This window comes from Haloarchaeobius amylolyticus, assembly GCF_026616195.1.
GTDB lineage: Archaea > Halobacteriota > Halobacteria > Halobacteriales > Natrialbaceae > Haloarchaeobius > Haloarchaeobius amylolyticus.
In genome coordinates, this window is record NZ_JANHDH010000003.1 from 115344 (window position 1) to 346029 (window position 230686).

The 230686-nt window shown below is 65.3% G+C and carries 181 protein-coding genes and 2 pseudogenes (2 of these 183 only partly in view); 93 read left to right on the forward strand and 90 right to left on the reverse strand.

Annotation, left to right across the window (positions count from 1 at the left end; all coding sequences use genetic code 11):
- On the reverse strand, window positions 1-750 hold the 5' end (the start) of the coding sequence (locus NOV86_RS23275; RefSeq protein ID WP_267643224.1) for an ATP-binding protein. It extends 1122 nt beyond the left edge of the window; the window shows 750 of its 1872 coding nt (coding positions 1-750); its start codon is at window positions 748-750; its stop codon lies off the left edge, out of view.
- Between the two features lie 159 nt (window positions 751-909).
- On the opposite strand from NOV86_RS23275, the gene NOV86_RS18360 reads away from it, so the two are divergent.
- From NOV86_RS18360 to NOV86_RS18370, 3 genes are all read left to right on the forward strand, one after another.
- The gene (locus tag NOV86_RS18360; protein ID WP_267643225.1) at window positions 910-1305 is read left to right on the forward strand and encodes a response regulator transcription factor; all 396 of its coding nucleotides are present in this window, start codon (window positions 910-912) and stop codon (window positions 1303-1305) included.
- Window positions 1306-1429: 124 nt separating this feature from the next.
- A complete protein-coding gene (locus NOV86_RS18365; protein WP_267643226.1) occupies window positions 1430-2593 on the forward strand; it encodes a poly-gamma-glutamate biosynthesis protein PgsC/CapC in 1164 nt (387 codons plus the stop codon).
- Window positions 2590-4215 (forward strand): Mur ligase family protein, encoded by a 1626-nt coding sequence (locus NOV86_RS18370; protein ID WP_267643227.1) that lies wholly within the window; start codon window positions 2590-2592, stop codon window positions 4213-4215. The genes NOV86_RS18365 and NOV86_RS18370 overlap by 4 nt, the downstream gene beginning before the upstream one ends.
- Window positions 4216-4250: 35 nt before the next feature.
- On the opposite strand, the gene NOV86_RS18375 is transcribed toward NOV86_RS18370, so the two are convergent.
- The 3 genes from NOV86_RS18375 to NOV86_RS18385 all read right to left on the reverse strand — a co-directional run bounded on the left by NOV86_RS18375 (window position 4251) and on the right by NOV86_RS18385 (window position 6453).
- Window positions 4251-4478, reverse strand: coding sequence for a hypothetical protein (locus NOV86_RS18375; protein ID WP_267643228.1), 228 nt, complete (start codon window positions 4476-4478; stop codon window positions 4251-4253).
- A gap of 129 nt (window positions 4479-4607) precedes the next feature.
- The gene (locus NOV86_RS18380) at window positions 4608-5597 is read right to left on the reverse strand and encodes an MBL fold metallo-hydrolase (protein WP_267643229.1); all 990 of its coding nucleotides are present in this window, start codon (window positions 5595-5597) and stop codon (window positions 4608-4610) included.
- Window positions 5598-5652: 55 nt separating this feature from the next.
- The gene (locus NOV86_RS18385) at window positions 5653-6453 is read right to left on the reverse strand and encodes a helix-turn-helix transcriptional regulator (RefSeq protein ID WP_267643230.1); all 801 of its coding nucleotides are present in this window, start codon (window positions 6451-6453) and stop codon (window positions 5653-5655) included.
- Between the two features lie 176 nt (window positions 6454-6629).
- Here NOV86_RS18385 and NOV86_RS18390 point away from each other — a divergent pair, with 176 nt between their 5' ends.
- Window positions 6630-16802, forward strand: a complete 10173-nt coding sequence (locus NOV86_RS18390) for a cadherin-like domain-containing protein (protein WP_267643231.1) — start codon at window positions 6630-6632, stop codon at window positions 16800-16802.
- A gap of 179 nt (window positions 16803-16981) precedes the next feature.
- Here the strand turns inward: NOV86_RS18390 and NOV86_RS18395 are convergent, their stop codons facing one another.
- Together NOV86_RS18395 and NOV86_RS18400 are read right to left on the reverse strand one after the other, a co-directional pair.
- The gene (locus NOV86_RS18395) at window positions 16982-17596 is read right to left on the reverse strand and encodes a hypothetical protein (RefSeq protein ID WP_267643232.1); all 615 of its coding nucleotides are present in this window, start codon (window positions 17594-17596) and stop codon (window positions 16982-16984) included.
- A 1-nt stretch (window position 17597) separates the two neighbouring features.
- The gene (locus NOV86_RS18400) at window positions 17598-23672 is read right to left on the reverse strand and encodes a hypothetical protein (protein ID WP_267643233.1); all 6075 of its coding nucleotides are present in this window, start codon (window positions 23670-23672) and stop codon (window positions 17598-17600) included.
- A gap of 541 nt (window positions 23673-24213) precedes the next feature.
- On the opposite strand from NOV86_RS18400, the gene NOV86_RS18405 reads away from it, so the two are divergent.
- Together NOV86_RS18405 and NOV86_RS18410 are read left to right on the forward strand one after the other, a co-directional pair.
- Entirely contained in the window at window positions 24214-24696 is a 483-nt protein-coding gene (locus NOV86_RS18405; RefSeq protein ID WP_267643234.1) for a redoxin domain-containing protein, read from the forward strand.
- A gap of 295 nt (window positions 24697-24991) precedes the next feature.
- A complete protein-coding gene (locus NOV86_RS18410) occupies window positions 24992-25402 on the forward strand; it encodes a hypothetical protein (RefSeq protein ID WP_267643235.1) in 411 nt (136 codons plus the stop codon).
- Between the two features lie 356 nt (window positions 25403-25758).
- Here the strand turns inward: NOV86_RS18410 and NOV86_RS18415 are convergent, their stop codons facing one another.
- Window positions 25759-26754 carry an FAD-dependent oxidoreductase gene (locus tag NOV86_RS18415; RefSeq protein WP_267643236.1) on the reverse strand — a complete coding sequence of 332 codons (996 nt, stop codon included), beginning with the start codon at window positions 26752-26754 and terminating at the stop codon, window positions 25759-25761.
- 348 nt (window positions 26755-27102) lie between these two features.
- Between NOV86_RS18415 and NOV86_RS18420 the strand changes: the two genes are divergently transcribed.
- Entirely contained in the window at window positions 27103-27900 is a 798-nt protein-coding gene (locus NOV86_RS18420; RefSeq protein WP_267643237.1) for a ferritin-like domain-containing protein, read from the forward strand.
- Between the two features lie 418 nt (window positions 27901-28318).
- Window positions 28319-28828 (forward strand): annotated as a pseudogene (locus NOV86_RS18425) (ferritin-like domain-containing protein); the annotation flags it as partial.
- A 319-nt stretch (window positions 28829-29147) separates the two neighbouring features.
- Here NOV86_RS18425 and NOV86_RS18430 read toward each other — a convergent pair.
- Together NOV86_RS18430 and NOV86_RS18435 are read right to left on the reverse strand one after the other, a co-directional pair.
- A complete protein-coding gene (locus NOV86_RS18430; RefSeq protein ID WP_267643238.1) occupies window positions 29148-29957 on the reverse strand; it encodes a helix-turn-helix transcriptional regulator in 810 nt (269 codons plus the stop codon).
- Between the two features lie 75 nt (window positions 29958-30032).
- The gene (locus NOV86_RS18435) at window positions 30033-31364 is read right to left on the reverse strand and encodes a permease (protein ID WP_267643239.1); all 1332 of its coding nucleotides are present in this window, start codon (window positions 31362-31364) and stop codon (window positions 30033-30035) included.
- A 264-nt stretch (window positions 31365-31628) separates the two neighbouring features.
- On the opposite strand from NOV86_RS18435, the gene NOV86_RS18440 reads away from it, so the two are divergent.
- From NOV86_RS18440 to NOV86_RS18450, 3 genes are all read left to right on the forward strand, one after another.
- Window positions 31629-32666, forward strand: coding sequence for a sodium:calcium antiporter (locus NOV86_RS18440; protein WP_267643240.1), 1038 nt, complete (start codon window positions 31629-31631; stop codon window positions 32664-32666).
- Window positions 32667-32814: 148 nt separating this feature from the next.
- Window positions 32815-33051 (forward strand): hypothetical protein, encoded by a 237-nt coding sequence (locus NOV86_RS18445; RefSeq protein WP_267643241.1) that lies wholly within the window; start codon window positions 32815-32817, stop codon window positions 33049-33051.
- Window positions 33048-33404 carry a type II toxin-antitoxin system PemK/MazF family toxin gene (locus NOV86_RS18450; protein ID WP_267643242.1) on the forward strand — a complete coding sequence of 119 codons (357 nt, stop codon included), beginning with the start codon at window positions 33048-33050 and terminating at the stop codon, window positions 33402-33404. The genes NOV86_RS18445 and NOV86_RS18450 overlap by 4 nt, the downstream gene beginning before the upstream one ends.
- Window positions 33405-33495: 91 nt before the next feature.
- Here NOV86_RS18450 and NOV86_RS18455 read toward each other — a convergent pair whose 3' ends face one another.
- Window positions 33496-35346: a glycoside hydrolase family 99-like domain-containing protein gene (locus tag NOV86_RS18455; RefSeq protein WP_267643243.1), complete on the reverse strand. Its 1851-nt coding sequence runs from the start codon at window positions 35344-35346 to the stop codon at window positions 33496-33498.
- A 119-nt stretch (window positions 35347-35465) separates the two neighbouring features.
- On the opposite strand from NOV86_RS18455, the gene NOV86_RS18460 reads away from it, so the two are divergent.
- From NOV86_RS18460 to NOV86_RS18470, 3 genes are all read left to right on the forward strand, one after another.
- Entirely contained in the window at window positions 35466-36494 is a 1029-nt protein-coding gene (locus NOV86_RS18460; protein WP_267643244.1) for an LLM class flavin-dependent oxidoreductase, read from the forward strand.
- A 64-nt stretch (window positions 36495-36558) separates the two neighbouring features.
- Window positions 36559-37083, forward strand: coding sequence for a nitroreductase/quinone reductase family protein (locus NOV86_RS18465; protein WP_267643245.1), 525 nt, complete (start codon window positions 36559-36561; stop codon window positions 37081-37083).
- Between the two features lie 101 nt (window positions 37084-37184).
- Window positions 37185-37850 carry a hypothetical protein gene (locus NOV86_RS18470; RefSeq protein ID WP_267643246.1) on the forward strand — a complete coding sequence of 222 codons (666 nt, stop codon included), beginning with the start codon at window positions 37185-37187 and terminating at the stop codon, window positions 37848-37850.
- A gap of 114 nt (window positions 37851-37964) precedes the next feature.
- Here the strand turns inward: NOV86_RS18470 and NOV86_RS18475 are convergent, their stop codons facing one another.
- Complete coding sequence (locus NOV86_RS18475; protein WP_267643247.1) at window positions 37965-41039, reverse strand: prolyl oligopeptidase family serine peptidase; 3075 nt, start codon at window positions 41037-41039, stop codon at window positions 37965-37967.
- 205 nt (window positions 41040-41244) lie between these two features.
- Here NOV86_RS18475 and NOV86_RS18480 point away from each other — a divergent pair, with 205 nt between their 5' ends.
- The 5 genes from NOV86_RS18480 to NOV86_RS18500 all read left to right on the forward strand — a co-directional run bounded on the left by NOV86_RS18480 (window position 41245) and on the right by NOV86_RS18500 (window position 48444).
- Entirely contained in the window at window positions 41245-41532 is a 288-nt protein-coding gene (locus NOV86_RS18480; RefSeq protein WP_267643248.1) for a DUF5789 family protein, read from the forward strand.
- 174 nt (window positions 41533-41706) lie between these two features.
- Window positions 41707-42213, forward strand: a complete 507-nt coding sequence (locus NOV86_RS18485) for a metal-dependent hydrolase (protein ID WP_267643249.1) — start codon at window positions 41707-41709, stop codon at window positions 42211-42213.
- Window positions 42214-42369: 156 nt separating this feature from the next.
- Window positions 42370-43554, forward strand: coding sequence for an alpha-hydroxy-acid oxidizing protein (locus NOV86_RS18490; RefSeq protein ID WP_267643250.1), 1185 nt, complete (start codon window positions 42370-42372; stop codon window positions 43552-43554).
- Between the two features lie 256 nt (window positions 43555-43810).
- Complete coding sequence (locus NOV86_RS18495; protein ID WP_267643251.1) at window positions 43811-46597, forward strand: lamin tail domain-containing protein; 2787 nt, start codon at window positions 43811-43813, stop codon at window positions 46595-46597.
- Window positions 46598-46707: 110 nt separating this feature from the next.
- Window positions 46708-48444, forward strand: a complete 1737-nt coding sequence (locus tag NOV86_RS18500; protein ID WP_267643252.1) for a glycoside hydrolase family 13 protein — start codon at window positions 46708-46710, stop codon at window positions 48442-48444.
- 34 nt (window positions 48445-48478) lie between these two features.
- Here the strand turns inward: NOV86_RS18500 and NOV86_RS18505 are convergent, their stop codons facing one another.
- Window positions 48479-48793 (reverse strand): hypothetical protein, encoded by a 315-nt coding sequence (locus tag NOV86_RS18505; RefSeq protein WP_267643253.1) that lies wholly within the window; start codon window positions 48791-48793, stop codon window positions 48479-48481.
- A gap of 68 nt (window positions 48794-48861) precedes the next feature.
- Window positions 48862-49224, reverse strand: coding sequence for a lamin tail domain-containing protein (locus NOV86_RS18510; protein ID WP_267643254.1), 363 nt, complete (start codon window positions 49222-49224; stop codon window positions 48862-48864).
- Between the two features lie 118 nt (window positions 49225-49342).
- Between NOV86_RS18510 and NOV86_RS18515 the strand changes: the two genes are divergently transcribed.
- The 3 genes from NOV86_RS18515 (at window position 49343) to NOV86_RS18525 (ending at window position 51108) form a co-directional block, all read left to right on the forward strand.
- The gene (locus tag NOV86_RS18515; protein ID WP_267643255.1) at window positions 49343-50089 is read left to right on the forward strand and encodes a proteasome assembly chaperone family protein; all 747 of its coding nucleotides are present in this window, start codon (window positions 49343-49345) and stop codon (window positions 50087-50089) included.
- A gap of 69 nt (window positions 50090-50158) precedes the next feature.
- Window positions 50159-50587: a DUF7539 family protein gene (locus NOV86_RS18520; protein ID WP_267643256.1), complete on the forward strand. Its 429-nt coding sequence runs from the start codon at window positions 50159-50161 to the stop codon at window positions 50585-50587.
- Between the two features lie 68 nt (window positions 50588-50655).
- Window positions 50656-51108 (forward strand): Hsp20/alpha crystallin family protein, encoded by a 453-nt coding sequence (locus NOV86_RS18525; protein ID WP_267643257.1) that lies wholly within the window; start codon window positions 50656-50658, stop codon window positions 51106-51108.
- 36 nt (window positions 51109-51144) lie between these two features.
- On the opposite strand, the gene NOV86_RS18530 is transcribed toward NOV86_RS18525, so the two are convergent.
- Complete coding sequence (locus NOV86_RS18530; RefSeq protein WP_267643258.1) at window positions 51145-51645, reverse strand: gamma carbonic anhydrase family protein; 501 nt, start codon at window positions 51643-51645, stop codon at window positions 51145-51147.
- Window positions 51646-51771: 126 nt separating this feature from the next.
- Between NOV86_RS18530 and NOV86_RS18535 the strand changes: the two genes are divergently transcribed.
- Together NOV86_RS18535 and NOV86_RS18540 are read left to right on the forward strand one after the other, a co-directional pair.
- On the forward strand, window positions 51772-55533 hold the full coding sequence (locus NOV86_RS18535) for a glucodextranase DOMON-like domain-containing protein (RefSeq protein WP_267643260.1): 3762 nt from the start codon (window positions 51772-51774) through the stop codon (window positions 55531-55533).
- A gap of 62 nt (window positions 55534-55595) precedes the next feature.
- Window positions 55596-56525 carry a metallophosphoesterase gene (locus NOV86_RS18540; protein ID WP_267643262.1) on the forward strand — a complete coding sequence of 310 codons (930 nt, stop codon included), beginning with the start codon at window positions 55596-55598 and terminating at the stop codon, window positions 56523-56525.
- Window positions 56526-56558: 33 nt separating this feature from the next.
- On the opposite strand, the gene NOV86_RS18545 is transcribed toward NOV86_RS18540, so the two are convergent.
- On the reverse strand, window positions 56559-58676 hold the full coding sequence (locus NOV86_RS18545; RefSeq protein WP_303647884.1) for an alpha-amylase family glycosyl hydrolase: 2118 nt from the start codon (window positions 58674-58676) through the stop codon (window positions 56559-56561).
- 281 nt (window positions 58677-58957) lie between these two features.
- Window positions 58958-59959 (reverse strand): Gfo/Idh/MocA family protein, encoded by a 1002-nt coding sequence (locus NOV86_RS18555; protein ID WP_267643264.1) that lies wholly within the window; start codon window positions 59957-59959, stop codon window positions 58958-58960.
- A 296-nt stretch (window positions 59960-60255) separates the two neighbouring features.
- Between NOV86_RS18555 and NOV86_RS18560 the strand changes: the two genes are divergently transcribed.
- On the forward strand, window positions 60256-61122 hold the full coding sequence (locus NOV86_RS18560) for a DUF7351 domain-containing protein (RefSeq protein WP_267643265.1): 867 nt from the start codon (window positions 60256-60258) through the stop codon (window positions 61120-61122).
- 35 nt (window positions 61123-61157) lie between these two features.
- Here the strand turns inward: NOV86_RS18560 and NOV86_RS18565 are convergent, their stop codons facing one another.
- Window positions 61158-61427, reverse strand: coding sequence for a hypothetical protein (locus NOV86_RS18565; protein ID WP_267643266.1), 270 nt, complete (start codon window positions 61425-61427; stop codon window positions 61158-61160).
- A 1-nt stretch (window position 61428) separates the two neighbouring features.
- Window positions 61429-62691 carry an ABC transporter substrate-binding protein gene (locus tag NOV86_RS18570; RefSeq protein WP_267643267.1) on the reverse strand — a complete coding sequence of 421 codons (1263 nt, stop codon included), beginning with the start codon at window positions 62689-62691 and terminating at the stop codon, window positions 61429-61431.
- A gap of 325 nt (window positions 62692-63016) precedes the next feature.
- Between NOV86_RS18570 and NOV86_RS18575 the strand changes: the two genes are divergently transcribed.
- Window positions 63017-63343, forward strand: coding sequence for a NifU family protein (locus NOV86_RS18575; protein WP_267643269.1), 327 nt, complete (start codon window positions 63017-63019; stop codon window positions 63341-63343).
- Between the two features lie 72 nt (window positions 63344-63415).
- On the opposite strand, the gene NOV86_RS18580 is transcribed toward NOV86_RS18575, so the two are convergent.
- The 9 genes from NOV86_RS18580 to NOV86_RS18620 all read right to left on the reverse strand — a co-directional run bounded on the left by NOV86_RS18580 (window position 63416) and on the right by NOV86_RS18620 (window position 71138).
- The gene (locus NOV86_RS18580; protein WP_267643270.1) at window positions 63416-64432 is read right to left on the reverse strand and encodes a HEAT repeat domain-containing protein; all 1017 of its coding nucleotides are present in this window, start codon (window positions 64430-64432) and stop codon (window positions 63416-63418) included.
- A gap of 156 nt (window positions 64433-64588) precedes the next feature.
- Window positions 64589-65815 carry an ABC transporter substrate-binding protein gene (locus tag NOV86_RS18585; protein WP_267643271.1) on the reverse strand — a complete coding sequence of 409 codons (1227 nt, stop codon included), beginning with the start codon at window positions 65813-65815 and terminating at the stop codon, window positions 64589-64591.
- A gap of 118 nt (window positions 65816-65933) precedes the next feature.
- Complete coding sequence (locus NOV86_RS18590) at window positions 65934-66722, reverse strand: DUF7260 family protein (RefSeq protein WP_267643272.1); 789 nt, start codon at window positions 66720-66722, stop codon at window positions 65934-65936.
- A 32-nt stretch (window positions 66723-66754) separates the two neighbouring features.
- Window positions 66755-67498 carry an FAD-dependent oxidoreductase gene (locus NOV86_RS18595; protein WP_267643273.1) on the reverse strand — a complete coding sequence of 248 codons (744 nt, stop codon included), beginning with the start codon at window positions 67496-67498 and terminating at the stop codon, window positions 66755-66757.
- Window positions 67499-67501: 3 nt separating this feature from the next.
- Complete coding sequence (locus tag NOV86_RS18600; RefSeq protein WP_267643275.1) at window positions 67502-68776, reverse strand: ABC transporter substrate-binding protein; 1275 nt, start codon at window positions 68774-68776, stop codon at window positions 67502-67504.
- 2 nt (window positions 68777-68778) lie between these two features.
- A complete protein-coding gene (locus NOV86_RS18605) occupies window positions 68779-69993 on the reverse strand; it encodes an ABC transporter substrate-binding protein (RefSeq protein ID WP_267643276.1) in 1215 nt (404 codons plus the stop codon).
- A 177-nt stretch (window positions 69994-70170) separates the two neighbouring features.
- Entirely contained in the window at window positions 70171-70482 is a 312-nt protein-coding gene (locus NOV86_RS18610; RefSeq protein ID WP_267643278.1) for a cupin domain-containing protein, read from the reverse strand.
- The gene (locus NOV86_RS18615) at window positions 70479-70886 is read right to left on the reverse strand and encodes a cupin domain-containing protein (RefSeq protein WP_267643280.1); all 408 of its coding nucleotides are present in this window, start codon (window positions 70884-70886) and stop codon (window positions 70479-70481) included. Before NOV86_RS18615 ends, NOV86_RS18610 begins: the two co-directional genes overlap by 4 nt.
- Before the next feature lie 6 nt (window positions 70887-70892).
- Complete coding sequence (locus NOV86_RS18620) at window positions 70893-71138, reverse strand: hypothetical protein (protein WP_267643281.1); 246 nt, start codon at window positions 71136-71138, stop codon at window positions 70893-70895.
- Window positions 71139-71379: 241 nt separating this feature from the next.
- Here NOV86_RS18620 and NOV86_RS18625 point away from each other — a divergent pair, with 241 nt between their 5' ends.
- The 3 genes from NOV86_RS18625 (at window position 71380) to NOV86_RS18635 (ending at window position 76137) form a co-directional block, all read left to right on the forward strand.
- Window positions 71380-71862, forward strand: coding sequence for an Lrp/AsnC family transcriptional regulator (locus NOV86_RS18625; RefSeq protein ID WP_267643283.1), 483 nt, complete (start codon window positions 71380-71382; stop codon window positions 71860-71862).
- 341 nt (window positions 71863-72203) lie between these two features.
- Entirely contained in the window at window positions 72204-73694 is a 1491-nt protein-coding gene (locus NOV86_RS18630; protein WP_267643285.1) for a proton-conducting transporter transmembrane domain-containing protein, read from the forward strand.
- Window positions 73684-76137 carry a DUF2309 domain-containing protein gene (locus NOV86_RS18635; protein WP_267643286.1) on the forward strand — a complete coding sequence of 818 codons (2454 nt, stop codon included), beginning with the start codon at window positions 73684-73686 and terminating at the stop codon, window positions 76135-76137. Before NOV86_RS18630 ends, NOV86_RS18635 begins: the two co-directional genes overlap by 11 nt.
- 104 nt (window positions 76138-76241) lie before the next feature.
- Here the strand turns inward: NOV86_RS18635 and NOV86_RS18640 are convergent, their stop codons facing one another.
- Window positions 76242-80171: a PAS domain-containing protein gene (locus NOV86_RS18640; RefSeq protein WP_267643287.1), complete on the reverse strand. Its 3930-nt coding sequence runs from the start codon at window positions 80169-80171 to the stop codon at window positions 76242-76244.
- Window positions 80172-80430: 259 nt separating this feature from the next.
- Here NOV86_RS18640 and NOV86_RS18645 point away from each other — a divergent pair, with 259 nt between their 5' ends.
- Together NOV86_RS18645 and NOV86_RS18650 are read left to right on the forward strand one after the other, a co-directional pair.
- Window positions 80431-82962, forward strand: coding sequence for an efflux RND transporter permease subunit (locus NOV86_RS18645; RefSeq protein ID WP_267643289.1), 2532 nt, complete (start codon window positions 80431-80433; stop codon window positions 82960-82962).
- Between the two features lie 99 nt (window positions 82963-83061).
- Window positions 83062-84063 carry a Cdc6/Cdc18 family protein gene (locus NOV86_RS18650; protein WP_267643290.1) on the forward strand — a complete coding sequence of 334 codons (1002 nt, stop codon included), beginning with the start codon at window positions 83062-83064 and terminating at the stop codon, window positions 84061-84063.
- An 81-nt stretch (window positions 84064-84144) separates the two neighbouring features.
- On the opposite strand, the gene NOV86_RS18655 is transcribed toward NOV86_RS18650, so the two are convergent.
- The 3 genes from NOV86_RS18655 to NOV86_RS18665 form a co-directional block, all read right to left on the reverse strand.
- Window positions 84145-84750, reverse strand: coding sequence for a hypothetical protein (locus NOV86_RS18655; protein WP_267643292.1), 606 nt, complete (start codon window positions 84748-84750; stop codon window positions 84145-84147).
- Between the two features lie 147 nt (window positions 84751-84897).
- The gene (locus tag NOV86_RS18660) at window positions 84898-85263 is read right to left on the reverse strand and encodes a rhodanese-like domain-containing protein (protein WP_267643293.1); all 366 of its coding nucleotides are present in this window, start codon (window positions 85261-85263) and stop codon (window positions 84898-84900) included.
- 171 nt (window positions 85264-85434) lie between these two features.
- Entirely contained in the window at window positions 85435-85950 is a 516-nt protein-coding gene (locus NOV86_RS18665) for a 2'-5' RNA ligase family protein (protein WP_267643295.1), read from the reverse strand.
- A 186-nt stretch (window positions 85951-86136) separates the two neighbouring features.
- Between NOV86_RS18665 and NOV86_RS18670 the strand changes: the two genes are divergently transcribed.
- Window positions 86137-86949, forward strand: coding sequence for an inositol monophosphatase family protein (locus NOV86_RS18670; RefSeq protein WP_267643296.1), 813 nt, complete (start codon window positions 86137-86139; stop codon window positions 86947-86949).
- 44 nt (window positions 86950-86993) lie between these two features.
- Here the strand turns inward: NOV86_RS18670 and NOV86_RS18675 are convergent, their stop codons facing one another.
- Window positions 86994-87929, reverse strand: a complete 936-nt coding sequence (locus tag NOV86_RS18675; RefSeq protein ID WP_267643297.1) for a hypothetical protein — start codon at window positions 87927-87929, stop codon at window positions 86994-86996.
- A gap of 265 nt (window positions 87930-88194) precedes the next feature.
- Complete coding sequence (locus NOV86_RS18680; protein ID WP_267643298.1) at window positions 88195-92586, reverse strand: hypothetical protein; 4392 nt, start codon at window positions 92584-92586, stop codon at window positions 88195-88197.
- 83 nt (window positions 92587-92669) lie between these two features.
- Here NOV86_RS18680 and NOV86_RS18685 point away from each other — a divergent pair, with 83 nt between their 5' ends.
- The gene (locus NOV86_RS18685; protein ID WP_267643300.1) at window positions 92670-92846 is read left to right on the forward strand and encodes an AbrB/MazE/SpoVT family DNA-binding domain-containing protein; all 177 of its coding nucleotides are present in this window, start codon (window positions 92670-92672) and stop codon (window positions 92844-92846) included.
- A 50-nt stretch (window positions 92847-92896) separates the two neighbouring features.
- On the opposite strand, the gene NOV86_RS18690 is transcribed toward NOV86_RS18685, so the two are convergent.
- Window positions 92897-94594, reverse strand: coding sequence for a hypothetical protein (locus NOV86_RS18690; RefSeq protein WP_267643302.1), 1698 nt, complete (start codon window positions 94592-94594; stop codon window positions 92897-92899).
- A 700-nt stretch (window positions 94595-95294) separates the two neighbouring features.
- Between NOV86_RS18690 and NOV86_RS18695 the strand changes: the two genes are divergently transcribed.
- The 3 genes from NOV86_RS18695 to NOV86_RS18705 are packed head-to-tail and all read left to right on the forward strand — an operon-like array spanning window position 95295 to window position 97447.
- Window positions 95295-96311, forward strand: coding sequence for a Gfo/Idh/MocA family protein (locus tag NOV86_RS18695; protein WP_267643303.1), 1017 nt, complete (start codon window positions 95295-95297; stop codon window positions 96309-96311).
- Window positions 96312-96321: 10 nt separating this feature from the next.
- Window positions 96322-97074 (forward strand): hypothetical protein, encoded by a 753-nt coding sequence (locus NOV86_RS18700; protein ID WP_267643304.1) that lies wholly within the window; start codon window positions 96322-96324, stop codon window positions 97072-97074.
- 52 nt (window positions 97075-97126) lie between these two features.
- Window positions 97127-97447, forward strand: coding sequence for a hypothetical protein (locus tag NOV86_RS18705; RefSeq protein ID WP_267643306.1), 321 nt, complete (start codon window positions 97127-97129; stop codon window positions 97445-97447).
- A 627-nt stretch (window positions 97448-98074) separates the two neighbouring features.
- Here NOV86_RS18705 and NOV86_RS18710 read toward each other — a convergent pair.
- Window positions 98075-99643: a hypothetical protein gene (locus NOV86_RS18710; RefSeq protein WP_267643308.1), complete on the reverse strand. Its 1569-nt coding sequence runs from the start codon at window positions 99641-99643 to the stop codon at window positions 98075-98077.
- Between the two features lie 476 nt (window positions 99644-100119).
- Between NOV86_RS18710 and NOV86_RS18715 the strand changes: the two genes are divergently transcribed.
- Complete coding sequence (locus NOV86_RS18715; RefSeq protein ID WP_267643309.1) at window positions 100120-101733, forward strand: hypothetical protein; 1614 nt, start codon at window positions 100120-100122, stop codon at window positions 101731-101733.
- A gap of 26 nt (window positions 101734-101759) precedes the next feature.
- On the opposite strand, the gene NOV86_RS18720 is transcribed toward NOV86_RS18715, so the two are convergent.
- The 5 genes from NOV86_RS18720 to NOV86_RS18740 all read right to left on the reverse strand — a co-directional run bounded on the left by NOV86_RS18720 (window position 101760) and on the right by NOV86_RS18740 (window position 106896).
- Window positions 101760-102356 carry a hypothetical protein gene (locus NOV86_RS18720; RefSeq protein WP_267643310.1) on the reverse strand — a complete coding sequence of 199 codons (597 nt, stop codon included), beginning with the start codon at window positions 102354-102356 and terminating at the stop codon, window positions 101760-101762.
- Between the two features lie 33 nt (window positions 102357-102389).
- The gene (locus NOV86_RS18725; protein WP_267643312.1) at window positions 102390-103406 is read right to left on the reverse strand and encodes a PP2C family protein-serine/threonine phosphatase; all 1017 of its coding nucleotides are present in this window, start codon (window positions 103404-103406) and stop codon (window positions 102390-102392) included.
- 25 nt (window positions 103407-103431) lie between these two features.
- Window positions 103432-104700: an FHA domain-containing serine/threonine-protein kinase gene (locus NOV86_RS18730; protein WP_267643313.1), complete on the reverse strand. Its 1269-nt coding sequence runs from the start codon at window positions 104698-104700 to the stop codon at window positions 103432-103434.
- 48 nt (window positions 104701-104748) lie between these two features.
- A complete protein-coding gene (locus NOV86_RS18735; RefSeq protein ID WP_267643314.1) occupies window positions 104749-105546 on the reverse strand; it encodes a double zinc ribbon domain-containing protein in 798 nt (265 codons plus the stop codon).
- Window positions 105547-105648: 102 nt separating this feature from the next.
- On the reverse strand, window positions 105649-106896 hold the full coding sequence (locus tag NOV86_RS18740) for an FHA domain-containing serine/threonine-protein kinase (RefSeq protein WP_267643315.1): 1248 nt from the start codon (window positions 106894-106896) through the stop codon (window positions 105649-105651).
- Window positions 106897-107041: 145 nt separating this feature from the next.
- Here NOV86_RS18740 and NOV86_RS18745 point away from each other — a divergent pair, with 145 nt between their 5' ends.
- The gene (locus NOV86_RS18745) at window positions 107042-108256 is read left to right on the forward strand and encodes a vWA domain-containing protein (RefSeq protein WP_267643316.1); all 1215 of its coding nucleotides are present in this window, start codon (window positions 107042-107044) and stop codon (window positions 108254-108256) included.
- A gap of 291 nt (window positions 108257-108547) precedes the next feature.
- Window positions 108548-110968, forward strand: coding sequence for a tubulin-like doman-containing protein (locus NOV86_RS18750; protein ID WP_464379897.1), 2421 nt, complete (start codon window positions 108548-108550; stop codon window positions 110966-110968).
- 50 nt (window positions 110969-111018) lie between these two features.
- On the opposite strand, the gene NOV86_RS18755 is transcribed toward NOV86_RS18750, so the two are convergent.
- Window positions 111019-111810, reverse strand: a complete 792-nt coding sequence (locus NOV86_RS18755) for a hypothetical protein (protein WP_267643318.1) — start codon at window positions 111808-111810, stop codon at window positions 111019-111021.
- Between the two features lie 243 nt (window positions 111811-112053).
- On the opposite strand from NOV86_RS18755, the gene NOV86_RS18760 reads away from it, so the two are divergent.
- Both NOV86_RS18760 and NOV86_RS18765 read left to right on the forward strand, forming a co-directional pair.
- Window positions 112054-113202 (forward strand): hypothetical protein, encoded by a 1149-nt coding sequence (locus NOV86_RS18760; protein WP_267643319.1) that lies wholly within the window; start codon window positions 112054-112056, stop codon window positions 113200-113202.
- A 52-nt stretch (window positions 113203-113254) separates the two neighbouring features.
- Window positions 113255-114808 (forward strand): hypothetical protein, encoded by a 1554-nt coding sequence (locus tag NOV86_RS18765; RefSeq protein WP_267643320.1) that lies wholly within the window; start codon window positions 113255-113257, stop codon window positions 114806-114808.
- A 28-nt stretch (window positions 114809-114836) separates the two neighbouring features.
- Here NOV86_RS18765 and NOV86_RS18770 read toward each other — a convergent pair whose 3' ends face one another.
- From NOV86_RS18770 to NOV86_RS18785, 4 genes are all read right to left on the reverse strand, one after another.
- Entirely contained in the window at window positions 114837-115298 is a 462-nt protein-coding gene (locus NOV86_RS18770; protein WP_267643321.1) for a hypothetical protein, read from the reverse strand.
- Window positions 115295-115735: a hypothetical protein gene (locus NOV86_RS18775; RefSeq protein WP_267643323.1), complete on the reverse strand. Its 441-nt coding sequence runs from the start codon at window positions 115733-115735 to the stop codon at window positions 115295-115297. The genes NOV86_RS18770 and NOV86_RS18775 overlap by 4 nt, the downstream gene beginning before the upstream one ends.
- A gap of 214 nt (window positions 115736-115949) precedes the next feature.
- Window positions 115950-117674 carry a hypothetical protein gene (locus NOV86_RS18780; protein WP_267643324.1) on the reverse strand — a complete coding sequence of 575 codons (1725 nt, stop codon included), beginning with the start codon at window positions 117672-117674 and terminating at the stop codon, window positions 115950-115952.
- Entirely contained in the window at window positions 117671-118957 is a 1287-nt protein-coding gene (locus tag NOV86_RS18785; protein WP_267643326.1) for a hypothetical protein, read from the reverse strand. The genes NOV86_RS18780 and NOV86_RS18785 overlap by 4 nt, the downstream gene beginning before the upstream one ends.
- A gap of 151 nt (window positions 118958-119108) precedes the next feature.
- On the opposite strand from NOV86_RS18785, the gene NOV86_RS18790 reads away from it, so the two are divergent.
- Window positions 119109-121043, forward strand: a complete 1935-nt coding sequence (locus NOV86_RS18790; RefSeq protein ID WP_267643327.1) for an AAA family ATPase — start codon at window positions 119109-119111, stop codon at window positions 121041-121043.
- A gap of 121 nt (window positions 121044-121164) precedes the next feature.
- Here the strand turns inward: NOV86_RS18790 and NOV86_RS18795 are convergent, their stop codons facing one another.
- Together NOV86_RS18795 and NOV86_RS18800 are read right to left on the reverse strand one after the other, a co-directional pair.
- Window positions 121165-122931 carry a hypothetical protein gene (locus NOV86_RS18795; RefSeq protein ID WP_267643328.1) on the reverse strand — a complete coding sequence of 589 codons (1767 nt, stop codon included), beginning with the start codon at window positions 122929-122931 and terminating at the stop codon, window positions 121165-121167.
- Window positions 122932-123142: 211 nt separating this feature from the next.
- A complete protein-coding gene (locus NOV86_RS18800; protein WP_267643330.1) occupies window positions 123143-123622 on the reverse strand; it encodes a hypothetical protein in 480 nt (159 codons plus the stop codon).
- Window positions 123623-123710: 88 nt separating this feature from the next.
- On the opposite strand from NOV86_RS18800, the gene NOV86_RS18805 reads away from it, so the two are divergent.
- From NOV86_RS18805 to NOV86_RS18830, 6 genes are all read left to right on the forward strand, one after another.
- Entirely contained in the window at window positions 123711-124523 is an 813-nt protein-coding gene (locus NOV86_RS18805) for a hypothetical protein (RefSeq protein WP_267643331.1), read from the forward strand.
- Between the two features lie 353 nt (window positions 124524-124876).
- A complete protein-coding gene (locus tag NOV86_RS18810; protein WP_267643332.1) occupies window positions 124877-125119 on the forward strand; it encodes a DUF8593 domain-containing protein in 243 nt (80 codons plus the stop codon).
- 331 nt (window positions 125120-125450) lie between these two features.
- Window positions 125451-126134 carry a hypothetical protein gene (locus NOV86_RS18815; RefSeq protein WP_267643334.1) on the forward strand — a complete coding sequence of 228 codons (684 nt, stop codon included), beginning with the start codon at window positions 125451-125453 and terminating at the stop codon, window positions 126132-126134.
- Window positions 126121-126393 carry a DUF8156 family protein gene (locus NOV86_RS18820; protein ID WP_267643335.1) on the forward strand — a complete coding sequence of 91 codons (273 nt, stop codon included), beginning with the start codon at window positions 126121-126123 and terminating at the stop codon, window positions 126391-126393. The genes NOV86_RS18815 and NOV86_RS18820 overlap by 14 nt, the downstream gene beginning before the upstream one ends.
- Window positions 126394-126400: 7 nt before the next feature.
- Entirely contained in the window at window positions 126401-128506 is a 2106-nt protein-coding gene (locus NOV86_RS18825; RefSeq protein WP_267643337.1) for a type B DNA-directed DNA polymerase, read from the forward strand.
- 98 nt (window positions 128507-128604) lie between these two features.
- Complete coding sequence (locus NOV86_RS18830; protein ID WP_267643338.1) at window positions 128605-129159, forward strand: GNAT family N-acetyltransferase; 555 nt, start codon at window positions 128605-128607, stop codon at window positions 129157-129159.
- A gap of 64 nt (window positions 129160-129223) precedes the next feature.
- Here NOV86_RS18830 and NOV86_RS18835 read toward each other — a convergent pair whose 3' ends face one another.
- Window positions 129224-129910, reverse strand: a complete 687-nt coding sequence (locus tag NOV86_RS18835; RefSeq protein WP_267643339.1) for a helix-turn-helix domain-containing protein — start codon at window positions 129908-129910, stop codon at window positions 129224-129226.
- A 119-nt stretch (window positions 129911-130029) separates the two neighbouring features.
- Between NOV86_RS18835 and NOV86_RS18840 the strand changes: the two genes are divergently transcribed.
- On the forward strand, window positions 130030-130830 hold the full coding sequence (locus tag NOV86_RS18840; RefSeq protein ID WP_267643340.1) for an alpha/beta fold hydrolase: 801 nt from the start codon (window positions 130030-130032) through the stop codon (window positions 130828-130830).
- Window positions 130831-130913: 83 nt separating this feature from the next.
- Here NOV86_RS18840 and NOV86_RS18845 read toward each other — a convergent pair whose 3' ends face one another.
- A complete protein-coding gene (locus NOV86_RS18845; RefSeq protein ID WP_267643341.1) occupies window positions 130914-131156 on the reverse strand; it encodes a hypothetical protein in 243 nt (80 codons plus the stop codon).
- A gap of 402 nt (window positions 131157-131558) precedes the next feature.
- Entirely contained in the window at window positions 131559-131780 is a 222-nt protein-coding gene (locus NOV86_RS18850; RefSeq protein WP_267643342.1) for a hypothetical protein, read from the reverse strand.
- Window positions 131781-131906: 126 nt separating this feature from the next.
- Between NOV86_RS18850 and NOV86_RS18855 the strand changes: the two genes are divergently transcribed.
- Window positions 131907-132305: a DCC1-like thiol-disulfide oxidoreductase family protein gene (locus NOV86_RS18855; RefSeq protein WP_267643343.1), complete on the forward strand. Its 399-nt coding sequence runs from the start codon at window positions 131907-131909 to the stop codon at window positions 132303-132305.
- Window positions 132306-132333: 28 nt separating this feature from the next.
- Here NOV86_RS18855 and NOV86_RS18860 read toward each other — a convergent pair whose 3' ends face one another.
- Entirely contained in the window at window positions 132334-133809 is a 1476-nt protein-coding gene (locus NOV86_RS18860) for a lipase maturation factor family protein (protein ID WP_267643345.1), read from the reverse strand.
- 174 nt (window positions 133810-133983) lie between these two features.
- Between NOV86_RS18860 and NOV86_RS18865 the strand changes: the two genes are divergently transcribed.
- The 9 genes and pseudogenes from NOV86_RS18865 to NOV86_RS18905 all read left to right on the forward strand — a co-directional run bounded on the left by NOV86_RS18865 (window position 133984) and on the right by NOV86_RS18905 (window position 143557).
- The gene (locus NOV86_RS18865; protein ID WP_267643347.1) at window positions 133984-135339 is read left to right on the forward strand and encodes a hemolysin family protein; all 1356 of its coding nucleotides are present in this window, start codon (window positions 133984-133986) and stop codon (window positions 135337-135339) included.
- Window positions 135340-135503: 164 nt separating this feature from the next.
- The gene (locus NOV86_RS18870) at window positions 135504-135872 is read left to right on the forward strand and encodes a UPF0175 family protein (RefSeq protein WP_267643349.1); all 369 of its coding nucleotides are present in this window, start codon (window positions 135504-135506) and stop codon (window positions 135870-135872) included.
- A pseudogene (locus NOV86_RS18875) lies at window positions 135869-136372 on the forward strand (PIN domain-containing protein). The gene NOV86_RS18870 and the pseudogene NOV86_RS18875 overlap by 4 nt, the downstream one beginning before the upstream one ends.
- A 355-nt stretch (window positions 136373-136727) precedes the next feature.
- Window positions 136728-137099 carry a MarR family transcriptional regulator gene (locus tag NOV86_RS18880; RefSeq protein ID WP_267643351.1) on the forward strand — a complete coding sequence of 124 codons (372 nt, stop codon included), beginning with the start codon at window positions 136728-136730 and terminating at the stop codon, window positions 137097-137099.
- Window positions 137096-137449: a type II toxin-antitoxin system PemK/MazF family toxin gene (locus tag NOV86_RS18885; protein WP_267643352.1), complete on the forward strand. Its 354-nt coding sequence runs from the start codon at window positions 137096-137098 to the stop codon at window positions 137447-137449. The genes NOV86_RS18880 and NOV86_RS18885 overlap by 4 nt, the downstream gene beginning before the upstream one ends.
- A 233-nt stretch (window positions 137450-137682) precedes the next feature.
- Entirely contained in the window at window positions 137683-138864 is a 1182-nt protein-coding gene (locus NOV86_RS18890; RefSeq protein WP_267643353.1) for a tyrosine-type recombinase/integrase, read from the forward strand.
- Between the two features lie 126 nt (window positions 138865-138990).
- Window positions 138991-141021, forward strand: coding sequence for an NAD-binding protein (locus tag NOV86_RS18895; protein WP_267643355.1), 2031 nt, complete (start codon window positions 138991-138993; stop codon window positions 141019-141021).
- A gap of 7 nt (window positions 141022-141028) precedes the next feature.
- The gene (locus NOV86_RS18900; RefSeq protein WP_267643356.1) at window positions 141029-142426 is read left to right on the forward strand and encodes a methyltransferase domain-containing protein; all 1398 of its coding nucleotides are present in this window, start codon (window positions 141029-141031) and stop codon (window positions 142424-142426) included.
- Between the two features lie 63 nt (window positions 142427-142489).
- Window positions 142490-143557 (forward strand): toll/interleukin-1 receptor domain-containing protein, encoded by a 1068-nt coding sequence (locus tag NOV86_RS18905; RefSeq protein WP_267643357.1) that lies wholly within the window; start codon window positions 142490-142492, stop codon window positions 143555-143557.
- Between the two features lie 62 nt (window positions 143558-143619).
- Here NOV86_RS18905 and NOV86_RS18910 read toward each other — a convergent pair whose 3' ends face one another.
- Window positions 143620-144357 (reverse strand): TVP38/TMEM64 family protein, encoded by a 738-nt coding sequence (locus NOV86_RS18910; protein WP_267643358.1) that lies wholly within the window; start codon window positions 144355-144357, stop codon window positions 143620-143622.
- A gap of 310 nt (window positions 144358-144667) precedes the next feature.
- Between NOV86_RS18910 and NOV86_RS18915 the strand changes: the two genes are divergently transcribed.
- Complete coding sequence (locus tag NOV86_RS18915) at window positions 144668-145186, forward strand: phosphopantetheine adenylyltransferase (RefSeq protein ID WP_267643359.1); 519 nt, start codon at window positions 144668-144670, stop codon at window positions 145184-145186.
- Between the two features lie 123 nt (window positions 145187-145309).
- Window positions 145310-145732, forward strand: coding sequence for a universal stress protein (locus NOV86_RS18920; RefSeq protein ID WP_267643361.1), 423 nt, complete (start codon window positions 145310-145312; stop codon window positions 145730-145732).
- A gap of 87 nt (window positions 145733-145819) precedes the next feature.
- Here NOV86_RS18920 and NOV86_RS18925 read toward each other — a convergent pair whose 3' ends face one another.
- Window positions 145820-147682 (reverse strand): cation:proton antiporter domain-containing protein, encoded by a 1863-nt coding sequence (locus NOV86_RS18925; RefSeq protein WP_267643362.1) that lies wholly within the window; start codon window positions 147680-147682, stop codon window positions 145820-145822.
- Between the two features lie 541 nt (window positions 147683-148223).
- A complete protein-coding gene (locus NOV86_RS18930; protein ID WP_267643363.1) occupies window positions 148224-149387 on the reverse strand; it encodes an MFS transporter in 1164 nt (387 codons plus the stop codon).
- A 122-nt stretch (window positions 149388-149509) separates the two neighbouring features.
- Between NOV86_RS18930 and NOV86_RS18935 the strand changes: the two genes are divergently transcribed.
- Window positions 149510-149926: an EamA family transporter gene (locus NOV86_RS18935; RefSeq protein WP_267643364.1), complete on the forward strand. Its 417-nt coding sequence runs from the start codon at window positions 149510-149512 to the stop codon at window positions 149924-149926.
- Between the two features lie 56 nt (window positions 149927-149982).
- Window positions 149983-150411, forward strand: coding sequence for a universal stress protein (locus NOV86_RS18940; protein WP_267643365.1), 429 nt, complete (start codon window positions 149983-149985; stop codon window positions 150409-150411).
- Window positions 150412-150541: 130 nt separating this feature from the next.
- Here NOV86_RS18940 and NOV86_RS18945 read toward each other — a convergent pair whose 3' ends face one another.
- The 3 genes from NOV86_RS18945 to NOV86_RS18955 are packed head-to-tail and all read right to left on the reverse strand — an operon-like array spanning window position 150542 to window position 153763.
- Entirely contained in the window at window positions 150542-152179 is a 1638-nt protein-coding gene (locus tag NOV86_RS18945) for a BCCT family transporter (protein ID WP_267643366.1), read from the reverse strand.
- A gap of 13 nt (window positions 152180-152192) precedes the next feature.
- On the reverse strand, window positions 152193-152651 hold the full coding sequence (locus NOV86_RS18950; RefSeq protein ID WP_267643367.1) for a Rieske (2Fe-2S) protein: 459 nt from the start codon (window positions 152649-152651) through the stop codon (window positions 152193-152195).
- A 2-nt stretch (window positions 152652-152653) separates the two neighbouring features.
- A complete protein-coding gene (locus NOV86_RS18955; protein WP_267643368.1) occupies window positions 152654-153763 on the reverse strand; it encodes an amidohydrolase family protein in 1110 nt (369 codons plus the stop codon).
- Window positions 153764-154136: 373 nt separating this feature from the next.
- On the opposite strand from NOV86_RS18955, the gene NOV86_RS18960 reads away from it, so the two are divergent.
- Window positions 154137-154904: an IclR family transcriptional regulator gene (locus NOV86_RS18960; protein WP_267643369.1), complete on the forward strand. Its 768-nt coding sequence runs from the start codon at window positions 154137-154139 to the stop codon at window positions 154902-154904.
- Between the two features lie 112 nt (window positions 154905-155016).
- On the opposite strand, the gene NOV86_RS18965 is transcribed toward NOV86_RS18960, so the two are convergent.
- Window positions 155017-156240, reverse strand: coding sequence for a saccharopine dehydrogenase family protein (locus NOV86_RS18965; protein ID WP_267643370.1), 1224 nt, complete (start codon window positions 156238-156240; stop codon window positions 155017-155019).
- 189 nt (window positions 156241-156429) lie between these two features.
- Here NOV86_RS18965 and xacF point away from each other — a divergent pair, with 189 nt between their 5' ends.
- Window positions 156430-157881, forward strand: coding sequence for a 2,5-dioxovalerate dehydrogenase (gene xacF / locus NOV86_RS18970; protein ID WP_267643371.1), 1452 nt, complete (start codon window positions 156430-156432; stop codon window positions 157879-157881).
- Window positions 157882-157920: 39 nt separating this feature from the next.
- Here the strand turns inward: xacF and NOV86_RS18975 are convergent, their stop codons facing one another.
- Window positions 157921-158685: an IclR family transcriptional regulator gene (locus NOV86_RS18975; RefSeq protein WP_267643372.1), complete on the reverse strand. Its 765-nt coding sequence runs from the start codon at window positions 158683-158685 to the stop codon at window positions 157921-157923.
- A gap of 311 nt (window positions 158686-158996) precedes the next feature.
- Here NOV86_RS18975 and rdfA (NOV86_RS18980) point away from each other — a divergent pair, with 311 nt between their 5' ends.
- Complete coding sequence (gene rdfA / locus NOV86_RS18980) at window positions 158997-159623, forward strand: rod-determining factor RdfA (RefSeq protein ID WP_267643373.1); 627 nt, start codon at window positions 158997-158999, stop codon at window positions 159621-159623.
- A 103-nt stretch (window positions 159624-159726) separates the two neighbouring features.
- Here rdfA (NOV86_RS18980) and NOV86_RS18985 read toward each other — a convergent pair whose 3' ends face one another.
- Both NOV86_RS18985 and NOV86_RS18990 read right to left on the reverse strand, forming a co-directional pair.
- Window positions 159727-160494 carry an IclR family transcriptional regulator gene (locus NOV86_RS18985; RefSeq protein WP_267643374.1) on the reverse strand — a complete coding sequence of 256 codons (768 nt, stop codon included), beginning with the start codon at window positions 160492-160494 and terminating at the stop codon, window positions 159727-159729.
- Window positions 160495-161039: 545 nt separating this feature from the next.
- Window positions 161040-161894: a beta-keto acid cleavage family enzyme gene (locus NOV86_RS18990; protein WP_267643375.1), complete on the reverse strand. Its 855-nt coding sequence runs from the start codon at window positions 161892-161894 to the stop codon at window positions 161040-161042.
- 114 nt (window positions 161895-162008) lie between these two features.
- On the opposite strand from NOV86_RS18990, the gene NOV86_RS18995 reads away from it, so the two are divergent.
- The 4 genes from NOV86_RS18995 to NOV86_RS19010 all read left to right on the forward strand — a co-directional run bounded on the left by NOV86_RS18995 (window position 162009) and on the right by NOV86_RS19010 (window position 166870).
- Window positions 162009-162785: an SDR family NAD(P)-dependent oxidoreductase gene (locus tag NOV86_RS18995; RefSeq protein ID WP_267643377.1), complete on the forward strand. Its 777-nt coding sequence runs from the start codon at window positions 162009-162011 to the stop codon at window positions 162783-162785.
- A gap of 165 nt (window positions 162786-162950) precedes the next feature.
- Entirely contained in the window at window positions 162951-164261 is a 1311-nt protein-coding gene (locus NOV86_RS19000) for a sugar ABC transporter substrate-binding protein (protein ID WP_267643378.1), read from the forward strand.
- Between the two features lie 39 nt (window positions 164262-164300).
- Window positions 164301-165866, forward strand: coding sequence for a sugar ABC transporter ATP-binding protein (locus tag NOV86_RS19005; protein WP_267643379.1), 1566 nt, complete (start codon window positions 164301-164303; stop codon window positions 165864-165866).
- A gap of 104 nt (window positions 165867-165970) precedes the next feature.
- Window positions 165971-166870, forward strand: a complete 900-nt coding sequence (locus tag NOV86_RS19010; protein WP_368408798.1) for an ABC transporter permease — start codon at window positions 165971-165973, stop codon at window positions 166868-166870.
- A gap of 313 nt (window positions 166871-167183) precedes the next feature.
- On the opposite strand, the gene NOV86_RS19015 is transcribed toward NOV86_RS19010, so the two are convergent.
- The 5 genes from NOV86_RS19015 to NOV86_RS19035 all read right to left on the reverse strand — a co-directional run bounded on the left by NOV86_RS19015 (window position 167184) and on the right by NOV86_RS19035 (window position 172288).
- A complete protein-coding gene (locus tag NOV86_RS19015) occupies window positions 167184-167678 on the reverse strand; it encodes a VOC family protein (protein WP_267643381.1) in 495 nt (164 codons plus the stop codon).
- A 65-nt stretch (window positions 167679-167743) separates the two neighbouring features.
- Window positions 167744-168553 (reverse strand): aldo/keto reductase, encoded by an 810-nt coding sequence (locus NOV86_RS19020; RefSeq protein WP_267643382.1) that lies wholly within the window; start codon window positions 168551-168553, stop codon window positions 167744-167746.
- Window positions 168554-168628: 75 nt separating this feature from the next.
- Window positions 168629-169702, reverse strand: a complete 1074-nt coding sequence (locus NOV86_RS19025; protein WP_267643383.1) for a 2,3-butanediol dehydrogenase — start codon at window positions 169700-169702, stop codon at window positions 168629-168631.
- 90 nt (window positions 169703-169792) lie between these two features.
- Window positions 169793-171466 (reverse strand): aldehyde ferredoxin oxidoreductase family protein, encoded by a 1674-nt coding sequence (locus NOV86_RS19030; protein WP_267643384.1) that lies wholly within the window; start codon window positions 171464-171466, stop codon window positions 169793-169795.
- 66 nt (window positions 171467-171532) lie between these two features.
- Window positions 171533-172288, reverse strand: a complete 756-nt coding sequence (locus NOV86_RS19035) for an SDR family NAD(P)-dependent oxidoreductase (protein ID WP_267643386.1) — start codon at window positions 172286-172288, stop codon at window positions 171533-171535.
- A 141-nt stretch (window positions 172289-172429) separates the two neighbouring features.
- Between NOV86_RS19035 and NOV86_RS19040 the strand changes: the two genes are divergently transcribed.
- Window positions 172430-173506: an amidohydrolase family protein gene (locus tag NOV86_RS19040; protein ID WP_267643387.1), complete on the forward strand. Its 1077-nt coding sequence runs from the start codon at window positions 172430-172432 to the stop codon at window positions 173504-173506.
- Window positions 173503-173922 (forward strand): metal-sulfur cluster assembly factor, encoded by a 420-nt coding sequence (locus tag NOV86_RS19045; protein ID WP_267643388.1) that lies wholly within the window; start codon window positions 173503-173505, stop codon window positions 173920-173922. The genes NOV86_RS19040 and NOV86_RS19045 overlap by 4 nt, the downstream gene beginning before the upstream one ends.
- Before the next feature lie 159 nt (window positions 173923-174081).
- Here NOV86_RS19045 and NOV86_RS19050 read toward each other — a convergent pair whose 3' ends face one another.
- From NOV86_RS19050 to NOV86_RS19065, 4 genes are all read right to left on the reverse strand, one after another.
- Window positions 174082-176142, reverse strand: coding sequence for an AMP-binding protein (locus tag NOV86_RS19050; RefSeq protein ID WP_267643389.1), 2061 nt, complete (start codon window positions 176140-176142; stop codon window positions 174082-174084).
- Window positions 176143-176278: 136 nt separating this feature from the next.
- Window positions 176279-176668 (reverse strand): Zn-ribbon domain-containing OB-fold protein, encoded by a 390-nt coding sequence (locus NOV86_RS23280; protein WP_267643390.1) that lies wholly within the window; start codon window positions 176666-176668, stop codon window positions 176279-176281.
- Window positions 176665-177831 carry a thiolase domain-containing protein gene (locus NOV86_RS19060; RefSeq protein ID WP_267643391.1) on the reverse strand — a complete coding sequence of 389 codons (1167 nt, stop codon included), beginning with the start codon at window positions 177829-177831 and terminating at the stop codon, window positions 176665-176667. The genes NOV86_RS23280 and NOV86_RS19060 overlap by 4 nt, the downstream gene beginning before the upstream one ends.
- A 62-nt stretch (window positions 177832-177893) precedes the next feature.
- Window positions 177894-179069 carry an MFS transporter gene (locus NOV86_RS19065; RefSeq protein ID WP_267643392.1) on the reverse strand — a complete coding sequence of 392 codons (1176 nt, stop codon included), beginning with the start codon at window positions 179067-179069 and terminating at the stop codon, window positions 177894-177896.
- Between the two features lie 107 nt (window positions 179070-179176).
- On the opposite strand from NOV86_RS19065, the gene NOV86_RS19070 reads away from it, so the two are divergent.
- Window positions 179177-179593, forward strand: coding sequence for a universal stress protein (locus NOV86_RS19070; RefSeq protein WP_267643394.1), 417 nt, complete (start codon window positions 179177-179179; stop codon window positions 179591-179593).
- A gap of 610 nt (window positions 179594-180203) precedes the next feature.
- Here the strand turns inward: NOV86_RS19070 and NOV86_RS19075 are convergent.
- Both NOV86_RS19075 and rdfA (NOV86_RS19080) read right to left on the reverse strand, forming a co-directional pair.
- A complete protein-coding gene (locus NOV86_RS19075) occupies window positions 180204-182159 on the reverse strand; it encodes an archaea-specific SMC-related protein (protein ID WP_267643395.1) in 1956 nt (651 codons plus the stop codon).
- Between the two features lie 85 nt (window positions 182160-182244).
- A complete protein-coding gene (gene rdfA / locus NOV86_RS19080; RefSeq protein ID WP_267643396.1) occupies window positions 182245-182862 on the reverse strand; it encodes a rod-determining factor RdfA in 618 nt (205 codons plus the stop codon).
- A gap of 92 nt (window positions 182863-182954) precedes the next feature.
- Here rdfA (NOV86_RS19080) and NOV86_RS19085 point away from each other — a divergent pair, with 92 nt between their 5' ends.
- On the forward strand, window positions 182955-183695 hold the full coding sequence (locus NOV86_RS19085) for a ThuA domain-containing protein (RefSeq protein ID WP_267643397.1): 741 nt from the start codon (window positions 182955-182957) through the stop codon (window positions 183693-183695).
- A gap of 419 nt (window positions 183696-184114) precedes the next feature.
- On the forward strand, window positions 184115-184909 hold the full coding sequence (locus NOV86_RS19090) for an IclR family transcriptional regulator (protein ID WP_267643398.1): 795 nt from the start codon (window positions 184115-184117) through the stop codon (window positions 184907-184909).
- Window positions 184910-184916: 7 nt separating this feature from the next.
- Here NOV86_RS19090 and NOV86_RS19095 read toward each other — a convergent pair whose 3' ends face one another.
- Window positions 184917-186584: an aldehyde ferredoxin oxidoreductase family protein gene (locus tag NOV86_RS19095; RefSeq protein WP_267643400.1), complete on the reverse strand. Its 1668-nt coding sequence runs from the start codon at window positions 186582-186584 to the stop codon at window positions 184917-184919.
- Between the two features lie 158 nt (window positions 186585-186742).
- Here NOV86_RS19095 and NOV86_RS19100 point away from each other — a divergent pair, with 158 nt between their 5' ends.
- Both NOV86_RS19100 and NOV86_RS19105 read left to right on the forward strand, forming a co-directional pair.
- Window positions 186743-188128, forward strand: coding sequence for an aspartate aminotransferase family protein (locus NOV86_RS19100; protein WP_267643401.1), 1386 nt, complete (start codon window positions 186743-186745; stop codon window positions 188126-188128).
- Window positions 188129-188222: 94 nt separating this feature from the next.
- Complete coding sequence (locus tag NOV86_RS19105; RefSeq protein WP_267643402.1) at window positions 188223-188609, forward strand: Rid family detoxifying hydrolase; 387 nt, start codon at window positions 188223-188225, stop codon at window positions 188607-188609.
- Between the two features lie 27 nt (window positions 188610-188636).
- On the opposite strand, the gene NOV86_RS19110 is transcribed toward NOV86_RS19105, so the two are convergent.
- Window positions 188637-189290 (reverse strand): DUF8102 family protein, encoded by a 654-nt coding sequence (locus tag NOV86_RS19110; RefSeq protein WP_267643403.1) that lies wholly within the window; start codon window positions 189288-189290, stop codon window positions 188637-188639.
- Between the two features lie 422 nt (window positions 189291-189712).
- On the opposite strand from NOV86_RS19110, the gene NOV86_RS19115 reads away from it, so the two are divergent.
- Window positions 189713-191338, forward strand: a complete 1626-nt coding sequence (locus NOV86_RS19115; protein ID WP_267643405.1) for a BCCT family transporter — start codon at window positions 189713-189715, stop codon at window positions 191336-191338.
- Between the two features lie 117 nt (window positions 191339-191455).
- Complete coding sequence (locus NOV86_RS19120; RefSeq protein ID WP_267643407.1) at window positions 191456-192814, forward strand: aminotransferase class III-fold pyridoxal phosphate-dependent enzyme; 1359 nt, start codon at window positions 191456-191458, stop codon at window positions 192812-192814.
- Window positions 192815-192841: 27 nt separating this feature from the next.
- Here the strand turns inward: NOV86_RS19120 and ilvA are convergent, their stop codons facing one another.
- Window positions 192842-194119 carry a threonine ammonia-lyase gene (gene ilvA / locus NOV86_RS19125; protein ID WP_267643409.1) on the reverse strand — a complete coding sequence of 426 codons (1278 nt, stop codon included), beginning with the start codon at window positions 194117-194119 and terminating at the stop codon, window positions 192842-192844.
- Entirely contained in the window at window positions 194116-195396 is a 1281-nt protein-coding gene (locus NOV86_RS19130) for an amidohydrolase (protein WP_267643410.1), read from the reverse strand. The genes ilvA and NOV86_RS19130 overlap by 4 nt, the downstream gene beginning before the upstream one ends.
- Before the next feature lie 187 nt (window positions 195397-195583).
- Here NOV86_RS19130 and NOV86_RS19135 point away from each other — a divergent pair, with 187 nt between their 5' ends.
- Both NOV86_RS19135 and NOV86_RS19140 read left to right on the forward strand, forming a co-directional pair.
- Window positions 195584-196555, forward strand: a complete 972-nt coding sequence (locus NOV86_RS19135) for an NAD(P)-dependent oxidoreductase (protein ID WP_267643411.1) — start codon at window positions 195584-195586, stop codon at window positions 196553-196555.
- Window positions 196556-196558: 3 nt separating this feature from the next.
- Window positions 196559-199699, forward strand: coding sequence for an FAD-binding and (Fe-S)-binding domain-containing protein (locus NOV86_RS19140; RefSeq protein WP_267643412.1), 3141 nt, complete (start codon window positions 196559-196561; stop codon window positions 199697-199699).
- 48 nt (window positions 199700-199747) lie between these two features.
- Here NOV86_RS19140 and gdhB read toward each other — a convergent pair whose 3' ends face one another.
- The 3 genes from gdhB to NOV86_RS19155 form a co-directional block, all read right to left on the reverse strand.
- Window positions 199748-201070 carry a glutamate dehydrogenase GdhB gene (gdhB, locus tag NOV86_RS19145; protein WP_267643413.1) on the reverse strand — a complete coding sequence of 441 codons (1323 nt, stop codon included), beginning with the start codon at window positions 201068-201070 and terminating at the stop codon, window positions 199748-199750.
- Window positions 201071-201072: 2 nt separating this feature from the next.
- Window positions 201073-202251, reverse strand: coding sequence for a M24 family metallopeptidase (locus tag NOV86_RS19150; protein WP_267643414.1), 1179 nt, complete (start codon window positions 202249-202251; stop codon window positions 201073-201075).
- Between the two features lie 871 nt (window positions 202252-203122).
- A complete protein-coding gene (locus NOV86_RS19155) occupies window positions 203123-203932 on the reverse strand; it encodes an IclR family transcriptional regulator (RefSeq protein ID WP_267643415.1) in 810 nt (269 codons plus the stop codon).
- Between the two features lie 284 nt (window positions 203933-204216).
- Here NOV86_RS19155 and NOV86_RS19160 point away from each other — a divergent pair, with 284 nt between their 5' ends.
- From NOV86_RS19160 to NOV86_RS19190, 7 genes are all read left to right on the forward strand, one after another.
- Window positions 204217-205563 (forward strand): M28 family peptidase, encoded by a 1347-nt coding sequence (locus NOV86_RS19160; RefSeq protein ID WP_267643417.1) that lies wholly within the window; start codon window positions 204217-204219, stop codon window positions 205561-205563.
- Window positions 205564-205719: 156 nt separating this feature from the next.
- A complete protein-coding gene (locus NOV86_RS19165; protein ID WP_267643418.1) occupies window positions 205720-207483 on the forward strand; it encodes an ABC transporter substrate-binding protein in 1764 nt (587 codons plus the stop codon).
- Between the two features lie 72 nt (window positions 207484-207555).
- On the forward strand, window positions 207556-208530 hold the full coding sequence (locus NOV86_RS19170) for an ABC transporter permease (protein ID WP_267643419.1): 975 nt from the start codon (window positions 207556-207558) through the stop codon (window positions 208528-208530).
- The gene (locus tag NOV86_RS19175) at window positions 208530-209534 is read left to right on the forward strand and encodes an ABC transporter permease (RefSeq protein ID WP_267643420.1); all 1005 of its coding nucleotides are present in this window, start codon (window positions 208530-208532) and stop codon (window positions 209532-209534) included. Before NOV86_RS19170 ends, NOV86_RS19175 begins: the two co-directional genes overlap by 1 nt.
- Entirely contained in the window at window positions 209531-210595 is a 1065-nt protein-coding gene (locus NOV86_RS19180; RefSeq protein ID WP_267643421.1) for an ABC transporter ATP-binding protein, read from the forward strand. The genes NOV86_RS19175 and NOV86_RS19180 overlap by 4 nt, the downstream gene beginning before the upstream one ends.
- Window positions 210592-211968, forward strand: coding sequence for an ABC transporter ATP-binding protein (locus NOV86_RS19185; protein WP_267643422.1), 1377 nt, complete (start codon window positions 210592-210594; stop codon window positions 211966-211968). Before NOV86_RS19180 ends, NOV86_RS19185 begins: the two co-directional genes overlap by 4 nt.
- A complete protein-coding gene (locus NOV86_RS19190; RefSeq protein ID WP_267643423.1) occupies window positions 211965-212927 on the forward strand; it encodes a hypothetical protein in 963 nt (320 codons plus the stop codon). Before NOV86_RS19185 ends, NOV86_RS19190 begins: the two co-directional genes overlap by 4 nt.
- A 498-nt stretch (window positions 212928-213425) precedes the next feature.
- On the opposite strand, the gene NOV86_RS19195 is transcribed toward NOV86_RS19190, so the two are convergent.
- From NOV86_RS19195 to NOV86_RS19205, 3 genes are all read right to left on the reverse strand, one after another.
- Complete coding sequence (locus NOV86_RS19195) at window positions 213426-214442, reverse strand: alpha-ketoacid dehydrogenase subunit beta (protein WP_267643424.1); 1017 nt, start codon at window positions 214440-214442, stop codon at window positions 213426-213428.
- A 2-nt stretch (window positions 214443-214444) separates the two neighbouring features.
- On the reverse strand, window positions 214445-215602 hold the full coding sequence (gene pdhA, locus NOV86_RS19200; protein ID WP_267643425.1) for a pyruvate dehydrogenase (acetyl-transferring) E1 component subunit alpha: 1158 nt from the start codon (window positions 215600-215602) through the stop codon (window positions 214445-214447).
- A 156-nt stretch (window positions 215603-215758) separates the two neighbouring features.
- Window positions 215759-215953, reverse strand: coding sequence for a hypothetical protein (locus NOV86_RS19205; protein WP_267643426.1), 195 nt, complete (start codon window positions 215951-215953; stop codon window positions 215759-215761).
- Between the two features lie 328 nt (window positions 215954-216281).
- Here NOV86_RS19205 and NOV86_RS19210 point away from each other — a divergent pair, with 328 nt between their 5' ends.
- Window positions 216282-217970, forward strand: a complete 1689-nt coding sequence (locus tag NOV86_RS19210) for a thiamine pyrophosphate-binding protein (RefSeq protein WP_267643427.1) — start codon at window positions 216282-216284, stop codon at window positions 217968-217970.
- 81 nt (window positions 217971-218051) lie between these two features.
- Window positions 218052-219026, forward strand: a complete 975-nt coding sequence (locus tag NOV86_RS19215) for an NAD-dependent epimerase/dehydratase family protein (protein ID WP_267643428.1) — start codon at window positions 218052-218054, stop codon at window positions 219024-219026.
- A 21-nt stretch (window positions 219027-219047) separates the two neighbouring features.
- Here the strand turns inward: NOV86_RS19215 and NOV86_RS19220 are convergent, their stop codons facing one another.
- The 4 genes from NOV86_RS19220 to NOV86_RS19235 all read right to left on the reverse strand — a co-directional run bounded on the left by NOV86_RS19220 (window position 219048) and on the right by NOV86_RS19235 (window position 221604).
- The gene (locus NOV86_RS19220; protein WP_267643429.1) at window positions 219048-219659 is read right to left on the reverse strand and encodes an HD domain-containing protein; all 612 of its coding nucleotides are present in this window, start codon (window positions 219657-219659) and stop codon (window positions 219048-219050) included.
- Entirely contained in the window at window positions 219649-220383 is a 735-nt protein-coding gene (locus tag NOV86_RS19225; RefSeq protein ID WP_267643430.1) for an EthD domain-containing protein, read from the reverse strand. Before NOV86_RS19225 ends, NOV86_RS19220 begins: the two co-directional genes overlap by 11 nt.
- A gap of 103 nt (window positions 220384-220486) precedes the next feature.
- Window positions 220487-221272: an IclR family transcriptional regulator gene (locus NOV86_RS19230; protein ID WP_267643431.1), complete on the reverse strand. Its 786-nt coding sequence runs from the start codon at window positions 221270-221272 to the stop codon at window positions 220487-220489.
- Window positions 221273-221340: 68 nt separating this feature from the next.
- Window positions 221341-221604, reverse strand: coding sequence for a winged helix DNA-binding protein (locus NOV86_RS19235; protein WP_267643432.1), 264 nt, complete (start codon window positions 221602-221604; stop codon window positions 221341-221343).
- Window positions 221605-222360: 756 nt separating this feature from the next.
- Here NOV86_RS19235 and NOV86_RS19240 point away from each other — a divergent pair.
- Window positions 222361-222810: a universal stress protein gene (locus NOV86_RS19240; RefSeq protein WP_267643433.1), complete on the forward strand. Its 450-nt coding sequence runs from the start codon at window positions 222361-222363 to the stop codon at window positions 222808-222810.
- A gap of 35 nt (window positions 222811-222845) precedes the next feature.
- Here the strand turns inward: NOV86_RS19240 and NOV86_RS19245 are convergent, their stop codons facing one another.
- The 4 genes from NOV86_RS19245 to NOV86_RS19260 form a co-directional block, all read right to left on the reverse strand.
- Window positions 222846-223874, reverse strand: coding sequence for a lysylphosphatidylglycerol synthase transmembrane domain-containing protein (locus tag NOV86_RS19245; protein WP_267643434.1), 1029 nt, complete (start codon window positions 223872-223874; stop codon window positions 222846-222848).
- A 63-nt stretch (window positions 223875-223937) separates the two neighbouring features.
- Window positions 223938-225293: a sodium/calcium exchanger protein gene (locus NOV86_RS19250; protein WP_267643436.1), complete on the reverse strand. Its 1356-nt coding sequence runs from the start codon at window positions 225291-225293 to the stop codon at window positions 223938-223940.
- A 212-nt stretch (window positions 225294-225505) separates the two neighbouring features.
- Window positions 225506-225691 carry an HVO_2922 family protein gene (locus NOV86_RS19255; RefSeq protein WP_267643438.1) on the reverse strand — a complete coding sequence of 62 codons (186 nt, stop codon included), beginning with the start codon at window positions 225689-225691 and terminating at the stop codon, window positions 225506-225508.
- Window positions 225692-225743: 52 nt separating this feature from the next.
- Window positions 225744-226208: a nucleoside deaminase gene (locus NOV86_RS19260; protein WP_267643440.1), complete on the reverse strand. Its 465-nt coding sequence runs from the start codon at window positions 226206-226208 to the stop codon at window positions 225744-225746.
- A gap of 90 nt (window positions 226209-226298) precedes the next feature.
- Between NOV86_RS19260 and NOV86_RS19265 the strand changes: the two genes are divergently transcribed.
- Entirely contained in the window at window positions 226299-227822 is a 1524-nt protein-coding gene (locus NOV86_RS19265) for an NADH-ubiquinone oxidoreductase-F iron-sulfur binding region domain-containing protein (protein WP_267643441.1), read from the forward strand.
- On the forward strand, window positions 227819-230686 hold the 5' portion of the coding sequence (fdhF, locus tag NOV86_RS19270) for a formate dehydrogenase subunit alpha (protein ID WP_267643442.1). Its footprint extends 498 nt past the window's final position; 2868 of the gene's 3366 nt are visible here — the first part of the coding sequence; its start codon is at window positions 227819-227821; its stop codon lies beyond the right edge, outside the window. Before NOV86_RS19265 ends, fdhF begins: the two co-directional genes overlap by 4 nt.

The following is a 230686-nucleotide window of genomic DNA, read 5'->3' on the forward strand; positions in this document are numbered from 1 at the left end:
CTGTGCGGAGATGTCCCGGGAGAAGACGGTGAGGCCGTCCTCGTCGGGGAAGGCCCTGACCTCGACCCAGTAGCCGAAGGGGTCCTCGACGTACTCCTGGAAGGCGGTCGGCTCGCCGGTCTCGATCGCCGTCCGGAACTGCTCTTCGTGGTCGGTGCCGACGAGACTGGGGAACTCCTCCCAGAGGACGGCCCCGAGGAGCGAGTCGCGGTCACGGCCGATGCGCGTCGCCATCGTCTCGTTCACGTACTCGATTCGCCACGACACGTCGAGCGAGTAGATGCCGTCGGTCGCCCGCTCGAGTGTTCGTTCGTACCGGTTGGTGTCGGTCGCCGACGTTCGTTCCTCGCGGTAGCGTCGCCCGAGGGTGACCACCCGGTCGAGGAGGTCGGCGAGGTCGGCGCTGTCCGACGCGACGGGGTGGTACTCGGTCGCGCCCGCCCTGGTCGCTTCGGCGGCGATGGTCTCGCTCCCCTCGTCCGTGTAGAGGATGATCGGAAGGTCGCTCGCCTCCTCGCGAATCGCCCTGACGAGGTCGATACCAGTCTCGTCGTCGAGTCTGTACGCCGTCGTCACGCAGTCGACCTGCTCGCTGGTGACGGCGTCGAGTGCGGCGTCGAACGCCTTCGCCCGGTGGAGGTCGATCCCTGTCGTTGCGTCGTCGGCCTGCGCCTGTAGTCGAGTCGAGAGTGCCTCGTCCGACGCGATAGAGAGAACACTGAGACTCCCCTCGATATCCGGCCGTGTCACGGTCGTCCCCCGCTACGAACCGATACGGGAAAAACGTTATAGTAGGCTGTCCTGTCATCGATTCGGAAACCGCCACTGGCGCTGGTCGGTGGGTGCGGGCGACGGTGATTCGGCTCCGCGACCGGCCTCTTTAGGTAGTTTGAGACCGTTGACACGAACATGGATGGGGAGATTGTGGATGGGGAAATCGTGGCGGCCGACGACGACGAGCAGATCCGGCGGCTGGTGGCCGTCACCCTCGGCGACGAGTTCGCGGTTCAGACGCTCGAGACCGGACAGGCTGCCTGGGACTACCTGGAGACGCGGTCGGACAGCCCACCACGGCTGGTCCTGCTGGACGTGATGATGCCAGAACTGGATGGGTTCTCGCTGCTGGAACGCATCCGCAACGAGGAGGCATTCGCCGACGTCCCTGTATTGATGTTGACCTCACGGTCCCGCGAGGAGGACGTACTCAGGGCCTTGGACGCTGGGGCGGATGGCTACATCGCGAAACCGTTCGATCGGAGGGCCCTCGTCGATCAGGTCCGCGACCTCCTGGAAGCGTCGGCCTGACCACACCAGAATCCCGGTCGAGACGGCTCGGTCTCTGTCCTGCGTATCGCCATCGCCCACCGGCAGTGGTACTTCGCCCCTCGATTGCGGCACCGTTTTGTAAGCGTACTGTCTCCAGTGGTGTATGTGGGTTGCCACCATGCTGACCATTCTCGGGCTGCTCAGCGTGGCGACCATCACCCAGTTCACGGGGTACCGGCTCGGCGGGACCATCACGGTCCCCATCCTGGCCGTCTACACGCTCAAGGACCTCTCGCTGTTGCCGGTGTTCGTCCTGAGCACACTCACCGCGTACACAGGGCTGTGGCTGTTCCGGCGCCGGACCCTCGTCGCGGGCCGTGACGAGCTGGTCGTGGCGATGGTCGTCGGGACGACCGTTCCCCTGGCCATCTTCCTCCTCGTCGACCAGGTCGGGCTCCGGTCCGACGTCATCGTGTTCTTCGGCAGTATCCTCCCGGGGCTGGCCGCGTACAACTACCACCAGATCCGCCCCGAGTACCGCCGCAACGACCTCGCCGCGGCCGTCACCCTGTTCGTCGGCCTCCTCGTCATCGGGTGGGTTCTCGTCACACCCGCCGTGGCAGCCCAGTTCGGGACGCTGACACCCCCGGTCCTCTTCTCGCGGACGGCAGACATCGCGCTCCTCAAGAACGCGACCGCCGGCGCCGACGTGGCCCCCGACGTCATGGCGCGCGAGGCGGTCGCCGTCCTGTTCGCAGCCGGACTGGTACTCTCCGAACGCCTGCGTGACCGTTTCGGCGTACGCCTCGGTATCATCACGGCCGTCCTGCTCGGCATCTACGCGCTCTCTAACTACTGGCTGCTCGTCCTGTACCTCGTCCTGTTCGTCCTCGCGTTCGGGTTCGTCCAGGCGGCCAACTACGCGACGCTGCGCTACGGGCGCGTCCTCTTCGGGCTCACCGCGGCGGTCGCCATGCTCCTGGCCATCCCGTTCGTGCTCTGGTTCCCCATCACCCGCGGGCTCTCGGCGTTCTTCGTCGCGAACATCGCCGGGGTGACCGCCTACAACGCACATGTGACGCCACCGTTCGAACGCCGCCTCGTGCTCCCACTGCAGGTCGGCGTATTCGTCCCGTCGCTGCTCTTCGCCCGGCTCTTCAGCACGCCACAGCCCCAGGGCTTCACCCACCCGGTCACGCTCCCGGTCGTCGTCGCGGGGGCCCTCCTCACCGCGATGGCACTCGGACTGGCGTACTGGTACTCGGTCGACCTCCCGGACAGGGCGGCCGTGCGGTCCGCGTCGGTCCTCCCTGGGGGTGACTCGTGAGCCGCACCGCCTTCGAGATATACGGGCGCGGCTTCGGCTGGTGCTGGCGCCTGCGCATCGACGCCGAGGTGGTCGCGACCTGCGGGACCCATCACGACCGGTCACGAGAGGCCCGGCTCGCGGTCGACGATGTTCGCGCCGCCGTCAGGCAACTGCTCGGCGAAGCCGTCCCGAACGAATCCGCGAGCGTCACGGACCCGCGGTTCGTCGTCGAGCCGGACCCGACCCCGGCGGGCGAGTTGCCTGCCGACAGGAACAACTGGGTCTGGCGGTTCGAGAGCGCCGAGCGGGTCCTCGCCCACAGCGCGGAGCGGTTCCCGACGGAGGCGGCCGCCGAGACCGCCGTCGACCGCTTCATGGCCAACGCGACGGGGGCGCTGCCGGTGTTCATGGTCGGCGCCGAGCACGAGTGGGCACAGGGCCCCCAACCCATCACGGTCGGTAAACCCAGTCTGACCGGCCTCGTCCGCGAACTCACGCGGGGGCTGCGCCACCGACAAGCGCTCCAGCAGGTCGATACGCGAATCGTCGTCGCGGGCACCCGTGGGAAGTCCTCGACGACCCGACGCCTGGACGACGTGTTCAACCGCCGCGACTACGACACGCTCACGAAGATCACAGGGGACCACCCGACGCTCATCCACAACGGCGAGGTGTTCCCCATCGAGCGGGAGGGCCCTCGCACCACGCTCTACGAGAACATCAGCATCATTGGCGAGTTCGCCGGGGAACTCGACGCCTACGACCCGGAGGACGTCCTCATCTTCGAGAACCAGGGCATCACGGAGTACACGACCCGACTGGTGAACCAGCGCCTCATCGACCCGGACATCATGGTCCTGACCAACGTCCGCCAGGACCACACCGACACCCTCGGCAAGACCAGGGGAGACATCGCTCGTGCCTTCGCCCGGTCGGTCCCGAAGGGTACCCACGTCATCAGCGGCGAGCAACACCCCCTGTTGCACGAATACATGCAGCGCGACATCGAGCGCCGTGGCGGCACCATCGAGCAGGTCGACGTCCCACCAGAACACGAGGGATTCATCGGGGCCGAGACGGTCCACGCCATCAACGCGGTACTGGCGGCCGTCGACGAGTCGCCGATTCTCGACTCGGAGATCGAGGCGTTCCTCGAGGGGATGCAACCCGCCTGGACCCTGCTCCCGAACGGCCGGATCTACGACGCCGCGGCCGTCAACGACATCGAGAGCACGGAGATGATCCGGCGGGCGCTCACCGACGGCGAGCAGATCGTCCCGTTCGTCTACCTTCGGCGCGACCGCCGCGGTCGGACCGCCTCGTTCGCCGAGTACGTCGACCTGCTGTACGAACACGACCACATCGAGGTCGTCCACGTCGGCGGGGCCAACGCCCGTGCCTTCGCGGCGAACGTGGACGTCCCGGTGGTACAACACGAGAACACTGAGGGCGCGTCCGCGGTGCTCGACGAGTTGCTCGGCGATGGCAACCGCGTCATCTGCATGGGGAACGCCGTCGACGAGTTCATGCGCGACGTGGAGGCCGAGATCGAACAGCGCGTCAGGGCGCAGAAACAGGTCGAACGCATCAGCGGGGAGGCGTCGGCGAACGTCGCCGACCAGGGCAGCTGGGACAGTTGAGGTCGTTCGCAGGAACGAATCGGCAGGCGACGCTCTCAGAGCGCCTCGCCGATCAGCTGGACCGCGACGATGGGAAGCGCGAGCAGCGCGCCGAGGATGATGGTCCAGGCGAGCAGCGCGAGGACCAGTCCTGTTCCGGGGACGAGCGCGACCAGTGCGTCGATGCCGAGCGCGAGGAGCGCGAGTGCAGCGAGCAGGAGGCCGACGCGGACGACGGTGGTCTGGGTGCGAGCGGGCTTCGTGGTGGTGATGCTGGTGTTCATCGACAACTGTAGAGAGGACTCCCGAGCACATATAGGTAGCCAGAATTACATTTCTGTAACCGGCGGGACTGAAATCGATTTCTGTCGGGGGACACTCAGACGAGTGTCAGCGACACCAGCGGGCGGCCGCTAGAAACCGAGTTCCCACCGCTGGTCGTTCTCTTCTGCCAGCGCCTCGCTCGCACGTTCAGCGATGCGATACGTCTCGCCTTCAGGAATCACGGCCCCGGTCTGCGCCAGATGTTCGAGGTGGGCGTACGCCTCGCCCGGCCCGTGGAGGATGTGGATGTCCGAAAGCTCGCCGAACAGCTCGGCACTGACCTCCCACGTGTTCAGCGGGCCGGATTCATCGAGCACGTTCAGGACCCGCCACGCCCGTTCCTCGTGGTGGTCGATGATGTGTTCGGCGCGGGCGGGCGGGTCGGCTATCGGGTCGCGGTGACCGGGCCAGGCACGGTCGTACCCGGCGTCTGCGATGTACCGGAGCGCCCGGAGGTACTTCTCGAGGGGGTTCTCGACCCGCACGTCGGCACCTCCGACGTTCGGCGTGTACACTGGCAGGAGTGCATCCCCGGTGAAGACGACCGGGGACCCATCGAGGGTCGTCTCGAACATGCACAACCCCGCGGCGTGTCCCGACGCGTGGACGACGCGCAACTCGTGGCCGTTGACGTTGAAGGTATCCCCGTCCGCGAACGGGATGACCTCCGGGGCGTCCAGCGCCGTCGGCTCTGCCATCCTCTCTCTGAGCACCGCCTGTTTCGGTTCGGGCATCCCCCAGTCGTCGAAGTACCGCTCCTGTGTCTCGTGCAGGGTCGCCCACGCGTCCTCGTCCCCCTCGACGAGCGGGGCGTCCTCGGCGTGGACGTACACCTCGGCCCCGCTTTGCGATTGTATCTCGCCGGCCAGGCCGGTGTGGTCCGGATGCCAGTGTGTCAGGAAGATCCGGTCGATGTCCGCCATCGCGACGCCGTGGCTGGCGAGTGCCTCCGTCAACTGCGTCCGCGTCGCCGCCATCCAGTCGCCGGTGTCGATGAGGACGGTCTCCGGCCCATCGTCGAAGAGGTAGGCGTTGTTGTGTCCCTCGAACGCGGCGTTCGACAGCGTCAGGCGTTCCATGCCCGGTACTAATCCACCACTGTCGTTTGAGTGTGTCGAGGGCGGCGACCGGGTGTCACGGCTCGCCTGGGATGTCTGCGGGAGTCAGCCCGTCGGCTTCCTCCCGGTAGCGCTCGTAGAGGTCCAGTGCCCAGTCCCGTGCCTCCGGGTTGTCCGTGTCCACGAAGACGGTGAGCATCCCGGTCTGCTCGTCGTATCCGCCGAGGCCGATTCGCCCATCGAAGATGGCGAGCCCGAACGGGAGTTCCTCGTGGGTCGAGAGGCTGAGTTCGCCGCTCTCGAGTGCAGTCCGGACCGCGTCGGGATACGCCTCGACGATATCGTCGACGACGGTCGGGAGATAGACCACGTCGGTCGTCATCCCGTCGAGTATCTCCTCACGGATCTCGTCGACGAAGATAGGGGCGATGGTGGTCGTGTCGAACCCGTAGAGGGTGCTCGATTTCCGGAGGAGTTCCATGAAGCGAGCGACGGGTGCGTACGGGTTCGAGGGTCCCGGTTCGGTGATGGTCGCGTCTGCGAAGGGGCCGACGTCGACATCCACCGATTCGTCCGTCTGGGTCGCGAGGAACGGCTGGAGCCGTCGGGCCGTGGTGAGTCGCTGCTGGAAGGTACTCACCTCGGCTGCGACAGCCCGTCCGAACGGCGAGAGTTCGAACTCGTCGTCGGATTGCACGAGCAGGTCCTGCGCTTCGAGGTCACGGACGATACGATGGATGGTCGTTCGTGAGACGTCGAGGGCTTTCATGAGGTCCGCCCGCGTCTTCGATCCATCTCGAAGCGTCTCCAGGACGTCCGCACGCTTGATCGCTTCCACCGGGAGACTGCCGTCTCCTTCCACCTGTTCGCCACCCATGAGGAGTACTCAGACCTGTCATCGTCATAGCTGTTCGTGTTCAGGAAGTGGAATCCGTTTCACGTCCTGAAACGGCGTTCAGACCTCGTTACACGGCCGATAGATGCATATTTAATGTCTCCACCTGTTGCATACTTATCAACATGGGGAGCACTTCGATTCGACGGCGGACAGATGTGGGTACGCGGGTGACGACACTCGGGGTCGTTCTCATCGTCGTCCTCTCGGGTGTCGTCGCACCGGTCGGCGCCGCCCAGACGATGGAACCCGCGGTGGGAGACTCGGCGATCACTGGGTCAGTAGCGGGAGATGGACTGGAAACCAGTGCCGCACACGGTAGCACTGGGGCACAGGTCGGGACAGGCGCCTCCTCGACGTGGGAGTCACTCGGGGCAGGCGACTGGTCGACAGCCGGTCGCGACCCGGGCTGGTCCGGCGACAACCCGAACACGACGGCGCCCACGACCGATCCCGACGTCCGCTGGCTGTACGAGTTCCAGGACGACGTCGGCACCGGACCGGTCGTCGTCGCCGATGGCCTGGTCCTGATACCCGGCCGGGACAGCCTCCGTGCGGTGGACAACGAGACCGGCGCCGTGGTCTGGAACGTCTCTGGCATCGATACCGAAGCGGTGTCTGTCGCCGATGGACTGGTCGTGGTCGACAGCGGTTACGACGGCATCTTCGTCTTCGACCTCGCGACGGGCACCGAACAGTGGAACGTCTCGTCCGTCGACGTCGACTCGAGCGTCGTCCTGAACGGCACGGTGTACGTCGATGGGGGAACCTACACGGGGCAGCGCATCTACGCGTACGACCTCGCGACCGGGAACGCACTGTGGAACACGGAATACGCCGATTCCGCGGGTGGTGGGTTCACCGCGAGCGGAAACACCGTCTACGCCACGGCACAGTTCGGGAGCGATGCACGTGAGTACGCGGTCTACGCCCTGAACGCCAGCGACGGCTCCGAACGCTGGCGGTTCGCCATCGAAGGCCAGATTCGTATGCGTCCGGTCGTCGCCGATGGCTCCGTGTTCGTCGGCGGCGGCAGTGACGTGTACGACCCGAAGTTCATTCGCCTTGATGCCACCGATGGCCATGTCGAGTGGATCTTCGACGTGAACGCCAGACCCGCGGGGGCAGCCGTCGCGAACGGGTCGGTCTTCCTCGCCGCGGGCAACACGGTCTACGGCCTCGATGCAGGTTCTGGGACGATGCAGTGGAAACACCGCCTTGCGACCGGCGTCGAGTACGGGCTCAGCTACACGAACGTCGATACGAATCCGCCAGCCGTCGCCGACGACGTGGTGTACGTCACGAACGACCGGGGAAGCATGGTTGCGCTGGATAGCGTGACCGGTACGGCGCTCTGGCGCGACCAGCTCGCCGGGCAAGCCGTGCGACCGGCAGTCGCCGATGGCCGTCTCTACGTGCTCGCCAGACAGACGGCCGGGTCGGGCACGGACACGACCAGGGTGTACGCACTGGAGTCGTCGCCCTTCTCGGTCAGCGGACTCACCGTCTCGAAGACGACCGTCGCGCCGGGCGAGCAGTTCACCGTCGACGTGACGGTCGAGAACGTCGACGATACAGCCCGGGACTACAACCTGTCGCTGCAGGCGGCCGGGCCCTTCCCGGGCGACAACTGGACCCTCGGGTGGCAGAACGGCACCCTCGCCGCGGGCGCGACGACCACGCTGACCTACACGACACAGCTCCACAGCGCCGATTCCTGGGCGCTCACGGTCAAGCGGCTCCGCGACGACGAACCGACCACCGCCTCGGTGACGGTCGACGTGGTCCACGCGAATCCGGTGGACACGTGGCGGATGGGCGGCTTCGACGCGGCGCGAACCGACGCCAACCCGAACACCGACGGGCCCACCCAGCACTACCAGGAGGCCTGGAACAGCAGTACCTACGCCGAGGACACGACGCCGGCCATCGCGAACGACACGGCCTACCTCGTCCGTGACCAGTCGCGGTACAACGGTCAGCCAGACATCCACACCGTCAGCGCCCACGACCTGGGGACCGGAACCGAACACTGGTCGTACAACTTCACGGCGGACAACCGGGTCCCGGCAGGCTCGCCGGCGGTCGTCGACGGCACCGTCTACGTCGTCACGACCCCCTACAAGTTCCTCGACAGCGGCCCGGCCATCGTGGACGGGTCCGTCTACGCGTTCGATGCCGAGACCGGCTCGAAGGTGTGGCAGACGGGCGTCAGCATCAACATCAGTACGTATCGCGACCACGGGCCGGTCGTCGCCGACGGCCGGGTCTACCTCGCGGGCGCGATCTACGAGCAGAACGATAACTACGAGAACGCCTCTGTCGTCGCCCTGAACGCGGTCGACGGGAGCTACGCGTGGTCGTACCACCTCGGGGACCGGTACCGCGACGAGCAGTACGTCACCTACGCTGTCGGCGACGGCTACCTGTTCGCGACGGTCACGGACGAAGGGGAGATCAGCGACTACGACGAGGAACTCCACGTATTCGACGCCGCGACGGGCGCGCGCGTCTGGTCGACCACCGGATTGGTCCTCGACCTTGGCGAGACACCGGTCGTCGCTGACGGCACGGTCTTCGTCGTGAACGATTCGCGGAACGCGGACGGCGAACTCGCCCAGGAACTCGTCGCACTGAACGTCACCACCGGTGCAGAGGCGTGGCGCTTCGCACCGACGCCGATTCCGTCCAGCTACGACACGATCGACGACGCATGGCGGGTCAGGACGCCCGCCGTCCACGACGGCTCGCTGTACGTCAGGCAGGTCGCCTCCTCCAACATGGACTACGACCGCCTCTACCGCGTCGACGTGGGGACCGGCGTGGCCGCATGGAACGTGAGCACGAACTACCTCTCGCGCATCCAGATCGCAGACGGCATCGTCTACGGCGGAGAGACGACGTTCGACCCCGGCTACACCCGCATCTACGACGCCGAGACCGGTGCGTACCTCGGCGACACCGAGAAGGGTATCTCCCGGTCGGTCGCGAACGGGACGCTGTTCGTCTTCGACGACTGGTCGGGCAAACTCCGGGCGCTCGTCGACGGCGGCGTCATCGAGTACTCGAACCTCGCGGTGGCGTCCCCGACCGTCGGGGTCGACGAGAACGCGACGGTCACTGCGACGGTGACGAACACCGGCTCGCTCACCCGGAAGTACGACGTGAACATCGGCGTCCTCCCGAACGACGACAACTACGTCTATAATTACACGAACCGCGAGGGAACACTCGCCCCGGGAGAGAGCACGACGGTCACCTGGACGGTGAACCTGCGGGCTCGCGGTGATTTCGTCTTCACGCTGCGGCCGTCGAACGACGGCTCGGAGCTGGATAGCTACATGATTGACCGGACGAACACGGTGATGGTGAACGTGGGCGACGCCCGGGACGACCAGGTCGTCCCACTCGGTGAGCCGCGGACGCTCGCCCCGGGTTCCGACGCCTGGCCGACCCACGGGCGCGACGCCCGGAACACCGGCAACCAGACCGGGACCGCCCCGACGACCGTCCTCGCCGACCCCGTGAACTGGTCGGTGAACCACAGCAGCTACGAGGGGCTGAACTCGCCCCCGACGGTCGGCGACGGAACCGTGTTCGTCGGCGGCCGCGACGGAGCTGGCACCCGGTCGGTGCTCGCCTACGACGCCGCGACCGGTGCGGAACGGTGGAGCTACGCCACGGATGCGGAACTCGGCGCCGCGCCGACGTACGCCAGTGGCGTCGTCTACGCCGGACAGAACTACGGCAGGATTCACGCCCTGAACGCCTCGACGGGCGAGCGATTCTGGACCTTCGACGCCGGCGGCTCCCTCGGTGGATTGACCCTGGCCGACGACACGCTGTACGTCACCGCGGACGATGGTAGCGGCGTCCTCTACGCACTGAACGCGACGACCCGGGAGGTCATGTGGACGTTCCGGACGGCCGATGAGATGCCGGTCACGCCCGCGGTCGACGGCGGATCGGTCTACGTCGCCACCGACGCCGGGACCCTGTACAGTCTGGACGCGAGCACCGGCACGGAGCAGTGGTCGACGACGCTCACCGCGAGCTCGAACTACTTCGTCTCCTCGCCGGTCCTCGCAGATGGCACCGTGTACATCGCCGACGGCTCCGAGATGCACGCTGTCGACGCTACGAGCGGCAGCATCTCCTGGACCGCACCTGCGACGTTCGACGGCTACACGGGCGTCTCACCGGCACTGGCGAACGGCACGCTCTACTTCGGCGGCGCGGGCACGCTCAGCGCGCTCGACGCTTCCGGGGCGGGCTACGTCTGGAACTACAGCGTCTGCGCCGACCTCGACCCCTCGCCCGCGGTCGCGGACGGAACCGTCTACGTCGGCTCTCGCGGCGGTGACGTCCTCGCGGTCGACGCCACCGAGGGCGACCTGACCTGGCGGTTCGCGGCCGGGACCGAGGTCCCGTTCCAGTCCACGGTCGCCGACGGCCGACTGTTCGTCGCCAGCCTGAACGACAGTTCGGACGTCCACACCCTGTACGCACTCGACGGCGGCACGACCGCCACCGAGCCGACGCTGTTCGAGTACTCCGGTCTCTCGGTCTCCGCGGCGAACGTCTCGGTGGGCGAACAGCTCACCGTCTCCGCGACCGTCCGGAACCTCGCCGAGGACTCCTGTACGTACACGACGGACTTCGCGGTCGACGGGAACGTCGTCGACAACGCCACCGGAACGCTCGGTTCAAGCTACTACAACGACGAGGACACGGTCTCGTTCACCCACACCTTCGCCACGGAGGGCACGCACTCCGTCACCATCGCGGACCTGCCTCCGGTCGACGTGAACGTCACGCCCGCCCAGCCCGACGTCACGGTCTCGCCGTCGAGCTGGGATTACGGCACGGTTAACGTCAGCGAGTGGGTCCGCAAGGACTTCCTCGTGCGGAACGAGGGGACCGCGAACCTCGACTGGCAGGACTCGGTGCTCGTCGGCGCGAACGCCAGCGAGTTCTCCATCACGACCGACCAGTCGGAGACCTACGCCTACCTCTCGCCCGGCAGTTCGGGCTGGGTCTCGGTCTACATCGCCCCGCAGGCGACGGGCGTGAAGAACGCGGTCCTCCAGATACGGAGCGACGACCCCGACGAACCGCGGTACAACGTCTCGCTCACGGGTACCGTCGTCGGGCCACCGGAGGTCACCGTCTCGCCGACGAGCTACGACTTCGGCGACGTCGGGGTCGGGACCAGCGCGACGGCGAACGTCACCGTCACGAACGACGGCGGGTCGCCGCTCTCGTTCGACGGGGCGCAGGTCACCGGGAACGACGCGGCCGCCTACACCGTGACCAGTGGCGCTGGAGCGACGACCATCCCGGCCGGCGGGACCCACGAGGTGAGCGTCGAGTTCGAACCGACCGCGGCCGAGGCCACGGCCGCGACGCTCGAACTCGCCACGAACGACTCCGACGAGTCCACGGTCTCGGTCGGCCTCTCGGGCGTCGGGACGGTGACTTCGGTGAACCGTGCCCCCATCGCAGCCACCGACCACTACACCACGCTCGAAGGCGAGTGGCTGAACGTGAGCGCGCCGGGCGTCCTCGCGAACGACCACGACCCGGACAACGACTCGATCAGTGCGTCGAACGTCTACCAGCCGGGCAACGGGACGGTGTCGTTGACGACGGCTGGCGACTTCCGCTACCAGCCAGATGCGGGGTTCACCGGGACCGACTCGTTCCGGTACCGCATCCAGGACAGCGAGGGTGCGTACTCCGGCTTCGCCACCGTGACTATCGAGGTCCGGCCCGACCCCAACCGCGCCCCGGAGGCAATCGGTGAGACCTACTCGGTCCACGCCGGCGACTGGTTGAACGTGAGCGCACCGGGCGTCCTGACGAACGACTACGACCCGGACAACGACTCCATCAGGGCGGCCAACACCTACCAGCCAGGCAATGGGACGCTGTCGCTGACCACTGCTGGCGACTTCCGCTATCAGCCCGACTCGGGCTTCACAGGGACGGACTCGTTCCGCTACCGCATCCAGGACGAACACGGCGCGTACTCTAGCTTCGCCACGGTCACCATCGAAGTGCTCGAACCACGGAACCGCGCGCCGACCGCGGTCGACGATCACTACTCGACCGCCGAAGGAGAGTGGCTGAACGTCAGTGCGCCGGGTGTTCTCGCGAACGACTACGACCCGGACAACGACTCCTTCAGGGCGACGAACACCTACCAGCCGAGTCACGGCACGCTGTCGCTGACGACGGCCGGTGACTTCCGCTACCAGCCCGATGCCGGGTTCACCGGGACGGACTCGTTCCGCTACCGCATCCAGGACGCAAACGGTGCGTACTCCGGGTTCGGAACCGTCACCATCGAGGTCACGGCCGACAACCGACCGCCAACCGTCGTCCCGGACCACTACGGGACGGTCCAGGGCCAGTGGCTGAACATCAGTGCGCCGGGTGTCCTCGCGAACGACTACGACCCGGACAACGACTCCATCAGGGCGACGAACACCTACCAGCCGAACAATGGGACGCTCTCGCTGACGACGGCGGGAGACTTCCGCTACCAGCCCGACGCGAACTTCACGGGAACGGACTCGTTCCGCTACCGCATCCAGGACGCCGACGGCGCCTACTCCGGGTTCGACACCGTGACCATCGAGGTTATCGATTCCACCGGAACGGCCCCCGTAGCCATCCCGGACACCTACACCGTCTCTCAGGGCGACTGGTTGAACGTGAGTGCGCCGGGCGTACTCGCGAACGACCTCGACCCGAACGGGGACGCGATCAGTGCGTCGAACGTCTACCAGCCGGGCAACGGGACGGTGTCGCTGACGACGGCTGGTGACTTCCGCTACCAGCCCGACCCAGGCTTCACCGGGACGGATACGTTCCGGTACAGCATCCAGGACGCGAACGGGGAGTACTCCGGCTTCGCGACGGTCACCATCGAGGTCCTGCCGGACCCGAACCGGGCACCGGTCGTCGTCGCCGATAGCTACTCGACTGCGGCGGGCGAGTGGCTCAACATCAGTGCGCCTGGCGTGCTTGCAAACGACTACGACCCGGACAACGACTCCGTCAGGGCGACGAACACGTACCAGCCGAGTCACGGCACGCTGTCGCTGACGACGGCTGGAGACTTCCGCTACCAGCCCGACGACGGCTTCTCCGGCATCGACTCGTTCCGGTATCGCATCCAGGACGCAAACGGCGCCTACTCCGGGTTCGGGACCGTCACCATCGAGGTCACCCCGGACGCGAACCGGGCGCCGGAACCCGTCGACGACCACTACACGACCCGCGAAGGCGAATGGCTGAACGTGAGTGCGCCGGGCGTGCTCGCCAACGACGGCGACCCGGACAACGACTCGATACGGGCAACCAACGTGGGCACCCCAAGCAACGGGACGGTGTCGCTGACGACGGCAGGTGACTTCCGCTACCAGCCCGCCCCCGGCTTCACCGGCACCGACTCGTTCATCTACCGTATCCAGGACAGCGAAGGTGCCTACTCCGGCTTCGCGACGGTCACGGTCGAGGTCCTGCCGGACCCCAACCGTGCGCCCACGCCGGTCGCCGACGAGTACGTCGTCACTGCGGGTGAGACGCTCCTCGTGGCGACGCCCGGTGTCCTCGCGAACGACTACGACGCGGACAACGACTCCATCAGGGCGACGAACACCTACCAGCCGAGCAACGGCTCGCTCTCGCTGACGACCGCCGGGAACTTCGAGTACACCCCAGACGCGGGATTCACGGGCATCGACAGTTTCACCTACCGCATCCAGGACGAACACGGCGCGTACTCCGGGTTCGCCCCGGTCACGATCACCGTCGTCCCGGACTCGGTGACCGGCCCGGCCGACATCTCGGTCGCCCCCGACAGCGTCGACTTCGGGGCTCTGCCCGCCGGCACGACCGAGACGGCGACGGTCACCGTCGCCAACGTCGGCGACGAGAACCTCTCGGTCACCGGCGCGACGCTCTCCGGACCAGACGCAGACGGGTACGAGATCACGGCAGGCAACACGACGGTCGTCCTCGGACACGGCTCGTCACACACCATCACGGTCGCGTACACGCCGACCCGCACCGGCACGGCCGACGCGACCCTGACGGTGTCCTCGAACGACTCCGACGATTCGACGGTCACCATCTCGCTCACGGGCGAGGGCACTGACGACAGCGCGCCCAGCATCGACGATATCGACGTGACCGGCACCCACACCAGCGGGCCCACGGTCTACTCGAACGGGGCCGTGGACATCGCAGTGAACGTTTCCGACAGCTACAGTGCCGTCTCCGCGGTCAGCGTCACGCTGGACTCGCAGTTCTCCAGCTACCGGGTGACGCGTGCCGCCACCTACGACGCTGGCTCTGGCAACTGGACCGTAACCGTCCCTGCCAGCGACATCGTCGACGACGGCCGGTACGACGTGCTCGCGACCGCGACCGATAGTCAGGGGAACCGGGCCACGAAGACCGCGGCCGCAGCGGTCCGCATCGACCGAGAAGCACCCGACCTCGCCGTGACCGCGACTCGCCTCGACGCGACCACCGCGAACGTGACCGTCCGGCCCGATGAACCGATCCGGACCGGCTCGCTCTCGGCCGAGGTGGAACGGCCCGACGGCACGGTCGTCTCGGTCGCCCTGAGCGACGAGGGAAGCCACTGGAACGGCACCATCTCTCTCCCGGTCGACGGTCAGTACGCGGTCGACGCGACCGCAACCGACCGCGCTGGCAACACGGGGTCCGACGGGGTGAACGCCCTGTTCGCGACGCCCAGCACGGACGCGAACAACACCATGACGGTGCAGTTCCAGCCCTCCGGCCTGTTCGTCGAGTTCCGGACCAACCGCTCCGTCAACGACACGTCGGTCACCATCACGGAGAGCACGGTCGCGCTCGAACCGCTCGTCCGTGGCCAGACCGGCGTGAGCTTCCTGAACGCAGCCCTTGGCCAGCGCCTCTCAGACAACCTCACCTCTGCGACTATCGGTATCCCGGTCGACCCGGCCCTGCTCCCGAACGGGACGAACGAATCCGACGTGACCATCCGGTACTACAACGAGACGACCCAGTCCTGGGAGTACGAACAGACCACCGTCGAGAACCGGACGGTCAACGGTGCGACCGAGCGGTACTGGATCGCCACTGTCTACCACTTCTCGACCTACGGGGCGGTGCTCGCTGACGTCACCCCGCCGACGGTGACCGCGACGACCCCGGCCGACGGCGACGAACTCGCGGCCGGGACGAGTGCCACCACGCTCCGGGTCGACTACGAGGACGCGGCCAGTGGGGTGAACGCCAGCCGCGTCAGCGTGCTCTTCGACGATACCCTCGTCACGCGGTCGGCCGCGACCACCGTCACGAGCGACTACGTCGAGTTCGCGGCCACCGGCCTCGCCGACGGCTCCAGTCACGAACTGGCGGTCACCGTCGAGGACGAGGCGGGCAACGCCCACACCGAGACGGTCTCGTTCACCGTGGCGACGGCGAACACCGGCGGCGGAAGCGGCGGCAGTGGTGGAAGCGACGATGACGGCGGTAACACTGGAGGCGGCACCGACGACGGCAGTGGCGCAGGTGACAGTGGCGGCGACGGCGGGACGCAATCGCCCGCGACGACGCCGTCCATCACGGCCACGCAGGGTACCGACGGGGACGTCCTCATCCAGGTCCGAAACGCCAGTGCGATGCAGTCGCTCTCCACCGGCGTCGAGAACGGGGAACTCGGCACGACCGGTGTCGCTGTCGACCGGCTCACCGTCACGTTCCGCGACGACGGCGACTACGACCTCACGATCTCGGGCGGCCGGCTCACGGCCGACTCGACCCTGCCCGAATCCGTGGAACAACTGGCGACCATCGCGGTCACCGGCGCAGCCGCTGACGACGACGTGGTGAACGCGACGGTCCGGTTCAGTGTGGCACGCGAAGCCCTCGATGGACGCGATGCAACCAGCGATGACGTGGTGCTCTATCGCCTCGTCGACGGGAGCTGGACGCAGACCGACCACACGCTGGTCTCCGAGACCCGCGACGTGATCGTGTTCGAGACCACCGCACCCGGCTTCGCGACGTTCGTGGTCGGGACGCCCGCGGTGCAACCGGGGACGACGCCGACGGAGACGACGGACCGACCGACGCAGGTGACGACCACCTCGACGGCTGATGGCTCGGCACAGCCCACCGGTGACGACGGGACAGCACAGGGGACCGACCCCGCAACGACCGAGCAACCCCAGACCAGTATTCCCGGCTTCGGACCGGGTGCTGCACTGGTCGCGCTCGTCGCAATGGCTGGCCTGCTCGGACGGCGTCGGAACCGCGACTGACCGCGAACGAAGCGCCTGAACCGGCAGCCTCGGTTCAGTCTCCCTCGCCGACTGACCTGCCGGTCGGTCGTGGGTGGAAAAGACTGTCTCTGCTATCTCGACCCAACACAGGATTGCAGTTCGAATCGAATACTGCGAGTGGAAACGCGTAGTGGAAAGAAAATCGGTCGAAAACTGGCTCAGCCGAGCGGCCCCGGAAGTCCGAGTTCCTCGCCGATATCCCAGTGCTCGGTGTAGTCCGCGGGGTCACCGGGTGCGACTACCAGCACGGTCCCGTCGTCGAGTTCCTCGACGCGGCGCGCCGGCAGGTCGAACAGAGTCTCCTTCCCGTACTCGTCGACGAGGTCTGGTGTGACGAACATGACCCACGCGGAGTCGGTGAACTCGTGGGGGCGCTCCCCGACGAGCGGTCCCACCTCGTCCTCGTCGAAGATACAGGCAGCCTGGTTCACGTCGAGGCCGTATCCCAGCGCCGGCCGGCTGGGGAGGTGCTCGTAGATGGTCACGAGCAGGTCGACGTAGGCGTCCCTGCCCTCGCTCTCGTCGTAGAAGACGCCGCCTTTGCTGCGCCGGAGCACGATACAGGGTACGTTCTCCGGGGTGATGGAGACGTTACTGTCGAGTGTCGGCGCGTAGACACCGAACGAGATATCCTCGTCAGCCGCGGTCGTGATTCGCCGCTCGGAGATCCGCTCCGTTAGGTCTGGCGACTCTCGAACCGCCTCGAACAGGTCATCGTGCATCGCCGTCGCGTCCCCGTCGGGGTAGGCGAAGACGCCGTATATCCAACTCATCTCAGGCGACCACCCCGCTGGAACCGGTCCCGGTCAGTTGCCCCGGCGTCTGCGGTGTCGCTGGTGTCTGGACCACGCTGGCGTTCGTCGCAGAGGTGTCGTCCGAATCGCTGGAGTCACCCCAGTCGATGTCGTCCCTGATGAGATCGTTGTCGGGGTTCTGGCCGTCGGATTCCCGGAGAACCCTGAGGGCGTTCCCGTTGATGTCGGACTCGGCCTTCGGACTCGCAAGGCGCATCTCCACGTCGGTAATTGTCACCGCGTCACCGTCAATCTTGACGAGGCCCTTCTCGCTGAGTTCTTTCATGGCTTTCAGCCGACCGAGTTTCTTCTGGATGTCATCGGGGTCGACGGCGGAACTGGACGTGCCACTCTTCGCCTCGTAGTAGACCCAGCGTTGCGAGCCGTCGGGACCGGTGATGGTCACCATATCCAGCTGCGTCTGGGTGGTGAAGGTCTCATCGTAGAGGTCCTGCTCCGCTTCGGTGAGGCTCTCGAAGGTGTCGCCGGCGTCCGGGTCACTCCGTTTGGCACCGGGCATCGCGATCTCACGGATGATCTCGACCTTGGTCTCCTCCTCGAGGGCATCGTCGATGTCGATGGACCCGTCGAGGTTGTAGTCCATCCGCACGGTCGCGGAGGACGGGATGTCGTTGTTGTCGATGTAGTGCTTGGTGTACCGGACCTCGAACATCGCCCCCTTGACGTTGTTGCTATTCCGTGGCGAGACGTCCTCGATGTCGTCCAACACGCTTTCGAGGCCATCGACCTGCGGGTTCGTGCGGAGGGAGTCCACGTCGTCGGCGAACTGGAACGCTTTCGCTGGCGTGACAGAGGACCTGTCCCACCCGACGTTCCCGAGAACGACCCTCCGGACGTCGTCGGCGTTCTCCGACTCGAAGTCGAAGAAGTCGTCGAGGCTCCCGGAGTCGGACTGTCTGAGCTTGCGGAGGCCGGAGACGGTCAGTTCGGGTGAGTCCGCCTCGGCGATGCTCGTGACCAGTTCCCGACGAGCGTCGGTGTCGACCTCGTCGAGCGAGCGCCGGAGCGTTCGCTGGTCGTCGACGTCGAGGTCTGCGTAGCGACGCGTCAGGCCGGCGAGTTCGCCCGGCGTGACCGCGTCGTCGGTCAGGAGCGCACGCAGCGTGGTGTCGTCGGTCTCGTCGATGAACTCCAGGCCTGCGCCCCGGGAGCGCTGGACCAGGTCCTTCGCGTCGATGCGAGCCGCCTGCGGCAGGTCCTCGATGGTCTCGACGGCCCGGTCGAGCTGGTCGTAGGAGTCGATGGCGTCGCCGTCGGCAGCACGGGCGACGGCACGGCGGAATCTGGTGTCACCGGGGCCGCCGTCGGTCAGGGCGGTGACGGTGTCGGCGTCCGCTTTGCCGACGAGCTTCACTCCGCTTGGGCCGGTCGATTCGACGAGTTCGTCGATTTCGGCGCGGCGAGCCGCGTCGTAGGAGTCGTACCGCCTGACGACGCGGCCGATGTCGCGGAACTCCACGTCACCGGCGGCGTAGGCCTCCGTGAGTTGCCGCTGGAGTGCGGCCTTGTCACGCAGGTCGATGAGGTACTGGCGTGGCTGTGGCCGCAGCTCCGAAAGGAGCCGTTTCCCGCTGCTGCCGGTCCGCTTGAGGTAGGTGAGCCCCTTCGCGTAGCGGTCCGAGTTCGGCCGGCTGGTGAGCCAGTCGAACACGCGCTGTCCGCGGGCATCGTCCGCGAGCCGGGCGATGCGTCGCTGCTCCGGGAGCGGGGTACGTCTGAGCGTGTCCGCCGTCTGCCCGATCACCGACTTCGCGCGGTCACCGACCTCTACGTCGTCGATGCGTCGGCCGACGCGGAAGTTCACATCGGGAAGCCGGTTCGCGATGCGACCTCCGGTCCATAACGCGCTTCCGACGGTCGCGCCTTTTATCGAGGCCTTCACCGTGCCGCCGGCCCGGACCAGTGCCGCGATGTAGGGCAGTCTGGCCGCGGCCTGTGCGGCCTTGGCCTCGGCGTAGACCGGAACGAGGAACGACCCGGCGTAGCCGACACTGTAGCCGATGGCGAACGCCTCCTGATACTTCCCGCCGTCCTCGAAGGGGTTCAACTGCTGGCGGCGGTTCCCGTAGTACTGGACGATGGCCGTGAACGCCTGATGACGCTTCTCGGATTGCGTGGCGATGGTCTTGAGCTGACCGAGCGCCTGCGCGGTCCGTCTCGCCGCGTCGTCGTACTCGCTCGGGTGTGTGGTGACGTAGGCCGTCCGGACGAGATCCGTGGCGAAGACGTTGACACCCTGCGAGAGCCCGGAGAGTTCGCCGAAGAAGGCGACGCTGCTCGTCTGCACCCAGGTGCCGACCCCGCCGAAGGGGAACGACGTCTGGGCGATGCCCTCGGCGATCTTGCCGAAGTTGTTCGGGCCGTAGAACTTGCGCTCGACCTCGGTGCCGTGGACGTCACGGGCGACCACCTTCACGGTCGCCGGACTCACGTAGCCCGAGAGTGCCGTGCCGATCTGGTCGACCGCACCACGGTCGATGCTGAACCAGACCGCGTCCTCCAGCACGTGCTTCTGGCCGAAGTAGTCCTGGCTGGCGCGTCGTTCGCCCTTGTAGAACCCGACCACGCCGACCCCGCTCTGGTCGTGGAGCGTGATGGTCACGCGGTAGTTCTCGCGGTCGCCGTCGGTGTCGACCCAGCCCTGGGTTCGCGGGGGTCTGAAGTCGTGCAGGCGGGCGTACCACTGATTCTCGTACTCCTCGTCGTCCCTGATGGAGTCCTGGTCGGTGTCAGGGTTGGACGGTGCGAGGCCGAGTGCCTTCTCCTCGCCGTCGGAGAGGCCATCACCGTCGGTGTCGGTCTTCAGTGGCGACGAGCCGACAGAGATAGACGTCAGCAGGTCCTCGGCATCGGACTCGTTGTTCCGGACCGCCTCGACGTAGTTCTTCGCGACACCGGGGTCCCTGGCAACGAGAGTATCCCAGCCCCGGAGTTCGACCGCGTCCGAGATCCCGTCGCCGTCGGTGTCGTACTTCGCCGGGTTGGAGGTGGTCCGTGCGATGAATCGGATGTCGTCCCCTTCGCCCACGGGCGCGAAGGTGACCTCCTCGCTGTCGTTCAGGCCATCGCCGTCGGTGTCGGCGTTGTACGGCGACGTGGTGAACGTCTCACCGGGTCCGTTCGACATCGTCCACGTCTGTTTCTCGAGGACGTCGGGGAGACCGTCGCCGTCCGAGTCCTTCCGGGTCTGTTCGGTGACGAGCTGCAACCGGGCGTTGACCCCGGAGACGTCCACCGAGAAGTTCACTTCGCCGGAGAGGCCGGAGACGTTCACGGTCTCCTGGACGGTCCCGACGGTCCCGATGGTCAGGTCCTTCGTGACTGTGGTCCCGTCGCCATCCGTCGCGGTGAGCGTCGCGACCGGGTTCACGTCGGTCTGTTCGGTCTGGTAGGCGACCGTGAGTCCCTGCGTGCCCGGTGCGATGGTCGTGGTGAAGGTTGCGTTCCCCTCGTCGCTCGTGTCGTCACCGCCCCCGGACCCGGTGTCGGGTGCTTCCGGGACCGTGAGCGTCACCGGTTCGTCCATGTCGAGCGAGATGTTCCGGGGGTTCGTCGCCCGACCGGTGACGACCTGCCACTGGTCGAGCGTCCCCGGGGTCAGGGGCTCCCTCACCGCTTCGTCGTTGAAGTACGGCGTGATGGTGACCGAGGTGTTCGTCAGGCCGCCCCTGAAGGCTCCACCGTCGGTGTTGTCGTTGTTCCAGGACCAGTCGGGTGAGGTGCCCGAGTAGCCGAAGTCGCCGCTATCGTCACGGACGACCCAGTAGCCGGAGCCGGGGAGACCATCGAAGTCCATCGACACTGCGGCCCCGGACCCGTCACGTGGTTTGTCGTGAATCAGGACGAGGCTCAGCCCCTCGGGGCCGGACCAGAAGAACAACCGGCTCACGTCGCTCTTCGCGACGGGGAGTGGCGAGTTGATCTCCGCATTGCCATAGTTGTAGAACCGCTCGATGGTCTGACCGTTGCTGAGCGGCACAACCTCGAACGTCTCGCCGCCCTGTTCGACGGTTATCTTCCGCGCGCTGGGCTCGCCACCCAGGACGAGCGTGGTCTCGTTCGTGACGTTACAGGAGTTCTCGCACTGGAACTCGGAGAGGTTCGCGAACGAGACCGGTGTCGCGTTCCCGCCGCCGGGACCGAGGTCAACGAAGCCGGTCCACTCGTCCGTGTCCAGCACGGTGAAGAACGAGAACGAGGAGACGTTCGCGACCGCGGTCCCGTTCTTGATGGTCGTGTTCACGGGATGCCACCGCCCCTCGACGGAGCCGTTCCACTTGTACACGACGAGGTCCTCGTAGGCCGATTCCGGGACCGACTCGTCGATGGGGATGCGGACCGTCGCGTTGTCGAAATCGGTCCGGTTCTGGACGCGGACGGTCGGTCCGGCCGTGGCGTTCGTCCCGCTGAAGTACGATGGCTGTTCCGTGATGTCGGCCTCGACGGCACCCTGGCCGCGAAGGTCGAGTTGCACGCCGGTCTCGGCGTCGGTGACGGTCCGCTCGAAGGTCTCGTTCCCGTCGAGGACGCCATCGTCGTCGGTGTCCGGGTCCGTCGGGTCGGTGCCGAGTTCCGGTTCCTCGGGGTCGAGGAGACCGTCGTCGTCGGAGTCGGCGCGGATCGGGTTCGTGCCGTTCGCGACCTCCTGACCGTCGGTGATGCCGTCACCGTCGGTGTCGGCGACGCGCAGTGCGGAGTGGGCGTCCGCCTCCTCTGCGTTCGTCAGTCCGTCACCGTCTGGGTCGGCGGCCCCGTCCAGCGTCCCGTCCCCGTCCGTGTCGGCGGTGAGGGGGTCGACACCGGCGGTCCGATGCTCGAAGCCGTCGGAGAGCCCGTCACCGTCCGTGTCGGCCTCGAACGGGTCGGTGCCCAGCGTATACTCGCGGAAGGCACCGAGCGTGTCGTTGTCGAAGTCCTCCATCCCGTCGATGACGCCGTCATCACCGTCGTCGACCGCCGTCGCTGGCGCATCGCTGTCGTTGTCCGTGGGGTCGGTTCCCGTGACGTTCTTCTCGTAGAAGTCCGGGAGGCCGTCCTCGTCCTTGTCGTTGTCGAGGTATGCGGGGACGGTGTCGTTGTCATGGTCGACGGTCCCCTCGACCCGGTCGCTGGCACCGTCGCCGTCGGCGTCCGTATCGAGCCAGTTGAACGTCCCGTCGTAATCGTAGTCGAGGAAGAGTTCCTTGCCGTCCTCGACCTCGGTGCGGGTCGGGATGGTGTCACCGTCGTCGTCCGGGTCCCGGAAGTTCTCGATGCCATTGGCGTCGGTGTCAGCCCGCCCTTCGACGTAGTCGGGCAGATGGTCCGCGTCACTGTCGCTGTCGAGCGCGTCGATGGCGAGGTCGCCATCGCTGTCGATCGGGAAGCCACCGAGGGTCTCGACGCCGTCGTCGATACCGTCAGCGTCGGTGTCGGCGAGGGTTGCGTTCGTCCCGAGTTCTCGTTCCCGAGCGTCGGAGACGCCATCGCCGTCCGTGTCGGTCAGGTTCGGCTCGACGTCCAGCCGGTCGAGTCGCTCCAGGACGAGCGTCGCCTGTCTGTACCCAACATGGTACTGTCTGATGGCCTTCGCACGCGCGGAGACCGAACGCTGGAGTTTCGTGTCAGAGTCGATGGGGTCCCGGGCCTTCTCTGCGCGTTCGTAGGCTCGTCGTGCGTTCTCGAGGTGTGATTCGAGGCTCCGAAGTTGTCCCTTCGACAGGTTCGAACGGGCGTGGTCGAGGGTCCACTCAGCCTTCGCGAGGCGCCAGCGAGCGGTGCGGTTCGCCGCGACGACCGTCGTCACGGACACGGTCCTGACCGTGTCGGTCTCGGAGTCGTTCAGCGCCCGCTTGCCGTTACTGCTCGCGACGAACGCGTGGAGTGCAGACGTCCCTTGCGCGGCTGCCTGAAGTGCAGAGACGTCCGCATCGACCGGGTCGTCGAACCCGTCGACGACCTCCTCGTACCTGTCATCGGCCCGGTCGAGATGTGACTGCTTCCCGGGGTGGTCCGCTTCCAGCGTCTCGAGTTCGCGCTGTGCTGCAGCGAACACCGAGAGTGGCGCCCGTCTGGGTATCGTGTCGGTCCGCACCCGATTCTGGACTAGTTCTCCGGTCGCGCTCGCAGTGTTCGGTTCTTCACCAATCGTCTCCCTGTCACCAGCTGACCGGTCTGGTTGCGCCACGCCTGGCACTGCAACCAGTGATCCGACCATGAGAAGAACAGCGAAAAGAGCGAATGAAACGTGTTTTCTCGACGTTCTATCCGTCTCGCGTCGGCTCATGTGTTGGTGCTCACCATGTGACATTACCAACAACTAACATCATCTAACTTAGTTGTACTGGTGGCGTGAATGTCTGGTTGAATTAAGTTGGACAACTGTGACTATCGCCGTTCTCACTGGTCGATGGCCCTCGGCGCAGGCCGGTTTCGAGGCCCACGGTGTGCGCATCGCGAGGAACCCTGCGAACCGCTTCAAAGAATCCGAAGAATCCTCTCTCTGACCTGAACCGTTCCGGAGTCGCTGCCGTCCTCGTGCGACGGCTCTGCACGACTCCCGTTCGCTCATGGGCCAGGCCGTGGTACCTGGTGGCATGCTCAGCGTAGGACAGCAAGCCCCGGACTTCACGCTTCCCGGGGCCGCCGCTGGCTCGATCGAGACGCACGGCCTCTCGGAGTACACCGACCGCGGGTGGGCGGTCATCCTGGTCTTCTACCCCTTCGACTTCCATCCCGCCTGTACCGACCAGTGGTGTTCGCTGCGTGATGCGGACTGGCTCACGATGCTGGACGACGTCGTCGTCCTCGGCGTCGGGGCGGATGCCGCCTACGCCCACCGCGAGTACGCGGACAGGCACAACATCCAGTTCCCACTGCTCGCGGACACGGACGGCGAGGTCAGCCGTGCCTACGGCGTCCTGACCGAGGAGTTCGAAGAACACCGTGCCGTCCCGGCCCGGGCGACGTTCGTCGTCGACGGCGACCAGGTCGTCCGCTTCGCGTGGGCGGCGAGCGGGCCGGAGGACCAGCCGAACCTCGACGCCCTGCAGACGGCGACCACCGGGCGGGACAGGTAGCAGACTGGTAGAAGTGGGTTGGAGCCGATGGCCGGCTCTCACTTCAGGCAGCCGTCTTGCCACGCGACATGCGGCCATGGGTGGTCGAGTCACTCCGGGCCCTTCGGCGGCGATTCCAGCGAACGTTCACCGACCCGTAAACGACCGCGAACCATCCCATCGCGTTCAACCCCGTTCAGAAAGTTCCAGACCGCCAAAAACAGCGTCAGAGCAGTTCAAACCACTGAAACGTCTGAACGTCTCTCCCCCTTCAAGTACCTCCCACTCCATCGAATCGAGTGGAGGCACCCCACCCATGAAGCTCTCCAGGCTGACCGCGGTCGCACTGGCCGCCCTGCTCGTGAGTGCAGGCACCGCTGCGGCCGCGACCGGTTCGTCGAACAGCTCGCTGGCCGTCGGAGACGACGACACGTCGCCGGTCCCAGCTGACGACCACGCGAACGAGACTGCACGCGAGCAGGCGCCCGCCCAGGGCGGGGAGGGGCAGCTCCCCGACCAGGCGGCCAGCCGGGGTCCGCCCGTCGACCTCCCGGACGCCATCCCTGACCACGTCGAGGACCGCGTCGAGACCATCCACGCGCACATCGACCAGTTCGTCGACGGTGCGCTGGACGCGACGCTCGGGCAGGTCCTCGGTGGTCTGAACGAGGACGCCGGGACGGACGCCCAGAACGACACCGGTACGAACGCCTCCGCGAGCGTCTGAGTCACCCCCGTGACTGGGACGTGAGCTCCCGCGACCCACTCACACCACTCCCACCCATCGGAACTTCCACCCCCTTCCCCCCACCACCCTCAGTTCGTTGCGACCCTCGTGCACAGCATTCTGCCCAGTTGCCGAACGAGGGTTCGCTCGGTACTTCGCTTCGTACCTCGCTCCGTCACCGTAGCCTGCGGCGACGAACTGGACCGGGTACCAAGTTCAGAGTAGACTCTCACCGAACCGGAAGCCAGTGCTGGCGCTGGTGAATCCTTCTGTGCGACGTTGATTCGACACTGTGACCGACCTGAACAGGCAGTCCGAGAGTGTGCTCGGACAGGGCTGTCTCGGGGCCGCCAGGCTCAGCTGGCGTCGGGTTCGTCGGCCGACTTCTCCAGGTACTCCGCGATCGTCTCGTCGTCGAGTTCCTCGAGGAGCGTCTGGTCGTCGAGGGCTTCGACGACGCGGTCGGTCCCGATGGCATCGAGGACGCGATCGCGGCCGACCACCGCGACGAACCGGGCGAGACCTGACTCGAAGCGTCGGTCGGCCTCCTCGTCACCGACCTTCGTCTCGAACGCCCGGTCGATGTAGCGCTCGCGGAGCTCCCGCCGACGCTCGTCGTCGACCCCGTCGGCGTCGAACTCGTTCTCGAACCACTCGCGCCAGCGGTCGCGCTCGGCCCACTCCCCGGTGAACTCCGACTCGCTGCGCAGCCAGTCGTACTCGGGAGCGACCTCGCCCGAGAGGCCCCGGGCACGACGTTCGTCTTCGATGAGCGACCGGGCCACGTGGGCCCCGTTCCCGGCAGCGACGATGGCCTGTGCGCTGCGACCGCCTGCGGGCGAGGCGACGTACAGGCCGTCGACCGGGGTCCGACCATCCGCGTCCGCGTACGCCGGGTCGAAGTGCTCTTCGAGTTCGCCGTGGTGTTCGTGCTCGTGGAACATCTCGTCCTCGTCGTCCAGTCCGCGGAGGTACGACCCGTCGTACCAGGCCGCGGCGATGACGGACTCCGCACCGACGCGGCGCCCGTCCTGTGTCTCGACGACGAATCCCGACGTGTCCTCGGCGCGTTCGACGGCGACGACCATGTCGGCGAGGAGGGTCGCGCCGACCTCCTCGACGTGGGCGTGCATCAGGTCCCGGAACGCGTCGACGTCCATCCCGGCCGGGAAGCCGAGATAGTTCTCCAGGTAGGCACACCGGGGGAGGGCCGCGTTGCCGCGGTCGAAGACCACGGTGTCGAGGCCGTATCTGGCCGTGAACACCGCGGCGGAACAGCCGGCTGGCCCGCCACCGACCACGACGACGTCGGTCTCGTCTGTGACCGACGCCCGTGACTCGGATTCCGTCATCGACCAGTGACACCCCCAACCGGCCCCGAGGGGGTCCGGTCCAGCGATATCCCGAGTACGTTCGTCCCTGTTCGCATACCCAGAATGGCTCTCTATCACGGTAAACACCTTTCGGACCGTGGGGTTTCGGGAAGCGGGTAGGGAGGAGTCCTCAGCAGGGCACAGCCGAGCCGCTGATAGAGATATATCCGTGGTTCTCGTACTGCTACACGCAATGAAGGGTCGAAACGTGGGGAACGATTCCGAGGACGTGGGGAACGAATCCGGGGAGACGCCGTATGGCATGCGAGCGCCGGTACCGACCGCGGTTCCGCGAGGCGTGAGATCGGACGCGACAGGACGGTCGCGATGAGCCAGCACCACGGCCGGCTCGTCAGGGAGCCACCGACAGGGACCGTCCGACAACGGTGGGGCACCCTCGCACCGAACGAGGTCGGCCTCCACGACGCCGTCGCCGAGGAACTCGTCGACGCGCTCGTCGTCGACCACGCCAACTCGTTCAACCTCTTCTCGGTCCTTCGCAAGCACTACTGGACCGCGGCCGGGGCGGAGCGCGGCCCGGTCGCCACGTTCCTGGAGGCGGCGTACAGGCGGGTCCGCGACGTGAACGACGACCTGGCGGTCCGGATCGTGCAACTCGGCGGGATTCCGCCGAACACGCCACCGACCATCCAGGCGCGAGCGACGGTTCACCTCGAGGGTGAGGACCTCTACGACCTCCGAGCCTCGCTCCAGGGAGACGTGGCGGCGTATGCGACGCTCGTCGAGACGATGCGCGAGCACACGACCCTCGCCGAGCGACTGGGCGACCAGGCCACCGCCGAACTGCTGAGCGACCGCTTGGAACGGCTGGAGGCCGATACGGACCACCTCGAGACGCTCCTCGAGGACGACGCACTCGTTCCGCCGCGAGCCGAGCAAGGCGGCGACACTGGCACCGCGGAGAACTCGGAAGAGGAGTCTGCGTCGACGCCGGCGACATCGCACCTCCGGCGGCCGGGCCCCTCACACAAATTCGAGGCGGAAGCCCACGAGTTCAGTCGTGGGAGGAAGCCGACAGTGGTCCATCGGACCACCGCCGGTGGCGAGGCCGCCATTCCCACCGGAAGTGTTAGTATCGAACGGTACGACTCTCGAAGTGACTGATTGGGATGCCGCAATCGAGAAGCCCATCCGACAAAGGCACACGCTCCGGGCCGCACCAGCGCGAGCGTGAAAACCGCTTCGTGGGGCGGGCATCGGCCCTGTTCGTGAGGCATCCGAAGTCCAGCATGGATACACTGTACCACGGGGCCAACGAGCCGCAGGCGGTTGCGCCACCTCCGGCCCTTTTTCGGAGACTTGTGGGCCGCATCCGGCCGAGATACGCGCTCCCCGTGGGTTGGGTCGCCCGTCAGGAGGCCCGAAAGACCGAGACGATGAACGCGAGCGGTAGCTCCATGCTCCTCCGTCCTTCGGCGGCAGAGCCGGAGTCTCACGGTCAATTAAATTGCTCTCATGGATGGCCCACCGGCGGAGCAAGCCCACGACTTTAGTCGTGGGCACCTGACACGTTCACCGTCGCTGGGACACCGTCGGCTCGAACGAGCTCGGGCTCGACACCGACGCCACCGAGCGACTGGTCGCGGCGCTGAACGACGACCTGTCGGGGCTGTACATCCTGTTCAACCAGCTCCGGAAGCACCGCTGGTGCGTCGAGGGACGGGAGACGAGGCCCCTGCAGGAACTCCTGGTGGCACAGACGGACCGACTCACCGACCTCACCGACGACATCGGTATCCGGGTGTTCGCGCTGGGAGGTGTCCCCGTCTCCGGGCCGATGGGAATCCGCCAGCACGCTGCGCTGTACATCGAGGCGGCCCACCAGTACGACGTCCGGTCCTCGCTGGAACGCGACCTCGAGGCCTACGCCACCGTGATCGAACAGTTCCGCGAGCACATCGACCTGGCGAACGCGAGCGGTGACGAGGCGACGAGCGAACTGCTCTCGGTCCACCTCCTGACGCTCGAACGTGACGCCAACGCCATCTACAGGTACCTCGCCGACGACACGCTCTCCGGGCGGCGTCGATAGACGACGGCCGTGGGTGTCGACGATGCTCACCCCGTCCTGTTCGTCGCGACCACGATGGCCGGGTACGAGGGCTGCGTGCAGACGCTGCACGATGTGCATGGGGTGCACTGATTACTGTCAGAGTCATCTGTCCAGATGCCGTCAGGTCGGCGGCTGAAGGGTCGCCCGGGTCGCCCACACCGGCCATGAAGATGGGGGAACGACCACGCACACCACACCGGTCGTCGATACAGGTTGGGGGATACCGTCTGTGACCCATGGGCCGGGCCGAGGCGAGCCTAGAGCCACACCGGGGATCGGCCCTTTTCGATGAGCATAGTCAGGACCGTTCTGTTGCAGGCCACGCCTCAAGCGGCGTCGCCTCGCGCCGGTACACATCGAGGCGCTCGCGTGCCCACTCACGTGCACCGTCGTCCGTCGTCTCCAGCAGTGCCCGTGGCTCGCCCTCCTCGTCGACGCCGACCTGGACCGTCTCGTCGAGGATGCCCAGGTAGAAGGGGAGGGCCGCATCCGTCAGGTACAGCTCGAATCCGTCGCTGTCCAGGAGGTCTCTCGTGAGTGGTGCGAAGTCGTCGTCCTCGAACAGCGTCTCGGCGACGCCCTCGGCGACGATCATCTCGACGGTGGCGTCCCCGTCGACGACCTTGCGGTGTACCGCCTCGACGGCGTGCAGGCCCGTCAGGGGGAGTGCGACACGGTCGTCCGAGGACTCTCGGAGCCTCGCGACGTGTTCGTTCACCATCGCCCACGGATTCCCCGGCGCGGCGACCGTGACCGACGCGTCCTGAAGGTGTGTGAGGTCGAGGTCGAACTCCTCTCTGGTCGTCCACTGGAGGAACGGTTGCAGCCGGAGCGCGGTCCTGACCGTCTCCTCGAGGTCGAGGAACCGTTCGATGACGGCCTCCCCACCGGGCGTGACGGTGTACTCGCCGTTCTCCTGCTGGAGCCATCCCTTCTCCAGCAGCGTCTCGACGTTCCTCGTGACGGTGGTGCGAGCGACCGAGAGTTCCGTCCGGAGGTCCTCCCGGGTGGCCCCGTCGAGGTCATGGACCGTCTCGAGTATCCGCACGCGGTTGGTCGACCTGGCGACGAACGAGATCTCTTCGATAGCCGAACGTTGTTCCCCCATGACAGTTCCCTCACCGCGTCAGGTTCCGCGTCTCCCGTAAAGAGTTCTCTGGCCGTCCGAGGCGAGAACTGCCGGTCAGTCCGCGGATTGGGCGTGCTCGCCGTGACCCTGCTCGTCGCCGACCGACTCCGACCGGTGGAGCCAGTAGAGGAACAGGAAGAAGACCGTCGCGAGCACGTTCAGCACCAGTTTGTAGTTCATCTCTATCTTCACCTCGGCGACCTGGACGCTGGAGGGGTCCGGAATCAGGCCCGCCCCGAGGAAGATGAAGTGGAGGACGACCCCTGTGAGCACTGCCGAGAGGAAGATCATCCCCGAGAGGATGGCCGCGAATTTGGTCCCGTAGTACTCGCGGTAGGCGTCCATGATGGGCGGCACGATGAGGTCGGCGTAGATGTACGACAGCACCGAGCCGAACGGGAGGCCGTTGCTGAAGAGGACCGCGCCGAACGGGACGTTCCCGACCGAGCAGACGAACGTCGCGACGCCGATGACCGCCCCCAGCGCCGCCGTCCAGAGGACGTACACCGGCAGCCCGAACGTCGGTCCCGAGAAGACGGTCGTCCAGACGCTCTCGGGGATGAACCCGGCGATGAGCCCGGCGAAGATGAAGCCGATGGCGATCTCGTCCCAGAGCATGCCCCACTCGGACCACTGCTTGTCGGCGAGCGCCTTCCAGCCGGCGAGCGAGGTCGCCTGCTCGCGGATGGTCGTGTTCGCCTCCTCCGGGTCGAAACTGTCCTTGCAGGACTGCGAGCAGAAGTAGTAGGTCTTCCCGTCGTGCTCTATCGAGTGGTCGGCCTCGTCGGGGTCGATCTCCATCCCACAGACCGGGTCCTCCACGGTCTGGGTCCCCTCGTCGAGGACGTTCTCGCGGGCCTGTTCGACGACCTCGTCGGGTACGAGGTAGACGAAGCCGAACGCCATGAGGCCGATGAGGATGAACCCGCCGACGAGGTCGGCGAGCAGGAACTGCCAGCCGAGCAGGAGGTAGATGACGATACCGATCTCGATGACGAGGTTCGTCGACGCGAACATGAACGCGCCGAGCGTGGCCGCGGCGGAGCCGCCCTTCTTGAAGAGGTTCTTGGCGGTGGCGATGGCGCTGTACGAACACGACGAGGAGACGAACCCGAACAGCGACCCGTAGCCGAGTTCTTTGACGCCGTGGCCCTCGAGCAACTCCGAGACCTGCTCGTCGGAGGTCCACGCCTCCACGCCGCCGGCGATGGCGAATCCGACTACCAGCGCCCACCACGTGATCCACGCCATCGCGGCGGTCGTCGTCAGGAACTGCCGCGTGCTCTCGACGAAGAACGTCGACAGTGGCTTCGATGTGGTGAAGACCCCGAGTGCGACCGTCGCGAGCGCGATGACGCCGAGGATGGCGTACTCCTTTCGTTCCATGGGTGTTCATTGGGGTTCGATACTTTCCGGGCTGTTGCCTGCCGTCACGGGGCTCTCGCGGGCTGCATGTTTCCGTTCGCAATCTACCGGGGACCCCAACGTTTGTAATCGAAATCGAATCTGCGGACGCCGGGGACGGGGTGCCACGTCTGCGCGTAGGGAATCGCCCCGACAGGGTTGGAACCGACAGAACCACCACCCTTTGCGAGTCAGCCCCCAGACCGATACTTTCATCCACGCGTCAGCGGATGGTACTCCTACCAGATGGCTCTCTTCGGTTTGCTCCCCGACACCGCACTCGTCAACGTCCTCGTCATCCTGGCCGCGACCGGGCTGGTCTGGGTCGGGAGCGGGTGGCTGGAGGAGTCCGCGGACCACCTCTCCGGGTACTACGGCCTGCCGGCGGTGGTCCAGGGCTCCATCGTGGTCGCCATCGGGTCGAGCTTCCCCGAACTCGCCAGCGTCGTCTTCGCCGCGCTCGACGGCGTGTTCGACATGGGCGTCGGGGCCATCGTCGGCTCGGCCATCTTCAACATCCTCGTCATCCCGGCGCTGTCGGGCATCGCGACCGAGGACGACCTGGAGACGAGCCGCACCATCGTCTACAAGGAGGCACAGTTCTACATGCTCGCGGTGTCGGTGCTCGTCGTCACGTTCGCGCTGGCGGTAATCTACGTCCCGACCCCGGGCGGCCCCGAACTCTCGGGGAACATCACGCGCCCTCTCGCCGCGATACCCCTGCTGCTGTACTGCCTGTACCTCTTCATCCAGTGGCAGGACGTCAGCGACTACGAGGCCGAGGAACCGGGCGACGACATCCCCGTCAGGAAGGAGTGGGGTCGCCTCGCCGTCGGGCTGCTCGTCATCCTCGTCGCGGTCGAACAGCTCGTCCACGGCGTCGACCACCTCAGCACCGCCTTCGGCATCCCGGAGTTCCTCGCCGGCGTCACCATCCTCGCGGCCGCGACCAGCCTTCCGGACACGCTGGTCAGCGTCCGGTCTGCGAAATCCGGCAAGGGCGTGACCAGCCTCGGGAACGTCCTCGGGTCGAACACCTTCGACCTGCTCGTCGCCATCCCCATCGGCGTCCTCATCGTCGGCAGCGTCCCCATCGACTTCGCGGTCGCCATCCCGATGCTGGGCGTCCTCACGCTCGCGACCATCCTCCTGTTCACCATCATGCGAACCGGCCTCTCGCTCAGCAAGGTCGAATCCTACGCGTTGCTGGTCGCCTACGTGGTGTTCGTCGCGTGGGTCGTCGCGGAGTCCGCGGGCGTGACAGACCTGATTCGAGGGGCGTGAGCGGTTCGGGGTGACCGGTGTGGGTCGAATACTGTCGGGAAGGTGTATTCTCTGTGAGACAGACGTTTCAGGTCATACTGCCGAACCAATTCGCCGTGGGCAATAGTGGGCAAATCTTATACCGCGGTGGGCCATAGTGGGTAACAACATGAAGGTAGATGCCCGCGACCTGCGAACCAACGACACCGACGACCGGGGCCGAATCTACCTCGGCACGGAGTACGCCAACAAGCGCGTGACCGTCGCCGTGGTCGAGGTCGAGTCCGATGGACCGGACGAGGACGAGCTGGCGGCGGCGTACAGAGAGGCGTCTGAGAGCGCGGAAACACTCGCAGAGGAGTGGGACGAGACCTCGGATGAGGCGTGGGACGGGTTAGCCGAATGAGCGAGGAAGCGGACGTTCGACGTGGCGATGTCGTCGTCGTCGTCCGGCTCGACCCTGCCGAGGGGCACGAGATGAAGAAGACGCGACCTGCTGTGGTCGTCCAGAACGACGTCGGGAACAAGAACGCAAGCACGACCATCGTCGCGCCAGCGACGGGGACGTATCGAGGCTACCCGTTCGAAGTGCTGGTAGAAGCCGAAGAGTCCCCGTTCGAGAAGGATTCCTCCGTCCGACTCGACCAGATTCGCGTCGTGTCCATCGAGAAGCGGATACACTCGGTCGCAGGGAGTCTGGATTCGGAGACGATGGACGCGATCGACGACGCACTCGAACTGAGTCTCGGTCTCAACTGATTCTCCTGCATTTCCCGCACTCGGTACTGTTCAGGCGATCCACCTTCACTGGATTTCGAGTTCGTCTCCCTCAGGATACCGATTCGAGTAGTCAACGAAGGTCGAGTTCGTAATCGTCCAGAGTCCCGTCCCTGGAATCGAAGGCGACGTGGTCGGTCTGTTCGCCGTCGAAGAACACGTCGGCCTCGATTCTGTCGGAGCGCATCGGCTCGCCGGTAAGAACCGCGGTATCCACGCCCGTGAGGTCCGCCTCGACGAACAGGACGGTCTCCGCGTTGCGGCCGCCGAACCAGCGCCACGTGTACGAGTCGTTCGCGGACGCGCCGTAGGCTCCCTCGAGCAGCAGCGGTTCGTTCTCGGGTGCGCCGATGTCGAAGGATGCGACCACCTCATCGCCGGCGAGGAACGTGAGTCCGCCTGCCATGAACGCGAGCGCCCGGGTGTCGGAACTGTCTGGGTTGACCTCGGCCGGGACGATGGTCTCGTTGAACGCCAGCCGGACGGTCGCCCCCACCGGTTCGAACCCCGTGGAGGGACCGGTCACGAGTTCGTCTCGGGCCAGTTCCAGATAGTCGGTACCGAAGTCCTTCCCCGGCTCCAGTTGCGTGTCCTCGTACCACTCGTTGAACGAGGTGACGAGGACGGCCTCGCTGTCAGCGAGGTGTGGCTGGACCTGCTCGCAGACGCGTCGGAACCGGTCGGGTGAGGATGAGAGTATGGGGTTGTCCTCGCGGATGTGGGCCGGGAGGCCGGTGTCATTGAACCCCGGGATGGCGACCGGGAACAGGTCCACGTCGGCGATGCTCGCCCCGAGGTTCAGCACCTTGTTACCCTGTTCGTAGTTCTCGTGGAACACGGCCTCGATGTCCTCGCGGGCGCTGTACGGGTTGTACGAGGTGATACCGTCCGCGACGGCCATGACGGGGTAGGTGCCCGGGGCGGACCCGAACGGGACACCGGCGAGGACGTAGATCTCGGTGTCGAGGTTCGCCGTCGCCTCGGCGAACGCAGCCTCGATGTCGCCATGGAGATGGTTCGAGACGTAGAAGTAGACCACCGGCTCGCCGTCGATATACAGGTAGTTCTCCGCCTGGAAGTACTTCTCCGCGAGGTACTCGAAGTCGGACCGGAGGCGCTCCCGGGCGCCAGGATCGTCGAGGTCGTAGTCGTAGTCCTCGAGTCGGCCGACCGTCTCGTAGAGGATTGAGAACTTGAGCTCCCCGAACAGGTCCCGCTCGGTGAGCGTCCCGTCGAGTGCGGTGTCCGACCCAGAGCCGGGACCCCACCAGCTGACCGAGAGCCACTCGATGCCGTGTTCCAGACACCACGCCAGGTGCTGGTCGACGACCGCGGGGTCGTCCGAGGCGTACTCACCCAGGACCGGCGTGCTCACCGTCCGGTCGGTCCAGTTCTCGTGTCCCTGGTGCATCTCGTACCAGGAATAGTAGTGGGCACCCACGAGCCGGTCGGGCTCGAGGGGGTCGACGGCTGGCGGGACGGTCCCGGTCTCCAGACGCGTTTTCGACGTGTTACCGGCCGAGTCGACGACCGCCACCGTGACTCGATACGCTTGCCCGCCCTCGACATCGAGCGTCACGTCGAGGGAATACTCGCTCTCGCCGCCGACCTCGAGCTGTCGCCGATCGTCGCCCGCCTCGACCGTGACCGTCTGGATTCCCGCCTTCGAACTGATTCGCCCGGTGACAACGACGTGGTGGACGGCTGTCCCCTTCTCGACCGAGGTCTCGAGGTCGGCAGTGACCGCGGTCGCAGTGCCTCGTGACGTCTCCGTCTCAGTCGCCGTGTCGCTGGACGTCGTCGCGTCTATCGACCGTGTGACGGTGGCCTCGTCGTCCACGTCACGTCCCTGACACCCGGCGAGCCCGACCATCCCGCCGATGCCGAGTCGACGTAACAACGCCCGACGCTTCATGTCATCCATTGGCCACTGGTCGCGCGTCGACTCAGTTATGTGTTTCCGCCGAGATGACCGGGGCTGACAGCCGTGACACACCTTCCCCGAGCAATACCGTTAACCATCGGACCCACAGACTCCGGGACATGGACCTCTCCATCGTCGACCTCTCGCCCGTCCCAGATGGTGGGACCGCGACCGACGCCTACGCCAACACGGTCGAAGCCGCGAAACAGGCCGAACGACTCGGGTACTCGCGGTTCTGGGTGGCGGAGCACCACGGCATGGCCGACCGGCTCGCCGGGACGACGCCCGAGGTGCTCCTCGGCCACCTGGCGGCCGAGACCGACTCGATACGCCTCGGTTCCGGGGCGGTGTTGCTGAACCACTACAGCCCGTTCAAGGTCGCCGAGGTGTTCGGCGCGCTGGACGGGCTGGCCCCGGGTCGCATCGACGCGGGCCTGGGCCGGGCGAACGGCTCCCCGGAATCGGACGCCGCGCTCGGGACGGACCGACACGTCGAGAACCCGGACGAGGACCACACCGAGCGGATCGAGGCGGTCGTCAACCACCTCTACGACGACTTCCCGGATGGACACACCTACGAGGACCTCTCGGTGCCACGCTCGGGTGCTGAACCCCCCGAACCGTGGGTCCTCGGGTCGAGCCCGTCGAGCGCGGCCATCGCGGGTAAACTCGGGATGCGCTACTGCTTCGCGGGGTTCATCCGGCCGCAGTTCGCCACCCACGCCTTCGAGCAGTACCGCGAGCAGTTCCAGCAGTCGGGGCTCCCCGGGAGCGTCGACGAGCCACAGGGGATGGTCGCCGTGAACGCGGTCTGTGCCGAAACCGACGAGGCCGCAGCACGCCAGCGAGCAGTGGCCGAAGCGACGTACAAGCGGATGCAGCGTGGCATCGTCGGCAGCCGGCCGTCGCTGGAGGAGGCCATCGACGAACTGGGTGGCGTCCCCGAGCCGACGCCCGCGACCCTCGACGAGGACGAGTGGCCACGCGCCCTCTCGGGGAGTCCGGAGACGCTCGCCGGGCTGTTCGACCAGCTCGCCGACCGGGTCGGCGCCGACGAGGTGATGGTGCAACACGTGGTCGGCGACCACGAAACCGGGTTGCGTTCGCACGAACTCCTCGCGGAGGGGGTCGGGCTCACGGGCGACTGATACCTCGAAGGGCTGGCTCAGGGGGGCGAACAGCTACTTTCTCTCGCGTCGTAGGTCTCCTATCATGCCTGCGCAGCGGCCCACACCCCCCCGGAAACGGATCCACCGGCTGCACCGCGCCGTCGAGCGACGGCTGGCCAACCCGGTCTTTCGCGGTCTTCTCCGGTCACCACTCCACGGTGTCCTCGACCGCTGGCTGGTCCTGCTCTCCTACGCCGGCCGGGAGAGCGGCGACCAGTACGTCTTCCCCGTCACCTACACCCGGGTCGACGGCTGTCTGGTCGTCGTCACGCCGAAGGCCGACAGCCGGTGGTGGCTGAACTTCCGGGGCGGACACCCGGCCAGCATCTGGTACCGCGGCGAGGAGCGGTCGGCCACGGGGGCCGTGGTCACGGGCCCGGAGCGCCAGAAACTGCTGACCCGGTACGTCGACGACCATCCCCTGCTCCGGCGGGCTCTGGGCATTGACGAGGACAGCATCGGGACGTACGACCCGCGGCAGGACCTCGCCGTGGTCCGGTTCACGCTCGGGCCGGCGCAGGCCCAGATTCCGCCGGGACCGGTGCCGAACGTTATCCGCGGGTTCTGAGGCTGCAGGTGGCAGAGGCTGGGTGGTTCTCGTTCTCCGGTCCTGAGAACGACGTCCGGTATTCATCGTCGTATCAGTCGTAGGTAGACTCGTGAAGCGCCATGCAGTCGAGACACCTCACCTCTGACGCCGCCTCCGAAAGGTCGGGGACTGGACACTCGGCGGGTATCGGCGAAGCGCCTCGGTCGAACGAGGCGTCAGGCACCGACCCGGGTCGCCGCGAGCTCCTGCTCTATCCGGCATACGGGCCCGTCGAAGCCGTGCTCGGGTTCGTGATGTTCTACGTGGTCGTCGACCACATGACGCCGGTGGTCGTCAGCGCGCTCGCCGGTCCGCTCCCCGGGTTCGTCCCGGAGCCGGCCACCACTGTCGCGGCCATCTTCCTGTGGTTCATCCTGGGCCTCAGCCTGTTCGGCATGGCGCAGGACCAGTTGCGTGAGAACCCTCGACGCTTCGCGAGCCGGGCGCAGCGCGAGGAGTTCCTCGCACAGAACCGCCCGACGAGGTCGAGCTACGCTTACCACCTCGTCGTGCTCGTCGTCGGAGGGCTCACCGCAGCACTCGCCTGGGAGACCTTCCTCGAGGTCCTCGAGGCGCTCATGCTCGTCCCCGTCGAGGGGACCGGTCTCCTCTCCCCCGCGGTGGGGCCCGTCGAAATCGCCATCTTCGTCGTGTTCACGGTGACGTTCGCTGCGTTCTCGCGGGCGGCCGACCGACTGGCCATCGGCGCTCTCCGGGACGTCGGGTACCGGGTCTCGCGCCGCTGAAGCAGCCCCGTCGTGGCTGTGGCCGACCCTGCAGCCGGTTCGACCGGCCGGCTGGGCGGTAGTCTGAGTGGCAGTGGCCGCCCCGACACTCGCGGAAACGGCCACTCGGCTGACCTACCTCGTCTCGACCTGCCGCCTGAAGCCGAGTTCGTCGTCGACCTGCCAGTGCTTGTCGAAGTAGCCGGCGGCGACGCAGGCGTTCCACTTCTGGAACCGGACCGACTCGTCGAACACCATGTAGTCGGCGGCCGCGGTCTGCGTCGGCGTCCAGTCCCGTACGCGGGTCAGCTGGACACCGGCCAGCGAGGTCCCGGTCTCTATCTGGAGCAGTTTCTCGCGGTTCCGCGGGTTCGGATAGAGCAGGGAGACGGCGAGGTCTCCAGACCACGTGTCGTCCTTGATCCGGACGGTGCCGTCGCCGACTCGGACGGGGATGCTCTGCTGGACCTGCTGGTAGACGCTGTTCGCACTCGGTCGGCCGAAGAGAATCAGGTTGTACTCGTCCATCGTCGCCCGGTCGACTGCCGTGTCGGGGATGACGGTCGCGGGGGCCCTGGCTCGCGTGACGAGCCGCTGGGACCGGATGTTCGCGAGGTTCCGGTTCATCGCGGTCTCGGCGTCGGAGGCCTGGGTCCCGTAGACGAGTCGGTACGGTTTCTGGTGGATCTCCTTCATCGGGCCGTACTGGTCCGCGTCCTTGCCGACGCCACGGCTGGGTCGTCCCCTGCCACGATTGGCCCGGACCCCGTTACCGGAGAGGTCGACCGTGGCGTGTCCCCGGCCGGGCAGTGAGGCACTGCCGACTGGCGTGTAGACCCGGCTGTCGGCATCGACGTCCACCTCCCGGAGGACCTGCGTGTCGACCTCGAGGCGGGCGACGTTCTCGGTCTCGACGTGGATGCCGTCACTGGAGACGGACGCGTCGACCCTCGTGGGCGCGTGGACCTGGTCCTGCTCGACGACGCGCACCCAGTGCTTCCCGTCCTCGATGCGGAGGTTCGTCGTGAAGAAGGTGAGCGATTCGGGGTAGGGGTCGTTCGTGGACGACCGGATGAACTCGAACATGTCCGGGTGGTTGACCGTGTCCTTGCCCGGGCCGATGGTCTCGTCGCTGAACTCGTTCTTGTCCCAGTAGTGGTCCGCGTTGGGGACCTCGAGGTAGGCCACGTCGGTGTCCGCTGGCGTGACCTGGTGTCGGTAGCCGACCTCGCCATCGACGTCGAGCCCCCGGTTCGCCAGCGCCCGGACGTAGCTCCGGGGTTGCATCGAGGGCACGGACGTGTCCTCGCCGCCCTGGAGGACGAATATCGGCGTGTTGCCGTCCTCGGCGTTCTGCGTCTTCGGCATCGCGAGGTTCTTCTGGAGGGCTTTCTCCTTGAGCGCCTTCAGGCCGGGATAAGCGTGGAGTTTGTCGCGGCCCCAGACGACCGTGATGTACGTCTCGTGGTCGGTCCAGCCCGAGGAGGGCGCCAGGGCGGCGAAGCGGTCGTTGTTGGTCAGACCGATGTGCCAGGTCCCGTGACCACCCATCGAGTGCCCGGAGATGTAGACGTTCGACTCGTCGAGGTCGAACCGGTCCATGGCGACCCGGAGCGCCTCCAGGTCGTCGACGCGACCGAGGTCCTCGTGGTCGTAGTTGACCGGCCCGCGGGCGTCGGGTGCGACGACGTAGGCGTCCTCGCGCGGGATGTTCGCGCCGGCCTGGTTCCACGAGTTCACGTTCGCGCCGTGCAGCGAGAAGACGACCTCGTAGGGGCCGGTACTCGACTCGTCGTTCGCCGGCCGGCGGTAGGTGAAGTACTGGACGCTCCCGTCGATCTCCGATTCGAACGTGGTCATCCGCCGGTTCGCGTCGGCGTCGGCGACCCGGATATCGACCGTCTCGCTGTGACGCTGGTCGCCCACCTCGGCGCGGGCTGTCACGGAGAGCACGTCTCGCGAGGTCTCCAGCGTCGTGGTCGAGACGTCGTCGCCGGCCATGCTCGTCAGCGAGTCGGACATGGACTCGGCCTCCTGCCCGGTCTCGGGTGGCGTGTGCGTCATGGCCTCGCCGGTGACCTCCGACCGGGTGGTCGACCTGGTCGCGTTCGCCTTCGCCTGGTCCGGGAGTTCCCCGGGCGGGCCGCCCTGCTGGCCGTTTCCATCGCCACCGCCGTTCCCGGCCTGCGTCGATGAGCTATCGCTTCCCGCGGCGCCGGTTCCGGTCTGGATACGCGTGTTGACACGTCTCGTCTCGAAGGGGGCCAGCGGCGGGTCGATGTCGACCTGTTGTTCGACCAGGTACTCGTTGTCCGGGGCGACGGTCAGCGTCGCCTCGTCGACGGGTTCTCCCGTCGTGTTCGTCACGCGAACCGACGCCGGGAGGTCGGTCTCCTCACCCACGCGCAGGTCCGGGACGATGATGTTCTGTGGGATGCCGCGGAACGTGGCCGGGCCGTTCACCTCGACGGGCGCTTCGGGCGGCCTGAACGTCAGGGTGACCGACCCGATGAACCCGTATATCAGGAGCGAACTCGCCAGCAGGTAGTTCGTCCCGTCCTGCAGGACGACGCCGGCCGGACTCTCCTCGTGGCGGTGACCGTTGAGCCAGACCGTCGCGTCGGTCTCCAGCACCGCCCGCTTCGGCCCGTCGACCTCGAAGGTGGTGAAGGCGTACCCCTTGCCGTAGAGTGACCCCCCGATGCCGAACCAGTCCTGGAAGTCGTCGAACAGGCCGCCGGCGCCACCGCCGAAGTCGGTCAGTGGCGTGAGGTTCCCACCGGTCGGGTCGATCTCCGACCTTGCCTGCGGGAAGCCGACGGTCCCTCCCGAGGCCTGCACCTGCTCCCAGCGGACCTCGCTCCCGCCCGCGAACGCCGACTGCAACTCGCCGTCCAGCGAGGGCGTCGATTCACCAGTCGAGAAGTCGTCCGCGCCGCCGCGTGGGAACAGCGACCCCACGGAGGTATCCCGTCGCTGGTACTGGAACGGTGCGATGGTGTACCAGTCCTGTGGTGTGAACGACTCCGTGATGGTGTCGACCGTCCCCTCGATGGGTGTCCGGTCTGTCTGCCGCAACTGGTCTGCCGCCCCCGCGTCGGTCGCACCGGCGAACAGCGCCGCGCCCCCGGCCGCCTTCGCGAAGTCTCGTCTCGAGATGTCGATACTCTCTCTGTCTGCCGTCGTGGATCGTGGGTCGTCGGAACTCATACGTACCGTCGCCGGCAATCGATGATGATTGCCAAGCGTTGGCACGTGTCATGGTGGCCATAAATTACTCATGCAGTATCAATAATGGCTGACAGTCGGTGGTTCTCTCACGGGTGTCGAAGGCCGTCTGGCTGCGATAACCGCATCAAAGATTATGTAGTTTGGCCGGGGGACTTCGGTCACCCAGCGCGAACGCCAGTATACCATGGCAATCCGGCACACCGAACTGTTCGACCTCGTGACCGACACCTGCACCTTCCCGGCCGACCGGGCGACCATCGAAGACCGGGTCGGGGGGACCGAACTCGTCTCACCCCACGGCGAGACGGTGACGCTCGCGTCGGTCATGCGACAGGGCGAACAGGACGGCTACGAGTCCGCCCTCGAGTTCCACAACACGGTGCTCTCCCAGCTCGGGGAGTCCTTCGTCGGGCGGAAGGCGTACGACGACCGCTCCTCGAACCACGGCCGGGACACCAACGTCTCGCTGTAGTCCACGACCGCGGTTCCGACCGCCGCGACCGACTCCAGCGCGAGTGACGACGTCCAGAGCACTCCGTGGCGAGTACGGTACCGCTGTCGGTACGCTGTACCGAACCGAGAGGCGTCTCCTCGCACGTCCCGGAGACCACCGAACGTATCCCGTTCCTCGCCGAACGTCGACCCGATGTGGCCATGGGGACACGCCGCGCTCGGCTATCTCGCGTACCGCCTGTTGCCGACGAAGCGACGAGCACACGGGTCCGTCCTCGTCATGCTCGCGTTGCTCGTCGGGACGCAGCTCCCCGACCTGATCGACAAGCCGCTCGCGTGGTGGGCGACGGTCCTGCCGACCGGTCGAAGCCTCGCTCATTCGGTGCTGACGTTCGCGGTGTTCGTGGCGCTCGCGTACGTGGTCGCACAACGATACGACCGCAGCGACGTCGCATTCGCGGCCTCGTTCGGATACGGCGCACACCTGGTTGGTGACTCGCTGCACTCGCTCTTGCGGCTCAGATTCGCCGACCTCACGTTCCTCCTGTGGCCGGTGCTGCCGTCGCCGGACTACCCCACAGACAAGAGCTTCACCGCGCACTTCGCCGAACTCTCGTTCTCGGGGTTCACCATCGTCGGGTTCGTCCTGTCGGTGCTCGCCGTCGCGGTGTTCGTCCGGACGGAGCTGAATCGCCGATGATGACTGAGTGACCGCCGCGGTATAAACAGGGGTCACCCTCAGGAGCTACTATCCGATTTCTAACATCACTGTCTGGCCGCCAGTGTCATCGAACGGTGATTATTGACGGTGATACTACCCCACACGTTCTTGTTGATTCGGGAGAACGATTCGACCATGCCGGATGATACCACGTCGACGCCCTACGGCCGGTTCCGACAGACGACCGTGTACACGACCGGGATGCTCACCGGCGAGACGCCGGACGTCCCTGCCTCCTACGAGGCGCTGAAGCGACGGGCGGCCGAGGTGCTGGAGGGTGACGCCTACGACTACGTCGCCGGCGGCGCTGGCTCGGAGGCGACGAAGCGCCACAACCGGGTCGCCTTCGAGGACTACCGCATCGTCCCGCGGGTGATGCAAGACACCGCCGAGCGGGACCTCTCCACCGAGGTGCTCGGCCAGACGTTCGACGTGCCGGTCCTGCTCGCCCCCATCGGCGCACAGGGCATCCTCCACGAGGAGGGCGACCTCGCGAGCGCCCGGGCGGCGGAGCGACTGAACGTCCCATACGTCTGCTCGACCCAGTCCTCCGAGACGCTGGAGGACGTCTCCGAGGAACTGGGCGAGACGCCGAAGTGGTTCCAGCTCTACTGGAGCGAAGACCGCGAACTGACCGAGAGCCTGGTCAGCCGGGCCGAGGAGGCCGGCTACGACGCGCTGATGGTCACGCTCGACACGCCCCACCTCGGCTGGCGCGAGCGCGACGTGAGCCGCGGGTTCCTCCCGTTCCTCGCGGGCGACGGCATCGCCAACTACGTCTCGGACCCGGTCTTCCGCGACCGGCTGGCCCAGCCGCCGGAGGAGAACGAGCGCGCGGCCGCCCAGGAGTTCGTCGAGGTGTTCTCGGACCCGTCGCTGACGTGGGCGGACCTCGACTGGCTCGCCAGCCAGACCGACCTGCCCATCGTGTGCAAGGGCATCCTCCACCCGGCCGACGCGGAGCAGGCGGTCGCCCACGGGGCCGAGGGCGTGGTCGTCTCGAACCACGGCGGGCGCCAGGTCGACGGCGAGGTCGCGGCCCTTCGCCAGTTGCCGACTATCTCACACCGCATCGGCGACGACGCGACGGTGCTGTTCGACTCGGGCATCCGTCGTGGCGCGGACGCGGTGAAGGCGCTGGCGCTGGGCGCCGACGCCGTCATGCTCGGCAGACCCTACGCCTACGGGCTGGGAATCGACGGCGAGAACGGGGTCCACGAGGTCGTCGAGAACTTCCTCGCGGACTTCGATCTCACCGTCGCGCTCACGGGAAACGACAGCGTCTCGGACATCGACCGCGACCTCCTGGTCGAGGCCTGACGGCGGGGGCTCTGGCCGAACGCTTCTCGTCCACAGCCGGTCCGGCAGCGTGACCCGCACTTCGTTCCACACCACTCTCCTCTGGTTGAATTACTATCTACAATAACCACTGGTGTTGAACGGTCTCGCCGAGGTATTTCCCGGAATCCGACCGACAAGTTAGTTTACTAAACCAGATTGGCTTTTTCTCACACTTTCGTTGTGCTATTTAGAACTAATACAACCTTTTATTAAGCATGCGTCCGGCCAGCATCGTATGCGACGACGTGACTTCCTCACATCGCTCACTGTCGCGGCGGCGGGCACAGCACTCGGTACCTCGGCGACCTCTGCGGCGCGAGCTGCCACGGGCACCATCGACTCGCTGGAGTTCGACTCCACGGCGAGCCTCCTCGATTCCTCCGGGAACGTCCTGACCGACGACTCGCTCGTCGCGGTGAAGGCGGAGACCTCCGCGGTCAACGACGACGCCGACGGGAACGGCGACGCGGTCGCGTACCCCTACGACACGGACATCCCGCTCGTGGCGGTCGACGAGTCGAGCGCGGGCACGGTCGTCGGCTTCGGGGCGACGCTCGTCTCCGACGACGCCAACTTCCGGAGCGATAACGAGGAGTTCGTCCTCAACGTCTTCGACGCCTACCTCGGCGGTTCGGGCACTATCCTCTACGACGAGGGCCACGACGCCTACCACACGCTGACGGACTTCTCGAACATGGCGAACTACGCCGAGACCCAGCAGGACTACGCGGTCTCGGCCACCTCGGACATCTCCGCCGACCTCGCCGGGGCCGACGCGGTCTGGCTCACCGGGCCGTCCACGGCCTACACCAGCACGGAGAAGCAGGACCTCGCGGACTTCGTGGCGGGCGGCGGTGACGTCTTCATCTTCGACCGCGCGGACTACTCGAACTACGACGAGACCGCGAACCTGAACGACATCGCGAGCGCCCTCTCGCTCTCGTTCCGGTTCAACGACGACCAGGTCACCGACGACACGAACAACGGCGGCGTCTACTACAAGCCGACGACCACCCGGTTCGACACCACGTTCGACTTCTTCGCGGACCGACCTGGCATGGAGATCGACCCGAACGCGACCCACACGGTCGACGTGGTCGGCGTCAGCGACGGGGACACCGCGACTGTCCGGTTCGACTCCGGGCGCGAGGAGAACGTCCGCATCCTCGGGATGGACACGCCCGAGAAGGAGCAGTACCAGCAGTACGAGCGCACCCAGGAGTGGGAGGGCATCGAGTCGATGACCTACCTCGCGGACTGGGGTGCGAACGCGACGACGTGGGGCGAGAACGAACTCGGCGGGAAGACCATCGACCTCTCGTTCGACGACAACGAACCCGGCATCTTCGACCAGTACGACCGTCTGCTCGGGTACATCCACTACGACGCGACCGGCGATGGCACCCGCGACGACTTCTACAACCTGCGGACGGTCCAGAACGGGTACGCCCGGGTCTACGCTTCCGGCTTCTCGAACTACGAGACCTTCTACGACGCCGAGGTCACGGCCCAGCAGAACGGCACGAACCTCTGGTCCCAGAGCGACCCCTCGGCGACCGACCCCATCCGGAACCGCACCGTCGACGACCAGTTCTTCCCCGACGCGGCCTCGGTACGGACGAGCTCGGGCGCCATCAGCCAGTCCCGGGTCCCGGTCCTCGCGGAGTCCGAGGCCACCCAGACCGACAGCCCGAGCGTCTCCTACACCGACATCCCCCTCGTCGGCGTCGACGAGGCCGCCAACGTCGCGATGGTCGGCTCGCCGTTCATCGACGAGTCCTTCGAACAGGCCGAGGGCTACGCGGTCGACACCTCGACCTACGAGAACTTCACCTTCCTGACGAACCTGCTCGACTGGCTCTCGGACAGTAGTGGGAAGGTCGTCATCGACGGCGGCCACGGCCAGTTCAGCGCGGACTACGCCCTCTCCAGCGAGGACGTGGCGTACTACCAGCGCTACCTCGAAGGCGTCGGCATCGACTTCGACCAGGTGAACAACCTGACCTCGGACAACCTCTCGAACGCCCGTGCGCTCGTCGTCACCTCGCCTGCCGACTCCTTCACGACGAGCGAGACCGACGCTGTCTCGCAGTTCGTCGCCGACGGCGGCTCTGTCGTCCTCGTCGGCGCGGCCAGTGCGACGAGCACCGCCCGGTCGAACCTCAACACGCTCGCGGCCGACCTCGGCAGCGACCTGCGCCTGAACGACGGGCAGGTCGAGGACGCGACGAACAACGTCAATTCGGACGCGGCCGTCCCGGTCAGTACCCGATTCGACACCTCCTTCCCGCTGTTCTCCGCGTTCGACGGGAGCAACACCGGCGGGTCGGGCACCCTCGAACTCGTCAAGGTCCACGCCGACGCCGAGGGCACCGAGTCCGAGAACCTCAACGACGAGTACGTCGTCTTCGAGAACACCGGCTCCGGGTCGATGGAGCTGACGAACTACGTGGTCGAGGACGCCGCCGGCAAGAGCTACACCGTCCCCGAGTTCAGCCTCGACGCTGGCGCACGCGTCACGCTCCACACCGGGAGTGGCACCGACTCCGCGACCGACCTCTACTGGAACCGCAGCTCCGCGGTCTGGAACAACTCCGGCGACACCGTCATCGTCACCGACGACTCGGGTACCGAGGTCATCAACCGCACCTACAGCGGCGACGGCTTCGACGAGACCGACGACGGCAGCACCAGTGACAGCATCGTCGTCAAGAACGTCCACGAGGACGCCGAGGGGACCGACTCGGAGAACCTCAACGACGAGTACGTCGTCTTCGAGAACACCGGCAGTTCGGCGGTCGACATGACCGACTACGTCTGCGAGGACGAGGCGGCCCACGACTACGTCTTCCCGTCGTTCACCCTCGACGCGGGCGCGACCGTCACGCTGCACACCGGGAGTGGGACGGACACCAGTACCGACCTCTACTGGGGGTCAGGCTCCAGCATCTGGAACAACGCCGGGGACACGGTCTACCTGTTCGACGCGAGCGGGAACACGGTGCTGACCCACTCGTACTGACCGGTTCCCGGTTGCCGTCACCCGTTCTTCGGGCCCGACCTGCACGGTCTTTCGTGCCACACTGGCCGGTTCCAAGGATATTTACAACTCCTGTAAGTAATCTCCATGCAATGACCCCGCTCGAACGCGACCCCGAATGGTGGAAAGAAGCCGTCGTCTACCAGGTCTATCCCCGCAGTTTCAACGACACCGACGGCGATGGCGTCGGCGACCTCCAGGGCGTCATCGAGAAGCTCGACTACCTCGACGAGCTGGGCGTCGACGTCGTCTGGCTCAACCCCGTCTACGAGTCGCCGAACGCGGACAACGGCTACGACATCGCCGACTACCGGTCCATCATGGACCAGTTCGGCTCGATGGCGGACTGGGAGACACTGCTCGACGGCCTCCACGAGCGCGGCATCGCGCTCATCATGGACCTCGTGGTCAACCACACGTCCGACGAGCACGAGTGGTTCGTCGAATCGCGCGACCCCGACAGCGAGTACCGCGACTGGTACTGGTGGCGGGAGGGCGTCGACGCCGACGAGGTCGACTGGGACGCCGCCGAGGGCCCCGAGGGCGAGGCACCCCCGAACGACTGGGGCTCGTTCTTCGGCGGCCCGGCGTGGGCCTACGACGAGGACACCGAGGAGTGGTACCTCCACCTCTTCGACCGCAAGCAGCCCGACCTGAACTGGGAGAACCCCGACGTCCGGGAGGAGATCTTCGACATGATGCAGTGGTGGCTGGACAAGGGAATCGACGGGTTCCGGATGGACGTCATCAACCTCATCTCGAAGGTCGAGGAGGACGCCCCCGAGGATGCCATCCCGGAACACTACTTCAACGGCCCGCGCATCCACGAGTACCTCCAGGACATGAACGAGGAGGTGCTGGAAGGCGAGAACCTCCTGACCGTCGGCGAGATGATCGGCGACGAGATGCCGATGGAGACCGCCCGCCAGTACGTCGGCGAGGACGGCGACGGTCTCAGCATGATATTCCACTTCGAGCACATGCTGCTCGACCGCGGCCACCACATCTGGGAGCGCGAGGAGCTCGACCTCACGGAGTTCAAGGCCGTCTTCGACCGCTGGCAGGACGGCCTGGCCGACGACGGCTGGAACAGCCTCTACCTGAACAACCACGACCAGCCCCGGCAGGTCTCCCGGTTCGGCAACGACGACGAGTACCGCCGCGAGTCCGCGAAACTGCTGGGGACGTTCCTGCACACGCTGCAGGGCACGCCCTACATCTACCAGGGCGAGGAACTCGGAATGACGAACTACCCCTTCGAGTCCCTCGAGGACTACCAGGACGTGGACACGGTGAACCCGGTCCGGAACGCGCTCGACGACGGCACCATCGACTCCTTCGAGGACGTGGCCGACGACGTGCGCCAGAACTCCCGCGACAACGCCCGGACCCCGATGCAGTGGTCCGACGACGAGCACGCCGGCTTCACCGACGGCGAGCCCTGGATGCCGGTGAACCCGAACTACGAGCACGTCAACGCCGAGGCCGAGCGCGCCGACCCCGACTCGGTGTTCCACTACTACCGCGACCTCATCGCCCTGCGCGACGAGCACGACGTGCTGGTCTCCGGCGAGTACGACCAGCTCACGCCCGACCACGAGGAACTGTGGGCGTACACACGGACCAGCGAGGACGGTCGCCTGCTCGTGGCGCTGAACTTCGCCGATACTGCGACCAGCGCGGGAATGGCCGGGCTGGTCGACCTCGACGACGCGGAGCCGACGCTCCTCATCGGGAACTACGGCCAGCGCGAGGAGTCGGTCGACGCGTCCGACCTCGCCACGGTCGACCTGCGACCGTGGGAGGCGCGCGTCTACCGGCTCGACTAGCGGTGACTGGCGCTGACCCCGCCGCAGTCTCGGTTCAGAGGTACTCGATGCGATGCAGCACGTACCGATAGGTGCGACCCGCGTCCTTGACCACGAGGACGTGGCCCTCCGGGCGTCGTTCGAGCAGGTGGAAGCGCTCGCCGTCCTGGCCCGGGTTCAGCGACGCCGGCGCGCCGGCGATGTCGAAGCACAGCCGCGCCTGCTCCCCCTTCACGTCGTCGACCGCCCTGGCCTCGACCACGAGCGTCGCGCCGCTGTCCTCGATTCCGACGTCCCCCGTCAGTTCCCACGTGTGGCCGTTGTAGCGCAGTTGCCGCCCCTTGACGTCCTCCCAACGTGTCTGGAACATACCGAGTGGACTAGGGGTGGGAGTCGTTTCGCAGTTTCGGCAGGTCGCTGAGGACTCCGGACGCGACGCTATTTGTTGTAGGTCTCCCGGATCCGGAGGGTCCCGGTGTCGTCCCGGACGAACACCGAATCCTCCAGGTTGTTCCACACCGGTTTCTCGGAGCCCCAGTAGTGGTCCGTCTCCGTGTCGGCCCCACTGCCGGTGTGGAGCGTGAGGTGGAATCCTGGCTCGAGGACGGTCCCCTCGGGGAACTCGTATCGCTCGCCGGCGTCGTTCTCGACGGTCCAGCCCGAGATGTCGAGCGGATCGTCGCCGGTGTTCTCGAACCGGACGTACTCCTCGTCGAGGTGTTTCACGTCCCGACCGACCGGGTCGTTGCGGATCTCGTCTACCGCCAGCGGGCTGTGGTGGACCTTCTCTGGGTGGCTCATGGTAATCCGGTTCTAGTACGACGGCAGGTGCCATAGCGTGGCGGAGACCCCAGCACCCTGTGGGTTCTGACGGCTCCGGCGACGATTCGCTATTCGTACTCGGCTGCCTATGCTTCACATGGAAGGACACCAACAGCCCATCGACCCGGGGTCGTTCAGCATCGAGCACGAGGCGCCCCCGTCTCCGACGCTCATCTGTGGGTTCTCGGCGTTCGGACTCGCGGGGCTCGTCGCCGCCGACTTCCTCGTGAAACAGCTCGCCCTCGAAGAGACCGGTCACATCGTCACGGACGCGCTGGCACCGTTCACGCCCTTCGAAGACGGAGTGCCGCGACACCACTCACGTCTGTTCTCCACGCCCGAATCCGCCGTCAGCGTCCTCGTCAACGACCTGTTCGTGCCACCGTGGGCGACTGACCCCTTCGCGACGGCCATCCTCGAATGGGGAGACGAGAACGCGGTCGAGGAGGTGACGGTCCTCGTCGGCGCACCCTTCGCCCACACCGAGGACCAGCACGTCGTCTCCTACATCGCGACCGAGGACTACCGCGAACACCGGCTCGCCGGCAGCGACCTCCCGCCGATGCGGACCGGCTACCTCGAGGGCATCAACGCGAGCCTGGTGAGCCGCGGTATCGACTCGACGCTCCGCGTGGGTCTGCTGGTGACGCCGGTCCACGCCCAGCCGCCGGACGTCGATGCCGCCATCAGGCTGGTCGAGGTGGTCTCCGACCTCTACGGGTTCGACGTTGACGCGGGGCCCCTCGATTCCTTCGCCACCGCGGTCGAGCAGCACTACCAGGACCTCGGCCGAAAGGTGGCCGAGGAGCCGGGGTCCGCACCAGAGGACCGGATGTACATGTAGCCCGGACGTCGCCGCCGGTGCATCGCGGGAAGAGATACCCTCATCCGCGCCAGCAGCCTCTGTACACCTATGGAACTCGTACTCTCCGACAGGTCGCTGCTCCGTCGGGCCCGGGACCAGCTCGACGGCTGGGTCAGGAACGGGCGCGACCGCGCCTTCGACGACCTCTTCGCCGGGCCGAACCCGACGGTGCCCGGCGCCCGGCTGGCCCTTCTCGACCGTATCGACGCCGCACTTCCCGAGCAGACCGGCGTCGGCCTCTGGGGAACCGACGAGTACGGCATCATCACCGGCTACGAGGTCGGCGACGTCCCCTTCCGGGTCGTCTGCACGCGCCGGCCCGAGATCCCCGCGAGTGGGTACCGCGGCCGGGACAGCATCGACGAGGCGACCCGGAACGACCTCAACGACGTGCTGTACGAGTACTGCGAACGCGTCGCCTCGCACGCACAGGCCGACCTCGAACGGTTCCTCCTGTCCCTCGACCGCGAGCACTGAGTCCTGCCTTGGTATCTCAGGGGACGGCTCGAACCGCGTGCCACCCTACTCCACCTGAGGTTCCGACCATGAGTACACGAAGCAACCCGTTCGAGGAGCTCCAGCGGCTCCTCGACCAGATGGGACGACAGTTCGCCGAGTTCGACGACGCCCGGGGCAGCCAGGGAGGGTCGCTGCAGGCGTGGGGGCAGGACGCGGCCGCGCCGATGCCACTGGACATCGAGGACGTCGACGACAAGCTCGTCGTCACCGCGGAGCTGCCGGGGTTCGACCGCGACGAGATCGCGGTCAGCATCGACGATGGAACCCTCACCATCGAGGCCGAACACGAGAGTACCGCAGAGGAGCGCGAGGGGACGTTCCTGCACCGCGAGCGCACCCAGCGCACACTGAAGCGGTCGGTAAGCCTGCCGGCGGCCGTCGACGCTGCCGACGTGGCGGCGACCTACCGGAACGGGGTGTTGACCGTCACGCTCCAGAAGAGCGGGCAGTCGGAAGGGACCGAAATCGACATCGAGTGAGGGGCGTACCGAACGAATCCTCTCGGCCAGCCCGACTCACTCGAACTGCTCGGCCTCCCCGTACTCCTGTCCCAGCTCGACGTAGTGCTCGTGCGTCCGCGAAATCTCGTCGAGCTGTGCGTCGCTGAGGGGCTTCGTCTCGGCCGGCGTGCCGTAGGCGAGGTGGCCCTCGGGGATGGTCTGGTCCTGCAGGACGACTGTGTTCGCCGCCACGATGCAGTTCGATTCGACGGTCGCGCCCCGGAGGACCGCGCTGTGCATCCCGACGAGCGAGTGGTCCTCGACGGTAGCGAAGTCGACCACGGCGTTGTGTCCCACCGTCACCTCGTCGCCCAGGGTCGCGCCGTGGAGCATCGTGAACTCCTGGACGTTGGTCTCCTGGCCGATGTCGACCGGGGCGCCGTCGGCCCGGCAGCAGACGAAGGGCCAGATGCTCGCACGCTCGTCGACCGCCACGTCGCCGATGAGGTAGGCCATCTCGGAGACGAACGCGGAGTCGGCCACCATCGGGCTGGCATCGCGGAGTGGTCTCTGCATGTCATCCGATGCGTCGGTGGGCGCTATAAGCGTGCTCCCCACCCGAGCATAGAATCTTGAAGTACTAATTCACAAAACATTTTTACACCCGCGGTGTGGTGGTCTGAGCAAACGTGGGACGTGACAATGACTGACAACGACGAGGCAGGACGACGGTACGGTGGGCTGTCGCGCCGACAGTTGCTCCAGTACGGCGGCGTGGCCGGCCTCGGGATGCTCGCCGGGTGCGGGGGGAACGCGGCCGACCCGACCGACACGGCGACCGACCCGGCGACGACGGCGCAACCCGGGACCGGGACCGAGGACGAACCCCAGCAGACGGGCCCGCCGGGCGGCGCCTACGACCCCGGCCCGCCCCGGTTCATGCAGGTCGGCGAGTTGCTGATGGACCCCATCTTCTCCGACGCTGACCACGGCCTCGACCGGGACAACCTCGCGCCCACCATCCAGAACCCGGAGCGCGACCCCGAGAACTACGACCCCGACGCGTTCACGTGGTCGCTCGCGTCGAAACCCGACGACAGCGAGGTCAACCTCGCCTTCGCCCCGACGCCTTACAGCGAGGGCCACGAGCAGTACGACTCGGGTCAGCACAACACGGCCGAGTTCGAGCCCGACGTACCAGGCACCTACGTCGTCGAACTGGCAGCCCCCGACGGGACCTACCAGCAGACAATCCGCGTCTTCGAGGAGCAGCCGAGCAACGCGGGCGGGGCACCGACGCTTGAACTCTCCGGCTCGTACGACGCCGACGCGGGCGAGTTCGTCGTGGACTCGAACGCCGCACTCGCCGCGGACAGCAACGCGAACCGCGGCGACCTGTCCGTCGAGTTCCTGCCCACAGACCAGTCCAGCCTCGCCCCAGCAGACATCGAGGTCGACGACCAGTTCCGGGCACACGTCCCGGCCGAGGCACTGGACGGCCCGACCCGGGTCTACGCGGCCGCCTTCGACGGGGAGAGCCACAGTCTCACCGACGAGGTACTGCTCGACCCCGGGGCGGAATCCGTCTCGCTGCCGAACCGCCCACCCGACTGGCTGGACGACGCGGTCATCTACGAGATATTCACGCGCTCGTTCGCCGGGAGCGAGGGCGCGACCGACTTCGCGTTCCTGGAAGCGAAGGCGGGCTACCTCGCCGACCTCGGCATCGACGTGGTCTGGCTGACGCCCATCGTCCCGGCCTGGAGCGCGACCATCGACGCGGAGACCGACACCCACGCGCCCGGCGGTCCCCACGGCTACAGCACAGGTGACTACTTCGACGTGGCCGACGACCTCGGGACGCTGGCGGAGTACCGGGCCTTCGTCGACGCGCTGCACGAGCACGACATCAAGGTCTGCTTCGACCTCGTCATCAACCACTGCGGCTGGACCCACCCGTTCTTCCAGGACACCATCGCGGAGACCGGCCCGGACCCGGCGAACTCCTGGGAGTTCCCGCAGATCACCACCTGGAACGAGGACTCGACGTACTTCGACTGGTTCGACCGCATGGAGGGGCTGAGCTACGACGCCGCACCCGCCCAGACGAGCTTCTTCGGCGTGCGGCTCCAGCCGAACCTCAACTTCGGCAACGTCGCGCTGCGCGAACACATCCTCGCCGCCGCGGACTTCTGGTCCGACATCGTCGACGGGTTCCGGTGTGACGTGGCCTGGGGTGTGCCCCACGGCTTCTGGAAGGAGGTCAGAGACCTCGTGAAGGCGAAGGACACCGAGTTCTTCATGCTGGACGAGACGGTCCCGAACGACCCCTCCTTCGCCGAGTCCGAGTTCGACGTGCACTTCGACACGGTCGACTTCATGAAGACGGCCCACGACGTGGCCCGCGGCGAGGCCAGGCCCGACGCCCTCGTCGAGGCCGTCCAGCACCGTCGAAGCGAGGGCTTCCCGGGCTACACCCGGCTCATCAACTCCATCGAGAACCACGACGAGCCGCGCTGTTACTACGAGGCGAAGGAGAACGGGAGCCGCGAGGACCCGGCGAAGGTCCAGCGCGCTGCCGCGGCGGCGAGTTTCACGCTTCCCGGCGTCCCCTTCATCTACTACGGACAGGAGCGCCTCGTCAGCGAGTACGGGACCCGCCGCGAGAGCGTCTGGGCGGACAACGCCAGCCTCGACGACGACATCGAGACCGACCCCTACAAGCGGGCATTCATGAACTGGGAGGAGGACGGCGCCACCGTTCCCCAGGACCACCTCCAGTTCTACAAGAGTCTCGTGTCGTTCTACCACGACTCGGACGTACTGGGGCCCGAGGCCGACCTTCGCCGGGCCTGGCACACGACCGACGCCGAGGACGACGTGCTCGCGTTCGGGCTCGATGCTGAAGCGGGCAAACGCGTCGTGCTGGTCAACTTCGGGGCCGACACGGGCGAGGTCACCCTGCGCGACGTGGTCGCGACCACTGACGCGTTCTCCGGCGACGACCTGCAGGTCGACAGTGGCGACGGGACGGTCACGGTCGGCGTGGACACCCTCGCCGTGTTCGAGACGCCCTCGCTGGCCGGCGTCGGGGAGCGACTCGTCGGACTCGACGACGAGTCCGGCGACGACCACGGTCCGGGAACCTACACCTACCCGACGGGTGTTCCGGAGGGTGCCTTCGACCTGACCGGCGTGACGGCCTTCGAGACCAGCCAGAGCTACCAGTTCAAGTTCGACTTCGCGGGCCCGGTCGAGAATCCACGGGACCGCGAACACGGCTTCTCCGACCAGCACCTCCAGTGCTACCTCTCCAACGGGAAGGGACTCTGGGGGCTGGAGAAGGCCCGCGCCGGCGTCGGCGTCACCTTCCCCGACCTGTACCAGTACCGCGTCGTGGTCGACGGCGAGCACGGCGTCAGGGTGGAGAACGGCCTCGAGAAACGCACTGCAACCGGCGAGGTGGCCGTGCTCCCCGGTGGGAGCATCCTCGCGCAGTTCCCGAAACGCGCCATCGCCGACCCCCTCTCGTCCATGAAGATTGCGCCACTGGTCCTCGGGTACGACCCGGAGGCCGAGGGCAACGTGATGCAGGTGGCTGCGGACGCCGGAGAACGCACCTTCGGCGGCGACGGGAGCGCGAACTCGCCCAACGTCGTCGACCTCGTGACGCCACAGGGCGTCTCGAACGCCGACGCGCTGGCCTCCAGCGATTCGGCGCTCGCGGAGGTGCCCTACACCCCGATGACCTCCTCGTTCGAGTCGCTGGCCAGCTGGACGGACCCCACCGGCGACGACCACGGCCCGGGGAGGTACACCTACCCGACCGCGAGCGACTTCTACGACGGCGCCTTCGACCTCGCGGGTTTCAGCGTCGATGAGAGCCGAGACCGCGTCAGGGTCCTGTTCGAGATGGCCGAACCCGTCGAGAACACGTGGAACCTCGAGCACGGCTTCTCCCACCAGTTCTTCCAGGTGTACCTCCGCGACATCGACGCTGGCGACGACCAGCCCGCGAGCACGCAGGCCCGCCACAACGTCGTCGCGGACTTCACGGCGCCCTACCAGTACCGGGTCGTCGCGAACGGGGAGTCGACCGTCACGGTCGAGGCACCGGGCGACGACACGTTCGGCGAGACGGTGAGTACGGACACCGCGGCCGGCCTCGCCGACGAGAAGACGGTCTTCCTCGAGTTCCCGAAGCGCGCCGTCGGCGGCTCCGTCGCTGGCATGGCCATCGCACCGCTGGTCTGTCCCTACGACGGTTACGGCGAGGGCGGCCTCCGTGACATCGCGGCCTCGGCGGGCGAGTGGACCTTCGGCGGCGGCAGCGACGCCAACGTCGAGCCGAAGGTCATCGACATGCTCCCATCCGAGGGGACGAGCCAGTCGGAGGCGCTCGCGTACAGTGACAGCCAGCGAGCGACGATTCCGTACCTCACCATCGAGGCCGACGGCGAGTAGGCCCGGGCGGCGACCGGCGGGCGAACATTTTTCTCGCTGACACTATTTCGCTCTGGATACGCATGCGCCTCCGCTCCGACGACGACCATCCCCCGGCAGTCCTGCCCGACGCCACGGTCGACCTCGACCGCTGGAGCCCGCTCGACGACAGCATCCCGGACCACTGGCGGACGCCCATCGTCAGCATCAGCGACATCCACGGTTACCTGCACGAGGCGCGCAGCGCCCTGACCGCGGTGGGCGAGTCGGACCGGTTCGACCCGGTCGTCACCCAGGAGGAGGACGGGACGCTCCACTGGGCGGACAACGACTACGTCCTCGTGTTCAACGGGGACATGGTCGACCGCGGCGACCACAACGAGGAGACGCTGGAACTCGTGTTGCGCCTGCTGGACGAGGCGCCCCGGGGTCGCGTCCGGTTCCACCTCGGCAACCACGAGATGGCCGTCATGCTCCCGGCGGTGCTCTACTGGCCGAGTACCTACAGCGGCCGCCTCACCGACGGGTCCCGGGAGCGCTTCCTGGACTGGGTGGAGACTGGGCTGGTCGGTGCGGCCTTCGAGGGGCACGAGTACACCTACAGCCACGCCGGGTCCCGCGATTCGGTCGACGCGAGGGCGGCAAACCGGGAGGTCCAGAACGCCGCGAGGGACCTCCGCGAGGCCATCGACGCGGGCGAGTACATCGAGGTGCAAGAGGAGATTCCGGAGCGCTACCCCACCGTCTTCGGCCTCGAAGGCTCGATGGGGCGCGGGCCCGACGCCGGCCTCCTCTGGATGGACTTCGCCCACATGCCGGTGGACTCCTCGAAGCAGGTCGTCGGGCACTCCAAGCACTCGACGCCGACCCGGAACGGGAACGCGGTCTGCGAGAACGTCATCAGGCAGAACAGGAAGAAGGGGGGCGGCGAAGGCGTGCTCGTCGAGACGCCGGATGCGCTGTTCTCGGTCACGCGTCGGCGCGACGGGGGCGTGTCGGTCAGCAGGCCCTGAGCCGAACCGAGCGACCGGGTACCGGTCGCCTTCTCAGTCGACTCGCAGCACCAGCACGTCGTCGACGGTCACCTCGACCCCGTCGCTGACGGGGGTCGTGTCGACATCCTCGCCGGTGACGAGGTCGGTGTCGTCGACCGACTCGCCCATCGTCACGCTCGCGGCTCCCTCGCCGAAGTGAAGCGCGACGAGCACCCGGTCCTCGCCGTCGTCGCGGGCGAACGCGACCGCGTCCTCGGAGTCGGCGACGAAGTCGACGCGCTCGACCCTTCCCTCGCGGAGGACGGCGTGCTCGTCGCGGGCCCGGCTGAGTCGACGGTGGAAGTTCGTCAGCCGGGTGTCGCCGTCGTGCCAGGCCATCGGGCCGCGGTACTCGGTCATGCCGCGCTCCTGCCCGGCGTAGATCATCGGGGCGCCGGGGAGGGTGAACGTCGTCGCCGCGGCGGCCCGGAGTTCGGCCTCGCCGCACTCGTCGATGTAGCGGTCCTCGTCGTGGTTCTCGACGTAGCGCATGTGGACCGAGGTGTCCGGGAAGCCCGCGTGCTCGATGTCGTCGAGAGCGTCGAGGATGGCCGTCGCCGGCGCGTCGCCGGTGCCGATGTCGCGCAGGGCGTAGTAGAGGCTGGTGTCGTAGTGCGCGTCGAACTCCTGGTCGTGGTAGTCCGGGTCGTGCGGGATGGTCTCGTCGAGCCAGCCGAAGTCGGGGTGGTCCGCCGCGACGCGTTCGCGCGTCTCCTTCCAGAAGCCGTGGGGGACGCCCCAGGCCACGTCACACCGGAACCCGTCGACGACCTCGGCCCATTCGTCGACCACGTCGAGCAGGTGCGACCGGACCGCGAGGGACTCGAAGTTGAAGTTCGGGATGCGCTGCCAGTTGAAGTAGCGCTTCGCGCGCTTGTCGGACTCGCCGGGGCCGCGCGAGCGCGGACTCGGCTCCTCGTTCGGCGTGAAGGCGTCGGCGCGTTCCTCCCAGACGTACCAGTCGCGGTACTCGGGCACGTCGGCAGCGCTCATCTGGAAGAAGGGGTGCTCGCGGTCGGAGTGGTTGATGACGAGGTCGAACATGACCGTCATCCCGCGGTCGTGGGCCGCGTCGACGAAGGCCTCGAACTCCTCGCGGGTGCCGAGGTCGTCGGCCAGCTCGAAGAAGTTCGTGATGTGGTAGCCGTGCTTCGTCGGGCTCTGGAGAACCGGCGTGAGCCAGATGCAGTCGACGCCGAGGGACTCGATGTAGGGGAGCCGGCGTTCGAGCTCCTCGAAGGTGGTCGGCGGGCGCTCTCCGGCGAACGACCGGACGAATATCTCGTAGATGGTCGCATCGGCGAGCCATTCCGGGGGGTCGTTCGGGTGGTCGACCGCGACCGCACTGTCGTCGTCGGCTTCGGCGGCCTCGTCGGCCGGCTCGATGTCGACCACGTCGGGCACGCTGTGGCGCTCGCCGACCGCGACGGCGTGGATCCGGGCGCGGTCACCGAGTGCGTCCCGGGGGACCCTCGCGGACTGGCCGACCGAATCGAGCGCGTCCGCGTCGAGGCCGTCCCGGTCGTCGACGTAGAACTCGACGGTCAGGTCGCTGTCGGCGAAACTGCTGCCGGGGGCAGCGGTGGCGTCGGCGTCGACGACGACCTCCTCGTCCTCGACGGTGGCCTCGAGCCGGAGTTTCGGCCGGCCCGGTCCGGGGACCTGGACGTTGCCACCCGGGACCCAGAACGAGCCGGGCGCGGTGAACCCGAACCGGTGGACCCCGGGCGAGAGGCGCTTCTCGATGCCGACCATGCCGTCCTCGACCGTCGGCTGGTCCTCGCCGAGGACGTGCTCGTTGAAGATGCCGATGACAGAGACGTCGTCGAGGTCGTCGGCGTCACGCGGGAACTCGTCGAGTGGGTACTCGAGTCGTGTCGACTTGCGGTCGTCCGGGAAGGCACGGACCGTGAGGTCGTGGCTGCCGTCGGGGGCGTCGAGCGAGACGCGGTACGTGCCGGGGGCGTCCGGCTCGAAGTCGAGGACCGGCCCGGCATCGAGGGTGGCTGTGCTCTCGTCGGGTCGGTCCTGCAGCGACCACGCGTACTCGGCGTCCGGGTCGGGGTCTCGCGGCGCGAGCTCGACCGGCTCGCCGACCGTCGTGAATCGGGGGGGTCCGGGGTGGTGCATCGTGTAGGCAGCCACGCGGGAGAGGGTGTTAACTCTCCGCAGAAGGAAGTTTCAGTGTTCCGGCCCGCCTGCCCGTTCGCGCTCGGCCACCGGAAATCCAACGGAGCAATCGGCTCCCGGTGCGAGTCGCTGGTTCTCCCGCGGTCGTCGACTCACTCAGCCGCGCACTCGGTGGTCGACACCCGTCCGGTTGCGGCCACGGTTGTGAAGAAATCTTCTGGAAGGCCGTATCCGCCCGGTGTCCGGGGGTCGTGACGCGGCCGACCGCATGCAATCCTGGCTCAGACCAGTCCGCCGAGGTCTATCTCGACCGTCTCACCGGTCTTCGCGGACTCGTAGGCGGCCTCCGTGAGCGCGGTCACCGCGAGCGCGTCGCGGGGGGTCGCCGGCGGTTCCTCGTCGTGGACGATGGCGTCGACGAACGCCTCGGCGCGGTTGCGGTCCTCGATGCCCTCCTCGGACGGGTACACCTCGGTCCCGTCTGGGTCGACGAACGAGACCTCGCGGTCGTCCCAGTCGGTCCCGTCGACGCGGACGCCACCGCCCTCGCCCCAGACCCGGATGTGTTCGCTGACCCGGGGCGCGTCACCCGAGACGGAGAGGCTGGCCACGCCGCCGTTCTCGAACTCGACGTTCAGGACGGCCTGGACGTCCACGCGCTCGGCCTCGTCCACGAAGACCATGCTGGCGCTGACCGACTGGGGAGTCAATCCGGTCGTCCACAGCACCGCGTCCACGAGGTGGCTCCCGGTGTCGTAGAGCTGGCCGCCGCCGCTGAGGGCGGGGTCCTGGCGCCACGTCTCGGCAGTGTCGGTGAGCCAGTTCTGGGTGATCTCGGCGGTGATGAACGTCGGTTCGATGGCTTCGAGGCGCTCCTTCGCGAGCAGGAACGCCGGACTGAGATGGCGCTGGTAGCCGACCATCAACAGCGTGTCGCTCGCGTCTGCGCGCTCGACAAGGTCGCGAGCCTGTTCGAGGTCGGTCGTGAGTGGCTTCTCGCACATCACGTGCAGCCCTTCGTCCATCGCCGCGGTTATCATCTCGTAGTGGAGGGTATGCGGTGTGGAGATGACGACGCCGTCGAGGGGCGCGTCGGCCAGCATCAGTTCGTAGTCGACGTATCGGTTCGCGTCGGGCACGCCGAGTTCCTCGCCGGCCCTCGTCCGGTTCTCGTCGCTCACGTCCGCGATCGACACGATGTCGGCGTCGTCGACCGCTTTCAGCTGACGACCGAAGTACGAGCCGAAGCCGCCGGTTCCGATGATACCGAGCGAGACAGTCATAGTTCGTCCCGACCTATCGCGGGGCCAGCAATAAACCTCGGCAGAAGGTTCCTTCTGTCGGCGGGGAGCGAGTGGCGCGACCGAGTCGGAGGTCCGGAACAGGCGTCTTATGCGTCTCTCGGTCAGAACCGTGATCTCACGGCCGATACGCGGCTGCTCGACTCGTCCGTACTGCTACGGGAGTCACCCATCACGAGGCAGTCCGGATGAAGAAATCTTCAGGTGTCGCTGGACCCGGTGCTCGCTCGCCCCCGTCGGAAGGACAGGTTCAGTAGCCTGCTCGCACAACGCCGGGTATGGACGAGCGCACGGGAGACGTGAACCGGGAAGATGCTGCCGCTGCCCTCGGCGCACTCGCCGACGAGGCACGCATCGACATCCTCCTCGCGCTCTGGCAGTCCGACCCGCTCGGGTTCGCGACCCTCCAGGAGGCGGCCGGCTTCGCGGACAGCGGCCGGTTCAACTACCACCTCGACAAGCTCGTCGACCAGTTCGTCGCGAAGACCGACGACGCCTACCACCTCACGCCCTCCGGCGCGAAGGCCGTCGACCTCGTCCTCGACGAGCGCTTCGGCCCCGCACCCGCGCCCATCGACCAGCCCGCCGGGGCCGACTGTCCCCGGTGCGATACCGAACTGCGGGCACGATACGAAGATGGCGACCTCGAACTGGCGTGTCCCGCCTGCGAGACCCTGGTCCATTACGGCTACTTCCCACCTCGCGGCCGGGCGACCCGGGACCCGGACGCGTTCCTCGACGCCTACTCCCAGCGCCTCTGGCGTGACTTCACCCTCGCCCACCGCGGCGTCTGCCCGCACTGCAGCGGCCGGATGGACACCCGGGTCGAGGCGGACCTCGACTGGTACCTCGACTACGCCGCGAAGAGCACCTGCCACGATTGCGGGGCCACGGTCGGGTCCACCATCGGGCTCCGACTCCTGGCCGACCCCTCGGTCGTCGCCTTCCTCGGTGACCACGGTATCCACGCCGACGAACGGCGCTTCTGGACCTTCGACTTCTGCCTCGACGACGACGGGGTGCGGGTCCGGTCGACCGACCCACCCCGGTACCTCGTCCCCGTCGCGGCCGGTGACGAGACGCTCGAGGTCACGGTCGACGCGTCGGCGGCGGTCGTCGAGACGGCACGGCGGACCCCACGGTAGAATTCGAGAGAAGCAGGGGTGGGTTGACGCCCCGGTTATCGCCTGACGCGCATCGGGTCGTCGGCAGAGATGAACGGTTCGGCAGCCTCGCTCGTGGCGAGTGCGAGGCCATTCTCGTCGGTCCGAGTCGCGACCCAGTCCGGCAGCGGCGGGATGTCGTAGTCCTCGGGCGCCCGGAACCTGGCCGCGATGGTCCACGACCGGGCTCTCATTCCGGCCCCGTCGGCCGCATCCTTCCCGGGGGCGGTCTCGGCTTCGCTCGGGTGTCGACTCTCGCCCTGGCTGTTCGGTTCGGCGTCGCTCATCTCAGAGGTCGCCGGTGACGATGTCTGCGACGCGCTGGTGGTCGAACAGCTGCTCGTCTTCGGGAAGGGCCGGATAGGACTGCCCCTCCTCGAACCGCGGCCACTCGCCGAACTGGTCGGGGTAGAGCTGCTTCGCGGTCATCTCCAGCTGCAGGAGGTTCTGGAGCGGGCCCTGGAAGGACTGGCCAGAGGCGTAGAAGCGGTCGTTCTTGACCGCGCTCAACTCCTGCCCGATTGGGTCCTCGGAGACCGCCTTCGTGATCTTCGTCCAGTCGTAGAACGGCGTCACCGCGAAGTTGTGCAGGATGACGTCCGGGTCGACCTCCAGCATCCCCTCGTAGTCGTACGCCGCGTCGTAGTTCTCGTCGTAGGTGCGGTCGCTGTCCGCGAAGGCGTCGCGGGCACCCATCGGCCGGGTGTGCGCCTTCCCGAACCCGGGACCGCTTATCTTGTAGGGGTAGAACTTCCCCTCCCAGAACGCCACGAGCCCGACCGTCGGTCGCTCGTTCTTCGGCGGCAGGTTCGCCCGGATGTGCCCGTAGAGCGTCTCGTACTCGGCTTTGAGCGCCTCGAACCGCTCTCGCTCCTGGAACACGTCTGCGACCCGTTCGGTGATCTCCCAGATGGTGTAGTACCGGTATCCGTCTCGCCATCCCTCGGGCGGTTGCGTGTGTTCGCGGCTGTACCGGTTGGCGAACCACGGGCCGATCTGGTTCCGGATCTCCTCGGTGTCCGTCTTCGACCAGTTGTCGAAATTCGAGAGCCACGCCGGGTCCATCAGGTGGACGTCGCTGTCGAGTTCGTAGAGAATCTCCTTGTCGAACGAACTGTTGCTGAAGAGCTTCGTCAGACCACCCGTATCGATGCTGACCCCGTCGAAGGCGTCGAGGAAGTAGCCGAGGCCCTTCCCGTAGGACTCCGGGAACCCGAGCGAGTTCAGGCTGTCGGCGTGGCCGAGCGCCACGAGCATGTCCGCGTACTGCGGACTGTACGCCATCACGTTCGTCGGGACCTCGTCGAACGTCACCTCGCCGACCGGGGAGATGGACGCGGTGTAGCTGGTGTCCTCGGTCGTGGTCGCCTCGGTCTCGGGGGCGGTCGTCTCGGTCGCCGTTCCGGCGCCGGCCCGTGTCTGGTCGGTGGTCGCGGTCGAGTCGCTGTCGCCTGTACAGCCTGCGAGCAGGCTCCCGCCGACGACGGCACCACCGTACCGGAGGTAGTCCCGTCGCGTGGGTCGGTCTACGTCGTTCGTCTCGTCGGACATAGGATTTAGGCTCGCCTAAAGATTGATAGTACTTTCGACTTTTAGGCCGGCCTAAATATCGGCGGGGTGCTATCGTTCGTATCACGTCGATACACAACTTCCGGGAAACCGACCGAAACAGAGTGGATTCGTCGTGCACGTTCGAAGACATTGTCAGTGTCCAGTGACTGAGGGGTCGAGTTTTAGGCGGTGCGAAAAATGAATGTCTGATAGAACTAGTCCCGCCAGCTGACAGAATTCTGGCCCTCTGGCGCTTCTAGATACAATTTTTAGGCACCCCAAATCCCACAGATTTATGATACTAGTGGGCCAAGCACCACTTGCAATGAGCGCAGAAGGACTCGAACGGCAGACGCGGAACTACCTGAGCAACAACGTCCCCCAGATCCAGCAACACGGCGGCTCCTTCGAGATCCGCGACGTGGACGAGGCGTCCGGTCGCGCGACCGTCGCCATCGGCGGTGCCTGCTCCGGCTGTGGCATCGCGCCGATGACGATGAAGGCCATCGAGCGCCGGCTCCCCGAGAGCGTGGAGGGGCTCGAGGAGGTCGAGGTCGTCCGCTCGGGCGGCCCCCGCGCCGCGGTGATGCCCTCGAAGACCGACGAGATGGAGGACATGGACGAGTACGAGGACTACAGCCCGCCGTTCTGAGCGGCGAGTGGTGAACAAGACGTCGGCCGTCGGACGCGGTTCCGGTTCTATTCTCTCTCGACCCAGTCCGGGTCAGTGCGGCGCCCCACACCGCGGACAGAACGGGACGTCGTCGTCGGGAAGGGTGAGCCCGCATCCCGGACACTCGTCAGCGTCGGCGGGCGTCCTCACCGCTTCGACCGCGTCGGCCGTCGTCTCGCGGACCGATTCGAGCGTCCCGGGCGAAGCGTTCCCGCCTGCGTCGTTCGAGTTCTCCAGGTCACCGGTGGCGAAGCGCGCCCGGTCTGCGACGAACCCGTCCTCGTCGTCGGTGAGGCCTGGGACCCCGTCGGGGAGCGCCGACTCGACCGCATCGCTCCGTGCGAGGAGGCCGAGCGCCTCCGCGGCTCGTCCCCTGACCTGTGGGTTCTCGTCGTCGAGCCGGTCGGCGAGCGCGTCCTGCACGTCCGCCAGTGCCGCCGGCGAGGCACAGCCGACGACGACCAGGCCGGTCGTCAGGTGGTACCGGACGAGGTCGCTCTCGTCGTCGAGGTGTTCGACCAGTCGCGAGACGAGATGGCGGAGTCGCGCCGGGTCACCCAGTGCGACGTGTTCGAGCGACTTCGCCAGTTTCTCTCTGACCTCCGTCTCCTCCTCGAACGCGAGGCCGACGCGCAGGTCGGCGAGTAGCTCCGGGGAGGCGACCTCGTCGGGGAACTCGACGGCGACGTAGCCCAGCGCCTCGGCAGCGCGTGCTCGCACGTAGTAGAACTCGTCCTCGTCGCTCAGTCGGTCACCCAGGTCGGACACGAGCGGGAGGACGTCGCCAGGCACCGACTCGGCGACCGAGACGAACAGTTTCGCGGTCGTCAATCGGACCGCCCGGTCCTCGTCGGTCAGGAAGGGAGCGAGTGCGGGGAGGACCGACGAGACCTGCGACGGCTGGTCCTGCGCGAGCGAGTCGAGCCGCCGCAGGGCGTCCTTGCGCGTCTTCGGTTCGTCGGCCTCGATGCGCGCGAGACAGTCGACGGCCGCCGCGTGGTCCCCTGCCTCGAGGTGTGCGACGAGGTCGTCGGCTGTCGTCGGTTGTCGTGTGTCCTCGTCACCCATTGGATTGTCCCTACTGCCCGCGTCTGGTGCCACCCGATAATAGTATTCGGTATCGGCGTGCTAGCGCGGGCCAGTCGACGCTGGTCCTGCGGTCGCGAGAACGAGAGAACGAGGGGCCGAGCTGCTGACGGGTGGACGGGAGTGGGACTGGTTCGCTCAGTCGTCCCCGGTGACGATGTCGGAGAGCTTCTGGCGGTCGAACAGCTCCCCGGAGTAGGTGTCCGAGAAGTACAGCGTGGCGTACCGTTCCGTCAGGAACAGGTTGTGGAGCGGGCCGGCGTAGATGGGGCCGCCGCGGAACACCATGTCGTTCTGGACCGCGGTGAGTTCGGACGCGACGCTGTGTTCCTTCATGAAGGACAGCACGGTGTCGACGAACTCCTGCCGGCTCTTGCCCTCGTGCCCGCGCACGAGGATGGAGTCGGGGTCGACCTCCAGCATCGTCTCGTAGTCGATCTGGCCGCGGTCGGTCGTCGAGAGCCCCTCGATGCCGGTGCCGGCGAGCGCGTCGGTGATGCCGAGGTCGTGGAACTGCTTCTTGTTCGTGCCCTGGTCGCTCACGCGGTAGGGATAGAACTTCTCGGGTTCGTCGCCGGCGGCGAAGGTCAACAGTGCGTTCGGCCGGTTGTCGGCGGACGGGAGGTCGGCCTGCACCGACGCGATGAACTCGTCGTGGAACTCCTTGAGCGCCGCGAACTTCTCCTCCTCCTGGTGGACCTGTGCGACCTTCTCGAACGCCTCGTACAGCGAGTAGTAGCGGTAGTCGTGCCAGCCGTCGGTGCGCCGGAAGATGGTGTTCCCGATGAAGGGGGCGACGTTCTTCTCGAGTTCCTCGACGTCGGCCTCCTTCAGGCCGAAGAAGGAGTTGTTGACCAGCCACTTCGGGTCGATGAGGTGGAGGTCGCCGTCCAGCTCGTAGAAGATCTCCTTGTCGATGCCGCTGTCACCGTTGAGCTTGGTGATGGCGTCCGTGTCGACGCTCACGCCGTCGAGTTCGTCGTAGTGGCTGGTGTGGAACCGCGACGGGAGCCCCATCGAGAGGATGGAGTCGCCGTGGCCGAGAGCGACCGACATGTCGCCGTAGTCGGGGAAGTAGTGGGTGACCGACTCGGGCGGCGAGTCGAAGGTCACCTCGCCGACGGGCGCCATCTCCACGGTGTAGGACTTCGAGCCGGTCTCGGTCTCCTTCCCGTCGCCGCCTTCGGTCGCGGTCGCGGTATCGGTCGCGTCGCCCGCGGTGTCGGTCCCGCTGGTCGTCTCGGTCGAGTCGGACCCGGACCCGCCGAGGCAGCCGGCGAGCAGACCCCCGCCGACGACAGCACTTCCGTACTTGAGATACGCTCGTCGTGTGGTCGACGTCGAACTCTCTTCAGCGTCGCGCATATCGTTTAGGCAAACCTAAAGGTAAAAACCACTTTCGATTTTTAGGAACGCCTAAACCGATGTGCGGTGACACCGTCGCACACGGGGAGAGATGTTTCGGAATACCGGCAGTCGGGTGTCAGACCTGCCGGACCATGTGTCGCCGAACAGCTCGCTGGCATTCGGCACAGGTGTCGTCGAGGCTGGCGACCGTGGCGAGTACCGGATGGTCGACCGGGAAGTCCTGGTAGATGTAGGTGAGGAGCGGACGGTGGCTCACGCCGGCCTCCGGCCCGTTGGTCGTTCTGCCATCGAGGAACGACTGGCGCTGCTCGGCGAGGCGCTGGCACCGGTCGCGGCGTTTCGCGAGCTGGTCGTGCCGCTGCTGCAGCCCCTCGAACCCGAGGGCCGTGAGGGGCGTCTCGTCGGCCGTGGCTATCCACCCGGCTATCGATTCGACGGTGTCACAGGCGGCGTCGACCCGGTCACGCTCGCGGTCGAGTGCGCGGCGCATCGCCTCGGTCTCGGCTCGTCTGGACCTCGCCTCGGAGAGGACCGCCTGTTTGAGCGTCGGGGAGAACGTCGTGTCCGTGGCAGGGGCGAGCGCGGTGGCGATGGCCTCGGACAGCTCGACACCGATGGTCTCGTGGAGCGACTCCGCCGCCTCGACGTCGTCCAGACTGTGGGGGCGAATCGTCTCGGCGAAGGCACGGCGGACGACCTGACACCCGTCCTCCGTCGCGTTCCCCGCCTGTGGGACGCTTCCGACGCCAGCCGTGGCACTCACCGGTCCGGGAGAGGCAGGGGTTGCCGGGCAGTCCTCGACACGAGCGATGAACCGGTCGATGGCGTCGAGCTTCGCCTCGACGGCCTCCTGCTCGCTCCGGACCCTGTCGAGTGCGTCGTGGGTGTACGGTCTGGGTGGCATGTGACTGGTCGAACGCTGCAGTGGTCGTCCCGTCAGTCCTCTTCGAGACTGGGGTGCGTGACCTGTTCGGCGGGGTGTGGCTCGGCGAACCGCTCGCGCATCCGCGCCAGAGACTGCTGTTCACGCCGCTGTCGTTCCTCGGTATCGATCTCCTCACAGCCCGGCGGGAGGTCGCGCCCGCGGTCGGTGAAGTACCCCTCTGGCGTGACCCAGTCGTGGTAGAACGGCTGGTCGTCGTCCTCGAGGATGGCGACCCCGACCTCGGCCCCGTGGCCGGCACAGACGGCGACCTGGTGCGGTTTCTCGGCGAGCCGACCGGCGGCGTACAGCCCGTCGACACCGGTCCGCCCGCGTTCGTCCGTGTCGACGAACGCCTTCCCGCGGTCGATGAGGCCGACGCCGTCGAGGTCGGCGAGGTAGCTGGTCTCGTTCTTCGTCGCGGCGACGACGTGCCGGGTGTGGTACCGGTCGTCTCCGTCGGTCTCGACGACGAACCCGTCGCCATCGTCGGCTCGCTGGACCCGCGTCACGACCGCCTCGTGACGCGTCGCCCCTGCCTCGTCGGCCTGTTCGCCGAGGAGGTCGAGGAACTGGCGGCCGTTGACGCCCGCGGGGAAGCCCGGGACGTTCTCCAGGTGGGCGTTGCGCCGGAGGATCGACGCACCGGCGTCGAGCACGAGCGTGTCGAACCCGTGGCGGGCCGTGAAGACGGCAGCCGAGAGGCCGGCCACGCCGCCGCCGACCACGACAACGTCCTGTGGTGTCTGGGTCGACATGGCTCAGACCTCCCCGTTGACGATGTCCGCGACGCGGTCGCGGTCGAACAGCTGTTCCTCCGCTGGAATCTCCGGGTACGGCTCGCCGTCGACGTAGCCCGGCCACTCCCCGAACTGGTCGGGATAGAGCTGCTTCGCGGTCATCTCGGTCTGGAACAGGGTGAGTATCGGCCCCTGTCGACGGGCGCCCTGGGCGTAGACGTTGCCCTCCTTCACGGCGGTGACCTCGCTGGCGATCTCGTCCTCCTCGAGCTTCGTCCGGATCTCGCCGAGGTCGTGGTACGCCGTCATCGGACCGAGTACGAGCAGCACGTCCGGGTCCGCCTCCAGGAGGAGTTCGTAGTCGAGCTGGATGTTCCGACCGTCCTCGCCGTACCCCTCGCCGACCGCCTCGCCCAGCGCGTCGGTGACGCCCATCGGCCGGGTGTGGGCGGCGTAGTAGCCCGGATGGTTCATCTTGTATCCCCACGCCTTCTCGTCGGACGTGGAGAACAGCACCAGCGCCGCGCTCGGGCGCTCGCTCTCCGGCGGGCGCTTCGCCTCGATGGTCTGGAGCATCGAGTCGTGGATGGCCGAGAGCGCCCCGTAGCGCTCTCGTTCACGGAAGACCCGCGCGACGTTGCCGAAGATCTCCCAGAGCGTGTAGTACTCGTACTGGTCGCCCCAGCCGGCGGGCGGTTCCTTGTGTGTGCCACTGAAGGTGTTCCCGAACCACGGACCGACGTTCTCCCGGATTTCCGTGATATCGCCGTCGTCCCAGCCCTCGGCGGTCGCGACCTTCGCCGGGTCGGCGATGTGGACGTCGCTGTCGAGGTCGTACAGTTTCTCCTTCGGCGGCGGCCACGAGGAGTACAGGCCCTCCCAGTCGACCGAGACCCCGTCGAGGTGGGTGAGGAACTTCCGGTACAGCGACTCGTGGTACCCGGGGGCGTGCATCGCGTTGATGGCGTCGCTGTGGCCCAGCGCAAGCAACATGTCCGCGTGATGGCCGAGTATCGTGAACACGTCCTGGGGGACGGACTCGAACTCGACCTCCCCCATCGGGGCCATCGAGACCGAGTAGGACCCGTCGTCGGCTGTTGTCGTGTCCACGTCGGTGTCTGTTCCAGCCGAGGTCCCATCTGTCGCCGTCCCTGTCCCTGTCGTGGTCGACTCGGTTTCGGAGCCGGACTGACCTGCACAGCCGGCGAGCAGGCCACCACCGACCACTGCGCTGCCGTACTTGATGTAGTCACGTCGCGTCGGTGCGTCCGTCGTGTTGGTGTCGTCGTCGCTCATGCTCAGAAGTCTCCGTTGATGATGTCCGCAACGCGGTCGCGGTCGAACAGTTCGCCCGAGAACCTGTCGGGGTAGAGGTCCTTCGCGGTGCGCTCGACCAGGAAGAGGTTGTGGATGGGGCCCTGGTAGGTCGGGCCGCCCCGGAAGACCCGGTCGTTCTGGACGGCGCTGAGGTTGCTGCCGATGTCGTGGTTCCGCAGGTACTCGACGACCGTGTCCTGGAACTCCTCGGCGGTCTTGGTCTCGTGGCCCTTGACGAGCAGGTACTCGGGGTCGACCTCGAGCAGCGTCTCGTAGTCGATCTTCGTCCGGTTCGTCGAGCTGATCCCCTCGACGTCCGTGCCCACGAACGCGTCCGTCACGTGCAGGTCACGCAGGTGCTTGATGCTCGTCCCGCCGGTATCGAGCCGGTACGGGGAGAACTTCTCGGGTTCGTCCCCGGCGGCGTAGACGAGGCCGATGGATGCGCCCTCGCCCTCGGCGGGGAGCTTCTCGGCCACGCGACCGCGGACGTACTCGTCGTGGAACGACCTGAAGGCCTGGTAGCGTTCCTGCTCCTGGAACAGTTCGGCGACCTTCTCGAAGGCCTCGTACATCGTGTAGTAGCGGTAGTCGTCGTGCCACTGGTCGGTCTGGCGGAAGATGAGGTTCCCGAGGAACGGGGCGACGTTCTCGGTGAGCTCGTCGATGTCGGACTGTTCCCACCCCTTGAAGTTGTTCATCAGCCAGTTGGGGTCGATGACGTGGACGTCGGCCCCCATCGAGTAGAACAGCTCCTTGTCGATGCCGCCCTGGTAGAGCTGCTGGAGGCTCTCCTTGTCGACGGAGACACCGTCCAGTTCGTCGTACCAGTGGGTGTGGAGGCGGGGCTTGTAGCCGACGCTCAACAGGCCGTCGGACTTCCCGAGCGCGATGCCCATGTCGGCGTAGCCCTGGCAGTAGGTCGCCCACGTCTCCGGGACGGACTCGAACTCGACGGTCCCGACCGGTTCCATCGAGACCGAGTATGACCCGTCGTCGCTCGTCTCCGTCTCTGTCTCGGTGTTCTCCGCCGTCGCTGTCTCGGTTCTGGTCGCCGTTTCCGACTCCGGCGTCTCGGTCGACCCCGTGTCGTTACTACTACAGCCAGCCAGGAGCCCAGCAGTGACGACTGCACTCCCGTACTTCAGGCACTTCCGTCGGGTCGGTGCATCCGACTTCGGTTGCTCGTCGGCCATATGGTTTTGGCGAGCCTAAACTAATAAAACAGTTGCGGATTTTAGGCGAGCCAAAAGCAGTCGCAGTCTGTCGATTACTCCACTGTTATCTCCATGAAATATTCGAGGGCCGTCACCCTCGCCAGGATACGCCGGCATCGTGGCCGAGAGAGATGGTGTCGTGGAAAGCGGCCCGGTTCAGTCGCGCTCCTCGGGTGTCCTGGCGAGTATCACGAGTGCCGTACTCGCTTCGGTCGCGACCGGCGAGATCGACCGGTCACCGTCGAAGTGAGCGATGTCACCCCCCGACAGTTCGAACGACTCCTCGCCGAGATGCAGCGTGATACCCCCCTCGAGGACGTGAAGGACGACCGTCCGCCCCGGATGCTGGTGGGGTTCGACCCGTTCTCCTGCGTCGAGTGTGAGTCTGATAGTCTTCGGTTCGGCTCCCTCGAAGACCGTCGCGTGCGGTGCTCCCTCCAGTTCTTTCAGGTTCCGTATCGTCGTCATTCTGGGTCCTCCGATGGCTGCGATGGTCGGCCGGCCGGTTCGAACTCGCCCGCCCGGATGCCCCGCCTCACGGGGTCGTGTTCGGCCTCGGTCGGGGGTGGCGCGGTCACGAGCAGGGCTTCGAGGCGCTCGTCGTCGGCCGCCCTGATGCCCCGGGCGGTCCCGGCCTCCACGACGACCGCGTCGCCCGGTCCGACCTGGTGTTCGGTCTCTGCCTCGCGGACCACACCGGTTCCCCGCCGGACGCTTATGACCACGTCACTCGCCGGCGCGTGCACGGGGACGAACTGGCCGGGTTCGAAGAACCCGCAGACGACCTTCGACCGGTCGGTACGGAACACCTCCTGGGCGGAGAAACGCTCCTCGTCGTAGGTACGGACGGTCTCGAAGTCGATAGCTGGCATCGAATCTCACCCCGGACGACAGACGTCGCACCCGATGGACCATACCCCGAGCAGGACGATGACGGCTGGAACGTGCGCGATAGCGAGCAACGGGAGCGTGAGCCAGCCGAGGTCCAGCGCGCTGCCGAGCGTGCGGGCTCCGGTCCCGAGCAGTGGCAGGGCGACCAGCGCACCGAGCGTGATGCCCAGCCGAGCCGGCAGCGACTGGTCGTCGATCACGTGATGGAGGTGTCCCACGTGTTCGTGGATCATCGTCGCCCACCACCGTTCTGGCGTCCGCATCTCGGTTCTAGCGTGCGATGCTGTGTGTCCTCGCCCGTTTTAGGCTGACCTAAAGCCATGTGTGTTGCTGGAGGCAGGACGAGGTTCAACGTTTCCACGAACATGTTCGCTGGGTCGATCGTTCCTGTCGTGAGTCCGAGGGGGCGACCGCCGCTTTCGCTGCTGGCCCCCATCTACAAGGATAAAGTGTCTCTGCTGCGGACGGACCAGTATGACCGACGAAGAGATCGACGAGGTCGACAGGGCCATCCTCTACGCGCTCCAGGAGGACGCCCGGAACATGTCCTCGGGCGACATCGCGGAACGAACCGGTACCTCGGGCAGCACCGTCCGGAAGCGCATCCAGCGCCTCGAATCCGACGGGATAATCAAGGGCTACAGCGCGAACGTGGACTACCAGCGCTCCGGCTATCCCCTCCGGATGTTGCTCTTCTGCACCGCGTCGATACCCGAACGCGGCAACCTCGTCCCGAAGATACTGGACATCGAGGGCGTCGTCTCGGTCCAGGAGCTGGTGACGGGCGAACAGAACCTCCTCGTGACGGCCGTCGGCGAGACGGACAGTGACATCACCCCGGTCGCACAGGAGCTCCTCGACATGGGGCTCACGGTCGCCGACGAGGTGCTCGTTCGCAGTCACGAGACGACGCCCTTCGGCAGGTTCGTCCCCGGGGGAGCAGACGACGAGGAGTGAGCAGCGGCCCACGTCGTCGAGGCTGACCCCTGTTTCTGCGGCTTCGTGACGCCCGACCCGTGGTACCGAAGTGTTCGCGAGTGGTGCCTCTTCGAACAGTCTGGTCGAACCACTCGGCTACTGTCCAGGTGCGAGTCCGCCGTCGCAGGCGTCGAGACGGTCCTGTACGCCGGACGTCGGAGAACATAATGTTCTTTAATACGAGATTTTAGGAACGATTTGGGAATAAAGATAGATTTAATAGGCAATCCGTTCGTTCTATAGGGTAGAGACGACCGGCGGCCGAAGTCGGGGGTCGGTTCGTGCCGCGACGCGGGCGTCGGTCGTGGAGACACCTAACGATGACAGGACAAGGAGAGACGACGACGGTAGGAACGCTCCCCACGCCGGGGACCGAACGGTCGCGGGTGCCTGCGACCCTGACCCGACTCGTGTGGGTCCTGTGGGTCGTCAGTTGTGGCGCACTGCTCGCCCATCTCTTCAGCGGTGAGACCTGGTCGGTCACGGGACTCGTGACGGTCGACGGCCTCACCGTGACGATGTGGGCGACGGTCACCTTCTTCAGCGGTATCGTGCACAGCTACTCCCGGCGCTACATGGCCGGGAGCCGGACCATCGACGAGTTCTTCACGCGCGTGTTCGCGTTCACGCTGGTCGTGATGGTGCTCGTCGCGGCCGACAGCCTCCTCGTGTTCGCGGCCGCCTGGCTCGTGATGGGCCTCGTGATGGCCGAACTCGTCGGCCACGTCCGGGGCTGGAAGCAGGCACGGGCCGCCGCCGCGGTCGCGCGCCGGTACTTCCTCGCGAGCAGTGGGGTGCTCTCGGTCGGTCTCGCGGTGCTGTGGTGGACGACCGGCGCGACGACCATCTCGGGTGTCGCGACGGCCACCGGGTCGGGGTCGCCGACGGTTCTCCTGCTGGTCGCCGCCGGCGCGCTCGTACTGGCGGCGATGGTCCAGTCGGCCCTCCTCCCCTTCCACACGTGGCTGCTCTCCTCGATGACCGCGCCGACGCCGGCCTCGGCCCTGATGCACGCCGGCTTCGTCAACGCCGGCGGCATCCTGCTCGTCCGCTTCGCCCCGGTCGTCACGGTCGACGCGGGCGTCATGCTCGCCATCGTGCTCGTCGGCGCGACGAGCGCCATCGGCGGAAAGCTCATGAAGACCGTCCAGACCGACGTGAAGGGGACCCTCGGCTGCTCGACGGTCGGCCAGATGGGCTTCATGCTCATGCAGGCCGGCCTCGGCTTCTTCGCGGCCGCCATCACCCACCTCGTCCTGCACGGCTTCTACAAGGCCTACCACTTCCTCGCCTCGGGGAGCTCGGTCGCCCACGAGAGTCCGTCGACCGCGAAGTCGACTGGTTCCCCTGGTGTCGTCGGGGCCGTGGTCGTCGCCATCACCGCGCTCGCCGGGGGCGCCGTCTTCGCGCTCCTCACCGGCAAGGGCCTCGAGTCGGGGAGTGGTCTCCTGCTGACGCTGCTCGTCGTGCTCTCGGTCCTGCTGGCCGCTCGCGGCGCCGTCGCCGACACATCGCTCCCGACGACGCTCCGGTACGGGGCCGTCCCGGCCGTCGCCCTGCCGGCCATCGCGGTCTACGCGGCGGTCTACAGGGTCGTCGAGGGCCTGCTCGCCGGCCTGCCCGCGGTGGGCCAGCCGGCCGAACTGACGGTGGTTCACGGCGTCGTCGCCCTCGCGTTCGTCGCGGCGTTCGTCGCCATCGAGACCGGCGTCTACCGGCGCAGCGAGCGCCTGTACGTCGCACTGTTGAACGCGACCCAGCCCGCGCGTGAGACCATGCTGACCTCCAGGGAGGACTACAATGAGTACTGAATCCGGAATCGAGACGAGTATCGACGCAGCAGCCGACGCGGTCGGCTCGGTCTGGCCGCTCCATTCGTTCGTGACGGCCAACCCGCTGGCCGGCTTCGAGGACCGGCCCTTCCACGAGGCCGTCGCGGATGCAGAGCGCCTCCTCGGCGGCGACGGCTACCCGAGTGCCGAGGTGTTCCGCCGCGCCTTCGAGGCCGGGCAGATCGACCCCGAGGTGCTCTCGCAGGAACTCGCCGAACACGGCTACGACCTCGACACCGAGGCGGCTCTCGACCGCATGGCGGCCGAGGACCGGGACACGGCGACCGACGCTGCTTCCGTGGACGAGTCGGCCACGACGGCCACGGACCGGGTCGACGCCGTGCTGACGAAGTGGCTCGCCGTGTTCCTCGACCAGGGCCGCGCCGAGTGGCCCATGCCGAACCGCGAGCAGGGGTTCTACGCCGCCATCCGGCGCATCGCCCCCCACGACCGCGACATCCCGGACGGGGAGGCGTTCACCGCACTGCCCGAGAGCCCGACCGAGGCCATCCGCGAGCACCTCGCGGACCAGCCACTCGGCGAGTGGCAGGACGTCTTCGAGTTCCAGCTGGCGGCGCTCCCGGGCTGGACCGGCTACCTGAAACAGCGTGCCGCCGGCGGGGACGCCTGGCAGACGGAGTACCCCATCACGCTCTCGGAGTACCTGGCGGTCCGCCTGACCCTCGTGGACCTGTTCGACGCGCCCATCGCGCCCGAGGAGGTACCGGACGAGGGAGGGACGGACACGGAACTCGCGGACGACCGGGTTCCACTCCCCGAGGTCTGGCTGACCGCCTGGGAGGCGACCTACCGCGCGGAACTGGTCGGGTCGCTCACCGAGACGAGCGCGGCGACGACCAGGGCGGCCGACGGTGGCCGTCCCGACGCCCAGCTGGTCTTCTGTATCGACACGCGCTCGGAGATCATCCGCCGCCACGTCGAGGCCCAGGGCGACTACGAGACCCACGGCTACGCCGGCTTCTTCGGCATCCCGATGCGCTACGCCGGCTACGATTCGGACGTGACCGTGGACGCCTGCCCGCCGATCCTCGACGCCCAGCACCGCATCGCGGACCACCCGAGAAGCCGCACCAGTGCCGCGAAACAGGAGCACGACCGCTGGCACGACACGCTCGGGGCCAGCCAGCGCGTGATGAAGCGCCTCAAGTCCAACGCCGCGACCGCGTTCAGTTTCGTCGAGAGTGCGGGCGTGGGCTACGGGGCCGCACTGGCCGCCCGGACGCTCCTCCCGGCCCGCGTGTACGACCTCCTCGACGCCGCGGACGAGCGCGCCCCGCACGACCACGAGTTCTGCGAGCCCTCGGTCGACTACAACCCGGACTCCGTCCACGAGTTGCGCGAGGGCCTCACCCTCGACGAGAAGGTCGAGTACGCCGCGACGGCCTTCGAGCTGATGGGCTGGGAGCGCTTCGCCCGCGTCGTCGTCTTCGCCGGCCACGCCAGCCAGACCGCGAACAACCCGTTCGACTCGAGTCTGGACTGCGGTGCCTGCGCCGGGAACCCCGGCGGCCCGAACGCCCGCGTCCTCGCGGCCATCTGCAACGACGACGAGGTCAGGGCCGCACTCCGCGAGCGCGGTATCGAGATACCCGAGGACACGGTCTTCGTCGCCGGCGAGCACAACACCACCACCGACGAGGTCGACCTGTACGACAGCACCGTTCCCGACTCCCACGAAGACGACATCGCACAGCTCCGGGCCGACCTCGACGCTGCGCGTGACGGGGCTGCCGCGGAGCGTGCCGGCGACATGGGCGCCGACGCCGACTCGGGCGTCCACGAGACCCAGCGCCGCGCCGCCGACTGGGCCGAGACGCGCCCCGAGTGGGGACTGGCCGGGAACGCCGGGTTCGTCGTCGGCCCCCGGTCGCTCACCGAGGACCTGGACCTCGACGGCCGGTCGTTCCTCCACTCCTACGACTGGACGACCGACCCCGACGGCGACGCGCTCGAGACCATCATGACCGGCCCGATGGTCGTCACCCAGTGGATCAACAGCCAGTACTACTTCGCGACCGTCGACAACGCGGTGTACGGCAGCGGGTCGAAGGTGACCCAGAACCCGGTCGGGAACGTCGGCGTCTACCAGGGCAACGGCGGCGACCTGCTGACCGGCCTCCCGCTGCAGTCCCTGCTGGCTGCCGACGACGACCCGTACCACCAGCCCCTCCGCCTCTCGACGGTCATCCACGCGCCGGTCGACCGCTTGACCGAGGTCCTCTCCGAGCACGAGCACCTGGCCGCCCTGCTCGACAACGACTGGCTCTCGCTGACGGTCGTCGACCCGACCCAGGAGCACCGGGCGTTCCACTACGAGAGCGACCTCGACTGGGAACCGGTCGCCCCGCGGGCGGCGACGACCCCGGAGATAACCGGCGAACCGACCGCCGCGGACGACTGACCACGGCGTCGATAGCCGGGGTCCTCCGGTCCCTCGTTCTCGCCGGGACAGACGGTACACTCGTCCCCGAGGCGGGGTCGCCTCTCGCGTCTGGCGCGTTCCCCTCAACCGGTCTGTCGGAACTCGAACCGTGCGCCACCGTAGCTGCCCTCGGTCAGTGAAACCTTCCAGCCGTGCACACTCGCGATCTCCTCGACGATGGAGAGCCCGAATCCGGTTCCGCCCTCGTTGGAGGTGACACCGCTTTCGAACACCTCCTCGCGCTTCTCCGGTGGAATCCCATCGCCGTCGTCCTCGACGTAGAACGCTCCGTCCTCGCCCGCTAGCGGACCTACACTGACGGTGACGTCCGCGCCTGCGTGTTCGACCGCGTTCCGGAAGAGGTTCTCGAAGAGCTGGGTGAGGCGACCGCCGTCGCCGGCCACCGTCGGAACGTCGGCTGCGGCCGACAGCGTCGCATCCACGGTGTCGACGTATCCCCACGCCTCCACGGCGACCGTCCCGATATCGATCTCTTCGGGGTCGGTAATCGCCGTGCCACCCCTGGCCAGGGTGAGGAGGTCCTCGATGAGCCGTTCCATCCGGTCGTGCGCCGCCGCGACCTCCTCGAAGTGGCCCGGGTCGCCGGTTTCCTCGGCCACGTCGAGGAACCCCATCGCTATCGTGAGTGGGTTGCGCAGGTCGTGGGCGACCACGCTCGCGAACTGGTCGAGGCGTTCGTTCTGCCGCTGGAGCACCTCTTCGCGGCTCGCCCGTGCGATAGCCGCCTCGAGGGTCGACCCGAAGATCCGTAACAGGTCGATGTCGGTCTCCGAGATGTCACCGGGTGAGGACGATCCAACAGCGAGGAGTCCGTCCTCGCCCAGCGGAACCAGTATCTCGCTCCGGAGTGCCGTGTCCGGGTTGTGACGGGTCGTCTGGCTCTGAACGTCGTCGTACGAGCGCAGTTCCCCGGTCTGGAAGGCCTCCCACGCGAGGCTGTCACCACCGGTGAACCGTGGCGACTCGTCGAACAGCTCCCGGGCCACTGCCGTCTCGGTGACGGGAACCAGGGCGTCCTGCTGGGCGTTGTACTCCCAGATGCCGGCGATGTCGAACCCGAGTACCTCCTCGGCTGCCTCGACCGCAACCTCCCCGATTTCGGCCGTCGACGTCGCCATGCTCAGCTCCTGTGCCGTCTCCTGGAGCGCCCGCAAGTTGCGCTCGAGGTCCTTCTGGTCCGTGATGTTCTCCAGCACGACGAGTACGCTCGTGACTGTCCCCTCCTCGTCGGTCAGGGGAGCCATAGACATCAGTCCGTCTAGCCGTCTCCCGGCGCCCGTTTCGAGTTCTATCTCTTTCCTGTGCACCCGTTCGCCATCGAAGGCACGGGCCCGGTAGGTGTCGAACTCGCCCTGCTGTCCGTGGGGAAGCGACGGCGTCTCCCCCAGAACGTCCTCTCGACGGATTCCGAACATCTCCTCTGCACCCTCGTTCAAGCGAACGACGGTCCCATCACGGTCGATTTCTGCGATGGTGAGAGGGGCAGCCTCAACGAGCGACTCCAGTCGCTGGTTCGTCGCTTCGAGCTGTCGTTCGCGTTCGACTCGCTGGGTGATGTTCCGGGCGATACCGACGATGCGGACTACCTCACCGTCGACCACGACCGGGGCAAGGCCGGTCTCCCAGTACCGGGCGTCCTCGGTGACCGGCAGTTCCTCGCGGTACGATATCGGCTCGCCTTCGGCGATGCAGCGACGGTAATTCGCGTCCAGTTCTGTGCCCTGCTCCTCCCCGAACACCTCCCGTGGGGTCTTCCCCTGGACGTCGTCGGTCGTGAGACCGGTCTGTTCCTCGTACCCCGAACTGAGGCGGGCGAACCGGAACTCGGGTTCGTCCTCGGCCCCCTCGACGTCGACGAGGAAGATAGCGTCGCCCGAGGTCTCGAGCACCGCCTCGTACTCCTCTGCGAGTTCCCGGCGTTCTTGGTCCTGCCGCTTCCGCTCGGTGATGTCCTGAAGTACGCCGCGTAACACGGTTCCACCGTGTTGCTGACTCTCGACGGGTTCACCCCAGGCGCGCACGTCACGCACCTCCCCATCGGCGCGAACGATCCGGAGGTCGAGGTCGTACGGGGTCCCGTCTTCGACCGCCCGTTCGACCGCCGCCGTTATCCTCTCCCGGTCGTCGGGGTGATAGAACTCGATTCCGTCGGAGAGCGTGGGGTCGTACGTCGGTTCGACGCCGTGGATACGGCGCACCCCGTCGGACCAGGTCAACTCCCCGCTCGACGGCTCGTACTCCCAGATGCCGATGTCGGCGATATCCTGGACGCGGTCGAACAGGAACTGCTGGCGCTCGAGTTCGACCCGGCTCCGGTCCCGGGACAGTTCCGCACTCACCAGTTCGGACAGCAGTTCGACGTAGGTCCGTTCCGGCTCACCGAAGGGGGTCACCGCGGCCTGCGGGCTGGAGAAACTGATTGTCCCGTACTGCTCACCGTCGACGTCGATCGGGACGCCAATGTACGACTCGATGCCGCGGTCGTGGTAGGCCGGATGCGTCTCGTACCCGGCGTCGACTGCATCCTGGAACGAACAGACGGTGCTCTGGTCGACGACGTCTGCACAGTACGTCGACCCGAGGTCGAAGCGGTCTCCCGCCTCGATGTCGGCTACCGGTGCGTGGACTGCACGGACGGTGTAGTCGCCCCCTTCGATCCGGGAGACGATGCCGACGTCCAGGCCGAGCGTCTGACAGCCCGCTTCGAGCAACCCGGCCACCCTGTCGTCGGTCGAACCGGCGTCCTCTGCCATGACCCGCTGTAGCTCACGGAGTGCGTCCCGCTCACGCTCGACCTGCTGGTGGTCGTCGCTCTGGGTGGTGATGTCACGGGCGACGACGAGCACCTCCCGGCCGTCAGGGTTACAACATGGTGTCAGTCGGACGTCGAACGTCCGGTCACCCGTGGCGGTCCGCAGGCCGATGCGCAGGTCGGCGTCGTACAGGCCCGAGGTACCCCCGTCGCTCTCGAACTCCTGCAGGGTCTCCTCGACGGCCCGGACGAAGCGCTCGGCGTCCGCGTCCGCGACCCGGTCGCTCACCAGCGAGTCGAGTCGTACCTCCTCGATGTTCGCGGGGGCCGGCTCCCCGAGGGCCCTGGCGGCCGAATCGTTCGCGAACTTGATGACGCCGTCCTCGTCGAGGACCAGGACCACGTCGTGGATGCGCTGGAGGATGGTCCTGTCCCGCTCCAGTTCGTGCTGTCGCTCGCGTTCTTCGGTGACCTCGCGAGAGAATATCGTCAGTCCGTTCTCGTCGGGGAAGACCCGAATCTCGACCCAGTAGTCGAACGGGTCACCGACGTGGTATTCGAACGACGCCGGCTCGCCGCTCTCCATCGCGGCCCGGTACCGGTCCTCTATCTCGGTCCCGCGCACGGAAGGGAACTCCTCCCAGAGGACGCTGCCGATGACGGCCGACGGGTCACGTCCGACCCGGTCCGCCATCCTGTCGTTCATGTACTCGATACGCCAGTCGTCGTCGACGGCGTAGACCGCGTCGGTCGTCCGGTCGAGCGTTCGCTGCAGTTGCCTGTTCGCGCGTTCGGCTGCCGTGCGCTCGCGCGCGGCCGAGACGAGCGTCTGGATGCGACTCGCGAGGAGGTCGAAGTCGTTCCGCTCCGCGCGAATCGGGATGTAGTCGGACACGCCGGCGCGGGTCGACTCGCCGGCGATCTCCTCGCTCCCGTGTCCGGTGAAGAGGATGATGGGGATGGTCTCGTCCCGCTGACGAACCGCGCTGGTGAGGTCGATCCCATCCGAGTCCGCGAGGGAGTACGCCGTCACCATACAGTCGAGCTGTTCGTCCTCGAGTGTCTGAAGGGCGGTCTCGCGGTCTCGCGCCGAGAGGTACTCGACGTCGTCGATTCTCTGGCCGAGTTTGGTGCGAACCAGCTCGGTGAACGCGGGGTCTGAGTTCACGTAGAGGACCTTCGTCGGTCCAGCAGGTGGGTTCGCGGGATACGTCACGATTGCTACCTCTTGTAAGTGCATCGACCTAAGCGTTGTTGCAGACGTCGACGGACGTGCTGACGACCCCGGAACCGACCCCCCGCGACGCCGACGCCTCCCCGAGTTTCTGGCTCGGAAACTGTGCCTCCATCTGTTTATGTTCGATAGCACAACGTTCGCCCGAGATGCGACACAGCATGGTCCCACGTCGCTCGCATCGCCGCCCTCCAGACGGGTCCCCACCGTCTCCCAGAGGTGAACGACCGGCACACCGGCGCAGACGGCCTTCCGGAGGTGACCGATGAGGGGCGCCCTGTCGCGGGTGCTGTCGGTCGTCGTCGACCACAGCCTCGTCGTCCTCCTCGTGATGTTACTCACCTCGGCCGGCGTCGTCTACGGCGTCACCGACCTGCAGATGCAGAGCCAGGCCGACGGCAGCGACGCCGTCGGTGACACCGAGGAGTTCCAGAAGTACGAGTACGTCCAGGAGCACTACACGAACCGCTCGAACGGGACGGACGACCGCGAACCGGCCGTCGTCTACGTCCAGAGCGACGCCGGCAACGTCCTCTCGAAGGCGTCGCTCCGCGGGTCGCTGGCGTACCAGCGGTCGGTCCTGGCGAACGAGTCGGTCGCCGGTGCCCTGCCCGAGCGTGGCGGCGTCGTCGGCGTCTCGAACCTCGTCGCCAGACAGCTCGCCGGCGACCCTGACGCGACGCTCGACGAACAGATCGCGGCGCTCGAAGCCGCCTCCGACGAGGAGGTCCGGCGCGCAGTCACCAGGACCCTCGGTGAGGGGTCGACGGCGCTGTCCCTGCTCCCGAACGACTACGAGCCCGGGACGGCCACGGCCGACAGTCGCCGCATGGTCTTCCAGTTCGCGGCCGGTGCCGAGGACGACGCCGGTCCCCGGAGGGCCGCGACGGAACACCTGTACGAGACCGCCCGCGACCGCGAGGACCCCACGTACTACACGCTCGGTGAGCACGCCATCGCGTCGCGGAACCAGCAGATGAACAGCGACACGATGGAACTCGTCCTCCCGGTCGCGCTGCTGGCCATCCTCGCCGTGCTGGTGTTCAGCTACCGCGACCTCGTCGACGTCGTCGTCGGCTTCACCGGGGTCCTCCTCTCGGTCCTGTGGATGTTCGGCATCCTCGGGTGGCTCGGCGTGCCGGCCGGGATGACCCTCATCATCGGCCCGGTGCTCATCGTCGGCCTGAGCGTCGACTACGGCCTCCACGTGTTCATGCGCTACCGCGAGCAGCGGGGCGAGGACGACGACATCCGCGAACCGATGTACCGCGGGCTGTCCTCGGTCGGTGTCGCGCTCGCGCTCGTCACCGTCACCACCGCGGTCGGGTTCCTGGCGAACCTCACGAACGACTTCACCGTCATCCGCGAACTCGCCATCGGCATCACGCTGGGCGTCGTCTCGGCGTTCGTCATCTTCGTCACCGTCGTCCCCGCGCTGAAGGTGACCATCGACCGGCTCCTCGAACGCGTCGGCCTCGACCGGCGGAAGCAGCCCCTCGGGAAGTCCCGGTACCTCGAACCGCTCCTCGCCTCGGGTGCGACCGCGGCGAGGAAGGCCGCCCCCGTCGTCGTGGTCGTCGCCCTCCTGCTCGGGGCGGTCGGCGGCTACGCCTGGACCGAACTCGACCGCCAGTCCTACCAGTCCGACCAGGACGGCGTGGCCGAGTGGAAGCAGGAGCTACCCGAACCACTCGCCTGGGAGGTCCATCCCTACGACGAACACAGCGAGTACGTCGACCAGCACTACCGGGCCGCAGACCAGCAATCGCGCCGGTCCTCGCAGATACTGGTCGAGGGGTCGGTGACCGCACCGGAGACGCTCGAACGCCTCCACGAGGCCCGCGAGTCGGTGCGCGACTCGGGCGTCGCGTTCGAACGGAACGGGAAGGTCCCCGTGCGCTCGCCCGTGACCGTGATGCAGGCCGTCGCGGCGCAGGACGAGGCGTTCGCACGGGTCCTGCGGTCGGCCGACACCGACGGGAACGGCGTCCCCGACCGGAACCTCGAGACGGTCTACGACGAACTGTACGAGACCGCACCCGAAGAGGCCAGTCTGGTCGTCGAGCGCGCCGACGGTGAGTACCGCTCGGTCCGGATGGTCGTCCCGGTCCAGCCGAGCGCCACCTACGACACGCAGGCCGAGGCGATGCGCGATGCCGCCGCGGTCGTCCACGCCGAGGAACAGGACCTCGATGCCATCGCGGTGGGCAGGGGGACCATCAACGCCGCGGAGTCCACCCAGACCGCGAACAACATCCTCGAGACCCTCGGCATCGCGCTCGTGGCGGTGTTCGTGATGCTGACGCTCGTCTACCGCATCGCCGAGGGCAGTGCGACCCTCGGGGCCGTCACCGTCGTGCCAATCACGCTCGTGACCGCCCTCGTCGTCGGCGGGATGTACGTCTTCGACGTGCCACTGACCCTGCTGACGGCCCTGCTCATCAGCCTCGTCGTCGGGCTCGGAATCGACTACAACATCCACGTCAGCGACCGGTTCGCCCAGGAGCTGGCCGCCGGCAGGGACGTCCACAGCGCCCTCCGCGAGGCGGTCACCGGCACCGGGGGCGCACTGCTCGGGAGCACGCTGACCTCGACCGGTGCGTTCGCCGCGTTGCTCCTGCACCCGCACCCGCAGATCACGAGCTTCGGCACGCTGGTCGTGCTGGCGCTGAGCACGTCGTTCGTGGTGAGCGTGTTCGTGCTGCCGAGCATGCTCGTCCTCTGGGCGAAGGCCTTCCACGACCCCAGCCCGCAGCCCGCGGCCGGGAGCGCGACGCAGGCGACTGGTAGCGACTGAGCCGAGACGATTCGGTCGCGACCGGCGCTATAGCGAGTATCGGCAATATCGGCAACACCACGGTTCCGTTTATTGTCCTGCCCTGCACACACCTACCTGATGATCGCCGACGCCCGCGTCCTCCAGCCCGAGTTCATCCCGCAGGAGGTCGAGCATCGCAACGCCGAGGTGAACCACCTCTCGAACGCGCTCAAGCCGATCATGGACGGGCAGTCCGGCGAGACCGCCCTGCTGTACGGCCCCAGCGGCGCCGGCAAGACCTGTATCGCGAAGTACACCGTCGAGAAGCTCCGCGAGAACGTCCTCGACATCAACACCCAGTACGTCAACTGCTGGCAGGACTACTCCCGGTACCGCGTCCTCTACCGAATCCTCGAAGGAATCAACGAGACCGTGGACGTCCAGCGTCAGTCCACCCCCAAGGACGAACTCTCCGCACGACTGCACGACTACGACGGCCCGCAGTACGTCATCATCCTCGACGAGGTCGACCAGCTCCAGGACTCGAAGGTGCTCTACGACCTCTACCAGGCCCACAAGATAACCATGGTCCTCGTCGCCAACCGCGAGGAGGAGCTCTTCTCACAGCTCGAGGACCGGCTCGTGAGCCGCCTGCAGAGCTGCGTTCGCATCCAGTTCGACAAGTACCACATGGAGGAACTGGTCGCCATCCTCGAAGCCAGGGCGCGCTGGGGACTCACCGAGGACAGTATCGGCAACCGAGAGCTCAGGTTGATTGCCGATAGTGCGGCCGGGGACGCACGGGTCGGTATCGGCATCCTCCGGTCGGCCGCCCGCCGGGCAGACCAGCAGGGCACGGACGAGATCACGCGGAGCATCATCGAGGAAGCCGTCCCCGCCGGCAAGGAAGAGGTCCGACAGAACACGCTGGAGCGCCTCACCGACCACCAGCACGCCCTCTACGACATCATCGAGGAAGCGGGCGAGATATCGTCGGGCGACCTCTACGAGAGATACGTCGAACGCCTCGAGGACCCGAAGGCCAAACGCACGATGCGGTACCACCTCAAGAAGCTCGACCACTACGGCCTCATCACGAGCCACGGCGAGAAACGCGGGCGGTCCTACAGTATCGCGTAGGCCGGTCTGCTCGTCCTGGAGACCGGGTACGAACGAGTCACGGGCGGGGCCGACGAAACATCGTCGGGGTCTGTGATGCGACTATGATCCCTCTGTGCGCCCGTCGAACACCGCGGTGAAGCGTGCCAGCAGTGCGAGCACGATGGCGATGCCGAGCGTCGGATACTCCACCCTGACGAACGTCCACTTCAGCGTCTCGGAGACGTTCACGAGGCCGATGAGGACGGTCGCGTAGTCCTCGGGGTTGGTGTACATCAGGATGACCCAGAGGTTCTCCAGCGAATCGAGGAGTCGCGAGAAGACCGTCAACACCATCCCGATCTTCGGGACCAGTGCCAGTCGTCCGCGGGGCGCCAGCACGTGCAGGACGAGCGAATGGAGCGAGAAGAACAGGAAGAAGCCCGCGACGATGAAGACGTAATCGAGGACCGAGAGCAGCACCACGGAGTCCATGACCGGCTCGAGGGCCCGCAGTATCGTGTCGACCTCCGCCCGGGTCGTCGTCTCCTGCAGGTCCGTGGTGGTGTAGCCGGACGTCTCGATGCGGCGTGTCACCGGGACGAACCCCAGGGCGATCACGCCGACGAAGGTACAGAACGAGACGACGGCGACGCCAGCGTGGGCCCTGGGCGAGAGTGCATCGGCGTATCGCTCCACAGGGCGGAAGAGTGCAGTGGGGCGTTGCATACGGGGAATAACGTGTACGCACGCTTCCTTCAATCTCATTCCCGACGGTTCTGAGCAGCCTGATCTACTGGTGCCGGTGGTGTTCAGTTGCAGCACCTCTGCGTGAATCGTTCAGCGTGTCGAGACCTGCTTTCCCAGAACCGGGCCTCAAAACAAACGCCAGAGCAATGATCGAACCTTATACCCCAACGTGTCACCCTGGTAGCCACGCCAGCCACTCATCCCACCGGCGAGCGTGGTCGCCTCGTACCCCTCGTCGTCGAGGACGCTGGTCGCTCGCTTTGCAACGATGCCCATCTTACAGACGGTCACCACCTGGCGGTCTCTGGGGATACCGTCGAGACGTTCCCGGAGGGCGTCAGTGTCACCCGAACGAAGGGCCTCGTATACGGGAAGGTTCTCGCTCCCGTCGATGTTCCCATTCTGGTAGGCATCTCGGGGGCGGATGTCGAGGACGAGGGGTTGTTCACTATCGATCCTGGCGTCCAGTTCGTCGGGGCGGATCTTGCTCATCACTCCCGCTTCTGGGTGGTACCGGTAAAGCGTGCCGACCGACTCTGCCTACTCCACTGTGGTACGCGTCTTCAGATCGACTCGGTAGACCGTTCGGGGCGGGTTGGCGAGACCGAACGAGTTGGTGCCTGAATGTTACCGAAGTATCGGGGACTGGACGGGATGCGAGACTCAGAGCTGGTACTCAGCTACGGGTTCCCAATCGGGTACATCACCGCCTGTATCGACAACTTCGACCGTCGAAATCTGTATGCTGTTCGGTAGCGACTCACTATCGACCGAATGGACCGCATCTAGTCGCTCCTGGAGGGGCATATCGCTGTATACCAGGCTCAGATGGGGAACATACATACTGTTCTCCTGTCCTAACTCCTCGACAGCACGCTGATTTAATGATAGTAACTCGATCGATGGATTCGCGAGGAGGAAGACGCACTGGTAGGTCGTCGTCGAACATGACAGACTCATGAACTCGACCTCGAACGGAGTTTGGCTGTCTGTGAGTTCCCGGGCTTTTGATTCGATTACATCGCGCTCCACTTCGATCCCTCCGAGAACCGTGATATGCGGCCGGAAATCTGGGGCGTCGGGATACTTTTCAGCGTATTCTCCAATCGTCTGGTCAAGTGCTTTATATTCCGGCGACCCCTCGTCTGGAATCAGCCAGATAGAATACACGTTGGACATGGTAGAGGTAACCGTGTAAGTGGATAAAATAGTACCGCTCATCGCAATCACTGGCTGTTCTCGCATGCACTGCAGGGCAACCCGGAGCCCGCCCGGTCGCCCTTCGCGACATCGTTCTCTCATTTTGTCTTGTGAACGGGTGAAGTGGCTCAGTCAAACGTGTATGCGAGACAACGGAGCCGTTATATGACGAGAGGAAGGATATCGTTCCGTGCCCAGACAGTAATGGATACTAAATACCTGGAAGTGGCGAAGGAGGCGGCTTTAAACGCTGCAGAGGTACAGCGTGCCCGATTCGGAGACGTATCCTCATTCGAATACAAGGAGGGGAACGAGATCGTAACAGAGGCAGATTACAGGTCGGAAGAGGCGATCAAATCTGTTATCAACGAGCGTTTCCCACAGCACACGGTTATCTCAGAGGAATCCAATCCAGCTCTCGAGCTGCCCCCGGAGCATGTCTGGGTCGTCGACCCGATCGACGGAACGGTAAATTATCAACACGGCTTTTCACAGTTCTGTGTCGGAATCGCGTTACTAGACGAGCAAGGTGTCAAAGTCAGCGCCATCCACAACCCGATCTCGAAGGACATGTACACTGCTGTCAGGGACGGTGGTGCGAGGCTCAATGGAGACCCAATCGGTGTCTCCGACACCGAACGCATGGCGCAGTCCCTGCTAGCTGCTAGCTGGTCAAATGAGGAATTTTCTGAGAAGGAGATCTTTGACACACTCCGGGAGATACACACTTCCTCACACGGTTTTCGAAAGACCGGATCCGCGGTTCTGTCCATGGCGTTGACTGCTGCTGGTGTCTTCGACGGTCATTGCTCGATATCACTCGGAAAGTGGGATGTCGCCGCAGGGATATTACTGGTCGAAGAGGCCGGAGGCAAAGTCACAAATTTAGCAGGTGACGACGACCACCGGAAGATCATCGACGATTCGATCGTGGCGACCAATGGCCAGATTCACGAGAGCTTTAGAGAGATGCTGTAGTTATTTCACCGGCAAACCTGAGCGGGTCGATACGACCCGGTACTTTACTTCATTGTCGATTCGGAGTATTCTGCTATCTGCTTGAATAAATCATAATTCGGGAAGAGTTCGTGGATGTCCTCGGGCTGGTCCGAACTAACCCGTCTGACCCATTCCTGAACGTCTCGGTCCTCCATCTTCATCCGGTTCTGCCACCGTTCTAATTCGGCTGGCGTGTCTTCTCCTTCGAGTAGTTCTTCAAGTGTGGTAGCGTTGCTCCAGATCGCCTGGAAGACGTCCATGTACCACCTGTTGAGGAGCGCAAAGTCGTACATCGAATCCCGTTCTGTAACGATGGTGGGGTTGAGGTGACCCGACATCGGACTCGGTCGATGATCGTAGTCGGCGAAGGTGTACCAGCCGAGCCCGAGCACTGCATCGCCGTACTTTATCCCGTTTATCGAGGCCTGGTTCTTATAAAACCGGATATTCAGTCCATCCCACTCATGATGATACCGGTGGAAGTTCACAATCGCGTTGCAGACGGAATTCACCTGCTCTTCGTTGATGATATGGTCTTTATCAGGATATTTGAGGAGGAGGTAGGTTTCAAGCTGTTTCTCTTTCGCCGACCTGATCGCCGTCGACGTCGAGTCGGATCCGCCCCCATAATTCAGCATGTATGCTGTTCTCGACTCGAGATTGCTCAGTTCGCGGTTGGCCAGATTCTCATATCCGTCGGTCGTGGTCGGGAAGACAGATGTTGAGGACGTTAACAGTCTGGTGATCGAATGCATCTTGGTTTCTAAGAGTTCCAGCAAAACGAACAGCAACACGACCACGTACAGGATGTTTTGCTCTATCGATATGTAGGACGGAACAATGATGCTCAGTACTGTCCCAACGAAGAGAACCAGCAAAAGCAAGACCTTCACCCCCCGCCGAATCGGCTTTTGATTGTATTCCTGCCAGAGCAATTGTCGATAACGGTCCAACGCCATTGGATATCTCATTTTGACGCTGTGTATTTAATGTTGCGTTGAAAATTAATTTCCAGTGAACAAACAGTCCGTGCCCTGCCTTCTCGACGCAACACGTTCGAAGTCTTCCGGTGGCAGAGACGGCCTCCCCTTCCTGCGTCCGCCAGAACCGTAGGTTGCTCCCCAGGGGTCGTAACCCGCTGGACAGGTGTATACGTACGTGCCGCCCTGCTCGCCGCTCGTGCCATCCGCGTCGCTCGCGACCGGCCAACCGGGCATTGGAGCGCTACTGGGCGACCGTCTCGCGCCAGTCGAGAGCTGCGATGAGATTGTCGTGGGTGTCCTCGAGTGTCGTCGCCGTCGCCTCGACGACCGCTTCGGCCGTCTCGGCGTCCTGTTCCCTGATGCGACCGACCTCGTCGCGAAGGCTGTCGAAGGCTGGATGGTCGAAGTCAGCTCGGAGCCAGATACGGTCCACCGCCGCGGCGAACACCGCACCGCAGGCATCGATCCACTCGTCGGGCACGTCGGTGGCCTCGAACGACCCGTCCATCCCGGTCCGCTCGAGGAACTCGGTGACACACCAGACAACACCGGAACGACCGGTGTCGCCGGCATCCAGCTGGTCGAGCAGCCCCGCGTAGACCTGCCCGATGTCGGCCAGCGAGAGGTCGGCTTCCGTCTGCTCCAGAATCGCCTGGGTGAGTGGGCTCTCCGGCCCCGGGCGTTCGGCGAGAGCATCGATACCGCCGCCCACGATATCGCGCAATCGGCCGTGTTCATCCTGGGTTGCGGCAGCCCGACTCGCGAGGTGGGCGATCCAGTCCCGCCCGGCGTTGTCCTTGCGCTCGATCATCTGGAAGGCCGAGACGTATGTATAGACGACCGCCTCGTCGGGGGCTACGTCGACGACCTCGGATTCGGCCAGCGATGCACGCAGGAGCGATAGCATCCGGTCGGGCAGATCGCTTGCCTCGGCGACCGTGGTATCCTCCGCGGTCTTTGCGATCGCTCCCCCCATGGAGTTGTAGAGGAACTCGGACGTGTGGTATGCCGACGCCGAGTCGGCGACCACACGACGGCCGAGATGGTCGAACCAGGCAGAGTACTGGTCCACGTCGCTGGGGTCGAACGCTGCCAGAATTGCCTCATCCCGTTCCTCTCCTCCCTGCTCCATCCGCAGGTACAACAGCTTCAGCAGTGTCGCATAGAGGTTGGCGAAGAGGGCGCCCTCGGCTCGGTCCGACTCGAACTCCCGCACGCGCCGCAGCGTGTCGACGAGATAGGCGACCCAGTGTCCGGCATCGTCCGGCGACGACAGGTCGACGAACCTCCCGACCGCGTTCGTGCAGACGTTGACCAGATAGATTATCCCCTCCGCGTTCGGTGGTTCGCGGTCGACCGCCGCCTCCAGGGTGGCATCAATCCAGGGCTCGGGCCGTATCTCGACCGTGGCCGCCGTCCGCGTCCTGATGGTTTCAGCGATGATGTAGCCGACCGCGTTCCCGAGTCCGTGCTCGTCGAATTCGGTCTCCCTGAGGTCGTCTCCGGCGGCCGCTCGAGCCGCGTCCCAGACGGTATCGACCCACCCTCGGGCGTCCTCGGTGCTCCGCTCGATACTCGGTCGCGTCGCTACCATACCCAAGGTGCCGCTGGCGGCGTGGGTCAGCCGGGTCGTGTGGTCCATCGGACTCCCGTCCGATGAGATGCCCTCGAAAAGCCGCCGAACGTGGTCCTGGATATCGGGGTCGTCGCGGCGCTGTTCCAGCGCCGATATCAGAGCTGTAAGTACCGTGTTCCGCATCTCCAGGTCGGTGATCTGCGAATCCGATAGCAGTGTCTCGGGGACCGTCGACAGGACCTCCTCGAACACGGCCAGTATCTCGTCCAGCCCACGCCTGTCGGCAAGCCGGAGGACGGCAGTCGCGACGAGTCGGACATCGAACTCCAACTCGGTAGCGATGAACCCCGCATCGCGCCGATCCCACAGTGTCTGGCCGACCTCGAACACCGCGGTGGCCTCCTCGTGGTCGTCTGCCTCGATGTGGTTGACAGCGAGAAGCCCGAGGATGTTCGCGAGCACGACGTCACCCGGAATGCCGGAGCGCTCGGCTTCGATACCGACACCCCTCTTGAGCCGACTCGCACCAGCTTCGATGAGCGTCGACTCGATGGGGAGCCGACCGATGGCAAATCCACGAACGGCACTGAAGAACACCTCGTCGCCGAGTCTGTCGTGCAGGTCCCCGCTGGAGAGCCCTTCATGCAGAGAATCGAGTAGCACCCCGCTCTGTTGCGCGACTCGCGGCTGGATTCCCTGCTGGTCCCACCGTTCGGCTGCCAGGTACGCCAGGGCCAGACTCAGCGAGAGCCGCAGGTAGCTTCCCGTAGATCCTGCTGCCCGTGCTCTGGTGAGATAGGTCCCGAGATCACCGTTCCGGAGCGCCTGTTCACGGAACACCACCTCCGCGTAGATATCTGGTGTGACCTCCCAGGTCTCGTCACCTGCCAGTGATGGTGTCTCCCCGCCGACCCCGTCGTTGCCGGTTCCATCGACTACATCTCCACGTAGATAGCCCGAGAGCGGACCGACGCTCCTGGCCAGATGGCCCGCATCCACGGCGGGCCCGGTCACGGCGAGCAACTCGTCGGTCGTCGTCTCCCGGAGGGCACAGAGCGGACCGAACACGGCCTTCCCGACCGGTATCCCCTCGACCGTCATCACGTCCTCTCCGAACAGCGGTTCGACATCGCTCCAGATCAGGTCGTGTGGCGAGTCGACGTCGGAGAGCGGTCTGTCCTCGAGGACGGCGAACCGGGTGGCTATCTTGGCGATCTCCGGATTCCCCTGAGCCAGCTCCGTGGCCTCCCGGATCACCGCCTCACGGTCGCCCTGATGGTCGAGTTCGTCGAGCACCCATCCCGAGATCCGCTCGATGACCGGCCGCCGCCCATCGGTCGACCCACCCGCCTCGTCGTCGAACCGGTCGAACTCGATCTCTGCACGGGCCGACCAGCGGGCCTCTTCGGTGGGGCCGAGACCGAGCGTCCGCTTTGCATCCAGGAGCTCCTCGTAGAAGTCCTCGCGACACTCGACGATGACGGTCCCGCACGTCCCTTCACCGAGCCAGTCGAGGAGGTTCTTCAGTCGGACCGGCTGGCGGAATGCGGCGGTGCCGACCCGATAGCTGGTGAACACTATCGGTTGCTCCTGCGTCGCCCGAAGACCATGGCGGACGAGACTCACCGACTCCGCTTCGAAGTTCGGGAGTCTGACCTCGTGTCCACGATCGCGGAGTTCCCTGCACGCTCGAAGGGCCGCCGTCGTCTTCCCGGTCCCGTGGGGGCCACGCAGCAAGATCAGGTCGTGTTCGTCGACCGCATCGAGGATCTCGTCGGGTTCGTCCCCCACGTACGTCTCGAGAACGCGGGATACGTCGTCGATCTCCAGCTGCAGTATCCGCGACTCGTCCTCGCGGACGCGGCGGTCGAGGCGGTCGATGTCGTCGACGGCGCGTCCGAGACTCTCCGAGACGAGGGCCGTCCGCTCGGAGATCGAACCGACACGTGCTTCGAGGTCGGCCAGCGAGCGCTCGAGTCGCGCGAGCGTCTCTTCATGTGCCGCAAACGACTCCGTGACGTCCGCTCGCAACTCGGGGAACTCCTCGCAGACACACTGGAGCCGGTGGAGGTTCCCGCTGCTGGTGAGTGTCTCGAGGTTCTCCAGCGTCTTCGGCGGCAGCCCCAGCTGTGCCTCGATCCGCTCTGCTGCGAGTGGGTCGAGCTCCTCCTCGAGGATCCGGTCGAAGATGTCGCCAGTAGGGGGCTCGTCATCTCTGAGGAGGAGCCAGACGGCGAGGGCACCCGCACCGGCCACCGGGACGGTCCCCATCAACGAGAGCCCGGTGAGGTGGAGCCCGTCGGCCGAGAGGAGCTCCGACGCCGAATCCTGGACGTCGTTGATGAGGCGGCTCAGGCTGAAGTTCTCCCCGAACTCACGGACGGCATCGACCGCGCCGTCCACGGACAGGATGGACCCGTTCGACGAAGCCGCGATCGAGAGGTAGCCCACGAGCCAGGGGACGACGGTCGGTCCGTAGCTGTCGACCGCAGATGCGAGTGGCTCGCTGTCGAACGTATAGCTCGGATACTCGAGTCGGTCGAGTTCGTTGGATATGGTGAACCCGTCGAGGTCGTCGTCGAGCGAGCGGATCGCGTCGACGACGGCGGTCGTATCCTCGGTGGGGTCGTACTCGATGAGCAGGAGCTGCTCGACCGATTCGAGGTACTCCTCGTCGAGTCCACCATCCGGGTTCTGACCGCTGCGTTCCTGTTCGAGGAGCCAGTCCAGCGACCGGGGGCGGGTCGAGAGACAGATTCCCCCCGTTCGGTCGAGGAGGTCCGGAAGGGCCGCTCGCTCGTCCGGCGTGGCCCGGAGGAACGCATCGTAGAAGTCGTCGAGGATGACGAGAGCATCCGAGCGTGCAGTGGCAGCCTCGTCAAGATCCCCGCAGAACGTGACCGCGTCGGTTTCCGTGGCCAGTGTCCGGAGTCGTTCTGTCTTCCCGATGTAAGGCGCCCCGAGGACAATCGATGTGCGTCCCCGCAGACGTTCGACGGTCAATTGCTCGGTGCGAACGGTATCCGTGTCGGCGGCCGATATCACGTCCTTCGGCATGCGTTCTCCCCCGTCACCTGTGGATGGCACAGGGTTCCCCGGCGGTCGGTATAAAATCCACGCCGGAACAGGCTCTGGCACCGATGGCCGTGATCGTCGCCGCTGTCGCGGGAATCAGGACGATGAGCTCGGACCACGGCGAACCTCGAATCGACACGAAGGGCAGGATGACGATTCCGAGGCCGGTCCGCGACCGCCTCAATCTCACGGCCGGTAATCAGGTCGACATCGAGGTCGGGACGGTCGTGATCAAACCATAGACCTCACATGGATTCCATCTACCGACAGACCGAGCGCAGCGACTACGGAACTAGCTAGTCCCTCCCTCGATCAGCCAATCAAGCAGTACCAGCAGCAGGCCAACGAGTCCAAGTACCACCAGAAGCCAGGCGATCGGGGATACGAAGAGCGCTTCGAGACTCCCCAGAATCAGCAACATGGCGAACACACCGACCCAGATGAGATGTTTGCTGTGTCCGTGGCGAGCTCCCAGCGAGATCTCGGGGAGATAGAATCCGAGTACGAGTGCCGGAACAATTAAAAACATGATGACGACAGCGGATTCGAGAGACATCCTCCCAACGGAAATCCAGGTGACGAATGCGACAAATTGGAGGGCTACGGCACTCAGGATGACCTTACCTTCGTCGTCAGCAGATCGTATGTCCTTCTCCTCCACCGCTCTAGTAGCATAGAAGAGATACAGAAGCGCCCCCGAGCCAGTCGTGTATACCATCGCAGAGAACGGGTGGTGATCGAAACTAGAACCAGACGCGGCGGTCAGGGACAAGAACAGTAACAGACTCATCGGAACGACGAGACCTCCCCTGGGTCGAGCGACAGGCGATGGCAAGTCCGCATCCTGCGTGTCCAGTGGAACAGTTCCTCTGTGTTCTCTTTCCCATTCTTGGAGATACTGAGGGACCCGATACATCTCTCGCAGCCAGAACCACAGCGTGTACGGACCTACGAGCATTTGAGTCACGACCCCACCAACGAAGCCCAAGGTGCGATAGAACCCCCACGACCGGCTGGAAAGAGTTCTCTGGGCCCATGCCTGCTGGAGTTCGTGGTGCAGGATGGTGAGCCCGAGAAGTGTATTCGCAAAGACGAGGACGGCAGCCATCGCCGTTCCCAGGATGATCGCCCCAAGAACCGCCCCTCCCTTCCGGCTTCGTAGACAGTACCGGGTCAGAGATCGGAGTCGACTCCCGACAGCAAAGAACTCCCTCTCTGTCGTATTCTCTTTCCCGGTTATTGCTATATACGCAGTAAGCCCCAGAATAGCCATCTCAGGAAGTGGAAACAGCACGACCCCGATGATAGCGGTGAGTCCGAAAACCACACACAGGAGAGACAATCGAACACTGATATTGAACAGCGCCGCCACCTGCGCTGCCTCACCTTGCCACCCCGGAATGTCGGCTTCAGTGATATATAGTGAGAGCGTACCGGCATCCAACCTGCCTGATTGCGCCCACACGGCCGCTTGTGTAGCAGGAGCGAGTCGAAACCAGCCTACGTCACGAGCGAGAATCAACACGAATACAACCACCGAAACCCCGACGGTTCCGATCAGCAGAACGCCGACCTCTGCGACCGAAGCGATCCCGAGCGAAGATCCGACCGATGCTGGAACGTCTCGTATGTAGATGAATACGTCCGGAGGGAAGGCGGTTCCAAGCAGTGCTCCGAGGAGGGTCGAGAAGAACCCTACGAGAATCCGGGCCGCCGGATACTCCGCTATCGAGGGGGACAGAGCGGATTGCTCGTCGCGTATCCAGTCCGGAGGTTCGGCCAGGACACCCTCTAGAGCCACCTCACTTGTGACATAGAAGTACAGCAGCCATTGCGAGATAGTCCCGACGAACCACAACGGGTCGACGAAGGCAGTTGTCACCCCCGATATGAACTCGACGACGACCTGCCACCCGAGGCTGTTACCGGCGAGAACGGCCAACATGTTCCATGGTTGTGAGACCACGGAACGGAGGCTATCCAGGTCCATCTCTCGAGCGGTTCTGTATCTGTGAAAGGTCGTGTCTCCCTCTTGTCTCACCGGTGTTATCAATGGTCTCGGTAGACTAGAAACTAGCCTGCCGAAAATACATAATAGTCGGTAATCATTCACATCACCTCCTGAGCAGTGAGCCAGGTTTACTGTAGCCTCGTCAAAGCCACGGAAAGCCGACAGCCGGCACGCATATTATTCTGCACCTAGCAACCAAGATATATCAAATAATATTTACTTCAATGGTGGCTCGATGGCTGTGCTCTCGGCCCGGGAGCCTCTCCGAGCGGAACACTGTCACGTTATACCTTGTTCATCTATAGGTTGGAAATCAGTTCAATGGAAGTTATCAGTATCAGAAATTTAGACGGTTAGGTTATCGATTATTCCGGGCATGTTGGTGTCAGAATGAGAGAGCTAGGAAGGCTGATGTCAACAAGATTCAATCGAAATCCCTTTAGAAACAGAATTTGGCTTCGAAAAAGTGCCGCCGAATCTTCTCCACCGTTCAATATTTCTTATATTTCTATCCGTGTCTAACCAAGGGGTATCCAAACCGTATTCGGGCCCCTGTTCTACTCAACAATACTCGACCACCTAATGAGACCTCTCTCGAAGGCTCCCAGAGTCGAGTTCCGGCCTTCGAGCCAGCAAATGTTATAAATACTATTGATTAGAATACCTGAATGTGCTGCAGATGGGAATAACGGGGGCCGGGCGTGCTGCAGAAGCACATTTAGATGCAATCGATGCTGTTGAAGACTGTACGGTGGCTGCGGTCGCATCACCAAGTGGTCCAGAGGACACGATCTCTGCATTCAAGCTTTCTGCAGACTCATACACCGACCACGCTGAAATGTGTGGTCGCGATGACCTAGATGCAGTCCTCATCTGCACCCCGACCCATCTACACGCAGAGCAGATTCAGATAGCGATTCAAAACAATCTTCACATTCTTTGTGAAAAGCCTATCGTACGGGATGCAGAACGCCTTCGGTCATTAGTTTGGCAACTTGAAAAGACGGAATCCGTTTTTCTGCCAGGACATATCCTCCGGTATCAGGAACCATATCTGACACTCAAACAACAACTAGAGAATAAAGAAATCGGGGAACTGTTATCGGTTCATACTCGCCGCCTATCATCATTCCCGGACTGGGGCTCCAGAGACTGGTTCGCTGATTCAGGCAAAAGTGGTGGTGTGTTTTTAGATCTGGCAATCCATGATATCGATTTCATCAATTGGGCTGTCGGAGGTATTCGTTCTGTTGTTGGCTCGAAAGCTGTGGAAGAAGACAAACAACATGGGACGGTTCTTTTGGAGACCCACGATGGCGTCACCTGTACGGTCGAAGCATCTTGGGCTCAACCCGAGAATCGACCGTTTGTTACACAGTTCGAAGCGGTTGGGAGCCAGGGAGTGATGAACTATTCAGATAGCACAATCGGCTTCGAAGGACCGTCGAAGGACGTGGATTCGAGAGAATCATCAGGCAAATCTCAGGAGCGAATCGATTTCTGGACTGATACGGATTCATCGGAACTCTGGAGATGCACAGGTGACGCGTGGGAGAATCAGATGGTCGAGTTCGTCGATTGCATACGGGAAGGGGAGTCACCGAGAACCTCACTCGAAGACGCGATCCAGGCAGTGAAGATAGCGGGTGCAGCCAATGAATCAGTAAAGAAGAACCAGCGGATATTCATCGAGTGAGTTGACCGATATGGACTCAGATTATATCTCGACCCCGGGCGTAATCGACTGGATTTTCTTCTTGTTGTCAGCGACTATTGTTTGGCAGCTGAACCTACCCGGATTCTTCGCCGAGTGGGTGCAAGCTTTTGGAGCTAAACCCGGGTCACCCCTTTATCATGTATTTGTTGATATATTCCCTCCGGTCATCTTGGTCGGGTTGGCATGGGTTTCAGTTTTAATCTATAAGAAGTTACTCTGGCCCAGAATCCCAGAGTCGAACTACAGCAATGGGTGGTGGATTTACGGGTTGACCGCTTATGGCGAGGAAGAAGAACCAATAAAAATTGTAGGCCATTTTTATATTCGACACGAACCAGAGTCGATCTCGATTCCCAATGCAAGAGCGTTCGTCGTCGAGGACGGTGACATCATCAAGGAGCGCGGGTCGTGGTCATCAGATACCATCTGGGTCAACAACCAAACCGTTAAGATACTTTTCAACCTGAGAGCTGTCGACGATTCTGGGCTTCCAGAGAACTATGAGGGTCTCATCGATATGAGCCAGACGATGAGCGACGAAATAATAGGGGGTGCTTCGTACAAGGGCCAGTTCTATGACCTCGACAGGGGCGAAATGGTACTGGGAAATATATATGCCGAGCGTCTTTCAACTGAAAACACATATAACACCGAACAGGTGCTCGATATAATCTCCGAGCACGCACATGACCTTGTGAATCGTAGTCGGCCCAACAACAAGATTGAGACAGAAAAAGTATAAATATAGGAATTCGAATTCGGGAATTTATTGATTTGCAGTTCTAAATTGGACTGTGACAGCCAACCTCCAGGAACTCCGTCTGCCAGGCCACATCCTCGAGATTCTATACGAGACCGACGATGGCCGGCACCTCGACAGGCCGGAGCCGGTGACCGCAGGCAGTGCACCCGACACCGGTGGCGCTATCGCGCCGACCAAGCACGACGGAGTTCATATGGAGGCGACGTTCATCCGAGTGGAGGATGGGTCGGACCTGCAGCTCACCGAGGAACGGGCGTACCACATCGACGATTCGATTCTCGAGGTGTACGAGACCGTCTACGTCCTCTCGTACGACGAGACCAACCAAGAGTCGACGGACAACCTGCAGTAGGATGTCACCGACGCCATCGCTTACCACCTCGTTCCCGTGAACTCTGCCTGATTCGACGGTCGATATCCCGGTTGGTCTGAACTGTTTATCGACGTCCTCCGCTGTGAGAGAATATACAGTGATACCAGACCTCGAGACCAACGACCATGTATGTCGGACACTGTCGGTCCCGACCAACGGTCAGGGTTCGAAGCACATCACTGCAGGAATAGGAGCACCGCCAATCCGCAGAGGCTAAGCAATATCCCCACGAGAACGTGAAGAGACACTAACCCCATGAGCTTCTGTCTCATACTGGCCATATTTCTATTCCTGTGACAAATAATTTCGGCCACGGGTCGGTTCAGGAGATACGGGCGACTCTGGGTGGAAATCGCACAGACATACGACGAGGAACCTCTCGAACTGTGAAGCAGCACCGAGAACCCAGGCTACAGTCGCCCCATCTCCTCGAAGACTGTTCCATGTCGTCCACTCTTGGGTGTCATCGGTACTGGCAGCCGGGTTCCGGCGGATATCTATTCATCGCCTGTTATCATGCTTTCTGCAACCTTCTTCTCCCGTGGAGGAGTTCTCACCGACCGGCGATCCGACCGGTGTGAGACACCGCGATAGTTCGACCCAAGTTCACAGGTCGTGGTACCGGGCGAATCCAAGCAGGCCTCCCGCTCCGAGTCCGATGATGCTGAACGAGACCGAGAAGATCCGATAGCTCTCGGGGACGAACCAGGTGGCTACCGACGAAGCCGCCCCGATGGTCACTAGCAGGAATACCAGGCTGTACCTCCGGATATCATCGAACCTTTGCTCGTATCGCTCGATGTGCGGGATACTCGCCACGACTAGCAGCAACACGGTGACGGTGACCGGTAATCCGACCATGTCCAGTAGTCCTCCCTCCCCCACGACCGCCCTAATCAGCGATTTCAGCTCCGTCGCGCTCCATAGCGTCACCATCTGAAGTATCAGCCCCGACGTGATCCACAGGTTCTCATCGCCGACCTGCTGCAGCGGCTCTTGCAACGTGTACTTCACCGACACGAGACCGCCGATGACGATTGCGGGCCAGACGATTGCAAACACCCATCGCGTACTGTCCAGAAACGTCACGAAGGTTGCCGAGGAAAGAAGGGCGAGAATCGGGAACGCGACGAACCCCCGCACCCTCGGTGCCGGTCGAGAGACGGCCGGAACCGCCCGTCCCTCCCAGGTCTCGAGGAAATACGGAAGCCGCTGGACCTCGCGGAGCCAGACCCAGAGTCCGTGACATCCTGCGAAGAACAGCAGGACCAACACCCCTATCCAGTCCCAGATGATGACCATCGCATCCAGCGACAGCGCCCCGGTGGAGGCTCCGAGCGCGGTCCCTATCATGCCCGACACGGCAGGTGTGAGATTCACAGCGACCAGAAGATAGCCCGCGGTGAGGAACAGGCCCATGAAGCAGTACATGGTCGAGAACGCTCCCTGGGTGCCTCTCGTCGCGTTCCTCACCGTCGAGATGAGAAACCGCTCGATGTCGAAATCGAGTTCCAACAGCCGGTCCCTGTCCTTCCGAAGAGTGCTCTCGGGGATGAAACGCACCGCACTTGCCCAGGCGAGAAACAGCACGTCAGGGACGGGAAACGCGTACACGAGCGTCTGGACCCCGAGCGCTCCCAGGAACATCGGGATCCCCAGCACGAACATCACAGCAAGCAGATAGAACGTCGTCGCGGTATATCCGAGGAGACCGTCGTACGCCAGGTCCGAGGTAATCTCGTCTCTGACCTCTTCCTTTGTTTCCAACGCGAACACGGCCAGCACATCGACCACCCGCCCATCAGGGTTCAGCGGTCGCCAATCGTGAGCCACCATCAGGAACAACAACAGTGACCCACCTCCGATGACCGTCCCGGGTAAGATGATGCTGACGAGGGTCCCGGCAGCCTCTATCACCTGAAGGCCGATTCCGAGGATGACGGCCCCGACAGCGTAGAGAACCCTGAAAAGCGGGTCATCCCGGGGTCGAACATGCAGATACCTGTACGGGAGGTGGCCGAAGGTGTAGAACGCCACGCCGAACATCACCCACGTCGTCAGGAAGCTAACGGAGGTGCCGCCGAAGAGCCCACCGGTTATCGAGAGTAGCGGAGCGATAAGGTCCTCAGGCAGCCGTGCCACGATATCGAGGACCGCGGATGCTCCGAGCAACATCGGCCCCGACCACAGCCACTTCCCCCCTCTGGTTGCCACCATCCTGTCACGACAAACGTATTTCCAGTGTAATATACCTGGGCGTGGTTCCTGCGTTATACACTGATTGTTCCTGCCCTGGGATGGAGACTCGGCCGGTTACGAATTCGTCGATTAGATGGTTGGTGACAGAGGAGATGCTGACCCGCCCCCTCGATGTCGGAAGATTCTGGGGGACGCACCGAATCGGCCTGCAGGAAACGATTCAGCTACTCTGTCAGCAATCGCCGACACCCGGTTCTTACAGCGTATTCGTGGGTCATGGCTCCAAGAGTTAACCAACAAAAGGATGGAAATCACGACCTTGTTGGTAAAACCGATCTTCAGCGCTCATCCCATGCTTCTCCCTCAGGACACTCAGGCAAGGATTCATATATCTCCATATAGATTGACACGTATGTTCGCGGGTTGCGTGTGGGGGCGAGGGGGTTCGTTCGATGGCTGAACAGATGTCCCAACAGCTGACACTCGACAGAATCGAGAACCGCGCAGGTGTATTTCGCGCCGAGATTCGGTTCGATATCCCATCGAATCTGCGGGGACTGACAATCGGCTGCCCCCCGCAGACGACAGTTACCGAGGCCGACGGGTTCAGGACCGATGGCAGACAGCAACTCCGGTGGAACGGCAACCAGACCTCTCCAACTGCGACGATGCGTGTCGAGGTCGCCGATGGACGTGCGGGATTCGTCTCGGCGCATGTCGACACGGGCGCGTGGGCCATCGTCGAAGCACCCAGTGTCCTCAGTCGATGGCGCTTCGTCGGTGAACAGCCGGACTACCAGCGGTCGGTCACCGTCAGCGGAGATGGAGTGTCAAGTTCGGATGGGGCGTTGGTCTATCTGGGACCGCACGAGGAACATCGTCACACGGACGGAGAGCAGCTATTGAGACTGGTCGTTCCAGAGTCAGCAGAACTGCAGGAGAACCCGCGTGACATCCTGGATGCGATGGCTACCGTGGGTAGCGCTCTCCGTGTCGGTGAGGCCGACCGTGAGGTCGTCGCCATCGCCGCCCCGACACGCCCAGTGAACTGGGGTCCCGGCGGTCTACAGGCCGGAGCCAATGGGTTCTGGGTTCGTGATACCGCTCGTCTCGACTCTCCGAACACCACCTGGCTCCACGAGTACGTCCATACACGCCAGAACTTCGAGACGACATCCCAGACCCGGTGGCTCGTCGAGGCGACCGCGGTTTATCTGGCCACCTACCACTCCTTCGTCCGTGGTGATATCGGTGAGCGCCCGTACTACGCACTCGTCAACGGGGACCGCTGTGCAGACGCTGTTCTGGGGCAGCCGCACTCGTGGTCCACCCCGTACGTTCCCTACAGCAAAGGAGCGAAGGTCGCGGCATGGCTCGACACCAAGATTCGTGCACATAGCACTCGATCGCTGGAGGATGTCCTCTGGGCCGCCAACCTCGCCGACTCGACGCTGGACCTCGAGTCGCTCGAACGATTGACCGCGTCTGCTATCGGTGGCCAGACCGCAGATCCGGAGGTGGACTCTGTCCTCTCGAGACTCCACGACTTCGTCATGACCCGGGAGACACCAGCAGAGTTCCTCCCGGCAGAACTCGAGCAGACGCCGAGTGACCCGACCCGTATCGGGGCCCACGAGGGTGTGACGCTCTCTGACGCTCTGGCAGAGGCGTTCGGAGACGTTCTCGGCACGGAGATAGTCGACGGAAGTGGCAAGGTGGACGAGGGAATGGTCTTCCGATCCGATTCCGCAGACAGTGTCATCAGCGCGAGCGATATCTTCGATGCAGTGGACTCCATCGACGCGGGTGGCATCTCGGTCATCGGTCCGGACGACCGCATCGTGAGCGACGTTGGGGACGGGGAGAACGTCGTGTCGTCGCCGGCCCGTGATGGCGATACCACGTCGGATGAGGGACCCGATATGATATTCACGGGTGAGCAATCTCCTGGTTCGGGAGGTGACCATGCCGATGACACGCTCTGCACGCGCTGTCGACAACCACTTCCCGCGGCAGAGACCCGTGTCTGTCCGAACTGTGGATGGGTCCAAGAACGTGACCAGTGAGTTTCAGCACACGGTGAACAACGGGGTCACTGGCCAGACTCGACACCATCTTCGATCTCTACACCACAGGCCGGGCAATATGTGCAGGCCATCAGCTGGTCCAACGAGGCACCACAATCTGAGCACACTGCACCATCGCCGGTAGCCCTCTCTTTGGCCGGGGGGTCCTCATTCGGTCGATGTAACACTGTCTCCAGTTGACCCTCCGATCCCCTGTGGCTCTCTTCGCCGAAAGGATCGTCCTCACTCAGGGTGAACGGACTCCTGAAGGCACCGGATAGACGACCGACGCCCGCTTCGATTGGGAGGTAATCGAGGGTCACTATCGATCCGAGCGTCACGACGAACACGAGGGTGCTGTGCAACTGGTAGAGGTAGATGGTACCTCCAGCGGCGACCAGAACGAGGAGTCCGAGCCCGGTCCTGATACGACCACCTGCGGTCGGCCAGAGCATGGCGAGCAACTCGAATCCAGAGTACAGACCGACCACGGCCAGTATGGCGGAGTGAGATATCAGGTCTGGTGAGAGGACTCGTCGAACACCCTCGATGGTCGTGATGGCGATGAGAAGTGCAAGAAGCACCCTCGCGACCACGGCCCTGATATCGCTCTGTTCGTTCACGGTTCTCGGCCAGTGGGAGTGTCGTCGACGGTGTCAGGACCCATCGGCGATCGTCTCTCCAGACTCCAGGTCCCGTTCGGTCTCCTCGGAACGTTCGTACGTTCGGACGAGGTCCTCTCGCCCTGCCTGTACCATAGTCTCCTGTCCGGGGTCCGTGAACAGGAGCGTCGAGATGTTGTCGGAGCCACCCCGGTTCACTGCGAGGTTCACCAGGCGTTCTGCAGCGACATCGAGCGTCTCGCTTTCGAGAACACGGGCTGCAATCTCGTCATCTGTGACCACCGATTCACGAATCTCCGCGATGATCGCTTCCTCTTCGTCCCGTTCCCTGAGGTACTTCTGATAGAGTTGACTCGACCGGTCGTACGCGTCGATGAGCCCATCGCTGGCGAACAGGATGATGTCATCCCCGAATATCGGGACGGAGTTCGTCTCGACCTCCACGGTGCTCCCGCCGACCGCACGTGTGATGACGTTGTTGTCGTCATGGACTCGAGCGACCGTCGGGGACAGAGACTCTTCCTCGACGTAGTGTTCGACGACAGAATGATCGCGCGTGACCTGTTCGATAGATTCCCTGCTCTGGTTGATGACATATGCTCTGCTATCTCCCACCCACCCGAGATGAAGACTTCCTCGGGCGTAGACACCGACGACGACGGTCGTCTTGGCATCGTCCGTCAGATCTTGAATCCGGTCATCGGCCATCGCGACCGCGTCCCTGATAGCATCCCGAATCGCCTCCTCCTCCGGTGGATTCGGAAGCTCCGAGCTATCGAGTCCCAGGTCCTTCAGGATGGGATTCCCGCCGCGCCCAAGCTGTACGACGAGGTCTGAGAGTTCCTCGGGAATGATCGTCGTCGCCAGATAGGAGGCGATGTCACCCGCATCGTGCCCGCCCGCACCATCGGCCAGGACGAAGGCACCGACCGATTGCCGCCGTCTGTCACGATGTGTCTCGTCGAACAGCAGTGACGCCACGCTGTCCTCGTTGACGCCCCCCTGGCGCTCTTTCACCTGCCCGATGTCGACCTGGGTCGAGTAGCGCATAGGAAACAGTTGTTTTTCCGATGTTTTAACCTTTTGTCCAGTGGTCCCCCTCGAACCGGAACCCACCACGAGATGCGTCGGTACCCGGGTATATCTGGTCACCCGCTAGCAACATCCGACGTGTCGGAACCGCTCGCTCTATGTCATGGGCCTGCTGTCCCCGAGCACTTAGCAGCAGATGTTGTTCGTCGTTACGGTCCAACAACGTTCCGTTGAGGCTGGTGTCTTCGAGGAACCAGGGGCCCCCTTCACGAACGAAGCGCGCATGCTGGCGGGAGACTCCTGTATCAGAGGGGGGAGATGGGACGGTGACGGCCGAACCACCCACCCGACCAATCGAATCCCCATCCGAGACCTCGTACGTGGTGTCGGATTCCAGCTCGCGGATGACTGCTGTCGCCGCAGGGGGACGCGGGTCGTTCGCCGCCAACGCCTGTCCCAACGCTCCAGCGTGTTCGTACCGTTCGGCCGGATCGGCCGCCGTCGCGCGGAGTATTATCTCGGCCAGCGACGACGAACACTGTATCTCGGGTTGCTCACGCGGATCCTCCCCAGGTGCCTGCGTGATGAATCCGCAGACGAGCAGGAAGAGAATCTTCCCAAGCCCATAGACGTCGGTCCACGGACCAGGAGCGAGAGCCGGGTTCTCTTGTTCCGGTGCCTTACAGCGGTTCTTGTCCGCATCGCCGACCATCGTAATCGGCCCAGGGGCGTGCCCGCACTCGTGACAGGTGGGTTCTGTGGCAGCGTCCTGGGTGACAGACGCCCCACACTCCGAACACTGGAACCGGCATCGTACTGTGTTGAAGTCGACGAGCATCGGTGCCCCGTCATCTGTCACGATGATGTTATCGGGCTTCATATCCCGATATATCAGCCCGAACCGATGGAGGGCCGCGACGCCGGAAGCAAGCTTCACCCCGAACGTTCGTATCGTTTCTTCATCGCCTATGTACGGCGTGTCATCCAGCGTCTCGCCTTCGATGTAGTCGACGACGATGAACGTGGTCCCGTCCGCCGTGAAGTGGTCACGGTATCCAAGTAACGATGGATGGCCCCCCGCCGCAGCCACGGTTCGCAACGCGCGAAGTTCACGGTCGAGATAGACCTCGCTGTCGAGACCGGAGTGACGTGGCCTGGGATACTTCACCACGACGTGTTCGTCCGTGTCGAGCGCCCTGGCTCGATAGACCCGTGAGAATCCACCGACCGCGATGCGCTCTTCGAGCTCGTATGCCTGGTCTCCCTGTCGAAAGATATCCCCTCCCGATGGATGTCCCGGCTCAGCCGTCATTCTATCTCCTCCGCCAGCTTGCTTGCCCCGGAATCGATCCGAGGACCATCACCCGAACCGGACGGTCGCTTCACCGGTCCCTGCGAGGACGAGTTCGTCGCCTTCGTCGAGTTCGTACTCTCGATTCGGGTCCATCGTATCCCCGTTCAGCTCCGTTCCGTTCGCTGATTCGAGGTCGACGACCTGAAAATGCCCCCCTGACTTCTTGAACAGAAGATGCTGGCGGCTGATTCGCATCGCGTCGTTGGTCGACACCCCGTGGTCGTTGAGATGCTGACGGATCTCGGATCCGAGACTCGTCCCGTCCTTCGCCTCCATGGTCCCGGCTCTCTCGAAGTCCAGATACACCGTATCACCGACCGATGGTTTATCCGGCGTGTCGGCTGGGTGCGCACCATCGTCTTCGCTAGAATCCGACCCTGCACCGCCGGGTAGTGACTGCTGGCATTGCGGACAGATGGACATCCGCTCGTCGATGCCCTCGTAGTCACAGTTCGGGCACGCATCGAGAGCCTCAGGTTCATCCTGACTCAGGTCCGCCGTACAGTAGGGACAGGCTGCCCAGTCGGGCTCGACCGGTTCATCACAGGAGGGACAGACCGCTTTGTCGGCTGGACCATCATCGGCGGGACGGTTCTCCTCATCGTTCTTGTCATCCACCTCGGGTTCGTCGACAGGGTCGTCGACGTCGCCGGCGGGATGTCCGGCCGGTGGGCTGTCATCTGAGCCCTCTTCGCTGTCCGCCTGGTCTCGCAGTTCTGGAATCGGGTTTCCGCAGTCCGGACAGAACGGGTCACCATCGTTGGGTTCGATATCGTCCTGACAGAAAGGACAGTGGACCGTCATAACAGCCGGTTCAACTCGTGCCATCAAAACAGTTACGGCGTTGACACCCTCTCCGCGAAGTTCGTCTTCGACCCACCAGACGTCATCACTCCGCCGAAGCGATCAGGTGTGGAAGACGAACTGCTCCCCGTCGTTCGGCCGATGGATTCCGATCTTCGTTCCTTCCTCCAGTACCGAATACTGTGGCGGGGCATCCTCTGCAGGCCCGTCGTACGAATCCTCCGCGATGATCGGCCGCCAGCCACTCCCGTCGTCTATCGCGGTTCCGTTCTTGCTCTGATCGACGATTATCCAGCCCTCGGAGCTGATGTCGAACCGTGCGTGGACTCTCGATATCAGTTTCTCGTCGGTCGGGTCGTCGATCTCGATGGTCGAGTAGGGCCCCGACGAGTTCTTCCGGCCGATGGTATCACCGGGTCCGACAGACAGGCGTCGACCCGTCTCGAGGTTCTCCAGCACTGCTTCCGGCAGGGTCGGGTCTGCGGTCTGGTTCTCGAGGGCTCGCTTCATGATGCTGGCATTCCGATACCGTTCTGTAGGGTCGTGACGCGTCGCCCGAACCACTATCTCACCGAGGAAATTCGGACAGTCGTCGTGGTCCTCCTGCGGGTTCCGCCCAGGTAGCGGTCGTACGAACCCCAGCAGGAGGAAGTTGAGCAACTTCCCGATGGAATAGACGTCCGACCAGGGACCCTGGCGACCCACCGCATTCGCTACCTCTGGAGGCTTGTACTTGCTTTGTCCTCTCGCTCCGGCACGGATAACCGTGCCAGAATCGAGTTCCTCGTTACAGTTCGGACAGTGGTCACTGTCGAGGTTATCGAAGTTGATCGTCTGTCCGCACTCACCACAGCGGGCTCGATGTCTGGCCGTGTTGAAATCGATGAGGACGACACGCCCACTGTCGGTGATCATGATGTTGTCGGGCTTGAGGTCCCGGTAGACCAGCTCTAAATCGTGGATATGGGAGAATATATCGCAGGTCTGGATACCGATATCGACCACCTGGCTGTGATCGCCCATCCCCGCCAGTTCCTCCATCAGTTGCCCATCCACGTACTCGACGGCCATGAATTCAGTTCCCTTCTCGGTGAAGGTCTCATGAAGGGACATGATATTGGGATGTCCACCGGCTTGTTCGATCGCCTGAAGTGAGTTCAGTTCACGCTGGAAGTACTTCTCGATGGCCTGCTGTGACTTACCAGCGTTCGGGTTCGGATGCTTGATTGCGACCACGTCCCCTCGGTCGTTCCGGGCTCGCCAGACCACTGAGAACCCGCCATCGCCGATGCGCTCCACCAGTTCGTACCGGGAGTTCAGGACCTCGCCGGCATCCGGTTCCCACATCATCTGTTGTATTTACAAGATAATCCCAACGACATTACTGTTGTGCCAGTCTGGAAGGAGGCAGGATGCTGCCCGGGTCTCCATGGACACCGAGCAAACCTGTTAGCTCGCCAAAAGTATTAATAATCATTGAACAGTTTCATCCTGCATGGAACTTGAAGCACGGCTGAACAGGCCGTACATCAGTCCGGATGGGGGTGCGGTCTACGGGGAGATCGATGTCGATCCCGACGAGATTCAGGGTCAGGGCGGGAGTTCGACTCGACACATCGCGTTCTGTATCGACGTGAGTACGTCGATGAGCGGCGATCCTCTACACCAGGCGAAACAGGGCTGTTCTTCGGTTCTCACCCAACTGAACCCCGACGACCACGTGAGTATCGTCGCATTCTCGTCGAACGCGGAGGTCATCCTCGAACCAGTCCGGTTTGGTGACACCTCTGCAGGCGAGATCGAGGACTACATCGACGAGCTGGAGGTCCGACAGGCCACCAACATAGAGGACGGTCTTAAACTGGCCCGTAGCACCATCGAAGACCTCGGCGATGCTGGCACTGTCGCGAAGCGCATCCTGCTGCTGTCTGATGGCGAGCCGAATACCGGGATGACCGATGTCGACTCCTTCGGGACTCTGGCGAGCGATTTCGGCGATGCAGGTCTCTCGATAATCTCCGCCGGCTTCGGCACCCACTACGACGAAGACATCATCCGGGTCATCGGAGAGGCCTCACAGGGTGAGTGGGACCACCTCTCGGAGGCGAACCAGATCATGCAGTTCTTCAACGACACCGTCTACGAAGCCGGTGAAGTGTCACTCGCAAATCCGCGGCTCGAACTGGATCTGGATGGCGTTGAGATCAGTCAGGTCTATCGTCGGATGCCGCAGATCCAACAGGTCGACGCTGAGTGGGGTGGAACGGACGTGACCATTAATCTGCCCGACATCCAGAAGGGGAACAAACAGGAGGTCGTTCTACAGATGGACGTCTCCGGTGGCGCACTCGACGAAACCCAGACGATTGCCGATATCACCCTCTACAGCGACGATCAGGTGGTCTCGGAGGACTCCTTCGAGGTCACCTACACCGACGAGCCTGCAAAGTACGGCGAAGAAGAATCTGTCCGTGCAAAGTTCGTCCACGCACAGGGCTTCCAGCAAGGACTCGAAGGCGACACCGCCGTCGCGAGCCAGCTTCTGGACAACCTCGAAGGGACGTTCAACGACCCGCAGGCGAAGGCGATCCTCCGTCGCGGTCAGACGTCCGTGAGCAAGATGGAGGACGCAGACTCGGTCAACGAGCGGCGGTCCGTCGCAGCAACCGAATCACGGACGGGCGAGGCCTCCGACAACTTCATCTACTGACCGTTTCACCCGAGAACGAGAGAGACAAGGTGAGGTGCCGGTTGGAAACCGGTCTCCAACTCGACCCCGCACTGTGACACATCGCTTTGTGGATTAACAGACCGATGGAACGGGTAGTCCCGCTGTGATTCTTCCGAATGGGACAGGTCTCTGCGATTATCTCCATCGACCTACCAAGACCCGTGTAATTCTTACTGATATGGACATAATCATTATCAGTTGTCCCTTCGTTGGGAGACATGACGAATGAGGCCAACAATCTGTATTGGAGTGGGCAAGGCGGGGTGCCGGATGCTGGACGAGATCGAGTCTGTTGTCGAGGAAAACGGAGCACTGGATAACTTCGGCTTCATCGGCATCGACACGAACCAGGACGACCTCTACGAAGAGGCGCCGGACCGAACTCGTCCTATCGAACTCGACGAGCCTTCGGATCAGAAGTGGGAGACACACAAGAACGAGTACAGTTATCTGAATCCTGAATTCACTCTCGGGAACTACCAAGGTGTCAGTCGGAATCGACCACTGGCACGGTACCACATCGACTCGAGCGAGAACTATGCCGACGTCGATGAGAGCCTCGAGGAACATATCTCCGATTTCAAGTCCAGTTTCAGAGATGGTTCCGGGGCAGACCAGATCGATATCTGGGTACTCAACTCGCTCGGTGGGGGCACCGGAAGTGGTTCCTTCCTCCTCATCACGGCGATGGCACGAAATGCGGCCAGCAGAATCCAAGGCGCTTCGTTCTCCATCGGTGGGGTTGGATCACTTCCACGTCTAGACAATCTACCGAATCTGTCGATGCCACCGAAGGCCAGAAGCACCTTCTTCGCCAACGCCTATACCGCGATCCGTGAGCTGCAGGAGGTCAACGATTTTACCAAAACCAACCATTCCTGGAGTTCACCATCGATTCTACTGGAGAACGATGTCTCGCTCGACGATGCCATCGACTGGGACGGGAACCTCTTCGACATGTACTTGATGACCGGATTCAGGGAGTCAGAGAAAGAGGAGTCTTCCGGACAGAACCGTCCCTATCGCCGTCAGATGAACCGTATAGTGGCGAACAGTATCTACTACGTCGCCAACAAGTCGATGGATAACTTCCCCGACACGAACAAGATGAGCGGGGAGAAGCTGTTCGCCGTCAACGGCGTCGAACTCCGGGCTCCGGCTGAGGAAGCCCGCGAGTTCGTCGAACTCCAGTCGAAGATAGACTCCCTCGATACCGACATCGAAGAACTGGACGAGGAGATTACCGGGCACGAGGAGACCATCGACTTCCTGCGCGAGGTCGAACGACTCGACCTACAGCCAGATTCACCACCTACCGCGGAAGATCTTGAACATATAAGTATCGACCTCATCGACCGTATCTACTCCAAGCATACCATCTTCAGCCCGCGAGGGGCATTACAAGATGTCGACGCCGACCCAGAGGTGGACGTCGAAGCCATCGAGAAGGTTCTCGAGGAGAACATCGAGGAGATTCTCGATGATCCAAGTGCGGAGATGCCTGACCCGGAACCGATTCCGGACTTCGACGCCGATGATCCAGAAGAGAACCTCATCCGAGAATTCGATGAGTCGGATATCGTCCAACGGTTCTTCTGTGGTCTGGTCGAACAGTCGGTCGAACAGACCATCATCGAACACGATTTCAAACACCGGGTGAACAAGGTCTGGAACGAATACAATGCGGAGATTCGGGAGCACATGGAGACCCCGGACCAGTTCGAGTACCTGGATAGTCGGAGTGCGGAGGTCAGATGGGAGAGCGAACTCAAGCAGTTCCTCAGTGAACTGGGCCAGCAGAAGAAGTCGGCTTTCGATAACACGATGTGGCCGGTCAAGAGGCTTCGACTGAAAAGAGAGGTCGAGGAGATCAAGACTCATTACAAGAAGATAAACAGTCTCTACGCCGAGTTCGAGAAGTACGAAGCACTTCGGGAGAAATCAGCCCGTTGGAAGGAAGCCGCACGTCAGTCCATCAAGCAGGACGAATCATACATCGACAACGAGGTTATCGAAGATCAACGCGACCAGAAGTCGACGAAGCAGAACAAACTCCGGACCCACAGAGAGAACCTCGGCAGACGTCGCGACCAGATTACCACCCCGAAGCGTGCGGGTGGTGACTACCGTCTGCCACTCAAGGACATCGAGAACCTCGAGCGTTCACACGTCGACGACGACTCCAGTATCGCCTCATTAGTTGCCGATGGGTTCATCGACGAAGCAACCGTGGCGAACGAGCTGAACAGCCTGTTGAACAACGAAGCTGCCCTCTTCGGTGACCCAGTTCAGGACCAGCCACAGCGCGATCCGACCAACACTTCGAAGCTTCTCTGTATCTTGACGCACCCCGATAACCGAGGCACTGAAGAGGTGGACAACCTACTCGACCTCCCGCTCGAAGGTGGGATGGACATCGGGAACAGAATCAACACGGAGGCGGACGAACGGGAAGAGACCATCGCCGTCTCCGAAGGACACTCGATTCGATTCCTCTCGCTGTTTGCACCGCTATCCTTCGAGAACACCAGCGAGTTCGGTGTCATCAACGAGGATTACCTGGACACCACGAAGAACGTCAGTGAGCATCTCGGTCCGGACTGCACCGACGGGGTCGTCATCCGGAAACACGCCTATCCTGAACTCTTCCCTGATGATGACCGGGTTCAGGATTACTACCAGAATAACTAATCGGTAATCCTTTTCTCCCGATCTACCGATAACCGAACCCGCCTGTTGGGTCAATCCTCCAGGAAATCATCATCTGACCCACCTGAACTCTCTTCAGGTCCTTCGAGGTCCCCGGTATTGATCAGATACCAGTAGACGACAGACCCTGCCAGCCCCAGAACTAGAAGGGCCGAGAGGGCCTTGCCGATGAGGCCCCACAGATTCCCGGAGTCGACCTGTGACTGGAGTTGCTGGTTCTCGGTCTTCAACTGGGCGTTCTCCGATTCGAGATTCGAGATCGTCTCCTCCTTCGCTTCGACGTCACTCTCCAGCCCAGAAATCGTCTGTTTCTGGTCGTCAACCTGTTCGGAGAGGCTCTCCACCTCCGATTGCTCGGACTGTAGCGCGAAGTACGACGAGTTCTCCAGCGACACACTTGCGCGAGACCGGGCGTCAAGATCTTGCCCGTTCTGGACGTAATCGATCTGTATCGTTGCGACGTCGAGTGACTCCGCCTTGATTGTTCGTGGATAGGCCTCGAAGGTGATGGTGATGGTCTCACCACGTTCCAGTTCTTCCACCACGTAGACTCCGTCCCCCTGGTAGGTGATGTTGATGTCGGCAGTGCCGGGTTCCGTGGTGCGCGTGAACGAGTTGAAATCGACGAACGAAGAACTCGTCTCATCGATTTCTATCCGGATATCCTTCATCGTCGGTCCATCGGGAGTAATCGTCACGGTCGTGCTCACGGCCTGTGAGTCACCCTCCACGCCCTGATAGCTCGTTTCGACGGTGAGGTCGACCGCCGCTGCAGCAGGGGTCGCGACGAGGCTGACGATTAATCCCAGTGCGAGGACGACCACGATATTCCGTTTCCACAGACTCATTTATCTACCAACCTTTTCAGTCTGCTTTGATATAAGGCTACTTCATGGCTCAACACTGGATACAGTGGCCCCCTACGGTCTTCAAGAGGCTATCCATGGATTGGCTGGGCCTGTTCAGACGAGTGTCCCCCTCGGTACAGAACTAGACTCTCTGCTCTGGTGGCGGTCCTGCAACCCCGCCCAGAACCTCTATAGGAATCGACAGACTATCGTCCCACGATGCAAGGAGGGGAAACGAGGGCGCTGGGAGAGTCCTGGGTCTGGGACAGACTCCACCATCCCGAATCACTGGATGAACTCCAGAATCTACACAGACAGGTGAGTCTCACCAGACGCCTGGGTGGAGGCATCCGGTCGACCATCGTGATTACAGCAGCTGTCGGTCTCTTCTTCATGCTCGGATGGGTTCTCAGCAGGCTCTACGGACTCCAGGGCGTGTTTCTCTCGTCTGCGTACGTCTACACGTTCCATCTGGATCTCCTCCTCGCTTGTCTCACGGTCCTCTACCTCGATCGGACAGGCGTGGCCGTCATCGCCAAGATGCGGGAGTCGTTCGTGATGACCGACGTGGAATACTATCACCTCCTGGGAGGGATGGTCGAGCGCCTCTATGAGCCACTTCCATACGCTGCCCGCCCAGCGGACAGGCGGATTCATCTCCCGGTCGCATTCTTCTTTCTCCTCGGCTCGATAACGCTCGTACTTCTCCCAGCTGTCTTGTTCTCGGCGCAGCTTTCTGATTTCCTCGGGTTCTCGTGGAGCGCGCTTCCGCTCGCGATGCGACTGTACCTCGCCGGAACCCTCCTCATCGCTGTACTCGTGGGCGTGCTCGTCGCCTGGATCGTGGTCGTGGGAAGCATCTACTTCCTGGTGAAGATTCGTGGCGTGCACATCAGGCTCGACATCACCCGTGCGCACGACAACCTCGGACTGGCCCCGTATGCGGACATCGTCCTGAAGGCTCTCATCCTGTATCTGCTGGTGTATTCTATCACCGCCGTGTTCATGTTTCGACGGCCCACACCCCTGTATCTCGGTATCGGGTTCCTGTTCTCGCTGCTGCCGGTTATCGGTCTGGTTGGAAGCCAGTACGGTCTGCACAGGGCGATGGTCGCCTCTAAACAACGACGTCTGGAACAGCTTCGAAAGGAGTACCGTGACGACCTGGACCTCTGGTTCGATTCGGCGGGCCCTGAACCGACCGAACAGGAACCGTCGAGCGATATCCGCGAGTTCATCGCCGCAAAGCAGGCGATAGAAGACCTCCCGGAGTGGCCGATCAAGACCGATACAGTCGCCAGACTCACCTCGGCGGCCATCGCATCGAACGCCTGGATTCTGCTGCAGGTCGCAGGGATAATCAACTGAGACGATCCAACTGGCCACCACGCTAATATAACGTACACGAAACGTCATCTACATGGACTCCGATCGTCGCTCGCTGTACACAGAGTCGGTCTGGACCGATACCGACGACGATCAGGGCGATTTCTTCCATCAGTTCTGTGACCTCGATCCGAGGAAGACCGCCGAGCCGCCCTTTCTCATCTCCTTCTCCGAGACCTCCCGGTTCGGCCGGCTCGTCGGACAGGTGTTGGCCTACGGATTACAACACACACCGCTGATAGTCCTGTCCGTGGCCAGTGTCCTCCTGATTATGGGTGAGTTCTCGGATTCGGTCGAGGGGCTGAGTGCCTTCATCGAGTTCTCACCCGGGTTCCCGTTACTGTTCTTCGGGCTCGAACTCGGTATCTGGCTCGGTATCCTCCTCCTCGTTGGCGTCATCGTGAGCTCCCTGGGCGATATCGGAGAGGAAGAATCGACCGGTGCAGAAGAGGTATCACGGGTGATCAGCATGGTCACCGTCTACGGCGGTGGGGTCGCCCTTGCAGCGGGGACGGTCTTCTCGCTCTATCGTGTCTATACGGTCCCGATAGAGGATCTGTCTGCGAACGTCGTCTACGCGTCCGGTTTCCTGTTCATGCTGTACGTCACGGGCCCCCTGGTCTACGATGGGATGCGTCGGACGGAGTCACTGTTCAGACGCCTGCACCAGACCCATCTGATCCCGACGAACGGCATCTATCCTGCGCTCGAACCGGACGGAAGCATCCCCGATACCGAGGAGGCAGAGGCAGCCCTCGATGACCCGGTCTTCCGGTCCTACCAGCGGTACTATCGGCAGTTGATCCGGACGCTGAACAGCCACGTCAAAGGGATCCCGACGGCGCTTCTGATAAGCCTGCTTTTCGTCGCCCAGTTCTGTCTCATCTGGCTCCATGGCGCGGGTCCGTTCATGCTCGGTGAGTACGGTGACGCGCTCGGAATCTCGCCCGTGGCCTTGATCGCCCTCCTGGTCACCCTGGCCGTCGACGTCCTCATCGTCATCGTCGCGGTCCAGTTCATCGTGCTGGTCTGGGCGTTCCACCGCCTGCTCTCCGGTGTGACCTACGCCGAATGGCTCGAGATGGACGATGCCCCGTCACCGCCGCCGCTCCGGTACTACCCCGCCCACGAGGACAAGGCGGGCGGATTCAAGGACTTCGGCAGGTTCGCGACCCGGGTGAACGTCCTGCTCGTCATCGCGGGAGTGTATCTGATGTACCGCCTTCAGGTCCAGGGCATCCGGGACCCACTCCGGGTCAGCAGCGAGGTCACAACGACGGCGACGGCCTCTGTCGACGGCCTCGTCTGGGCACTGAGCTACACACTCCCCATCCTCGTCTACATCGCCGTGATCAGCATCTGGGTGTACTTCTCGTTCTGGCAGATCCATCGCCGGATGGTCCTCGAGAAATCCAAGCAGCTCCGCAAGGAGCGTGAGGAACGCGACGACGGGCGACTCGACAGGGACCTGGAGCAGTACGAACGGTTCGACAGCGCTCCGGAGTGGCCCATCAACGACCGGCTGCTGGTCACCATCGTCTCGCTCGACGTCATCTCGGTCGCACTGGCGCTGGTGTCGATACTGTAGCTGTCCGGGAATCAGAACAGGCTACAGTTCACAGCGGGTCTCCGGTCTCCATGTAGTGGGCGATCGCATACCCGCCGAGGAACAGTACCCCGCCGACGTTGGTCAATAGGTGGTTCCCCTGGCGGATGTACACCACACCGACCACCATCCCGGCGACGAGCACACCCGCTCCGAAAAGCACGCCCAGCCACTGCCGAGCGCTCTGCTCGTCCCCGGTGGAAGCGTCGCTCGACGCTGTCAGCGTGTCGCTTCCGTAGCCCGAATCGTCGATGAAGCCACCGGTGATGGCGTAGTGGGCGAGGAGGTATCCCCACCATGCCGCGAGTGCTGCTCCGAACACCATGAGCGGCTGGCGGGCGCCTGTCCAGAGGAACGGGTCGTCGATGCACGCCGACCCACAGGCCCAGATGAACCCCGACGAGAGGGAGGCCGATGTCAGTGACATCCCCAGGAGGAACCCGACCCACCGCTTCGTGACGCTGTCGTTCATCGTTCGGAATCGCCACCCAATCGCTGTTCGAGGTCGTCGATGGTGCCGCCGATCAGGGAGTGTCCCAACCCGACGCCGTTGATGCCGACGTGAGCGAACATGTAGCCCCCGATGCTCGAGACACCGGAGAACGCCGCGTTCGACAGGCTCGGGTCCAAGATTGTCTGTGCGAACAAGGTGACGCCGAAGGCGATACCGATCCAGCCTATCACAAGAAGGGTTGCCCGCCGGATCAGACGTGAGGTCTCCAGTCCGCCGAACCGGATGCCTCCACGGTGGACCCCGTGCTGGGACAGCTGATATCCCCAGGTGAACAGCAAGAACCCGGCCATCACCAGTGCCACCCGTCCCTCGAAGGCGTACAGGCCAGCGATGGTGGACCCGGCAGCGATGACGAGACTCCCGAGAACCACCCAGAACGCATCGGAGAGGGACATCGTAATCGCAACAATCCATCTTCTCTCGATTAGATGTTTCGGTTACCAGTATCGAACTCTGCCGTCGTCCCCGTCGAAGTCGACGAAGGCATGACTCTTCCTTCGCACTGAACTCCCACCGAACAGGCCGCCTAGAGTGTCACCGAGAGACTTGCTCGAGAGAGGCACCCTCACCGGATCAGAGTGGAACTCTGATGCTGGATATAGACGACTCTCACTCCTCGGATGACTCGATTTCGTCGTGCATCGCGCCGGCACCGATGATGACACCCATCATCGACAGGCCAGCTACCATGCTGGTCCAGATGTCCAGTTCTGCCAGTCCCACGACGAAGAATCCGACCCCGACCACGGAACCCGCGAGGATTCGCTGGTTGGTCGGGAGTTCTATCACGGTCGACAACCGGGGGACGCCGTAGTAGAGCAACAACACCAGACCGAGAATCGAGAGGTGACCGGACATCGGTGCTCCTCCGAAGCTGTCGAAGGAGATATCGGCGATGATCACGGTGTGGATCACGAACGGCAGGTAGAGCTCGAGCATCGGGCTCCTGGCTGGACGGGTTGGCCGCTCGATGGTCCGAAGGACCGTCCAGCAGAGCCACACCGCAGCAGTTCCCCAGACGAAGAGGAACCCGAACTCTCTCGTGGCGAGCGATAGCGGAAAGAACGGCTCACCCCACGTGAACCGCTGAGAGAGCCACGCCGTAGCCATGATGGCCAACGGGAGGAACAGTCCGACGGGCCGCGAGGTGGGTGGACGTCGCTGGACCATCGACACGTCCAGTTCAGCGTAGTCGACCCCACTGTGATACAGCAGTGACGGGATGCGTCGAATCGCATGGTACCAGAACCACAGGCTGTAACAGACGATGATGAGGGGGGTGAAGCTGAGTGCGAACCAGACGAGCAGGTCGCCCGTCTTCTCCAGACTGTACACGACCGCCGGGAACGTCTTCAACTCGACCATCGCGCCATACGCACCTGTTATCTCACCGAGGTACAGGCCGTCGAGGGGTGTCTCGTATCCGTCCCAGAGGAAGAGCGGAATCAGGGACTGCAACACGGTGAAGAGTATCACCATGAACATAGACAGTGCACGCGGTTGGAGTGCCAGCCCGAGATTCCGATAGAAGCCCGAATCGATATCGGTGACCGTCTGAAAGATTCCGCCGAGTCTGGAGTCGGGGGCTGGCGTCCGCTCGCTTCGAAGCAGGAACTGGCCGACGAGGCCCAGTATCGCAAGCACCTCCAGGAGTGGATAGTAGAGGTTGAGTATCCCGATGAAGGCTCCGAAGAAGATGGCGGGAAGGATGTAGACCGAGATACCTGCCACCTCGATGAACAGCGCGGCGAGACGCCGAGTACGCTGGTTCTGCGCGAGCGTGTCCAGTTCCGACTGGAAATCAGATGACATCAAATCGAAAGGATACGTGAGGTAGTGGTCGGTATCGAACACCGACCGGTCCTCTATCCGTCTGAACAGGCCGGCGAAGAGGACGAACCCGAGGATCATGTACCACGTGAAGACACCAGACGGTGGTTCGGGGACGTACGCCGGTACAGTCGAGTAGGTTATCTTGAGGAACCAGACGTACCAGAGCGTCGCGAACCCGAAGATGTACGCGCTGGCGAGATACCGCGCCGAGCGATGCTCATCGAGCGGACGATATAGCGAGCCGATGTATACCCGCGGGAGGTACGCGACCGGGATGGCACCCAACAGGAGCACGCTCAGCAGGAACGGTATCGACTCGAGAGGCAAGACGTCTGCGACAGGTGCCAGCCACTCAGACAGGGCACCACCCGAGACAGACGGAACGGTGTTCCAGGCCAGAATCGTCCCGGTGACCACGCCGAGGAATCTATCGGGGGTGACGTAGCGGAAGAGGCGCCCAGCCAGCGCCCGCCCGATGGGAATCAGCGACGGTCCCCTCATGCGAACCTCGGTGAAGTGTCACCGCGACGGTTGGTATCGAGTTCCCCTCTTCTCTCTGCAGATGCTTGCTCTTCGTCTTCTCTCCACGGCGGACCGAGCGACCGCAGGAAGCTTCGACCGTCCCTCTCACCGAGGACGAACAGTCCTCCATCGGCCCCGAACGCGACATCGATTACTGCGTGTGAGAACCTGTAGCCGACCGACCGCTCACCTTCGGCGTCGACCGTCAGCAGGAACGAGATGTCCGTCGTGTCCTCCTCCTCCTCGTCCGGTTCCAGTTCTCCGAGGCTTACATAGCCGCCTTCGACGGGGTGGACGGCACTCAGACTGGCGTCGTAGCCGTCGACGCGCAACTCGTGCCACCAGTACGGATGGCCTTGCTCGTCGAGATACGTCATCACGCCCGCCCGTGGCCCGGCGTCGGGATCGGTCAACCCGACGGTGACGAGTCCCTCACTGTTCGCGCCAGTCCCCGCCGTAATCGCGTCGGTGAACCACCACGCGGGGTAGGTGCGGCGCCAGGCGGTCCCCCCTGTTCGAAGAGCGATGATACCGGCGTCGGTCCCGACGCCCTCCGTCCGGTCGAGACCGCCGACGAGGAACACCTGCCCATCCCGCCCGACGACGAGGTCATCGACCGAGGAGATGGCCGCATCGTACGTCCGACTCCAGCGCAGCGTCCCGTCCGGAGACAGGTTCGCGAGCCAGGCTGAATCGAGCCACGACTGGAACGATTCGCGACGGCCAGCCACGAGATACCCGCTTCCGTCTCTATCTGATTCGATAGCCTCGATGACATAGGAGTGCGGGCTCGGCTGGTACTGGCGCCTCCAGCGGACGGTCTGGTCCGTGTTCATCGCGACTGCCCACGCCCGGGATCTACGTGACTCAGCCCTCGTCACCCCTGCCAAGATGGGGGCTGATGAGGTCGGCAGCAGCGTTCGGAGGCTTCCCTCCCTGTCGCCGGCACTGATGCGGCGACCTGTCGTCTGCTCCCCGGCGGTATCGACAGAAGCCACCCAGCCTTGCTCCCCCTGTGACGACTCACCTGCTAGCCAACAGGTCCCCGAGCTATCGACCTCGACGGTTGCTGGCGACCCATCGACCTGCCGTCGCCAGCGCTCTGTCCATCCTGCCTCGCCGACAGCCGTCCAAGAAGGTTCCAGTTCGTCGGTCACAGCGTCCCAGCCCACCGTCTCTCCCCTGGCCGATAGCTCTCCCACGATTCCGCCACCGACCGCGGTCAGCGCCCCCAGCCGCAGTGCCTGACGCCGCGATATCATCTCTGGCGTGACTATCGACGAATACCCGTATAAAATGTTCGACCAGCAACACCTCTCCGCATCGTCTGGCCGCCGCTCCCACCTGCCCGAGCATCCGGGGCGCTGGATCGCCCGACACGCATTTGTACCGGCACCGTGACGAGTGTATCGAATGACCGGCAGGGACAACTCGTCGGGTGGGGATGCTGACCACGTCGCGGGAGCGACCCCCGAACAGTGGCGACCGTTACGGGAGTCACCATTGACAGGGTTCGGGTCCATCGATGGGCTGGAAGAACGGCTCCGACGGCTCGAGGAGTCGGTCGTCGAACCGGCTCGGGACGACCGATTCGCCGGGCTCGGAGCCAGCGGCGTACTCATCTACGGCCCATCTGGCGTCGGGAAATCACGGCTCGCCAGGGCCATCATCGGCGAGATGGACTTCCCATATCTGCAGGTGACACCGAGCGACCTGTCCCTGGGCGACCCCGACCGATGCGCCCGGGAGTTGGAAGGTCTCGTGTCGACGGCGCTCGATTCCGGTCGGTGCGTGCTCCTGTTCGAGAGCTTCGACACCATCGCACCAGGGGTCCGGTCGGACGACCACGGGCGACCCTCCCAGATCGCGACCGCTCTCAGGGCCGGCTTCGACCGGATCGACGAGAGCGACGAGGACGTCGTGGTCATCGCGGTCGCCCAACGACTCGCAGACGTCGAACGCGCGGTCCGCCGTGCCGGGCGTATCGACCTGCTGGTCGGTCTCGAACGACCGACCGAACACCGGCGCCGCCTCGTCCTGCATCGTGAACTCGCCGCTGTGACCGAGTCGGACCTGGAACTCGACGCCGACCGAACGGATGTCGACCTCCAGTTCTGCGCCGAGTTGACCGGTGGGCTCTCGACCGCCGAACTGGTGGTCGCCACCGAGCATGCGGCACGTATCGCCGTTGCAGACGCTGAAGACGACACGCCGACCATCGACCAGGATGCGCTCATCGCAGCGTTCGAGACGGTCGCGCGCCAGCGTGGCGTCGATGAGCGAAGCGAGAGCGATGCGGGCTCCCGGCTCACGGACGACTTCACCTTCGGGGACCCGGACCTGCCGGGTGGGTCCGAACCATCCTGGCTCGAGGATGACGACGAGAGCAGCCTCGGCGACCTCTTCGGTGGGTCGGACCAGGACGATGAAGCCGAGGATGACGACGGGGCCGACTTCGAGGATGACGAGCCCCGCGAGCCAGTCACCACCGGCGATGATATCTCGTTCATCGACGAGACAGACACGCCCGACGTGACCTTCGACGACATCGGGGACCTCGAGACCGCGAAACAACGGCTGCAGGAGGTCGTGGAATGGCCTCGACGTTATCCGGACCGCTTCGAACAGCTGGGCATCGACCCGGCCACAGGGATCCTCCTCCACGGCCCGCCGGGCACCGGGAAGACCATGCTCGCCCGCGCGGTCGCGAACGAGACCGACAGCGCGTTCATCCCTATCAACGGCCCAGAGGTGTTCGACAAGTACTTCGGCGAATCCGAACGCTTCATCCGGGAGGTCTTCTCGGCGGCCAGAGACGCCTCGCCGACCGTCGTCTTCTTCGACGAGTTCGACTCCATCGCCCCGAGCAGGGGTGGCTACAGCGACGGTTCCTCCCTGACGGACAGCATCGTCAACCAGCTCCTCTCGGAACTGGACGGGATGAACGACCTCGAAGACGTCGTGGTCATGGCGGCGACGAACCGCCCCGACATGATCGACCCTGCCCTTCGCCGGCCCGGGCGGTTCGACGTGCAGGTGGAGGTCTCGAACCCGGACCGGCGTGGCCGCCGAGAGGTGTTCAAGGTCCATACGGCGGACCGAGCACTGGCCGACGACGTCGACCCCGAATGGCTCGCTGCCCGCACCGACGACGCGTACTCGGGTGCCGACATCGCCGCGGTCTGTGACGAAGCCGCGATGATTGCCCTGCGAACCGACATCGAGGCCGAGAACGACGACCCCATCGTCATCACCCGAGCTCACTTCGAGCAGGCCATCGATGCCGTCGACCCGACGGCAGACCTGCTCGGTTCCAGTTCTCGAACTGCTGGTGAAGCCTTCTGGTGATGCAGCGTCATCATGGGTCTCCAATACAGCCCTCGTGTGGGTGATAGTCGGCCCGGTCGTGAGATGCTTCGAACGCCAGTCAGGGACGGAGTTTCGGCGGGCTCAGGGACAGATGGCCGGTTCAAACCGAAGACCGGATGTCGGTGACGACGTCCGAGATGAACAGTCGAAGGGCGACGACGTAGGCCGCGACACCGATGATTCCAGAGTTCAGGAGTTCAAGGACAGCTGTCCTACCCAGATACAGGCCAGCCACGATACCGATACCTCCGAGCATGATCGCACTGCCCGGTCGCCCCTTGAGTGGGCCAACTCCACGACGGCGAACCGCCGGGAACAGATACAACGGGACCAGGGTGACCACGAGAAGCAGCAGATACGACCCCTCAGATGCGTACGGCGATGGTGAGATCTCTCCGACCACCCCGAGCCCACCCATCAGGATGGTGAATGCAATCGGAACCGAATGGTCGTCTACCGGTTCCGGAAGCGCGGCCTGCTGGTGGCGGTTCCGCATCACCCGGACCATCCCGGCGATGCCGAGGACGATGGCAGCGAGCGCCAGCAACCCAAGGACGGGGTGCATGTCGAACAGCTTCCCTGCGGTGAAGTACCCGCCGAGGACGAGCGTCGGGAACACCAGCAGGTCGGGGGGCAATGCCGGACCGGTGGCCGATACCCCATCGACCGTGGCGGCCCGCAGGATCTCAGCTACCCAGAACCACATGATGTAGATGGCAGCCTGGAAGATTGGCAGCAGCAGGAACACCGCCAGCGACGTCGCCACGAGGGTGGAACCACCAGCTCCGAGAAGAGACCCATCGAAGCCGGAGACGAACAGCCAGAGCAACCATCCGCCCAGCAGGAAGCCCTGGAAGACCATCGCTATCTCGAACAGCCTCGTCGGCTGCTCCATCGCCTTCCCTATCACGTCGACCGCTCGCGATTGGACATCGAGCGTGCGCGTTCTCACCCGCTCCTGGCGACCGAGGGTGCCGACGATTACCCCACCGAGCAACAGGAACTCGGGGAGTGGATACAGACCATCGAGGACGGCGATGAGGGTGCCGATCAACAGCGATATCATCAACATGGTCACCGGGCCCGGCCCCGACTCGTACTCGAGCGCGCGTTGCAGCACGACCAGGACACAGCCCGAGACGAGCGTATGGAACAGGAACCAGGACCCGATGGTGATGGACCGCCAGGGGAGCGTATCCGGCCCGGGGAAGAAGTTGTGCGCGATGATGAGCCCGTAGACGAGTGCGATGGTCGCCGCGACCAGACGGACCATGACCCGGACCGGTCGCGTCGTCTCCGCGAGCCAGTCCGTCGTTCGCGATATCTCGACGATGGTGGTGAACGTGATAAAGAGATAGAAGGGCCAGCGGACCGGCCGCCCCGGTGGTCTGGTCCAGACCCTCGACACCGGTTCGAGCGCGGCCCTCACCAGGGACTCCATCTCGAACACCGCGGCCCAGGCGATCTGGGGCGCGGACACAGCCCCGAGAAGGGCCCGGTCCATCGACGTGAGCAAGCCGTATCCCGAGATGAGGGTATCGACCGGTTCTCTCCAGAACACCACCGAGAAGAGAACGTACGCCACGCCGACGACAAGTGCGAGCGCTTCCCGCCGTGTGTTCGAATATCTCCCGGACTCTTCGACGAAGAACCCGGAGACTGCGATGTAGACCACCAGCATCAGGAAGCCCATGCCTGCCAGTGGGGTGAACTCGGCCGTGAATATCGCGACCAACACGGCCGTTATGGAGTTATCGAGGATCTGTATCGCCGGGAGAACAGTCACCTTCGGGAGAATCGCGATGAGCGACACCACCGCCGCAACCATCCCCGAAATCGTGCCGCCGTGTCTCCCCCTTCCTGGCATGCAGTCAGGAGAAGTTGAGTCGGTGCCCTCATAGATATTGGGGGAGTTACATGAACCTGTCGTGTGGGGAAGACCACGGCCAACTCTCGACCGACAGTGTCACTCTCGGGGCGGCCTCTCGTCATGACGGTTGTTGGATGCACAGAATCCCGAGGATCAGACGATCGTCTTTCTTCTCGGTCAGTTCACACGGGCCAGAGCGTGCCCCTGGTCACTCTTCGTCTGTAGTCTCCGTGTCGCCAGACCGGGACCGGAACACGAACGCAGCGAGGAGTATCTCGAGAACGAACCACGGGCTGGTGATGTAGTCGGCCACGTACTCCTCCAGTGGCCGAGAGACGGTGTTCACAGGGCGCAGGAGTGGCCAGAAAAAGAACTCTGGCTCGTCCCACTTGTCCAGGGTCAGTGGGAGGTCACCGGCGATGTGGACGAGGAACCCGGCCGCGAAGGCACGAAATGGCCCGTCGCGCTCCCCCCAGCGGTATGCACAGATAGACAGCAGGCTGGCGGTGATCAGCGAATGGGCCACGGTGTGATAGGCAGGGGCGCCCTCCCGGCTCCCAAGCGGTTTGTCGATGACATCAGGTGCTACCACGCCGAGCAGGTGAGCAGCATACCGCGTCGGGTCCTCGTCGAACGCGAACCGCCGGGCGGTGTAGATTCCGGTCGCGATATGCCCCAGTGGCCACATTGGCACAGCGGAATCACTCTAGGTTTAAATATCTAGCTCGAGCGCTAGAGGTCACGTTGCACACATCACGACATATCGGGGGGCAACCGTGATCGAACGTATCACGAGCGCGACGTACTGGCGAGGCGCGTACGTTGGTGGAGTGCTCGCTCTCGTTGCGCTCATCGGCCTTGGAATCGTGATGATTTCCACCGGGACCCCACCCGCCGACATCCTTCTGGCTGCACCGGGTCTCCTCATCGGGTTCGGCACCCTCTGGTACTACTTCCTGAACAACCCCGACCCCACGCTGCTCATGCCGAACATCGTCCCGCTTCGGGATGGTGAGCATGTCGCCAGCCAGATCCATCGGAAGACGGTCCTCAACGACGAGACGGTGGTCATCGAACCCGTCGAACGGGACTCGCCGAACGGCCCTCTGGCCTCGTTCCTCGCCCCCTGGCGGGTCGAGTGGGAGACGGCCCCGTCCGACCTCTACCTGGTCTTCGATATCGGGAACCGTGGGAACCAGGGCGTGATGCTCTACGAGTACCGGCTCCTTCCCGCTGGAGACCGGTCGAACCCGGTCATCGTCAGTCTCTCGCCCGAATCCCAGGTGCTAGAATTGGCTGGCAACGGTGATGATTCCGTGACGCCGACCGAGACCGAACCGACCGGACAGGAACACCGGGCCTTCGTCCAACCGAAGGAACGCATAACCGAGCACGTCCGTCTTCCAATCGATGTCGACTCGGTCATGGGCAGCGAAACGTATCGGTTCTCTCTCGAACTTTACGCCACTTCTGGTCGCCCGGTCGATAGCTTCGAACTGAAACTTCGGGTCGACACAGAGACTGGGGCAGTCGAGTGGCAGGCGAACCGAAGTCCACTACAACGGTGGCTAAGGGCGACCGGCCTCTAGGACGGGGATTGAAATGGAGTGGTGGTTCGGGGCGGCCCGTCCCGGGTCGCCTGTGGTTATGTTCATCGTGCGAGGCAGTTACGTCCTGTGTAGTAACTCTCGACCCCACACCCGACCGCCGAGAGATCTTTCTCGATCAGGACACACCATCGGGCAGTTTCGACGCGACGACGGAGCCATGCCTCCGGACCGTAGTCGCCGAGCTGCAGGACAGCGAGGCACCGAACCGACCCCTCAGCGAACGGTTACGATACCTACATAATTATCAGGTGTTAGTTATTTTCGGCTGAGAGTCGAACTCTGGAACGGACTCGCCCGGACCCCCTCAGGTCCGTGGCCGTCCGGAGAAAATCATGGTCCGAGAATTCGAGGGAAGCGACAAGGGGAAGAAAGTGATGACCACAGACGGCGACATGATCGGTCGTGTCGACAACGTCGCCAGCGGCAAAGCGTACGTCAAACCCGACGCGACACTCTCGCGCGGGATGCGCAAGAAGCTCGGCTGGACCGACGAACAGAAGAACACGTTCGAACTCGACCACGACGCCGTCGAAGCCATCAGCGACGACGAGATACACGTCAAGTCCAACCTCTGAGTTCTTCGCCCGGAAGAACTCCGTTCGTTGCCTCCATTTTTCGTGACTGCTCGCCGAGCCACGGCGACCGGTGGGCCGGTCAGGGCAGTATCGGCAATCCAGCCGCGCCCGAAGTTGCCGAAAGTTCGCCCGGTGAGACAGCGGTCTGGCGGGTACCGTCTCACCGGCCTGAAGCCCTCATTTCGGCCACTAGAGGATTTTAGACCCGGATATTCGAATCCGTCTCCGAGCCGTCGCTGACGAGCTAGACCCCCCGCGAACCCCGGTATCGGCAATATCGGAAACACCCCTGTCGAGCCTAAGTGGGGGACGTGGCTACGTTCAGGTAGCCATGACGGCACCACCGACCGACACCGACACGCCGGAACTGCCGACGCTCGACCCGGGCGTCACCCTGCTCGACGCCGACGAGCGCGTCACGGGGGCGCTCCAGTCGCTCGTCCTCGACCACGTCCTCCTCGAGGGCGGACGGGGGACGTGGCTGGACGCCAACGGCCACGCGACGACCAGCCCGATGGCCCGGCTCGCCCCGAGCATGCGGGCGCTCGACCGCATCGACGTCGCCCGGGCGTTCACGCCCTGGCAGCACCAGAGCCTCCTGTTCGGCACGCCCGGGTTCGTCGACGAGGACACCGTACTGCTGGTCCTCCCGGCGTTCGACGCGTTCTACCGCGAGGACGACCTGCGCCGGGGCGAGGGCGAGGCGATGCTGGACGCAGGTCTCGACATCGTGGAAGCACTCGCCGACGAACACGAGGTTCCGATACTGCTCACCCGGGAGCGGGCGGACTCGTTCAGCCAGCCCATCCACGACCTCGCCGACGAGGTGCTCGAATGCGAGCGCACCCGGTTCGGTCCCCGGTTCTCCGGCGGCGAGTTCGAGACGCTCGTCTATCCGCTGGAGAACGGCGACGTGCAGACGACGCTGGCGTTCTGGGAGCGCGTCCTGCAGGACAGACACGCCGCGCTCGTCGAGAGCCCGCAGCCGGAGGTGAGTCTCGGTGGGACGTACTAACCCGACGTTCCGCGACTCGCTGCGGGCGATGGAGAACGCCTGGGGCGACTACCGCCGGGCGCTGCGCCGCCACGACCAGGACCACTTCGACACGCTGTTCGAGCACGCTCGCGCCCACGCGGACGCGGCAGGGTACCTCAACCACCGGTCGACGGCCATCCCGGTGCTCGTGTCCATCGTCCTCGAACAGGAGAAGCGCATCAGCGAACTCGAGGCCGCACTCGCGGAGCAGCCCGAGACGGCGACGGAGCAGGGGTGACCGCTCCGTGCCCTACAAGTTCGACTTCGTCGACGGCGACGTGTACCGGTGGACCACCGGCGAGGACGGGGCGACCTGCCAGGTCGACGAATCGTACACACCGACGCTGTACGTCTCCGCCCACGAGGGCGGGTGCCTCACGGAGATCGAGCCGACCTTCTCGGAGCACCCGCAGGTCGAGCACACCCGGTACGTCGAGGAGCGCATCGGCTTCAGGCACGAGCCCTCGCGGGTGCTCCGCGTCGACGTAGCGACCATCGATGCGGTGAATCGGCTCGCCCGGGAGGTCGCCGCGTGGGCCGACCCCGGCGTCTACCGGCTGTACAACGTCGACCTCTCCCGGGAGTACCGCTACTGTCTGGAGGAGGGCATCGACCCGACGCCGGCGAGCGACCTCTCGGTCCTCCGGCTCGATGTCGACGAGCAGGCGCTCGCGAACCGACACGTCACGGCCCTCACCGTCGACGGCGAGGAGCTGACCGGGGACCGGGAGGCGGTCCTCGAACGACTCCAGGGGCGGGTCGACGACGTGGACCCCGACGTGTTGCTCGTGAACACCAGCGAGGTGATTCCGGCGCTGTACGAACAGGCCGAGGCCGTCGGGGTCGAGGGGTTCGCGCTCGGGAGACTCTCGGGCGTGGGCTACCAGCAACTCGCCGGCCGGTCGACGTACACGAGCTACGGGCGGGTCGGGCACTCGCCGGCCCGGTACAACGTCCCCGGGCGGGCCATCGTCGACCGCTCGAACACGTTCATGTGGAACCAGACGAACCTCGACGGCTGCCTCGACCTCGTCGGACGCTCGCACAAGCCGCTACAGGAACTCGCGCGCTCGTCCATCGGCTCCATCCTCACCGGCATCCAGATCCGCGAGGCGCGGTCCCGGGGCGTGCTCGTCCCGTGGCACTCCTGGCGCCACGAGTTCCCGAAGACGATGCGCCAGCTCCACGACGCCGACCGGGGCGGGTTCACGTTCGCCCCCGACGCCGGCTTCCACGAGGACGTCCACGAACTCGACTTCTCGAGCCTCTACCCGAACATCATCGTCACCCGGAACGTGAGCCCGGACAAGATCCGGTGTGACTGCCACAGCGACCGCGAGGACGTCCCCGGGCTCGGCTACGCCATCTGCGACGACCGCGGCTTCCTCCCGGACGTGCTGGAGCCACTCGTCAGCGACCGCGACGCCATCAAGGCCGAACTCGCCGAGTGCGATGACCCGGAACGCAGGGCGGCGCTGGAGGGCCAGTCGAACGCCATCAAGTGGATCCTCGTCTCCTGCTTCGGCTACCAGGGCTTCTCGAACGCGAAGTTCGGCCGCATCGAGTGCCACGAGGCCATCAACGCGTTCGCCCGCGAGATACTGCTCGACGCCAAGGAGACCTTCGAGGCGAACGGCTGGCGCGTCGTCCACGGTATCGTCGACTCCATCTGGGTGACCGCCATCGAGGGCGAGGAACAGACGCCGCTGGCGGACCTCGCCGAGGAGATATCTGACGACGTGGGTATCCGCCTCGAGTACGAGGCCGCCTACGACTGGATCGCGTTCGTTCCCATGCGCGACAGCGAGGCCGGCGCCCTCACGAAGTACTTCGGGAAAGAGGCCGACGCCGACGAGTACAAGTTCCGCGGCATCGAGTGCCGCCAGCGCAGCACGCCCCCGTTCGTCGAGGACGCCCAGCGAGACCTCGTCGAGACCCTCGCGGCGACGAGGGACGCGGAGGCCGTCGTCGAGCGACTGAAGACCTGGCTCGGGAAGCTCACCCGGGGTGCCGTCGACCCCACCGACCTGCTGGTGACGAACCGCGTCTCGAAGTCACTGGCCGAGTACAGCCAGTACACGCGGAACGTCGCCGCACTGGAGCGCGCGAAGCAACTTGAGATTCCCCGACACCCCGGCCAGTCGGTCCGGTACGTGGTCGTCGACGATGAGAAGCGGTCGCCCGACCGGGTCCAGTTGGCCCACGAGTCTCTGGACGAGTACGACACCACGTTCTACCGGACGCAGTTGCTCCGGGCCGCAGAGAGCGTCCTCTCACCGCTGGGGTGGCGCGAGGAGGCGATCGAGCAGTACCTGGACGAGTACCGGGACGTGTCGCTGGGGGCATACTAGGCCCGCCGGACACAGACGCCGTATTGGGCCCCGACCCGGATGCGACCGGCACCCATGGTGTCAGAAAATATTTGCCAGAACGTGGTATGCGTTCAGGTATGCCTGGGCCAGTATTCCTGGAAGGAGACACCGTGACCCTTCGACCCGTCGAAGAGGAGGACATGGAGTTCGTTCAACGGGTGATGAACGACCCGGCCGTGTGGCGGCCAGCACTCGACGTCAACCCGATGAACGACAACCTGACCACGGAGTTCTTCGAGACCGTCCTGACCACCGAGGAGGACGTACACTGTCTGGTCTGTCAAGAGGACCAACCGGTCGGTCACGTTTCGTTGTCGGAATCTCGGTACGGCCCCACCGAGACGTCCCGGGCCCGGTCCGCGGAACTGGCCTACTGGATCGCACCCGAACACCACGGAGAGGGGTACGGATCTGACGCTGCCGGGAGGATGGTCGAGTACGCCTTCGTGGACCGGAACCTGCGGCGTCTCGAGGCGCACGTCGGGGGGTTCAACGACGCCTCGGCCGCGCTGTTGGAATCGCTCGGGTTCGAACACGAGGGGACACAACGGGAGGCCGCCTGGTACCAGGGCGAGTATCACGACATGCTCCTGTATGGGCTCCTCCGGTCGGAGTGGCGGGAAGACGGGTAGTTCCCGGCTGGACGGACGACGCCAGAATCGGAGACCCGTAGGCGCCCCCCGGACCGCTGCTCGCTCAGTCGGACAACGGCGGCCACGTGGTCGCGACCGTCTCCTCGACGAGCTGGGTCTGGGCACGACGCAGGCGCTCGGAGGCCGACGACGCCGAGATGCCCAGCTCCGCGGCGACGTCTGCCAGCGAGGCGCCACGGGGGATGTCGAAGTAGCCGAGTTCGTAGGCCGTCCGGAGCGCCTCGTCCTGCCGGTCCGTCAGCCCGCTCCCCGCGGGTTCGGGTTCGCCATCCCGGGTGAGCCGGCGCAGGTGGAAGCCACCGTTCGACTGCCAGAAGGCACGGAACCTGTCGAACGCGTCCCGGCTGGCGAACCACCCCGTCTGTCGCCACCCGGTCGGGAGGACCTCGATACGTTCGATGATGGCGTCGGCCGTGGCGAGGACCTCTAGTTCGGCGAGGTCCTCGATCGCGTCGCCGAGTTGTTCCGCCAGGCTGAGCGCGGGCCGGAGTTTGTACCGGCGGGTGTCGCCCGCCTGGCCGATGCGCGTCCATCCCGCGACGTCGTAGGCCGAGGAGAACGCGTCTTCGACGGCCGGCGGTGCGCCGCCGGTCACCGTGACGAGGAACGGCGGTCTGTCGCCGTGGTTGAACTGCAACTCGAGGACCAGCGTCGCTCCGGGCACGGCCGTCGCGACGCCGGCGAGTGGCAACGCCTCGCAGTCGATGTCGAATTCAGCGACGAGTCCCATACGCCGTCGTCTGTGCCGACACGGATGGGCGTATCGAACGGCCACGAGTACGGTCACTTATAAACGGCCCAAGCACTGAGAGTGCGACTTAGCCGGGTCCACGCCGAACCAGATGGTGCATGGTGACGACACAGTCCAGCGATGGTATCGAGGTCACGTACGAGCGACACGGCCACGGGACGCCTCTCGTCCTGCTCCACGGCGGGATGGCCCCCCGGGAGTACTGGCAGCCGGTCCTCGCCCACCTGGAAGACGAGGACTACGCGGCCATCGTCCCGCAGCGACAGGGGTTCGGCACCTGTCTGGACGAGGTCGACGAGACGACCGCCGACGAGGTGCTGGCGCGAGAGGTCTCCTACGTTCGGACGCTGGTCGACAGCCTCGAGGAGCGACCGGTCCTGTTCGGGCACTCCTTCGGGGCGCTCACCGCACTCGAGGCCGCGACTACGGCGGACGTCGAGGCGGTCGTCGCGTACGAGCCGGCGATACTCCCGGAGGAGTTCCGGGAAGAGGCCGACCTCGCCGACCGCATGCAGAGACTCATCGAGGCGGGCGAGCGTGAGGAGGCCGTGAAACGCTACATCGAGCAGGTCCTCCACCCCGATGGAATCGACGACCTCGACGCGTGGCTGGCGGCGTGGCCGGTCTGGCCCGACTGCGTCGCGCTCGCCGAGGAGGTCGTCCGCATGAACCGTGCTGTCGAGCAGTACCAGCTCCCGGAGCGACTGGACGTCGACGGTCCCGTACTCGTGCTGTCGGGGACTGGTGGCCCGGATTTCCTGCGGGAGAGTGCCCGGGCAGTCCACGACGCGCTTCCGCGCAGCCGCTTCGTCGAGTTCGACGGTGTCGGTCACAGTGGCCCGGGCGAGGCACCCAGCCGGCTCCTGACGGAGGTCGACGCCTTCCTCTCCGTCCGCTAGGTGACGACCCCGGTCCTCGATTTGGAGTTCGGTAGACGTGTCGCGACAGAACGGCGTGCTGGTTCGCCCGCCCGGCCGTCACGCTAGTTCCGGTTCGACGTCTGCGGGCGGAACCCACGCTCCACGACGCCACTCCGACAGCGCCTGACCTGCTCGACGGTGCCGTCGTCGACGAGGGATTCGAGGTGATGGTACACCCGCGAGTGGTCGGCACCCAGCAGGTCCGCGACCGCGACGTACTCGACGCCGGTCTCGTGGTCCCGTGACGGGTCGTAGATCGACCGGAGCGCCGCGAGGACCTCCTTTCGGGAGACCCGGTCCGTCATCTGTCTGCCCGCTCGGTGGGTGGTTCGGTTCTGGCCCGGGACCGGTCGCGGGCGTCCACCAGCCGTTCCTGGCATTCCGGGCAGCGGTCCTGTGCGTCGAACTCGAACCGTGTCCTGCAGTACGGGCAGGCGACGCTTCGGCCCGACGGGGGCCGCCGGGACAATCGGTGCGTCTCTCGGACATCACTGGTCGACTGTTGCTGTGACATGGCTGGTTCTCACCACAGTGGAACCGAGCGGAGCGAGCCACGTAAGCGAAACCGGGGTGTTGCCGATATTGCCGATACTGGCGGTTCGGGGAGTACAGGCCAATTCGCGGTTGGTCTGGGCACTTCCGGCGGTTGCCGATATCGTTGCCGAAACTATCGCCGGGGGTGCGTGCCGGCACAGCACGTCCCCGGACTACGTCTCGACCTCGCTCCAGATTCCGAGCGCGAGCCCGCCGAGGCCGAGCAGGACGAGGGCGGAACCGACCAGCCAGGGCACCGACCACGTCGCCGAGAGGGTGCTCACCCAGAGACCGGCGACGAGGGCGATGCCACCGAGGACGATCAGCTGGACGAATCGCTCGACGTCGGTCGCTCGCCGTCGATAGCGTTCGACCGCCTGGGCGAACCGGTCCATACGCGACGGGTTTCGTCTACAGGCAGGTGAGTGTACTGCTCGCTGCCCAGGTCGAGTCGGGAATCGAAACCTCCGATGTTCGGACGGTGTGGTACCGATTAGTGGCTCCTGTCCGTACGTCCGTGTATGAGCGAGCCCGTGTTCGTCTACGACGACGACTGTGGGTTCTGTACCTGGTGGGCCGAGCGGTTCGCGGCACATGCAGCGGTCCGAATCGTCGGGTTCTCCGAGTTGCGCCCGGCCCTCCGCGACCGGCTCCCCGAAGACTACGAGGAGTGTTCGCACCTGGTGACCGACGAGAGGGTGTACTCCTGCGGCGAGGGGATCGAGGAGGCACTGCTCAGGACCGACCCGGGCAGGGTCGGCCGGCCCGTGGTCGAATCGCTCCGTGGATTCGGCCCCTACAGGGAGTTCCGCGAGTGGAGCTACCGTCGCGGTGCGGACAACCGCGCCCTCTGGGGAAAACTGGTGTCGAAGACGCCCCCGGCCAGGACGGCGGACGGCGAGGAATCCAGGGAGGAGTGAGCGCAATCTGTACCACCGGGCCGGTCAATCAGCGAGCGAGGGTTCGCCGACCGAGCCCACCGCGCCGGAGGTCGTCGAGCGAGACCGGCTCGACGTAGGTCCCGACCTGCTCTCGTTCCCACCATCGCCCGGTCTCGCTCCGTTCCGTCGGCGTGGTGAACCGGTAGCGATACCGGCGGACCCGGACCTGTTCCGGCGCGCTGTCGGGGAAGGGGTTCGACTGGACGAGTGACAGCGTGTCCGCGTCGTCCTCCAGGAGCGCCTCGAGGAAGTTGCCGAACCATCGCTGCCGGCGGCCAGGTCGGGGTCGCATCGCGGCGAACCACAGCTGCCAGTCCAGCCGGAGGTGGTACGGCGCCCACTGCGGCGGTCGCTCGTCGGGACGCCCGGGCTGGCCCTTGAACTCGTACGCCTGCCAGTCGTCTTCGCCGGGGTCCTCGGCGTCGGTCCCCTCGACGACCAGCTGGTAGCGGTCCTTCGTGATGGAGCCGAAGGCGCCGTAGGTGTTGACGAGGTGGAGCGGGTCGAACGAGGTGTTCATCACCTGCCCCGGCGAGAGCATGTTCGCGACCGGCCGGATGCTCATCGCGAGGACGACGAGCGCGACGAGGACGGACACCCCCGACAGGAGCAGTGGCGGCGACGTGGTCGCGGGCGTCGAGACCGGCAGAATCGACAGCAGCATCCCGTCGCTGAAGACCGCGACCGCCTGGACGATGGTGAGCGCGTTCAGCCACGAGAAGTTCCCGGTCAGCATGAGCCACGCCTGGAAGCCGACGGTCGCGACGGCGCCGACGGTCGCGTAGGGCTGGGGCGCGAAGTAGAGGAACGGTATCGCGAGTTCGACGACGTGGTTCCCGAGGACCTCGACCCGGTGGAACCGGTCGGGCAGGTGGTGTGCGAACCAGCTCAGCGGGTTGGGCATCGGCTGGGTCTCGTAGTGGTGGTCGAGGCAGGTGAGGTCGCGCCAACAGTCGTCGCCGCGGATCTTGATGAGCCCCGCCCCGAACATGTTGCGAAAGAGCAGCCACTTGAGCAGCCAGATGACGACGACCGGTGGGCCACTCGTCCCCGCGCCGAGGAATATCGCCAGGAAGCCGGTCTCCAGCAGCATCGACTCCCAGCCGTACCCGTAGAAGACCCGGCCGGCGTTGACGAACGACTGGTAGAGCCCCCACATGGCCGCCCAGAGGAGCATCGACGCCGGAATCGCGTACGGCTCGGGCAGCCAGTACGGGCCGGCGACGAGTGCGAGGAGCGCGAGGCCGACGCCGGTCCAGGCCGCGAGGCCGATGGTCCGGTCGTCGGGGAAGACGTAGAAGAGGCTCGGGCGTTCCCGGAACGACACGCCCTCGACGTACTCGTCGATGGGGAGCAGCCCGTCCTCGCCCGCGAGGGGGCGGAACTGGTTCGCCGCGACGAGGAAGGCCAGCAGGTACAGCAGGGCCAACCCGCGCTGGAAGACGAACCGGACCAGCCAGTAGTCCGCCGTCGACGGCAGCATAGTCGATGGTGATTCGAGGAACGGACAAATATGTGGCGAGCGACGGGACTGCGCCGGTCTGCTGGTCGAGCAGTCACGTTCGGGCGACGGAACACAGCGCGATTCGTCACGCCGACGGCGGCAGCAGTTACACAAGGGTTACTTCTCCTGCGCCAATAGCGCCGAACATCGACAATGTCATCCGCGCTCACGGCAGTGCCTGAAGCCACCCTCCTGCAGTACACTGTACCGATCGTCGGTATCGAGCTGGCCAAGACGACGGTCACGGGCATCGGCGTGCTCATGATCCTGTTCCTCATCATGGGCTCCGGGTTCTTCTCGTCCTCGGAGATCGCGCTGTTCTCCCTGCCCGCCCACCAGATAGACGCGATGATCGAGGAGGGCAAGCGCGGCGCGCGCGTCGTCAAGTCGCTCAAGGACGACCCCCACCGCCTGCTCGTGACCATCCTCGTCGGGAACAACATGGTCAACATCACCATGTCGTCCATCTCGACGACCATCGTCGGCTTCTACTTCGACGCGGGCGCAGCCGTGCTCATCTCGTCGTTCGGCATCACGTCGATGGTCCTGCTGTTCGGAGAGAGCGCGCCGAAGAGCTACGCCGTCGAGAACACCGAATCCTGGGCCCGGACCGTCGCGCCCCCGCTGAAGATATTCGGGAAGGTGATGTGGCCGCTCATCACGATGTTCTACTACCTGACGGGCATCGTGAACCGCATCACCGGTGGGAACTCCTCCATCGAGTCGTCGTACGTCACCCGCGACGAGATCCGGAACATGATCAAGTCCGGCGAGCGCGAGGGCATCCTCAACGAGGAGGAGCGCCAGATGCTCCAGCGCACCCTCCGGTTCACCGACGCCACTGCCAAGGAAGTGATGACCCCCCGTCTCGACATGGAGGCCATCTCCAAGCGTGCGACCGTCGAGGAGGCCATCGAGGAGTGCATCGAGTCGGGCCACGCCCGGATGCCCGTCTACGAGGGGTCGCTGGACAACGTCGTCGGCGTCTTCGACATCCGTGACCTCGGAGGGTCCAACTACAGTACCTCCACGGAACTCGAGGTCGCGGACGTGGTCAAGCCGACCCTGCACGTCCCCGAGTCGAAGAACGTCGACGAACTCCTCTCGGAGATGCGCGAGAACCGGATGCACATGGTCATCGTCGTCGACGAGTTCGGCGCCACCGGGGGGCTCATCACGATGGAGGACGTGCTCGAGGAGATTGTGGGTGAGATCCTGACCGGGGACGAGGACCACCCGGTCGAGTTCGTCGACGACGACACCGTGCTGGTCGACGGGTCGGTCAACATCGAGGAGGTGAACGAGGCCCTCGGCATCGTCCTCCCGGAGGGCGAGGAGTTCGAGACCATCGCCGGGTTCATCTTCAACCGCGCGGGCCGTCTCGTCGAGCAGGGCGAGACGTTCGACTACGAGAACGTGACGCTGCGGGCAGAGCAGGTGGAGAACACCCGCATCCAGCGCGTCCGGGTGACCGTCGACCACGAGCTCGACAATCCGGTCGGGGAGTAGCCAGTAAGCGAACTGACCGACCTCGCCGGTGGGATATTCTGTGGCCCTATCGCGTGTAGTCGCAACTTCCAAATTCTGGCCAGTAGTTGAGACTAGTCCTCTCAATGCATATGGAAGTCTGGCGGGTTCATAAATAGTATGAAGGCGTAGTCTAGGACAGAACGATGGGACGAATCACCGGCTCGTATCCAGACGACCTCGACCTCCTCATCGAAGGTGCTGTCGAGGCTGGAGTGTTTGGTAGCAAAAGCGATGCACTACGCGAGTTCGTCCGTGAATACTTCGAGGACCATGAGAACGAGCGCATCGCAGCTGCAGTTGCTCTCTACGAGCGCGAGCGAATCACGCTCGGCGATGCCGCGAGACTCGCTGCTGTCGACCGATGGACCATGCGTGACATCCTGCGGGAACACAGGGTCGAACTTCGCCTCGGACTCGCCGACGAAGACGACGCAGCCTACGAGGTAGAGGCAGCGAAAGAACTGGAATTCGATGATGAAGACTCGGATGACGAGGAGTCGCGTGCGAAATGACAGGTGACGGGATTCCACCGAATCCGAGCGTCCTGAACACGACTGTCCTCTCGAATTTTGCGTATATCGACCAGTATGGGTGGTTGCAGGACTCTCTGGAATCTGCGCAGTTCCAGTTGTTCGCGGGGAACTCGAAAACGGCGTTGCAGCTCATCCATATCTTCAGTCAGCACTCGATACACTCGACGACGAAATCCCAGTCGCGACGATTTCGGATACGGTCGCAAACAGGGAGGCGGTTGTCAGTGGCCATCTCGACCCTGGTGAAGCACAGGCGTTCGCTCTCGCGGACACACGACGGCCGGTTGCTGACTGACGACGGAGATGCTCGGTCGTTTGCGAAAGACCAAGGCGTGACTGTCGTCGGGTCGGTTGGCGTTCTGTTGGCTGCAATCGATGCTGGGAATATCGATGAAGCCACTGCTGACGAGTGGCTCTCGACGTGGATCGATGAGATCGGCTACTACGTTCCATACCGAACGATCTCAGAGTATCGATGACCATCTTTGTCGAAGTTCAAAATAACTGAAGGGCGGCAGCGCTGGCCTGATTTCTTTAAATACTCGATTCAAGTTGGATTGCTAACTTGGGCAGGCGTCTTGACCCGAGTTTGAAGCACGTCGGGTTCGTTGGTCCGGTTGAAATCGTGCATCCTGGCGGTCCTACAGCCCGTGTAGTCGCAACTTCCAATTCTGGCCAGAAGTTGAGACTGGTCGTCTCAATGCATACGGTCCTCGAATCTCCTCGTGGTCGAACGTGACTACAACTGTCGGCTCTCACTATCGAAGTTTTCAGTGTTTTCGTTGCTTTCACACCTAACACTTTTTACGACTGGTGACGCATACTCATACGACGATGTCCATCGACCGGGATACCTTCGAGAACACGAGCGAGGAAGAACTCACGGACCTCTCCGTCCCTGACCAGGTTCTCGGGTTTCTCGCCGCTAACGAGGATCGAGCATTCAAAGCGCGTGAGATCGCCTCGCAGACTGCTATCGAAGAGGGGGCGGTCAGCACCGCACTCTCGCGACTGAAGGACCGCGGTCTCGTCGAGCACAAGGCGGCATACTGGGCAATAACCAACGATACCGACCGGCTCGAAGGATACAGTGGCTACGAACGAGCGACTGCCCTGTTCAACGAGCAACTCGGCACGGAGGACAAGGAGTCTTGGCGCGAGCATGCACCCGGCGAGCCGCATCCGAGTGAGGAGAACGAACAGTGACCGACGACGAAGCCAACCCAATTTTCGAGCGAGGCGATGTCGTCTACGGTGATGACCCGTTCAAAGGTGAGACGGACGCTCGGCCCTGGCTCATCCTCTCGAACCACGAGGGACGGCCGTTTCACGGGGAGCAGTACATCGCGCTGACCTTGACGTCGAAATCGTGGATGGAGGGACTCATCGATATTCCCGAGGAGAGTTGGCTTCGTGGGGGGACGCCAGACGAGAGTCGGATCGTCCCCTGGGGTGTGCAATCGATCGGCCACGAGGACATCGATTTCTGGCAGGGCCGTCTGGCGGCTGAGATCGTCGATACCGCGACTACTGCTCTCGTCGACGAACTGCGGTAGCCACTTGAGCACCCACGCTTCTACGCGATACCGCTTCTCCAGGCCGTAGTCTCATCTTGCCACATTCTGGCGATTTGCTATAGCATCATAGAGTTTATCAGTCGCCTATACACCCGATTTCGGCGGTCTGGACGGTCGAGGGCCCAGAACCCAACTCGTCACACCTACTTTCGCTTACAGCCGTAAGAACAAGTAGGTTGAAGGGGGTCGCCGCTGTAGGCGAAGCCGACACGATGGACCACGCGGATTCGGGGGCTACGAGCGAGGAGTCGGGCGGCGAGGACCCGCTCGCAGAGCCACGACGGGCGTACGTCGAGACCAAGAGCAAGGGCACGCCAGCACGCCCGGGCCGGTACGCACAGAACGCCGATTCGGTCCTCACGGAGTTCACCGGCTGGATAACGGTCGAGTACGGCGTCACAGAACTCGAGGATATCGAGACACGACACATGCGCGCGTACGTGCGGGAACTCAAATCGAAGTGGCGCAGGGACGAGTTCGCCGCCTCGACCTGTCGCACCTACTTCCGGACGGTCCGGGCGTGGCTCGCGTGGTGCGTGAAGAACGGCTGGATCGCGACCAACCCGGCCGAGAACGACGCGGCCGCCGAGGACCTGCCCCGGGACTCGACGAAGGAGAACGACTCGCGGCAGGTGTGGAGCGACCAGAGCCGGCACGACCTCCTGATGTGGGTGCGTGGGCGGACCGAGAGCGCGTACGAGTCCCCGATGTGTCCACCGGAACTGCGCCTCCGGCGGACCCGGGACCGGGCACTCGTCACCGTCCTCGCCCGGACGGGGGTCCGCGGAGCCGAGGTCTTCCGCGACCCCGGGAACAGCCGGCGCGATGGACTGACGTGGGAACGCGTCGACCTCGCCGAGGGGACCATCGAGGTGTGGGGCAAGAGCCAGGACTGGGAGTACGTCCCCTTCCCCGAGAGCGCCCACGCACCCCTCAGACAGTGGAAACGTGAACTCCGGCCCACGAGCGAGGACTGGCCGGTGTTCCCGTCGCTCTCGGGTAACTCGCTCTCGGCGGCCATCCGGAAATCTCGGAACGGCACGGTCCCCGACCATCAGGTCGACCGGGCCGTCGAGCGCCAGGGCTACCTCCTCGGGTACCTCGACCTCGCGCGCGAGCACGACTGCGCTCCCTCGGCGATGAGTACCACCGCGGCCCGGAACACGATGCAACGACTCTGCGAGGCGGCCGGCGTCGAGGAGGACGGCGAGTACCTGAAGCCGCACGGCGGGCGGCGCAAGCTCGGCGACGAACTGTACCGCGAGAACCCGGCCCTCGCACAGAAGGCGCTCCGACACGCGGACATCACCGTCACACAGGAGTCGTACTCATACATCGACCAGGGGGAGGTCGGGGACGAGATAGACCGGATACAGGCCGACGACGAGTCCTAGGTCGGGCCACCAACCGCTCGCCAGCGGGCTGACGGCCGCTAGTTTCAATAGCTCGCTGTCTGATGTTCCACTGACATGCAGGTGGGGACGCAGATGGGGAAAGGAGGGGCGCGCTGACGGAGAGCTATGTTCACGGACTCACGGAACCTCCGGTCCATCCCGCGGGCCCGCGTCTGGACGGTCGTCATCCCGTCGGTGCTCGCCCTCGTCACCCTCGTCGCCGGGTGGGTGGGGACCTATAGATACCTCACCATCAGCGCCCAGTACGGCGAGCTGTCCCGACCGGACAGGGTGGTCGAGGCCGGCCTGGTCGCGGTCGGATTCTTCGGCCTCAACTCCGGGCCGTTCCCGGCCACGCTGGCGGAGTCGTTTCCACTGGTGGTCGTCGGCCGGTTCAGCGGTGCCCTGTTCGTCTCCTACGCCGCGGTCCTGACGCTCCTGACGCTATTCGCCTCGCGGCTGCGCCCCGTGCAGATCGGATTCCTGTACCACCTCGACCGGGTACGCGACGCCGACGCCCCGGGTCACGTGGTCGTCTGTGGCCTCGACAGCCACGGACTGGACCTCGCGACCCAGCTGGCAGCACAGGGGCGTCGGGTCGTCGCGGTCGAGCGAAAGGGTGACGCCGCGGCCATCAGGCAGGCCCGCGACGCGGGTATCTGGGTGTTCACCGGCGACGCGACTGCCGCAGATCTCCTCTGCGGGCGCGCGAAGGCACACCTCGCCAGCGAGGTCTTCGTGGTCGGGGAGGAGGACGAGACGAACGCGGCCGTGGTCCAGACCCTGGCGCAGGCAGTCGACGGCGGGTCGGGCGCCGCTGGCGGCCGACCAGCTACCGACTGCTACGCCGACGTATCGGCCACGCAGGTCCGTCACCATCTCCACGAGCGCGTCGAGGACGTGCCGGGCCTGTACCTGTACTCCTACGACGAACCGACCGCGACCGCCCGCGAACTGCTGGCGAACCGACCGGTCGACAGGCTCGAAGCGGCCACCGACGGCAGTCGCGTCCACGTGGTGCTGGTCGGCTGGGACGACATCACGAAAGCCATCCTCGCCAGGCTATGCCACACCCTCCACGTCGAGCCGGAGGTCGAACGCGCCGTGACGGTCGTCAGCCGGGACCCGGCGGCCGCCGAGCGCGAGTTCTACGCCGAGTACCCCGGCGTCGACACCGGCGACTGGGACGACCCGACGGTGCGCGACTACATCGACGAACTGTTCCCATCGCTCTCGTTCCTCGGACTCCCGGCCAGTCACGAACGACTCCTCTCCGACGGGGCCGAACTCCCGGCGCGGTTCGGGCCCGACGACGTCCTGACGGTCTTCGTCGGCGGCACCGGCGGTCTGGAGACCGGTTCGCTCGTCTCGACGCTCGTCCCCCGGCTCGAGGAGTACGAGGAAGAATACGAGATGGACACGACCGTCCACTTCTTCGAGGACGACCAGTGGGAAGCCCGGACCGACGAGCTGGTCGACGCGAAGACCTCGGACCGGCTCACCGTCCGGTCCTTCGGCCCGTTCGACGCCGGCGTGAGCCCGGATTCGGTCCGTGGCGACCGGCGCGACCGCCTCGCGAAGCACATCGCCCTGTTCTACCACCTCCGGTACGACCTGCCGCCGGGAGACGACGCCGAAGCGTGGGAACGCGACCTCATCGATGAGGTCGGCTCCCTCGACGGGTTCTCGGCCGTGCTCGACGCGTGGCACGACCTCGACGAAGGGCAGCGCACACGGTTCGCCAGGGCGTGCTGGACCGACCTCGCCGAGCACTACCGCGATGCCAACCGGTTCGCCGCGGACCACGTCCCACTCAAGCGCCGGGTCGCCGACAGGCTCGTGGCTGGTGGCAGGGGAGAGCAAGCGCTCGACGACGGCCTGGACCACGACGACGTGGTCGATGCCATCGCCCGCGTGGAGCACGAACGGTGGTGTGCAGAGAAGGTGCTCTCCGGGTGGGAGCCACTCCGGCGCGACCGATGGGACGAGTGGCAGGACCCCGACCGACAGGCCCGCCTGCGGGCACAGCAGTACCACCGCGACCTGTGGCCGCTCGACGCCCTCGCCGACCTGCCGGCGGACGAGTTCGAGAAGGACGTCTCGCAGGTCCGATTCGTCCTCGACGCACTGACGACCGACAGCGACACCGACGATTGAGACTACTATGCCAACCAAAGCTACCGTCTACCGGGCACTCATCGCCTCACCAGCCGACGTACAGGAGGAACGCAACGCGACCAGGGAGGTTATCATGCAGTGGAACGCCGCGCACTCGCGCCAGCAGGGCGTCTACATCGAGCCGGTGCTCTACGAGACCCACGTCGCGAAGGACCTCGGCGACTCGCCCCAGGACATCATCGGCCGACAGCTGTACGACCACTGCGACCTCGTCATCGGCGTCTTCTGGAGCCGCATCGGGACCGCGACCGAGAACGCCGAGGGCGGGGCCGTCGAGGAGGTCGAAACGTTAGCCTTCGACGAGGGCAAGCCCGGCATCGTCGGCTTCTCCCAGCGCGACATCCCCCGGGACCAGCTCGACGTCGAGCAGATACAGAAGCTCGAGCGCTTCCAAGAGAAGTGCCGGAACGAGGGGCTGTTCTTCACGTACCAGACGACGGAGGAGTTCAAGAACCAGTTGAGCCAGGAGCTGGCGAACACGATGAACCACCTCCTGGAACAGGAGACCGAGGGGAGCTTCACGAAGAAGTCGAAGCAGGACGCCGAGGCCAGCGAGTACGACCCCGAGGTCGACCACGGACGCCTTCAGCTCTCCTCGGACACCCACAAACAGCAGGACCTCGACGCCCTCGACGACGTGCTGGCGCACTTCGAGGACTCAGACATCGAACCCCCGTATCGGGTGCTCGACGCTGGCTGTGGCTACGGGACGGTCACGCAGGACCGCTTCGGCCACGACGACCGATTCGACGTGCTCGCCATCGACAGGGTCCCGAACGTGCTGAGCATCGCCCGCGGCGAGTACGACGCCCCGAACATCGAGTACCGCCAGCTGGACGTCAACGACCTCGAATCCGCCGACATCGGGACCTTCGACCTCGTGGTCGCGACCTACCTCTTCCACCACCTCGAGAACCAGGAACCCGTGCTCTCGATGCTGTGGGAGCGCGTCCGCGAGGACGGTGCCCTCTTCGTCCGGAGCTGCGAGGACGGCCAGCACATCCACTACCCGCCCGACGAGGACATGGACTGGCTGGTCGAGGTGACCGACGATATCAAGGGCAGCAGCGACCGGACCCACGGCCGCCGGCTCTACACACACCTGAAGCGCCTCCGACCCGAGCCCGACGAGATCCAGCTCGACCTCCGGAACTACCACACCGCGGGCAAGGACCGGGACGAACGCGAGCAGTACTGGGACGTGTTCCACTCCAACCGGCTTCACTACGCGGAGGTGCTGGCGAAGCGGCCGGACGCGACCGCACAGGACGAGGAACTCTACGAGACGATGCGCAAGCGCTTCGACCGCCTCGAACAGAAGTTCACCGACAACGATGCCTTCCTCGATGCGAAGAGCGTCCCGCTGACGGTCGCCTACAGGTGACGGACGGCCAGGGTCCAGCGAATGATTGGATTTTATGGACGAAAAGCCAGAACGAGTGACACGATGGACAGGGACGTCTTCCTGAGCCACTCGTCGGAGGACGCCGACGTGGCGACGGACATCTGCCAGGGGCTGGAAGCGAGGGGTATCGACGTGTGGATGGCGCCGCGCGACATCCCGGGTGGGAAGGAATGGACGGCCGCGATACTGGACGGCATCGATTCGTGCGAGGGCATCGTGTTCCTCTCGAGCGAACACGCCTACGACTCGGCACAGACGAAGCGAGAGATACAGCACGCGTCCGACGACAAACCCATCATCCCGGTCCGACTGGACGACACCAGCGCGCCGGCGCACTTCCGGTTCTACCTGTCGCACATCCAGTGGATCGAGGCCGGTCAGTCGCCGGACGAGGAGGTGTACGAGGAACTCGCGGACGCCGTGGTCGAAGCATGTGCTGATGTGACACGAAGCCTGCCCGAGGACTCGGCAGCCGACGACGACAGCAGCGGCGAAGATGACGAGACGGAAGCCGGCAGCGAGGAAGAGGATCCGAGTCCCGACATCGACCCTGCGGAACTGCGGGAACTCGTCGAGATCCTCGACGCAGAGCAGGCACACATCGCCGACGAGGTCGCGAACGCGATGGAGCGACAGCTCGGTGAGACACCGATAGACCTCCGGTCGCGGAGCCGCGAGTTCGTGGCGGACCTGCGTGCGGAACTGGAAGCCATCGACGTGGAGGACGGGTCTGGCGGAGACGGTCTCCTCACGCAATCCACGACCGACGCGGAGACACTCGACGGCTACGTCGTCACGTTCTCCGTCGACGGAGACGCGGTGAAGACGATGAGTGGCCAGAACCAGAGCGAGGCGATGCGGCAGGCGACCGACTACCTCATCCGGAAGCATGGGCTGGTCGAGGCGGTCGATGAGATCCCGTGGGTGCCCGGCAACAAGAAGGCGATACTGAACAACTCCACCGAGTGGGAGCACGCCGTCACCCAGTACTACGAACTCGAGTCCGGCTACTACCTGGACACGAAGCTCAGCAAGCGCGGGAAGCAACGCGAGTTGGAGCGCATGGCTGACCGCTGTGACCTGTCCGTCTCGTTCACCGGCGAGTGGTGACGACTCCGTCGGGACCTGACTGAAACTGCCCCGACGTCGGTCGCAATCGTCCGGGAGGACAGTTACTCGCCGCCGAAGAGCCGGAGGAGTCTCTCCCGGTACAGGTACCCGAACAGACTCGCGATTACCAGGACGAGCGCGACCACGAACGCGGCGCCGAAGTGCCGCGTCCCCAGCAGGTACCCGAAGACGTTGACGAGGAAGAACGCCGGTGCCCGACCGACCACGGCGATGACGACCAGTTGCCAGAGGGGGACCTTCGTGAGCCCCCCGGCGAAGCAGATGACGTCGTCGGGCAGCCCCGGGACGAGGAACAGCAGGAAGAGCGTGGGGCGGGCGTACTCGTCACTGACGGCGTCGAACCACGCGAGGGCGTCGTCGTCGACGATGGTTTCGACGTACCCACGCCCGAACCGACGCGACAGCCAGAACGCGACCGCACTCCCGATGGTGACACCGAGCATGTTGTAGAGCGTCCCCCACCAGACGCCGAAGAGGTAGCCCGCGACGATGGCCAGCACCTGGCCGGGCACGGGCGCAGCGACCACCTGCACCGCCTGCAGCAACACGAGGACGACCGGTGCGAGGATACCGTAACCGCGGATGAACTCGCGTAACGCCTCGGGCTCAGTCAGGAACGAGAGATAGCGCTGGACGAGGATGGTCGCGGCGACGAAGAGCACTGCGACCACGAGGGCGTGGAGGAGGAACCGGCGACGGCTCCGGGGAGAGCTGAACACCTTCGTGTCGCCGAGCCGGGACCGTGCTCGTTCGAGGGGGCCGGTCATGGATTCGGACATGGCTGAACGAAGATGGTCGAGAGCTGCTGTTCGGACCGTGCGTCCGCCGGGAGGGTACCGTCGACCATCGCCGGACAGTCGAGAGTCAGTACCACAGCGCCGCCCGACCGTGACATGGTGCCCCCGACGACCGCGGGCCGTATAATTACCCCGATTACCTCGGCCGGAGTAGAATATCACTCGTACCGATATGTATGTCATTCGTGAGACTTCAGGTACCGTCCAGACGTATCGCGGACAGGATTCTTCCATGGGCGGAACAGTCGCCGCGACCCTGCAAATTACATCACGTGGCCTCCCAGAAGACGACATGAGCCAGTCAGACCGGATCGCGATGCTCGGTGGGACCTTCACCCCGATCCACAACGGGCATCGTGCCCTCCTGCACAAGGCGTTCCAGACGGCGAGCCACGACGGCCCGGGTGACGGCCGAGTCATCGTCGGACTCGCCGCCACGTCCCTCGCGAAGCAGACACGGAGCGACCCGGAACACGTCGCGATGCTCGGGTCGTTCGAGGACCGCCGGGCGGACCTCGATGCCGAGCTCGACCGCATGGACGACGCCTACAGCGCACGCTACGAGATCATTCGACTGGAGGACGCCCACGGCCCGGCGACGAGCCGCGAGGACCTCGACGCAATCGTCGTCTCACCGGAGGCGAAGGCACAGCGGCGGGCGTACGAACTGAACCAGGAACGGCTGGATGCTGGCCTGCGACCGGTCGAGATACACACGCCACCCTTCGTCACGGCCGAAGACGGGTCGCGGATCAGCAGCACGCGGATCCGGAACGGTGAGATCGATGAACACGGGCGTCTCCTCGAGTGAGCGGTGAGACGACGCCAGGGTGGGACTGCCTGTCACCGGACAGCCGGGGTAGCCCCGCTCGTAATTATCGGGTTCTGAGAAATAACTGGTGTCTACAAGCGTATCTATCTCGAATATTCCCGTATGTACGACAGGATTCTGGTCGCGACCGACGGCAGCGCCGACGCGAACCGCGCCGCGACACACGCGCTCGAACAGGCCGAACGACACGGTGCGGAGCTGCACGCGCTGTTCGTGGTCGACACCGACCGGTACGCCGAACCCGCACTGAGCAGCACCGAACTCGACACCACCGAGATCGAGGACTGGGGCGGTGAGCAACTCGACGAGATCGTCGACCGCGGTGAACAGCTCGGTCTCACCGTGACGACCCGGTGCTGTCACGGCAAGCCCTACGTCGAGATCATCAACTACGCCGACGAGGTCGACGCCGACCTCATCGTCCTCGGCTACCACGGACACTCCCACACCGAGACCGAACAGATCGGGAGCGTGACCGACCGCGTCGTCCAGAACGCGGGACGACCGGTACTGATCGCAACCTGAGCCGGTAGCCGTTCCGGCTCTGGGTAGCCGGGACGAACCACCTCGCCGTCACGGTCGGTAGAGACACTCCTCTGGACTGCTCCGTTCTCAGGTGGTACAGTAGTCGATAGCGTCACGAACTGCCTCCCGCCGGCCGATGAACGTGAGGTGGTCGCCCTTCTCGATGCGGTCACTCGGATGGGGGAGCTGGTCGGATTCGTCCCGGCTCACCAGCGCCAGGTGACAGCCCTCGGGTAGTTCCTCCGTCAACCGGGACACGGACTTCCCGGCGTGTTCGTCGGAGGTGACCTCGATCTCCTGGACGTCGCCGTCCTCGTCGAGTTCCCGCATCCACTGGGAGATCCGGGGTCGCTCGATGACGTTGTCCATCGACCATGCGACGGACATCGACGTGGAGATTGGCTCGATGTCGATGTCGTCGAACGCGTCGAGGTTCGACGGCTCGTTCACCCGGGCGACGACGTCCTCGACGCCGTACGTGTTCCGCGCGATCTGCCCGACGAGGAGGTTCACGTCGTCGTCTTTCGTGGCTATCGCGACGGTCTTCGCGTTGTCGATGCCGGCCCGTTCCAGGACCTGCTGGTCGGTTCCGTCGCCACGGTGCACCGTGTGCCCCTCTCGACGCAGGTCCTCGACCACCGCCTGGTCCTGCTCGATGATGACGACCTCCTCGCCTCGATTCTCCAGCCGGTCGGCCAGTTCTTTCCCGACTCGTCCACCGCCGACGATGAGCACACGCATCGGTATCACGTCGAGCACCTGTGCGATGTGACGGGCCAGCCCCCCTTCAAACACGACGGTCACGAAGATGACGAGGAAGACCGTACCGACCAGCGTCGTCGCCGCGGGCGAGGGCTGGAGTTCGAGCGCGAACAGCGTCGCGACGCTCGCAGGGATGATGCCGCGGGGCCCGAGCGCACTGACGAACAGTCGTTCGCGGAGGGTCAGTCGGTCGCCGACGGTGCTGAGGAGTACGGCAGCCGGGCGGATGATGGCCGCGATGGCGACCACGGCGACGAGGCCGCCGAGACCCAGGTCGAGCAGGTCCTGGAGCGAGAGCAGGGACGCGAGCGTGATGAACACGAACGAGATGACGAGGACGGAGACGTCGCCCTTGAACTGCTCGATGGTGTCCCGGTAGGGGATGTCCGTGTTGCCGAGGATGAACCCGCCGGTGGCGACGGCCGCGATGCCAGCCTCCGACGCGCCGAACCGGGCGCCGAGGACCTCCGCGATGCCGTACATCGCGAGCGAGGAGACGAGGACCATGAGGCGAGCGTTCTGGGGTGCGTTCTCGACCGCCTGTCTCCCGTGTCGCAGGACGTACCACAGCACCCCTGCGACCGCGGCGCCGACCAGCAGTCCGAGGCCGAACCGGAGGACGAACTCCCAGACGAGCGTCGGCAGCCCCCGTGACTCCAGCAGGACGTACTCGAACGTGACGATGGCGAGGATGGCCGCCGTCACGTCGTTGACGACGCCCTCCGTCTCGAGCGTCGACGCGACCCGTTCGCGGACGGGGACGACGCTCATGATGGGGGTGATGACGGTCGGGCCGGTCGCGACGAGGAGCGACCCGATGAGGAACGCGAGGTCCCACGGCGTCCCGAGGACGTAATGGACGACCACGGCCGTCCCGACGAGCGACCCGACCGCACCGAGGGTGACCAGCCGGATGGTCTCGCGCTGTGCGGACCGGATACGGTCGAGGTGCAGGTGGAACGCCCCCTCGAACACGATGATCGCCACGGCCAGCCCGACGATGGCCTGGAGCGCGTCCCCGAAGATAGAGGGCGTGATGAGGCCGAGCCCCTCCGGCCCGACGAGGACGCCAGAGAGGATGAGGAAGACGACGCTCGGAATCCGCAGTCGGTCCGCGAGGACCTGTGCGGCGACGCCCAGGCCCATGATGGTCACGACGATCTGGATGAGGTCGACTGCAGCACTCATGATGGGGGGCCCTTGAAAGACGAGAAACCGCACTCAGAAGCGTTCATGAGACTCGTGGCGTCGGCTACGGTGGTCCCACTCCTAAAGGTGCCTATCACGGCCAATCTTGGCCGACTGTGGCGGGACAGGCCAAGGCTCCCACCAGGAGTTCGCGAAGCAGTACGAGCAACACGTCGTGGCCACCCCACCCGAGACGGAGAACTGCCGTCACTGTGGGTGGCGACGCCGTACCGACGGCGCGACGATGGTGACGTACCACGAGTACCGGGGCGAATCCCTCTGACGACCAGTGAGATAATAAACCGAGTGCAGTTGCTATATTACACTGAGTGAGTATCTGTTGTATTATTGGACGATTTATCCCCTCAAACCGGCTCAGATGAGATTCTACTGGTCGCTATTTTGTTTATTCGCCAACTGAATCTAGCATATAAAGAAGCGCGAGAAACAGCTCTACAGTTTTCTACCTGGCCACCTGGAACGTGTCTTGATAATCTCGGACCCGGAATCGGAGAAGCCGGGGGAGCGAACCCGGGGCCAGCTACCTGAGTGCCAGCCAGCCCACTGCCACACCGGTCAGCAGGAAACAGCCGATGAGGCTCGCGAACGCGACGGAGTAATCGAACTCGGTCGCGACGAAGCCGACGTACGACGGCCCGAGGCTACCGAGCGCGAAGTACGCCGTCCGGAGGGCGCCGAGGTCGCCGCCGACCGTGTCGCCGGCCAGCTGGCCCACGATGTGGACGTAGATGACGGGCCAGAACGTGGTGAGCCCGACCGCGAAGACGGCGAGGCCGACGACGACCAGGATTCGGGTGTCGGTGGCCACGAGCGTACTGAGCCCGACCACACTGAGGGCGGTGGTGGCTGCCGCGACGTGCAGATGCGACCAGCGGTCGCCGAGTGCGCCAGCGACGGGCGTCGTCACCGTGCCGACGAGGAAGAGCCCGGCGAACCCGATGGTCGCCCAGAACTCCGAGAAGCCCTTCTCGAGGTGGAGGAACGTCGGGAGGAAGCTCGCGGTCCCCTGCCAGGCGAACAGCGTCAGGGCGGTGACCGCGATGAGTACGCCGGACTGGGGAGTCCTGACGAGGCGCCTCGCCGTTTTCCGCAGTTCGAGGTCCACCGTCGAGACGGTGAGGGCCTGGCGGTTGATTCGGTGAAGGACGGCCATCACGACACACAGCAACAGCGCGATGGGGAGGAACGCGGCCCGCCAGGTGGTGAAGGTGAGCACGACGGCTGCGAGTCCGGCAGAGAGGGTGCTCCCGAGGTTGACGGCAGCGTCCCTGATGCCGAAGGCGCGCCCGCGCTGCTCGTCGAAGAGGTCGCCGAGGAGGACCATCCCCGCGGGCTCGAAGGTGCCGTACCCCGCGCCGACGAGGGCCAAGCCCAGGACGAACTGCGGGAACGTGTTCGAGACGGCCAGCGAGAGGAACCCCGCGACGAGGAGCACCTGACTCAGGAGGAGGACGACGGTCGAGGGCAGGTGGTCGGCGTACCGGCCGCCCGGATACTGGACCAGCGCGTTGGTCGCCCACAGGACGGAGATGGAGACGCCCGCGGTCGCAGGCGAGATGTCGAACGTCTCGATGATGGACGGCAACAACGGCGCGACGACGAGCACACCGGAGAGGGTGACGACGAGGCCGAGTGCGTGGAGCGATAGCTGGCGGCCGGCGTACCCCGAGATGACGTCTCTCATGTCGGTCGTTGTGGAACGGTCGCAGGGTGGGTTTGAATAGCTTCGGTGTCCGGCCAAGTATTGCTGTCCCGGCCCCGGGGGAAATCGTTATTCGGCTCGCCCGAGTGTACCACGTACACGCAATGTCGAAAGCGACAGTACTCTTCGCAGGCGCAGCCATGGTACTCTACGCGGGGTGGGCGTTCTTCGCGAAACTCGCCACGCGAACGGTCCCGGCAGAACAGGCAGTGGTCTACACCTACGTCGCGGGGCTGGTCGCCGTCGGCGGCTACATCCTGCTCGACTCCGGCGGGTCGGTCACGGTCACCACCGACGGCTTCTGGCTCGCGGCGGTCAGCGGCCTGTGTCTGGGCCTCGGGACGCTCGCGTACTACACCGCCCTGACCGACGGGTCGGTCGGTATCGCCACCAGCATCAGTGGGATGTACCTCCTGTTCGCGACCCTCCTCGGGGTCGTCTTCCTGAACGAGTCGCTCGGGAAGGCCAACATCGCGGGCATCGGGTTCGCGGTCGTGGCGGTGGTCCTCCTCGCGCAGTGACCAGCCGGTGGGAACACACCCGAAGTTCTTACTGCCGGTACCACGAACGACCGAGTATGGTGGTCCTGGCAGCCATCGACGATTCCGAGAGAGCATCGCGCGTCGCCGACGAAGCCGCGAAACTCGCGGCCGCGTTCGACGACGAACTCCACCTCGTCCACGTGTTCAACCGGTCCAGACTCGTCGACGTCCTGGAGGTCACCCTCGACGACGAGGACCCGGCCGAGAACTACGAGGTCCAGCAGGAGGCAGACCGCATCGCGGCCGCCGCCACCGCCGACGTGGAGTACCCGGCGGAGACGGTCGTGCGGGTCGGTGACCCCGTCACGAACGTCGTCGAGTACGCCGAATCGGTCGACGCCCGGTACATCGTCATCGGGGGCCGCAAGCGCACCCCGACGGGCAAGGCGCTGTTCGGCAGCGTCACGCAGAAGGTCATGTTGAACGCCGACCGACCGGTGGTCAACGCCCCGGGCCAGAACTAGAACCGACCTCCGCTTCTCGCGCGCACAGGAGGAAAAGCCGTAGTAGAGAATAGAGAACGCTGCAAGCGCGACTGCGAGAGTCCGCGCGTACTGCTCGCGTCGACGGTCGCAGCAGTCGGTACCGACGGATCTAATCTTCGGAGAGCATCGCCGAGTCCGAGGGACTGCGGCGCGGGCTGGCGGTGCCAGTCCCACTCTCGTCGCTGTCCGTGTCGCGCTCCGTGAGCAACACCGGATGGTGTTCCTCGAGTTCCTTCGTCAGGCCGACGAAGCACAGCAGGCAGATGATGGCCACCGGCAGGCCGACGAGGACGATCATGTCCTTGAGCGCCGGCAGGCCACCCACGATGAGCAGCAGGGAGGTCAACAGCCCGACGAGGGTCCCCCAGGTGACGCGGTTCAGGGTCGAGGGGTCCTCGTCACCGCCGGTGGTGAACATCGCGAGGCTGAGCGTGGTCGAGTCGACCGTGGTGATGAGGAACGTCAGCACCAGCAGCAGGTAGAGCGCGGAGAAGACCCCGCCGAGTCCGAAGGGGACGATCTGCTCGAACAGCGGGAAGCCGGCGACCTCGGTGCCGTACTCGCCGACGGCGCCGAGGATGTCGGCCTTGCCGTTGTGCTGGACCCACAGCGAGGAGCCCCCCATGACGATGAACCACGGGAACGAGGCGGCCGAGGTACCGGCGAGCCCGGCGAAGACGACCTGCCGGATGGTGCGGCCGCGGCTGATGCGGGCCATGAAGATGCCGATCATCGGCGCGAACGAGAACCACCAGGCCCAGTAGAAGACCGTCCAGCCGCCGACCCAGGAGGCGCCGTTGGCCACGTTCGCGTAGAGGCTCATCTCGATGAACTCGTTGACGTAGCCGCCGACAGCCTCCGTCCCGAGGTTCATCAGGAAGCCGGTCGGGCCGGCCACGAACGCGACGAACAGGAGGAGCGTGAACAGGGCCATGTTGAAGTGCGAGATGCGGCGGATGCCCTTGTCCACACCGAGTGCGGCGGAGATGGTGAACCCGATGGTGAGCCCGGTCGTCACCAGCAGGATGCCGAGGTCACCGAACTGCATCCCCCAGTTGTAGGTCAACCCGGTCAGGAACTGGGTCACGACGAAGCCGAGCGAGACCGCGACCCCACCGACCGAGAGGACGACGATGCCCATGTCGAGCGGCTTGACCCACCAGCTGTCGAGGTTCTCGACGCCGACGAAGGGCGCGAAGATGGTCGAGGGCTTGATGGGTGCGCCCCGACGGTGCACGAAGTACGCGATGGTCACGCCCACGATGAGGTAGGCCGACCACGGCGAGATACCCCAGTGCAGCAGGGTGTACTGGATGGACCCGGGCATCACCCCGGCCGACTTCGCACTCGCGCCGAGGAACGGCGGGGCCGAGGCGTAGTGGAAGAGCGCCTCTGCGGGGCCGAAGAAGACCAGCCCGGTCGAGAGCCCGGCGGAGAACAGCATCGCGAAGAACGCGAAGAACGAGTACTCCGGGTCCTCGTCCTCGCCGCCGAGTTTGATCTTCCCCCACGGGCCGAGCAGTAGCCACAGGCAGAACGCCACGCAGATGAACATGATGCCGAGGTACACCCAGCTGATGTTCTTCCACAGCCACGTGTTCACCTCGGTCAAGGTCTCTGCGGCGGCTGACGGCCACATGCCGATGATGGCGATCGCGATGACTGTCAGTATCGCCCCACCCCAGAAGACCGACGGTTCGATTTCGTCCCTGAACTCCCTGAACATGCTGTCTGGTTCGGTGCTCATGTGTTCTATCCTCTTAGAGGTACACCACGACGGTCTCCTGTTCGACCTCCACGTCGTAGGTCTCGACCGGTGGTTCGTCTCCCTCCAGTTCGACGGAGCAGCCGTCACAGCCGCTGCCGTCGGTCGCTACGTCCTCCGGCTCCTCGACCGTCGCCTCGAACGACTTCGCCTTCACCTTGTGCGGGTTGAAGATGGACTCGCCCGACTTGATGTCGAACTCCCACCCGTGCCACGGGCACCGGACGATCTCGCCCGGGCGCTCGTACTCGAACTCGCCAGCCTTGTCCGAGGTCGTCGTGCCCGTGACCGGGCCCTCACAGAGCGGGGCGCGCTGGTGCGGGCAGTCGTTCTTGAGCGCGAAGTACTCGCCGTCGACGTTGAAGATGCCGATGGAGAAGCCGTCGAGTTCCGTGATGAGACGCTCGCCCTGCCCGATGTCGTCGGCCGGGCACACCTCGAAGCGCTTCTCCATCGTCAGTCCTCACCCTGCTCGACCGGGAGCTTGTACAGTTCGGCCGCGTTCTCGTACTTGATGGCACGTTCCATGTCGTCGTCCATCGGTGGGAGCCCCCAGGTCGGGTCGTCGCCGTCCCAGTGGGGGTAGTCGCTGGCGAAGATGAGGACCTCGTCGGCGTGCATCATCTCCAGGATCTGGTTGTGGTGCTCGGGCTTCTCGGGCTCCTCGATGGGCTGGCTGGCGAACCAGACGTTCTCGCGGATGTACTTGCTGGGCTTCTTCTCCAGCCACGGCACCTGCGAGCGCAGGCCCTTCCAGTTCTTGTCGAGGCGCCACATGAAGTGCGGGAGCCAGCCGTAGCCGCCCTCGATGAAGGCAAAGCGCAGGTCGGGGTACTCGACGAACACGCCCTCGGTGACGAGGCTCGCGAGCTGGCCCATGTAGTAGGCGCCGAGGAGCGTGTGCCACTCGATGTAGCTGTTCGGATGGCCCGCCCCGGTCGGCGGGTTGGCGACGCCGTGGCCCTCCGAGAAGGGGTGGACGGCGACCGCGAGGTCCATCTCCTCGGCCGCCTCGTAGATGGGCCAGTAGCGCGGGCGACCGTAGGGGTCCTCGGAGCCGCCCGGCATGAGGACCTGCTTGACCTGCGGATGGTCGCCGTACTCGCGAATCTGCTCCGCGGAGGCCTCGGGGGCTTTCGGCGCCGCGTAGATGGAGCCGATGAACCGGTCGTCGACCGTGAGGCACTCCTCGATGAGCCACTGGTTGTAGGCGTCGGCCAGCGCCGCGGCGTACTGCCGGTTCGGGACGGCGCCCAGGTTGAGCCAGGAGTTGCCGGTGAGGATGGCGTAGTCGATGTCGTACTCGTCGAGGTGGTCCTCGGCGATCTTCTCGAGGTCGGATCCCGGTTTGCCCCCGTCCTCGGGTTTCTCGTCCTGCCGGAGGAACCCACCCGGGTTGCGATAGAGCAGGGTCGGCGTCACGATACCGTCGCGCTGGTACTGCTCCGGGAGGTACTTGATGATCTCCTCGTCGTCCTTCCACCGCTGGTGGATGTCGCAGTCGATGAGCGAGAGCTCGGCCTCGGCGTCCGACTGCTCGCCCACGCGCTGGTGAGGCGTTGTCATGGTGTCCGGGTTGACGTACATGGTTGTTGTACATAAACATTATCCAATCTGAGAATAATTTACTAGAATAGTATACTTACTCGGGTGGCTAATTTCCGCCCCTGGTGTCTTCTAACCGCCGTTCGCCGATTCATTAAAAGAAATCTGATATTCGACAATCGCGAATGTCGCTGGGCCGCAGATCGGTGGACATGTGCGTCGAGGTTGGGGTGAATCTCTCGTGTCCGTCGCTATATTCTCGGCTCAGCGATGACGAACATCCAGAAACGGGTCGATGCCGTGGTACCCCGGCCAGACAGGATGGAGGCAGAGACACCCCCATCGATTCGACAATTCCGAATCTATTAGTGGATGGTATGTCATTGTATGTCTCATGGGTGACGAGGCAAACCGGCCGATCAAATCGCTGTTGACCATGGAGGAGCTGGTCGAGGTCCTGGACGAGACGGGGGGTGCGCGGGTGACCGAGGTCGCCGAGGAACTCGACAGGCCACAGAGCGTGGTCCACGACTACCTCAGCACGCTCCGCCAGCTCGGCTACGTAGTCAAGGAGGGGTCGGCGTACCGGCTCAGCCTGCGCTTCCTCGAACTGGGGTCGAGAGAGCGGTCGCGGAACCCCCTCTACGAGATCGCGAAGCCCGAGATAGAACGCCTCGCGGACGAGTCGAGCAGCGAACTCGTCTCGCTCGTGGTCGAGGAGGACGGGCAGGCCGTCTGCCTCGACGCCGCCTGGAGCAGCCAGAGCATCCAGTACAACACCTTCCCGGGGATGCACTTCCACCTGCACTCCTCGGCCACGGGCAAGGCGATGCTCGCGCACATGCCCGAGGACCACGTCGAGGAGATACTCGACCGCCACGGGATGCCCGAGCGGACCCCGAACACCATCACCGACCGCGAGGAACTGTTCGACCAGTTCGAGACCATCCGGGAGCGCGGATTGAGCTACGAGCGCGAGGAGTACAAGCTCGGGATGATGTCCTACGCGGCCCCGATAACCGACGACGAGGAGGACGTCCTCGGTGCCGTCAGCGTCTCGGGACCGGCCCACCGGATGCGCGAGGACGAGGTCGAGGCGGAGCTGACGAACAAACTGCTCTCGGCCATCAACATCATCGAACTGAACTACGGCGCGCGCTGACCGGCGAGCAGCGACCTGCAGGCACCGATTCGCCCGCGAGAAGGGGGACAGACTCGTTCTGGAGACGATTCGACCGCGTCTACGGTTCCACAGCCGACTCGACTGCGCGAGCTTACTTCGCCGGCGTCGTCTCTGCGACCAGTTCGAAGCCGCGCTCCTCCATGGCCTCGAAGTACCGTTCGGGGGAGACGCCACTGGTCTCGGTGGTGAAGATGCCTGTGCCGGTGGATTCGCCGGCCGCCATGAGCTGGAGCGTGACCGACAGCGGGACGCCGACGTAGCAGCCGTACTCCCGCATCAGCGTGATGTCGTTCCCGTCGAAGAACGGGAAGGGCTGGGTCATGTGGTAGACCGACCGAGCGCCGCGGTCGCCCGCCGAGCCGACGACCTCCGTCGAGAGGATGGTCTGGGGCGTCCACTCGGTCTCCGGCGAGAGTTCGCTCGGGTCGCGCCACTCGTCCTCGGCGCCCTCCTGGATGATGGCCTGCTGCATGGCCTCCAGTGGGTCGACCTCGGTCCCGTTCACCTCGACGGGGTCCGCGTCGAACAATCCGGCGTTCAGGAGCGTCTCCTCGTAGTCCTGCCACTCGGGGTGCCAGACACCGCGGGTGACGATGCGCTCGACACCCGTCTCCTGGGCGATGTCCGACCACGGGAACGTGATGGACTCGGGGTGGGTGATGACGTACGTCTCCTGCTGGCCGACCGGGTCCGGGAAGTCGAACTCCTTGCGCAGGCCGAACGGCGGCAGGTCCTTCGTGACCTCGCCGTCCTGCCAGACCACGCGTTCGTCGACGTTCGGGTCGTGCTCGTAGGTGACCGTGTCGGTGAGGCCGGCGGTCGTCTGCGTGAGCAGCCGCCACATGCCCCAGTAGAAGTTCACCTCGCTCACGTCGTCCATGTCCTGGCACGCGAGCATGCCGAGCATGATGGTGCTGACGACGCCGCCATTACAGAACCACAGCGCACAGCCCGCCTCCTCGAACTCGTCGGAGCGGGCGAGGATGCGGTCGAAGTCGAACGCGTTCAGGTCGACGCCCGTGATGTCACCGACCTCCACGATGGCGTCGAGCACGTTGTCCTCGAACTGGTAGGGGAGCCCGTTCACGACGTAGTCCGCGTCCTCGAGCACCCGGACGAGGTCCTCGGTCGAGGTCGCGTCGACGTCCGTGAAGGTGACCCGCTCGTCGTCGACCACGTCGAGCAACTTGCGTGCGTTCTCCTCGTCGACGTCCGCGACGACGATCTCGTCGAATCCGCTCGTCCTGTGCAGGTCGTACACACAGGACGAGGTCATTGCGCCAGAACCGCCTAGTACCACTACTGTTCCGCTCATGTCTCATCGACTCCGTTTCGACCCCTGACACAAAAGTCTTGGCCAAATTGAAAGCCACATTACCAGAATTCTGGACGGAGAGCGTTTCACGCGCCCGTTCTCGTGTGCGCGTGTGGTCGCGCAAGGAAGCCCCTGCCCCCTTACCACAAGGGATAGACATTTATGCGAGAAACGAGCAGTGTTGGCTGCATGCCAGAGACAGTCGGCAACTTCGTCAGCGGTGAGTGGACAGTATCGGAGACGGGTGAGACCTTCGTGGTCGAGAACCCGGCCGACCCGGACGACGTGGTCGCGCACTTCCAGCAGTCGAGCGCGGCCGACACCGAAGCGGCCATCGAGGCGGCCGCCGACGCCCAGGCCGAGTGGGCGGACATGCCCGCACCGGACCGCGGCCGCATCCTCACCCGCACCGCACAGGAGATCGAGAACCGCCAGGAGGAACTGACCGAGACGCTCGTCCGTGAGGAGGGCAAGGCCCGCCCCGAGGCCGCGGGCGAGGTCCAGCGCGCCGTCGACATCTTCTACTACTACGCCGAGAAGGCGCGCGACCTCGGCGGCGACGTGAAGGCCGCGAGTGGCCGGGACACGAACCTCTACACCGTCGGGGAGCCCCTCGGCGTCGCCGGGCTCATCACGCCGTGGAACTACCCCATCGCCATCCCGGCGTGGAAGCTCGCGCCCGCCCTCGTCACGGGGAACACCGTGGTCATCAAGCCCGCCTCGCAGGCGCCCAACGTGGCGCGCAAGCTCGTCGAGTGCCTGGAGGCGGCCGGCATCCCGGACGGCGTGGTGAACTTCGTGACCGGTCCCGGCAGCGAGGTCGGCACCGAACTCACCACGAACGAGTCGGTCGACGCAATCTCGTTCACCGGAAGCGGCAACGTCGGTGACGTCGTCTACCAGCAGGCCGCCGAGGACCAGAAGCGCGTTCAACTGGAGATGGGCGGGAAGAACCCGACCCTCGTCACCGAGAACGCGGACGTCGAGGAAGCCGCCGAGGTCGTCGGGAGCGGTGCCTTCGGCGTCACCGGGCAGGCGTGTACCGCCACCTCTCGGGCCATCGTCCACGAGTCGGTGTACGACGCGTTCGTGGCAGAGCTCGTGGAGTACGCCGAGTCCCTCTCTATCGGCCCCGGCCTCGACGACTACGACATGGGCCCGCAGGTCAGTGCGAGCGAACTCGACGGCACCCTCACGTACATCGACGTCGGCACCGAGGAGGGTGCGACCCTCGAGACTGGCGGGGCGGCGCTCGACGACGGCGAGTACGACTCGGGTCACTTCGTCGAGCCGACCGTCTTCTCGGACGTCTCCTCCGACATGCGCATCGCCCAGGAGGAGATCTTCGGCCCGGTCGTGGGCGTCATCCCCGTCTCGGACTTCGAGGAGGGCGTCGCGGTCGCCAACGACACGCAGTACGGCCTCGCGGCCAGCGTCGTCACCGACGACCTGACCGAGGCGAACCGCTTCGTCGACGAGGTCGAGGCGGGCGTCGTCAAGGTGAACGAGAAGACGACCGGCCTCGAACTCCACGTCCCCTTCGGCGGGATGAAGGCCTCCTCCAGCGAGACCTACCGCGAACAGGGCGACGCCGGCCTCGACTTCTTCACCACGACGAAGACCGTCTACGCCAACTACTGACCCGGCCGACCACCCTGTTCGGTCACGTCGAACAGGTTCTCAGTACTGCTTCAGGTTTATCTCGACGAGGTTCGCGGCGCGTCGGAGCAACTCGGGGAGTTCCTCGCGGTAGCGTTCGCCCGACAGTCGCGTCGCCGGGCCCGAGACGCTGATGGCACCGAGGACCTCCCCCTCCGGGCCGCGAACGGGCGCCCCCACACAGCGTAGTCCCTCCCCGTATTCCTCGTCGTCGAACGCGACCCCGCGTTCCCGGACCTCGGCCAGCGTCTCGAAGAGCGTCTCCTCGTCGGTGATGGTCTGGTCGGTGTGGGCCGGGAGGCCGTGCTGGTCCAGTATCTCCGCCACGCGCTCGCGTGGCATGTGCGCGAGCATCGACTTCCCCGTCGCGCTACAGTGCAACTGGTGGACGTCGCCGGCGTCGGTCGAGAACTGGATGGTCTGGTCGCCCTGGGTACGGTAGAGGTAGACGCCACGACCCGCCTCCTCGACCGCGAGGTTGGCGAGTTCGTTGGTCTCGCGCGCCAGGTCGTCCACGTGCGGGCGTGCGACGCTGTAGATACCCGTCTGGGTGCGGACGCGCTCGCCGAGCTGGAGGAACCGGAGACTCAGCCGGTAGCGCCCGTCGTCCGCCACGACGTACCCGTTCTCCCGGAGGGTCGCGAGGTGGCCGTGGACCGTGCTCTTCGAGACGTCGACCTGCTCTGCGATCTCCGTCACGCCGGCCTCGCCGAGGTCCTCGACGACCTCGACGATGCTCAACAGCGTTTCGTCGCTTCGAATCGTGCCGGGCGTGGAGTCGGTCATGCTGTCAGGGACGACGTGACGGACCGTAATAGGTGGTCGGCTTTTCCTCACGCTCGTTCGCTGTGGTCGAATCCGGGTCAGCGGGGTGCTCGGAGAGGAGACGGGGTCTCAGACGTGAGGGCAACTGCGTGTCCTTCCCAGGAGTGTTCGATGCTGCGGAACAGCCCGCGTTCGACGCGTCACTGCCGGTACGGGAGGTGAGACAGTGTCGTGTTACAGTCATATGCTCGTAACAGCAGAGGATGGCCGAGGGCAGGTCACGGCCCGGACCCGAGGCAACGTTTTACCGTCTGCTGGGTGAAGATAGCGACATGGAGGAAGACACGCCGACGGACGCCGGTGGGGGCGGCCGTGGCAAGGTCGCCAGGCTCATCGCGCAGTACGGGCTCGCCCCCGAGGTCGGCGAAGACATGGTCGAGCAGTGGACGGCAGAGGGCGACCAGCGCACGAGCCTCCGTGACCTCGCCGACCAGTTCAACCGCCGGCTGCTGCGAGCCGCACTCGAGAGCGACGGTGAACACGTGCGCGATAGTCAGGTCGAGTCGTACTACCGGCGGTTACGCCACGCCGACCTCACCGCCGGGGAGCGGGTCGAACTCGAACAGGAACTGGCGGGTCGCGGTGTCGATATCGACCAGCTCGAGACCGATTTCGTCTCGTACCAGTCCATCCGGACGTTCGTCAAGAACCGCGGCGCAGAGTACGTCCAGGCAGGTGACGAGGCCCAGTTAGCGCGAGACGCCGAGAGCATCGAACGGCTCCGCTCCCGGCTGCAGTCGGTGACGACGGACCGCCTCGACCGCCTCGACCGCACTGACCGCATCGAACTGGGCGAGTACTCCCTGCTCGTCGACGTGCAGGTGTTCTGTGAGGACTGCGGGACGCAGTTCGACGTCGTCGACCTGCTCGAGAACGGTGGCTGTGCGTGCGATTCCTAACTCGAACAGGCTCGCGATGGGCATAACAGACGTACGCCTGTTAGGGTAGTCGGATTGATTCACGCCAGCAGATCGACCGAGGACGGGACGCGGAAACCGCAGGTCAGGAGAGGGAGATCTCGAGTTCGAACTCGTTGGCGACCCCGAGCAGGATGTTCGGGAGTTCGGTCCGGAAGCGCTCCTCGTCGACGCGGTTCGCGGGGCTGGCGACGCTGAACGCGCCGACGACCTGCCCGTCTGCACCCTGGACCGGCACGCCGACCGCCTTCACGCCGTCGAGTTGTTCCTCCTCGTTGAACGCGATTCCTCTCTCGCGAATCTCGGCGAGTTCGTCGAGCAGCGCCTCCAGGTCGTTGATGGTGTTGTCGGTCCGGCTCGGGAGCCCCCACTTCTCGGCGATCTCCCGCACGCGGAACTCCGGGAGCTGAGAGAGCAGGGCCTTGCCGGAGGCGGTCTGGTGGAGGTGGAACCGCTTCCCGATGGTCGAGTACTTCCAGACCGCGTGCTTCCCGGAGTAGGTGTGGAGGTAGACGCCCCGGCCGTTCTCCTCGACGACGAAGACCGCCCGACACTCGGTCTCCCCGGCGAGTTGTTCGGTGTAGGAATCCGCGATGCGGTACGCCTCGCGGCGGTTCCCGACGTAATCCCCCAGCGCGAGGAACTTGAGACTGAGGTGGTAGACGTCGCCGTCCTTGACCACGTACTCGGCCTCCCGGAGCGTCGTGAGGTGCGCGTGCATCGTACTGGGGGCGACACCCATCTCCTCGGCGAGTTCCGTCACCCGGGCACCGTCCATCGCTCGAAGCGTCTCGACGACCTCGAGTGAGGTCTGGGTCGTCTGCAGCGTGCGTCCGCCGTCCTGTGTAGCCATACCATGGGAATCGGCTGGTCAGTATATAAAATTCCGCCTTCGCGAATCGTCGTCTGTAGAGCGTCACTGTGACAACTATTGACAGGGGCGGTTCGCCCGGACGTGGCCCCACCGGCCGGGTGTCAGTATATAAGATTCAGTCTGGTCGAATTCGCTACGGTCGTAGTAAGTATTCGAGACCAGTACGGTTCGTCCGGAATCCGTGGCGAAACCAGCCATGTTCGTGAGAATCTCGTGGATTCCCGGACGCTTGCGTGATTCCTGTTCCGCGCTCGCCTGTGAGACGCTCTACAGATCGTGGTCACGGGCCCGGTGTCGTAGACGATAGTCCAGCTCGAGAGTTCCGCATACTCGCTCTTCGGAGATTAGAAGCCCCAGAACGACGGCGCTGGACCTGTTACTGGAAGATACAGTCGATAGCGGCGGGTGAGCGCACGCTGATTCGGTAGAAGCGAACAAGTGCGAGAAACGGTAACGCGGCCCAATTACGCTGTCTCAGCAGTTCGAGGGCTCGATTCGGTCCGGGCTGTCGCAGCTACAGGGCCTCAGAGGTCGAGCATCTCCCGTGCCTCGGCCGGGCTCGCGATGGGACGTTCGAGTTCGTCGGCGATCCGGGCGGTCCGGCGGACCAGTTGCGCGTTGCTCTCGGCCAGTTCCCCCTTCCGGTAGTAGACGTTGTCCTCCATGCCGACCCGGACGTGCCCGCCCATCGTGATGGCGGCCGTGGTCATCGGGAGCTGGTGCTTCCCGACGGCGAGGGCCTGCCACTCGACCGGCTCAGGCAGGTTGTCGACGAAGTTGATGAGGTTGCGCGGCCCCGGTGGCATCCCGTTCTGCATCCCGAAGATGACCGTCGCCCAGTAGGGGGCGTCGAGGAGGTCCTCCTCGATGAGGTGCTGTGCTTCGGGTATCTGCCCGGGGTTGAACAGCTCGAGTTCGGGCTTCACACCGGCATCACGCATCCGTTCGGCGTACTCCTCGTTCTGCTCGCGCGTGTTCTCGGCGGTCCGGGTCTGGCCGAAGTTGATGGGGCCGAGGTCGATGGTCGCCAGTTCCGGTCTCGGGTCCGTCTCGAGGACTGGCGCGATCCGTTCCTCGCGGGGATAGATGCCACCCCCGCCGGTCGTGAAGTTCACCAGGATGTCGTCGCAGTACTCGTCGATGTAATCCCGCATCTCCTGGAACCGGGCCACGTCCTTGGTGTTCTCCCCCTCTTCGTCTCGTGCGTGCAGGTGAACGATGGATGCGCCCGCCTCCTCGCACGCGGCGAGGTCCTGTGCGATCTCTTCGGGCTGTTCCGGGAGGTTCGGGTTCGCTTCCTTCCCCTGGTGTCCGCCCGTCGTGGCGACACTGATGATGAGCTTCTTCTCGAAGTAGTCGCTGTAACCACTGTACGGCATACGTTAGAGAGAGTGGGAATCTCGGATTAATAGTTTTGGGTGGCTCCACCACGCCCCATCCTATCAGCCACCAATCAATCAGGCTTATTAGGGACCTCGTGTACCAGTTGAAACATGGTATCAGGAAGCACTGCCATCGTTACCGGTGGTGGTCGCGGTATCGGCCGAGCCATCTGCCGCGAACTCGCTGCAGAGGGGGCCACCGTCGTCATCGCGGACATCGACGAGTCGGAGATGGCCGAGACCGCGGCACTTGTCGAGGAAGAAGGCGGGCGCGCGTACCCGGTGGAGACAGACCTCCGGTCGTTCGAGGACATCCAGGACACCGTCGACGAGGTGCTCGCCGAGTTCGAGTCCGTCGACATCCTCGTCAACAACGCCGGTATCGCGGGGCCGACCGCCGAGTGCGAGGCCGTGGATCCGGACGAGTGGGACCAGACGATGGCGGTGAACCTTCGCGGGCCGTTCCTGATGTGCCGGCAGGTACTCCCGGTCATGAAAGAGCAATCGTACGGCCGCATCGTGAACATCGCGTCCGTCACGGGGAAGCGACCGTTGACGCAGCGGACCCCCTACGCGACGAGCAAGATGGGCGTCATCGGGTTCACCCGAACCCTGGCGGCGGAGGTCGGCGAGGACGACATCAACGTGAACGCGGTCTGTCCCGGGTCGGTCGATGGGCCGCGGATCGACCGCGTGTTCGAGGCCAAGGCCGAGGCGCAGGGACGGACCTACGAGGACGTCCGGGGAGACGCCGAGGCGGAGAGCCCACGGCGGGAACTCGTCCAGAAGGAGGATGTCGCGAGGACCGTCTCGTTCCTCTGTTCGCCTGCTGCGGACAGGATCACCGGGCAGGACCTGAACGTCTCTGCCGGGAAAGTGATGTACTGAAGCGGTTTCTTCGCCTGTCTGTTCCTGTCGAGGCCCACATCGAGAGCGGTATCCCATACAGAGTAGTATAATTCCACAAACATAATCTTTAAATGGGTATGCTCGCATCTTCATGTTGTTCACTACATGGCAAGAGATAACAGCAGCCACTCTCGGCGGTCCTTCATGAAGCGGACCGTCGCAGGTGGGACGACCATGGGGCTCGGCGCGATGGCAGGGTGTACCGGAGACTCTGGAAATACGAGTAACGACGGCGGCGGAGGCGGCGGTGGCGGTGGCGGTGGCGGCGGTGGGTCGGGTGGTGGCGGCGGTGGAAAGTCCATGGCCAGCATCACTCGCCTCTCCAACGCGTACTGGGGTTCCTGGGTCAAGGGATACAAAGAGGCCGCCGAGGCCCTCGGGTACGAGACCAACGTCCAGCTCAACGACGGGAAACTGAGCAAGCAGATCCAGCAGGTCGACTCGGGCATCGCGAACAACGTGGACCTCATCATGGGACAGGCGTTCACCAACTCCGGTGTTCCGCCGATCGCGGAGGCAGCCGTCGAAGCAGGCGTGCCCCTGACCATGCTGTGGACCATCGACAAGTGGTACACGCCGGAGGACGCGGGCGACGAGTTCGTCCAGTTCTTCATGCCCAACGCGATCAACAACGGCTACACCGCGGCGAAGGCCCTGTTCGAGGCGATGGGCGGGAGCGGCAACATCGTCCACATCGAGGGCGTTCGCGGGAACGCGGCCAACACCGGGCGCAACCTCGGGCTCGACAAGGCGATGAAGGAGTACCCGGACATCAACCTCCTGGCACCGCCGCAGCAGGGTCGGTGGGTCAAGTCCGAGTCACGGAAGGTCATGTCCGACTTCGTCTCCCAGTTCGGCGACGACATCGACGGCGTGTTCGGCCAGAACGACGCTGTCGGTCTCGGTGCACTCACCATCGCAGAGGAGAACGACCTCGACGTCGAGGTCGTCGGAATCGACGGCATCCCGGAAGCGCTCGACCTCGTCGAAGAGGGTCGGTTCACCGCCTCCGTCTCCTCTCTCGGCCCCTGGCAGGGTGGCTGGTGTCTGGTCAAGGCACACGACTTCGCGAACGGCTGGCGGCCCAAGCCAGGCGAGCGCATGATGCTGCACGGCAGTCCGCTGCTCGTGAAGGAGACGAGCGAGTTCGACATGATCGAGACGCTCCCCGTCATCGACGCCGGAGAGTTCAACGAACTCATCTTCGAAGGCGACTCCACTCCCTACGACTGGGAGAAGATGTCCGTCGTGGAAGCAGGTGAGGACGAGTGGGACCCCCAGAACTCACTCGTTCCCATCCGGAAGGAGGACATGGTCGCCCCCGGCCTCCTCAACTGGAAAGAGGAGAACCGTCCGAGCGGCTACGAGATCCCGTCCGTGTACTCCGACTCGGGAGCCATGGACGAGGTCGAACAGATGTACGCGGACCACTTCCAGACCAACCCACTCCAGTGAACGTCGTCACCTCGTTCCCCGAGAACTATGTCGAATAATATGACACAACGCGCTGCACCCGACGACGAGCTATCGGCACAACGAGAGAGTGAATCCAGCCTCCGCGTCCGGGATATCTCGAAATCGTTCCGGCACGTCACCGCACTCGACGGCGTCTCCCTTCACATCGACAAGGGTGAAGTGGTGGGACTCGTGGGCGAGAACGGAGCTGGGAAGAGCACGCTCCTGAACATCCTCACCGGAGTGTTGCAACCCGACAGGGGTGAGATCACCATCGACGGGCAGTCGGTGACGCTCTCGAATCCCAGCGAGGCCGCCGAGTACGGTGTCTCGCTGGTCCATCAAGAACAGGACGTCATCCCGAACCTCAAGGGCTACGAGAACCTGTTCCTGGCCAGGGAGTCGTCCCGGTTCGGTGTTCTCAGACAGAGCGAGATGAGCGAACAGGCACAGGCGTTCGTCGACGACCTCGGTATCGACATCGACGTCGACGAGTACGTCAAGGACTACTCGTTCAACGAGCGCCAGATGCTCGAGATCGCCAAAGCGTTCCACCGCTCGAGCAGATCTGACAACCCCGTCATCCTGCTCGACGAACCCACGGCTGGGCTCGAGGAGGCGGGGCGAGAACTCCTGTTCGAGCGCATCGACGACCTTCGGGACAAGGCGACCTTCGTGTTCGTCTCCCACGAGCTCGACGAAGTACTGCAGGTCACAGACCGGGTCTACGTCCTGAAGGACGGCGAGCTCGTCCACGAGGTGCCGGCAGCCGACGCGACACAGGACCTGCTCCAGGAGAAGATGGTCGGGCGTGAGAGCTCGTCGGAGTACTACAAGATCCCTGACCAGCGGGACGAGTCTTCCCTTGGAGAACCCACGATGCAGGTCGAAGGACTCCGGTCCGAGCAGGAGGACATCGGCCCACTCTCCTTCTCCGTCAGCGAAGGGGAGATATTCGGCATCGTCGGGGTCGAAGGGTCCGGTAAAGAACGGCTCGGGCGGCTGCTCGCCGGGGACCTCCCCGCCAGCGACGGCACGATACGTATCGACGGTGAGTCCGTCGAGACCGGGTCCGTCGCAGAGATGGTCGAAGCCGGTGTCGGGTACGTGCCGAAGGACCGCAAGACAGAGGGACTATTGCTGTTCCAGTCTGTGGTCAACAACACGTCACTGGCTGCCGTCCGGACCATGAACGGCCGGCTCCCACTGCTGGACCTCGACAGCGAGGTCGAGATGACCGAGGAGGCCATCGAGGAACTGAACATCAAGACACCCGGTCGTGAGGCCCTGGTCCACGGACTGAGTGGCGGCAATCAACAGAAGGTCGTCCTCGCCCGGTGGCTCGCCCAGGATTCCTCGGTGCTGGTCGTCGACAACGTCACCAGGGGCGTCGACGTCGGTGCGAAGGAGGAGGTGTACCGGCTCTGCCGTGAACTGACCCAGAAGGGCGTCTCCATCGTCTTCATCGGTGACGAGCTTCCCGAAGTCATCGGGATGTCCAACCGTATCGCCGTCATGCGGAAAGGACGACTCGACGAGGACATCTTCGACGCGTCGCCCGGAAACAAACCGACCGAAGAAGAACTGATACAGCGGATGATCTAACAATGAGCGGAAACACGCAAGAGAACACGATTTCGAAGTGGATAGCCGAACAACGAGACCAACGGACACTCCAGGACTGGATCATCGACGTCGGCCCCTTCGCCATGTTGATCGTCCTGGGTATCGTGTTCTCCCTGCAGTCGGAGAACTTCCTCACCTACGGGAACCTGATCACGAACGTCGCGAAGAACAGTGCGTTCCTGTTGCTCGTCGCACTGGCGGGGACGTTCCCCATCCTGCAACAGAGTATCGACCTCTCGGTCGCACAGCTCGTGACGCTCACCGGGGTCGTCGCCGCTGTCCTCGTGGGCGACTACGGGGTCCTCGCGCTGGTCATCGCCGTTGTCGTCGGCATGCTCGCTGGCGCCATCAACGGGCTCGTGTTCACCAAGCTCAAGGTGCCGTCGTTCCTGGTCACCCTGGGTACCCTCTCGATCATGGGTGGGCTCGCCCTCATCGTGACCGACGGCTCGTCCATCACGTTCCGGAACGACACCGTCCGGAACATCGCCACCGGCGAATGGATACCTGGGATTCCGAACCTCGTGATGTGGGGCCTGCTGTTCTACGGCTTCACCGTGTTCCTCGCCTGGCGGACCAAGTTCGGGCGCTACTGTTATGCCCTCGGTGAGAACGAGCGCGTCGTCGAACTCGCCGGGGCGAAGGTCGACCGGTACAAGATCTACCCGTTCATCCTCTCTGGTCTGCTCTGTGGGGTTGCTGGCGCGCTGCTCGCCGCCCGCATCTCCTCGGGGTCTGCACAGATGGGCGAAGGGTTCCTGCTGCCGAGCATCGCGGCCATCGTCATGGGTGGGACCGCGCTGACCGGCGGTGTCGGCGGCCCCCACCGGACGCTCCTCGGCGTCCTCGTCATCGCCGTGCTGCAGAACGGTATGAACCTCACCGCGGTCGACCCATTCATCCAGGAGATCGTCCTGGGCGTCGTCGTGGTCGCTGCGGTCGCCCTGTCCATCGACCGTCGCAAGATCGACGTGGTGAAGTGAGCGCACCGGGCGCTCCTCTTCGCGGCGACTGACCGACCTTCGTCTACGACGTCGTTCCGTATTTTCAGCTCACCAGTTCGACGCGGCTCTCGGTAGACGGTAACAGATTCTTGCTGCAGACCGGTGCGTCTCGTTCCAGTCCTCATCGCACCGACCGACGCGATGCCGCCCGGTGTATCGTGGGTCCCGTCGGTGGTCGAGTTGGCTCGCCGTCACACTGCTCACACTGGGCTGTACCCGACGGAGTGCGGTACGGAAGAAGAGAGGTCCCGAGTCGTCGCCGCGCTCTCTGGGCCGGCCTCGGCGAGGAGTACTACGCGTCCCGGTTGCTGTATATCCGCTCGTGGCTGTGCGAGTAGATCTCCAGCAGGTTGCCGTACGGGTCCTTGCAGTACGTCAGGGTGTACTCGTCGTCGTCCTCGAAAATCTCCCACACCTCCGAGTAGTGGTCGCCGCCGTGTTCGTCGATGCGTGCGGCGAGTCCCTCGACGTCTGGGTCGATGACACACAGGTGGAACAACCCTGCTCGAGTCGGGTCCGGCTCCGAGTGAGCGCCCGTGGAGGTGAACTCGAACAGCTCGATTCCGATCTGATTGCCTGTGGCGAGATGTGCAAAGCGCATCGTCTCGAATTCGCCGAGGAGATTCGCCGCCTGTCGACCGCCGTATCCTTCGTCGGCCGTTATCTCGTCGGGACCCTTGACGTGGCTGAACCCGAGGACGTCACAGTACCAGTCGATCGCTTCGTCGAGGTCCGGAACGGTGAGCCCGACGTGGGCGAGGCCACGCGGATATGCTGATTCGGACATTCCGTGCCAAGAGATGCCACACAGTATCAAATAGTTTCGGATTCAGCTACCCCCGCAGACGGCGTCTACTCGGCCCATGGCGTGCTATCGACCTTCTCCTCCTCGGCAGGATCAACCGTTCGAACCTCCCGTTCGATATCATCGATACGCCTGAGGTCGTCCTCGGTGAGTTCCAGCGTGAGTGCGTCGTAGTTGTCTGGGATGTGATCACCGGATGCTTTCGGGATAGCCGCGACGTTGTCCTTGCTGAACAGCCATGCGAGGCTGACCTGTGCGACGGAGACACCGTGAGAGGCGGCGATATCTTGCAGCACTGGCTCGTCGAAGACTGCCCCCTGTGCGAGGGGTGAGTAGGCGACGAGGTACATATCGGCCTGCTGGACGTACTCGACCAGTTCCTCCTGGTGGAGCAGCGGATGCATCTCGACCTGTGTCGCCAGCATCGGTGCGTCGAGGATTTCACGCGCCTCGTCGAGCAGTGCAGGGGTGAAGTTGCTCAGCCCCACACCGCGTATCTTCCCGTCAGTATACAGGTCATCGAACGCACCGAGCGTCTCCTCGGGGTCGTAGGCGTTCGTCGGCCAGTGGACGTAGAGCAGGTCGACGGCGTCGAGCCCGAGTCGGTCGAGGCTCTCCTCTGTGGTCCGTCGCACGTCCGATGCACCCAGGTTCTCCGGGAGGACCTTCGTCGCGACGGTCACCGCTTCACGGGGAATAGAGCTCTGCTCGATTCCTTCTCCGACGATGGCTTCGTTCTCGTACCACTGCGCGGTGTCGATGTGGCGGTAGCCGATCTCGAGTGCGGTTTCGACGGTCGACGGGTCGGTGATACCGACGGTCCCGAAGCCAAGTCTCGGCAGTTCTTCGGCTGGCATGGTCAAGGGTTCACAGACGGCAATCAAAAGGGTATCGTCGGTTTCGGTCGTCGGTACGTCTGGAGTGGTCCCGCGCTACGGTTCGACGAGGATCTTGACGTGCTCGCTCTCCGAATCGAGCAGGGCCTCGAAGCCCTCGTCGACGAGATCCTCGAGCGAGATTCGTGCGGTGATCATCGGTTCGGGGTCGAACTCGCCGGATTCGAGGAAGCTCGTGACCATCTCGAACTCGCGGTCCGCGAGTGGCCCACTGAGGTACCCATTCGACCCGTTGATGCTCCGTTCGACGACGACGAGTTCGTTTGGCGTGAGGCCGACGTCGTCGTCGGAGATGCCGACCGCAGTTATCTGGCCGCCGCGTTTCGTCGCCTCGATGGCCGCCCTGAACGTCGGTTCGATGCCGACCGCTTCGAACGCGACATCGACGCCACCGTTGGTCGCGTCGGTGATCTCGTCGACCGCGTCCGTCGCGGTCGGGTCGAGCGTCTCTGTCGCCCCGACCGCTTCGGCGATCTCACGGCGCTTCGCCCGGGGTTCGGAGACGAACACGTCCGTCGCGCCGGCAGCCTTCGCGGCCTGGACGATGGAGATCCCGATGGGCCCGGCGCCGAAGACGGCGACGCTATCCCCGGCCTGCATCCCGGAACGTCGCGTCGCGTGCACGCCGACACTGAATGGCTCGACGAGCGCCCCGTACTCGACCGGGACGCTGTCGGGGAGCTGGACGACGTTGCTCGCCGGGACGACCGCGGACTCGGCGAACCCACCGCTGGCAGCGGAGAGGCCGATGTTCGCGACCGACTCGCAGAGGTTGTGGCGACCCTCGGCACAGTACCGGCAGTCCCCACAGACCATCGCGGGGTTGGCTGTGACCTCGTCGCCGACCGCGACGTCGCACACGTCGCTGCCGACCTCTGTGACGGTCCCGCTGAATTCGTGGCCGAGCGGGACAGGCAGCGAGACCCCGGTCAGAGGATGGGGCGTGTCTTCGTCGGGCGTCAGGTCAGGTCCGTCCTCGAACTCGTGCAGGTCCGTGCCGCAGATACCGCAGGCGGCGACCTCGATGCGTACATCGTCCGCGCCGACCGCTGGTTCAGCCACCGATTCGACACGGATATCTCCCGAGCCGTAGTAATTTGCAACCCTCATGACCCAGAGTAACACAGACCACCCACAAAAGCGTTCGTTTCTGGCAAGATTCCCCGTGGGGACCCCGAAGCAAGTGTGCGATGGAGACGACTAGTCAGACCCGGCCGCTGTCACGTGGTCGTCGGGAACGGTTCCGTCGTCGTTCCAGTCGCGGACGCCGTAGTATTCGTCGAGCGCCATCTCGAAGTCCGGCAGGTCGTACGGCAGCCGGTCGTCGGACCGGTCGAAGCCACGCTGGTTGTTGAAGTGGCGTTCCAGTTCGACCACGCGCGAGCCGATGGCGAGCATGTCGTCGTAGTCCGCGTCGAACAGTCCCTCGTACCGTTCCTCGGTCATCGTCCCGCGCGAGAACCGACAGACGATGCCGCAGTCCTCGAAGGCTCGCGCGTTCTCCTGCCGGACCACGAAGGGCGCCTTGCCCTCCAGACCGCTCTGGGAGAGGGCCTCTTCCTTACCCACGAGAGGGTACTCCCACGAGTACAGCGTCGTGTACATGTGGTCCGCGCCGCGGTTCGCGGTCGCGTAACTCAGCCCCTGCCCGTGGAGCGTCCGGCCGTCGTGGGCGGCGAACTCCAGGCCCTTCACGGTCCAGTTCTCGACGCCGAGCTCCTCGTGGAAGCGGTCGATACCCTCCGCGAGCATGTCGCCGACGTCCTCGCGGTAGGCGATCTTCTCGACGAGGTCGAAGATGAGGTCGGTGTTGCCGAACTCGTCCTCGCTGGCCAGATAGGCGGAGGCCACGTCGCCACAGGAGATGGTGTCCATGCCGAACTCGTCACAGAGGTCGTTCGACTTCATCACGTCGACGATGTCGTCGACCCCGGCGTTAGCCCCGAACGACATGACGGTCTCGAACTCGGGCCCCTCGGTCTCGACGCCGCGTTCCTCGTCCTTCGTCGGGAGCTTGCAGGCGAACGCGCAGGCCGAGCACGTCCCGCGTTTGTACTTCTTCTGCTCGACGCTGTCGCCGTTGATTCCCTCGACACCCTCGAACGATAGTTCGGAGAAGTACCGGGTCGGCAGCGCGTCGACCTCGTTGGCGAGGTCGGTGACGTTGGTCGTGCCCTGGCGTTTCATCAGGCTGTCCGAGGTCGCCGCGTCCCGATGGACGTCCATCTGGACGGGCGGAATCTCGATGTCGTGTGCCGAGTCGCCCGCGAACGTGATCGCCTTGATGTTCTTCGAGCCGAGCACGGCGCCGAGCCCCCCGCGACCGAAGGCCCGGCTCTCGGTCGTCATGATGGAGGCGAACCGGACCGCGTTCTCGCCGGCGGGCCCGATGCAGGCCGTGTGCTCGGGCTCCAGGTCGTGTTCCGCCTCGATGTAGGCGACCGTCTCGGGCACCGTCGCCAGTTCGAGGTCCGGGACGGGTTCGAACTCGACGCCCTCGTCGGTGACGTGGACGATGCTGAGTTCGTCGCATGCACCGGTGAACTCCACCGCGGCGTAGCCGGTATCGGCGAAGTTGCGGGACATGAACCCACCGGCGTTCGACGAGAACAGACCGCCGGTCTGGGGCGAGACGCTCGTGCAGTTCATCCGCCCGGTGAAGCTCATGTTCGATGCCTGCATCGGCCCCGTGCTGAGGTAGAGTCGGTTCTCCGGCCCGAGCGGGTCGGTGTCGAAGGGAATCCGCTCGTGGGCGAGTTTCGTCGCGACGCCGCGGCCACCGACGAACGTCTCCAGGACGTCGTCGATGTCTTCGGTGGTCGTCGTGCGGGCACCACAGTCTATCGACAGCAGTGGCCCCTCGGTGTGAAGCATACACAGAGACAGTCTCGCACGGTCTACAAAATCGTTACGACCTGCGCGATCGTGCTGTACTGGGGCTCAGGCGGTGAAGCCGCCGTCGAGGACCAGGTTGTGGCCGGTCACGAACGACGACTCGTCGCTCGCGAGGAAGAGGGCAGCGTCGGCGACCTCCTCCGGCTGGCCAGCACGCCCGAGTGGGGTCTGTTCGAGGAGGCCACCGGCCGTGTCGCCGTCCTCCTGGGTCATCGCCGTCTCGATGAGGCCCGGGTTGAGCGCGTTCACCCGGATGTCGTTCTCGCCGTGTTCGACGGCCAGCTGACGGGTGAGGTTCGTCACGGCGCCCTTCGAAGTGCAGTAGAGCGACGAGTTCGGCAGGCCGCGGATGCCCCCGATGGAGGACATGTTGATGATGTTCCCGCCGCCGTCCTGCGCCAGCATCACCTCGATGGCAGCCTGACAGCCGAAGTAGACGCCCTTCATGTTGATGTCCATCAGGAACTCGTAGTCCTCCATCGTGGCCTCCTCGATGGGCATCTGGCGGTCGACGCCCGCGTTGTTCACCATCACGTCGAGCGACCCGAACGCGTCGACGGTCTGGTCGACCGCGTTCTGCAATGCACCGACGTCGGTCACGTCCGTCTGGACGAACTGCGCGGTCCCGCCGTCGGCTTCGATGGCCTCGTGTGTCGGGTCACCCCCGAGACGGGGTTCCTCTTGCAGGTCGGCGACGGTGACGCTCGCGCCCTCCTCGGCGAATCGGCGAGCGATGGCCCGTCCGTTGCCGGAGGCGGCGCCGGTAACCAGTGCTACGGTATCAGTGAGTCTACCACTCATGGTCTACCGTAGAACTCGGCCAAGGGAGATTAAATGTTCCCCGGCCCCGGTGTGACGGCGGCTAGCTGATACGCCAGTGACTGGTAAATGTTCGGAACCATCCATAACTTTAATACGGTATGTACGGAACAGGGACTGTGTATGCTAGAGTCTGGCGCATTGGTGGTTGACGCTGTCGGTCACTGCTTCAACCACACACCCGACAACCACAAGCACCCGCACGCCCAGCGATGGGACGACGAGACCTACGAACTCGGCGCGAAACTCCTCCCGGACAGCCACGTCCCGTCGGAGGAGGTGTTCTACCGAGACCACTCGCCCGAGGAACTGGCCCGTCTCCTCTTCCTGGAGAGTCAGATCGACTACACGGTGTACCACTCGCTCCCGCTCGACGACTACTTCCACGACGGGTACGTCTCCCGCGAGAAGGGCTTCGAGTTCTGCGAGCAGAACCCGACACGCACGTCGATGTACGTCGACATCAACCCGCTCGAAGACGATGCCGTCGAGCAGGTCCATCACTACGCCTCGAAGGACTTCGTGAAGGGTATCAAGCTCTATCCGTCGCGCTACCAGAACGGGCACGACCTCTCGCTGCAGCTGAACGAGGAATCGGTCTGGCCCATCCTCGAAGCCGCAGCGGACAGCGACGTCGACACCGTCGCGATGCACAAGTTCATCCCGTTCGCGACGGCCCCGGTGAAGTACTTCCGGATGGACGACGTCGAGGACGCAGCATCGTCGTTCCGGGACCTCAACTTCGAGATCATCCACGCAGGATTCTCGTTCCTCGAAGAGACCGTGTTCGCGATGGCCAGCCACGACAACGTGTACGCGAACCTCGAGAACACGGCCTGCATGGTCAACTCACGACCGCGCAAGTTCGCCGAGTCGCTCGGTGAGATGCTGTACTGGGCCGGCCCGGACCGCATCCTCTTCGCCAGCGGCGCGACGGCGCTGCACCCGCAGCCACCCATCGAAGGGATCTGGAACTTCGAGATGCCGGAGGACCTCCGCGTGAACCAGGACTACCCCGAGGTCACCCAGGAGATCAAGGAGAAGATCCTCGGCAAGAACGCGCTCCGCCTGCTCGGCGAGGACCCCGAGGAGATCCGCGACCAGATCGAGGGCGACAAGTGGGACCAGCAGCGCCAGGAACTCCGCGAGGCGGAGGACTTCCCGGCCGCACCGTGGTCCACCTACGAGACCAGCGCATGAGCATGCCCGACCACATCACCCCCGACCACGAGTTCGACGACCCACTCAAGACAGCCATCAAGGCGGAGCTCGACGAGGTGCTCGACCCGTGTAGCTGTGCGAGCAACCATCCCATCAGCATCCTCGACCTCGGGCTCGTCGAAGGTATCGAGACTAACGACGGCGGCCGTCACGTCGAGGTGACGTTGCTGTTGACGTCGCAGCTGTGTACCTACTTCATCGACATGAACGACGAGATAATCGAGCGCGTCGAGGCGCTCGACCCCGTCGAGGAGGTCGTCGTCCACCAGGATACCAGCGGGCAGGTCTGGACGCAAGAGCGCATGTCGGACGAGGAACGCAAGGCTCGTCGCGAGCGATTCCTCCAGCGCATGGACGACGCGGGTGTCACACCCTACGCCGAGCGGACCAGCTGAGAGACGTATCGACCCGGACGACCGACTCCCACACGTGCCACACCGTCGAACCGGCATCGCGACGACTCCCACTGCAAACCCATAGCACCCACCCGTCGCTCGCCGTTCGACGCTTTTCGAGAAACAGAACCGGACCGCAGAGCGACGCCCGGATGCCGCCTAGATGGCGTCCTCGATGGCCTCGAGCGCCGCCGGGTTCTCCATCGACGAGAGGTCGCCGGGGTCCTCGCCGCGGTAGACCGATTCGACCGCCCGCCGGATGACCTTCCCCGACTGTGTCCGGGGGAGGTCGTCGACGAACACCAGTTCGCGGGGGCGGAACGGCTTGCCCTGTTCTTCGCCGACGAGTTCGCGGAGTTCGCTCGCGAGGTCGTCGTCCGGGTCGACGCCCGGCTCGGGGATGACGAACGCGACGACGGCCGTCCCGGTCGTGTCGTCGGGGACGCCGACCGCCGCGGCCTGGTTGATGTCCTCGTGTTCACAGAGGACCCCTTCTATCTCGGCGGGACCGACCTTCCGGCCGGCGACGTTGAGCGCGTCGTCGGCCCGGCCGTGGAGGAACCAGAAGCCGTCCGCGTCCTTCTGGGCCCAGTCGCCGTGGTCCCACAGGTCGTCCCAGGTGCTCCAGTACTCCTCGAGGTAGCGCTCGTCGCCCGACCAGAGCGACTTCGTCATACTCGGACAGGAGTCGCGAGCGACGAGGTACCCGCGTTCGTTGTCCTCGCGGATGCTCTCGCCGTCGGCGTCCACGACGTCGATGTCCATCCCGAGCCCCGGGCCGCCGAGACTGCACGGCTTGAGGTCGTTGATGGGCATCGGCATGAGGAAGCACCCGCATATCTCGGTCCCGCCTGAGATGTTGATGATGGGCGCCTCGCCGCCGCCGACGTGCTCGTAGAACCAGTGCCAGGACTCGGGGTCCCACGGTTCGCCCGTGCTCCCGAGCAGTCGCAGACTCGAGAGGTCGTGCTTCTCCACCCACTCGTCACCGTGCTTGCGCAGGGCGCGAATCGCGGTCGGCGAGATGCCGAACTGGGTGAGTTCGTGCCGGTCGATCATCTCCCAGAAGCGGTCCGGTTCCGGGTGGTCCGGTGCCCCCTCGTACATGAACACGGTCCCGCCGAAGGCGTGGTTGCCGATGAGCGTCCACGGCCCCATCATCCAGCCGATATCGCTGACCCAGAAGAACCGGTCTGCGGGCTTCTGGTCGAAGCCGAAGTGGATCTCCTTGGCGCACTGCAGCAGGGCGCCGGCGTGGGTGTGGACGATGCCCTTCGGCTTGCCCGTCGTCCCCGAGGAGTACAGCAGCATCGACTCCTGGTTCGCCGGCAGTTCCTTCGTCTCGTACGCGTCGTCCTGTGTCGCCACCGCGTCGGCCCACCACTCGTCCCGGCCTTCGGTCCAGGGCACCGAGACAGCCGAGTTCGCATCAGACCCGCCGAGCCTGTCGAAGACGACGGTTTCCTCGACGTACCCGGCCGCCTCGATGGCGTCGTCGGCCGCCCCTTTCAGTCGGACCTCGCTGCCGCGGCGGTAGAACCCGTCGCCCGTGAACAGGACCGAACACTCCGCATCCGCGATGCGGGTGGCGGCCGCATCGACCCCGAAACCGGAGAAGATGGGGACCGCGATGGCGCCGACCTTGAAACAGCCGTAGAGGATGGCGACGACCTCCGGGACCATCGGCATGTAGAGGCCGACGGTGTCGCCGGTCTCGATGCCCACGGATTCGAGGTAGTTCGCCACCCTGTTCGACTGTCTGTGGAGTTCGTGGTACGTGATCTCGCGGACGTCGCCCGGCTCACCCTCCCAGATGAGGGCGACCTTGTTCCGCGTCTCGTTCTCTTGGACGGCGTGTCGGTCGACGACGTTGTGGGCAGTGTTGATGGTACCGCCAGGGTACCACTCGGTGAACTGTGGACCATCGCTGCTCGCGGCTTCGCCGCTCGCGCCCTCCGAGGCGCGTCGCGCCCCGCCATCGTCCCTGACCTGGTCGTACTCCTCGTAGAACTCGATGTCGAGGTAGTCCACGAGTTCGTCCCAGAACCAGTCGACCCCGGACGCCGGGATGCCCTCTATCTCGGTCGTGGTCCGTTCGACGAGTTCGTCGTAGTCGGCGATGTCGTACTCCTGCATGAACGCCCAGACGTTCGTCGACTCGACGAACGCCCGGGACGGTTCGTGCGCTACCGCTGCCGAATCCGTGGGCTGGTCTGACATAGCGTCTGTTCCACTGTAACGCGGGCCCACTTCATAAGCGACCCGGGTAGAGGTAGTCCCTGCGAGGCGCTCGACGCTGTCTTGGTGTGGTGTAGTGTGGGAGCAAGGTGACCGCCTAAGACACAGGAAGGAACTGCTACTCGGTCGGTCGCAGGACGAGCAGCCGTGCATCGCCAGACGCCGCCGGTTCCGCCGACGGGACGACATCGGTGCCGGTCGCGGTCTCGGCGTCGTCGAGACCCCGGACTCGCCCGGTAACCGTCACCGACCCGAACCTGGCGAGCCCGACGTGGTACGGCGCAGCCCCCTCGAACGCCGTGGGGGCGACGTGGATGGTCGTCACGTCTTCCAGCACTCCGGTCTCGGGGAGTTGGCGCTTTTCGAGTTCGACGTCGCCACAGACCGGACAGCGTCTGGCTGGCGGGACGACGCCGTGTCCCGACTGGCAGTGGAGGTAGTAGCCCGCGTCCGCGTCGATGGCGTCGAGGAAGTCGTCGTAGCCGGGGTGCGCAGAGGCTCGGCTCACTGTGTCACCTCCAGCACGTGGACGATGGCGCTCGCGACCGTGCCGCCGGCGTTGTGGGCGAGCCCGACCGTCGCGTCGGGAACCGCGTCGCTGTTGGGATGCTCCCCGGTCAGGAGGTCGGTGACCTCCGCGATCTGGGCGACGCCGGTCGCGCCGACGGGGTGACCCTTCGCCTTCAGCCCGCCGGAGAGGTTGACGGGGCGGTCGCCGTCGGCGGCCGTCTCGCCGTCGGCTGCCGCGGACAGACCCGCCCCGGGCTCGTAGAATCCAAGCGATTCGAGCGCGAGCACCTCCGCGATGGTGAAGCAGTCGTGGACCTCGACGAGGTCGACGTCGTCGGGGCCGATTGCCGCCTGGTCGTAGGCGGTGTTCGCCGCCCGCTCCGTCGCCGGTGTGTACGCCCGGTTCACCCGCCGTTGCAGCGCGAGCGTGTCGCTGCTCTGGCCCGTCCCTGTCACGGCGACCGGCGCGTCGACCTCGTGCTCGTCGGCGTAGTCCTCGCTGACGAGGACGACGGCGGCCGCCCCGTCGCTGATGGGGCACGCGTCGTACAGGCCGATGGGGTCCGCGATGGGCGGGGCGTCGAGGACGTCCTGCACCGTGATCTGCTGCTGCAGGTGGGCCTTGTCGTTGTTCATGGCGTGCTCGTGGTTCTTGACCGCGACCGCGGCCAGGTCCTCGCGGGAGCCACCGTGTTCGCGGAGGTACGCCCTCGTGAGCAAGGCGTACGCGCCCGGGAAGGTCATCCCCACCCGACGTTCGTGGAGGTCGTCGGCCGCGAGCGCCAGCGCATCTGTGGCTTCGTGGACGTCGACGTTCGTCATCCGCTCCATCCCGCCGACCAGGACGACGTCGGCCTCGCCGCTCCGGACTGCCCTGACGCCAGCACGCATCGCGGCCCCGCCGGACGCACAGGCACTCTCGAAGCGTGTCGCCGCCGCGGTCGTCCCGGCGGCCGCGGCCACGAGCGGGCCCTGGTGGCCCTGGTCCTCCGTGACCTCGCCGATGAAGTTGCCGTACAGTACCTCGTCGATGTCGGCGTGCGGGACGGCCGCGTCCGCGAGTGCCCGGTCACTCGCCTCGGCGAACAGGTCCCTGCCGTGTCGGTCCGGGTGTTCGCCGAACGGCGTCACGGCTACGCCCGCTATGCGGACTGGTTGCATACGCCACTAGAGACAGGGCAACCGGTAGTAATCGTTCCGGTCGTGTCAAATTCGGGTGCAGGTCAGACGACGTCCGCGACCCCGGCGGCACCGGACCGTCCCACCGCGACGTAGGTGGTGGCCGTCACGACGACGAGTGCACCCATGACGAGGACCAGGATGGGCATCGCGTCCGAGATGCCGAACCGGGCCGCGAGCAGGCCGACGACGAAGGGGCCGACCGTGATTCCCACGAAGTTCGCCCCGGTTGCGATGGCGTTGACCGGGCCGCTGAATCCTGGTGCTGCGTCCATACCGAACGCGGAGAGCGTCGGAAAGAAGCCCGCGATGAAGAACCCGAGCCCCATGACGACCGGAAGCAGGACGGTCTCGACCCGGAACACGAACGCGAGGACGAGCAGTGGGAGCGACCCGAGCCCGACGAGGGCGACCAGCTCCAGATGGCCGAGCCTGTCCGCGAGGACGCTGTAGACGAGTCGGCCGGGGATGTACATCACGAGGAAACTCGACAGCAGGACGTTCGCCGTCTCCCGGGGGAGGAACTGCGTCGCGAAGAAGGGCAACCACGTGAACACCGTGCCCTCGACGAAGCCACTGCAGAGGAGGGCAGCGACCATGCCGAGGATGGCCGGTCGGTGGAGGACCGTCCTGAGACCCGCCAGCGAGATGGTCTCCTCCGACCAGGTCGCTTCGGGGAGTTCGAGCCGCCAGAGCAGCACCAGTAGCGGTACCAGGGCCACTCCCACGAGGACGTACATCAGACGCCAGTCTCCGTTGGCGAGGACGGCGTTGACCAGCAGTGGGCCTGCAGTGGCACCGAGCGCCCACAGCAGCCCGTAGAGGTTGAACATCCGGGCGCGCGTCTCGGGGTAGAGGTGGCTCAACAGGGGCCGGTCGAGGCCACGCACGATTCCCAGCCCGAGGCCCTGTATCAGCAACAACAGGAGAACCGCAGCGAACGACGAGGTCAGGCTGATGACGAACGAACACGCCACCACGGCCACCATGCCGATACCCAGCATGCGTCTGATGTCGAGCGACCCGGAGCGCATCCCCACGACCATGACCGCGGTGAGCAATCCGACGGTCCCGGCGGGTCCGACCAGCCCTAGCAGGTCCTGCGTGACGATGAACTCGGTCTCGAAGACCGGCAGGAGGGCTCCTCTCGTCTGCTGGAGCACCCCGTGCCCGGCGATAAAGCAGAACAGCACGGCTGTCCAGACGCGGCGCGTACTCATGCTAACTCCATGTACGAAGGGGTGGTTAACGATTCCGCTCCCCGGGTCCCCACGCGGTGGTACCGCCCCCATCCTTCTATAATGGTGCAGGTCGTTAGCACGACTGCATGTATCGGATACTGGCAGCAGTCGGTACAGATATCGAGCGAGCACGAACGCAGGTCGAGTACATCCGGAACCTCCCGGACGCGTCGACGAACGTCGCGGTGACCATCGTCCACTCGTACGTCGAGGAGGACGACGCCAACACGCCCGTCGACGAGTCGCTCCCGCCGGAGGAGAGCGATGCGGTCATCGAGGTCCGGTCCCAACTCGAGGCGCACGACATCGAGGTCGACAAGCAGGAGATATACAGTCCCGTCGACCGGGGCATCCTCGACGCGGCCGAGGACGTCGGTGCCGAGCAGATCGTCATCGCCGGCCGGAAACGGACCCCCGTCGGGAAGGCACTGTTCGGCAGCACCACCCAGTCGGTGCTGCTCCGGTCCGACATCCCGGTCGTCGTGACCGGCGTGCCCGAATGACCGACCGCGTCCAGCGCGACCTGCGATAGCCACACACGAGCAGCCCCACCGCAACACCGCCGGTCGGGCTGGCCAGCCACGGCTATAGCGACCGTTCTCCTTCCTGCGCGACCCCCGACTCTCGGTGTCGACGCCAGTTTGCCTCCGCTTGTCGATGGATAGCCCGTCGTTCGGGATACGACGAGCACCGGGAGTGAGCTGACCTGCGCGGCAGTCACAGATTCAGCTATATGATTCGTGTCACTTGGACACACGTGCGTTCAATCTGGTGGTTCAAAGCGCAGACTGACGAAACGATACCTGAGTGGAAACCTGAAACATGGGTATTATTCATTAGCGTATTACACTCGAATACTGCGATAGATTACCAGAATTGTACCGCATACGAATCATACCACCACTATTTCACGGTGACGAATCCGGCGGCAATAACGTTTCAGCGTCTGGGTAGATGGCGTGTCGCCCAGTGTATAATCATGATTGAATGTATGTGAATCACTAGACCACTGGCATCGGTCGCTCCTTCGAAGGACGTTCGGACCACGATGACTGTCGGTTCGTGCCTTCACAGCGGCCCGCAGTCAGCCCGAAAAACGGCGGCAGCCGGGCGTCAGATCTGGCTGATGCGCGGGTGGGCGTCGTCGACGGCCTCGGCGTCCTCGGGCAGCAGCGCCGCCACGAGGAAGTCCGGGTAGTCCTGGAAGTAGTCGACGAGCCGGGCGATTCGGTCGGAATCGATGGCCTCCAGCGAGTCCAGCAGCATGAACGGGACCTCCTCGTGGACGTCGTGGACGAGGTAGCCCGCCAGCGCGAACACCAGCCCGGTGACCTCGCGTTCGCTCTCGGAGAGGTGCGAGATGGTGTCCTCGTAGGCCGTGCCGGACTCGGACTCACGGATGATGTGCAGGGTGAAGTCCTTCTTCGTCACCTTCCGGCGTCCCTCGCGCTCCTCGCGTTCGCTCCGTTCTATCCAGATACGGGCGATGTTCTCGTACTCGAGGACGTCGAGCACCGTCTCCATGTGGTGGTTGAACGACTCGACCGCCTCGGCCTCGATCTGCTCGATGCGGGTGCGCAGGTCCTCCAGTTCGGCGTTGATATCCTCACGTTCGGCCTCGAGGTCCGCACGGGTGTCGAGTTCGTCGTCGACCTCGTCGATCTCGCGGTCGAGCTCGTCGCGCTCGCGTTCGAGGCGGTTCAGCTCGACCTCGAGCTGGCTCGCCTCCTTGTGGAGGCTGAGGACGGTGTCGTCCTTCCGGGTCTGGAGCGACTCGACCTCGGCCTCGATGTCCTCGACCTCGCTCTCGAGTTCCGCGAGCCGGTCCTCGAGCTGGTCGACGTTCGCCTCCCGGCTCTCGATCTGCTCTCGCGTCCGTTCGAGGCGCTGGGTGACCTGATTGCGCTGGCGCTCTTTCTCCTGGTAGGTGATGCGCTCGTTCTCGAGGTCGTCTATCTCGTCGTCGATGTCGCGGGACTCGCTCAGTTTCTCCTTGCGGAGCTCCTTGAGGCGCTCGACAGTCGCCTCGATGTCCTCGCGGTCGACCTCGTGGCCGCAGGTCCAGCAGACGACCTGCTCGGAGTCGTCGAGCAACTTGTCGGTGACGGGGCCGTCGTCGGACTCGTGCCCGTCGGTCAGCGCGTCGAGGATGTCCGAACTCGCGCCCTCGAGGTTGTCCTCGTTGAACTGGATGATCTGCTGGAGGGTGCTCACCTCCGACTGGAGGCTCTGTTTCTCCTTGCGGAGCCGGGAGATCTCCGCGTCGATGTCGTCTATCTTCCCGGTCGGTTCGGCGGGGAGTTCCTCCACGTCCGTCTCGAGTTCGTCTTTCTCCTCGCGCAGCGCCTCGAGGCTCTGGCGCTGGACCTCGAGTTCCTGGCGGGCGTCGCTCAGCTCGGCGCGCACGTCGCTGAGCTCCTCCATCTTCGCCTCGAGTTCTTCCTTCTCCTCTCTGGACTCGTCGACGTCCGCGTCCGCGGCCTCTATCTCCTCGCGCTTGGCCTCGAGTTCGGCGCGTTTCTCGTCGATCTCGTCCTCGAGTTCGGCGCGTTTCGTCTCGAGTTCCGGGAGTCGCTGGCTGAGCCGGGAGAGCTCGTCGAGCCGGTCGTCGATACGGGCCTTCTCGTCCTCCAGCGTGTCGATCTCGTCCTTGATGGCGTCCGTGTCGACCGGCCGCATGATGAGTTCGCGGAGGTTCTGCTCGGTCAGGACGGCCTGTCGCGTCTCGTTGGTCGCGAGCAAGAACGCGAACAGGTCGGCGAGTTCGGGGTCGTCGAGGTAGGGGTCGCCCTCCATCCGCGTGGTGCCGTTCTCCCGGTAGAGGTGTCGTGTGTACGTCTGGTCGCCGATGGTGAGTTCGGCGTAGCCTTCCTCTGCATCGGACTTGATGGAGACGTCGTCGCTGCCCAGGACGGCCATGATGGAGCGCAACAGCGAGGTCCGGTTCGTCGCGTTGCGGCCTGCCAGTACGTTCACCCCCGCGTCGAACTCGACGCTGGTCTCGGAGATACCACCGATGTTCTCTACGGTGAGACGCACAGTCTTGTCAGCACGTGTAACCTGTTCCATACCCCCGCTTACAGGCCCTGGTATGTAATTCTTTGGAAACTAGCACCCTCACCGACACGTATGTTACAACAGTATGTCTGTAACACTACTCCGATTCGCACGCACAGCCACCGCGTTCGAGGAGGTCGGTCACGTCGTAGCTGCGCCCACAGTCCTCACAGAGCACCTGGATGTCGTTCAGCACGTTGAAGCTCCCGAGCGTGATGGCGTCGTTCTTCTGGAGGCCTTCGAGGGACCGCTCGGTGACGGCCGTCGTCCGGCCGCGCAGGCGCTGGATGGTCTGTTCGGCCTTCTCGACGCGTTCCTCGTCGCTCGGCTCGGGCTGTTCGGCGTCGCGGTGGTTCTTCAGGTACCGGTAGATGGTCTGGTGGGAGACGAAGTCGTTCTCGACGCCCTCGACGTCGACCCCGTTCTGTTCCAGGCGCGCCCGGACGAGCGTCTGGTCCGACTCCTCGCCCGTGAGCGCGTTGTAGACGTGGTCGATGTTCTCGCCGAGCGTGACCACGTCGCTGGCGTCGATGGCCGACTGCAGGATGCGCTTGTTGAACAGGTCGGCGAGGTCCCGGACGCTCCGTTTCTCGTCGCCGTCGCCGAGCCAGAGACGTTCGAGTTCGTCACCCACGTCGCCGAGGTCGTACTTCTGGATCACCCGGTCGACCTTGTTGGTGGGCTCGTTCGCGCCGTCAGACGTGGGATCACTCATTGCAGGTAGCTACGGGCAACCGGGACTTAAAACCGCGACATCGCCACGTCGCCCGGCAAGGCTTAAGCGCCCGGCGGGTCGACGATGCGACCATGACGACGCGCGTGACGGTCTGGAACGAACACAGGCACGAACAGGAGAACGAGGCGGTCGCCGAGGTCTACCCGGACGGCATCCACGCCGTCATCGCGGACGCGCTCCGGGAGGGCGGGTTCACGGTCGAGACCGCGACGCTCGACGACCCGGAGCACGGCCTGACAGAGGCGGTCCTCGCGGAGACGGACGTGCTCACCTGGTGGGGGCACAGGGCCCACGACGAGGTCGCCGACGAGGTGGTCGAGCGCGTGAAGGAGCACGTCCTCGACGGGATGGGCCTGCTCGTCCTGCACTCGGGGCACTTCTCGAAGATCTTCCGCGAGCTGATGGGGACGTCCTGCGCCCTGAAGTGGCGGGACGCCGGCGAGAAAGAGCGACTCTGGGTGACCGACCCCAGCCACCCCATCACCGACGGCCTGCCCGAGCAGTTCGTGGTGCCGGAGGCGGAGATGTACGGGGAACACTTCGACGTCCCACAGCCCGAGCGCCTGGTGTTCACCTCGTGGTTCGAGGGTGGCGAGGTGTTCCGCTCCGGCTGTTGCTACCACCGCGGCGAGGGCAAGGTGTTCTACTTCCGGCCGGGCCACGAGACGTTCCCAATCTACTACCAGGAGGAGGTCCGGCAGGTCCTCCGGAACGCCTGCGAGTGGGCCGCCCCCAGCGACGACGGGCCCGAGGTCTATCGCGGGAACCACGAGCCACTGGAGGAACTCGATTCGACGCCCGAAGGGCGCTGAGGGCGGACCAGTTCGGGGTTCTCTCGTCGGGTCCTCTCCGGGCTTCTGCTCGCACCCACGAACCAGCGTCAGGACACGCAGCGATGACAGGATAGATGATGACAGATGGTCTTAAAAACGTTCGATTTTGCGGAACCTCGTGCAGTACGCATCCCAGAATGGACAGCTCAGGCTGTGAGAACGGGTTTCAACTGAGACGAACGCGTACATCGTTTCCAATCTCGGAATCAGTTTATACTGGTCCGGCCGCTCTCTGCTCGACAGACGACCAGAACACTTCGTTTCACGAAATCTGTCCGGAACAATCCCACTGACGACTGTTGACACACCACATAGACGTATGAACGTTCGCGCGAGCCGAACGGCTACCCGTACCCTCCCGGGAGTACATCTTTACGTCCGGCCGACAGACTGCCCCCATGGGTGAACGCGACACGGGTCACGGGTTGAAGACGACGGCAGCCTCGCTGGAGCTCGTCGAGACCATCCTCGAGCTCGAAGGCGCGACGATGACGGAGCTCGTGGACGCGACGGGCCTCGCGAAGAGCACGGTCCACAGTCACCTCACGACGCTCGCGGAGTACGGCTACGTCGTCAACCGGGACAACCGGTACCACCTCGGGTCGAAGTTCTGCCATCTGGGGGACTACGTCCGCACGCGGAAGGACTACTACCGCATCGCCCAGGAGACCATCGCCTGGCTCGACGAGGAGTCCTCGATGGAGCCGGACTTCACCGTCGAGGAGCACGGTCGCATCGTCTCGCTGTACGGCGACCTCGTGTTCGCGAACTCGCCACGGTTCCTCATCGACGGGAGTCCCTTCCACGTCCACACGACCGCCTCCGGCAAGGCCATCATCGCCGAGTACCCCGAGAGCCGGGTCCGGGAGATCATCGACCGCTGGGGGCTGCCGGCCCCGACAGACCGGACCATCACCACGGAAGCAGAACTCTTCGAGGAACTCGAACAGGTGCGCGAGCAGGGCTACGGCGAGGCGAACAGCGAGGCCATCGAGGGCTTCTGGGCGGTCGGGAAGGCCGTGAAGTCGCCGCGCGGCGAGGTACTCGGGTCCCTGAACCTGAGCGGGCCGGCCTACGCGGTCGACGAGGACACGAAGGCGACGCAGGTCGAACTGCTGGAACAGGGCGTCGAACGCTTCGAGCGAGGGCTGGTCGAGATGTACCAGCCAGAGACAGCGGGTGAGAACGAGTGAGCGGTCGTCAGGCCGGGACCTTCTCCGAGGGCACGACGCCGTCACCGGTCCAGCCCCGGCGGTCGTAGTACTCTTCGAGGGCGTCCTCGAAGCCCGGCAGCTGGTCCTCGTACGGCAGTTCGTCGTCGTCGCGGTCGAAGCCGCGCTGGTTGTTGAAGTGACGCTCCAGCCGGACGATGCGGTCGCCGACCGCGAGCAGGTCCTCGAAGTCCGCGCCGAACAGCATCTCGTAGCGCTCCGGAGTCATGTAGTCCCGGGAGAACTTGCAGACGACGCCGCTGTCGTTGACCGCCATCTGGTTCTCCTTCTCGATGAGGCGCTGGGGCTTGCCCTCGAACCCACTCGGCGGGTACGCGTCGTCCTCCTCGACGAGGGGGTACTCCTGCGAGTAGAAGACGGCGTACATGTGGTCGGCACCGCGGTTCGCAACCGCGTAGGAGAGGCCCTGGCCGTGGAGGACGCGCCCCTCGTGGGCCGCGAAGTCGAGGCCCTTCACCGTCCAGTCCTCGACCCCGAGGTCGTCGTGCACGCGAGCGATGCCCTCGGCGAGGTCGTCGCCGATGCCCTCGCGCGTTGCGATCTTCTCGACCGTCTCGTGGATGAGGTCGGTGTTGCCGAACTCGTCCTCGCTGGCGAGGTAGGCCGCGACGGTGTTCCCGGCCGAGATGGCGTCGAGGCCGTAGCGGTCACAGAGCTCGTTCGACTTCATCACGTCGACGATGTCGTCGACCCCGGAGTTCGAGCCGAAGGCCATCGCGACCTCGAACTCGGGACCCTCGGTCTCGACGCCGCGTTCCTCGTCCTTCGTCGGGAGTTTGCACGCGAACGCGCAGGCCGAACAGGTCCCCTTCTTGTACTTCTTCTCCTCGACGGCGCTGCCGTTGATGCCGTCGGCGCCGTCGAAGTGGCGCTCGGAGAAGTAGTACGACGGGAGGCCGTCCATCTCGTTGGCGAGGTCCATCACGGCGACCGTCCCCTGACGCTTCATGATGTGATCGTCGGTCGCGGCCTCGCGGTGGATCTCCATCTGGGAGGACGGGATGTCGATGTCGGGGGCGGAGTCGCCCTCGAAGGTGACCGCCTTCACGTTCTTCGAGCCGAGGACGGCCCCGAGGCCGCCGCGACCGAAGGCGCGCTCCTCGCTGGTCATGATGGAGGCGAACCGGACGAGGTTCTCGCCGGCCGGGCCGACGACCGCGGTCTGGTCGGCGCCGATGTCGTGCTCCTCGTCGAGGTAGGAGACCGTCTCGGGCACGGTCGCCCCGGCGAGGTCGGGCACCGGCTCGAACTCGATGGACTCGTCGGTGACGTGGAGGACGAGCAGTTCGTCGCTCTCGCCGGTGATCTCGACGGCCGCGTACCCCGTGTCGGCGAAGTTGCGGGACATGAACCCGCCCGCGTTCGAGGAGAGCAGGCCGTTCGTCAGTGGCGAGACGCTGGTGCAGTTCATCCGCCCGGTGAAGCTCATGGTCGAGGCCTGCATCGGCCCCGTGGTGAAGTACACCCTGTTCTCCGCGTCGAAGGGGTCCACGTCGAACGGGATGCGGTCGTGGGCGAGTCTCGTCCCCACGCCGCGGCCCCCGATGTAGTCCGCGAGCACGTCGTCGATGTCCTCGGTCCGTGTCTCGCGGGCGTCGACGTCGACCGTCAACAGTGGTCCCTCGGTGTGTAGCATCACCCAGAACACGTCGTGCCATCCCCAAAGCGATTACGAAACATGTGGTATCCGTACACAATCGTCGCGCCGAAGGTGGTGGCGAAACCAGTTACTGTGTACATTGTCCATAGGAAGCGTGGACAAGTTATTTATTCTAGTTCCACATGGGTCAGTATATGGCTGCAGGTCCACCCATCGAAGAGTTGCACTTCGACGACGCACCGAACGTCGACAGCGTCCCGGGGCCGAAATCGAAGCGACTCATCGAGAAGCAACAGCGTATCGACAGCAGCGCCGTCGCGTACCCGGAGGACATCCCCATCGCCTTCGACAGCGGGAAGGGCGCCACGGTCAGGGACGCCGACGGGAACGTCTTCATCGACATGTTCGCCGGCATCGGCGTCATGAACGTCGGGCACGCGAACCCGTACGTGCTCGAGGCGGTCCACGAGCAGACCGACCGGTTCGTCCACACCGTCGACTTCCCGACCGAGGCCCGGCTCGAACTCATCGAGAAGCTCGACGAGATCGCTCCGGGTGCCCTGCAGGGCAACAACAAGGTCGTCTTCGGCGGCCCGACCGGGAGCGACGCCATCGAGGCGTCCATCAAGCTCGCCAAGTACAACACCGGCGGCACCGGGCTGGTCGCGTTCCGCGGCGCCTACCACGGCGCGACCAGCGGGGCGATGAGCCTCACCGGGAACAAGGACTTCAAGGGCGACTACACGCCCCTCCTGCCCGACGTGACCCACGCCCCGTACCCGAACCCGGTCGAGATGGACAAGGCACCGCAGGCCGCGGTCGACCACGCGCTCGAGGAGGTCAAGGCCATCTTCGAGGACCCCTACGGCGGGTTCGCGAACCCGGCCGGCATCTTCGTCGAACCTATCCAGGGCGAGGGCGGCGTCGTGACGCCCCCGGAGGGCTTCCTGCAGGGGCTCCGCGACATCGCCGACGACAACGGCGTGCCCCTCATCTTCGACGAGATCCAGAGCGGCCTCGGCCGCTCCGGCGAGTGGTGGGCGAGCGAGTGGTACGACGTGACCCCCGACGTGATGACCTCGGCGAAGGCGCTCGGCGGGACCGGCTTCCCGCTCTCGGCCACCATGTACCACGAGGACCTCGACACGTGGGGCTCCGGTGACCACGCCGGGACCTACCGCGGCCACGTCGTCGGCATGCGCGCCGGCACCCGCGCCATCGAGTACATCCAGGAGCACGACCTGCTCTCGCACGCCCGCGACCTCGGCGAGTACATCCGCGGTCGACTCGAGGAGGCCGCCGAGGCGAACCCGCGCATCGTGGACGTCCGCGGCAAGGGCCTGTTCATCGGCGCCGAGTTCGTCGACGAGGACGGCAACCCGGACGACGAGGCGGCCGACGAACTGCAGGACTACTGCTTCGAGCACGGCGTCCTCGTCTGGAAGGCCGGCCGGCACGGCAACGTCCTCCGGCTGCTGCCGCCGCTCGTCCTGACCCACGACCTCGCCGAGACCGCACTCGACGTCATCGTCGAGGGCATCGAGGAGGTCACCAGTCAGGCGGTCGCCGGCCAGCACTGAGAACGGCCCCCCACCAACCCGCAGCGCACCCGCCGCCGCACCCACATCCCACCTTCCGACCGAACTCCCACTTCAGCAGAATCCCACACCACCCATGCCAGCTCAGCGAGTCAAAACGGACGACGCACCGCGCACCGACAACCCCTACTCGCAGGGGGTCCGCGCCGGGGACACGCTGTACGTCTCCGGTTACGGCCCGGTCGACCCCGACACGATGGACGACGTCGAGGGCGACATCGCAGCACAGACCGACCAGGTACTCGACAACATCGCCGCGGTCGTCGAGGAGGCCGGTGGTGACGGCCTCGACGACGTGGTCAAGATCACCGTCTACGTCACCGACCTCGACGACTACGAACGCGTCAACGAGGCCTACGGCGCTCGCTTCGGCGAGGTCCCACCCGCCCGCGTCTGTGTCGAGGTCTCGCGACTCCCAGGTGACGTCCGGGTCGAGATGGACGCCATCGCGCACCTCGGATAGCGGAGAGAAGAGAACCGGCTCGCCCGGTCAGTCGTTCAGTTCTTCGACGCGCCTGTCGCGCTGTTCGTTCGCCTGGTCGACCTTCGCGATGAACTCGGACATCTGGGCCTTCATCTCGGAGCGCAGGTCCGACGGCGAGAAGTCCTCGGATTCGGCGAGCAGCCGGACGAACGCCTGGAGTTCCTCGTCGGTCACCTGCTCGAAGTCGCCGCCCTCGAGCTTGTCGATGACGGCGTCGACGTCGATCTGGCCGACCGGGTCGACATTGAAGTCGACGGTGACCATCCGGTAGTCCGAGCCGGCCAGCTCCTGTTCGGCCCTGTTCACCCCCTCTGCGAGCATGTCCTTGAACGGGGTGTAGTAGCCCATCGTCCCGAGGTGGAGGAACGCGAGCATGTCGGTGATGCCCTGCGTGTACGCCTCGCGGTCCTCGGCGTCCGGGTTGAAGACGGTCTCGCGGTCGCGCTCCTCGAGGCACTCGAACAGGATGGTGAAGTCGAGGATGGCGTTGCGGAGCCGACGTCGGATGCGGTTGCGCTTCTGTTTCTTCGAGTGCTCGGTGTAGTCGGTCTTGCGCCCGAGCAGGAACTCGCGGTCGCTCGGCGTGAGGATACCGCGACCCCTGTCGGCGGAGTAGGTGAGTTCGGGTTCGCCGTCGCCCGCGTCGCGTTCGTTGCTCATATACAGAAAGTGTATACATCCACGATTAAACCTTACGAGAAACGGCGGAATGAAGGACATATATCCGATAAGAGGGTTCCAGTAGCCAGTCTGTCTACAGTACCTGTATATAGAATCGAGTTGGCTCGCTCGCTCCAGCCGCCACCACACGCTGGGACCAGAGCATGGCGGGCCGAACGCGATTCCAGCATCTCGTGGCGGCCAGCGACCCGCGGCACAGAGTAAACGGATTCCGTAGCCACCATCACCAGTAATCGAAAGCTTTAACATGGATATTACTGTTTATCGTGATGTACGGCACCGAGTGGCAGGGACACCCTCCATAGACACACAATGATGTGCTCAACCATACCATGCGCACGTGACAGTCGTCGCGATGCACAGTACGCGAACCAGTGGCCCGCCAACGGGGGTGGGAGCCCGTGAGCACCTCAGAGGGGCCAGTCGCGGAGTTCCTCGACGAGATCGAACCGACCATCTTCGCGTTCGGGGCGGCGATAACCATCCTGTTCGTCGTCGCGTTCAGCCTCCGGCCGGACGCGGCACTGGAGTTCGTCAACGGTATCCGGCTCTGGATACTGTCGACGTTCAACTGGTTCTTCCTCCTCGCGATGCTCTCGTTCGTCCTGTTCCTCGGGTTCGTCATCTTCGGTCCGTGGGGCAGGCTCAAGCTCGGTGATGAGAGTCCGGAGTACAGTTACTTCTCGTACTTCGCGATGATGTATTCCGCCGGACTGGCGGCAGGTATCGTCTTCTGGGGACCGGCCGAGGCCATGTTCCACTACTCGACGGTTCCGCCGTTCTTCAACGCGGAGGCGCAGACCGCAGCCGCGATGCCCCTGGCCGTCCAGTACTCCATCTTCCACTGGGCCGTCATCCAGTGGTCCTGTTTCACCGTGATGGGACTGGGCATCGGCTACTACGTCTACAACTACGGCGCACCGCTGCGCGTGTCGGCGGTGCTGACCCCCATCATCGGCGCCGACAACGTCGACGGCATGCTCGGCAAGTCCGTCGACATCCTCGCCGTGTTCGCGACCCTCGGTGGGGTCGCCACCTCACTGGGGTTCATCGGGAGCCAGTTCATCACCGGCCTCGACTTCCAGTGGGGCATCCAGCTCGGTGACATCGGGACCGTCCTCGTCATCACCGGGATGGTCGTCATCTTCACCACCTCGCTGGTGCTGGGGGTCGACAGGGGCATCCGCCGCCTGTCGAACTTCAACATGGTTCTGTTCCTGCTGCTGATGGTCGTGACGCTCGTGTTCGGGCCGACGCTGCGCATCCTCGAACTCGGGACGCAGGCCATCGGTGGCTACCTCGGGAACTTCTTCGAGATGAGCCTGTACGCACAGGCAGGCGCGACCACCACGGACAAGTGGGTCAACATCTGGACCATCTTCTACTGGCTGTGGCCCCTCGCGTGGTCGCCGTTCGCCGGACTGTTCATCGCCCGCATCTCCCGCGGTCGGAGCGTCCGCGAGGTCGCCTTCGCCGGCATCGGCGCGACCTCGCTGGCGACCATCCCGTGGTTCGCCATCGTCGGCGGCGCGGGCGTGCTGATGCAGAACAGCGGGACTGCGAGCATCCTCGGCCCGATCAGCGAGTACGGGACCGCGGTCTCCGGGTACGTCCTGTTCGGGAACCTCCCGGTCGTCGGCCCGCTGCTGCTGTTCGCCTTCCTCGTGCTGGTGACGACGTTCTTCGTCACCTCGGCCGACTCCTCGACCCTCGCGGTCGCGATGATGACGAGCGGTGGCAAGGAGGAGCCCTCCGCCGTCAACCGCATCTTCTGGGCCGTGCTGCAGGGTGCGGTCGCGTCCATCCTGATGGTCGTCGGTGGCGTCCAGGCGCTGCAGTACGCCGCCATCATCACGGGCGCGCCGTTCGCGTTCATCTGCGTCATGACGATGCTCGGGCTCATCCGGAGCTTCCAGGACGACTACGGGACCCTGCTCCTGCAGGACCGGACCCAGCTGTGGGGTCGCCCGTCCGGGAGCAAGCAGACCGGCAAGGCATCGAACGCGGCACCGCAGGACGACGACTGAGCCGGTCCTGTTTTCGACTGCGGTACCGACTTTCTCCGGTCGCTCGTCGCCGGTGGGGTCGACGGCGACTGCTGGCCGATAACAAGTTTTAATGTATGCCATCAACGATTGTTGTGTATGGATAGGGATACCGCAGAGCCGGATACAGCAGCGCTGCCCGGACCCAACGCCGAGAAGTGGATCGACTTCCACTCCGAGCACGCCGCCCCGAGCGAGTACTCCCACGAGTTCGTCTGGGACGTGACCGCCGAGGCCGACGGGCCGTTCGTCACCGACGTCGACGGGAACGTCCTCCTCGACTTCACCTGTCACATCGGGGCGGCCCCGCTCGGCTACAACAACGAGAAGGTCCTCTCGAAGCTCCGCGAGTTCGACCTCGTCGAGCCGATGAAGATCGCCGGCCAGGACATGTACTTCGGCGCCGGCCCAGACCCCGAGACCGCCGAGTTCCCCGGGTCGAGCCACCTGATGGACCAGCTGACCGACGTCTGCTCCCACTACGACATGGACACGGTCTTCCTCTCGAACTCGGGTGCGGAGGCGGTCGAGAACGCGATGAAGGTCACCCACGACCACAAGCCCGCAGCGAAGTACGGCTACGCCTTCGAGGGGAGCTTCCACGGCCGGACCCTCGGGACCCTCTCGCTCACGAAGTCGAAGGAGGTCTACACCCGGCACTACCCGGAGATCTCCGGTATCCAGACGGTCCCCTTCTGCGAGGACCGCGGCTGTTCGGCGGGCACCTGTGACTGTGGCTTCTTCGCGGGCGGCGGCTCGCGCCTGCGGAACTCCCTCTCGCCCGAGGGCGGCCACGTCAACCCCGACGAGGTGGCCTTCGCCATCCTCGAGCCCATCCAGGGGGTCGGCGGCTACCGCTTCCCGAGCGAGGAGTTCATGGCCGAGGTCGGCGACGTCTGCGACGAGTACGACATCCCCCTCGTCGTCGACGAGATACAGGCCGGCGTCGGCCGGACCGGCGAGATGTGGGCCTCGGACCACTACCCCATCGAACCGGACGTCATCGCGAGCGCGAAGGGCCTCCGCGTCGGTGCGACCATCTCGAACTCCGAGGTCTTCCCCACGGAGAAGAACCGGCTCGGGTCGACCTTCGGCGGCGGCGACCTGCTCGCCTCGATGCAGGGCGCGTTCACCCTGCAGGCCATCGAGGAGCACGACCTGCTCGACAACGCGACCGAGCGCGGCCGGCAGGCGAAGGAGCTCATCCGCGACGACGCGCCGGACCACGTCGAGGACGTGCGCGGGAAGGGGCTCATGCTGGCCGTCGAGTTCGACACGCCCGAGCGCCGGAACGCCGTCGTGGAGGCCGCACTCGAACGCGGGCTGCTGACGCTGGGCTGTGGCAAGAAGACCATCCGGCTCCTGCCTCCGCTCGACTCGACCGAGCGCGAGATCGAGCTGGGGACGTCCATCTTCTGTGAGGCGATGGACGCGGTGGCGACCCCGGCACTCGCCTGACCGCGGGACAGAGAGAAAAGACTCCGCCTACAGTTTCGACTTGCTGCCGACGACCGTGACCGCCTCGTGCGCGTCGAGCGATTCGAGGACGGTCTGCAGGTGGTCGGGACCGCTGCCGGCGATGCCGACCGTGACCGGGACCCGGTTCGGGTCGTCGGTGGCTCGCCGGTTCGCGCGTTCGACCTCGTCCAGTGCTGCGCCCGTCTCCTCGACGACCTCGGCGACCGCGGTCAGTGCGGTCGGCCAGCCCCTGAGTTCGAGCCGCAGGTCGACGTACCGACCCAGCTCCTGGAGGCCGCTCCGGGTCACCTCGGCGTGTTCGGTCAGGTCGACGTTGCCGCCGGAGACCACGGCCGCGACGTGCTCACCGTCGACGTCGACCGCTCCCGAGAGGAGCGCGGCGACCGGTGCTGCGCCTGCCGTCTCGGCGACCGTCTTCGCGCGCTCGGCGAGCACCGTCGTCGCGACGGTCAGGTCGCGGTCGCTCACCGACACCACGTCGTCCACGCGTTCGCGGATGACCGCGAAGGTCTGTTCGAGCAGCCGGGCGTCCGCGATGCCCTCGGCGACGGTGTCGACCTCGGCGAGCCGGTGGATCTCGTCCTGTTCCAGCGACGGCTTCGCGTGGGCGGCACCCTCAGGCTGGACGCCCACGACCCGCACGTCGGCGTCGTGGGCCTTCAGCACCGTCGCCATGCCCGAGATGAGCCCACCACCGCCGATGGAGACCAGCACGGTGTCCACGTCGGGGGTCTCGTCGAGGATCTCCATGCCGACCGTTCCCTGCCCGGCGATGATGTCCGGGTCGTCGAAGGGATGGACGAACTCCAGCCCCTCCTCGTCGGCCAGTTCGAGGGCGTACTCGTAGGACCCCTCGTACTGCTCGCCCTCGACGACGACCTCGGCGCCGTAGCCCCGGGTCGCCTCTATCTTCGCGGCGGGCGTTATCTCGGGGACGACGATGGTCGTGTCGATGCCGAGCAGTTGGCCCGCGAGCGCGACGCCCTGGGCGTGGTTGCCCGCGCTGGAAGCGACGACGCCGCGCTCGCGGACGTCCTCGGGGAGCTGGGCCATCGCGTTGTACGCGCCGCGTATCTTGAACGAGCCGGTGCGCTGCATGTTCTCCAGTTTGAGGTCGACCCGGGCCGCCCCGCTGCGGTCGGCGATGGTGGTCGACCCGTCGAGAGGCGTGTGGTGGACCACGTCGGCGAGTCGGTCGTGGGCCGCCTCCACGTCGTCGGGCGTGACGACCGCCGACGCAGGCGGAACCGAATCGCCGGTCGCCGACTCCTGCCCCCGGCTCATGGCCCGTCTTCGGCGACCGAGAGAATCGAGTCCGTGAGTACCTCGACGCCCGTCTCGAGGCTGCGTTCGTCCACGTCGAAGGTGGGCGTGTGGTGGCTCGTCGGGTGGTCGGTACCGACGATGGCGTAGCACGCGAGGCCGCCGTCCTCCTGGACGCGCTCCATGAGGAAGGTCGCGTCCTCGCTGGCGCCGAAGTCGGCCGTCGGGACGATGGTCTCGACGCCGTCGACCTCCGAGGCCACGCCTGCGACCACGTCGACGAGTTCGGGGTCGCTGTCGGCGCGCGGGCTCTCGCTCACGATGTCCACGTCGGCCTCGCAGCCGTGCATCTCGGCGGCCGTCTCGAACTTCCGGCGGAGTTCGGCCTTCGCGTACTCCATGAGTTCGGTCGTCTCACCGCGGGCCTCGGCGACGGCCTCGACGTCCTCCGCGATGATGTTGCTCGCGGTGCCGCCCTCGACCCGGCCGACGTTGACGCGGGTCATCCCGTCGGAGTGGCGGGGGATACCGTAGACGTTCTCGATGGCGGTTCCGAGCGCCTGGATGGCGTTGCTCCCCTCCTCGGGCGCCTTCCCGGCGTGGGCCGACGTGCCCTCGATCTCGACGTCGACGTGGCACATCGCCAGGGGACGCTCGATGCCCGCGACGACCTCGCCGGTCGGGTGGTCGAGGCCGACGTGGACCGCGAACAGGTAGTCGATGTCCTCGCAGTACTCGCTCTTCGCCATGGGTGCGCCACCGCCGGATATCTCCTCGGCGGGCTGGAAGAACACGACGAGGCGACCCGAGAAGTCGCTCTCCTTCACGGCTTCGAGGGTCGCCAGCCCCCACGTCATGTGGGAGTCGTGCCCGCAGGCGTGCATGGTCTCGCCAGTCTCGGACCGGAAACCTTCGTCGCTCGGGACGTGGCCCTCGTCTCCCGATTCCTCGATGTACAGCCCGTCGATGTCGACGCGCAGGCCGACCGTCGGCCCCTCGCCGCGGTCGAGGACCGCGACGGCGCCCGTCGTACCGCCCCGCAGGTCCTCGAGGATGTCGGGATCGGCCCCCCTGTCGAGGGCGCGCTGGAACCACTCGGTCAGTTCGTCCTCCGGCGGGACGGCCATCCGGTCGGCCGGGTCGTACGCCTCTGCCCCGACGGCGAGTTCGTCGACCCCGATGGCCCGTATCTCCTCGACGAGGCGGGCGGTGGTCCAGAACTCGCACCAGCCGGGTTCCGGGTAGCGATGCAGGTCACGGCGAAGCGCCGCTAATCGGTCTCGCACGGCATCTGCCATGTGTCGACGTAACAACCTCCAGGCACTTAACGGTAAACGGTTTCCGTGGACAGCGGTTACACAAAAGGACTAAGGTGTGGCCACACCATCGTCTCCGATAGACGCACACCGGTGGAGCGACACGTGTGCCGGACGCAGCGTTGTGCGACCCGGACCCACCGACGCCGCCGGTGCCGACCACCCATCCATGACAGAGACAGATATCGTCGTCCTCCGCGAGGGGACGGAAGGGCTCTCGATGGAATCGTACGCAGACGCGCTCCGTGACCGGCTGCCTGCCGACCGGACGGTCACGCTGGCGCGCACGCCGAAGCAGGAACGCGAACTCGTCCCCGAGGCGCGCGTCGTCACCGGCATCACGGTCGAGGAGGACCTGCTCGACCGGGCCGAACAGCTCGAACTGTTCGCCTGCACCTTCGCCGGCACCGACCACGTCCCGATGGACACGCTGGCCGAGTACGGCGTCGCGGTCACCAACGCCGGCGGCATCCACGCGCCCGGCATCGCCGAGCAGGCCATCGGCAACATGCTCACCTTCGCCCGCCGGCTCCACGAGGGCTGGCGGCGCAAGCAGCACTCGGAGTGGCGCCACTTCCAGTCCACCGAGTTCACCGACAGCACCGTGACCGTCATCGGCCTCGGCTCCATCGGGCAGGCCGTCGTCCAGCGCCTGCAGGGCTTCGAGGTCGACACCATCGGCATCCGGTACACGCCCTCGAAGGGCGGGCCGACCGACGAGGTCCTCGGGTTCGACAGCGACGACGTCCACGACGCGCTCGCCCGCAGCGACTACGTGGTCGTCGCCTGTCCCCTGAACGACCTGACCCGTGGCCTCATCGGCGAGGACGAGTTCGCGACGATGCAGACCGACGCCGTACTCGTCAACACGGCCCGCGGCGGCATCGTCGACACCGACGCGCTCGTCTCTGCCCTGCGCTCGAACAAGATCCGCGGGGCGGCACTGGACGTGACCGAGCCCGAACCCCTGCCGGCGGACCACCCGCTCTGGGGACTGGAGAACTGCCTCATCACGCCCCACACCGGCGGCCACACGCCGAAGCACTGGGACCGACTCGCCGACATCGTCGCGGAGAACCTCGACCGCCTCGACGAGGGCGAGGAGCTCCAGAACCAGGTTCTCGCGCCCGACTCGGGGTGAGCGATGGCGGCGCAGGACCCGGCCGACGACCCGCGTGCTGACTACGAGTACACCGGGGGCGAGGTCGAACGGCCCGGACTCGTCGCCGACCTCGAAGCCCGCGTCGAGGGCGACGTACGCTTCGACGAGTACTCCCGCCAGCTCTACGCGACCGACGCCTCCGCCTACGAGGTGCTGCCCATCGGCGTCGTCATGCCGAAGTCGACCGCGGACGTGGCGAGCGTCGTCTCGTACTGCGCCGACCGCGAGATTCCCGTGCTTCCCCGCGGTGGCGGCACGAGCCTCGCCGGGCAGGCCGTCAACGAGGCGGTCGTCCTCGACCTCTCGCGGTACATGGATTCGGTCGACTCGGTCGACCCCGAGGGCTCGGAGGCGACCGCCCAGGCCGGCGCCATCCTCGCCGACCTGAACGCCGCGGCCGCCGAGCACGGCCTGACGTTCGGCCCGGACCCGGCCGCCGGCGACCGCAGCGTCCTGGGTGGCGCCATCGGGAACAACTCGACCGGCGCACACTCGCTGGTGTACGGGAAGACGGACCACTACGTGGAGTCGGCAGAGGTCGTCCTCACGGACGGGACCGTCCACCGCTTCGGTGAGGTCCCGGTCGACGAACTCCGCGAGAAGGCCGACCCAGAGAGCGACGCGTGGGGTCCGGACGGGCCGCCGAGTCCCATCCTCCCCCGTATCTACGCCGAGGTCGTCCGCATCCTCGACGAGGAGGCCGACGAGGTCAAGGCCCGGTACCCCGACCTGAAGCGCAACGTCTCGGGCTACAACCTCGACATGCTGGTCGACGAGGCGCGGGGCGAACGCCCGACCGCCGACGGCTCGGGTGTCGACCCCGACTGCGAGGCGGGAACGGTCAACCTCGCCCGGCTGCTCGCCGGGAGCGAGGGTACCCTCGCGGTCGTCACCGAGGCGACCGTCTCGCTGGAGCCGATTCCGGAGACGAAGGCGGTCGCGCTGCTCACCTACGAGGACGTCTTCGACGCGGCCGCCGACGTGGCACCCATCCTCGAACACGGCCCGGCCGCGGTCGAACTCATCGACGACGTGCTCATCGACCTCGCGCGCGACACGTCCGAGTTCCACGACGTGGCCGCCTCGCTCCCGGACGGGACCCGGGGCGCCCTGCTCGTGGAGTTCTACGCCGACTCCGACGAGCACGGCCGCCAGCAGGTCGCCGACCTGCTCGAAGCCCGGGTGCCCAGCGTGGAGCCCGAGGCGACACCCTCCGAGGGGGTCGAGCAGGCAGCCGACGCCCGTGCCTTCGACGCGCTCGAGGCCCACGACGACGAGGCCCGCGCCGGCCTCTGGAAGATGCGCAAGGCCGCCGCGCCCATCCTGCTCTCGCGGACGACCGACGAGAAGCACATCTCCTTCATCGAGGACTGCGGGGTCCCGGCCGACCAGCTCCCTGGGTACGTCGAGCGCTTCCGCGAGGTCATCGACGAACACGACGCGCGGACGAGCTTCTACGCCCACGCCGGCCCCGGCGTCCTCCACGTCCGGCCCCTCGTGAACACGAAGACGGTCGAGGGGCTGGAGTCCTTCGAGACCATCGCCGACGAGATCACCGACTTCGTCGTCGAGGCCGGGGGGTCGGTCTCGGGCGAGCACGGGGACGGCCGCGCCCGCACCCAGTGGAACCGGAAACTGTACGGCGACCGGCTCTGGCACACGTTCCAGGACCTCAAGACCGCCTTCGACCCGGACTGGTTGCTCAACCCGGGACAGGTCGTCGGCCGCGATGACGAGGACGCCCCGGACCGCGCCAGCACCGCCCGGATGACCGAGAACCTCCGGTTCGACCCCGATTACGAGTTCGACCCGGACCTCGACCCCGAGTTGGCGTGGGACACCGAGAACGGCTTCCAGGGGATGGCCGAACTCTGCCACGGCTGTGCCGGCTGCCGGGGCAAGCAGGACACCCGCGGTGGCGTGATGTGTCCGACCTACCGCGCCGCCGAGGAGGAGAGCCTCTCCACCCGCGGCCGGGCGAACATGCTCCGGCAGGCGATGAGTGGCGACCTCCCGGCCGACGCCGAGGACACCGCGTTCATGCGCGAGGTGATGGACCTCTGCGTGGGCTGCAAGGGCTGCAAGCACGACTGCCCGAGCGAGGTCGACATGGCGAAGCTCAAGGCCGAGGTCGAACACGCCCACCACCAGGAAGAGGGCGCGAGCCTCCGGGACCGGCTGTTCGCCGAGGTCGACCGACTCAACCGGCTCGGGTCGGCGCTCGCCCCGGTCTCGAACTGGGCGCAGCAGCTCCCCGGAGCCGACCTCGTCAGCGAGAAGGTCCTGGGAATCGCCAGCGAGCGCGACCTGCCGACGTTCCACCGCAAGTCGCTCGAGGACTGGTTCGAGAATCGGGGCGGCTGTCGCGTCGCCGAGGCGGACGCCGACCGCAAGGTCCTGCTGTTCCCCGATACCTACACGAACTACAACCACCCCGCCGCCGGAAAGGCCGCGGTTCGCGTCCTCGAAGCCGCGGGAATCCACGTCGCCATCCCGGACGACGTGACCTCGACCGGCCGCCCCGCCCATTCGAAGGGCTTCCTCGACCGCTCCAGAGAGCGCGCCGCGACGAACGTCTCCGCGCTCGCCCCGAAGGTCGAGGCCGGCTGGGACGTGGTGCTGGTCGAACCCTCGGACGCCGTGATGTTCCAATCGGACTACCGCGACCTGCTCGGAGCCGGCGACGGCCGTGTCTCGGAGGCGGCACTCGATGCGGTCGCCGGCAACACCTACGGCGTCATGGAGTACCTCGATACCGAGCGACTCGTTGCCGACCTGTCGACCGCGGCACCCGACGAGCACCTGACCTACCACGGCCACTGCCACCAGAAGGCGACCCGCAAAGACCACCACGCCGTCGGCGTCCTGCGCCGGGCCGGCTACCAGGTCGACCCCCTCGACTCCGGCTGCTGTGGCATGGCCGGCTCCTTCGGCTACGAGGCCGAGCACTACTCGATGAGCAAGGCCATCGGCGAACTCCTCTTCGAGCAGGTCGACGAGAGCGAGGGCGACACCGTCGTCGCGCCCGGCGCGTCCTGTCGGACCCAGCTCGAATCCCGCGACGAGGGCGCCCCGGAGCCGCCACACCCGGTCGAGAAGTTGGCCGAGGCGGTCACCCAGTAGCGTACTCGACGACGCAGCAGTTCTTCTCGAAAAAAGATCCGCCCGACCTCAGGGCCAGAGGCCCCGGGTCTCCTTCGCACCGCCGATGCGGGAGAGCGCGACCGCGTAGGCCGCGTCGCGCCACGTCAGGTCGGCTTCGTCGACGTGCTCGCGGACCGCACCCCACGCGTCAAGCATCTCCTGCTCCAGTTCCTCGTGGACGCGTTCGAGCGACCACTGCCGGCGGTTGATGTCCTGGAGCCACTCGAAGTACGAGACGGTCACCCCGCCCGCGTTCGCGAGGATGTCCGGGATGACGGGGATGCCGCGTTCCTCGAGGATGGTGTCGGCGGCGAACGTCGTCGGGCCGTTCGCGCCCTCGACGACCATCTCTGCGGAGATATCGTCGACGTTCTCGGCCGTGATGACCTCGCCGACCGCAGCCGGGACGAGGATGTCCACGTCGAGTTCGAGCAACTCGGCGTTCGTCATGGTCTGGGGCGCGTCGTAACCCGAGACCATGCCGGGGCGCTCGTCGTGGCCCTCCACGTCACGCGTGTCGAGACCGTCGGGGTCGTAGATCGCGCCGTCGACGTCCGAGACGGCGACGATGTCGGCACCCCAGTCGTCGAGCAGGCGGGCCGCGTTCGCGCCGACCGACCCGAAGCCCTGCACCGCGACCGTGGTGTCCTCGATGTCCCAGTCGTAGTAGTCGATGGCTTCACGGGTGACGATGGCGACGGACCGGCCCGGCGCCTCCTCGCGACCGTACGAACCGCCGATGACCGGCGGCTTCCCGGTGACCACACCGGGCGTCGTCTCGCCCTGCTGCATCGAGTAGGCGTCCATGAACCACGCCATCTCCTGCGGGCCGGTGCCCATGTCGGGTGCGGGTACGTCCTTCTTCGGCCCGACCACGTCGCGCAGCTCCTCGGCGAACCGGCGGGTCAAGCGTTCGCGCTCCTCCTCGGAGAGCGTCTTCGGGTCGACCGCGACGCCACCTTTGGCACCGCCGAACGGGAGGTCCATCACGGCGCACTTCCACGTCATCCACATCGAGAGGCCGATACACTCGTCGGCGGTCACCTCGGGGTGGAACCGCAGGCCGCCCTTGTACGGCCCCCGCACGTCGTCGTGCTGGGCGCGGTAACCAGTGAAGACCTCCAGCGAGCCGTCGTCCCGCCGGAGCGGGACCGACACCTGCTGGAGCCGGGTCGGGTGTTTCAGCCGCGTGACGACGCCGGGGTCGACGTCGACGTGTGCGGCCGCGCGTTCGAGCTGCCGGCGGGCCGTCGCCAGGGCGGACTCCGATTCTGTCCCGTCGCCGTCCGCGACGGGCTCGCCCTCGCGCGCATCCGAGTCGTCGGAATCCGGGGTGCTCGCGCCTGCCATCGTCACGCGGTGAACAGCCGCCGCGGGAAGTCGGCCAGCGGCTCGGCCCCGTTCGATGTCACGACGAACGTCTCGCTCAGCTCGACGCCGAAGTCGTCGAACCAGAGCCCGGGGATGGTGTGGAAGGTCATGTTCTCCTCCAGCACCGTCTCGTCACCCGGGCGCAGGCTCGCGGTGTGCTCGCCCCAGTCCGGCGGGTAGCCCAGGCCCATGGAGTAGCCGATGCGGTCCTCCTTCTCCAGGCCGTACTTGGCGATGGTGTCGCGCCACGCCTTCTCGACCGATTCGGCGGTCACGCCGGGTTCGACCGCGTCGAGTGCGGCGTTGATACCTTCGACGACGATCTCGGCGCGCTCTTGCATCTCCTGCGGTGGCTCGCCCACGTAGGTCGTCCGGGCGAGCGGGGAGTGGTAGCGGTGCCGACAGCCCGACAGCTCGATGATGACCGGGTCGCCGTTGCGGAACTCCTGGTCGGTCCAGGTCAGGTGCGGCGTCCCGGTGTGGTCGCCCGAGGGCATCAGCGGGACGATGGAGGGGTAGTCGCCGCCGTAGTCGGCGGTCCCGTCGATGAGCGCCGAGTAGATGGCTTCGGCCGCCTCGTACTCGGGGACGCCCTCCTCGATGGCGTCGAGGCCGGCCTGCATCGCGTTCTCGGAGATGCGTGCCGCCTCGCGCATGTACTCGATCTCCGCGTCGGTCTTCTTGATGCGGATCCAGTTCACCAGCAGCGTGGTGTCCTCGAACTCCGCCTCGGGCAGGTTCTTCTGGAGGCGCGTGTACGACTTCGCGGTGAAGTAGTAGGCGTCCATCTCCAGGCCGATGCGACCGTCGGCGACGCCGAGGTCCTCCAGTACGGTCGCCACGAAGTCCATCGGGTGCAGGTCGTGGGGCGACTGGACGTGGTCGTCGCTGTAGGGCCGGATGCTCTCCTCGGAGAGCGTCGTCGTGGCGCGACAGCCGTTCGCGTCCATGTCGCGGCCGACCCAGACCGGCTCGTCACGGTCCTGCGTGATGACGACGCCCTGGTGGACGTAGAACGACCAACCGTCGTAGCCCGTGAGGTAGTTCATGTTCGCCGGGTCGCTGACGAACACGGCATCCAGTCCCTCCTCCGCCATGCGCTCTTTGGTCCGCTCGATTCGCCTGTCGTACTCGCTGCTGTCGAATACGGCTCTGGACATTCGAACCTCTCGTCTGGAACATTCGTAAATACACTGTAAATAGTTTTTTATAGATTAACGATACGTGTGGGCGGGCGCCGGTGTGGTTCTCGAGAGAGTCCGACCAGACACCGCAGTCGCTCGCCCAGTTGGCGGCTGCGCTCGAAGAACGGGACGTTCGTATCGACACGGGTAGCGGAGAACGATTATTATATTCAGAAAGTTAGGATTAGACAGTATGAAATCTGGTACGAGTTGATCGGCGTTGGGCGAGTACTGTTCGGAAATCCTGAGAGGTATTTCGTCAATGACTCCATTAAATTCGAATTCATGGTACGAAATCGGATTCAAGTCGAGATAAGAGAAGCTCTGACGGATTTTCCTAAAAATTCCCTATCGGTGGGTCGACTGTTCCACCACAGATTCTGGATATCCTGGGAGCGCTAAATCTGGTTTCGAGTCATTATCGGTTCTAAAGGCACAGATGAGACGAATGCAGTCGGTCCAGAAGACTAGATTCTATTCCGGTATAGACGACACTGGATCCACTCGTCTAGCCGGCATGTACTATTGAGAGCTAGAGTTATTCTATGTCAGTACTTGGTCAAGTGCACATCTGACCACAACCACGTGTGTTACACGAATATCGCTGTAACACTTCTCTGGCTCACCCATTCATGCCAAAGCCAACAACGAGGCCACATGCCCGACCAGACGGCTGCTATCGCGTCCCTCCTGCGTTTGTGAGCGCCAAATACCGGCAAGCGCGGTGTGCTTTCGTCGACAGGTTCGGTGGCAGCCACGAGCCGATTCACGCAACTTTCACCCACTCACACCATCGTTCCTGACGGTTCGGGGGATTTCACCGCGCATCTGTTTGGGAGCGCCAAACTCACTCTGTGCGTCGTCCCTGCTCGGACGTGTCGATGTCGATCTCGACGACGTTGGTCGCCTGCATCACCAGTTCCGGCACCTCGGTCTCGAAGCGCTCGCCTTTCAGCCTGCTCTTGGGCGCCGAGACGCTGATGGCTCCCAGGGGCACACCGTCACTGTCCAGAATCGGGGCGCCGACGGCCCGGAATCCCCGGATGTCCTCCTCGTCGTTGACCGCGTACCCACGGTCGCGGACACGTTCGAGCCGGGATTCGAGCGTCTCGCGGTCCGTGATGGTGTTCGGGGTCCGTTCGGGCAGGCCGTGCTGCTCCAGAATCCGGTCGAATCGGTCCTCGGGCAGGTGTGCGAGGATGGCCTTCCCGGCGGAGCTGTTGTGGAGGTACTGCGGCGTCTCCTCGATGCCGATGTGGTACTCGGTCTCCATCGCGCGCTTTCCGCGGGCGACCTTGAGCGCGACCTCGAACCCCTCGTTCTCGACCACCAGGTCTGCGTACTCGCCGGTCTCGGCCGCCAGCCGGTCCACCTGGTTCTTCGCGGCGGTGTAGACCCGCTGGTTCTCCTTGACGTGCTCGCCGAGGGTGACGAACCGGAGCCCGAGGTGGTACTGGTCGCCGCGCTTCGAGACGAGGCCGGCGTCCCGGAGCGTCGCGAGATGCGTGTGGACCGACCCCTTCGAGAGGTCGACGTGCTCCACCAGGTCCGCGATTCGTGCCCCGTCGAGGCGCTCCAGGGCGTCGATGATGGCCGTGGCGTGCTGGAGTGACTTCACTCGTCGCGGGCCTGTCCCGGTCGCGTTCGTCTCGTCCATATGCCACGATTCGGACGTCGGGGCATAGTTGTTTGGGACCGCCAAACGCAGGTGTGCCAACTGTTGCCACCATTCCGTGGCGGGAGGATTCGGTTTCGCCGGTAAGTATAAATACAATCGTCTGGTCAACTGGGCTGTATGCCTGCTGAGTTACGAGACGCTGGTCCGCCGGTACCTGACCGGACCTCGGGCACACGGGGCCGTACCGGACCGGACGCAGCACGCCTGCGAACCGCGGGGAACCGACGGACGGCCGAGCAACGCCTCGGCGGAGGCAGCCGGTGATGTCCGGGAACGCCGAAACCGTCCTTCCGACAGCGGTCGTCGGCGACGCCTACACCTGCGGTCGTGCCTGGGAGTTCCTCGTCGGACTCACCGACGGGCCGGCACGACTCGCTGGCACGGACGGTGAAGCTACCGCGGGGCAGTACGTCGCGGACGCCTTTCGCGAGCGTGGGCTGGACGAGGTGCGGGTCGAGGAGTTCGACATCCCCGGCTGGAGCCGCGGCGAGAGCAGTCTGACTGCGGCCGGCCGGACCGTCGAGTCGAACCACGAGGTCATCGCACTGCCGGGCTCGCCCGCCGGGGCGGTATCGGGCGAACTGATCGACGTCAGGCACGGTGTCCAGGATGATATCGAATCGACCGACCTCGACGGTGCCATCGCCCTCGCCGCAGACACCACGCCGGCGGACCACGGGCGCCACGTCCACCGGCTGGAGAAGTACGCCTGGGCGGCCGAGGCAGGGGCGGAGGCGTTCGTCTACCGGACCGACCGGCCGGGCTGTCTCCCACCGACCGGCGACGTGGGGAGCGAAGACGGTCCCGGGCCGATACCGGCCATCGGTGTCTCCCGCGAGGTCGGGTCGTGGCTCCGGCGACGGTGCAGGCGGGGCGGAACCGAGGCCACGGTCGCGGTCGACTGCGAGACGGGGACCGCGACGAGTCGGAACGTCTCGGCCGCCGTCGGCCCCGAGACTCCCCAGGAGGTCCTCGTGACCGCCCACCTCGACGCCCACGACGTGGGGACCGGGGCGAACGACAACGGCGCGGGCTGTGCACTGGTCGCCGAGACGGCCCGGTTGCTCTCGCTCGTCTCGGACCAGCTCGAGACGCGAGTCCGCTTCGTGACCTTCGGGGCGGAGGAGGTCGGGTTCCGCGGGTCCAGAGAGTGGGTCCGGAGTCACGACCTCGACCGGGTGAAGGCCGTCGTCAACGCCGACGGCATCGGCTACTCGCGGACGCTCGACCTCTACACGCACGGGTTCGACGGCATCGCGGACGCCTTCGACGCGGCGACCGACGCCCTCGATGTGCCCGCCACGATTCGGGATTCGGTACGCCCCCACAGCGACCACTGGCCCTTCGTCCAGCACGGGGTCCCCGGCGCGCAGGCGCGCTCCGTGACCGACGCGGAACGCGGCTGGACCCACACCCACGCGGACACCGTCGACAAGATGGATCCGCGCGACCTGCGGGACCTCGCCGTGGTCCTCGCGGAGGGAACGGCCCGGCTCGCCCGTGGCGACCACCCCGTCGAGCACGTTGACCCGGCCGTCATCAGGGAGGCGACGCGCGACGCGGGGCTGGAGGCGGGCCTCCGCGCCACCGGCGACTGGCCGTGGGAGTGAGTCCGCCCGCCCAGTAGACGACGACTGCCCGACCGGGACGCCGCGACAGGTTCGACACGCAGGGTCCGAGACTGCCGAGTACAGCGTCCTTTTCGCCGTTCTCGACCCACCTGATGAAAAAGTATAAACCCCAGTAGGTTCATGTGTGCAATCGACATGGTACGTGATGGCCAGCCAGCAGTGGACAGACGACAGTTCCTCAAAGTCGCTGGCGCGGCAGGAGGTGCATCGGTGCTCGCAGGTTGCAGTGGGGAGACGGGTGGTGACACGGACGGGGAGAGTCCGGCGACCGACGACTCCACCGGGACCGACACCACCGTCGAGCAGACGACGGAGAAACCGAGCGAGGTCAAGACCGGCGGCGAGCTCGTGGTCACCGTCGCCTCGCAGGCCCAGACGCTCAACCCGCACCTGGGCGACCAGACGACCGACTCCGCGCTCGCACAGGCGTACTCGAACAGCCTGCTCCGGTTCGAGCAGGACGGGACCATCGCCGGCGACCTCGCGACGGACTACACCGTCAGCGAGGACGGGACGACCTACACCCTCACGCTCCACGAGGGGGTCCAGTTCCACGGCGACTACGGCGAGTGCGACGCCGAGGCTGTCCGGGAGAGCTTCCTGAAGATAATCACCGACAAGGAGTACGGGGCGGTCAACCGCGGCGAGTTCGAGGGCATCCTCTGGGGGGAGGGCCCCGACGGGAACCAGCTCGACCCCGCCTCGCGCATCACCGCGACCGGGACCTACGAGATCGAGTTCTCGCTGGCGAAGCGCGACGTGACGTTCCCCTCGAAGCTCACGAGCTACCGGACCGCGGTCCTCCCCGTCGAGGCCCTCGACGAACACGGCGAGGACTTCGGGACGTTCGACACGGGCGTCTGGGCGACCGGCCCGTTCCAGTTCGAGTCGGCCGCCGCCTCCGGCCCGTACGAGTTCTCGGCCAACCCGGACTACTTCAAGGAGACCGAGGCCGGCCAGCTGCCGTACCTCGACGGCGTCAGGTACTCCGTCGTTCCCGACGGGACCGTCCGGAACACGAAGCTCAAGACGGGCGAGGCACACGTCAATCCGACCGTCCCCGCGAACAAGGTGAAAGACCTCGAGAACGCGGGCGAGGTCGAGGTGCTCTCGATGCCCAGCGTCGAGCGCATCAACATGTACATCAACTGGCGGAACGTCGAGCCGATGGGCAAGAAGAAGGTCCGTCACGCCCTCGGCCACGCCTCGAACCGGCAGGCGATCAAGTCCGTCAAGTTCGCGGGTCGTGCCGACCCCGCCTGGTCGGTGTTCCCGCCGTGGCACTGGGCCTACGACGAGGACGCCGTCTCGAAGTACCCCTACGACATCGACAGGGCGAAGTCCCTCATGGAGGAAGCCGGCGAGGGCGACGGCTTCTCGCTGGAGGTCGACGTGACGAACCAGCCGAAGTTCGTCGACATCGCCCAGATCCTCCAGCAGTCCTACAAGAAGATCGGCGTCGACATGTCCATCAACCCCAAGGAGAAGGGCTCGGTCTGGGGACCGTGGTATCCAAGCGAGTGGGACGACGAGGACGAGAAGGAGGAGAACCGCGAGGTCGGCCCGCCGCCGGAGGTCGAGGCCCTCATCGAGAGCATCGGTTACGGCTTCAGCGCCGACGGGTACGCGTACCTCGGATTCCACACCCGCGGGTACTTCAACTCCTCCTTCTACGGGGACGACGAGGTCGACCAGTGGCTGGAGGCCGCCCGCCGGACGACCGACCGCGCCGAGCGCAAGGAGCTCTACCGGAAGGTCCAGCAGAAGGTCACGGAGTTCTACCCGCTCATCATGCAGGTCTGGCCCCACACCAACCAGGGGCGACGGAGCGACGTGAAGAACTACATCGCGTACCCGACGCGGACCCCGCACGTCGAGCAGGTATTCATCGACGAGTAAATTACTAGTACGAGCGACACACATGCCCACGAAACCGATGGACACGACCCACCGCCCGCCCGGAGGCGCAGGATGAGCACGTCCAACTACGCCATCAAGCGCATCCTGCTGCTCGTCCCGGTACTGCTCGGCGTCTCGCTGGTGACGTTCCTGTTCATCCGGCTGAGTCCGAGCGACCCCGTGGCAGCGATGCTCCCACCGGAGGCGGCGGCCCAGCAGAACATCGTGAACGAGTTGCGCCAGGAGATGCACCTCGACGAACCGCTGTACCTCCAGTACGGCCACTGGCTCTGGGACGTGGTGCACCTCGACTTCGGCTACTCGTACTCACAGAGCGCCCGGGTCACCTCGCTCATCGCGAGCAGCGCGTGGGCGACCGCACAGCTGTCGTTCTTCGCGTTCGTCATCGGTGTCCTCGTGGCCATCCCGATGGGCGTCGTGAGCGCCGTCAAGAAGGACTCCTGGGTCGACAACCTGACCCGCGTCCTCGCGTTCGGCGGCATCAGCCTGCCCGGGTTCTGGGTCGCCATCATGATGATACTCGTGTTCGCGCTGTTCTGGCAGAACTGGTTCGGCGCGCCCCTCATCCCCTCGGGTGGGTACGCCACGCTGGACGACGGCGTGGTGACGTACCTCCGGCACATCCTGCCGCCCGCCGTGGTGCTCGGGACCGGGTTCGCCGCGCTCGTCATGCGCATGACCCGGTCCTCGATGGTGGAGGTGCTCCAGGAGGAGTACGTCCGCACCGCCCGGGCCAAGGGCGTCAGGGAGCGGTCCATCGTCATGATACACACCTTCCGGAACGCGCTCATCCCCGTCGTGACCGTCATGGGGATGCAGATCGGCTTCCTGCTGAACGGGGCGGTCGTCATCGAGCAGGTGTTCCAGTGGCCCGGCATCGGCCGCCTGCTCTACCAGTCCGTCCTCTCACAGGACCTCATCACCGTACAGGGCATCGTGTTGTTCATCGCGACCGTGTTCGTCGTGGCGAACCTGCTCGTCGACCTCCTGTACGCGTACCTCGACCCACGCATCAGCTACGAATAATGGCAACCGACACACACCACTACGAAGAACGCACCGTCGTCGACCGGGTCGCCGGTCGGGCGCGCTGGCTCGCCGAGATGTACGGCCGGCTCGACCTGAGCGCCCAACTCTCGTTCTGGGTCGTCACGGTCATCACGGCCGCGGCGCTCGCGGCCCCGTTCATCACGCCGTACAGCCCGAGCGAACAGCTGGCCATCACGACCGACCCCGCGCTGAAGCTCGCCGCGCCGTCGATGGCGCACCCGATGGGGACCGACCTCTACGGGCGCGACATCTACACCCGACTGGTGTACGGGGCGCGGGCCTCGCTGGCAGTCGGCCTGCTGGCCGTCGGCATCGCCGCGACCGTCGGCATCACGGCCGGCGCGGTCGCGGGCTACGTCGGTGGCTGGGTCGACGAGATCATCATGCGCTCGATGGACGTGCTCATCTCGTTCCCGGCGCTCGTGCTCGCCATCACGCTCGTCGGGGCGCTCGGCTCCGAGACGGTCCTGACCATCGTCCCGGTGCTCGGTGGAGTGCTCTCGTCGCTCCCCCTCGTCGGGTCGTGGTTCAGCAACAACATCGTGAACGTCATCTTCGTCATCGGGCTGGTGTACTCGCCCCAGATCGCACGGGTCACCCGGGGCGAGGTGCTCACGACCACGGAAGAGGAGTTCGTCGAGGCCGCAGAGAACACCGGGCTCTCGCGGTTCAACGTGCTCTTCCGGCACGTCCTCCCGAACGCGATGGCGCCCGTGCTCGTGCAGGCGACGTTCCTCGTCGCGACCGCCATCCTGTTCGAGGCGTCGCTCTCGTACCTCGGCCTCGGCGTGCAGCCGCCGACGCCGACCTGGGGCGTCATGATCTCGAACGGCCAGGGCTACCTGCCCGACTCGTGGTGGTGGACCACCTTCCCCGGCCTCGGCATCATGGTGACGGTGCTCGCGCTGAACCTGCTCGGCGACGGCCTGCGCGACGAGTTCGACCCGCGTTCGGCCACCGAGGGAGGGCCGGGTAAATGAGCGACACGCGCGACCCCGCGGCTCACCAGCCGACGAGTGAGGCAGACGAGGAAGGCACCACGGCGGCCGCGGAGGCCGACCTCGTGACCGGCGACGACGCACTGCTCTCGGTCCGGGGGCTCCGAACCCGCTTCCGGACCGAGGACGAAACCGTGGAGGCGGTCGACGGCGTCTCCTTCGACATCCACGAGGGCGAGATACTCGGCATCGTCGGCGAGTCAGGCTGCGGGAAGTCGGTCACCAGCCTGTCGCTGATGGACCTCGTGCCCGACCCCGGCGAGGTTCACGACGGACAGGTCGTCTTCGACGGCGAGGACGTGCTGGCGAAGAGCAACGAGGAGAAGCGCCGGCTCCGCGGGAACCGCGTCTCGATGGTGTTCCAGGAGCCCGCGAAGGCGCTCAACCCGGTGTTCGACATCGGCTGGCAGGTCGGCGAACCGCTCCGGGTCCACCGGGACATGACCGAATCCGCCTCCCGCGCGGAGGCGGTCGAACTCATGCGCCGGGTCGGCATCCCGAGCCCCGAAGAGCGCGTCGAGGACTACCCACACGAGTTCTCGGGCGGCATGCGCCAGCGCGCAATGCTCGCGATGGCGCTGGCGTGTACGCCGGACCTGCTCATCGCGGACGAACCGACGACGGCCCTCGACGTGACCATCGAGGCCCAGATACTGGACCTCATCCAGGAGCTGAACGAGCAGACCGACATGAGCGTCCTCATCGTCACCCACGACCTCGGCGTCGTCGCCGAGGTGTGCGACCGCGTCGCCGTGATGTACGCCGGGCGCGTCGTCGAGTACGGCGACGTGGAGGACATCTTCGCGGACCCGCGGCACCCCTACACGCGGGGCCTCATCGACTGCGTGCCCGACCCCACCGCCGACGAGCAGGCGCTCGACCCGATTCCGGGCTCGGTGCCGGACCTCGCGGACACGCCCTCTGGGTGTAACTTCGCGCCGCGGTGCCCCTACGCCGAACAGGAGTGCATGACGACCGACCCGCGGATGCAGGCCGTCGACGAGGACCACTACACCGCCTGCATCTGGGAGGACCCGAGATGAGACCGATACTCGAACTCGATGGCCTGACGAAGCACTTCAGCGAGAGCGACTCGCTCATCCGGCGGCTCCGGCCGGACCAGCGCGTCCGGACGGTCCGGGCGGTCGACGACGTGGACCTCGCGGTCCGCGACGGTGAGACCCTCGGGCTGGTCGGCGAGTCCGGCTGCGGGAAGTCGACCCTCGCCCGGACCGCAGTGCGGCTCCTCGACCCGACCGCCGGCGAGGTCCACTTCGACGGGACCGAGGTGACCGCCCTCTCGCACTCGGAGCTGCGCGAGTTCCGCGGCGAGGTCCAGATGATCTTCCAGGACCCCTTCGCCTCGCTGAACCCGCGCTACACCGTCGCCAAGACGCTCATGGAGCCGATGCGCGTCCACGGTATCGGGACGAACGACCTGGAGCGCCGCGACCGCGCCGCCGACCTGCTGGAACGGTGTGGCCTCGCGGCCGAACACCTCGACCGCCACCCCCACGAGTTCTCCGGCGGCCAGCGCCAGCGCATCGCCATCGCGCGGGCGCTCTCGGTCGAACCGGACATGCTCGTGGCCGACGAACCCGTCTCGGCGCTCGACGTCTCCGTGCAGGCCCAGATACTCAACCTGCTCTCGGAGCTGCGCGAGGAGATGGGCCTGTCGATGCTGTTCATCAGCCACGACATGTCCGTCGTGCGCCGGGTGTGCGACCGCGTCGCCGTGATGTACCTCGGCGAGATCGTCGAGACGGCGCCGACGGGCGAGCTGTTCACCGACCCGCAACACCCCTACACGCAGGCGCTCCTGTCCTCGATTCCGGTCCCCGACCCGACGGTCGAGCGCGAACGCGTCCACCTCGAAGGGGACGTGCCGACGCCCATCGACCCGCCTTCTGGGTGCCGGTTCCACCCGCGCTGTCCGAAGGTCATCCCACCCGCAGACTGGCCCGGCGACCAGCCCGCCTGGCGGCGCGTCCTCAGCGTGAAACGGCGCATCGTGGGCGACGAACTCGACCCCGGCGCGACCCGCTCGCACCTGAAGAGCGAGGGCCGCGACGCCGGCGACGGGGCGGTCGTCGAGGAACTCTACGCCGAACACGTCACCCGGGTCGACGTGGCCGACGCGGAGACGGTCACGCTCCCCGACGGGGCACGCGAGAGCGTCCGGAAGGCCCTCGAGCGACTGGTCGCTGGCGACCGCGAGGGCGCAGTCGCCCTGCTCGACGAGTCCTACAGCACGCCCTGTGCGCAGTCGGCTCCCGAACTCGACGCCCACGGGGGAGCCGACCACCGGGTCGCCTGTCACCTGCACGACCCGGACATCGCCGACCGGGCCGGCACGGCGTCGGCTGCTATCGGTGAGTATGCGGCCGACGGCGGCCCCGGAGGTGGCGAGCAATGACGCCCGAGCACCCGCCCGGGAACCCGGCCACGGACCGCGTCGAGCGCGAGACGCTCCGTGGTCTGCTCGCCCGCGCCGTGGCCGACATCGGCGCCGAGGACGACGCGACCATCTTCGCGGACGCGGACTCCCGGACTGCGGTCGCCGACGCCTACGACCAGGTGGTCTCCGGCGACGTGGCCGATGCGGACGACGCCCGACAGGTCGTCGACGCCGTCGCAGAGCAACTCGCCGGCGCATCGGTGACGCTCACCCACCGCTCGAACCCCGGCTTCGACGCGGCCTCGGCGGCGACGTATAGCTTCCTCCAGACCGGTGACGCCGACCACCTCGCCGACGCCGGCTTCGACGACCCGGTCCTCGAACGGCTCCTCATCGGTGCGACCGACTGGGACGCCGGGGACTTCCTCGTCGCTGCCGATTCCTTCGACGACGCCGCCGGGGTCGCCGACGACACCGACGCGGTCGTCTCGTCGCACGTCCTCGCCGGCGCGGCGCTCCACCGGGCCGGCGCAGACGCCGACGCCATCGACCACGTCCGCTCGGCGCTCGAGGCCGACCGGGAGGCGTGGACGCCTCTGGTCGTGGGCATCGCCGCCGGGTCGGACCTGCCCCGCCGGTTCCGCGACGGGGGTTACAGTGCCATGCTGTACGCCCGCTGGACCGCCAATACCCCGGCCGACTGCTCGGTCGAGGCGGAGTGGCGACCGTCGCCCGACGCGGACTGGCAGGCACTCGGCGACTCGGGCTGTGCCCCGCTCTCGACGGTGACCCCCGAGACGGAGTTCCGGTACACCCTCTCGGGGACGGTCCCCGAGTTCCCGGACCTCCTCGGGTACTACGTCGCTGTTGGCGCCATCGCAGAGGGAACCCCGCCCGAAGCGCTCAGCTCCGACCGGATGTGCTTCTCGGGGCCGGTGGCAGACGACGTCTCGGAGACGTTGGCGATTGAGCGATGAGGAGTTCGGAGTAGCTCAGCGACAATTATAGGTAAGATATGTAATACTAGTTCGAACGGGCAACGACAATGCGATAGTCGTATTTCTTGTTTGATGCAATACTGCTTGGCAGAAATCCGGTTTCATAGCCTCGAGGGTGGAAACGGAGCAGTTCGGATTCTGAAACACGAGAACCCCCACAGATGTCGTTCAGAAAGCCATAGTTACAGTATATCCTCTCAGGAGAAAGTCCAGTAACCGATCTGGGCTCGACCGAATCGGGATACGTGGCAAACGGCCTCAAATCGGCTTCTATCGCCAGTCGATAGGATATTCGTCGTCACCCCCTGGCGATTCGAAGAAACAAGGACCCCCTGACATCGGTGGTCGATAGACGTGCCCATAATAATCAATACAATTCGTCGATGCCACTCTCGCAACGACTATCAGAATAATATCATCACCGAGGAACCACGACCGAACCAGAACCGCCGCAGCCAGACAGCGACGTCACCAGCCTCAGAACTCGACGGCCTCGAGGATACCCTCCTTGATGCTGAGTGCCTGCGGGAGGTAGTAGTCCTCCAGCGCGTGCAGGGGCATCGGCGCGTCCATGCCGGAGATGCGCTTGACCGGCGCCTCCTGGTAGAGCAGCGCCTCCTCCTGGATGATGGAGGTGATCTCCGCGCCGACCCCGCCGGTCTTCGGGGCCTCGTGGACGACCGCGGCGCGGCCCGTCTTCTTGAACGACTCCGCGATGGTGTCGATGTCGAGCGGGGAGAGCGTCCGCAGGTCGACGACCTCGACCTCGATGCCGTCCTCGGAGAGTTCCTCCGCGGCGACCATCGTCGGTCGGGTCATCGCGCCCCAGGTGTACACCGAGATGTCCGACCCCTCGCGGCGGACCGCGGCCTCGCCGAGGGACACCTCGTAGTCGCCCGTGGGCACGTCCTGCCGGAAGGCGCGGTAGATGAGCTTCGGCTCGAGGAAGATGACCGGGTCGGGGTCGCGGATAGAGGCCAGCAGCAGGCCCTTCGCGTCGTAGGGCGTGCTCGGCGTGACGACCTTCAGCCCGGGCTCGTGGACGAAGAACGCCTCCTTGGACTCGGAGTGGTGCTCCGGGGCGCGGATGCCGCCGCCGTAGGGTGCGCGAACCACCATCTGGCAGTTGTGCTTGCCCTCGGTCCGGCTCCGGATGCGCGAGGCGTGACTGACCAGCTGGTCGAACGCGGGGTACATGAACCCCATGAACTGCATCTCGGCCACCGGCTTCATCCCGCTCAGGGCGAGCCCGATACCGGAACCGACGATGCCGGACTCGGCCAGCGGCGTGTCGACCACGCGCTCCTCGCCGAACTCCTCGTACAGCCCCTCGGTCGCACGGAACACGCCCCCGTTCTTGCCGACGTCCTCGCCGAGGACCATCACCTTCTCGTCGCGCGCCATCTCGTGGTGGAGCGCGTCGCGGACGCCCTCGACCAGGGTCATCGACTCGGTCTCCTGTGCGGACTCGTCGGAGTGGGTGGCCTGACTCATGCTCACTCACCCATCTCCACGAGCGCGTCGTCGCCGTACTTCTCGCGCAACTCGTTCAGCTCCTCCAGCTGTTGCTCCAGCTGTGGCGTCTTCTCCTCGTAGACGTGGTCGACGATGTCCTCCGGGTCGGAGGAGGTCTGCGTGGCGCGCTGGATCGCCTCCTGGATCTCCGCCTCGATGTCCTCGTCTATCTCGGCCGCCAGCTCGTCGTCGAGGATATCCTCGCGACGCAGGTAGCCCTCCAGCCGGTCGACGGGGTCCCAGTCGCGCCAGCGCTCGGCCTCGTCGCCGTCGCGGTAGACGCTCGGGTCGTCGGCCGTCGTATGTGCGCCGTAGCGGTACTGGACGGACTCGATGAGCGTCGGCCGGGACTCGTCGGGGCCGGGGTTCTTCGCCTTCAGGATGGCCTCGCGGGTCACCTGGTAGACGGCCAGCGGGTCCATCCCATCTACTCGGACGCCCTCGATGCCGTACCCGTCGGCCTTCTGGGCGATGGTCTCGCTGGCGGTCTGCTTCTCGCGCGGGACCGAGATGGCCCACTGGTTGTTGTTACAGACGAACACCGCGGGGGCGTCGAAGACGCCCGCGAAGTTCAGGCCCTCGTGGAAGTCCCCCTCCGAGGTCGCACCGTCGCCGAAGTGACACAGGCAGGCACGGTCGGTCTCGCCCTGGAGCTGGTAGCCCCACGCCATGCCCATGGCCTGCGGGATCTGCGTGGCGATGGGGATGTACTCCGGGAGCACGTTCACGTCATCCGGAATCGAGTACCCTTCGCGGTGGCCCTGCAGGGGCGAGAGCAGGGAGTACAGCTCCATCCCGTGGACGTACTTCGCGGCGTGGTCGCGGTACGTCGGGAACAGCCAGTCCTGCTCGTCCAAGGCATAGCTCGTCGCCACCTGCGAGCCCTCCTGGCCCGTCATCGGCGCGTAGGTCGCGATGCGACCCTGCCGCTGGAAACTGATGGCGCGCTGGTCGTAGCGGCGCGCGAGCTTGATGTCGCGGTACATCGAGAGGAGTTCCTCCTCGGAGAGGTCGGGGACCTCCGCGTTGGGGAGGACGCGACCCTCCGCGTCGAGTACCTGGACGAGTTCGTCGTCGTCGGATTGCTGTGCTATCGGGTGTTGCTGCGTTTCGGATTCGGCTTCGTGTTGGGTGCTCATGGTGCTCTGTCGCTGTCGCTGTCTGGGGTGTCGGTCGCAGTGCTGTACTCCCCGCTGGCGGGCGGACGGATGGCCGACCACACCGGCCATCGCGGCGGCTCTGGGTGGGTAGCTGGGCTCATCGGTCCCGGTGTCCCCTGGGGCGTAGGTCCCGCGTCACGGTCGGTACGTGACACTTCCTGAGGACGACCCGCCGACAGTGGGCAGGTCGTCGGTGGTCTCACGGACCGAACGGGAACGGGCGCTGACCGCCAGTTTCGGTGTAAAGCAGTCGAACACGCCAAAATTGGCACCCAGGCGGCTGCGTGTCTGGATGGCGTCGCGGACTGCTTCGGTACTGGCGGTTGCCATACACGAATAAACACGAGGGCAAGTGATAATAGTTGTGTGACTGCCGTTCCCAAACCGCTAGGGAGGTCGGAACAGGGGCTATGGACGGTCGAACCGCGGTTCGACGGTGGCTCGGGACGGCGCTCTATCCCCTTCGATAACCGGTATCGCTTGGATGCACCGGTAGAACAAAGACACGTCCCGCGGAAGGAGCGAGTACTACCGCGCACACGGGCGGGTCCAGCACGACGGAGCAGTCGAGGCCATGCGACGCGACAGTGGCGCTCACTGTGCAGCGCTGCGGCCGACCGCGACCCCACGTGTGCCGGCATCGAGCACACCCCTACACATGACTACGGTAAGCACCCAGATCGTTCGGACCCTTGAGGACATGGACGTCGAGTACCTGTTCGGCTACCCCGGTGGCCGGGCAATCGAGCTACTGGAGGAACTCGCCCACTCGGACATCGAGGTCGTCCGCCCGCGCGACGAGCGCGAGGCGAGCGTCATGGCCGAGATGTACGGCCGCTACCACCAGCAGCCCGGTGTCCTCACCGGCCAGGGCCCGTGGATCGGCAGCCTCGGCGCCATCGGCCAGATGGAGGCGCGGCTCGGCTCCTCGCCCATGGTCGCCATCACCGAGGCCTCCGAGCGTGGCGACTACTCCACACTCGCCCCCTACCAGCAGGCCCGGGGCGACTACGGCGGCTTCTCCCTCCCGAAGATCCTCGACGGCATCACCAAGGAGTGGTGGTTCCCGCGCACCGCGAACGAGACACTTCGCAGCCTCCAGCTCTCGTTCAAGCACGCCACTGCGGGCCGCCCAGGGCCGACCGCGGTCATCCTCGACGGCGACGCCGTCACCAGCGAGGTCCCCGAGGGCGACGTGCCCCCGGTCTGGTCGCCGGACCGCCAGACGAAGAACTGGGAGTCGAGTCCGACCGACCGTGACGTTGCGGCCGCCGCCGAGGCGCTCTCCAACGCGGAGCGACCCGTCATCGTCGCCGGGAACGGGGTCCACGTCTCGCAATGCTACGACGAACTGCAGGCCGTCGCGGAGGCCTACGACGCGGTCGTCGCCACCTCCTACCTCGGGAAGTCCACGATTCCGGAGACCCACGAGCGTGCCGCCGGCGTCATCGGCTCGTTCGGCCACGAGGGCGCGAACCAGGTCGTCTCCGAGGCCGATACCCTCCTCGTCGTCGGCTGCCGGATGAACCCGATGGACACCAACTGGCAGGCGGAATCCTTCATCCGCCCCGACGAGCAGACCATCGTCCACGCCGACATCGACACCCGCAACGCCGGCTGGGTCTACCCCGCCGACGTGGGTCTCATCGGCGACGCCGGGGAGTCGCTGGCCGCACTGGTGACGGCCGGTGCCGGCGAGAACGGCTGGGCGCTGGACCGTGCTGCCGAGGCACGCGAGGACTTCCACGTGCCCGAGTGCGACTCGGACCAGTCGCCCATCCTCCCCCAGCGCGCCGTGCAGGCCATCTCCGACGTGGTCGACGAGGACACCATCGTCACCGCCGACTCGGGGAACAACCGCTTCTGGTTGCTGAACTACCTCCAGACCCCGGCGGTCCGGACCTACTTCGGCTCCGGCGGCGTCGGCGGCATGGGCTGGGCGACCCCGGCCGCCGTCTCCGCGGCCATCACGACCGACAAGGACGTCATCGGGGTGGCGGGCGACGGCGGATTCACCATGACGATGACCTCGGTCGAGACCGCGGTCGAGTACGGCGTCGCGCCGACGTTCGTCGTGCTCAACGACACGTCTCTGGGCATGGTCCGCCAGATGGACGACTCCATCCCCGGCGTGGAGTTCCACGACACCGACTTCGCCACCGTCGTCGAGGGCTTCGGCGCAGAGGGCATCCGCGTGACCGACCCGGCCGACCTCGACGACCGGCTCGCCGAAGCGAAGGCGTCGGACGTACCGACCGTCCTCGACGTGCGTATCGACCGCGAACCCGACATGGTCGAGACGCTGCAGTCCTCCTTCTACGCCGAGGTCGGCGGTCTGCACGAGTAGCGCTGCCGGGGCGCTCTCCGATAACTGCAGGAACCGCAGGCAGCACAACGCTTTTGCCGAAATCGCGCGTCGTACGAGAAGATGGCAGACACCGAGACGGTACTCGTTACCGGTGGCACCGGCTTCATCGGCTCGTACGTATCGAAGGAGTTCGTCGACCACGGCCACGACGTGGTCGCCTACGACCTCTCGACCGACGACCGCATCCTGTCGAAGCTCGACATCGCGGACGACGTCGAGATCCGCCGGGGGGACGTGACCGACCCGACCGACGTGGTCAACGCGGTCGCCGAGACTGGCGCGAGCCGTATCGTCCACCTCGCCGCACTGCTCACGAACACGGCCGAATCCAACCCACGCGCCGCCCTGAAGGTCAACGTCGAGGGGACGAGCAACATCTTCGAGGCCGCGCGCACCCTCGACGACCAGGTCGAGCGCGTCGCCTGGGCGTCCTCCGCCGCGGTCTACGCCCCACCCTCGAACTACGACGACGGCTCCGACTGGTGGGTCACCGAGGACGACCTCGTCTACGCCGACACGCTCTACGGCGCGACCAAGGAGTACAACGAACACCAGGCGCGGGTGTACAACGAGGAGTACGGCGTCGACCACGTGGCCATCCGTCCCACGGTCGCCTACGGCCCCTACCGCGAGACGGGCGGGAGCGCGTTCCTCGCGAACATCGTCGAGAAGCCCGCGCTCGGGGAGTCCTTCTCGGTGGAGTACGGCGACCAGGAGATCGACTGGCAGCACGTCGAGGACATCGCCCAGGCGTTCCGCCTCGCGGCCTTCACGCCCGAGGACGACCTCTCCCAGCGTATCTACAACGTGCGCGGCGAACTCGCGACCATCCGCGAGGCTGCCGAGACCGTCGAGAGCATCGTCCCGGACGCCGACCTCACGGTCTCCGACGAGGGTGAACTCCCCTGGACCCAGCGCCTCGACATGACCGCGTTCCAGGAGGACACCGGGTACGAGGTGCAGTACGACCTCGAATCCGGCTTCCGCAAGTACATCGACGTGCTACGCGAGGAGAACGGCCTCGAACCGCTCTAGGCGGCCGAAAAGAGGTTTCTGCTAGTTCTGCGTCTGGCTGTACTCGTCCACCCACTCCTTGAGCGTGATGCCCATCGCGGACTGGGTGATGGCGTTCGAGGAGGCCGAGTTCGCGCTCTTGACCAGCTCGGCCTCGAGCGTTCTGGTCGGGACCTCGCCGAGGAAGTGCGGAATCGCGCGCTGGACGTCCAGCGGAACGCCGACCTCGTGGGCGAGCGCGTAGCCGGAGATCGAGTGGGGAATCTCCTCGCTGGCGTAGTGCTCGCGGTCGGGCTCTCCGAGGAGTTCGGCGTCGACGAAGTCCACGTACTCGTAGCACTTGCCCACGTCGTGGAGCAGGCAGGCCGCGACGATGGTGTCGATGTCGGGGTCCGCGCCGTGGAAGTCGCGCTGGACCTCGGCGGACTCCAGGGCGATCTTCGTGACGCCGCGGACGTGCTCGACGTTGGTCACCTCGTGGATGTTCCAGGCGTAGGGGATGTCCGCGATGTCCTGCCAGCCGCCGCGTTCGAGCCCGAGACACCACGCCTCGACGACCTGCTCGCGCAACTCGTCGCTCTCGATGCGCTCGAGTTCCGGGTAGGCCTCCCGGACCTGCGTCTCGTACTCCGACCGGGTGGTGTCAGTAGCCATCGTGGTCGGCGATCTCGTTCTTCCAGAGGGTCTCCTGCCCGATGAACCGCGGGCGCTCGTTCACGGCGAGGAAGTTGTTCACGTCCTCGCGGGCCTTGGCGGCGACCTCGCGCGTCGGGTCGTAGTCACGCGACCCCTCGCTGCCGAGCGCCTCGTGCAGGTCGTCCAGCGTCTCGAAGTAGAGTTCGGCCACCCCGTCGAACTCGGCGTTCTCCGGGTCCGTCGGATAGACGGTCTGGTAGCGGACGACGCCCTCGATGTCCTTCGCCAGCGGCGAGTGGTTGTTCTCCCAGTAGTCTCGGAACTCCTCGTGGGTCATCCCATCCTTTCGGACGAGGAAGGCCGAGTGCTTGTACAGGCCCTCCGTGTCGCCGTCGACCTCGTCCTTCCAGACCTTCTCCTCGCCGATGAAGCGGGGACGCTCGTCGACCGCGAGGAAGTTGTTCACGTCCTCGCGGGCCTTGGCGGCGACCTCGCGCGTCGGGTCGTAGTCACGCGACCCCTCGCTGCCCAGGGCCTCGTGCAGGTCGTCCAGTGTCTCGAAGTACAGCTCCGCGATTCCGTCGAACTCGGCGTTCTCCGGGTCCGTCGGGTACACCGTCTGGTAGCGAACGACGCCCTCGATGTCCTTCGCCAGCGGCGAGTGCTCGTTTCGCCAGTAGTCCATGAACTCCTCGTGCGTCAGGTCGTCCTGGCGGACGAGCAGGGCAACGTGCTTGTACATACGGGCATGATTTCGACGACCGGCGGCATAAATCATCTGGAACTCACAAGATGGCGTCGCTGCATCGTCGTTCCAGTCAGCAGGTGGGGCCCGGCCGCGTCCCTCACTCGGATTCCGAGTAGCGGAGCCTGATGTGGATCTCGTCGAGGGCGGCCAGTAGCTTGTCCGGCAGTTCCTCCTTCAGCAGGTCCCCCTTGACCCGGTTCGCCGGCCCCGAGATGCTGATGGCGCCGATGGGGTAGCCGTCCTCGTCGCGGATCGGGGCGCCGATGGCGTTCAGGCCGGTGATGGACTCGCCGATGTTGAACGCGTAGCCGCGGTCGCGGATGGTCGCCAGTTCCTCGCGCAGGTCCTCGGGCGTGGTGATGGTATTCTCCGTGGTCTCGGAGAGGCCACGCCGGTCGAGGATGGCCTCGAGTTCGTCCTCGGGAAGGGACGCGAGGATGGCCTTCCCGGCGGCGAGCTGGTGGAGGTTCCGGCGCTGGCCGACCTTCGCGGACGTCTCCAGCGGGTTCTCCCCGTGGGCCTTGTACAGGTGGACGCTGAAGTCGCCCTCCTTGGCGATGAGCCAGACCTTCTCGCCGGTCTCCTCGGCGAGCCGGTCGACGTACTCCCGGCCGACCTCGAAGAACCCGACGTGTTCGCGGGCGCGGTGCCCGAAGTCCAGGAAGCGCAGGCCGAGCGAGAAGGTGCCTCGTTCCTCGTCGCGGACGACGAGGTCGTTCGCCTCCAGCGTCAGCAGGTGCCGGTGGATGGTACTGCGCGCGATGTCGAGGTTCTCGGTCAGGTCGGCGAGCGTCTGACCGGGGCGCTCCTTGAGCGACTCGAGGATACGGATAGAGGATTCGGTCGTCGTGACCGTTCGGTTCGGCCGGTCGTCCGGTTCCATACCGGACCCAACGGCGTGTGGTGGTTTAGTCTTCCCGGCACCGCCCGCGACGGCAGAGAGCCGCCGGATCAGTCGAGGTCGAGCGAGTAGAGTCGCTTCCGTGCGTCCCGGAAGCAGTGGCGAGATTCGAGATGACCGTCCTGTTCGAGGGTGTTGACCGCGTACCGGACCGTCCGGACCGGCAAGAGCGTCTCTTCGACGAGCCGCTGTTGACTGAGCTCCCCCTCCACGTCGAGTACCTTCGCGACGAACTTGACGCTCGGCGGGTACTCTGCGAGTGCTTCTGCTGCCCGTTCCCAGGGCTGGGCGTTCCGCTGTGCATTACAGGGCATCGCTGCTGTACGCTATGTACCGGGTAATCAATAATAACTGTTCCGGGCAGACAGGTCGTCTGTCCCGCTGCCGTGTGCTGGTTCTCCGGTCTGGCGAGCCGGATACCGGACCGGAATTGTCCAAGCTCCTTGGATAGTGACGAACGTTGGGAGAAGCGTATATTCTCGGGCGTTACTTCAAAAATGAATCCGATGAGCCGCCATCTGAAGAGCTCCGGCGGGACAATCAGTCCAAGACCTGATACGATTTGTCGCCTTCGCGGCTGGAACCGGGTACAGGCCCAGAGGCAGATGGTTTCTATTCATCGACTTTCACCTCGATAATTCGACGTGAGAGAGCCATAACGACCATCCACGGTCAATCCAATCTGCTTGGACACACTCGAATTCCCGGGGTGTTTGTGACGCCGTAGCGCGTGCTGTTACACACATATTGGCGTAACACACCGCGGCATAGGCTCACATTCCTCGGGTTCTATCCCGTCGTCGAGGTGGAAGCCGGCCAGTAATAAACTATGTACTAATTTCCTGAAAACCATTTCTAGAGGACCCCTACTCTTTCACCCGCCACTCATCGAGAGTCTGTATATTAGAAGTGTCTGAAGAAAGTATGTAAAACGTAATAACAGTTTATATTACCGAGTTCTACGTGAGGGTGGTGGACCAGCAGCCCCGGCCGGGTCGACAGTGCGACGGCGTGTCACCGCCCGCAATCATCAGGCCCCGGTTTAACTTCTCGCTCGCCGAAGTTCGAGTATGAGACTCCTCGTCGCCATGGATGGGTCAGACGCTGCAGAGAACGCACTCACCTACGCCGCGGACATCTGCGACGCGACGGGCGGCTCCATCACCGTCGTGCACGCGGTGAACCCGGCGGTGTACGACACCGGTGGAAGCGCGCCGATATCGACGCTCTCGGACGCGGACCGACGCCTCGTCGTCGAGCGGATCGAAGACGCCGAGCACCGGGGCGAACAGCACCTCTCGCGGGCGACCGAGCTCGCAGGCGACCTCGGCGTCAGCGTCGAGACGGAACTGCTGTACGGCGACCCAGTCCACGTCATCACCGACTACGCCGAGGACGCCGACTTCGACACCATCGTGGTCGGCCACCGGGGGCGCTCCGGGCGCGCGGATTCGATGCTCGGGAGCGTCGCGAAGCAGATCGTCGAGCGCGCGACCGTCCCGGTCACGGTCGTCCGCTGAAGCCGGTCTATACCAGCCTTCTGGAACGGGGCCCCTCAATCGTCCTGTGGGCCCGACCCCACTCCGATCACGGCCGTCGCCCCTGCGCCGACCGTGGTCGTCAGCATGTAGCCGCCGACGCTGTGTATCGTCACCGCGGCAGCCACGGTGGGCGCCGAGACCCCGGTCACGAGCGTCACCAGGGCGATGCTGATTGTCTCGACACCACCGAGTCCACCCGGCGTCGGGACGATGCTGCCGAACGCGCTGAGTGGCACGACGAACAGCGGGACGTAGAGCGGAATCGGCGCGTCGAGGGCGAGGAACGCCACCCACATGCCGGTGGCCTGCAGGCCCCACCCGAGCGCCGAGAAACAGAGCGCGGCGACCAGCCGTCGCCTGTCGCCTGCGACGCGAGCGACCGCGTCGCCGAACCCGCGGATGCGGCCGATGACCGCGTCACTGTCGGGGACGCTGACCCGGGGAATCCGGCTGGCGACAGTCCTGACGCCGGCCGCGACGGTCGCCAGCAGCCTGGCCTCGTTGTCCCGGCCGTACTGCCACACGAGAGAGGCACCGACGACCGCGGCGGCGACCAGTAACGCGAGGGTCGACAGCGCGTCGAAGTCGACCACCCCGGGGACCGTGAACAGGTAGTAGAACCCTCCGACGACCGCCAGCGTGAGCGATGGCACGACGTTGATGGCATCGAAACTGGCGACCGCGGCGAGGCTGACCTCGTAGTCGGTCCCGGTCCGGCGGGTCACGAGCCAGGCGGTCACGGGTTCGCCGCCGGCCTGCCCGAAGGGCGTGACGTGGTTCGCGAACGCTCCGGCGGCGTTGATGACGACGGCGGTCGGCAGGCGGGTGTCGGTCCCGACGGCGCCGAGCACCTGCCAGAAGACGACCCCCCACGAGAGGTTCCAGCAGAGGATCGCTGCCGCGACGAGCCCGATGAGTCCGAGGTCGGCCCTGCTCGCGGCTGCCACGACGGCCCTCGCGTCCAGCAGCCAGAACATGACCGCGAAGACGACTCCGGCCGCGACGAAACCGACCAGTGTGTGCCGCAGTTGACTCGAGGCCACGTCTCGAATGGCGTGGCCCGGGTGGATGAACGCACCGACTCTGTGTGCGGTTCGGGCTGCGGTTCAGTCCGCGCTCTGTGGTTGGCCACCCGACGAGATCGCGCCGGAGACCGTATCGCTGACGTCACCCACCAGCCTCGCGACCGCGTCCCGGCGCGCGACGAACAGTGCCGTCCCGAGCACGACGTAGAGGCCCGTGAACATGAGCAACAGCTCGTAGCTCGACACCGGAAGCTCGATGATTCCTCGGATGGCGAGGAACTCGGCCCCGACCTGCGAGGCGAAGAGGACGAACAGGACACACGCCTCGCGGACCGAGATGCGGAAGTCCACGATGAGCGCGATGGCGAAGAACGACTGGGCCGCGGTCAGCCAGATCTCCGCGGCCTGCTTCTGGTCGAACATCAGCGCGCCGTACTGCCCGAGTGCGATGGAGTGGACCACGGCGAGCGTCCCGATGAGCAGCGTCCACTGGTTCAGTTTCGAGGAGACGAGCGCGTTGAACCCAGCCGTCGACCGCGACTTCAGGACCAGCAACGTGACGATAACGAGCTCCGGCGACTCGGACGCTAGCGGCGCGATCCACTGGATCATGAAGAACGAGGGGATGCCGACGGAGGTCCCGAGTTTCTCGAGGCCGTGGGCGAAGGGTTCGACCGCGACGAAGATGAGCAGGCCCGAGTAGGCGAACAGCGCCAGCACGGTGAGCGCCCGGTACGGGTTCGGGACCTGCTGGAGGGCAGCAGGCACGCCGACGTGTTCCTCGCCGGCCTCGTCCACGTCACCCCTTATGATGACGAGAAGGTACAGAACGTAGAGCCCGACGAGGACGACCACGTCGAGGATGTCGATACCGCCACCCAGGGGGACCGCGAACGCCCAGGCGGTCGCCGCGAGCAGGAACGCGATCTCGACGGCGATGTCCCGGTCGAGGGTCACCACGTCCGCGAGGAAGCCACGCTGCTTCTTGACCGCGGTGTCGGCCGCCGCGCCGGCCCGGAGGATGGTGAACAGGGCGATGCCGGCCCAGCCGACGCCGATGAGGATGCGGTTCGCGCCGGTCATGTTCGCCACGGCGAGGTTGCCCGCTTCGATACCGCGCTCGGTGCCGGCGAACTGGCCGGCGTTCCAGGCGTACAGCGCGTCCACCGCGTACTCGGGGGCGACGGCGAGGACCGCCAGCACCGCGATGGCGAACGCCCGCGGGACGTCCTTCTCGGCGGTCTCTGCGCCCCACGTGAGCAGGAACGATGCGCCGAGGATGCCGATACCACTGATCGCCACCGTGGTCAGTGTCGAGAAGCCGTGTGCCCCGCCGACCAACCAGATGGCCAGCCACGGGAGTGTCAACCCGGTCGCCGCGACGAGTGCCCCGAGTACCTTCAGGGACACCCCGCCAGTCGTCTCGGTTCGCGTCATGTCAGATGTATCCGTGACGACGGGAGTCCCACTCAAAAACCACAAGATAAGCCCACATCGGTCGGTTTCGGCGTTCACCGGGTGTGTGCCGCTCCATTTCGCAATCGAGTGCTCGATTGCGAATCTGGAGGCGAGTACCTGTGAAACGGCCGATTTCGAGAGGTAAAGGGATAACGAGCTGTCGCGGTCGGAACAGCGAAGAACAGGCCGGGTTACTCCTCGATTATCTCCGCCTCTGGCGCGCTGCGCTTGACGCTCTCGATGCCGCGTTTCGCGCCCTGTTTGGTCGTGTACCCCTCGCCGCTGTCCGCGATGATGTTCCCGTTCGTCGCGACGAGTCGCCATCGCCACTCGGACGCGCTGTCGCGGTAGACCTCGAATACCGGTTTGGACGGCATGGTTTCGTGTTCGACAGTCGGGAAGTTAGGTGTTCGGTCCACCCTCGACCGGTCACCAGTCGAACTCGGCGTGGAGCTGTCGTCCTTCCTCGTTCAGGACCGGGCCGACGACCTCGGTGGTTCCGTCGAGAATCTCGGCCGACCGGACTGCCGGGGCGTCGGCGGTGTAGTCCGCGAGGTCGTCGCCGCCGACGCTGTAGACGACGCGCCCGAAGCCGGCGTACGCCATCCCGCCCGAGCACATCGGGCAGGGTTCGGTGCTGGTGTACATGACGGTCTCGGCGCGTTCCGCCGCGGTGAGTTCGCGCATGGCGCGCTGTGCGAGGTGCAACTCGGGGTGGCGCCGGACGTCGTCCTCCGTGAGTACCCGGTTCGACTCGCGCATCACCACCTCGTCGTCCCGGACGAGCACCGACCCGAAGGGCCGGTCGCCGCGGTCGACCGCCTCGCGGGCCAGTTCGAACGCCTCGCGCATGTGCGCCTCGTGGTCGAAGTCGTCGAAGTTCGTCGATGACACGTGCGAGGTGAGTGCCAGCGCGGCAATGAATCTACTGCCGCCCGGTGACGGGGGCGGTATTTTTCACGCCCGCCGCCGACTTGCTAACAGATGACACAGAACACGGGTGGTGCCCGGGCACCGACGCTCCGAATCGCGGGGCGCCTCTCGGACGAGCGACGGGCGGCCCTCGTCGAGACCGCGACCGAGCTGGCCGAGCGCGTCTCGGTCGTCCCGACGGGCTCGACGGGTGTCGAGGGGCTGGAGCCACTCGCGCTCGCGACCCACGAGGGGCGGACCGCGTTCCTCCCAGAAGCCACGGCCGCAGCGGTCGAGCGAGCCATCGAGGCGCTCGAAGCCGGCGGCCTCCCGACCGAGACGGCCACCGTCGTGGTCGAACACGGTGAGACGGCAGGGCTCCCGCTCCCACACACGGGGCCCCTGGCCGTGGGGACTCGCCGGGTGCTCGCCCCCTGTGGCTGGGTCGACCCCACCTCGCCGGCCGATGTGGCCCTCGTCTCACCCGAGCGCGATGCCGGGTCAGTGGCCGACGTGGGCATCCTCGGGCGCGGGCGTGGCGACGCCAGTTCGGACGATCCAGTCGCAGCGGTCTGGCAACAGGCCCGCAAGGCAGACGGCAAGCCCGTCGTGGTCGTCAACGCCCACGAGGCCGACTCGCGTCCCCGTGCCGACCGGCTGCTCCTCGAGAGCGCCCCACTGACGGTGCTCGACGGGGCGGCCGCCGTGGCCGACCACGTCGGCGCGAGCGACCTCGTGGTCTACCTGAACGAGGCTGACGAGGCCCTCCGGAGGCAGGTGCAGGAGGCAATCGAGAACGCGGCAGACGTCCTCCCTGTCGTCCCGCAGGTGGTCGTCGGGCCCGACCTGTACCGTGCCGGCGCCCCGACGACGGCCCTGGAGGCGATGGAGGGTGCGGACCGGCTCGAACCCCGGCTCCAGCCACCGCCGCCCTCGGTGTACGGACTCCACGGCCGACCGACCGTGATTCACACCCCGCGAACGGTCGCGCAGGTCCGGCAGGCCATGCGCACACCCGACGCCTTCGACCCGGACGACGCCGACCCCGGGACGCGGCTCGTGACGGCGACCGGGGACGTTGCCGCCCCCGCGACCGTCGAACTCCCGCCCGGCGGGCGCCTCGACGCGGTCCGAGAGGCCGTCGACCTGACCGGCAGGTACGAACTGGCCTGCGTCGGCGGCGTCCTCGGCGGGTTCACCCGGGAGCTGGGCGTGGCTCCGACCGCCCCGTCGCTCGCGGCCGCCTCGCTGGGGACCGACGGCGTGGTCGAACTGCTGACCGAGGACACCTGCGTCGTCGCCGTGGCCGGGGAGCGAGCCCGGTTCGCCGCCGACGAGAACAGCGGGCGCTGCGTCCCCGGGCGCGAGGGGACGGTCCAGCTCGCCGAGCTGGTCAGGGACGTCTACGACGGCGAGTACGACCCCGAGAAGATACGCGAACTCGGCCGGGTGATGCGGCGGTCCGCGAACTGCCAACTGGGGAGTCACGCGCCCAGACCCGTCGTCACCGCGATGGACGAGTTCGCCCCCGCGTTCCGGGCTCACACCGAGGGCCACTGCCCGGCCGGCACCTGCACCACGAGGCTACGACGATGAGCACAGACGATTCCACCGACGACGAGCCAGTCCCCCGCGTCCCCGACGTGGCGAATCACCAGAACGAGACGCCGGTCACCGAGACGTTCGAGACGGGGACGGCCAACGACCCGCCGGTCGGTACGGCGGGCGACGAGGCGACCACCCTGACCGTCGAGGGAACCGAAGTCACGGTCCCACCGGGGTCGACGATTCTCGACGCGCTGGGGCAGGTCGACGACGAGACCGTCACGGTCGCGGGCGGCTGTGACGGCCTCACCCAGGGCGGGACCGGCCTCGACGCCGGGACCGACGTGGCGGCCCTGTGCTACTACGACCGCGACAGCGAGGCCAGCGAGGACGTGGGGCCGCGGAGCGAGTGCCGGACCTGCATGGTCGAGACGGCGGAACACGGGCTGGTCCCGGCCTGCTCGTTCCCCGCCGAGAACGGGCTGACGGTCAGGGTCGACGACCCGGACGCCACGGAGGCCCGGTCGGTCAACCTCGACCTCGTGCTCTCCTCGCACAACCTGCGGTGTACGACCTGCAACGGGAACGGACGCTGCGAACTCCAGTCGACCGCCATCGAGCAGGACGTCGACCACCCGCGCTACGGCGTCTTCGACGAGCGCGACCAGTACGACCCAATCGACGACACCTCCTCGTTCATCCAGGTCGACCGGAACAAGTGCATCCTCTGCGCCCGCTGTGTCGACGCCTGCAACGACGTGCAGGTCGAGGGCGTCCTGCGCATCGAGGGCACTGGCGCCGACACCCGCATCGGCTTCCAGTCCGACGCCGAGACGATGGGGGACTCGACCTGCGTCTCCTGTGGCCACTGCGCGACCGTCTGCCCGACCGGGGCGCTGACCGAGAAGGGCATCGGTGGGGTGACCTCGCTGCCGATTCCGGGGTTCGACCAGCGAACCTCGGTCGGGCGGGTCATCGAACACGAGGCCGTGGAGACGCTGGACGACACGACCGCGCCGAACCGGCGGTTCCGGCGGCGGGGTGACGACGGGTCGCAGGCTGACGACGCGGCCGACGAACTCGACGCTGACGGCCTCTCCCGGCTCGTCGCGACGGCCCGGCGCCGGGGGCGGCACCTCGTCTCCGCCGCCGCGAAGACGGCGATGGCGACCTGCGAGCATACCGCCGAGAACATCGCGGCCAGACTGGTCCCCGAGGGGATGCTGTTCGAGTCGTCCAGGTGGCTGGCCGACGCCCGAAAGCGCCAGCTCGAGACGGCCGAGACGACCTGCGGATTCTGCTCGGTCGGTTGCCGGTTCGAGGTCGTCGGGAAGGACGACGAGGTGCTCGGCGTCGACCCGGTGTCTGACCCCTCACACGCCCCCGCGAACGACTTCTCGACCTGCGTGAAGGGCAAGTTCGGCCACGAGTTCGCCAACAGCGAGAAGCGGCTCACGGAGCCACTCGTCCGGACCGACGAGGGGGACCTCGAACCCGTGTCGTGGGACGAGGCCCTCGACTACGTCGCGAGCCGGCTCTCGAGTATCCAGGAAGAACATGGCGTGGACACGGTCGGCTGTCTCGCCTCCTCGAAGGGCAGCAACGAGGAGGCCTACCTCGTCCAGAAGTTCGCCCGGCAGGTCCTCGGGACGAAGAACATCGACAACTGCGCCCGGCTCTGTCACGCCTCGACGGTCGCCGCGCTCCAGCAGACCGTCGGCTACGGCGCGATGAGCAACCGCATCAACGAGGACGTGGGCGAGGCCGACGCGTACCTGCTCACCGGGTCGAACACGACCGAGTCCCACCCGGTGCTCGCGACCCGTATCAAGCAGAACGTCCGCGACGGGGCCGACCTCGTGGTGTTCGACCCGCGGAAGATCGGCATCGCCGAGCACGCCGACCAGTTCACCCGCGTCAGGCCGGGCTACGACACCGCCTGGATAAACGGCCTCATCCGGTACCTCTTCGAGCACGACCTGCACGACGAGGCGTTCATCGAGCGCAACACCCGGAACGTCGAGGCCGTGGTCGAGAAGGTCCAGCCCTTCACGCCCGAGAAGGTGGAGGAACTGACCGAGGTCCCGCCAGAGGAACTCGCCAGCGCGGCCGAGACGCTGGCAGCTGCCGACACCGTCGTCTTCGGCTGGGCGATGGGCATGACGCAGTCGAGTCACGGGACACAGAACGTGCTCGCGCTGGCCGACCTCGCGCTGGCCCTCGGGCAGGTCGGCAAGCGCGGCGCGGGGCTCTCGCCCTTCCGCGGCCAGAACAACGTGCAGGGCGGCGGTGGCGACATGGGCACCCTGCCGAACTGCCTGCCGGGCTACCAGGACCTCGACGACCCCGACGTGCTCGAGAAGTTCGAAACGTCGTGGGGCGAGCGCCCGCCGGACGAACCGGGGCTGAACGTCCCGCAGATGTTCGACGAGATCCACGAGGGCAACCTCCACGGGATGTACATCGTCGGCGAGAACCCGGCGCTCTCGGAGCCCGACATCCAGCACGCCGCCGACGCACTGGCGGAACTCCCCTTCCTCGTGGTGCAGGACATCTTCATGACGGAGACCGCGGAGTACGCCGACGTGGTCCTCCCGGCCGCGACCTCCCCCGAGAAGCACGGGACCTTCACCAACACCGAGCGCCGCATCCAGCGCGTCCGCCCGGTCGCGGACCCGCCGGGGCAGGCCAGACAGGATTGGGAGATAACGCAGGAACTGGCACGCCGCCTCGGCTACGACTGGGGGTACGAGCACCCACGCGAGGTGATGGCCGAGATCAACAGCCTCGTCCCCATCTACGGCGGGGTCACCTACGACCGCCTAGACTCGGGCGACCAGCACGGCCTCCAGTGGCCCTGCCCCGACGAGGACCACCCCGGCACGCCCTACCTCTACGACTACGACGAGGGGAAC

What these genes read in the sequence shown, in the direction of transcription:
- NOV86_RS18360 (WP_267643225.1), top strand. Translation starts at nt 910, where the DNA reads ATGGATGGGGAGATTGTGGATGGGGAAATCGTGGCGGCCGACGACGAC.
- NOV86_RS18365 (WP_267643226.1), top strand. Translation starts at nt 1,430, where the DNA reads ATGTGGGTTGCCACCATGCTGACCATTCTCGGGCTGCTCAGCGTGGCG.
- NOV86_RS18375 (WP_267643228.1), bottom strand. Translation starts at nt 4,478, where the DNA reads ATGAACACCAGCATCACCACCACGAAGCCCGCTCGCACCCAGACCACC.
- NOV86_RS18380 (WP_267643229.1), bottom strand. Translation starts at nt 5,597, where the DNA reads ATGGAACGCCTGACGCTGTCGAACGCCGCGTTCGAGGGACACAACAAC.
- NOV86_RS18385 (WP_267643230.1), bottom strand. Translation starts at nt 6,453, where the DNA reads ATGGGTGGCGAACAGGTGGAAGGAGACGGCAGTCTCCCGGTGGAAGCG.
- NOV86_RS18395 (WP_267643232.1), bottom strand. Translation starts at nt 17,596, where the DNA reads ATGAGTTGGATATACGGCGTCTTCGCCTACCCCGACGGGGACGCGACG.
- NOV86_RS18405 (WP_267643234.1), top strand. Translation starts at nt 24,214, where the DNA reads ATGCTCAGCGTAGGACAGCAAGCCCCGGACTTCACGCTTCCCGGGGCC.
- NOV86_RS18410 (WP_267643235.1), top strand. Translation starts at nt 24,992, where the DNA reads ATGAAGCTCTCCAGGCTGACCGCGGTCGCACTGGCCGCCCTGCTCGTG.
- NOV86_RS18415 (WP_267643236.1), bottom strand. Translation starts at nt 26,754, where the DNA reads ATGACGGAATCCGAGTCACGGGCGTCGGTCACAGACGAGACCGACGTC.
- NOV86_RS18420 (WP_267643237.1), top strand. Translation starts at nt 27,103, where the DNA reads ATGAGCCAGCACCACGGCCGGCTCGTCAGGGAGCCACCGACAGGGACC.
- NOV86_RS18430 (WP_267643238.1), bottom strand. Translation starts at nt 29,957, where the DNA reads ATGGGGGAACAACGTTCGGCTATCGAAGAGATCTCGTTCGTCGCCAGG.
- NOV86_RS18435 (WP_267643239.1), bottom strand. Translation starts at nt 31,364, where the DNA reads ATGGAACGAAAGGAGTACGCCATCCTCGGCGTCATCGCGCTCGCGACG.
- NOV86_RS18440 (WP_267643240.1), top strand. Translation starts at nt 31,629, where the DNA reads ATGGCTCTCTTCGGTTTGCTCCCCGACACCGCACTCGTCAACGTCCTC.
- NOV86_RS18445 (WP_267643241.1), top strand. Translation starts at nt 32,815, where the DNA reads ATGAAGGTAGATGCCCGCGACCTGCGAACCAACGACACCGACGACCGG.
- NOV86_RS18450 (WP_267643242.1), top strand. Translation starts at nt 33,048, where the DNA reads ATGAGCGAGGAAGCGGACGTTCGACGTGGCGATGTCGTCGTCGTCGTC.
- NOV86_RS18455 (WP_267643243.1), bottom strand. Translation starts at nt 35,346, where the DNA reads ATGGATGACATGAAGCGTCGGGCGTTGTTACGTCGACTCGGCATCGGC.
- NOV86_RS18460 (WP_267643244.1), top strand. Translation starts at nt 35,466, where the DNA reads ATGGACCTCTCCATCGTCGACCTCTCGCCCGTCCCAGATGGTGGGACC.
- NOV86_RS18465 (WP_267643245.1), top strand. Translation starts at nt 36,559, where the DNA reads ATGCCTGCGCAGCGGCCCACACCCCCCCGGAAACGGATCCACCGGCTG.
- NOV86_RS18470 (WP_267643246.1), top strand. Translation starts at nt 37,185, where the DNA reads ATGCAGTCGAGACACCTCACCTCTGACGCCGCCTCCGAAAGGTCGGGG.
- NOV86_RS18475 (WP_267643247.1), bottom strand. Translation starts at nt 41,039, where the DNA reads ATGAGTTCCGACGACCCACGATCCACGACGGCAGACAGAGAGAGTATC.
- NOV86_RS18480 (WP_267643248.1), top strand. Translation starts at nt 41,245, where the DNA reads ATGGCAATCCGGCACACCGAACTGTTCGACCTCGTGACCGACACCTGC.
- NOV86_RS18485 (WP_267643249.1), top strand. Translation starts at nt 41,707, where the DNA reads ATGTGGCCATGGGGACACGCCGCGCTCGGCTATCTCGCGTACCGCCTG.
- NOV86_RS18490 (WP_267643250.1), top strand. Translation starts at nt 42,370, where the DNA reads ATGCCGGATGATACCACGTCGACGCCCTACGGCCGGTTCCGACAGACG.
- NOV86_RS18495 (WP_267643251.1), top strand. Translation starts at nt 43,811, where the DNA reads ATGCGACGACGTGACTTCCTCACATCGCTCACTGTCGCGGCGGCGGGC.
- NOV86_RS18500 (WP_267643252.1), top strand. Translation starts at nt 46,708, where the DNA reads ATGACCCCGCTCGAACGCGACCCCGAATGGTGGAAAGAAGCCGTCGTC.
- NOV86_RS18505 (WP_267643253.1), bottom strand. Translation starts at nt 48,793, where the DNA reads ATGTTCCAGACACGTTGGGAGGACGTCAAGGGGCGGCAACTGCGCTAC.
- NOV86_RS18510 (WP_267643254.1), bottom strand. Translation starts at nt 49,224, where the DNA reads ATGAGCCACCCAGAGAAGGTCCACCACAGCCCGCTGGCGGTAGACGAG.
- NOV86_RS18515 (WP_267643255.1), top strand. Translation starts at nt 49,343, where the DNA reads ATGGAAGGACACCAACAGCCCATCGACCCGGGGTCGTTCAGCATCGAG.
- NOV86_RS18520 (WP_267643256.1), top strand. Translation starts at nt 50,159, where the DNA reads ATGGAACTCGTACTCTCCGACAGGTCGCTGCTCCGTCGGGCCCGGGAC.
- NOV86_RS18525 (WP_267643257.1), top strand. Translation starts at nt 50,656, where the DNA reads ATGAGTACACGAAGCAACCCGTTCGAGGAGCTCCAGCGGCTCCTCGAC.
- NOV86_RS18530 (WP_267643258.1), bottom strand. Translation starts at nt 51,645, where the DNA reads ATGCAGAGACCACTCCGCGATGCCAGCCCGATGGTGGCCGACTCCGCG.
- NOV86_RS18535 (WP_267643260.1), top strand. Translation starts at nt 51,772, where the DNA reads ATGACTGACAACGACGAGGCAGGACGACGGTACGGTGGGCTGTCGCGC.
- NOV86_RS18540 (WP_267643262.1), top strand. Translation starts at nt 55,596, where the DNA reads ATGCGCCTCCGCTCCGACGACGACCATCCCCCGGCAGTCCTGCCCGAC.
- NOV86_RS18545 (WP_303647884.1), bottom strand. Translation starts at nt 58,676, where the DNA reads ATGCACCACCCCGGACCCCCCCGATTCACGACGGTCGGCGAGCCGGTC.
- NOV86_RS18555 (WP_267643264.1), bottom strand. Translation starts at nt 59,959, where the DNA reads ATGACTGTCTCGCTCGGTATCATCGGAACCGGCGGCTTCGGCTCGTAC.
- NOV86_RS18560 (WP_267643265.1), top strand. Translation starts at nt 60,256, where the DNA reads ATGGACGAGCGCACGGGAGACGTGAACCGGGAAGATGCTGCCGCTGCC.
- NOV86_RS18565 (WP_267643266.1), bottom strand. Translation starts at nt 61,427, where the DNA reads ATGAGCGACGCCGAACCGAACAGCCAGGGCGAGAGTCGACACCCGAGC.
- NOV86_RS18570 (WP_267643267.1), bottom strand. Translation starts at nt 62,691, where the DNA reads ATGTCCGACGAGACGAACGACGTAGACCGACCCACGCGACGGGACTAC.
- NOV86_RS18575 (WP_267643269.1), top strand. Translation starts at nt 63,017, where the DNA reads ATGAGCGCAGAAGGACTCGAACGGCAGACGCGGAACTACCTGAGCAAC.
- NOV86_RS18580 (WP_267643270.1), bottom strand. Translation starts at nt 64,432, where the DNA reads ATGGGTGACGAGGACACACGACAACCGACGACAGCCGACGACCTCGTC.
- NOV86_RS18585 (WP_267643271.1), bottom strand. Translation starts at nt 65,815, where the DNA reads ATGCGCGACGCTGAAGAGAGTTCGACGTCGACCACACGACGAGCGTAT.
- NOV86_RS18590 (WP_267643272.1), bottom strand. Translation starts at nt 66,722, where the DNA reads ATGCCACCCAGACCGTACACCCACGACGCACTCGACAGGGTCCGGAGC.
- NOV86_RS18595 (WP_267643273.1), bottom strand. Translation starts at nt 67,498, where the DNA reads ATGTCGACCCAGACACCACAGGACGTTGTCGTGGTCGGCGGCGGCGTG.
- NOV86_RS18600 (WP_267643275.1), bottom strand. Translation starts at nt 68,776, where the DNA reads ATGAGCGACGACGACACCAACACGACGGACGCACCGACGCGACGTGAC.
- NOV86_RS18605 (WP_267643276.1), bottom strand. Translation starts at nt 69,993, where the DNA reads ATGGCCGACGAGCAACCGAAGTCGGATGCACCGACCCGACGGAAGTGC.
- NOV86_RS18610 (WP_267643278.1), bottom strand. Translation starts at nt 70,482, where the DNA reads ATGACGACGATACGGAACCTGAAAGAACTGGAGGGAGCACCGCACGCG.
- NOV86_RS18615 (WP_267643280.1), bottom strand. Translation starts at nt 70,886, where the DNA reads ATGCCAGCTATCGACTTCGAGACCGTCCGTACCTACGACGAGGAGCGT.
- NOV86_RS18620 (WP_267643281.1), bottom strand. Translation starts at nt 71,138, where the DNA reads ATGATCCACGAACACGTGGGACACCTCCATCACGTGATCGACGACCAG.
- NOV86_RS18625 (WP_267643283.1), top strand. Translation starts at nt 71,380, where the DNA reads ATGACCGACGAAGAGATCGACGAGGTCGACAGGGCCATCCTCTACGCG.
- NOV86_RS18630 (WP_267643285.1), top strand. Translation starts at nt 72,204, where the DNA reads ATGACAGGACAAGGAGAGACGACGACGGTAGGAACGCTCCCCACGCCG.
- NOV86_RS18635 (WP_267643286.1), top strand. Translation starts at nt 73,684, where the DNA reads ATGAGTACTGAATCCGGAATCGAGACGAGTATCGACGCAGCAGCCGAC.
- NOV86_RS18640 (WP_267643287.1), bottom strand. Translation starts at nt 80,171, where the DNA reads ATGCACTTACAAGAGGTAGCAATCGTGACGTATCCCGCGAACCCACCT.
- NOV86_RS18645 (WP_267643289.1), top strand. Translation starts at nt 80,431, where the DNA reads ATGAGGGGCGCCCTGTCGCGGGTGCTGTCGGTCGTCGTCGACCACAGC.
- NOV86_RS18650 (WP_267643290.1), top strand. Translation starts at nt 83,062, where the DNA reads ATGATCGCCGACGCCCGCGTCCTCCAGCCCGAGTTCATCCCGCAGGAG.
- NOV86_RS18655 (WP_267643292.1), bottom strand. Translation starts at nt 84,750, where the DNA reads ATGCAACGCCCCACTGCACTCTTCCGCCCTGTGGAGCGATACGCCGAT.
- NOV86_RS18660 (WP_267643293.1), bottom strand. Translation starts at nt 85,263, where the DNA reads ATGAGCAAGATCCGCCCCGACGAACTGGACGCCAGGATCGATAGTGAA.
- NOV86_RS18665 (WP_267643295.1), bottom strand. Translation starts at nt 85,950, where the DNA reads ATGTCCAACGTGTATTCTATCTGGCTGATTCCAGACGAGGGGTCGCCG.
- NOV86_RS18670 (WP_267643296.1), top strand. Translation starts at nt 86,137, where the DNA reads ATGACGAGAGGAAGGATATCGTTCCGTGCCCAGACAGTAATGGATACT.
- NOV86_RS18675 (WP_267643297.1), bottom strand. Translation starts at nt 87,929, where the DNA reads ATGGCGTTGGACCGTTATCGACAATTGCTCTGGCAGGAATACAATCAA.
- NOV86_RS18680 (WP_267643298.1), bottom strand. Translation starts at nt 92,586, where the DNA reads ATGCCGAAGGACGTGATATCGGCCGCCGACACGGATACCGTTCGCACC.
- NOV86_RS18685 (WP_267643300.1), top strand. Translation starts at nt 92,670, where the DNA reads ATGGCCGTGATCGTCGCCGCTGTCGCGGGAATCAGGACGATGAGCTCG.
- NOV86_RS18690 (WP_267643302.1), bottom strand. Translation starts at nt 94,594, where the DNA reads ATGGACCTGGATAGCCTCCGTTCCGTGGTCTCACAACCATGGAACATG.
- NOV86_RS18695 (WP_267643303.1), top strand. Translation starts at nt 95,295, where the DNA reads ATGGGAATAACGGGGGCCGGGCGTGCTGCAGAAGCACATTTAGATGCA.
- NOV86_RS18700 (WP_267643304.1), top strand. Translation starts at nt 96,322, where the DNA reads ATGGACTCAGATTATATCTCGACCCCGGGCGTAATCGACTGGATTTTC.
- NOV86_RS18710 (WP_267643308.1), bottom strand. Translation starts at nt 99,643, where the DNA reads ATGTTGCTCGGAGCATCCGCGGTCCTCGATATCGTGGCACGGCTGCCT.
- NOV86_RS18715 (WP_267643309.1), top strand. Translation starts at nt 100,120, where the DNA reads ATGGCTGAACAGATGTCCCAACAGCTGACACTCGACAGAATCGAGAAC.
- NOV86_RS18725 (WP_267643312.1), bottom strand. Translation starts at nt 103,406, where the DNA reads ATGCGCTACTCGACCCAGGTCGACATCGGGCAGGTGAAAGAGCGCCAG.
- NOV86_RS18730 (WP_267643313.1), bottom strand. Translation starts at nt 104,700, where the DNA reads ATGACGGCTGAGCCGGGACATCCATCGGGAGGGGATATCTTTCGACAG.
- NOV86_RS18735 (WP_267643314.1), bottom strand. Translation starts at nt 105,546, where the DNA reads ATGACGGTCCACTGTCCTTTCTGTCAGGACGATATCGAACCCAACGAT.
- NOV86_RS18740 (WP_267643315.1), bottom strand. Translation starts at nt 106,896, where the DNA reads ATGATGTGGGAACCGGATGCCGGCGAGGTCCTGAACTCCCGGTACGAA.
- NOV86_RS18745 (WP_267643316.1), top strand. Translation starts at nt 107,042, where the DNA reads ATGGAACTTGAAGCACGGCTGAACAGGCCGTACATCAGTCCGGATGGG.
- NOV86_RS18750 (WP_464379897.1), top strand. Translation starts at nt 108,548, where the DNA reads ATGCTGGACGAGATCGAGTCTGTTGTCGAGGAAAACGGAGCACTGGAT.
- NOV86_RS18760 (WP_267643319.1), top strand. Translation starts at nt 112,054, where the DNA reads ATGCAAGGAGGGGAAACGAGGGCGCTGGGAGAGTCCTGGGTCTGGGAC.
- NOV86_RS18765 (WP_267643320.1), top strand. Translation starts at nt 113,255, where the DNA reads ATGGACTCCGATCGTCGCTCGCTGTACACAGAGTCGGTCTGGACCGAT.
- NOV86_RS18770 (WP_267643321.1), bottom strand. Translation starts at nt 115,298, where the DNA reads ATGAACGACAGCGTCACGAAGCGGTGGGTCGGGTTCCTCCTGGGGATG.
- NOV86_RS18775 (WP_267643323.1), bottom strand. Translation starts at nt 115,735, where the DNA reads ATGTCCCTCTCCGATGCGTTCTGGGTGGTTCTCGGGAGTCTCGTCATC.
- NOV86_RS18780 (WP_267643324.1), bottom strand. Translation starts at nt 117,674, where the DNA reads ATGAGGGGACCGTCGCTGATTCCCATCGGGCGGGCGCTGGCTGGGCGC.
- NOV86_RS18785 (WP_267643326.1), bottom strand. Translation starts at nt 118,957, where the DNA reads ATGATATCGCGGCGTCAGGCACTGCGGCTGGGGGCGCTGACCGCGGTC.
- NOV86_RS18790 (WP_267643327.1), top strand. Translation starts at nt 119,109, where the DNA reads ATGACCGGCAGGGACAACTCGTCGGGTGGGGATGCTGACCACGTCGCG.
- NOV86_RS18795 (WP_267643328.1), bottom strand. Translation starts at nt 122,931, where the DNA reads ATGCCAGGAAGGGGGAGACACGGCGGCACGATTTCGGGGATGGTTGCG.
- NOV86_RS18800 (WP_267643330.1), bottom strand. Translation starts at nt 123,622, where the DNA reads ATGTGGCCACTGGGGCATATCGCGACCGGAATCTACACCGCCCGGCGG.
- NOV86_RS18810 (WP_267643332.1), top strand. Translation starts at nt 124,877, where the DNA reads ATGGTCCGAGAATTCGAGGGAAGCGACAAGGGGAAGAAAGTGATGACC.
- NOV86_RS18815 (WP_267643334.1), top strand. Translation starts at nt 125,451, where the DNA reads ATGACGGCACCACCGACCGACACCGACACGCCGGAACTGCCGACGCTC.
- NOV86_RS18830 (WP_267643338.1), top strand. Translation starts at nt 128,605, where the DNA reads ATGCCTGGGCCAGTATTCCTGGAAGGAGACACCGTGACCCTTCGACCC.
- NOV86_RS18835 (WP_267643339.1), bottom strand. Translation starts at nt 129,910, where the DNA reads ATGGGACTCGTCGCTGAATTCGACATCGACTGCGAGGCGTTGCCACTC.
- NOV86_RS18840 (WP_267643340.1), top strand. Translation starts at nt 130,030, where the DNA reads ATGGTGACGACACAGTCCAGCGATGGTATCGAGGTCACGTACGAGCGA.
- NOV86_RS18845 (WP_267643341.1), bottom strand. Translation starts at nt 131,156, where the DNA reads ATGACGGACCGGGTCTCCCGAAAGGAGGTCCTCGCGGCGCTCCGGTCG.
- NOV86_RS18850 (WP_267643342.1), bottom strand. Translation starts at nt 131,780, where the DNA reads ATGGACCGGTTCGCCCAGGCGGTCGAACGCTATCGACGGCGAGCGACC.
- NOV86_RS18855 (WP_267643343.1), top strand. Translation starts at nt 131,907, where the DNA reads ATGAGCGAGCCCGTGTTCGTCTACGACGACGACTGTGGGTTCTGTACC.
- NOV86_RS18860 (WP_267643345.1), bottom strand. Translation starts at nt 133,809, where the DNA reads ATGCTGCCGTCGACGGCGGACTACTGGCTGGTCCGGTTCGTCTTCCAG.
- NOV86_RS18865 (WP_267643347.1), top strand. Translation starts at nt 133,984, where the DNA reads ATGTCATCCGCGCTCACGGCAGTGCCTGAAGCCACCCTCCTGCAGTAC.
- NOV86_RS18870 (WP_267643349.1), top strand. Translation starts at nt 135,504, where the DNA reads ATGGGACGAATCACCGGCTCGTATCCAGACGACCTCGACCTCCTCATC.
- NOV86_RS18880 (WP_267643351.1), top strand. Translation starts at nt 136,728, where the DNA reads ATGTCCATCGACCGGGATACCTTCGAGAACACGAGCGAGGAAGAACTC.
- NOV86_RS18890 (WP_267643353.1), top strand. Translation starts at nt 137,683, where the DNA reads ATGGACCACGCGGATTCGGGGGCTACGAGCGAGGAGTCGGGCGGCGAG.
- NOV86_RS18895 (WP_267643355.1), top strand. Translation starts at nt 138,991, where the DNA reads ATGTTCACGGACTCACGGAACCTCCGGTCCATCCCGCGGGCCCGCGTC.
- NOV86_RS18900 (WP_267643356.1), top strand. Translation starts at nt 141,029, where the DNA reads ATGCCAACCAAAGCTACCGTCTACCGGGCACTCATCGCCTCACCAGCC.
- NOV86_RS18905 (WP_267643357.1), top strand. Translation starts at nt 142,490, where the DNA reads ATGGACAGGGACGTCTTCCTGAGCCACTCGTCGGAGGACGCCGACGTG.
- NOV86_RS18910 (WP_267643358.1), bottom strand. Translation starts at nt 144,357, where the DNA reads ATGTCCGAATCCATGACCGGCCCCCTCGAACGAGCACGGTCCCGGCTC.
- NOV86_RS18915 (WP_267643359.1), top strand. Translation starts at nt 144,668, where the DNA reads ATGAGCCAGTCAGACCGGATCGCGATGCTCGGTGGGACCTTCACCCCG.
- NOV86_RS18920 (WP_267643361.1), top strand. Translation starts at nt 145,310, where the DNA reads ATGTACGACAGGATTCTGGTCGCGACCGACGGCAGCGCCGACGCGAAC.
- NOV86_RS18925 (WP_267643362.1), bottom strand. Translation starts at nt 147,682, where the DNA reads ATGAGTGCTGCAGTCGACCTCATCCAGATCGTCGTGACCATCATGGGC.
- NOV86_RS18930 (WP_267643363.1), bottom strand. Translation starts at nt 149,387, where the DNA reads ATGAGAGACGTCATCTCGGGGTACGCCGGCCGCCAGCTATCGCTCCAC.
- NOV86_RS18935 (WP_267643364.1), top strand. Translation starts at nt 149,510, where the DNA reads ATGTCGAAAGCGACAGTACTCTTCGCAGGCGCAGCCATGGTACTCTAC.
- NOV86_RS18940 (WP_267643365.1), top strand. Translation starts at nt 149,983, where the DNA reads ATGGTGGTCCTGGCAGCCATCGACGATTCCGAGAGAGCATCGCGCGTC.
- NOV86_RS18945 (WP_267643366.1), bottom strand. Translation starts at nt 152,179, where the DNA reads ATGAGCACCGAACCAGACAGCATGTTCAGGGAGTTCAGGGACGAAATC.
- NOV86_RS18950 (WP_267643367.1), bottom strand. Translation starts at nt 152,651, where the DNA reads ATGGAGAAGCGCTTCGAGGTGTGCCCGGCCGACGACATCGGGCAGGGC.
- NOV86_RS18955 (WP_267643368.1), bottom strand. Translation starts at nt 153,763, where the DNA reads ATGACAACGCCTCACCAGCGCGTGGGCGAGCAGTCGGACGCCGAGGCC.
- NOV86_RS18960 (WP_267643369.1), top strand. Translation starts at nt 154,137, where the DNA reads ATGGGTGACGAGGCAAACCGGCCGATCAAATCGCTGTTGACCATGGAG.
- NOV86_RS18965 (WP_267643370.1), bottom strand. Translation starts at nt 156,240, where the DNA reads ATGAGCGGAACAGTAGTGGTACTAGGCGGTTCTGGCGCAATGACCTCG.
- xacF (WP_267643371.1), top strand. Translation starts at nt 156,430, where the DNA reads ATGCCAGAGACAGTCGGCAACTTCGTCAGCGGTGAGTGGACAGTATCG.
- NOV86_RS18975 (WP_267643372.1), bottom strand. Translation starts at nt 158,685, where the DNA reads ATGACCGACTCCACGCCCGGCACGATTCGAAGCGACGAAACGCTGTTG.
- rdfA (WP_267643373.1), top strand. Translation starts at nt 158,997, where the DNA reads ATGGAGGAAGACACGCCGACGGACGCCGGTGGGGGCGGCCGTGGCAAG.
- NOV86_RS18985 (WP_267643374.1), bottom strand. Translation starts at nt 160,494, where the DNA reads ATGGCTACACAGGACGGCGGACGCACGCTGCAGACGACCCAGACCTCA.
- NOV86_RS18990 (WP_267643375.1), bottom strand. Translation starts at nt 161,894, where the DNA reads ATGCCGTACAGTGGTTACAGCGACTACTTCGAGAAGAAGCTCATCATC.
- NOV86_RS18995 (WP_267643377.1), top strand. Translation starts at nt 162,009, where the DNA reads ATGGTATCAGGAAGCACTGCCATCGTTACCGGTGGTGGTCGCGGTATC.
- NOV86_RS19000 (WP_267643378.1), top strand. Translation starts at nt 162,951, where the DNA reads ATGAAGCGGACCGTCGCAGGTGGGACGACCATGGGGCTCGGCGCGATG.
- NOV86_RS19005 (WP_267643379.1), top strand. Translation starts at nt 164,301, where the DNA reads ATGACACAACGCGCTGCACCCGACGACGAGCTATCGGCACAACGAGAG.
- NOV86_RS19010 (WP_368408798.1), top strand. Translation starts at nt 165,971, where the DNA reads ATGTTGATCGTCCTGGGTATCGTGTTCTCCCTGCAGTCGGAGAACTTC.
- NOV86_RS19015 (WP_267643381.1), bottom strand. Translation starts at nt 167,678, where the DNA reads ATGTCCGAATCAGCATATCCGCGTGGCCTCGCCCACGTCGGGCTCACC.
- NOV86_RS19020 (WP_267643382.1), bottom strand. Translation starts at nt 168,553, where the DNA reads ATGCCAGCCGAAGAACTGCCGAGACTTGGCTTCGGGACCGTCGGTATC.
- NOV86_RS19025 (WP_267643383.1), bottom strand. Translation starts at nt 169,702, where the DNA reads ATGAGGGTTGCAAATTACTACGGCTCGGGAGATATCCGTGTCGAATCG.
- NOV86_RS19030 (WP_267643384.1), bottom strand. Translation starts at nt 171,466, where the DNA reads ATGCTTCACACCGAGGGGCCACTGCTGTCGATAGACTGTGGTGCCCGC.
- NOV86_RS19035 (WP_267643386.1), bottom strand. Translation starts at nt 172,288, where the DNA reads ATGAGTGGTAGACTCACTGATACCGTAGCACTGGTTACCGGCGCCGCC.
- NOV86_RS19040 (WP_267643387.1), top strand. Translation starts at nt 172,430, where the DNA reads ATGCTAGAGTCTGGCGCATTGGTGGTTGACGCTGTCGGTCACTGCTTC.
- NOV86_RS19045 (WP_267643388.1), top strand. Translation starts at nt 173,503, where the DNA reads ATGAGCATGCCCGACCACATCACCCCCGACCACGAGTTCGACGACCCA.
- NOV86_RS19050 (WP_267643389.1), bottom strand. Translation starts at nt 176,142, where the DNA reads ATGTCAGACCAGCCCACGGATTCGGCAGCGGTAGCGCACGAACCGTCC.
- NOV86_RS19060 (WP_267643391.1), bottom strand. Translation starts at nt 177,831, where the DNA reads ATGCAACCAGTCCGCATAGCGGGCGTAGCCGTGACGCCGTTCGGCGAA.
- NOV86_RS19065 (WP_267643392.1), bottom strand. Translation starts at nt 179,069, where the DNA reads ATGAGTACGCGCCGCGTCTGGACAGCCGTGCTGTTCTGCTTTATCGCC.
- NOV86_RS19070 (WP_267643394.1), top strand. Translation starts at nt 179,177, where the DNA reads ATGTATCGGATACTGGCAGCAGTCGGTACAGATATCGAGCGAGCACGA.
- NOV86_RS19075 (WP_267643395.1), bottom strand. Translation starts at nt 182,159, where the DNA reads ATGGAACAGGTTACACGTGCTGACAAGACTGTGCGTCTCACCGTAGAG.
- rdfA (WP_267643396.1), bottom strand. Translation starts at nt 182,862, where the DNA reads ATGAGTGATCCCACGTCTGACGGCGCGAACGAGCCCACCAACAAGGTC.
- NOV86_RS19085 (WP_267643397.1), top strand. Translation starts at nt 182,955, where the DNA reads ATGACGACGCGCGTGACGGTCTGGAACGAACACAGGCACGAACAGGAG.
- NOV86_RS19090 (WP_267643398.1), top strand. Translation starts at nt 184,115, where the DNA reads ATGGGTGAACGCGACACGGGTCACGGGTTGAAGACGACGGCAGCCTCG.
- NOV86_RS19095 (WP_267643400.1), bottom strand. Translation starts at nt 186,584, where the DNA reads ATGCTACACACCGAGGGACCACTGTTGACGGTCGACGTCGACGCCCGC.
- NOV86_RS19100 (WP_267643401.1), top strand. Translation starts at nt 186,743, where the DNA reads ATGGCTGCAGGTCCACCCATCGAAGAGTTGCACTTCGACGACGCACCG.
- NOV86_RS19105 (WP_267643402.1), top strand. Translation starts at nt 188,223, where the DNA reads ATGCCAGCTCAGCGAGTCAAAACGGACGACGCACCGCGCACCGACAAC.
- NOV86_RS19110 (WP_267643403.1), bottom strand. Translation starts at nt 189,290, where the DNA reads ATGAGCAACGAACGCGACGCGGGCGACGGCGAACCCGAACTCACCTAC.
- NOV86_RS19120 (WP_267643407.1), top strand. Translation starts at nt 191,456, where the DNA reads ATGGATAGGGATACCGCAGAGCCGGATACAGCAGCGCTGCCCGGACCC.
- ilvA (WP_267643409.1), bottom strand. Translation starts at nt 194,119, where the DNA reads ATGAGCCGGGGGCAGGAGTCGGCGACCGGCGATTCGGTTCCGCCTGCG.
- NOV86_RS19130 (WP_267643410.1), bottom strand. Translation starts at nt 195,396, where the DNA reads ATGGCAGATGCCGTGCGAGACCGATTAGCGGCGCTTCGCCGTGACCTG.
- NOV86_RS19135 (WP_267643411.1), top strand. Translation starts at nt 195,584, where the DNA reads ATGACAGAGACAGATATCGTCGTCCTCCGCGAGGGGACGGAAGGGCTC.
- NOV86_RS19140 (WP_267643412.1), top strand. Translation starts at nt 196,559, where the DNA reads ATGGCGGCGCAGGACCCGGCCGACGACCCGCGTGCTGACTACGAGTAC.
- gdhB (WP_267643413.1), bottom strand. Translation starts at nt 201,070, where the DNA reads ATGGCAGGCGCGAGCACCCCGGATTCCGACGACTCGGATGCGCGCGAG.
- NOV86_RS19150 (WP_267643414.1), bottom strand. Translation starts at nt 202,251, where the DNA reads ATGTCCAGAGCCGTATTCGACAGCAGCGAGTACGACAGGCGAATCGAG.
- NOV86_RS19155 (WP_267643415.1), bottom strand. Translation starts at nt 203,932, where the DNA reads ATGGACGAGACGAACGCGACCGGGACAGGCCCGCGACGAGTGAAGTCA.
- NOV86_RS19160 (WP_267643417.1), top strand. Translation starts at nt 204,217, where the DNA reads ATGTCCGGGAACGCCGAAACCGTCCTTCCGACAGCGGTCGTCGGCGAC.
- NOV86_RS19165 (WP_267643418.1), top strand. Translation starts at nt 205,720, where the DNA reads ATGGTACGTGATGGCCAGCCAGCAGTGGACAGACGACAGTTCCTCAAA.
- NOV86_RS19170 (WP_267643419.1), top strand. Translation starts at nt 207,556, where the DNA reads ATGAGCACGTCCAACTACGCCATCAAGCGCATCCTGCTGCTCGTCCCG.
- NOV86_RS19175 (WP_267643420.1), top strand. Translation starts at nt 208,530, where the DNA reads ATGGCAACCGACACACACCACTACGAAGAACGCACCGTCGTCGACCGG.
- NOV86_RS19180 (WP_267643421.1), top strand. Translation starts at nt 209,531, where the DNA reads ATGAGCGACACGCGCGACCCCGCGGCTCACCAGCCGACGAGTGAGGCA.
- NOV86_RS19185 (WP_267643422.1), top strand. Translation starts at nt 210,592, where the DNA reads ATGAGACCGATACTCGAACTCGATGGCCTGACGAAGCACTTCAGCGAG.
- NOV86_RS19190 (WP_267643423.1), top strand. Translation starts at nt 211,965, where the DNA reads ATGACGCCCGAGCACCCGCCCGGGAACCCGGCCACGGACCGCGTCGAG.
- NOV86_RS19195 (WP_267643424.1), bottom strand. Translation starts at nt 214,442, where the DNA reads ATGAGTCAGGCCACCCACTCCGACGAGTCCGCACAGGAGACCGAGTCG.
- pdhA (WP_267643425.1), bottom strand. Translation starts at nt 215,602, where the DNA reads ATGAGCACCCAACACGAAGCCGAATCCGAAACGCAGCAACACCCGATA.
- NOV86_RS19205 (WP_267643426.1), bottom strand. Translation starts at nt 215,953, where the DNA reads ATGGCAACCGCCAGTACCGAAGCAGTCCGCGACGCCATCCAGACACGC.
- NOV86_RS19210 (WP_267643427.1), top strand. Translation starts at nt 216,282, where the DNA reads ATGACTACGGTAAGCACCCAGATCGTTCGGACCCTTGAGGACATGGAC.
- NOV86_RS19215 (WP_267643428.1), top strand. Translation starts at nt 218,052, where the DNA reads ATGGCAGACACCGAGACGGTACTCGTTACCGGTGGCACCGGCTTCATC.
- NOV86_RS19220 (WP_267643429.1), bottom strand. Translation starts at nt 219,659, where the DNA reads ATGGCTACTGACACCACCCGGTCGGAGTACGAGACGCAGGTCCGGGAG.
- NOV86_RS19225 (WP_267643430.1), bottom strand. Translation starts at nt 220,383, where the DNA reads ATGTACAAGCACGTTGCCCTGCTCGTCCGCCAGGACGACCTGACGCAC.
- NOV86_RS19230 (WP_267643431.1), bottom strand. Translation starts at nt 221,272, where the DNA reads ATGGAACCGGACGACCGGCCGAACCGAACGGTCACGACGACCGAATCC.
- NOV86_RS19235 (WP_267643432.1), bottom strand. Translation starts at nt 221,604, where the DNA reads ATGCCCTGTAATGCACAGCGGAACGCCCAGCCCTGGGAACGGGCAGCA.
- NOV86_RS19240 (WP_267643433.1), top strand. Translation starts at nt 222,361, where the DNA reads ATGAGACTCCTCGTCGCCATGGATGGGTCAGACGCTGCAGAGAACGCA.
- NOV86_RS19250 (WP_267643436.1), bottom strand. Translation starts at nt 225,293, where the DNA reads ATGACGCGAACCGAGACGACTGGCGGGGTGTCCCTGAAGGTACTCGGG.
- NOV86_RS19255 (WP_267643438.1), bottom strand. Translation starts at nt 225,691, where the DNA reads ATGCCGTCCAAACCGGTATTCGAGGTCTACCGCGACAGCGCGTCCGAG.
- NOV86_RS19265 (WP_267643441.1), top strand. Translation starts at nt 226,299, where the DNA reads ATGACACAGAACACGGGTGGTGCCCGGGCACCGACGCTCCGAATCGCG.